Raw genomic sequence first — 199,760 nt, 5'->3', positions numbered from 1 at the left:
ACGCGGCGTTAAGCGTGCCCAGAAAGAAATTGACTCAGTCATGCCGATCAAGGGCGACGTGCACTTGCGGGTGGATGCGTTCTCACCGATGGGCCGCCCTTCCAGCTCTGCGTCGATTCTGATCAGCCACCCCGGGTACCCGCCGCTGCCGCCGCTGTATGAGGCTGTGATGACCGGCATGTCGACCATGGGCGCCACGTTCACCGGCATCGAGTTCATCGACGGCGTGGCCTACGCGCAGTCCTGGTGGGTTCGCGTTCCGTAGCAACACCCTTACCACTCTCCCCTCTATTCACTGCCGCGATATGGCGGCCAAGGAATCCCCGTGTCCGAAGTAGACGAACGCGATCTTGAACTGCTCAAGCTGGCTGCAAAGGCCGGCAGACTGGAAATCGAGCCCTGCACCTGTCGAGACCCGAAATGGCCTTTCCGCCTGAAGGGCCAGTCGGGCGTGCGGGCTCACTGGAACCCACTGATCAATGACGGCGATGCTCTGCGCCTAGCTGTGCTGATGGGCCGTGCTGATCGCCTGGGCATCCAGATCCACATCGTCGAGCCGTTCGACGCGGACACGGACCCGTACACCATCGTGGATGCCGAGCGCTTTGGTGAATTCGACATTTACCACGGCGATGACCCATTCCGCGCAACTCGGCGGGCAATCGTTGAGGCGGCCGCGGCGATCGGGAGCAAATCATGACACGCCTCTCCCTCTGCCTCCTGCTGCCGCTTCTCGGGCTGGTGGCGAGCTCGGCATGGCTTGCATATGAGATGCGCCAGCTCGGCCGATTGAACGCGCAGATGAAATGCCAGCACGCCAGCAACGAGCGCCAGCTCTCCCCGCACGAAACACAACCCGAACATACACCCGCACTGGCGCCTGGGCGCTGGATTGACGAGAGGTATCAGCTGTGATTGACAAGCTCAACACGAACGTGCCGGATTCGGGCGTTGGGATGCTGCTCCCGCGCCGGCAGAAATGGGGAGTGCCAGGGGAGTCCTACCCGTGCCCATCGCATTCCGGCGCGAACTGCAGCATGTGTGGCGGCACTGGGTATCGCTCAGTGTGCAATTCAACCGCATGCCACGAGCATGGCTGCCAGGACGGCGGGTGCTCCAGCAGCGCCGAACGGTATCGCTCCCAGCAGGCCCGCAAGGTGAAGCCATGACCGACCTGATCGAAGTGAAGACGGCAGACCTGGTGGGCGAGCAACTGGCCTGGGCGGTCGCCAAGGCCGAGGGGCTGGATGTGCATGTGGCCAAGCCGCACTACGGCGCACCGCACAGGGTGTTCGTCAACTATCGCGGCGAAGCAACAGAGCGTTGCGAGCGGTATAACCCTCACGAGAGCTGGACGCTTGGCGGGGAGTTGATCGAGAAGCACCAAGTGTCACTGTCGCCGCCGACCAGCGCCGTGCACCGCAACTTCGGCTACATGGACAAGCGCAACGGCTATTACGAGTCGGGACTCTGGAGCAGCACGATCTTCGGCAAAGAGCGAAAGCACCGCCGCACCGCGTTCCATCACCCGAAAAAACCCCTGGTCGTAGCCATGCAAGCAATCGTCCAGCTTGAGTTTGGAGATACCGTCCAGGTGCCGAAGGAGCTGATGCCATGATCGCCCTCGTCTATATGGCCTACCTGATCTATCGAGCGCCGCGATGAGTTCGGCAGTCAAAGTGCTCGACCCATGCAGCGCCAGCCGGATGATGTGGTTCGACAAGCAGGACCAGCGCGCCCTGTTCGGTGATATCCGCGACGAAGAGCACCTGCTTTGTGATGGCCGTGTGCTGAAGGTCGAGCCGGACGTGCTGATGGACTTCCGGCAGCTGCCCTTCGATGACTCGACCTTCCGCCTGGTGGTGTTCGATCCGCCGCACCTCACCCGCGCCGGCGTCGATAGTTGGTTGCGCGCCAAGTACGGCCTGCTCACCAGCGACTGGCGCGAAGACATCCGACAGGGGTTCGCCGAATGTTTCAGGGTACTGGAGCCTGAAGGAATCTTGATCTTCAAGTGGAATGAAACGCAGGTGTTGGTGAGCGAGCTGCTGGCCCTGACAGATGAAAAGCCCCTGTTTGGCCACAAGTCCGGCAAGCGCGAAAAGACGCACTGGATAACCTTCATGAAGCGCCCCGCTTCAGCCTAACACCTCCCCTACAACTCAAGCCCGCCGACATGCGCGGGCGAGGATCCCCTATGTCCGCAATCATGAACTACGACCCCAATCTGACCTGCAGTGGCAGCATGGCCAGCCAAACAGTTCGCCTCACATTCGCACTGTGGCAATACCGCGCGCAAGCCGAGGTGATCATCGGCGGAAACTGCACCGGCCTGGAGGTGATATCCGCAGCGGTGGGTTCCGTTTACGAAAAGCTCGAGCAGCGGTCCATCTACAACAGCGCTGACACCTACGCGGTGCTTTTGATGGCAGATCCGAATGATCCGACTCAGACGCTCGAGTGTGGCGATGACGACCCTGATGGCGCGACAGGCGACGACTGGCTGAGCAACATGCTAATAGCCGCCGAGATCATTGCCATCGCGCCGAGGTAACAACCAACCTGCCGCCACCGGCGGCGTGGAGACCATCCATGAACCTGATCGACTGCTACGTCACGAAGATCCTTGGCGAGCCGTACCGCAAGTTCGGCCACTGGTGGGTATCGGTGGAATACACGGCCGAGGGCTGGCCGGGCACCAAAGAAATCATGTTCCGCACCGAGGAAGCCGCCCGGGCGGCGCAGGTCGGGCACCACTTCACGGCCTGAACGGCACGGAGAAAGACATGGCGAATGCCACAGCAGCAAAGCCCTCAAGCATTCAGCCGCGGTTCATCCGGTTCGGCGATGCACCTGGGTATCTCGGCATGTGCCGGGATGAGTTCAACAAGACGGTCAGGCCGAACGTGCGGGAATTCCCCATCGGAAAACAGGGCGTGGCCTTTGACCGCCAGGAGCTTGATGAGTGGGCGGACGCCTACATCGAAGCCAAGGCGATTGAAAAAGCCACCGGACAGGACAACAATCGGCCCCGCAGCGAGCGCCGAGGAGATGATACATGGCGCGAAAAACGATCACCGGCCTCTACGAGAAGGGCGGTGTCTGGCAAATCGACAAAGTCTACAAAGGGGAGCGAATTCGAGAGAGTACTGGAACTGGTGACCGGGAAGAAGCAGAGCAGTACTTGATCCACAAGCTCGAGCAGATGCGTCAACGGAAGGTGTACGGCGTTCGGCAAGTGCACACCTGGGAGGAGGCGGCAATGCGCTACCTCCTTGAGGTCAAGGATCAGCCCTCCATTCACCTTACTGCCCTGTGCATGAAGCAGCTTCACCCTTACCTGGGCCACCTGCCGCTGACGCACATCGATGACCAGGCGCTGGAGCCGTTCATCAGGGATCGGCAGACAGAAAAGGTTCTGGCGGATGGGACCATTGAAAAGGCCGTGAGCAACCGGACGATCAACATCGCCATCGAGCGCGCGGTCCGGGTTTTGACGCTCTGCGCCAGGAAGTGGCGAGACGATGATCGCCGGCCCTGGCTGGACAGTGTGCCCATGCTCAGGAAGCTCGAAGAGAAGAAGTCGAGCCGCAAGCCCTACCCAATGTCATGGGAGGAGCAGTCGATCCTCTTCAACGAGTTGCCGGGCCATCTGCAAACGATGGCCCTGTTCAAGGTAAACACGGGCTGCCGGGAGCAAGAGGTGTGCAAGCTGAGGTGGGATTGGGAGATATCGGTGCCGGAACTGGGAACCAGTGTATTTCTGATCCCCGCTGACTTCGGCGGGAGACACGCCAGGTCGGGCGTAAAGAATGGCGACGAGCGCCTGGTGGTGTTGAACACTGTGGCCAAGTCAATCATTGAAAGGCAGCGCGGGATCAGCAAGGAATGGGTATTCCCATACAACGGCACCGCGATGCACCGAATGAACGACTCGGCCTGGAAGAAGGCACGGGTGAGAGCGGCGAAACTCTGGCAGGAGGAAAACCTTCGCCCTGCTCACCCTGGATATGCCTCTATCAGGATTCACGACTTGAAGCACACATTCGGTCGCCGACTGCGGGCAGCAGGCGTTACTGAAGAGGATCGGAAGTCACTGCTCGGGCACAAGAACGGCAGCATCACCAGTCACTATTCCGGCGCTGAGCTGGGCAAGCTGATTGAGGCTGCAAACATGGTATCAACAACCGACTCGCGCGGGCCGGTGTTGACGATCTTGAAGAGGAAAATCGGATGATGTCCCGAAAAAGTCCCCACACGCATAAATGAAAAAGCCACCCGAAGGTGGCTAAGTCATTGAAATATATGGTCGGGACGGAGTGATTCGAACACTCGACCCCTTGCACCCCATGCAAGTGCGCTACCGGGCTGCGCTACGCCCCGACTGGGCTTGAAGCATGTTCCCCTTGTTGCTGAGAACGATGAAGAATTTACCTTAACCTTTTGAATTATGGAAGCTTTTTTTCCAAAATTCCTGAAACGGCTTCGGTCACTTCTTCAACACCACCAGCACATCCTCCAATTCGACAATCATCTGCCGAATCATCTGTTTGTACTGGGTCGTATCATCCTTGGCTTCATCCCCCGAAAGGCGCAACCGCGCACCGCCGATGGTGAAGCCCTGGTCATACAACAGCGCCCGGATCTGCCGGATCATCAGCACGTCCTGGCGCTGATAATACCGGCGGTTACCGCGGCGCTTCACCGGGTTAAGCTGGGGAAACTCCTGCTCCCAGTAACGGAGCACATGCGGTTTTACCGCACAAAGCTCGCTCACTTCACCAATGGTGAAGTAGCGTTTGCCTGGAATCGGCGGAAGCTCGTCGTTATGACTTGGTTCCAGCATAGGCCTCAACTCGGGCTTTCAACTTCTGCCCTGGACGAAAGGTGACGACTCGACGCGCCGTGATCGGGATCTCTTCACCCGTTTTCGGGTTGCGGCCCGGCCGCTGGCGCTTGTCACGCAAGTCAAAGTTGCCGAAACCCGACAATTTGACCTGCTCGTTGTCTTCAAGAGCGTGCCTGATCTCTTCAAAAAACAGCTCGACCAATTCCTTGGCCTCGCGCTTGTTCAGGCCCAGCTCCTCGTACAGCCGTTCGGCCATCTCAGCTTTCGTCAGAGCACCCATACGCTATTTCCTTAACGTGGTGTTCAACCTTTGTTCAAGCGAGGTGAGAATGTTTTGCGTGGTGGCGTTCACCTCATCGTCGTTAAGAGTGCGCGATGGATGCTGCCAGGTCAAGCCGACGGCCAGGCTTTTTCTATCAGGATCAATACCTTTACCCTGATACACATCAAACAGCCTGAGGTCGGTGAGCCACTCGCCGGCGTTTTCACGGATTACATCCAGCACCGCGCTGGCCGCCACATCACGCCCTGCGATCAACGCCAGGTCACGGCGTACTTCGGGGAAGCGCGACAGTTCGTGGAACTTCGGCAGGCGCCCTTCCACTACATCCGCCAGCACCAGCTCGAACACATACACGGTGCGATCCAGGCCCAGGGTCTTGACCAGCTCGGGGTGCAAGGCGCCCAGGTAGCCGACTTCGACGCCGCCACGCTCGATGCGCGCGGTCTGGCCTGGGTGCAGCGCCGGGTGTTTGCCGGGCACGAAGGTGAAGTCGTCGAGCGAACCGGAGAAGCCCAGTACCGCTTCAACGTCGGCCTTCACATCGAAGAAGTCGATGGTGTCGCGGCCGTTGGCCCAGCCTTCCGGCAGGCGGCTCCCGCAGACCACACCAGCCAGCATCGGCTGTTGCTTGAGGTCGCCCAGCTGGCCGACGAAGCGCTGGCCGCTCTCGAACAGGCGCACGCGGTCTTGCTGGCGGTTGAGGTTGTGCTGCAGTGCCTTGACCAGGCCCGGCCACAGGCTGACACGCATGGCCGCCATGTCGCTGGAAATCGGGTTGGCCAACAGCAGCGGCTCTACGCCAGGGTTGAACAGCTCGAACTGCTTGGGGTCGATGAAGCTGTAGGTGATCGCTTCCTGGTAGCCACGGGCAACCAGCAGGCGACGCAGCGCAGGCAGTTCGCCACGCACTTCAGACCTGGCCTGCGGGGCCAGGCGCGCTTGCGGGTAACGGACCGGCAGGCGGTTGTAGCCGTACAGACGGGCCAGCTCTTCGATCAGGTCCACTTCCAGGCTGATGTCGAAGCGATGGCTGGGCACTTCGACCTGCCACTGCCCGGCCTCACCGCTGGTTTTCAGGCCCAGGCCGTTGAGCAGTTGCTCGACTTCGGCGCTGTCCATCTCCATGCCCAGCATCTGGGTGATGCGCTCGGCACGCAGGGTGACCGGGGCGATGTTGGGCAGGTGCTCTGGGCTGACGGTCTCGATGATCGGGCCGGCTTCGCCGCCTACGATATCCAGCAGCAGGCCAGTGGCGCGCTCCATGGCTTCGCGGGCCAGTTGCGAGTCGACGCCACGCTCGTAGCGGTGCGAGGCATCGGTGTGCAGGCCGTAGGAGCGGGCCTTGCCAGCCACCGAGATCGGCTCGAAGAAGGCGCTTTCAAGGAAGATATCCTTGGTGGTGGCCGCAACACCGCTGTGCTCGCCACCCATCACGCCGGCAATGGCCAGGGCGCGATCGTGGTCGGCGATGACCAGCGTGTCGGCACGCAGGGCAACTTCCTGGCCGTCGAGCAGGACGAGCTTCTCGCCCTCCTCGGCCATGCGCACCCGGATGCCACCGTTGATTTCAGCCAGGTCGAAGGCGTGCAGCGGCTGGCCCAGCTCGATCATCACGTAGTTGGTGATGTCGACGGCAGCATCGATGCTGCGCACGTCACTGCGGCGCAGACGCTCGACCATCCACAGCGGGGTCGGGCGTGACAGGTCGACGTTACGGATAACGCGGCCCAGGTAACGCGGGCACGCGGCCGGCGCCAGCACGTCTACCGGGCGCACGTCGTCGATGCCTGGCGCAATGGCCGGCACGGTCGGGCGGGTGACCGGGGCGCCGTACAGGGCGCCGACTTCACGGGCGAGGCCGGCCAGGGACAGGCAGTCGCCGCGGTTCGGGGTCAGGTCGACCTCGATGCTGGCATCGTCCAGGTCCAGATACACGCGGATGTCCTGGCCAACCGGGGCGTCTGCCGCCAGTTCCAGCAGGCCGTCGTTCTCTTCGCTGATCTGCAGTTCGGCAGCCGAGCACAGCATGCCGTTGGACTCGACGCCACGCAGCTTGGCCTTCTTGATCTTGAAGTCGCCTGGCAGTTCGGCGCCGATCATGGCGAACGGGATCTTCAGGCCAGGGCGCACATTAGGCGCGCCGCACACTACCTGGAAGGTCTCGCTGCCATTGCTGACCTGGCACACGCGCAGCTTGTCGGCGTCGGGGTGCTGCTCGGTGCTCAGCACCTCGCCCACCACGATGCCGCTGAATTGACCGGCGGCCGGGGTTACGCTGTCGACCTCAAGACCGGCCATGGACAGACGTGCCACCAGCTCGTCACGGGATACCTGCGGGTTGACCCAACCGCGCAGCCACTTTTCACTGAATTTCATCCTGCTCTCCTAAAGATTCGTTACGGGTGCGCGACCTAGCGAAATTGCGCAAGGAACCGCAAGTCGTTGTCGAAGAACAGGCGCAAATCGTTGACGCCGTAACGCAGCATGGCCAGGCGCTCGGCCCCCATGCCAAATGCGAAGCCCGAGAACTCTTCGGGGTCGATACCAGACATGCGCAGCACGTTCGGGTGCACCATGCCGCAGCCCATGACTTCGAGCCAACCGGTCTGCTTGCACACACGGCAGCCCTTGCCGCTGCACATCACGCACTGGATATCGACTTCAGCCGAAGGCTCGGTGAAGGGGAAGAACGACGGACGGAAACGTACCGCCAGCTCTTTTTCGAAGAACACGCGCAGGAATTCTTCGATGGTGCCTTTGAGGTCGGCAAAATTGATGTCGCGATCGATCAGCAGGCCTTCGACCTGGTGAAACATCGGCGAGTGGGTAATGTCCGAGTCGTTGCGGTACACGCGACCCGGGCAGACAATGCGAATCGGCGGCTGAGTGGACTCCATGGTCCGCACTTGCACCGGCGAGGTGTGGGTGCGCAGCAGCATGTTGGCATTGAAGTAGAAGGTGTCATGCATTGCCCGGGCCGGGTGGTGGCCGGGAATGTTGAGCGCTTCGAAGTTGTGGTAGTCGTCTTCGACTTCCGGGCCTTCGGCGATGCCGTAGCCGATATGGGTGAAGAACTGCTCGATGCGTTCGAGGGTACGGGTGACAGGGTGCAAACCACCGGAGGTCTGGCCACGGCCAGGCAAGGTGACGTCAATGCATTCGGCAGCCAGGCGAGCGCTGAGCTCGGCTTCTTCATAGGCGGCCTTGCGGGCGTTGAGCACCTCGGTCACGCGTTCCTTGGCTTCGTTGATCAGCGCGCCGACTTTGGGCCGCTCTTCAGCCGGCAGGTTGCCCAGGGTCTTCATCACCTGAGTCAGTTCGCCTTTCTTGCCAAGGAATTGAACCCGGATCTGCTCCAGGGCATTGATGTCTTCAGCGCGCTCCACAGCCTCGAGGGCTTGGGAGACCAACGCATCCAGGTTTTCCATGTACAGACTCCAGATACAAAATAGGGGAAGAGCTTACAGGCTCTTCCCCTATCTATGACGTTTAACATCCGCCGCCGACATCGACGGCGAATGATTGTCGTGGGTACTTAAGCCAGAACGGCTTTAGCCTTTTCGACAATCGCAGCAAACGCCGCTTTTTCGTTCACTGCCAGATCAGCCAGAACTTTGCGGTCGATTTCGATCGACGCTTTTTTCAGGCCAGCGATCAGGCGGCTGTAGGACAGACCGTTGACGCGAGCACCAGCGTTGATACGAGCGATCCACAGAGCGCGGAACTGACGTTTTTTCTGGCGACGGTCGCGGTAGGCGTATTGGCCTGCCTTGATGACCGCTTGCTTGGCAACACGGAATACGCGCGAGCGAGCGCCGTAGTAACCTTTAGCCAGTTTCAGAATTTTCTTGTGACGCTTACGAGCGATGACGCCACGCTTTACACGAGCCATGAGTAATTTCCTCTATCTATAACCAAAAATTAACGAAGGCGCAGCATGCGCTCGACTTTTGCAACGTCCGACGCGTGCAGCAGGCTGCTACCGCGAAGTTGACGCTTACGCTTGGTCGACATTTTGGTCAGGATGTGGCTCTTGAAAGCGTGTTTGTGCTTGATGCCGTTAGCCGTTTTCAAGAAACGCTTGGCTGCACCGCTTTTGGTTTTCATTTTTGGCATGTTCGGATACTCCGCATTCAGTTGATAAACATAACCGCAAGGCCTGCCGTGCCCTGGTGGTTATTTCTTTTTCTTGGGGGCGATGACCATCAAAAGCTGGCGTCCTTCCATCTTAGGATGCTGTTCGACGGTCCCGTATTCGGCAAGATCAGCTTCGATCCGCTTCAACAGTTCCATACCCAGCTCCTGGTGGGCCATCTCACGACCACGGAATCTCAGAGAGATTTTGGTCTTGTCCCCATCAGTAAGGAAACGTACCAGGTTGCGTAGTTTTACCTGGTAATCCCCTTCCTCCGTCCCTGGACGAAACTTGATTTCTTTGATCTGGATGATCTTCTGGTTCTTCTTCGCCGCAGCCTGCTGCTTTTTCTTCTCGAACAGGCTTTTGCCGTAGTCGAGGACTTTGCAGACAGGCGGAACGGCGTCAGCAGAAATTTCTACCAGGTCCAGTTTCGCTTCTTCAGCGATACGAAGCGCTTCTTCAATCGAGACGATGCCCAACTGCTCGCCGTCAGCGCCAATTAACCGAACCTCACGTGCCGAGATATTCTCGTTGATCGGGGCTTTCGGTGCAGCTCGTTTATCTTGTCTCATATCACGCTTAATAGTAATTACTCCGAATCTTGGCGACCACGCCGGGAAACCGCTTGCGCGAGCAGGTCCGCAAATTGGGCGACGGGCATGGAGCCCAGGTCAGCACCTTCGCGGGTACGCACAGCGACAGTTTGCGTTTCGACTTCCCGATCCCCGATAACCAGGAGATAGGGAACCTTGAGCAAGGTATGCTCGCGGATTTTAAAGCCGATTTTCTCATTTCTCAAGTCGGACTTGGCACGGAAGCCGCTTTCGGCCAGAGTTTTTTCCACTTTCTGGGCGAAATCCGCTTGTTTGTCGGTGATATTCATGATCACCGCCTGCGTAGGCGCCAGCCAGGCTGGGAATGCACCTTCGTAGTGCTCGATGAGAATTCCGACGAAACGCTCGAACGAACCGAGGATGGCACGGTGCAGCATCACCGGATGCTTGCGGCCGTTGTCTTCGGAGACGTATTCGGCGCCCAGACGGATCGGCAGGTTGAAGTCGAGCTGCAGGGTACCACACTGCCACACACGGCCAAGGCAATCCTTCAGCGAGAATTCGATTTTCGGGCCGTAGAACGCCCCTTCACCCGGCTGCAGGTCGTACGGCAGGCCGGCGCTGTCGAGCGCGGCGGCCAATGCGCCTTCGGCACGGTCCCACAGGTCGTCGGAGCCCACGCGCTTTTCAGGGCGCGTCGAGAGCTTGAGCTCGATGTCCTTGAAGCCGAAGTCCTTGTACACATCCAGGGTCAGCTTGATGAACGCGGCGGACTCGGACTGCATCTGTTCTTCGGTGCAGAAGATGTGCGCATCGTCCTGCACGAAGCCGCGCACACGCATGATGCCGTGCAGGGCGCCCGAAGGCTCGTTGCGATGGCAAGCGCCGAACTCGGCCAAACGCAGCGGCAGCTCGCGGTAGCTCTTCAGGCCCTGGTTGAACACCTGTACGTGGCACGGGCAGTTCATCGGCTTGATGGCGTAGTCGCGGTTCTCGGACTGGGTGGTGAACATGTTGTCACCGTAGTTGGCCCAGTGCCCGGACTTCTCCCACAGCGTGCGGTCGACCACTTGCGGGGTCTTGATTTCCAGGTAGCCATTGTCGCGCTGCACCTTGCGCATGTACTGCTCGAGCACCTGGTACAGGGTCCAGCCATTGGGGTGCCAGAACACCATGCCCGGCGCTTCTTCCTGGAGGTGGAACAGGTTCAGGCGCTTGCCGATCTTGCGGTGGTCGCGTTTCTCGGCCTCTTCGATGCGCTGGATGTAGGCGGCCAGCTGCTTCTTGTCAGCCCAGGCCGTGCCGTACACACGTTGCAGTTGCTCGTTCTTGGCGTCGCCGCGCCAGTAGGCACCGGACAGCTTGGTCAGCTTGAACGACTTGAGAAAGCGCGTATTGGGCACGTGCGGGCCGCGGCACATGTCGACGTATTCTTCATGGAAGTACAGGCCCATGGCCTGTTCGTTCGGCATGTCTTCGACCAGGCGCAGCTTGTAGTCTTCGCCACGGGCCTTGAACAGCTCGATCACCTCGGCGCGCGGGGTGACCTTCTTGATGACGTCGTAGTCCTTCTCGATCAGCTGCTGCATGCGCTGCTCGATCGCCGCCAGGTCTTCCGGGGTGAAGGGACGCTCATACGCGATGTCGTAGTAGAAGCCCTCGTCGATGACCGGGCCGATCACCATCTTGGCGGTCGGGTACAGCTGCTTGACGGCATGACCGACCAGGTGAGCGCAGGAGTGACGGATGATCTCCAGCCCCTCTTCGTCCTTGGGCGTGATGATTTGCAGGCTGGCGTCCTGCTCGATCAGGTCGCACGCGTCGACCAGCTTGCCGTCGACCTTGCCGGCCACGGTGGCCTTGGCCAGGCCTGCACCAATGGATGCGGCGACCTCGGCTACGGTTACGGCCTTGTCGAACGAACGTTGACTGCCATCGGGAAGAGTAATAGTGGGCATGGCGCCTCCTCTCCTAGTGGTGACCCCTACCAAAGGTCACGTGGGTTGGGATGAGCCAGTACGCGATTCGACCCTGTCTTTGCAATGCAAAGCCTGCCTCACAGTGGCAGAAGCCCAAGGGCCTGCCAGGGTACGAACCAGAGTGACTGGATACATATATATAGAAAGATTTGAGCGGCAAGACGAATCGGCCAAATCCTGAGCCAGGCATGCTAGCACAAAGCTTTCGGCGCGTAGGGCCATGGGCCGGGGATATGCAGAAATATTCTGAATTTAGACCGATGCGGTGAACTTGAGCGGTTTTTTTCCGCTCAGAGATTAGGAAGCGACCTACTCTAGATACACCCGACCTAATAAAGGAGTGACCGGTATGCGACTTCATTCTCTTCTGGCCTTGGCGGCCACTGGTGCCCTGCTGCTGCCGCTTGGCGCCAACGCAGGCACTGTTCCACCAGGCTACCTGACGTCCTGCGTGGCCACCGCCTCTGCCCAGCCGGGCATGACGAAACAATCCGCCGAAAAGCACTGCAGCTGCAGCGTGAATGTGATCGAAAAAAACTTTTCGGACGCAGAGATCAAAGAGCTCAACAGCACTGACGGCGTAGACCAGAAGCTTATAGACAAGGCAAAACAGCTGGTTACGCAGGCCTGCAAGCCCCAGAAATAAGGGCGTAGGCCATACAAAACTCAGTTAATTTGCGCCAGATCAGCATTCGGCACACGTAAAAGTCACCACAAGCGCAAAATTAGACTATGATGCCTCTGTGCACCTTGTTGGCCTCGGCGACACCGCACTACTGAAAAACATCATGTTTCCTGGAGATACACCCATGTCCAATCGCCAAACCGGCACCGTCAAATGGTTCAACGATGAAAAAGGCTTCGGCTTCATCACTCCACAAGGTGGCGGCGACGACCTGTTCGTACACTTCAAGGCCATCGAGTCTGACGGCTTCAAGAGCCTGAAAGAAGGCCAGACCGTCTCCTTCGTTGCCGAAAAAGGCCAGAAGGGCATGCAGGCTGCACAAGTTCGTCCAGAGTAAGTTCTGACGAATTAAAAAAACCCGTCCTTGGACGGGTTTTTTTGTGCCTGCCGTTTATGCAACGGCAGGCCCGGGGCGGAATCAGCCGCAGTTGACCCGGGTGACCACGCCCTTGTCGTCGGCGTTGAGGTTCAAGCGCTCGGAACGGTACTCCAGGGTGATCATGTCGGTCGGCTTGAGCACGCGGGCGATCTGCGCCCCGCTCGCCTTGCGCGCCTGCTCCAGCAGCTCGGGGGTTGCTGGCTTGCCGACGGTGAATGCGGCGTTGCTGGCATCGCAGCGACCATCGAGGTTCGGTGCTGCCGCTACCTCTGGCGCCTTGGACGATGAGCCATCGGTACTGCAACCTGCCAGAACCACGGCTGCCAACAGGCTCGCCAATGTTGCACGCGTGCGGAACATGAATCCTCCTTTCAAATACTGGAATGCTGTCTGATACGACAGTTTTAAGCACTTTTGGTTGCAAAACGTCCCAGTCTGCCTGAGACGTGCTCGTCAGGGAAACCTCAATCGTGACCGGATTTTGCCTGAGCGCAGCGGTTCAGTAGATATCGATGTAGTCGCTGGCGGGCTTGGGCCAGTTGCTGGCCAGCACGTTATACACCTGCATGACCCAGCGTTCGTCGTCGGCGGCAACAGGGCCCACGCAGCCCGAGCCAGCGGCCCAGGTCTCGAGGCGAAACAGCAGGCCATCGAGCTCGCGCCCGCCGGTAATCTGCGACAGGTAGGCAATGCCGCCGCGGGTGACGCGCAACTGGTTGTGGATTCGGTCGTTGCCTTCGGCCAGCAGCTGGCGCACCTGCTGGGGGGTGAGCTGCTCGGGGGTGTTCAAGTCGATCTGCACGGGGTGTCCTCGGGCGTGCGCGGTGGCTGTGGGGTGCAGGGTACATCAGGCGGACTCTGTTCGCCCTCTTCACTGGCAAGCCAGCTCCACGGCTACCGCGCCGACCCAAGTGCCAACGACGAATCGGTACAGACGTCACGAATAAGCGAACCCAACCACCATTTAGTTTGCCTAGCCCCGCTGCTTATGCATAAGTAGCAGTGCTGGCCCTGTTGCAACATGTTTAACTTGTACCTGTTGGCGGAGCGCAATCATGCCCCCGCTGTAGACGCCAGGGCCCGGCATCTGCACCAAACAGCACGCGTATTTTCGATCGAGACCCCCATGAATAGCCCCACCCTGGACACCAACATCAAGGTCACATGGCCTGACGGCCATCGTTCCTACAGCCCCGGCACCACCGAAGAGCTGTTCATCATCGCCGCCGACCTGCTGCTTCAAGACCTCGGCCACGAAGCTGCCCGCACCTTCGTCGACCAGGTGTTCGAACGCCACTGGCCCGCGACCGAACACCAGCCCACACCCATTACTGCAATCGAGCAAGACGCTCGCTGAGCAGATCGAAAAAGCCCTGGGCATCGCCGCTCTCGATCCACATCACATTGGCCGGTAGCTCGAGCGTGCCGTACCAGTCCGCAATGGTCTGACCAAAGGTCGGGCCTTCGCGGCTATCCACGCTCATGTGAATCTGCCGGCCACTGAACAGCTCGGGCTTGAGCAAGTAGGCAATCACGCTGGCATCGTGCACCGGCCCACCCGGCAGGCCGTAGTGCGCCATGTCCCCCTTGACGTAAGCATCCAAAATATCGCCCACCAGCTTGCTGGCGTGGTTGTTCAACCCGCGAATCTGCTTCAGGCGCGCCTCGCTGGTGAGTACCTTGTGGGTCACGTCCAGCGGCAGGTAGGTGAGCTTGACCCCGCTGCGCAACACGACCTCTGCCGCCTGTGGGTCGGCGTACAGGTTGAACTCGGCCACCGGGGTGATATTGCCGCCATTGAAGTGGGCACCGCCCATCACCACCACTTCCTTGATGCCCTTGACGATCTGCGGGGCCTGAATCAGCGCCAGTGCCAGGTTGGTCTGCGGGCCGAGCATGGCAAGGGTGATGCTGTTGGGTTCAGCGCCACCGAGGGTGTCGATCAGGTACTGCACCGCGCTGCCCTGGGCCAGGCCCTTTTTCGGCTCGTGCACCGCCACGCCAGGCAAGCCCTCCTCGCCATGGATGTTCTCGGCATAGATCGGCGTGCGCACCAGCGGCGTGGGCGCGCCGGCGTACACCGGCACCTCTTCGCGCCCCGCCCACTCCCGGGCCAGCCGTGCGTTGCGCGAGGTCTTGTCGAGTCGCACATTACCGGCCACGGTGGTAATGGCGCGCACCTTCAGTTCCTCTGGCGACGCCAGGGCGAACAACAACGCCACCACGTCATCCGCGCCGGGGTCGGTATCGATGATCAGGTCGCGGGGCGCGGCCAGCACGGCAGTACTCGACAGGGCAGACATAAGCACTAAACCTCGTAGCAAACGTTTGGCTTTTTGGACACGTTCAGGCATTGGGCACTCCTTGTGCTCAGGGGACAACAGTCAAAAGGTCACGCCCGCCACCAGCGCGATGTTGGTATAGGGCTGGCATTCGCCGGTGCGTACGATGGCCCTGGCCTGCGCACCGAGCTGCTTGAACGCCGCATGGCTCATCAAATGGCGCGCGCCCAGCTCGCCGCGGGCATGCAGCAGCTCGATGCCTGCCAGGGCCGGCGGCCTGTGTTGCAGGGTCTCGTCGGCCAGCACGTGGCTTTCGACCTGCATTTCGGCCAGCACCGTGTGCAAGGTACTGATGAAATCCGGTATGCCGGGCGTCAGTGCAAGGTCGATCAGCTCGACACCGGCAGGCACGGGCAGGCCGGCGTCGCCGATCAGCACCACATCGCCATGCCCCAGCGACGCGATCAGGCGCGACAGGGCGATATTGAGCAACGGGGTCTTCTTCATGGCGTGCTCCCCTGCAGTTCGCTCAGATACGGAATGGAGGGCTGGGCACCGGCGCGGGTGACCGAAATGGCGGCGGCCTGCTGGCCAAAGGCAATGGCCTCGCGCTCCGACCTGCCAGCGGCCAACGCAGCGGCAAAGCCACCGACGAAGGTATCCCCGGCCGCCGTGGTGTCCAGTGGCTGCACCCGCGTCGCCGGAAAATGCGCAAAACCCTGGCCATCGGCGAACAGAGCGCCTTGCGCGCCCAGGGTGACGATCACCTTGCCCACCCCCAGCGCCAGCAGTCGGCTGGCGGCTGCCTGCGCCTCCTGCAGCGAAGCCACCGGCAGCCCGGTCAGGGCGCTGGCCTCGCTCTCGTTGGGGATCAGGTAGTCGATGTTGGCAAACCAGTCAGCCGGCAGCGGCCCGGTGGCCGGTGCCGGGTTGAGGATCACGGTCTTGCCCAGCGCCCGGCCACGGGCCAGGGTATGTGCCACGGTGGCCTGCGGTACTTCGAGCTGGCAGATGATCACATCGGCAGCCTGCAGCAGGCGGTCCAGGCGCTGTACCGATGCCGGCAGCAAGTGCCCATTGCCACCGGCCACGATGACGATGGCGTTCTGGCTGCTGGCATCCACCACGATCAGTGCCACACCACTGGAAACACCCGCCGCCGTGTCCACGCCCTGGCAATCGATGCCCTCGTCGAGCAGCGCCTGACGCAACTGCGCACCGTAGGCGTCCTCCCCCACACAGCCGATCATTGCCACCGCTGCCCCCAACCGCGCAGCTGCTACCGCCTGGTTGGCGCCCTTGCCGCCCGGCACGGTGCCGAACCACTCGCCGGCCAGGGTTTCCCCCGCCTGCGGCAGGCGCTCGGCGCGGGTCACCAGGTCCATGTTCAGGCTGCCTACCACCACTACATTCGCTTGCATGGCATGTCGGTCCTAGCGGTAATCATTGAAGAGGTCGGGACGCGGCCCGGTGGACTCGCGCAGCACGATGCTCGGCGCGACGATGCGCTGCTCTACCCCACTGCGCTGCGGCTCACCGATACGCCGCAGCAACAGTTCGGACGCCATCTCGCCCAGCTCGCGGATCGACTGCCCTACCGTGGTCAGCGCAGGGTAGACGTACTGGCTCATCTGGATATCGTCGAAACCGATCACCGACAGTTCGCTCGGCACGCAGATGTTGCGCTCGGCCGCGGCACGCAGCACGCCCATGCCGATCATGTCGTTGGCCGCGAAGATCGCGGTCGGGCGGTCGTGGCCCAGCAGTTGCGCTGCGGCGCCATAGCCGCCCAGGCTGGTAAAGTCGCTGTCCACCACGCGGCCCTCGCGCAGGGGCACCCCGGCCTGGGCCAGTGCCCGGTGAAAGCCGGCCAGGCGCATCTTGGCCACGCTGGTGTGTGCCGGGCCGTTGATGCAGGCGATGTCCTGGTGCCCCAGCTCCAGCAGGTGCCGGGTGGCCAGGTAGGCCCCCTGCTCGTGGTCGATGCGCACCAGGTCGGCGTCGACGCCCGCCAGCGCGCGGTCGACGATCACCATGGGCGTGCGCACGCTGGCCAGGCTGTCGAGCAGGTCGGCCTCCTCGCCCACCGAGGCCACGATCAGACCGTCGATGCGTTTCTCCAGCAGCACGCGCAGGTAGCTGCGCTGCTTGCGCGGGTCGTCGTCGGAGTTGCACAGGATCACGCAGTAGCCATTGCGCTCGCAGCCATCCTCGATGCCCCGCGCCAGTTCGGCGAAATACGGGTTGACGCTGTTGGGCACCAGCAGGCCGATGGTGGCCGTGCAGCGCGCCTTGAGCGAGCGCGCTACCGCACTGGGCACGTAGTCCAGCTCGGCAATCGCCGCTTCTACCTTGCGCCGCACCGGTTCGCTCACCGGGCGGGTCTTGTTCAGCACGTGGGAAACGGTGGTATAGGAAATACCCGCCAGCGCCGCTACATCTTTGATGGTTGCCATTGTTCAGGTCCGCCGGCGCGCGCGCCGGCTGCGGTAAGTGTCGAGAACCACGGCGATCACGATGACCGCCCCGGTGATGATGCGTTTGGTCGGCTCGCTGGCGCCGATCTGCGCCAGCCCTGCGGCCAGCACCGAAATGATCAGCACACCGAAGAAGGTGCTGATGACCGAACCTCGACCGCCCATCAGGCTGGTGCCGCCGATCACCACGGCGGCAATCACCTGCAGCTCCAGCCCGGAGCCGGCATTGGGGTCGGCGGCCTCCAGCCGCGAGATCTGGAACAGCGCCGCCAGGCCGGCCAGCAGGCCCATCAGCGAGAACACCAGAATCTTGTACGGGCGCGGATCGATGCCGGCCAGGCGCACGGCCTCTTCGTTGGTGCCGATGCCGATCAGGTAACGGCCGAACACGGTGCGGGTCAGTACCAGTTGCGCCACCACGATCACCAGCAAGGCGATGATGAAGGCCGGCGAAATGCCGAAGGCCACCGGCTCCGACAGCCAGGCAAAGGCATCACCGATGTACGCGGTGCGCGAGTCGGTGAGCTGGTAGGCCACGCCACGCGCCATTTCCAGCACACCCAGCGAGACGATGAACGAAGGGATGCGCCAGGCCACGGTGATCGAGCCGGTAAGGGTCCCGGCCAGTGCCGCGCACCCCATGCCGAGCAGTGCCGCCGGCAGCACGCTCCAGCCCCAGCCCAGAATCGCCACGCTGACCGCCGACGCGGCCAGGGCCAATACCGAGCCCACCGACAGGTCGATGCCGCCGATGATCAGCACGAAGGTCATGCCCACCGCCAGCACCATCAGGTCGGGGATCTGGTTGGCCAGGGTGCTGAAGGTGCCGTACGACAGAAAGTGGCTGCTCAGCAACGAGAACAGCACCACCATCGCCAGCAGCGCACCGGCCAGGCCCAGGTAGGTCCCCAGGCCGAGGTAGGTACCGCTGCGCCGGGCCGGTGGGCCAGGCGGTGTGTCTATCGGGGAAGTGTTCATGCGGGGTTCCTGGGCACTGCGTCTTGCAGCAGCGCGTCACGTTTCTGATAGCCGGCAAAGGCGGCGGCCAGTAGCTGGTCCTGGCTCCAGTGCTCACGCTCGAAGGTTTCAATCAGGCGCCCTGCCGAAAGCACGCCGATGCGATCGCAGATCAGCATCAGTTCGCGCAGGTCGCTGGACACCACCAGCAGCGCCTTGCCCTGGCGGGTCAGCTCGGCGAGCAGCCCATAGATGTCGAACTTGGCGCCCACATCGATACCGCGCGTGGGTTCGTCGAACAGCAGCACGGCGCAGTCGCGCTCCAGCCAGCGGCCGATCACCACCTTTTGCTGGTTGCCACCCGACAGCTCGCCCACCGTTTGTGCGGGCCCGGCGCTGCGGATGCGCATGGCCTGGATCTGGCGCTCGGCCAGGGCACGCTCGGCAGCACCATCCACCAGGCCCGCGCGTGAGATCGCCGGCATGTTGCCCAACGCCAGGTTGGCACTGACCGACTGCGACAACAGCAGGCCTTCGCCCTTGCGGTCTTCGGTAATCAGGGCCACGCCGTGGCGCACTGCAGCCATGGGCGAGTCGATACGCACCGGGCGCAGCGGGCTGCCCAGCTCGATGCTGCCACTGTCGGCCGTGTCGGCACCGAAGATCAGGCGCAGCAGCTCGGTACGCCCGGCACCGATAAGCCCGGAGATGCCGAAGATTTCGCCGCTGCGCACCTCGAACGAGACGTCCTGCACCTTGTCGCCCCGGCCCAGGCCGCTGACACGCAGTACCGGCTCGCCGATCGTGCGGCGCCCCAGGTCGATATGCTCGCCCAGCTCGCGCCCCACCATCAGGTTGACCAGTTGCTCGCTGCTGTAGCGCTGCATCGGTTCCACGCACACCAGCTTGCCGTCGCGCAGCACGGCAATGCGCTGGGCGATGCGCTTGAGCTCTTCGAGGCGGTGGGAAATGTAGATGATCGACACACCCCGTTGCTGCAGGCGCTCGATCTGGCGGAACAGCAGCTCCACCTCGCGTGCGGTGAGCATCGCGGTGGGCTCGTCGAGAATCAGCACATGGCAGTCGCCGATCAGGTTGCGGGCGATCTCCACCATCTGCTGATGGCCGATACCCAGCTCGCCGACCAGCGTATCGGGGTCGATCGCTTCGAGCCCCACCTGCGCCATTGCCGCGGTCGCCAGTTGGCGCAGGCGCGTGCGATTGACCCAGCCGGCGCGGCTGGGCAGGTTGTGCAGAAACAGGTTCTCGGCCACGCTCAGGGTCGGCAGCAGGTTGAGCTCCTGCATCACCATGCGCACGCCCAGGCGCTCGGCCGCGGTGCGGCTGGCGGGCTGATACACCTGGCCCTGGTAGAACATCTGCCCGGTGGTGGGGGTTTCGAGCCCGCCGATGATCTTCGACAGGGTGCTCTTGCCCGCACCGTTCTCGCCAGTCAGGGCCAGCACTTCGCCGCGCAGCAGGGACAGTTCGATATCGCCCAGCACGGGCTGGGCGTAGGTCTTGCCGATTGCACTGACCGACAACACGACATCCGCAGTCGCCGACATAAGATGTTCTCCTGGCGCCCGCACCACGGCAGGCACCGTCAGCGGGCTAGGGCTGCTTGACCAGCTCGACCGGGGTCTGGATGACGTTGTCGGCATCCACGTCCGGCTTCTCGCCGCGCAGCATCTTCAGGGCCGCCTCGATACCGAACACCGCCTGCTTGGCGGCGTATTGATCGGCCGTGGCCAGCACGCGACCGTCGCGCAGCATCGGCTGGATCGCCTTGATGTTGTCGTAGCCCACCACCTGCACCGCGCCGACCTTGCCTGCCGCGCGCACCGCCGACACCGCGCCGAGCGCCATGCTGTCGTTGCCGGCCAGCAGCGCCTTGAGGTCGGGGTATTCGTTGAGCATGGCCGAGGCCACGGCATTGCCCTTGTCGATCTCCCAGTTGCCCGATTGCACCGAGACAATCTTGATCTTGGCTGCCTCCATGGCGTCCTTGAAACCGGCGGTACGCTGCTGGGCGTTGGTGGTGGTCGGCACGCCCTCGATGATGCCGACCTGATCGCCCACGCTCAGGCGGGTGGCCAGGTACTCGCCCACCAGGCGCGCGCCCTTGCGGTTGTCGGGGCCCACGAAGGGCACGCTGAGGTTCTTGCTCTTGAGTACATCCGGGTCGAGGCGGTTGTCGATGTTGACCACGGTGATCCCCGCGTCCATGGCCTTCTTGACCACTGGCACCAGGGCCTTGGAATCGGCCGGGGCAATCACCAGCGCGTTGACCCCGGAGACGATCATCTGCTCGACGATGCGGATCTGGTTGCTGGTATCGGACTCGTCCTTTATGCCATTGGATACCAGGTCGAACTCGCCTGCGTGGTCTCTCTGGTAGGCCTTGGCGCCGTCTTCCATGGTGAGGAAGAACTCGTTGGCCAGCGACTTCATCACCAAGGCTACCTTGGGCTTGGCGGTGTCGGCATGGGCGTGGCTGAAGGGTACGGCGGTGGCGAGGGTGGCCAGCATGGCAACGGCCAACAGGCGTCCAGCAAAGGGCAGCGTCATGGGTTCACTCCGAATCTTATGATTTTTGTCGGGTCGCAAACGTTTGCGGTTAACAACTATGGAAACGCTACCGGGTTTTGTCAAATCTGCCGACCGCCCTTCATGGCCCCAATAGTGCCGGGAATTATCCTTAAAATCTTCGGAAAACCGAACATCTGGCACCGCAATAATTCGGGTTTCCGAAAACAGTGCCGGGCAGCACGGGGCATAAGCCCAAATAAATTTCTTATAAATCAATGAATTGACGTCAACGCTCAGTTAATTGGGCAACTGGTACGCTTTCTGCTGAACTTGTGTGGGCAACACAGCAATTTCACTCATAAGGAACAATAACGATGAAAGCTGCGCTTCACTCCTTCGCTCCGGCCGCCCTGGCCCTGTTCATGTTCTTCCCTGCTGGCGCCTACGCCAAGGAAGCCGAAACCCAACAGAAACTCGCCAACGTGGTTATCCTCGCCACCGGCGGCACCATTGCCGGTGCTGGTGCCAGCGCCGCCAACAGCGCTACCTATCAAGCCGCCAAGGTGGGCGTCGACAAGCTGATTGCCGGTGTTCCGGAGCTGGCCAACCTGGCCAACGTGCGCGGCGAGCAGGTGATGCAGATCGCCTCCGAAAGCATCACCAACGAAAACCTGCTGCAACTGGGCAAGCGCGTTGCCGAGCTGGCCGACAGCAAGGACGTGGACGGCATCGTGATCACCCACGGTACCGACACCCTCGAAGAGACCGCCTACTTCCTCAACCTGGTGGAAAAGACCGACAAGCCGATCGTGGTCGTGGGCTCCATGCGCCCCGGTACCGCAATGTCGGCCGACGGCATGCTCAACCTGTACAACGCCGTGGCCGTGGCCAGCGACAAGCAATCGCGCGGCAAGGGCGTGCTGGTGACCATGAACGACGAGATCCAGTCCGGTCGCGACGTGAGCAAGTCGATCAACATCAAGACCGAAGCGTTCAAGAGCGCCTGGGGCCCGATGGGCATGGTCGTGGAAGGCAAGTCGTACTGGTTCCGCCTGCCGGCCAAGCGCCACACGATGGATTCGGAATTCGACATCAAGACCATCAGCAGCCTGCCTGCCGTGGACATCGCCTACAGCTACGGCAACGTCAGCGACACCGCCTACAAGGCCCTGGCGCAAAATGGCGCCAAGGCCATCATCCATGCCGGTACCGGCAACGGTTCGGTGTCCTCGCGCGTAGTGCCGGCCCTGCAGGAACTGCGCAAGAACGGCGTGCAGATCATCCGTTCGTCCCACGTCAACCAGGGCGGGTTCGTGCTGCGCAACGCCGAGCAGCCTGACGACAAGAACGACTGGGTAGTGGCGCACGACCTGAACCCGCAAAAAGCGCGCATCCTGGCCATGGTCGCCCTGACCAAGACCCAGGACAGCAAAGAGCTGCAGCGCATCTTCTGGGAATACTGAGTGCAGTAGCCCGGCAGGCCGCCCTTCCTACAGCGGGGCGGCCTAACCTCTTGTAACCTCGCCACTTTTATTTTGCCCACGGTGCAGCAAAGCCTGCGCCGTGTGGTCACATGGGTTCTTTGAGCGACACGCAGTTGCGAAAAGCCTTACAGTAAAATACTGTATGCGCATACAGCAAAAACAAGGAACCTGTACCTGTGGCCACCTCCTCTGCCGCCAAGCCCGTCAGCAGCTACGAGCAACTGGGCATCCGCATTCAGAAAATCATCAACTCGCCAACCGCGCAGAAGTCCCGCGCGGCGCTGATCTTTCGCCTGGAGCACGAGTCGCCTGCCGACTGGGAGACCCTGCTCGAGGAAATCGCCGAAAACGACAACGTCACCCTGGCCTACCGGGATGACGGCGGCGTGCAGATTTTCTGGGTTGTGCCCAAGGAAGACTGAAGCCGTCGCCAGGCGCTGCCCGCCCACCCTGCTCCGACTTGTCGCCCTTCTGGGCGATGGTGTTATCCGTAGAATCTGGAAGTAATGATGTTCAAGAATCTTGCAGCTGCAGTGATGCTGCTGATGTTGTTGTGTGGCCAGGTGTTTGCTGAAACGCGTATCGGCACCTGGAACCTGGAACACCTAAGCGACCGCCCCAACAAGGACTTCAAGGCCATTGCCAAGGTCGCCAAAAATGTGGATTTTCTGGCTGTGCAAGAGCTGATGAGCGAAGCGGCCCTGGACAAGCTGGCCAGGGAACTCAGCCGCCAGAGCGGCGAGCCCTGGAGCCACATGGCCTCCGATGCGGTAGGCAGGTCTTCGTACAAGGAAATGTATGGTTTCGTGTGGAAGGACAGCAAGGTCGCCTATGAAGACGGTGCGGTGTCCTACCTGGACCGCAAGAAGATCTTCGAGCGCGAGCCCTACTCCGCGCGCTTCAAGTCACTCACCGACAATGCCTATTTCGTGGTGGCCACGGTGCATATCGTGTACGGGAAAAAGCCGTCTGACCGGGTCGCGGAAATCGATGCGCTGTCGAGCTACTGGACCTGGCTGAAGGAAGTCTACCCCGGCAACAATCACATCCTGCTGATGGGCGACTTCAACATGCCGCCCACTTCGCCTGCCTGGAAGTCGCTCAATGCCGCAGCCAGACCACTGGTGGTCGCAGGCGCCAGCACGCTGTCAACAACCGACGGCAAATTCGCCAACCTTTACGACAATATCTTCGTCAGCCATTCCTCGCCGCTGAAGGTCAACAGCGTGGGCGTGTACGACTACCCGAAACACCTGGGCATGACCCACCAGCAAGGCCGGGCGAACATCTCCGATCACGCGCCGATATTCCTGCGTGCAGAGCTGGGGCAAGGCAAGGGCACGGCCACGACCGCCGCTTCACCGGCAAGACCCGCCGCACCCGCCAAAACCAAGGCTGCAACTGTGGCCGACGCCACCGGGCAAGTGCGCGGCAACCGGGCCAAGAAGCGCTACCACCGCCCGGACTGCCCGTCGTACAACAGCATTGCCGAAAAGAATCGGGTCGAGTTCAGCAGCGAATCTGCCGCCCAGGCAGAGGGCTACAGCATCGCCGGCAACTGCCAGAAGGCCGGCTGAGGGGATAACGGTGCAGCCTTGACGCCAAGGCTGCACCTGAAGGTCACTTGACCAGCTGGAACTGACTGGCGCCCTGCAACTCCAGACGCGGCACGCCCTTGTACTGCTCGATACGCCCTATCACGCACACCGTGCGCCCCTCCAGCGGCTGCGCCAGCAACGAGGCGAACGCCGGGCGATGCTCGCCCCATACCACCAGCCCCAACCGTCGCTTGCTGGGGAAGCTGGCACCCAGGTCGATCCAGGTCGGCTGGCCCCTGGACGACGGTTTGTAGGTCACCTTCATGATCGGGCCCAGCACCGCAGCGCTCTGCCCGATATGGTCGGCGGCCTGACGCCAGTCCAGCGGGTTATCGCAGGTGGCGCCCTGCAAGGTGGCGGGTGACGCCGGCGCCGCCACTGCCTGGCTGACCACGGCCGAGCCTGCAACCGAGTCGGTGCCCTTGAACGCAAACACCACGATCAGAACCCCTATCAGCGCAGTGAATGACATGATCGTGTACTTCATGACCGAAACCTCCTTGTTGAGCCCTTTGATCCGGCTGCCCTGCGCCTGCGCCAACTGCTGCACGCTGGCGCTCTGGCGCGTGCTCGACAGCAGGTCGTGGGCTTTTTTCCGCTCGGCATCGAGCAGTACGCTGATATCCCGAGCGCAACGCTGCGGGTGATCCCTGACGTCGCGGTTGGCAAAGCGCAGCACCCGCCAGCCCTGGGAAGTGAGTGCAGACTGTCGCCGCTGCCAGTCGATGAACTCGGGGTGCGACATGCCGGTACCCGTACCGCTTTTGTCATAGCCATCGATTTCGATGGCGATGCGCACGTCTCCCTCTTCATTGATGACAAGGTCGCAGTAGCGTTGCTTGCCGTCATTGTCCTTGAAGGGGTATTGCGCACTCAGTGACTCGTAACGGATGCCCGCCACGAGGCTGAGCACGTTGCTGGCGAACAATCGTTCGTAGTCACTGCCGAACCGCGCCGCATTGGCCTTCAACCACTCGTCCTGGGTCATGTCCTGTCGTCTGCGCTGGAAAGTCGGGCCGGTGCAAAAGCACCCACTCTCGACCGATGCAGTCAAAAAGCCATAACGCAGCCGAGCCGCCGATTCTGGCCGACTCTGTAGGAAAAGTCGATTTTCAGGTGGGATAAGGCGGTGGTCATTCGGGCAACTTCGCCGGCAAGGCCGGCCCGTGCAGGGGGTGACCGGTGGCGCTCAACATGGCTTCGCCCAGTGCTGGTTTGCCCGACGCCTTCAACCCCTGGGCGGCGCCCTGGATATCCCGCGCCTCCTTGTTCTGGCCCAGCTTGAACTTGCCGACCAGACGGGTGATCTCGATCTCGAGCCCGACGATGGCCTTGAGCATGTCGCGGATGTAGTCCTTCGGCGCGTCGGACATCTTCCACGGCACGGGCTGGGATGCTTCGTGGGTGCGCGTGAGCAGGGCCACCAGGCCACGCACGTAGTGCTCGTCATCGTGCAAGGTCACGCGGCCATGGGCGTGCACCACCTGATAGTTCCAGGTGGGCACCTGTTTGTGGGTCTCGTGCTTGCTGGGGTACCAGTTGGGCGAGATGTAGGCATCGGCGCCGCGAAAGATCACCAGCACTTCATCGCCATCCTTGAGTTCACGCCACAGCGGGTTGGCCCGCGATACGTGAGCATGCAGCACCCCCTGTGTGCCCTCCTGCGGCTTGAAGTGGAACGGCAGATGGTTGGCATCCAGCCCACCCTCGCCGTGGCTGACCAATACTCCCAGCGGGTTCTGCATGATCAGTTGATGCAGCACCTCGGGGCGCGACTCGTTGAAAGACTGCGGTACGTACATGATTTGCATCCATCCGGCACAGGGCGATGGCAAATTGTGTGGCGCAACTGGCCCATGGTATAGATCCACTATCGAACAAAATGACTGGACCAGAAAACATGGCGCGCAAAGCCAACGTGGTGGATATTCCTTCGCTGGGCACGCTGGACCGCAGCAGCGGCCAACTGGGGCGCCAACTGGCCAAGGCGCTGCGTGCGGCGATCCGGCGCGGCGACCTCAAGCCCGGCGAGGCGCTGCCCTCGACCCGCATGCTGGCCAGATCGCTGATGATCGCGCGGGGCACGGCCATCGAGGCGTTCGAGCAACTGACGGCCGAGGGGTTTCTGGAGTCCCGCGGCCGTGCCGGCACGCGGGTCGCGCACAGCCTTGAAGAGCCACCTGCCGCGCACACGACAGGTGTGGCGCGGCCCGCCGCCAGCTCGGCACGCATCGAACGCTTTGCACAACTTGCCCGCCGCTTCGGCGAGGTACCCCAGGTACCGTTCGCCGTCTCGGTACCGCTGGGCAAGGCCGCGCCGGATGATATCTGGCGGCGCCTTGGCAACCGGGTGCGCGCCCGCGGCCCGGGTGCCCCTGCCGGCTATGGCGACCCGCTGGGGGAAATCGAGCTGCGCGAGGCGGTGGTGGACTATGTGCGCAAATCCCGCTCGGTACGCTGCGAGGCCAGCCAGGTGATCATCACCTCCGGCACCCAGCAGGGCCTGTACCTGGCCTGCCAGGTGCTGCTGGACATCGGCGACTTCGCCTGGGTCGAAGACCCGGCCTACCGCGGTATCACCGCCATTCTAGAAAGCGCCGGGCACAGCGGGCAGATGGTGCGCGTGCCGGTGGACGCCGAGGGCATGGACGTGGAACACGCCGTCGCTACCTGCCCCCACGCCCGCGCCGCCTTCGTCACCTCTTCGCACCAGTACCCGCTGGGCATGCCGATGAGCATGACCCGGCGCGAGGCACTGCTGAGCTGGGCCAGAACCCACAATGCATGGGTGATCGAGGACGACTACGACGGCGAGTTGCGCTATGCAGGGCACCCGTTCCCCTCGTTGCAGGGGCTGGACCCTGAACGGGTGATCTACCTGGGCACCTTCAGCAAGATCCTGTTCCCGTCACTGCGCCTGGGCTATGCGATCGTGCCGCCGGACCTGGTAGACGCCTTCTGCGGTGCCCGCGTGCTGATGGACCGTCATCCGGCCAACGCCGACCAGCAGGTACTGGCGGCCTTCATCAACGAAGGCCATCTGGACCGGCACATCCGCCGCATCCGCGGTGTGTACGCCACCATCCATCGCCAGGTGAACGAAGCGGTGGCGCGCTGGCTGGAGCCTGAGCTGGCCTGGCTGCAACCGACCGACCAGGGCATGCACCTGGTGCTGTGGCTGGCAGCCGGCATCGACGACAGGCAGGTAGCGGACCAGGCCGCAGAGGCCGGGGTGGTGGTGCGCGCGGTATCCCCCATGTATGCGGGGCCGCACGGCAGGCCCGGGCTGGTGCTCGGCCTGGGTGGGTTCAGTGGCGAAGCCATCGATGCGGCGATGCAGCGCCTGGCACGGGTGATCGAAAGCGCCAGCGTTCAGGCCAGCGCCTGCAGGTAGGCGCTGGCCTGTTGATAGCGCTGCAGGCGCGCGATGTCTTCGGGGCCGGGCATGGCGATGCGCGAAAGGTCGCTGTTGTCGGCAAGGTCGGCAAGCTTTACCACCCGTGCCAGCGGGTCGCTGCCCAGCCGTGCGACGAAGGCCTCGTAGCTTTCGTCATCGCGCCGGCTCAGCGCCTGCACCGCCGCCAGTATCTTCAGGGCGAAGCCTTCGCGGGCCAGGTCCGACAAGCTCATGCTGGTATCTTCAAGCACGTCGTGCAGCACCGCGACGATGCGCTGTTCGGTGGTCTGCACCCTCAGCATCACCCGCAACGGGTGCAGGATATACGCAGTGCCGCCCTTGTCCTGCTGCCCTTCATGGGCCCTGGCGGCAACCGCAATGGCTCGCTCCAGTGTGGACATAAGCCCCCTCCTCTAACCCTCGCGCCGTCGCAGGCGCGCCATGCTGCAGGCATCGGTGAACACACCGTCACGTAAAGCATAGTCGCGCAAATGCCCTTCCACCTCGAAGCCGTGGCGCCGGTACAGCGCCAGTGCCGGCTGGTTATCGGCGTAAACAGTGAGTTCGACGCGCTGCAGGCCCATCCAGTTGTCCGCCACCTCGAGCACCGCCGACAACAGCCGTGTGCCCACCCCCTGCCCTTGCCAGGCCGGGGCGACGCCCATGCCGATGCCGCCGCAATGACCGCGACGTACACGTATGAACTGCTCGAGCGTACAGCTGCCGATCACCTCGCCTTGATGTAAGGCCACCAGAAACACCATTCGTTCGTTGTCGGTGGCGATGCGTTTGCGCCACAGGTCGGCGCTCTGATACGGCATCTGCAGCACCTGCCGCGCCACCTGCGGGTGGTTGTACAGGGCCGTGAGCCCCTCGACGTGCTGTTCGGTACAACGTTGAAGGGTAATGGCGAAGGGCGAATCACTCATGACGGCTCATCCTTGAAGACAAGCCGTGAGTGTAAGAGGCGCCGCCGCGTGCTGGCTAGCGCTCGGCGCCGTGCTGGATGACCACCGAATCGGTACCCAGGCGCGCCATCACATCGTTCTTGCTGGCCAGGGCCTCCTCTTTTGTCGGATAAGGGCCCAGGAGTACCACCGGCTTGCCGTCGCGGTACACCACCGAGGATGGAATCTGTTTTTCGATCAGGCGCGCGGTCATGTCGCTGAGGGCGCCCATGTTCGGGCCCTGGATGATCTCGACGTCCCAGCCTTCGGGCGCGGGCTGGTCGGCCAGGGCATCGGCACGGCGCTGCAGGTCGGCACCACCGCAGATTTCGCGGATGCGCAGGTCGCCGCCGGTTTCGTCGATGATGATCTGGTAGTCGTCGCCCTGCTTGATGGCCACGTAGCTGCGGTAAGGCTGGAACACACCGGCCGCGTCCTTGCCACGGAACTGGCCGCAGATATCGCCCTGCTTGTTGAATCGCACGTTGGCGAACTTGGCCGTCTTCGGGTTATCCAGATGCTCGGCAACCTGCTTGTGTACCCGTTCGGCATCGTTGTCACAGCCGGCCAGGGCCAGCACTGCCATTACCACCGCCACTTTGCGCACGCGTCTATCTCCAGGTTTCAAGCGGCGGATTTTAGCATCTGTGCAAGGCCGGGGGTTACAATCGCCCGGCCTTGAACTTCCATAGGGCCTTCCATGCGCCAGGTACTGCTGATTATCGACGTACAACCCTCGTTCAACCCGCCGCAATGGCTGGTAGACGGCATAACATCACTGATCGGCCGCATGCCGTCGGTGGCGAGCGTGGAGCGCCATGATGAATCGGTGACCCCGTTTCAACGTCAGCTGGGCTGGCAACCGGCGGCGCACGACCAGAGCCTGGTGGCGGCAGATCGTATCTTCATCAAGCATGGCTACGCCCCGACGGCCGAGATGCTGGATTACCTCAGGCAATTGAACCCCGAGCGCGTGCTGGTGTGCGGCATACAGACCGACACCTGCGTGCTGGCGGCGGGGTTCGCGCTGTTTGATGCGGGGCTGCAGCCGACCCTGATCAGCGACCTCACGGTAGGGTCGTCGCTGGATCGCTCGGGGCAGTTGGGGGTGAGCCTGTGGCGGCATCATTTCGGGCACGTGGTGAGTACGCAACAGTTGCGGTGAAGGCTTCGCCGGCAAGGCCGGCGAAGCGGCCAGCACAAACCATCCCTCATTCGCGGATGCAATCCACCGTATACACGTCCCCCACCTCATGCTGCAGCCCGTGCACATCGGCCACAAACCCGGGGAACCCACGGTCGAACGCCCGTGCAAAGCTCAGGTAGTCGATGATCGAGCGTGTCGACTCGGTAAAGCGCTCCCCGGGCATGATCAACGGAATCCCCGGCGGGTACGGCACCAGCATCACCGCCGCCACCCGCCCGATCAGGCGCTCGATCGGCACCGCCTCGACCTCGCCGCGCACCAGCTTGTCATACGCATCCCCCGGCTTCATCACCACCTCGGGCAAGCGCGTGTACAAGCGCTTGAGCTGCTTGGCCGTGGCGTTGGCGCGGTAGCATTCGTGCAACTGCTCGCACAGGTCGCGCAGGCCCATGCCGTGGTAGCGCAACGGGTCCAGCTGCGCCACGCACGGCAGGCTCTGCAGCAGCGCGGTATTGGCGTCGTAGTTGCGCTTGAACTCCAGCAGTTCGGTGAGCAAGGTGCTCCACTTGCCCTTGGTGATCCCCATCGAGAACAGCACCAGAAACGAATACAGGCCGGTCTTCTCCACCACCAGCCCGCGCTCCCACAGGAACTTGCTGACCACTGCCGCAGGAATACCATGCTCGCCCAGGCTGCCGCCCGCATCCAGCCCCGGCATCACCAGCGTGACCTTGATCGGGTCGAGCAGCACGTAGTCTTCGCTCACATCGCCAAAGCCGTGCCATTCGGCCTGGGGTTGCAGCAGCCAGTCCTCGGTCGCCACGCGGTGAATGCCACCCACCTGCGGCGGTTGCCAGATACTGAACCACCAGTCGTCGTCGGCCAGGTGCTCGCGCAGGTTGGCCAGCGCACGCCGAAAGCTCAGCGCCTCGTCGAACATTTCCTGCAGCAGCGAGCGCCCAGCCGGGCCTTCCATCATCGCCGACGACACGTCCAGCGAGGCCAGGATGCTGTACTGCGGCGAGGTGGAGATATGCATCATGAACGCCTCGTTGAATCGATCACGGTCGAGCTGGCGTGCACCGCCGTCCTGCACGTGGATCATCGAGGCCTGGCTGAACGCGGCCAGCAGCTTGTGGGTGGAATGGGTGCTGAACACCAACGGGCTGTCGGCACTGCGCGAAGTACCCATGGCGTAACGCCCGGCAAAGAATTCGTGAAACGCCGCGTAGGCGTACCAGGCCTCGTCGAAATGCAGCACCTCGACACTGTTGCCCAGCACCTGCTTGATCATCTCGGCGTTGTAGCACAGCCCGTCATAGGTGGAGTTGGTCACCACCGCCATCTTCACCCGCGGCTCGCGCCCTGCGGCCAGCGGGTTGGCCTCGATCTTGGCCTGGATCGCCTCGCGGCTGAACTCGCTCAGCGGGATGGGGCCGATGATGCCCAGTTCGTTGCGCTCCGGACACAGGTACAGGGGGATTGCGCCAGTCATGATGATTGCGTGCAGCACCGACTTGTGACAGTTGCGATCCACCAGCACCAGGTCGTCACGCCCGACCATCGAGTGCCAGACGATCTTGTTGGCGGTGGAGGTGCCGTTGATCACGAAGAAGGTGTGGTCGGCGCCGAAGTTGCGCGCCGCACGCGCTTCGGCCGCCGCCAGGGGGCCGGTATGGTCGAGCAGCGAACCCAGCTCCGGCACCGACACCGACAGGTCCGAACGCAGGGTGTTCTCGCCGAAGAACTGGTGAAACGCCTGGCCCACCGGGCTCTTGCGATACGCCACGCCACCGCCATGGCCCGGCGTGTGCCACGAGTAGTTCGATTGCGCGGTGTGCTGCACCAGGGCCTTGAAGAACGGCGGCAGCAGGCCGTCCAGGTAGTTGTGCGCCGCCCGCGCCACTTGTCGGGCCAGAAACGGCACGGTGTCTTCGAACAGGTAAAGGATGCCGCGCAACTGGTTCAGTTCGCTCATGGCGTCGGCCGGGGCGTTCTCCAGGGTCACCTGCTCGCCCAGTGCGAAGATCGGCAAGTGCGGTGCGCGCACCCGCGCCAGGCGAATCAGCTCGACCATGTTCTGCAGCAGATGGGTGTTTTCCCCCGCGCCTTCGGCCGCAATCAGCATGCAGGCCAGGCCGTGGTGGGTGGCCGCTACCAGGCGGCCCTCGGCGTAGTCCACCGCCGGCAGAATGGTAAAGCCGTCCTGGGCCAGTTCCTGGGCAATGCCGCGCACGCGATCACCGGCCACGCTGTCGGCCTTGATATCGCGGTGCACGATGAGTATCGGAAACTTGAGGTCCTTGTACATGGGCGCCGGCACCTTCTGAGCGACAGGCCGTGAGGCCGTTCATTTCAGGGTAGAAGGTCGGCGCCAGGTACGCGGCGGGATTTGCTTCAGCGGGCCTCGAGCAGTTGCTGCCACAAGGCCGGGCCACCGGTGGATTTTGCCACTGCTTCAAGGCGCGCCATGTGCGCTTGCAGCTCTGCCTCGGTGGCCGGGATGATGCGCCCCGGCTGACGCCCCACCAGCCGACGGATCTCGCTGCCCTGGCTGGACTGGCCTTCGCCCTCGCTGTCGCTGCCGGCCAGTGACAGGCTGGTCTGGCCGCCGGTCATGGCCAGGAACACGTCCGCCAGCAACTCGGAGTCGAGCAACGCGCCGTGCAGTTCGCGGCCGGAGTTGTCTACGCCATAGCGTTTGCACAAGGCATCGAGGCTGTTGCGCTGGCCCGGGTGACGCTCGCGGGCCATCAGCAGGGTGTCGAGCACCTCGCAGTGCTGTGCGATATCGGCGCGATCGTGCTGGCCGAGCATGGCGAATTCGTTGTTGATGAAACCAACGTCGAACGCCGCGTTGTGGATGATCAGCCGCGCGCCCTTGATGTACTCGAAGAACTCGTCGGCGATTTCGGCGAAACGCGGCTTGCCCACCAGGAATTCGTCGGTGATGCCGTGCACCCCGATCGCGCCTTCGTCGCTTTCGCGGTCGGGCTGCAGGTACACGTGGAAATTGCGTCCGGTCATGCGCCGGCCGACCAGCTCGATACAGCCGATCTCGATGATGCGGTGACCATCGGCCACCGGCATACCGGTGGTTTCGGTGTCGAGCACTACCGACCTGTTGTTCTGCATCTCCACGTCGGTCATCTCCTGCCGCGTACTGCCTGAATATTGAAAGCGGCGAATTTTACCTCACCCGGGGCAGGATGTGGCGAATTCGCTAAAGGGAGGGTTCAGCGTTGCTTGCGCAAATCGTCGACGCCGCGGTTGGCCAGCTGGTCGGCACGCTCGTTGCCGGCGTGGCCGACGTGCCCGCGCACCCACTGCCATTTCACGTTGTGGCGGTTGACCTGTTCGTCGAGCTGCTGCCACAGGTCGGCATTCTTGACCGGCTCCTTGGCGGCGGTCTTCCAGCCACGCTTCTTCCAGTTGACCATCCACTCGGTGATGCCTTTCATCACGTACTGCGAGTCGGTCACCAGCAGCACATCACACTGGCGCTTGAGCGCCTCGAGGCCCTTGATGGCGGCCATCAGTTCCATGCGGTTGTTGGTGGTTTCGCGCTCGCCGCCCCACAGCTCCTTTTCGACGCCCTTGCAGACCAGCAGCGCGCCCCAGCCGCCCAGGCCAGGATTGCCCTTGCAGGCACCATCGGTGTAGATCTCGACGCTTTCGCTCATGTACAGCCTTTATTCATCATTGAAGGTGCGGCCCTCGGGGTGAGGCGTGCGCCGGTTGACCTTGGCCATCGGCAACGGCAGCAGCTTGCCCATCGGCTCGCGGCGCACCTGGCGCAGCGGGCGCAGGCCCACCACCATCTTGCGCGCCACCAGCACGTACACACCGCCACCGGATATCTGCCAGCGCCCGGCAGCACGCTCCCAGCCAGACAACCGTGCCTGCCAGGCCGGCGAGGCAAGCGGCGGACGATAGCACCCGAAGCGGCGTTTCTCCAGCGCGAAGCCCAGCAGGTTGAGCCAGTCGCCCACCCGCGACGGCGAGATGCAGCGCGCCTTGCGCAACGCATCATGGGCAAACACCCGGCGCAGGCCCCAGGTGCTCCAGGGGTTGATCCCGACGATCAGCAGGTGCCCGCCTGGGCGCACGCTGCTGGCCGCCTCGCGCAGCAGGCCGTGGGGCGAGAGGCTGAAGTCCAGCCCGTGCTGCAGCACCACCACGTCGGCGGCGTGCTCGCTCAGGGGCCAGGCCTGTTCTTCGCACACGATCTCGACGCCCGGCAGCGGCGCCCCCAGGCGCACGTTGCGTTGCACCTGCGGGGCATTGGGCGGTGCCTCGGCGCAAGGGCCGTAATGCACCAGGTAGCCACCGAAGAAGCGCCCCAGCTCCTCTTCGAGCAGGCGCTGCTCCCCGGCGAGCAGCTGCTGGCCCAGCGGGCCGGCGAACCACTCGCGCGCCTGGCTGATCAGCTCGAGCCACTGCGGGTCGGCCTGGGCAAAGGCTTGATCGGTCATTGCTGTCTCCCTTGGAAGGTTCTCGACAACGCACATAGCTACTAAGATGCACCCATGTCCACCGTTTGGCGAATCGCACGATGATACAGATACAGGCCCTGCCCGCTTTCAGTGATAACTACATCTGGTTGTTACAAGATGCCGTGAACCAGCGCTGTGCGGTGGTCGACCCGGGCGATGCCGCCCCCGTGCTGGCCTGGCTGCAGGCGCATGCCGACTGGCAACTGACCGACATTCTGATCACCCATCACCACCACGACCATGTGGGCGGCGTTGAGCAGCTCAAGGCGCACACCGGCGCCCGCGTCAGCGGCCCGGCCAACGAACGCATACCCGCCCGCGACCAGGCCCTGAACGACAATGACCGCCTCGAGGTACTGGGGCTTGATTTCCAGGTGTTCGCCGTACCCGGCCACACCCTGGGGCACATCGCCTATTACTGTGCCCAGCCGCAGTTGCCGATGCTGTTCTGTGGCGACACGCTGTTCGCCGCCGGCTGCGGGCGCCTGTTCGAGGGCACGCCGGAGCAGATGCACCACTCGCTGGAGCGCCTGGCAGCGCTGCCGGCGGCCACCCAGGTGTATTGCGCCCACGAATACACCCTGAGCAACCTGCGCTTTGCCTGTGCGGTCGAGCCGCAGAACCCGCACGTTATCCAACGCTTCGAAGACGTTACCGCACTGCGCGCGCAAGATCGCATCACTTTGCCCTCCACCATCGCGCTGGAGAAGCTGACCAACCCGTTTTTGCGGGTAGCAGAAACATCCGTTAAACAAAAAATAGACGAACGGGTGGGCCGCATAAACCCTACGCCCAGTGCTGTTTTTGCAGGGTTGCGGGCCTGGAAAGACACGTTCTAAACAGGCGCTGTGAAGGTCGGAAAATTCTCAAAGGTTGACCGATGGGGGGTGCCTTTCTAGAATCGCCCGACATTTTTGCCCGGAACTTTCCCCCAGCCAATGTCGTCCCCTAGCCGCAGAACCTTCAATTCCGTTGCCCTGACGCGCCTGGCCCAAGCCAGTGCGCTGGCCCTGGCCGCCACCCTCGTGGGCTGCCAGAGCACGCGCCAGGTCGATGAATCCGATAGCGTTCGCGCGCACAACTTCCAGGCGCGGATCAAGCAGAAACCGATCTTCGTGCATGACAAGAAGCCGGTCGAGCCAGCCGTGGCCCAGGACGTCTGGGAACGCATGCGCCAGGGCTTCCAGTTGCAGGACGGCATTGCGGTGAACCCGCGCATCGAGCAGCAGCGCCTGTGGTTCGCCAGCAACCCTTCGTTCCTGGAAGGCGCCGGCGACCGCGGCAGCCTGTACATCCACTACATCGTCGAGCGTCTTGAAGAGCGCGACATGCCGCTGGAGCTGGCCCTGCTGCCGGCAATCGAAAGTGCCTACAACCCGATGGCCTATTCCCGCGCCCACGCGGTGGGCCTGTGGCAGTTCATCCCGTCCACCGGGCGCTACTTCAACCTGCGCCAGACGCGCTTCTACGATGGCCGTCGCGACATCACCGCCTCGACCAACGCGGCGCTGGACTACCTGACCCGCCTGCACGACATGTTCAACGGCGACTGGCTGCTGGCCCTGGCGGCCTACAACGCCGGTGAAGGCACGGTCAGCCGCGCCATCGAGCGCAACGAGAAGCTCGGCCTGCCAACCGACTACTGGAACCTGCCGCTGCCCAAGGAAACCCGTGACTACGTGCCAAAGCTGCTGGCCCTGTCGCAGGTGGTACTGACACCGCAGGCGTATGGCGTGAACCTCAACCCGATTGCCAACGAACCCTACTTCGAAGCCGTGGCGATCAAGGACCGGCTCGACCTGTCGCGGGTCGCCGCACTGGCCGAGATCGACGAAGACGAACTGTTCCAGCTCAACCCGGCCTTCAAGAAACGCATGACCGTGGACGGCCCGCAGCAGTTGCTGGTACCCACCGCCAAGGCGCAACTGCTGACCACCAGCCTGTCGAACATGAAGCCCGAAGAGCTGCTCAGCCTGCAGCCGAAAAAGGCGGTATTCGAGGCAGCCCTGGCCGAAGCCTCGACGCCGGTGCGCAACAGCCGCTACCGGGTCAAGCGTGGCGACAACCTGGGCAGCATCGCCCGGGCCAACAAGGTCAGCGTCAAGGACCTGCAGCGCTGGAACAAGCTGCGCGGCAACAACCTCAAGGTCGGCCAGACCCTGGTGATGCAAGGTGCGCAGCCTGCCAGCGCGGCCGGCAACCAGAAGAAGCCTACCCAGTACAAGGTGCGCAAAGGCGATTCGCTGTACATGGTGGCCAAGCGTTTCAACGTTGAAATGCAGCATCTCAAGCGCTGGAATCCGCGCAGCGGCCACGCCCTCAAGCCCGGCCAGACCCTCACCGTCTACCTGCCGCACTGAGACCCGGGCCAGGCCTGCCTGGCCGCGGCCCCGGCGATCTCCGGGGCTGCTCTTTTTCCTGCCGATACAAGCTGTTACTGTAGCCGGAATAAAGCCCAAGCCCGGATCGGATCGCCGACTTGATACGTCCCCTCCTGTTGCTGTCATTCAGCCTGGCCTTGAGCTTTCCCGCGGGCGCGACCATCAGCGAAAGTCACGGTTACGCCCAGTTCGGCACGCTCAAGTACCCAGCCAAATTCACCCATTTCGATTGGGTAAATCCGCAAGCGCCCAAAGGCGGCACCTTGCGCGCCATGGCATTCGGCACGTTCGATACCCTCAACCCCTATACCTTCAAGGGCTCAAGCCCGGTCACCACGCCCAACTTCCTGCAGTACGGGGTGAACGAGCTGAACGAGACCCTGATGGTGGGCACCGGCCAGCGCGACCCCTCGGGCGATGAAGCCACCTCCAGCTACGGGCTGATCGCCCGTTCGGTGGAGTACAGCGAAGACCGCAGCTGGGTGGTGTTCAACCTGCGTCCCGAGGCACGCTTTCACGATGGCCGGCCGATCACCGCCGCCGACGTGGCGTTCTCCTACCGCACCCTGCTCAAGGAAGGCCACCCGCTCTACCGCACCAACCTGCAGGAAGTGCAGCGGGTCGACATCCTCAACCCCAAGCGCATCCGCTTCGTGTTCAAGCGTGCCGGCAACCCGCTGCTGATCTTGCGCCTGGGCGAAATGCCGGTGCTGCCCCAGCATTACTGGAAAGGCCGCGACTTCAAGGCCACTACCTTTGAACCGCCACTGGGCAGCGGCCCGTACCGCATCACCCAGGTACAGCCAGGTCGAAGCCTGGTGTTCGAGCGGGTCAAGGACTACTGGGGCAAGGACCTGGCAGTCAACCGCGGCAAGTACAACTTCGACCGCGTCGAGTTCGAGTTCTACCGCGACAGCGATGTGGCCTTCGAGGCCTTCAAGGCGGGTGAGTTCGATGTCTACATCGAGCACCAGGCCAAGAACTGGGCCACCGGCTACAACTTCCCCGCTGTGCGTCGTGGCCAGGTGATCCAGGCGCAGATCGCCCACCAGATCCCGACCCAGACTCAGGGGTTGTTCATGAACAGCCGGCGCGCCGCCTTCAGCGACGACCGCGTGCGCCAGGCGCTGGGCCTGATGCTGGACTTCGAATGGACCAACCGCACCCTGTTCAGCAGCGCCTACAAGCGCGCCAGCAGCTACTACCCCAACAGCGAGTTCAGCGCCACCGGCCTGCCGGTGGGCAAGGAGTGGCTGCTGCTGGCGCCGTACCGCGACCAACTGCCTGCCGCCCTGTTCACCCAGCCCTACAGCGTGGGCAAGACCAACGGGCGCGGTATCGACCGCGATACCCTGCGCCAGGCCCTCAACCTGCTCGGCCAGGCAGGCTGGAAGCTCAGCGGCCAGCGCCTGCTCAACAGCAACGGGCAGCCGCTGAAGCTGGAAATTCTGCTGGTGAACCCGAACCTGGAGCGGATCCTGCAACCTTATGTCGAAAATCTTGCCAGCATCGGTATCGACGCGCGCTTGCGCACGGTAGACCGGGCCCAGTACAAACAACGGCTGGACCAATTTGATTTCGACATGATTCTGATGACCCTGAACCAGACCCTGAGCCCGGGCCTTGAGCAGTGGCTGTATTTTCATTCCAGCCAGGCCGCCACCAAAGGCAGCAAGAATTACGCGGGCGTGAAGAGCCCGGTGGTCGACCACCTGCTAGAGTCCCTGCTCAATGCACAGAGCCGCGACGACCAGGTGGCTGCGGCGCGCGCCCTCGATCGAGTGCTGCTATGGCAGCACTACATGGTTCCCAACTGGTATCTCGACTATCACCGCCTGGCCTACCGCAACCGGTTTGCCTTTGTCGCCACGCCGCCCTACACCCTGGGGCTGAACAGCTGGTGGCTCAAGCCCACGGAGAACGCCCAATGATGCCATTGCCGTGCCTGCGCCTGATCGCAGGCGGCCTGCTGCTGGCCAGCCTGAGCCTTCAGGCCCTGGCCGCCCCGCAACATGCAGTGACCCTCTACGACGAAGCGCCCAAGTACCCGGCCAACTTCAAGCATTTCGACTATGTGAACCCCGACGCGCCCAAGGGCGGCACCTTTCGCGTCAACGGCTCCGGCAGCTTCGACAGCCTCAACCCCTTCATCAACAAGGGCGTGCCGGCCGACAACATCGATCTGGTATACGACACCCTGGCGCGCAACAGCCTTGATGAGCCATTCACCGAATACGGGCTGCTGGCCAGGCAGATCGAAAAAGCCCCCGACAACAGCTGGGTGCGCTTCTACCTGCGCCCCGAGGCGCGCTTTCAGGATGGCCATCCGGTTCGTGCCGAAGACGTCGTGTTCACCTTCAACACCCTGGTCACCAGCGGCGCACCGCTGTACCGCGCCTACTATGCCGACGTCGACGAAGTGATCGCCGAAGACCCGCTGCGTGTGCTGTTCAAGTTCAAGCACAAGGGCAACCGTGAACTGCCGCTGATCCTCGGCCAGTTGCCGGTGCTGCCCAAGCACTGGTGGGCCACCCGCGACTTCACCAAAGGCAACCTGGAGATCCCCCTGGGCAGCGGGCCGTACAAGGTCGCCGAGGTCAAGGCCGGGCGCTCGGTCCGCTACGTGCGCGACCCCGAGTACTGGGGCAAGGACCTGCCGATCAACCGCGGCTTCTACAATTTCGACACCATTCGCGTCGACTACTACCGCGACAATACCGTGGCGCTCGAGGCGCTCAAGGCCGGCCAGTTCGACTACTGGCTGGAGGTCAGCGCCAAGAACTGGGCCACCGCCTACAACATCCCGGCAGTTCGCCAGAACCGCCTGATCCGCGAAGAGATCGCCAACGGCAACCCGACCGGCATGCAGGGCTTCGTGTTCAACCTGCGCCGCCCGATCTTCCAGGACGTGCGCGTGCGTGAGGCACTGAGCCTGCTGCTGGACTTCGAGTGGACCAACAAGCAGCTGTTCAATGGCGCCTACACCCGCACCACCAGCTACTTCGAAAACTCCGACATGGCGGCCAGCGGCCTGCCGGATGCGGCCGAACTGAAACTGCTGGAACCGCTGCGCGGGCAGATCCCCGACAAGGTGTTCACCGAAGCGTTCAAGAACCCGGTCACCGATGGCAGCGGCATGATCCGCGAGCAGCAACGCCAGGCCTACAAGCTGCTGCAGGAAGCCGGCTGGCGCATCCAGGACGACAAGATGGTGGATGCCCAGGGCAAGCCGGTGGTGATCGAGTTTCTGCTCGCCCAGACCGAGTTCGAGCGCATCCTGCTGCCCTACAAGCGCAACCTGGCCGACCTGGGCATCGAGCTGAACATTCGCCGGGTGGACGTATCGGAATACATCAACCGCCTGCGCTCGCGCGACTTCGACATGATCGTGGGCGGCTTCCCGCAATCCAACTCGCCGGGCAACGAGCAACGCGAGTTCTGGCAGAGCGCCAGCGCCGACAAGCCCGGCAGCCGCAACTTCATGGGCCTCAAGGACCCGGCCGTGGACACCCTGGTGGACGGCCTGATCAATGCCGACTCGCGCCAGAGCCTGATCGAACACACCCGTGCCCTGGACCGCGTGCTGCAATGGGGCTACTACGTGGTACCCAACTGGCACATCAAGACCTGGCGCGTGGCGTACTGGAACCATATCGGCCACCCGGCCACGCCGCCCAAGTACGACATCGGCATCAACACCTGGTGGATCAAGCCGGACGTGAAACCGGTGGTGCCGGGGGCCGCAGATGCCGCCCCAGCCGATGCTGCCCCAGCGGGCGAGGCACCTTGACATGCTGGCCTATATCTTTCGCCGCCTGTTGCTGATCATCCCCACCCTGCTGGGTATCCTGATCATCAACTTCGTGATCATCCAGGCCGCGCCCGGTGGCCCGGTGGAACAGATGATCGCCAAGCTCGAAGGCTTCGACGGCGCCACCAGCCGCATCGCCGGTGGCGGCTCGGAAGTATCCGTGGCCGGCTCCAACTACCGTGGCGCCCAGGGCCTGGACCCTGCCCTGGTCAAGGAAATCGAGCGCATGTACGGCTTCGACAAGCCGGCGCCGGAACGCCTGTGGATCATGATCAAGAACTACGCGCGGCTGGATTTCGGCGACAGCTTCTTCCGCGACGCCAAGGTCATCGACCTGATTGCCGAGAAGATGCCGGTGTCGATCTCGCTGGGGCTGTGGAGCACGCTGATCATGTACCTGGTGTCGATCCCCCTGGGCATCGCCAAGGCTACCCGGCACGGCAGCCACTTCGACGTGTGGACCAGCTCGGCCATCATCGTTGGCTATGCGATCCCGGCATTCCTGTTCGCCATTCTGCTGATCGTGCTGTTTGCCGGCGGCAGCTACCTGGACTGGTTCCCCTTGCGCGGGCTCACCTCGAACAACTTCGATGAGCTGAGCACCACGGGCAAGATCCTCGATTACTTCTGGCACCTGACCCTGCCGGTGACCGCGCTGGTGATCGGCAACTTCGCCACCATGACCCTGCTGACCAAGAACAGCTTCCTCGACGAGATCAACAAGCAGTATGTGATCACCGCCAAGGCCAAGGGCCTGAGCCCCAACCGGGTGCTCTACGGGCACGTGTTTCGCAACGCGATGCTGCTGGTGATCGCGGGCTTTCCCTCGGCATTCATCGGCATATTCTTCACCGGCTCGCTGCTGGTGGAGGTGATCTTTTCCCTCGATGGCCTGGGCCTGATGAGCTTCGAGGCGGCCATCAACCGCGACTACCCGGTGGTGTTCGGCACGCTGTTCATCTTCACCCTGCTGGGCCTGGTGGTGAAGCTGATCGGTGACCTGACCTACACCCTGGTCGATCCGCGTATCGACTTCGAAAGCCGGGAGCACTGAGATGACCCTATCCCCTCTCAACCGCCGCCGCTTCGAACGCTTCAAGGCCAACCGCCGTGGCTGGTGGTCGCTGTGGCTGTTCCTGATCCTGTTCGGGCTGAGCCTGGGCGCCGAGCTGATCGCCAACGACAAGCCGCTGGCGGTGCGTTACGACGGCGAATGGTACTTCCCCGCCCTCAAGCGCTACCCCGAGACCACCTTCGGCGGCGAGTTCCCGCTGGAGGCCAACTACAAGAGCCCGTACATCCGCGAGTTGCTGGCAGCCAAGGACAGCTGGGTGCTGTGGGCACCGATCCCGTTCAGCTACCAGAGCATCAACTACGACTTGAAGGTGCCCGCCCCGGCCCCGCCCTCGGCGCAGAACCTGCTGGGCACCGACGACCAGGGCCGCGACGTGCTGGCGCGGGTGATCTACGGCTTTCGCATCTCGGTGCTGTTCGCCCTGACGCTGACGGTGTTCAGCTCCATCATCGGGGTGATCGCAGGCGCCCTGCAGGGCTTCTATGGCGGCTGGGTCGACCTGGCCGGGCAGCGCTTTCTGGAGATCTGGTCGGGGTTGCCGGTGCTGTACCTGCTGATCATCCTGGCCAGTTTCGTGCAGCCCAACTTCTGGTGGCTGCTGGGCATCATGCTGCTGTTCTCGTGGATGAGCCTGGTGGACGTGGTGCGCGCCGAGTTCCTGCGCGGGCGCAACCTGGAATACGTGCGCGCGGCGCGGGCGCTGGGCATGCAGAACGGCGCGATCATGTACCGGCACATCCTGCCCAACGCGATGGTCTCGACCATGACCTTTTTGCCGTTCATCCTGACCGGCGCCATCGGCACCCTCACGGCGCTGGACTTTCTCGGCTTCGGCCTGCCACCGGGCGCGCCGTCGCTGGGCGAGCTGGTGGCCCAGGGCAAGTCCAACCTGCAGGCGCCTTGGCTGGGCATGAGCGCCTTCGCGGTACTGGCACTGATGCTCAGCCTGCTGGTGTTCATCGGCGAGTCCGCCCGCGATGCCTTCGACCCGAGGAAATGAGATGAGCAACGACACCTTGATCGAAGTGCGCGACCTGTCGGTGGAGTTCGTCACCGGGGCGCAGCAGCAACGCGTGGTCGAAGGCATCAGCTTCGACATCCGTCGTGGCGAGACATTGGCACTGGTGGGCGAAAGCGGCTCGGGCAAGTCGGTGACCGCGCACTCCATCCTGCGCCTGCTGCCCTACCCGCTGGCCCGCCACCCCAGCGGCAGCATCACCTACGAAGGCCAGGACCTGCTCAAGCTGGAAGAAAAACAGATGCGGCGCATTCGCGGCAACCGCATCGCGATGATCTTCCAGGAGCCGATGACCTCGCTCAACCCGCTGCACAACATCGAGAAACAGATCAACGAGATTCTCATGCTGCACAAGGGCCTGCGCGGCAAGGCGGCCACCGAGCGCACCCTGGAGCTGCTGGAACTGGTGGGCATTCCCGACCCGGTCAAGCGCCTCAAGGCCCTGCCCCACGAGCTGTCGGGCGGTCAACGCCAGCGGGTGATGATCGCCATGGCCCTGGCCAACGAGCCGGAGCTGCTGATCGCCGACGAACCGACCACCGCGCTGGACGTCACCGTGCAGCTGAAAATCCTCGAATTGCTCAAGGACCTGCAGGCGCGCCTGGGCATGGCGCTGCTACTGATCAGTCACGATTTGAACCTGGTGAAAAGAATTGCCCACCGCGTATGTGTCATGCAGCGCGGTTGCATCGTCGAACAGGCGTCGTGTGACGAATTGTTCCGTGCCCCGCAGCATCCGTATACGCAAATGCTGCTCGGTGCCGAGCCCAGCGGCAAGCCTGCCGACAACCCGGTGGGCCCGCCGCTGCTCGAGGTCGAGGACCTGCGCGTGTGGTTCCCGATCAAGAAGGGCCTGCTGCGCAAGACCGTGGACCACGTCAAGGCGGTGGACGGCATCAACTTCAGCCTGCCCCAGGGCCAGACCCTGGGCATCGTGGGCGAGAGTGGTTCCGGCAAGTCTACCCTGGGCCTGGCGATCCTGCGGTTGATCGGCAGCCAGGGCGCGATACGCTTTGAAGGCCAGGCGCTGGACGGCCTGACCCAGCAACAGGTGCGGCCGTTGCGCCGCCAGATGCAGGTGGTATTCCAGGACCCCTTCGGCAGCCTGAGCCCGCGCATGAGCGTGAGCGATATCGTCGGAGAGGGCCTGCGCATTCATCGGATTGGCACGGAGGCAGAGCAGGAACAGGCGATCATGGAGGCGCTAGAGGAAGTAGGACTGGATCCGCAAACCCGGCACCGCTACCCTCACGAGTTCTCCGGTGGCCAGCGACAACGTATTGCCATTGCCCGGGCACTGGTATTGAAACCGGCGCTGATACTGCTGGACGAGCCCACTTCGGCGCTCGACCGGACCGTTCAGCGCCAGGTGGTGGAACTGCTGCGTACGCTGCAGACCAAGTACAACCTGACCTACTTGTTCATCAGCCATGACCTGGCGGTGGTCAAGGCGCTCAGCCACCAGTTGATGGTGGTCAAGCAGGGCAAGGTGGTGGAACAAGGTCCGGCTACGGGTATTTTCAGCGCCCCGCAACATCCCTATACACAGCAGCTGCTGGAAGCCGCCTTTTTGGCCCCCACAGCTGTCGATTAACCTGAAGAGGAACAACACATGGGTTTTCTCGCCGGTAAGCGCGTACTGATCGTCGGTGTCGCAAGCAAACTGTCCATCGCATCCGGCATCGCTGCCGCCATGCATCGCGAGGGTGCAGAACTTGCCTTCACCTACCAGAACGAAAAGCTCAAGGGCCGCGTCGAAGAGTTCGCCGCTGGCTGGGGCTCCAGCCCTGAGCTGTGCTTCCCCTGTGACGTTGCCAGCGATGAAGAAATCGCCAAGGTCTTCGAAGAACTGAGCAAGAAGTGGGACGGCCTGGACTGCATCGTGCACTCCGTAGGCTTCGCGCCGGGCGACCAGCTCGACGGCGACTTCACCCAGGCCACCACCCGTGATGGCTTCCGCATTGCCCACGACATCAGCGCCTACAGCTTCGTGGCCCTGGCCAAGGCCGGTCGCGACATGATGAAGGGCCGCAATGGCAGCCTGCTGACCCTGTCGTACCTGGGCGCCGAGCGCACCATGCCCAACTACAACGTGATGGGCATGGCCAAGGCCAGCCTGGAAGCCGGCGTGCGCTACCTGGCGCGCAGCCTGGGCCCGGAAGGCACTCGTGTGAACGCCGTTTCGGCCGGCCCGATCCGTACCCTGGCAGCCTCGGGTATCAAGAACTTCCGCAAGATGCTGGACGCCAACGAAGCGCAGACCCCGCTGCGTCGCAACGTCACCATCGACGAAGTCGGCAACGCCGGCGCGTTCCTCTGCTCGGACCTGGCGTCGGGCGTGAGCGGTGAAATCATGTACGTGGACGGTGGCTTCAACACTACCGCCATGGGCGACCTTACCGAGTAAGGTTGGCAGGATGGGAAAAGGCCGCTGATGCGGCCTTTTCTTTTGTCCGGGATCTGGCTATTCGCCGGCAAGGCCGGCTCCTGAAGAGGTTGCGATCCCTGTAGGAGCCGGCCTTGCCGGCGAACGCCCCCGTACAACCAACACAAAAACAGAAAGGGCCGCATCAGCGGCCCTTTCCGTTTACAGCAGCATCACTCAGTAACGGGTGATGTCCGCCTTCTCTTCCAACTGCTTGCGGTACGCAGCGAAGTCCTGCTGGCCAGCACGCGACGCCAGGAAGCGACGGTAGGCCGCCTTCTCTTCGTCACTTGCCGCAGCACCTTCGTTGACGCCGTTCAGGCGCAGGACCACAAAGCTGCCGTCGTTCAAGGTGACGCTACCGAAGGTCGGCTTGTCCTTGGCTTGCGGCTTGCTCATGCGGAACACCGCCTGCAGCTCGGCCGGGTCGATGGCCTCCTGGTTGCGTGTGACCGCTTCCTGGACCTTCCAGCTCTGCCCTTCCTGGCTGGCTGCCAGTTCGACCTTGCCGTCGCGTAGGCCGGCGATCAGCGCCTCGCCCTTGGCCTTGGCCGCCGCACTGGCGTGCTCCCTGGCCAGGTGCTTGCGAATGCTGTCGCTCACCACTTCCAGCGGCAGTTGCTCAGGCTTGCGGTGCTCCTTGACACGGATGACCACGACCGTCTCCGGGTCCAGCTCGATGGCGGTGCTGTTGGCACCCTCTTCCAGCACTTCCGGGCTGAACGCCGCCTGGATCACCGCACGGTTGGCCGTGATGCCATCGCCACCTTCACGGCCGAACGGCGCCGAGGTGTTCAGCTTCAGGCCAAGCTCCTGGGCCGGCTGGGCCAGGTCGGAGGCTTCGAACGCCGAGTCCTCCAGCTGCTTGGTCACTTCGACGAAGCGCTGTTCGACCTGCTGGGTCTTGAGCTCGCGGGTCAGCTTGTCTTTCAGGCTGGCGAAGGTCGGCACTTCAGGTGCCTGCACATCCAGCAGCTTGATCAGGTGCCAACCGAAGTCGGTACGCACCGGCGCCGATACCTGGCCCTTGTTCAGCGCATACAGCGCCTCTTCGAAGGCCGGGTCGTAGACACCCTGGCCGGCATAGCCCAGGTCACCACCCGTGGCGGCAGAGCCCGGGTCCTGGGAGAACTCCTTGGCCAGCTTGGCAAAGTCTTCGCCTTTGTCCAGACGCTGCTTGATCTCTTCGATGCGGGCCTTGGCCTGGGCATCGTCAAGCTTGTCGTTGACTTCGATGAGGATGTGCGCGGCATGGCGCTGCTCGGCCAGGTTGGCGATTTCCTTCTGGTACAGCGCCTGGAGCGCCTCGTCGTCGACCTTGACCTGGTCGAAGAACGCGGCCTTCTTCAGCTCGATGTAGTCGATGACCACCTGATCGGGGCTCATGAACTCCTTGGCGTGCTCGTCGTAGTGCGCCTTGATCTCTTCGTCGGTGACCTTGACCGCGGCCGGGTCGGCCTTGAAGGTCAGCGAAGCGAAATCACGGGTCTGCTTCTCCAGGCGGGCAAATGCCTCGACCTGCGAATCGGTAACAAAACCGCTGCCGGCCAGGCCAGCACGCAGTTGGCCGATCAGCATTTCCTGCGCCAGCATGTCGCGGAACTGCAGGCGACCGTAGCCCAGCTGACGAATCACCTGGTCGAAACGCTCGGGGCTGAACTTGCCGTCAACCTGGAACTCCGGCGTTTGCAGGATGACCTGGTCAAGCGCGGCTTCGGAGAAGCTGAACTTGGCATCCTTGGCGCCCTGGAGCAGCAGCTTGCGCTCGATGAGGCCCTTGAGTGCTGCTTCACGCAGCATTTTTTCATCCAGCAGGGAGGCGTCGAAATCCTTGCCCAGCTGTTGCATCAGTTGCCGACGTTGCATGTCGACAGCCTGGCTCAGCTCATTCTGGCTGATGGTGTCGCCATTGACCTTGGCAGCGTCCTGGCTATGGGTGGTGGCCTGGAAGATGGCATCGAAGCCGGTCAGCGCCATCAAGGCCACGATGACACCGATGATGGTCTTGGCAATCCAACCTTGTGAATTGTCCCTGATATTTTGAAGCATGCGTCCCCCAGAAACGGCCGTACTAAATAAACAACCGCGGAGCGTGGGTAGAGTCCTGATAGAAGAAAGGCGCATCCGAGGATGCGCCTTCTCGTAACTGGCGAAGCACACGGGAATCTGTTTTTGCGATTCCCCGTGCTGCGCTACCAGGCCAGGCGAAACCCGACCCGGTTAGGCGAAGCCTGAAAGAGACGCCTTAGTTGACGGCTTCTTTCAGTGCTTTGCCGGCCTTGAAGCCTGGCTTCTTGGCAGCAGGAATTTCCAGAGTCTTGCCGGTTTGCGGGTTGCGACCGGTACGGGCAGGACGATCGGTTACCGAGAAGGTACCGAAACCGACCAGCACCACGGAATCACCGGCTTTCAGGGCGCCGGTGACGGATTCGATGACTGCGTCCAGCGCACGGCCGGCAGCAGCTTTCGGGATATCAGCAGATGCGGCAATAGCGTCAATCAGTTCCGACTTGTTCACTCTAAGTCCCCTTATCTCTATTTGAGTTTGTTTCTAAGTATGTAATGAAAAGCAAAACGATTGCCGGGTGGCCCACCGACAAGTGGGCGCCGCTTTATAACAAGGGCCCGAATTAACGTCGTGGAGGCCCCCCAGCCAAATACGTACTAATGGGTACTGATTCGTTCCTTGGAATCGCTGTCGCGCTTTTCATCCTTGGCGACAATCTCGGGAGCCACATCTGGCAAGGGCTCCGGGGCGTATTGCAGCGCAATTTGGAGGACTTCGTCAATCCATTTGACAGGTTTAATCTGAAGATCCTGTTTAATATTGTCAGGAATTTCCTTCAGGTCGCGCACATTCTCTTCTGGAATGATCACGGTCTTGATCCCGCCGCGGTGTGCTGCCAGCAGTTTTTCCTTCAAACCGCCAATGGCCAGCACCTGGCCACGCAGGGTGATTTCCCCGGTCATGGCCACATCGGCGCGCACCGGAATCCCGGTCAGGGCCGACACCAGTGCAGTGCACATGCCGATGCCAGCGCTTGGGCCGTCCTTGGGGGTAGCCCCTTCCGGCATGTGAATGTGGGTGTCGCGCTTCTCGTGGAAGTCGGCCGGGATCCCCAGGCTGCGTGCACGGCTGCGCACCACGGTCTGCGCGGCAGTGATCGACTCGACCATCACATCGCCCAGCGAACCGGTCTTGATCAGTTGACCCTTGCCCGGAATCACCGCGGCCTCGATGGTCAGCAGCTCGCCGCCCACCTGGGTCCACGCCAGGCCGGTTACCTGCCCTACCTGGTCCTGCTGCTCGGCCAGGCCGTAGCGGAACTTGCGAACGCCCAGGTAATGCTCGAGGTTGTCACCATCGACCTTGACGGCCACCTGCTTGAGCCCGGCATGTTCCTTGACGACCTTGCGGCAGATCTTGGCGATCTGGCGCTCCAGGCCCCGCACACCGGCTTCGCGGGTGTAGTAGCGGATGATGTCGCGGATGGCGGCAGTGTCGATCTCCAGCTCGCCCTTCTTCAGGCCGTTGGCCTTGATCTGCTTGGGCGAGAGGTACTTGACCGCAATGTTGATCTTCTCGTCTTCGGTGTACCCCGGCAGACGAATCACTTCCATCCGGTCGAGCAGCGCCGGCGGGATATTCATCGAGTTGGAGGTGCACAGGAACATCACGTCCGACAGGTCGTAATCGACCTCCAGATAGTGATCGTTGAAGTTGTGGTTCTGCTCGGGGTCGAGCACTTCGAGCAGTGCCGAGGCCGGGTCGCCACGCATGTCGCTGCCCATCTTGTCGATTTCATCGAGCAGGAACAGCGGGTTGCGCACACCCACCTTGGTCATCTTCTGGATCAGGCGACCTGGCATCGAACCGATGTAGGTACGGCGGTGACCGCGAATTTCTGCCTCGTCACGCACGCCACCCAGGGCCATGCGCACGAACTTGCGATTGGTGGCGCTGGCAATGGATTCGGCCAGGGAAGTCTTGCCGACACCCGGCGGGCCGACCAGGCACAGTACCGGGCCGCGGATCTTCTTCACGCGCTTTTGCACGGCGAGGTATTCGAGGATGCGTTCCTTGACCTCGTCCAGGCCATAGTGGTCGGCATCCAGGATCTCTTCGGCCTTGGCCAGGTCAAGGCGCACCTTGCTCTGCGCCTTCCACGGCACCTGCACCAGCCAGTCGAGGTACGAGCGCACCACGGTGGCTTCAGCCGACATCGGCGACATCTGCTTGAGTTTGTTCAGCTCGGCCTGGGCCTTGGCGTAGGCATCCTTGGGCAGGCCGGCAGCGTCGAGGCGCTTTTTCAGCTCTTCGACTTCGTTGTGGCCTTCGTCGCTGTCGCCGAGCTCTTTCTGAATGGCCTTCATCTGCTCATTCAGGTAGTACTCGCGCTGGCTGCGCTCCATCTGCTTCTTGACCCGACCACGGATGCGCTTCTCGACCTGCAACAGGTCGATTTCGGCATCCAGCAAGGCCAGGACGTGCTCGACCCGGGCGCCCAGGTCGATGATTTCGAGAATTTCCTGCTTCTGCTCGATCTTCAGGGCCATGTGAGCGGCCATGGTGTCGACCAGGCGCCCCGGCTCGTCGATGCTGTTGAGCGACGAGAGGACTTCAGCGGGGACCTTCTTGCCCAGCTGCACATACTGTTCGAATTGCGACAGCAGGCTGCGCACGAAGACTTCGGACTCGCGATCGGCGGCCTCGACTTCGTCGATCAGCGCCACATCGGCGCGAATATGCCCGTCGACTTCGACAAAGCGCTCAACCGCACCGCGCTGCTCGCCCTCGACCAGCACCTTGACGGTGCCATCGGGCAGTTTGAGCAGTTGCAGTACGGTTGCAATGGTGCCGACACGGTACAGGGCATCTTCACCTGGATCGTCATCAGCTGGATTCTTCTGGGCCAGCAGGAGGATCTGCTTCTCGCCCGTCATCGCGGCCTCGAGGGCTTCGATGGACTTTTCACGCCCCACGAACAGCGGGATGACCATGTGCGGGTAAACGACGACATCGCGCAATGGCAAAAGAGGCAAGTCGAGGGTTGTCTTCATGATTTCGCCTCTACAGCGGCCTTATGGCCGTAATCCGATGGAAATTTGAGCATGGAGTTAATGTGGGGGCAGGCCCGCAAAAAAACAAGCTCTGCGACAGGAAAAGCAAAGGGGCCCGTAGGCCCCTTGCTGGTTTGCTGCCGTCACCCGACTCAGGCGTCGGGTGCAGCCTTGGCTTGCGGCTCGCTGTTCTCGTAGATCAACAGCGGCTTGGACGAGCCATCGATGACGCTCTCGTCGATCACCACCTTGCTGACATCCTTCTGCGAAGGAATCTCGTACATGGTGTCGAGCAGGATGCCTTCGAGAATCGAACGCAGGCCACGGGCACCGGTCTTGCGCTCCAGTGCCTTGCGGGCCACCGACTTGAGCGCATCGCTGCGGAACTCCAGGTCGACGCCTTCCATCTCGAACAGCTTGCCGTATTGCTTGGTCAAGGCGTTCTTCGGCTCGGTGAGGATCTGCATCAGTGCAGCCTCGTCGAGCTCGTCGAGGGTTGCCAGTACCGGCAGGCGGCCGACGAACTCGGGAATCAGGCCAAACTTGACCAGATCGTCCGGCTCGACTTCACGCAGCGACTCGCCAACCTTCTTGCCTTCTTCCTTGCTGCGAACTTCCGCACCAAAGCCGATGCCACCGCGGGTGGAACGGTTCTGGATGACCTTTTCGAGGCCCGAGAACGCACCGCCGCAAATGAACAGGATGTTGCGCGTATCGACCTGCAGGAACTCCTGCTGCGGGTGCTTGCGGCCACCTTGCGGTGGTACCGAGGCAACCGTGCCCTCGATCAGCTTGAGCAATGCCTGCTGCACGCCTTCGCCCGAAACGTCACGGGTGATGGACGGGTTGTCCGACTTGCGCGAGATCTTGTCGATTTCGTCGATGTAGACAATGCCCATCTGGGCCTTTTCCACGTCGTAGTCGCACTTCTGCAGCAGTTTCTGAATGATGTTCTCGACATCTTCACCGACATAACCCGCTTCGGTCAGCGTGGTGGCATCGGCAATGGTGAACGGCACATTCAACAGACGCGCGAGGGTTTCGGCGAGCAGGGTCTTACCCGAGCCCGTCGGTCCGATCAGCAGGATGTTGCTCTTGCCGAGCTCGACATCGTCGTTCTTCTTGTCACGTTGGTTCAGGCGCTTGTAGTGGTTGTACACCGCTACGGCCAAGACTTTTTTCGCGCGCTCCTGACCAATGACGTACTGGTCCAGGATGCCGCTGATTTCTTTCGGCGAAGGCAATTTATGCGCGCTGCTCTCGGCCTGGGCTTCCTGCACCTCCTCACGGATGATGTCGTTGCACAGGTCGACGCACTCGTCGCAGATAAAGACCGAGGGGCCGGCAATCAACTTGCGTACTTCATGCTGGCTTTTGCCGCAGAAGGAGCAATAGAGCAATTTGCCGTTGTCCTCGCCGTTACGGGTGTCAGTCATTCGATCGATCCAATCCGGTAGGCTTGCAACACAAGATGAAGGCAATTGCGGGCTTTTTCAAGTCCACAGGTGGCGGGAAGGCCCGGCCACCCGCTTGGCTGCCTATCAAACAGGCCGCTTGTGGAGCACCGAGTCGATCAGGCCGTATTCGGCAGCACGCTCGGCGCTCATGAAGTTGTCGCGGTTGGTGTCACGCTCGATGGTTTCGAGGTCCTGCCCGGTGTGATGGGCCAGCAGCTCGTTCAGACGCGAACGGATCTGCAGGATTTCCTTGGCGTGGATCTCGATATCCGAGGCCTGACCCTGGAAGCCACCCAGCGGCTGGTGAATCATCACCCGCGAGTTCGGCAGGCAGAAACGCTTGCCATGGGCACCGGCAGCCAGCAGGAACGCGCCCATGGAGCACGCCTGGCCGATGCAGGTGGTGGAAACGTCGGGCTTGATGAACTGCATGGTGTCGTAGATCGACATGCCTGCTGTCACCGAACCACCCGGCGAGTTGATGTAGAGATGGATGTCCTTGTCCGGGTTTTCCGCTTCAAGGAACAGCAATTGCGCTGCGATCAGGTTGGCCATGTAGTCCTCTACCGGGCCGACCAGAAAGATCACCCGCTCCTTCAACAGGCGCGAGTAGATGTCATAGGCGCGTTCGCCACGAGCGGATTGCTCGATAACCATCGGGACCAGGCCGCCTGCGGCCTGGATGTCAGAGCTCTGCTGATAATAAGAATTGCGGGACATGTCCTGCACTCACTCCCAAATAGTCATGTCTTGAATACGCACAAGCCAGCTCGAAGGCTGGCTTGTGGTGTTTTCCTACAAGAGAAGGAAATCAGTCAGCGGCAGGTGCCTGCACCGGCTTGACAGCTTCTTCGTAAGAGACCGATTTGTCGGTCACAGTCGCTTTCTGCAGAACAGTATCCACAACTTGTTCTTCCAGCACAACCGAACGGACTTCGTTCAGCTGCTGGTCGTTCTTGTAGTACCAGGCGACGACTTGCTCAGGCTCCTGGTAGGCCGAGGCCATTTCCTGGATCATTTCGCGAACGCGGTCTTCGTCTGGCTTGAGGTCGAACTGCTTGACCACTTCGGCGACGATCAGGCCCAGCACGACGCGGCGCTTGGCTTGCTCTTCGAACAGCTCGGCCGGCAGTTGCTCAGGCTTGATGTTGCCACCGAACTGCTGAACGGCCTGCACGCGCAGACGGTTCACTTCGTTTTCCAGCAGGGCCTTTGGCACTTCGATCGGGTTGGCAGCCAGCAGGCCGTCCATTACCTGGTTCTTGACCTTGGTCTTGATGGCCTGGCGCAGTTCACGCTCCATGTTCTTGCGAACTTCGGTGCGGAAGCCTTCGATGCCGGTTTCCTTGATGCCGAACTGGGCGAAGAACTCTTCGGTCAGCTCAGGCAGTTTTGGCTCGGAAACGCTGTTGACGGTAACGGTGAACTCGGCGGCTTTGCCAGCCAGGTCCAGGTTCTGATAGTCCTCGGGGAAGGTCAGGTTCAGAACGCGCTCTTCACCGGCCTTGGCGCCGACCAGACCTTCTTCGAAGCCTGGGATCATGCGGCCGGAACCCAGCACCAGCTGGGTGCCCTGGGCCGAACCACCGGCGAACACTTCACCGTCGACCTTGCCGACGAAATCGATGTTCAGCTGGTCTTCGTTCTGGGCAGCACGGTCGGTCGCTTCAAAGCGAACGTTCTGCTTGCGCAGCACTTCCAGCATGTTGTCCAGGTCGGCGTCAGCCACTTCGGCGCTCAGGCGCTCGACGTTGATCGACTCGAAACCGGCAACGGTGAACTCAGGGAACACTTCGAAGACGGCAACGTATTCCAGGTCCTTGCCCGCTTCGAGCGACTTCGGCTCGATCGACGGCGAACCGGCCGGGTTCAGCTTCTGCTCGACCACGGCTTCGTAGAAGGAGGACTGGATCACATCGCCTACTGCTTCCTGGCGAGCGTCAGCACCGAAACGGCGCTTGATTTCGCTCATTGGAACTTTGCCTGGACGGAAGCCAGCGATCTTGGCCTTTTGGGCGGTCTGCTGCAGACGCTTGTTGACCTGGCTCTCGATACGCTCAGCCGGCACGGTGACGCTCATGCGGCGCTCGAGAGCGGAAGTACTTTCAACAGAAACTTGCATGGATATTCCTCGTTGCACAGACGTTAGCCGGCGATACCGACTCCAGAATCAAGGGCAAGCATTCTAGTGACTCAAACACCAGAAGTCACCCCGTTCAAATCAAGGAGAACAGGCCGCGGCACATTTGAATTTCGCACAACTGCCCCGAAGCCTCTTGCCTGGGCGCCGGAACCCGCCGTTGAAGGCGTTGCGGCCTGACCGGCGGGCATCCCGATGCCCAGTGGAGGCTATGGAACAGAAACTTTTCAACACACTACCGCGCCTCAGGGCGCAGCATCTTCAATTTCGTTGAACTCGCAGTATTCCTGCCAGCTCAGGCCCAATGCCTCGGCCACTTCGCGGTGCACTTCAAGACGCATCTCGCGCAGTTGTTCGGGCGACTCGGCAATCAACTCCAGGGTCAACTCCCAGGATTGAAGGCCACGCTCCTGCGCCTGGTCATCGAACGCCCACTGGATCTGCTGCTGTTGCTCGTGGGCATTGAGCCCGGCTATCTCTTCGAGCAACTGCGGGTTTGCCTGGGCAAACCGCTCTAGCGCGACCGCCTGGCGTGATTCTTTTGCAATCATGGTGCATTCCTTCCTGCGGCCGATAACCCGGCCACTGCTTCAACCGCCTGAAATCTATCAGCTTTGGCTTATTTGTCACTAGCCAGGGTGACATCGGCGACAGGTGAACAGCAGAATGCCGCGCACCTTAACATCTGGCCCTGTGCCACCCAAGCGCTGCAGCAAATCAACAAACGGCCGCCCGGTTTCTGCCAGACTCACCGGCGTCTTCTTTTCGGATACCTGCATGAATCACGAATTGTTCTGGGTCCTTGGCCTGCTGTTCAGCGCCGTCGCGCTGTTTGTCATCAATCGCCCGCGCATGGACGTGGTGGCGCTGCTGGTGATCGTCGCCCTGCCCCTGCTCGGCATCCTGAGCGTGCAGGAAGCCCTGGCCGGCTTCAGCGACCCCAACGTGGTGCTGATTGCCGCGCTGTTCGTGATCGGCGAAGGGCTGGTGCGCACCGGTATCGCCTACCGCATCGGCGAGTGGATGGCCGAACGCGCCGGCAACAGCGAAACTCGCCTGATCGTGCTGCTGATGGTGTCGGTGGCAGGCCTGGGCTCGGTGATGAGTTCGACCGGCGTGGTGGCGATCTTCATCCCGGTAGTACTGAGCATCGCCGCACGCATGAAGGTGTCGCCCAGCCGCCTGATGATGCCACTGGCCTTCGCCGGGCTGATCAGCGGCATGCTCAGCCTGGTGGCCACGCCTCCCAACGTGGTGGTGCACAGCGAGCTGGTACGCCACGGTGAAACCGGTTTCAGCTTTTTCAGCTTCACCCCTTTCGGCCTGGTGATCCTGGTGCTGGGGGTGGGCTACATGCTGCTGACGCGCAACTGGCTGGGCAGCGCGACGCGCAAGGACGGCAGCACCGAAACCCGCCGCACCCTGCTCGACCTGATCATCGACTACAAGCTGGCCGGGCGTGAACGACGCCTGCGGGTCAGGCCCCATTCGCCGCTGATCGGCCACAGCCTGAGCGAGCTGAAGCTGCGCACCGAGCACGGTGCCAACGTGGTCGGCATCGAGCGCCAGCACAAGTTCAGCACCCGCGTGATCAGCCCCGACTCCAGTACCCTGGTGCACGAGGGCGACGTGCTGCTGCTTGACCTGTTCTCGCCCAAGGACGACCTGCGCAACCTGTGCCAGACCATGCGCCTGGAGCCTCTGCACTTCAAGGCCGCCTACTTCATCGACCAGTCGCGCGAAGTGGGCATGGCCGAAGTGGCGCTGCCACCGGGCTCGCAGTTGATCGGCAAGAACCTGCTGGAGCTGACGTTCCGCAGCCGCTGGGGGCTGAACGTGGTGGGCCTGCGTCGCGACCAGGCGGCCATCGACGAGCAACTGGTGGAAGAAAAGCTCAAGCTGGGCGACACCCTGCTGGTGATCGGCACCTGGAAGGCGATTCGCCAGCTGCAGACGCAACCGCGGGACTTTCTGGTGCTGAGCCTGCCGGCGGAAGTGGACAACGTGGCCCCGGCCCTGAATCAGGCGCCTTATGCGCTGATCAGCCTGGCGGTGATGGTGGGCCTGATGATCAGCGGCCTGGTGCCCAACGTGATCGCCGCGCTGATCGGCTGCCTGCTGATGGGCGCCAGCCGCTGCATCGACATGGAGAGCGCCTACCGGGCGATCCACTGGCAGAGCCTGATACTGATCGTGGGCATGCTGCCCTTTGCCCTGGCGTTGCAGAAAACCGGAGGCATCGCCCTGGCGGTGGACGGCCTGGTGGGCGTGCTGGGCAGTGCAGGGCCCTACGTGATCCTCGCCACGCTGTTTGCGATCACGGCGCTGATCGGGCTGTTCATTTCCAACACCGCAACAGCGGTACTGATGGCGCCGGTTGCGATCACCACCGCACAGCAACTGGGCGCATCGCCCTACCCGTTCGCCATGATCGTGGCGCTGGCCGCATCCGCCGCGTTCATGACGCCGGTGTCGTCGCCGGTGAACACCCTGGTGCTGGGGCCGGGGCAGTATCGCTTCGCCGACTTTGTGAAGGTGGGGGTACCGTTCACGATCCTGGTGATGATTGTGAGCGTGCTGATGGTGCCGTGGATTTTTGCTCTGTAGACGGCGGTGCTGCCTTCGCCGGCCATGCCGGCTCCTGCAGGAGCCGGTTTGGCGGCCACAACCCACTAACAATAACAATTATCATTTGAGAAATAATCTCGTTATACTCCGCAGCCTCATCAGCCCTGCACCGATCGCACTCGATGGAATCCAGCCCACACGCCCCTGCCAGCGCCCATGCGTACCTGCAGACGCTGTACACCGATCACCATCGCTGGCTACGCCAATGGCTGCGCAACCGTATGGGTTGCCCGGAGTCGGCGGCTGACCTGGCCCAGGACACGTTCCTGAGCATCCTGGCCTCCAAGGACCTGTTCAGCATCCGCGAGCCGCGCTCGTTCCTGTCCACCGTGGCGCGGCGCCTGATGGCGAACGTACACCGGCGCCGACTGGTGGAGCAGGCCTATCTCGAAGCCCTGGCCAACCTGCCAGAAGCCGTGGAGCCCTCGCCCGAGGTGCGCACCCTGGCCCTTGAAGCCCTGACCCTGCTGGACAGGCTGCTCGACGAGCTGCCGGCCAAGGTCCGCGAAGCGTTTCTGCTGTCGCACCTGCAGGGTCTGAAAATCGCCGAGATCGCCGAGCGCCTGCAAGTCAGCACACGCTCGGTGAAGCTGTACCTGGTGCGCGCCAACCAGCACTGTTTTTTTGCGCAGCTGCCATGAGCACACCGCAACCGGCCTTCAAGCCCCGCACCACCCGTGAGGCTGCCCACTGGCTGACCCTGTGGATGGACGGCGACCTGCCGCCCGAGCAGGCCCAGGCCTTTGCACGCTGGCGCGCCGCCGACCCGGACAACGAACGCGCCTGGCTGCATATAGAAAGCCTGCGCGGTCGCCTGGCCGGGCTGGAGCCCACCGCCGGCTACCGCAGCCTCAGCCACGGCGGCGGCAGTCGTCGGCGGGTGGTCAAGGCATTGCTGCTGCTTGCCCTGGCCGGCGGCACCGGCGGCCTGGCCTACCGCGAGCCCTGGCGCAGCGGTGCGGGCCTGGCCTACCACAATGGCGCCAGCGCCCCTCGACACATCACCCTGGCCGATGGCAGCCAACTGACCCTGGATGCCGACAGCACGGTGGAGGTGGACTTCACCCCCACCCAGCGCACCGTGCACCTGCGCAGTGGGCGGCTGCTGATCAATACCGGGCATGATGACGCGCAGCGCCCCTTCAGCGTGAAGACCGCCCAGGGCAGCGTCCTCGCGCTGGGCACCCGGTTCGTGGTGCAGGTGCAGCCCGAGCGCACCGATGTGCAACTGTTCGAAGGCGCGCTGAAACTCAGCCCGCTGCACACCACGCCGCAGCGGCTCAGTGCAGGTGAGCGCACACGCTTTACTGCCATGCGCATCGACGACAGCACCCGGGTGGGCCGCGAGCCTTCATGGGGCGTAGGTGCACTGGAGGCCGACGACATGCGCCTGGGGCACTTCATTGCCGAACTGTCGCGCTATCGCCCCGGCCTGTTGCGCTGCACCAGTGAAGTGGCCGACCTGCGCATCTCGGGGGTCTACCCGCTGGCCGACAGCGATGCGGTACTCGACGCGCTGACCCAGTCGCTGCCGGTCAGCATCAACCGGCGCTCACGCTACTGGGTCACGGTCAGCGCCCGCTGAGGGAACTGGCCACTCAGCACGCCAGCTCGATGCCCACCGCGTGGCCGGGCCCCGCCGTTACACTGACCTGAGCCCCGAACACCGTCTCGATGGTATGTGCATTCAGTACCTGCGCGGGGGTCCCGCTGGCGCACAACCGGCCCTTTTCCATCAGCCACAGCCGGTCGCAGTAGCGCGCCGCCAGGTTGAGGTCATGCAGCACGCACACCACCGCGATATGTGGCAGGCGGGCCAGCCGGCGCAACAGGCGCATCAGATTCTGCTGCTGGCCGATATCCAGCGCGCTGGTGGGCTCGTCGAGCAGCAGCATGCGCGGCGCCTGGCCCTCGGTGGGGCCCGCAGGGCTGATGGCCAACTGGTTCAGCGCGCGGGCGATGGTCACCCGCTGCAACTCGCCGCCCGACAGCGACAGCACACCGCGGTCGAGCAGATGAGTGATGTCCATGGCCTCGACGATGCCGGCGCACGGCAACCCGGCATGCCCCTGGCCCAGCTGGATGAATTCGCCGACCTGCCAGTCGAACGCACTGTCCATGTGCTGGGTGACCAGGGCGCGGTTGCGCGCCAGCTGGCGCGGTGAATAGGCGCTCAACGGCTGATCGAGCAGCCGCACTTCGCCGCAGTCGGGCGTGATATAGCCGGAGATCAGCGACAACAATGTGCTTTTGCCTGCGCCGTTGGGGCCGATCAGCCCCAGTAGCTGGCCGCCCTGTATGGCCTCGGTGACCGGGCTGAGGGCAAATGGCCGATGCAGGCCGACAGCGAGAAGATCGAGCATTCAGAACTCCCGGACCTTGCGGCCCAGCAACAACCAGAGAAAGTACGGCCCGCCGATCACGCTGGTGACCAGGCCGACCGGAATCTCGGCAGGGCTGACCAGGCTACGCGCCAGGGTGTCGGCAAGCAGCAGCAGAATCGCCCCGCACAGCATCGAGGCCGGAATCAGCAGACGGTGGCCCGGCCCGAAGTACAGGCGCAGGCAGTGCGGCACCAGCAGGCCGATGAAGCCGATGATGCCAGTGAGTGCGACGCACAGGCCCACGCCCAGCGAGGAGGCCAGCACAATGCGATTTTTCAGGCGCTCGGCATTGAGCCCCGCCGCATGGGCAGACACCTCACCCAACTGGAACAGGTCCAGGTCGGCGGCGCTGCGCACCAGCACCAGCAAGGTCAACGGCAACACCACCAGCGCTACGCTCAGGGTCGACCACTCGGCACTGCCCAGGCTGCCCATGCCCCACAGGCTCAATTGGCGCAACTGTTCTTCGCTGGCCATGAAGGTCAGCATGCCGCCCACCGCGCCGGTCAGGGTATTGATCACCAGGCCGGCCAACAGCAGGGTGATGGTCGATTCACGACCCTTGTAGCCGCGCCCGATGCGGAAGATCACCAGCGTTACCAGCAACGCCCCGACAAACCCGGCCAGAAACTGCCCATACAGCTCCAGGCCGGCAAAACGCCCATTGAACAGCACGATCCAGATCGACACCGCCAACCCCGCACCGCTGGCCTGGCCCAGCAGCGTGGGGTCGGCCAGCGGGTTGCGAAACAGCCCCTGCATGGCGGTGCCGCCTGCTGCCAGGGTCGAGCCCACCAGCACCGCCAGCAGCAGCCGCGGCAGGCGTACCTCGCTCCACACTTGCCATTCCAGCGGCGCGGGCAGATGGCCCAGCAGGATGCGCGGCGACAGGCCGATGCTGCCCACCAGCGAACACAGGGCCAGCAAGGCGCACAGGCCGGCCAGCATCAGCAACAGCGTGGGCAATGAGCGGGTGTGCGAGCGCGTCATGGGAACAGCGCCCCGGCATCACGGCGCAGTTGCAGCATGGCCGCCACGGTGCGTGGGCCCAGGTTGAGCAGCGCCTGATCGTCCACCTGCACCAGGCGCCGGTGCTGACCGGCCGGGGTCAGCGCCAGGCCGCCGAGCTTCCACAGGTTGTCCTCGCCGCCCAGGGCCTGCAACCCGGCGCGGCTGATGATCACGAAATCCGGTGCAAGCGACACCATCGCTTCGGCCGCCACCTGCTTGTAGGCACTGAACGGCGCGCAGTTCTCGATGCCCGCCTGCTCCAGTGCGGCATGGGCTTCGGTGCCGCGTCCCATGATCAGCGGGATCATGCCCGCTCGATTGAAGATGAACAGCGCCCTGGGGCCCTTGAGCGGCGCCAGTGCAGCCAGCTCGGCGGCCAGACGTTGCTGCTCTGCAACCAGCGGCGGGCTCAGGGCTTCACGGTCGAAGGCCTTGGCCACCTGTTCTATCTTGCGTGGGATATCGGCGATGCGCTTGCCCCTGGGCACTTCGATGACCTCGACGCCCACGGTATCCAGCTGGCGCAGCACCACGGCCGGACGCGCCGCATCGCTGAGCACCACCCGCCGCGGATGCAGGCTCAGGATGCCTTCGGACGACAACTGGCGCAGATAGCCCACCGACGGCAGGCGAGCCACTTCGGGTGGGTAGTGACTGGAATCGTCACGCCCCACCAACCGCGAAGTGGCCTGCAACTGCGCGGCAATCTCGGCCAGGTCGTTGCCGATGACCAATGTGTCGGCCTGATCGGCATGCACGGGCGCTGTACCTATTAAAAGAAGCAGGCACACACTCAGCAGCCGAGCGCTCATTGCCCCGCCTCCAACCGATCGAGCAACTCGCGCCAGGCTGGCTGTTCGGGCTGCCCGGCAGGGCGACGCCCGAACAGTTGCACGATCAGGCGCTGCTCGGCATCGAAGATCTCCAGGCTGTTGACCCCGCCTACGGCATTGGGTTTGTACACGCGCCAGGCTTCGGCTTCGACGGTGTCACGTATGCCGAAACGGGTTGGTGCGGCGTCACCGTCACCCGGCATGTCGAACACCAGGCTGTCGCCCTGCCGCGTGGCGCTGTCGAGCTTGCCGGTGTAGATCTGCGTGGAGCCGGGGCTATAGATGAAGACCATCAGTTCCAGCCCGCTGTCGGCCAGTTGCCCGAGCAGCGCCGCAGTGCCCGCGCTGCCGATACGCCGGGCAAACTGCGGGGCCACGCCCTGGTTGCCCTGATAGCGGGTCAGGCCATGACGCTTGAGCAGCGCGAAGTGGTCATGCACATCCCCCATCGCTGCCCAGTCGTCGACCAGCCCGGCGACCTGTACATCTTGTTTGACCAGCGCCTCGCGCGGTGTGAAGTGCGGGTGCTCCAGGCTGCCCTGGGCATACAACTCGGCCCACGCCTGCAGGTTCGAGCCGGGTAGCGACGCCAGGCGCAACAGCGGCGCGGCATGCCGGTCGAACACCCGCAGCTCGAAATCACCAGCGGCCTGGCCACGGGTGAGGCACAGCCAGTGCCAGGCGCGCAGGTTCAGGCGCAGGTCCAGGCCATCTTCGCCAAGCACCAGACCGACCTGGGCAACATCGTCCGACCGTGGGAAGCGCCCCACCTGGTCGAGGAATGCATGACTGGCCTGGGTCATGACCCTCAGCGGGCCAAGGTGATACAGCCGGGCCGCCACTTCGGCGGCAGGCAGGGCGAGGCTGAGGCAGTCTTGCCCAAGGCGTTGGCGGAGGTCGCTGGCAGTAATAGCAGGCATGTGGGGATTCCTTGTGAGCAGAAAAGGTTCAGTGAAGGGGTGGCTGCAAGGGTGCGTCGCAGCTGGCAGCCACCGGGGCAAGCGCAACGCCGTCGCCGTCCTGGCTGGGCAGCAGCCACACGAAGTCGGCATCCTGAGCGGCTGGGGCCTGGCCCTCCTCCCCCAGCACCAGCACCTTCAAACCGGGATCGCGCGCGCCATGCCTGAGGTACTGGGGCGCGCCCTGGGACTTGAGGGTGTGCAGCACACCGGCGAACAACAGGCGCGGGGCCGGCGCGGCGTCGAGCACCTGGGCCATGCGCCGGTCGCGACCGTGCTGAATGGCGAGCATGGCGTTCAGTCGCGGCAGGTCGATCTCGCCACAGTGCATCTGCACGATGCGCTGACGCTGCACCTCGGCGATTGCCGCTTGCGGAAACAGGCTGGCCGCATCCGCGGGCGCGTCGGCTGCCACCTGCTTGCGTTCGCGGGGAGACAGGTTGCCGGCCAGCACCGGTGCCGGGGCCTGCATCAGTGCCTGCATCAACGGGCCGTATTGCTCCCAGCTCCAGCGCTCATCCCACTGCATGATCTTGCGCAGACGCGCCAGCCGCACGCGGTTGCCTGCGCCCAGCCACGCCTGCACATCGCCAACCGGGCGCTGCTGATCGCTATCGAGCATCTCGAGCACCACGGCGCCTTGCTGGCGCCGCTCGGCCAGGCCGGTGGCCAGCCACTGCTCGATCAGGTGATGAGCCACGTTGTCGTGGGTCTCCCCCACCATCACCGTGGGGGCTTGCGCCAGTACGTCGAGCAATTGCCCGGCATCGATCTGCTGGCCGCTGCGCACATCAACGATCGCGCCCCAGCCGGGGATGTTGGCTTCGACACGGGCATAGGCGGTCTGGGCCGGCGGCGCATTGACCGTGGCGCAGCCGACGAGCAGGGCAAGGCACGCCCCAAGCAGGCAGTTCGTGTACATGAGAGGGTCCTGTGGGGTCAGTATTCGAACGTGACGCCGAACGAGGTGGTACGCCCACGCCCGGTACCGCGGTCCAGTGAGGCGGACATGATCGAGTCCACCGAGGCGTTGTAGCTGTAGGTCTTGTTCTCCACGTTCTCGACGTTGAAGAACAGGCTGACGTTCTGCTGCACCTGCCAGCTGCCGTAAAGGTCCCAGATCACGCCGGTGGACTGTGTCTTCCTGGTTTCGTACCAATCCCAGCTTTCTTCGGCAGGGCCGGAGTACTCGCCGCGGGCGCCGAGCACCACGCGCTCGTCGAACCAGCGCGTGCCCAGGTCGAGGGTCCAGTAGCGGTCGGGCTGGCTGTTGATGTCTTCGAGTTCGATGCCCGAGGTGGTCGGCGCCTTGGTGGTGGCGCGGGTCCAGGAGAGGTTGGCGTAGACGAAGCCTGCGTCGTAGCGGCCCTCGATCTCGTAACCGCTCATGCGCACCTGCTCGGGCCAGTTGACCCAGTTGGCCTTGGCCGAGTATTCGCCGTCGTCATCGACGATGTCGAACGACTGCGGGGTGATATAGCCGTCGATCTTGCTGATGAAGCGGTTGACCTTGAGCTGGGCGTAGTCGTTGCTGCTGAACAGCCCGGCGCGACTGAGATTGAAGCCGAACTCGTAGTTGGTGGAGCGCTCCTGGCGCAGGTACGGGTTGGCCCCCACGCCGTCGGCATCGCTGGCGTCGGCGGTCATCGGTACCTTCTCGAAGAACATCTCCTGCACCCGCGGTGCACGCGAGGTGCGCGACCAGCTGGTGTAGAGCTGCATCCAGTCATAGGGCTTTACGGCAAAGCCGATACGCGGGTTGAAGCTGTGCTCGCGGCGGGTGATGTCCACATCGCCCCCGCCGATACCCGTGCACTCGCGCAAAATCGAGCACTTGGGCACGTGGCCGCTGACCTTGTAGCCGTCGTAGTGCATGCCCAGGGTCATGGCATAGATGTCGTAGTCCAGCTCCAGGGTACTGAACAGGCTTTCGGTCTGCTGCTTGCCTTCGGGGTTGGCCCCGCGTTTTTCCGGCGTGTCGGCAACGAAGTCGTCGGTGTAGTAGCGCATGCCGTTGCTCCAGCTCGCTTCCACCGGGCCAAGGTTGAAACGGCTGAGGTTGGTGAAGTCGAAACCGTGGGCATCGTCGTGGGTCTTGCGGCCGATGAAGGTGGATTCCTCCACCGGCGGGTAATCGAGCTGGGTCTTGTTCTGGTAGGCGTTGACCGTCAGGTTCACCCATTCGTTGTAGGGCGTGTAGGCGTACTTGGCGCGGTAGGTTTCGTTGCGCAGTTCCCATGGGTAGTTGTGGTAGAACTCGTTGCGGTACTGCACGCCGCTGAGGTCCAGGCGGTGCAGGTCGTTGGGCTGCAGGCGCACCTTGAGCAGGCCCGAGCGCGGGCTCTGCTTGGTGGTGTCGTAGTGGTTTTCCTGGCCGGAGCTGGTCTTGTATTCGCCGGTTTGCGAACTGCTGGCGGCGACGACGATGCCGTACACGCCTTCGCTATCCTCGGGACGGGTTCGTGCGCCGGCGGCGAGCATGCGCGTGTTGCCGTAACCGTTGTTGCCGGTGCGGTAGGTGCTGCGCACACCCACGCGGTGGTCGGGCTTGACGATGTCGTCGATATCGAAGGTGCGGAAGTTGGCGGTGCCCCCCAGGGTATTGGCCCCTTCGGCGCCGTCCACCGCGCCGCGCTGCACATCGACACCGGCCAGCAGGTTGGGGTCGACGAAGGCCATCGGCCCGCCTGAACCGTGACCGGCGTTGTTGCGGAAGGTCTGGGTCACGCCGTCGATCATGGTGTTGACCCGCCCCAGGCCCGACAGCCCGCGGATGTTCACCGAAACCCCGGGCTGGCTGCGTGAATGCAGGGTGTAGGTACCGGGCATGGAACGCACCAGGCTGTTGAGGTCCTGGCGTTCGGCGTGCACTTCGCGGCTGCTGCGGATCACGCCCGGGCGCTCGCCCAGTGCATTGACCAGCGTGGGGCCCACCTCCAGTGCGCTGCGGCTCTGTTCATCGGCGCGCAGCACGAAGCTCTTGTCCTTGAGCTGCACGATGCGCAGCCCGGTACCCATCAGCAGCAGGTCGAAGGCTTCCTTGCGGTTGTACTCGCCATCCAGGCCCTGGGTCTGGCGCTTGTCGGTCAGCTCCGGGGAAAAGGTCAGCATCACGCCGGTGGCGCCCGCCAACTGATTGAGTGCGGGCGCCAGCGGGCCTGCCGCAATCTGGTAATGCTTGCGTACAGCTGCGTGCTGAGCGGTGGGCGCCTCCATGGGCGCCGCCATTGCAACGCTGGCACCACTGACGGCAAGCGCCAGCACGGTAAGCGCGCCCTGCGCCGCCTTGAAAACACGGTGCCTGTCGGGCTGCTGGCCTGGATTTACGGTCGGCGCGATGCGTTTCACGTGAAGCTCCCTGGAACGTTGCAATGGTCTTGCAATAGAGGTCACGTGAGGCAGGCAAAAAAGGGAAATGAAAATCAGTATTATTTTTAAAATCATTCAGCAGCATGCGCGCGGATAAATGTTGGAACAGTTCTGCCCGTGATGTTCACGCGCCTACGGCGCAAAGGACGCTATGCTTGCAGAGCCTTCCGTTGACGAACGGTGCCACAGCACCCGCACACGGAACGGCCGACTCGAGTGGCAGGGAGGCCGTGATAAAGGAACCGCACATGGAAAAATACCGATTGGCCGCTGCGCAGCTCGACGAGAGCCTCAGCAGAATTCGCGAACAACGCGATCACCTCCTCGCCCTGGGGGAGGCGGAGCAAGCCGCTCCACTCACCAGAATCCTCAACATCGTTCGACTGGAGCTTGAGCTGTCACCGGTAGGTGGGCCCAAGGCGACCAGGCATTGACGCGAGGGCACTGAAACGCGAAAGCCACCTTGATAGGTGGCTTTTCTGTTCTATAGAGTGGCGCGTCGCTTGATAGCCCTACTCCCCTGGACCCTGCCCCATGACTGATCGCCAGATTATCGTCCCCGAAGAGATGAAATTGCTTTGCGAGCGTGCTGGTTATGCCCCCGCGGTAAAGGTGGGCAGCACCCTGTACTGCGCCGGGCAGGTGGGTCGAACGCCGGAGCTGGAGGTGATTGAAGACCCGGAGCAGCAGTTTCTGGCGGCCTGGGAAAACCTTCGCCTCGTGCTCGCGGCGGGCGGTTGCGGGTTTGACGACGTGGTCGAAATGACGACCTATCACATCGACATGCAACGCCATATGCCGCTGTTCAGGAGCGTGAAGGACAAGGTCTTTCCAAGGGGCACCTGTGCATGGACCTGCATAGGCGTCAGCGAACTCGCCCGACCAGGGTTGCTGGTGGAGATCAAGTGCATTGCGGTGCAGCGGTAGGTGCGGGTAAGGAGTAGAAGCCCAGAAACGAAAAAAGCCGCTCAAGGCGGCTTGTTCCGGGCTTCAACGCACTTCAGCGAAGGGCGGTGAAAGCATCTATGGTGCGGACGAAGAGACTCGAACTCTTACAGCTTGCGCCGCTGGAACCTAAATCCAGTGTGTCTACCAATTTCACCACGTCCGCGTGAAGCTTTTAAAGCAAAGGCGCCGGATTTTCATCGGGCGCCTTTTAGAATATGGGGTGGACGATGGGGATCGAACCCACGACAACAGGAGTCACAATCCTGTGCTCTACCAACTGAGCTACGCCCACCATATTGCTTTACTGCTTTTACTTGTGCCAGCTGCCTGTATTGGCGCACCCGGCAGGACTCGAACCTGCGACCATCCGCTTAGAAGGCGGATGCTCTATCCAGCTGAGCTACGGGCGCATATTTAATCTGCTTTCTGTTAGGATTACAAATTAACTTTTAGTCATACCGAACAAGCTATCAAAACCACTTATTCTGCCTGACCTTGCTAACCAGTGCTAGGCTCTGCCCGACAAGTGCGATGAATGTTATAGACGAGCGGCAAAGTCGTCAACACCTTTTTGAAAAAAATTCATTTTATTTAAGGGGTTAGGGGAATTGCCAGACCAAGCGCCTTTGCCCTGCGCCCCGGTCATGCGAGAATGCGCGCTCTTTTTATTCCCTCTCGATGGTTAATCACGCGTCATGACTGCACAACTTATCGACGGCAAGGCGATCGCCGCCAGCCTGCGCCAGCAGATCGCCCAACGTGTCGCGCAACGTCGCGAGCAAGGCCTGCGCACCCCCGGCCTGGCAGTGATCCTGGTAGGCAGCGACCCCGCCTCCCAAGTCTATGTTTCGCACAAGCGTAAAGACTGTGAAGAGGTCGGCTTCAACTCCCAGGCCTATGACCTGCCCAGCGACACCACCCAGCAGGCGCTGACCGACCTGATCGACCGCCTAAATGAAGACGCCGACATCGACGGCATCCTGCTGCAGCTGCCACTGCCGGCGCACCTGGATGCCTCGCTGCTGCTCGAGCGCATTCGCCCCGACAAGGACGTGGACGGTTTCCACCCTTATAACGTAGGCCGCCTGGCCCAGCGCATCCCGCTGCTGCGCCCGTGCACCCCCAAAGGCATCATGACCCTGCTGCACAGCACCGGTCAGGACCTGTACGGCATGAATGCGGTGGTAGTGGGCGCCTCGAACATCGTCGGCCGCCCCATGGCCATGGAGCTGCTGCTGGCCGGCTGCACCGTGACCGTGACCCACCGCTTCACCAAGGACCTGGCCGGCCACGTCGGTCGCGCCGACCTGGTGGTGGTGGCTGCCGGCAAGCCGGGGCTGGTCAAGGGTGAATGGATCAAGGAAGGCGCCATCGTCATCGACGTGGGCATCAACCGCCAGGAAGACGGCAAGCTGGTGGGCGACGTGGTCTACGAGACCGCCCTGCCCCGCGCCGGCTGGATCACTCCGGTGCCAGGCGGCGTCGGGCCGATGACCCGGGCGTGCCTGCTGGAGAACACCTTGTATGCGGCCGAAGAGCTGCACGGTTGACCCCGCTGGATTTAAGTTCCAGCGGCGCTAGCCACTAAAGGAACGGCACCTGAGAAGGTGCCGTTTTTTTTGGCCTGGAACAAACGCACGCTCGTCAGCAAAGGCCGTCAGGTTGACGAACGGTCATGACAATGGTCAGATGCGGCCCAGTTTCAGGTGCCTGCTGCCGCCGTGCAGCAGGTGAAACGGGAAGCCGGTGCGTCTTGCATGACTAGTCCGGCGCTGCCCCCGCAACGGTAAGCGAGTGAAGCATCCAACAGGCCACTGTGCGCAACGCATGGGAAGGCGGATGACTTCGAGCCTCGCAAGCCCGGAGACCGGCCTGCAAACCCACGACTGTTGAAAGGATGCGTTCAGTCATTTTGGCAAACCTGCGGTGGGCGGGCACGAGCCGGTATTCTGGCGCGCGTTCGCCGGAACCCTCCTGTGCGCTTCCCGAAAAATCCTTTTTCGAGAAGTAGATGAAGACACGTCGTTTTACCCTGATCGGTTGCCTGATCGGCAGCCCGGCCCTGGCGGCCAGCGAACCCCTGACCCTCGACCAGCAGATCGTCTCCGCACCCTCGGTGGAGTCCACCACGGTGGCCGAGATGGCGCGCTATGGCAGCAAGGTGGAGGTCGTGGACCGCGAGCAGATCGAGCGCGCCGGCCCCAGCGCGGACATCACCCGCGTGCTGCAGATGTTCGTGCCCGGCCTGTATGTGGCGCCCAAGCAGGGGCCGTTCGACTATGGCACCTATTCGCTGCTGGGCGGGCGCAACGACGACACGCTGATCATGCTCGACGGGGTGCGCCTGAACAACCGTCTCTACGGCGGCATCTATATAGACACCCTGCCCGCCGCCGCCATCGAGCGCATCGAGGTACTCAAGGGCGGCCAGAGCCTGCTGTTCGGCACCCAGGCCGTGGCCGGGGTCATCAACATCGTCACTCGTTCGGCCCATAGCCGCGACCCCTCGGGCCAGGTCAACCTGGGCGTCGACAGCTTCATGGGGCGCAACGGCGATGCCCGTATCGAGCGCATCTTCAGCAACGGCCTGGGCGACCTGGGGCTGCTGGCCTACGTCAGCCACAACGTGTCCGAGGGCTACCAGCCCTACCACAGCAGCCAGATCACCTCGACGGTCAGTGACAAGAAGCGCAGCTACGAGGTCAACACCTTCGGCGCCAAGGCCGCACAAAGCCTGGGCGATGACAGCCGCCTGGAGCTGTTCTACCAGTACAGCGCCGCCAACCTGGACTTCCTGCGCCCGGACGCCAACCGCCGTACCACCAACGACCGCGTGCAGCAGATCGCCACGGCCACCTTCGAGCAGCGCCTGAACCCCGACTTCAGCTACTTCGTCAAAGGCCACATGAACGATTGGGATACGCGCTACACCCGCATCTACAACAACACCGACGGCAGCACCCGCACCCTCAACCACGACGACTACTGGGGTTTCAGCGACTGGGGCATGCAGGCCGAAGGCAAGGCCGTGCTCCCCGGCGAGCACACCCTGGTGTTCGGTACCGACAACCAGTGGTTCAAGGGCAAGGACGACGTGCTCAAGATCGATAACAACCAGGCCGAGGCCCATGCGCTGTATGTGCAGCTGCGCCCTGTCATCGACGCCCTGCCTGACTGGCACCCCAGCATCGGCGTGCGCCGCGAGCACCTGAGCGGCGGTGACAGTGCCACGGTGGGCATGCTCACCTCGCTCTACGACCTGACCGACCAGCTCAAGCTGCGCGGCCAGTTCGGCACCGCCTACAAGCTGCCCAACGCCGAGCAACTGTACGTCAACGAACCGGGCGACGAGATGGGCAACCCCAACCTCAAGCCGGAGAAGAGCCGCAATGCCGAACTGGGCCTGGACTACACCGGCCTGATCCAGGGCCAGCCTTACAGCCTGAGCGGTACGCTGTTCACCCGGCGCATCGAGGACCTGATCACCATCGTGGATGCACAATGGGTCAACGGCGATGGCGAGATCCAGGTGCGCGGCGTCGAGGTCAACGGGCAGTTCCAGCTCAGTGACCGCTGGCAGCTGGCGGCAGACATGACGCGCAACCTGAGCGAGTCGCGCAACGGCGCCACCCTCAACAACATTCCCGGGTTCTTTGCACGCAGCCGGCTGGGGTACGAGTCGGGTGACCGAATGTGGGGCGCAGGCGCGGCGGTGCGCTACATCGGCACGGTGAAAAGCCCGCGTGATGTGGACTACGGGCATTACACCGTGGTGGACGCCGATGCCTACCGCTACCTGGACGGCGCCCGCCAGCATCGCCTGAGCCTGCTGCTGGAGAACCTGCTGGACCGCGACTACACCACCAGCATGGACAGCGGCGCACGCAAGGTGCAGAACCTGGGAAGGCCGTTCACCAGCGAAGTGCGTTACACCTACAGCTTCTAGAAGCAGCGCGGGTCAATCCCGCTCCCACAGGTGACAGATGAGCCTGTGGGAGCGGGCTTGACCCGCGAAAGCCGCACCACGGACTCAAGGACAAGCCCATGCCCATCCCCAGCAAACCCGAGTGGTCGCACATTCCCGCCCACGCCCGCCACGTGATGCTGTGCACCGGCCCGCGCTGCACCCAGCGCGGCGCGCAGCAGGTGTGGAAAGTGGTGCGCAACGAACTGCTCGCCGCCCAGCGCATGGAAACCGCCGACGGCGTGCTGCTGACCCGCACCCACTGCCAGTTCCCGTGCAACCTGGGCCCGGTCGCCACCGTCTATCCCGAGCGCTGCTGGTACCGCATCGCCAGCGCCGACGATGCCCGCCGCCTGGTGCGCGAGCACCTGGTCGCGGGCACCCCGGTCAGCGCACTGCTGCTCAATGGTGATACCCCATGACGCGCCTGCTCTGCCTGCTGTTGTGCCTGCTCGGCACCACGGCCCACGCCCAGACCTACCGCAACTGCGGCCAGGACTGGACCCTGCCACACGCCCCGCCGCAGCGCATCCTGGCGCTCAACCAGCATGCCGCCGACCTGCTGCTGGCCCTGCAGGTCGGCCCGTCGCTGGTTGCGGTGAGCTACATCGATGACGACCCCGAGGCGCTGGCCTCCCGGCGCTACCGCGGCGTGCCCCTGCTGTCGCGGCTGTATCCCTCGCCGGAGGTGTTCTATGCCCAGCGCTACGACCTGGTGGTCGGCGGTTTCGCCAGCGCCTTTCGCGATGGCGTGGGCGCCCGTACCCACCTGACCCGCAATGGCATCGGCAGCTACCTGCTGGAGAACGCCTGCGACCCGCGCCCGGCCTCCGGTTTCGCGGCCATCGAAGACGACCTGCGCAGCCTGGGCAAGCTGCTGCAGCGCGAACCCCAGGCCGCTCGGCTGATCGCGCAGCAACGAGCAGACCTGGACCGCGCCCGCCAGCTCGCCGCGCAGCATTCCCCGCTTTCGGTGTTCTACCTGGACAGCGAGCACCAGGGCCTCGACAGCGAGGGCAGCCGCGGCTTCATCACCCAACTGATCCAGGTTGCCGGTGGGCGCAACCTGTTCGCCGACGTCGACCTGCACCGCGTGACCGTCGACCCCGAAACCCTGCTGCAACGCGACCCGGACGTGATCATCCTGGCCGACGCCGTCTGGTCGCCGGCCCGGCGCAAGCGCGAGTACCTGCACAACCACCCGGCCCTCTCGAAGTTGCGTGCGGTGCGCGAGGGCCGGCTGATCGACCTGCCCTTCACGCACCTGGTGGCAGGCGAACACAGCGCCCGTGCTGCCGTCGCGCTGGCCAACCAGTTGCGTGACATGGCCGAGCACCTGCCCTGAACCGGCACAGCCGATTACGCTGCAATACCCCGCTTTTCAGCTTTCCCCGCTGAGCGCCCCGCGCGCTTCAGCCGGGATTGCAGCGCCACTGCATCGACAATAGACGCACTGCCAACCCCGGATGCGTGCCTCGATGCAAACCACCAATACAGTCTTGATGATCCGCCCCGCGCGGTTCGCCTTCAACCCGGACACCGCACTCAACAACCGCTTCCAGCAGCCTGCACTGGACCCCGACCAGGCACAGCATAAAGCGCTGGAAGAGTTCGACGGCTATGTGGACACCCTGCGCCAGCATGGCGTCGAGGTGCTGGTGGTGCAGGACACGCCGGCCCCGCACACGCCCGACTCGATCTTCCCCAACAACTGGTGGAGCAGCCATGCCGACGGCAGCCTGGTGCTCTACCCGATGGAGGGCCACAACCGCCGGCTGGAACGCGACAAGGGCGTGCTGCAGGTGCTCGCCGACCGTTTCAGCATTCACAACACCATCGACCTGAGCCCGCTGGAGCAACAGAGCATGTTCCTGGAAGGCACCGGCAGCATGGTGCTCGACCGCGAACACCGCATCAGCTACGCCTGCCACTCCGGACGCACCCACACCGAAGCACTGCGCCAGTTCGCCGACAGGCTCGACTACCGCCTGTGCCTGTTTCACGCCGTCGACCGGCACCGGGCGCCCATCTACCACTGCAACGTGATGATGAGCGTGGGCCGCGGGCTGTCGGTGGTGTGCCTCAAGGCACTGCCCGATGCCGACGAGCGCCGTACCCTGGAACACAGCCTGCGCGCCACCGGCAAGGACATCCTGGCCCTGGACTTCGACCAGCTCGAAGGCTTCGCCGGCAACATGCTCGAAGTGCACGACAAGCAAGGCCAGCCGCTGCTGGTGATGTCGCGCAGTGCCTGGCGCTCGCTGCACCCCCAGCAGCGCCGCCAGGTCGAGCGGCACACCCACCCGGTGGTGGTGAACATCGACAACATCGAACGCATCGGCGGCGGCAGCGCGCGCTGCATGCTCGCCGAAGTGCACCTGCCGGTGCGCAATTGACCGACCACAAGAAGGAGCTCCCCATGACCCGTTACATCGACGTCAACGACCTCAGCCAACTGGTCGCCCGCAAGGGCCTCACCACCTGCCTGGAAGAAATGGCCGAGTACATCCGCCAGGACTACCTGCGCTGGCACGACTTCGAAAAGTGCGCGCGCCTGGCCAACCACTCGCCAGACGGGGTGATCGAGCTGATGCCGGCCTCCGACGCCAACCTCTACGCCTTCAAGTACGTCAACGGCCACCCGAAGAACACCCAGCGCGGCATGCTCACCGTGATGGCGTTCGGTGCGCTGGGCGATGTCGACACCGGCGCGCCATTGCTGCTCAGCGAAATGACCCTGACCACCGCGATCCGCACCGCCGCCACCTCGGCCCTGGCCGCACGCTACCTGGCGCGTCCCGACAGCCGCAGCATGGCGCTGATCGGCAACGGCTCGCAGAGCGAATTCCAGGCCATCGCCTTCCACGCGCTGGTGGGCATCGAGGAAATCCGCCTGTACGACCTGGACCCACAAGCCACGGCCAAACTGGCCGCGAACCTTCGCGCCTTCCCGGCGATCAAGGTGGTACTGGCCAGCTCCGTGGCCGACGCGGTACGCGGCGCCGACATCGTCACCACGGTCACCGCCGACAAAGCCTACGCCACCATCCTGACCGCCGACATGATCGAGCCGGGCATGCACCTGAACGCGGTGGGTGGCGACTGCCCGGGCAAGACCGAGCTGCACCGCGACATCGTCGACGCCGCACGGGTGATCGTCGAGTACGAACCGCAGAGCCGCATCGAGGGCGAGATCCAGCAGATGCCAGCCGACTCGCCGATCACCGAGTTCTGGCAAGTGGTCAACGGCCAGGTGCTCGGCCGCGAGAACGACACCCAGGTCACCCTGTTCGACTCGGTGGGCTTTGCCATCGAAGACTACTCGGCCCTGCGCTATGTGCTGGATGTGGCCAAGGCCCTGGATATCGGCCATGAAATCGACCTGGTGCCGGCCCTGGAAAACCCCAAGGACCTGTTTGCACGGCTGCTGCCCAAGGTTCAGGCGGTGCACAAGAAACGCGCCTAGACCGGGCCTGCACTTCAATCCAGGCGGCCGTGCACCTTGCACGGCCGTACACAGCAAGCTGCCCCGAAGCCAAAACAGGAGGTCATGCAGCCGATTCGGCTGACACCGAATCGCCAACAGCAGAATCCGGCAGCCAGCGCCGGCCCAAACGACACAAAAAAAATGCTGCCTTCACGCATTCTGACGCCCAGACCGAAGAGTCACACACAGACCAAGGCTCAGGCCAACGAAGCGTTCACTGCCCTACATCAACTACAAGACACAGGGATACCTTTATGACCTCGCTGCGAAAGCTGCTCAGCGTGCTGCTCCTGCCCATGTGCGCGAGCACAGTCCAGGCACAGGAATGGAAAGAAATCCGTTTCGGCGTGTTCCCCGAATACCCGCCCTTCGAATCCGTCGCCGCCGATGGCAGCCTGCAAGGTCTCGACATCGAGCTGGGCAATGCCATCTGTGAAAAGCTGCAGGTCAAGTGCACCTGGGTGCACAACGAATTCGACGGCATGATCCCGGCCCTGCGTGCACGCAAGTTCGACGCAATCATGTCGTCCATGGCGGTGACGCCGGCCCGTCAGAAGCAGATCGAGTTTTCCGATCGCCTGTTCCTCAGCCCCACCTCGGTGATCGTGCGCAAGGGCGCCGACTTCGGCGACACCCCCGAATCGCTCGAGGGCAAGACCGTTGGCGTGTTGCAAGGCTCGCTGCAAGAGGCCTACGCCCGCGCCAAGCTGGCGCCTCTGGGCGCCCGGGTCAAAGCCTACCAGGCCCAGAACCAGAACTATGCCGACCTCATGAACGGGCGCCTGGACGCCACCCTCACCGACAAGCTCGAAGCACAGCTGAACTTCCTCAACACCCCCGAAGGCGCGAACTTCAAGAGCGGCCCGGCAATCAAGGACCCCACCCTGCCCCTGGACATCGCCATGGGCCTGCGCAAGAACGACGCCGAGCTCAAGGCGCTGATCGACAAGGGCATCGCCGCGGTGCTGGCCGATGGCACCTTCGCCAGGATCCAGCAGAAGTACGTCGGCGACCTCGATATCTACAACGAGTAATCGCCTGCAGAGCCCGGGCCTGCACGGCCCGGTGCGCTGTCGCACCCGCCTTTGGTCCTACCGAGAGTTTTCCCGTGAACGACTTCCTCACCTCCACCGGCTTGCAGGCCCTGAGCCTGCAGGGCTTCGGCCCGCTGTTGCTGCAAGGAACCTGGATGACCCTGCAACTGGCCTTTCTGTCACTGGGCCTGAGCCTGCTGCTGGGCCTGATCGGCGCCAGCGCCAAGCTGTCCTCGCTGCGCCTGCTGCGCATTCCCGCCACCCTCTACACCACGCTGATTCGCAGCGTGCCCGACCTGGTGCTGATCCTGCTGATCTTCTACACCCTGCAGCTGTGGCTCAACGACCTGACCGAGCTGCTTGGCTGGGATTACGTCGAGATCAACCCGTTCATGGCCGGCGTGATCACCCTGGGCTTCATCTATGGCGCCTACTTCACCGAGAACTTTCGCGCAGCGATCCTCAGCGTGCCCCATGGCCAGCTGGAAGCGGCTACCGCCTACGGGCTGAGCCGCGTGCAGCGCTTCCAGCTGGTGCTGTTCCCGCAACTGATGCGCTTCGCCCTGCCGGGGCTGGGCAACAACTGGCTGGTGCTGCTCAAGTCCACCGCGCTGGTGTCGATCATCGGCCTCTCCGACCTGGTAAAGGCTGCGCAGAACGCCGGCAAGACCACCAATGAGCCGTTGTACTTTCTGCTGTTCGCGGGGCTGGTCTACCTGCTTATCACCACCCTTTCCAATCGCCTGTTCAAGGTGCTGGAACGGCGCTACAACACCGGCATCAAGGGGTTGGCATCATGATCGAACTGCTTCAGGAATACGGCCGGGCCTACCTGTACAGCGATGGCGCGGGCATGTCGGGGCTGGCCATGACGCTGTGGCTGTTCATCGTGACCATGGTGCTGGGTTTGGTGCTGTCGTTGCCACTGGCGCTGGCGCGGGTGTCGCGCAAGCGCTGGCTGCGCTGGCCTGTAGAGCTGTACACCTTCGTGTTTCGCGGCACCCCGCTGTATATCCAGTTGTTGATCTGCTACACCGGGCTGTACGGGCTGGAGGTGGTGCGTGACAACGCGCTGCTCGACCAGTTCTTGCGCAATGCGCTCAACTGCACGCTGCTGGCCTTTGTGCTCAACACCTGCGCCTACACCGTGGAGATCTTCGCCGGGGCCATTCGCAACATTCCCCATGGCGAGATCGAGGCCGCCCAGGCCTACGGCCTGCATGGCTGGCGCCTGAACCTGTTCGTGGTGCTGCCGGCAGCCCTGCGCCGTGCGCTGCCGGTGTACAGCAACGAGCTGATCCTGATGCTGCATGCCACCTCGCTGGCGTTCACCGCCACCGTCGCCGACGTCCTCAAAGTGGCCCGCGACGCCAACGCCGCGACCTTTCTGACGTTCCAGGCCTTCGGCATCGCGGCCATTCTGTACATGTTGCTGTCCTTCGCGTTGGTCGGGCTGTTTCGCCTGGCCGAACGCCGCTGGATGCGTTTCCTTGTTCCTGCCCGAGGCTGACCCATGACCCTTTGCGCACACCCCCTGCCGGCCCATGGCCAGGCCCTGTACGAAACCCCCACCGCCCCGCGCGTCAGCAGCGCCGCCATCAAACTGAGCGTGGATGCCCTGCACAAGAGCTATGGCGATCACCAGGTACTCAAGGGCGTCTCGCTGCAGGCGCGCAAGGGCGACGTGATCAGCCTGATCGGTGCCAGCGGCTCGGGCAAGAGCACCATGCTGCGGTGCATCAACTTTCTCGAACAGCCGGACTCGGGCGTGATCACCCTCGACGACCAGAGCATCGAGATGCATCAGGGCCGCGCCGGCACCCGCGCGCCGAACCCGGCCCAGCTGCAGAACCTGCGCACGCGCCTGGCCATGGTGTTCCAGCACTTCAACCTGTGGAGCCACATGACCGTGCTGGAGAACATCTGCCTGGCGCCGCGCCGCGTGCTTGGGGTGAGCCCGCGCGAGGCCGAGGCCCGCGCCCGCGCCTACCTGGACAAGGTCGGCTTGCCAGGGCGCGCGGCCGATCAGTACCCGGCATTCCTGTCTGGCGGGCAACAGCAGCGCGTGGCCATTGCGCGGGCGCTGGCGATGGAACCGGAGATAATCCTGTTCGACGAACCGACCTCGGCACTGGACCCGGAACTGGTTGGCGAAGTGCTCAAGGTGATACAGACGCTGGCCGAGGAAGGCCGTACCATGCTGATGGTCACCCACGAGATGGGCTTTGCCCGCCAGGTGTCGAGCCAGGTACTGTTCCTGCACCAGGGCCGGGTCGAGGAACAGGGCGGCCCGCAGATGCTCGACCAGCCGCAGAGCGAACGCCTGCAGCAATTTCTTTCCAACCGTTTGAAGTGAACCGACGCCACCATGGACACCAAGGCCAACCGCTTGCATGACACGCCGCCTCTGGATCGGATCGACGAGGCGATCATCGACGTACTGCGCCACAACGGGCGCATCACCTACGAAAAGCTGTCTTCGCTGGTGCACCTGACGCCCAGGCCTTGCCTGGAGCGGGTGCGCAAGCTGGAGCGACGCGGGGTGATACGTGGTTATGGCGCGATCATCGATGTGCAGCGGGTGTCGCCAGGGTTGTCGCTGCTGGTGCTGGTGGCGTTGTCCAACCAGAGCGGGCGCTCGGCCCAGCGGGCCTTCGAGGCCTGCATGAAGGCCTGCCCGCAGGTATTCGAGTGCCAGCTCATCAGCGGGCATTTCGACTACAGCCTGCGCATGCGCTGCCGGGACATGGAGCATTACCGGGTGCTGAGCGAAACCTGGATGAACAACGACGAGCTGCACATCGACAAGCTGGTGGCGCACCCGGAACTGGCGGTGGTGAAGAACACGGCGCCGCAGTTGTAGCGCCGGCCCTGCAGCAGCCGGCCTTGCCGGCCAAGGGCCCGATGCGGCATTACGCCTGGCGCAACACCACCCACTCATGCGGCTGCACATACTCGCGCACCCATCCCACCACCTCCGCCGCCGGCATCGGCCGGGCGATGCCGTAGCCCTGCGCCACATCGCAGCCAAGCCCCATCAGCACCTCGCCATGCTCCACCGTCTCTACCCCCTCGGCGATCACCTGGCGCCCGAAGGCCCGTGCCAGGCCGATCACCGCGCGGGTCAGGGCCAGGTCATCCTGGTCATGCAGGATGTCGCGCACGAACGACTTGTCGATCTTGATCGCCTGGGTGGGCAGGCGCTTGAGATAGCTCAGCGACGAATAGCCGGTGCCAAAGTCATCCAGTGAAAACTGCACCCCCAACTGCTGACACGCCTCCAGGCATTCGCTGACCCGCTTGATGTTCTCGATTGCCACCGACTCGACGATCTCAAGGTCGAGCATGCGCGGCGCAACCCCGTCATGACGCGCAAGCAACAGGCGCAGGCGCTCGACGAAGTCAGACCGTTGAAAGTGGCGCGCCGCGATGTTCACGCTCACCGACCAGCGATACCCGGCGTCCTGCCAATGCTGCATCTGCGCCATCGCGCGGTCGATCACCCACTCGCCGATGTCCACGATCAGGTCGGTCTGCTCGATCAACGGCAGGAACTCCGCAGGCGGCACCAGCCCCTTGACCGGGTGCTGCCAGCGCAGCAAGGCCTCGAAGCCCAGCACCTCGCCACTGCGCATGTTCACCTTGGGCTGGTAGAACAGGCGCAGCTCGCCATTCTTCATGGCGCGGCGGACCCGCTCAACCGTCTGGTGCGTGGCCTTCACTTCCTGGTCCAGCGATACGTCGAACAGGTGGAAGCGGTTGCGTCCGCTCTGCTTGGCCACGTACATCGCCTGGTCGGCATGGCGCAGCAGGGTGTCGGCATCATCGTTGTCGGCCGGGTACAGGGTCACGCCGATACTGGCACTGACACTGATCTGCTGGCCACGAATCGAATACGGCGCCGCCACCGCCGACAGCACCCGCCCCAGCACCGTGCGCAACTGCGCCTGGCCCTCGACATGGCGCAGAATCAGCACGAACTCGTCACCAGACAACCGCGCAACCGCATCGCCGCCACGCAGTATGCCCTTGAGCCGCGCCGCCACCTCGACCAGCAGCAGGTCGCCGCAGGCATGCCCATAGCCGTCGTTGACCGCCTTGAAGCCGTCCAGATCGAGCATGCACACCGCCAGCGGGAACTGCTCGGTGCGCGAGAATTCCAGGGCCTGGTTCAGCAGGTCCGAAAGGAATGCGCGGTTGGGCAGCCCGGTGAGCACGTCATGCCCCACGCGCCATTGCAGGGTGTGCACCAGCTGGCGTTTCTCGCTGACGTCGAAGCGGATCGACACATACTTGCGGACCTTGCCGGTGGCCGGGTCCAGCAGTGGCACCATGGTGCTGTCGACCCAGTACAACGAGCCGTTCTTGGCGCGGTTGCAGATCTCGCCCTTCCAGACCTTGCCGGCTACCAGCGATGCCCACATGCTCTCGAAGAAGTCACTGCCGTGCAGGCCGGAATTGAGGATGCGGTGGTTGGCCCCCAGCAGCTCTTCACGGCTGTAGCCGGAGATGCTGCAGAACTGCTGGTTGACGTAGGTGATGCGTCCGGCGAGGTCGGTTTCGGAAAAGATCGCGGCCGCGTCGACGGCCGCGCGGTAGTTGTCATCCATGCTCGTTCACTCGCCTGGCGGCTATCGGTTGAAGCGTTCAACCAAGGCACGCAGGCCGCTGGAAATATGCTCAAGCTCGCCACCACGGGTGGCGGCGGCATTGGCGTTGTCGGCAGTCTTCTGCACCGTGCCGGCTACCCGATTGATCTGCTGCGACACGTCCTCCGCCACGTAGGACTGCTCCTGCGAGGCGGCCGCCATCTGCTGGGTCATATCGGTGATGCGTGCCACCGCCTCGCGAATGCCTTGCAGTGCGCGCTGCGCCTCGACCACCTGCGCCACGCCCTGCTCGGCCTCCTGGATGCCCAGGTTGGCGATGCTCACCGCGTCATCGGCGCCGCTGCGCAGGGTCTCGATGATGCCCTGGATCTGCTGGGTCGACTGGCGGGTCTTGCCTGCCAGGGCGCGCACCTCATCGGCCACCACGGCAAAGCCGCGGCCCTGCTCGCCGGCCCGCGCCGCCTCGATGGCAGCGTTGAGCGCCAGCAGGTTGGTCTGGTCGGCAATCGCCTGGATCACGCTGGCAGCCAGCATGATGTCCTGGGTCTGCCCGGCCAGGTGGCCGACCGCCTGGTTGATCTGGGTGACGGTGCTGGCCAGCAGCTGGATCGCCTCGCGCGAGGTACCGGCCACCTGGCTGCCCTGTTCGGCCAGCTGGTTAGCGGTGCCGGCCTCGCTGGCGGTCTGCTGTACATGCACCGCCACTTCGGCGATGGATGCCGCCATCTCGGTCATCGCCGCCGCGGTCATGTCGGTTTCGGCGCGCTGGTCGAGCAGCGCCAGCTCGGTGGCATTGGACAGCCGGCTGGAATCGCTGGCGGCCACGGCCATCTGGTTGGCCAGGTCGCTCAGGCGCGTCAGCGCGGTTTTCAGGCGCGCCTCTTCACTGATCAACACCATCTGCAGTTGCGCGGTCGGCCCCAGCGCTTCGCTGTAGGCCAGCGCACTGATCGGGTCGGAGAACGTGTTGGGGGTGCTGCGCACGATCTGGCGCACTTCATGGCGCAGGCGATTGTGCCCCCACAGGCCCACCGCCACGAACAGCGCCAGCGTGATGCCCTGCCCGCCCCAGCCCGGCAACAGCCGGTTGGCGCCCATGGCCAAAGCGGCTGCCAGCAACGGCAGCGCAAGCACGCGGCCCTGCAGGGCCAGGCGACGCCCGAAGGGCACGGGGGGCTTGCCTTCACGCAGACGGGCATACAGCGCTTCGGCGCGCTGCACCTGATCGCGAGTGGGCTTGACCCGTACCGATTCGTAGCCGACCAGGCGGCCGTCCTCGAGCACCGGTGTGACGTAGGCGCTGACCCAGTAGAAGTTACCGTTCTTGCAGCGGTTCTTGACGATGCCCATCCAGCTCTGGCCGGCCTTGAGGTACTGCCACATCAGGGCAAATACGGCAGGCGGCATGTCCGGGTGGCGCACCAGGTTGTGCGTGCTGCCGATCAGTTCCGCCTGGCTGAAGCCACTCATGGCGGCGAATTCGGCATTGCAATAGGTGATGTTACTGTCGGTATCGGTGGCGGAAATCAGCCGCTGATGGTCCGGAAAGGTCTGTTCGACAGCCGTGACCGGCAGATTGAGACGCACGTTAAAACTCCCTGAAGCGCACGCTAAAGCCTTGTCCAGCGGCCCTGAAACCTGCAGCGTAAATGTCGGTCCAAGTGAACGATTCTACGAAATACATCACATTTTGCAAGGAAAGGTGATGAAACGTGGCGTTGTGCAATGCCAATATTTATCGTTAAGTTCTTGATTCTAAATGGGAATCGAGCGATGGAATTATCTAGTTTGGGTCCAGCCATCAGACGCTATCGCAAGGTAGCCGGGCTTACTCAGGCTGAACTTGGCGAAAAAACCGGTTTTGACCCCAAAACCATAAGCCGCTTTGAAACCGGCACCTACACCCCCAGTGTCGAAGCGCTGTTCACCTTTGCCGACGTGCTGGGCGTCAAGCTCAATGCCTTTTTCGCCGACCTGGAAGATGCGGACGAGCAACGTGCCTACTTGTTCGGTGTTATTCACAAAGCTCCACCCAAGGACCTGGGAAAGCTGATTGCAGCGGTAGACCTGGCCCTTTCCAAGCCTTGATCACTGCCCTCGCAAAAGCGTGACAGGCGCCTGCCACTGTTGCTTGAAGCGCTTTTGTCGTCGATAAGTACTGTAACTGGTCAGACCGGTAAAACCGATCTGATGCCCTGGATTCGCGAAATACTTGCAAACCCGCGAAAACCCCGCCTACACTGCGCCTGCACTGGACATACCGGTAAGACCACAATAATTAAGTCTGTCGCTCGGCGCTTGTTGCCAGAAGCACGGACACCGACCAGAGATCCCTCCCCATGCTCAAATGGTGCTCGCGTTCGATCTTCCTCCAAGTGGTGCTCGGCCTGATGCTCGGCATCGCCTGCGGCCTGAGCTTTCCTGAAGTTTCCCTGCAACTCAAACCCCTCGGTGACGGCTTCATCAAGCTGATCAAGATGCTCATCGGGCTGATTGTGTTCTGCGTGGTGGTCAGCGGCATTTCCGGTGCCGGCGACCTCAAGAAGGTTGGCCGCATCGGCCTCAAGTCGGTGATCTACTTCGAAGTGCTGACCACCATTGCGCTGGTGCTGGGGCTGGTACTGGCATTCACCTCAGGCATCGGTACCGGTGCCAACATCCACCTCGACCAGTTGTCGACCGCCGATGCCGGTGCGCTGGCCGAGCGTGGCCAGCATATCCAGGGCACGGCAGCGTTCCTCATGGGCCTGATACCCAATTCGGTGCTCGGCGCCTTCGCCGACAACAACATCCTCCAGGTGCTGCTGTTCTCGGTGCTGTTCGGCAGCGCCCTCAACCTGGTGGGCGAGGCCGCGTCGGGCATCACCCGGCTGATAAACGAACTGAGCCATGTGATCTTTCGCATCATGGGCATGATCGTGCGCCTGGCGCCGATCGGCGTGTTCGGCGCCATCGCCTTCACCACCAGCCAGTACGGCCTGGACTCGCTGCAACACCTGGGCGGCCTGGTGGCGCTGTTCTACGTGACCTGTGCAGGCTTCGTGCTGGTGATCCTGGGGACAGTGATGCGCGTCTCGGGCCTGAAGCTGTTCCCGTTCCTCAAGTACATGCGCGAAGAACTGGGCATCGTGCTGGGTACTGCGTCGTCCGATGCGGTCCTGCCGCAGATCATGCGCAAGCTCGAACACCTGGGCATCGGCAGCTCCACCGTCGGCCTGGTGATCCCCACGGGCTACTCCTTCAACCTGGACGGTTTCTCCATCTACCTCACCCTGGCCATCGTGTTCATCGCCAACGCCACCGGCACACCGCTGGCCATGACCGACCTGCTGACCATCCTGCTGGTGTCGCTGATCACCTCCAAGGGCGCCCACGGCATTCCGGGGTCGGCGCTGGTGATTCTGGCCGCCACCCTCACGGCAGTACCGGCCATCCCGGTAGTGGGCCTGGTGCTGGTGCTGGCGGTGGACTGGTTCATGGGCATCGGCCGCGCGCTGACCAACCTGATCGGCAACTGCGTGGCCACCGTGGCCATCGCCCGCTGGGAAAAGGACATTGATCTGGAACGCGCCAACAACGTACTCAACGGCAAGCAGGGCTTCAGCTTCCAGACGCGCAAGCTGCCGACCCCTGCCCATCAACAGGAATTCTAGGCAACGACGTATGCATGTGTTTTCAGGGAGCAAACAGTGATTACCTCATCGACGGTAGTGAATGCGGTAGTGGAGAAACTGCGCCAGGCACTGGCCCGTGGCCAGTGGCGCTCGGGCGAGATGCTCCCGGGTCAGCGAGAACTGGCCGAGCAACTGGGCATCAGCCGGCCAAGCCTGCGCGAAGCGGTCACGGTGCTGGAGACCCTCGGCCTGGTGCGTTCCATGCCAGGCAAGGGAGTGCTGGTGCTCGACCCCGGCACCCAGGAGCTGGTACAGGCCCCCGCGGCCGTGGCCGGAGCCAGCCTGGAGGACGTGCTGCAGCTGCGTTACACGCTGGAGCCGTTCATTGTCGGGCTGGTGGCGCAGTCGGTCAGCAGCAAGGAAATCGGCCAGTTGCGCCTGACCCTGATGGACATGCGCGAGGCCCTGGAGGCCAGCGACAGCGAAGCCGGGGTGCGCGCCTACCTGGCATTTCACGAAGAGCTGTTCGCACTGACCGCCAACCCGATTTTCCAAAGTGTGGTGCAGCAGACCAGCAATGCCCTCAAGCAGAGCGCCCAGGTGCTGCACAACTCGCCCGAGCACCTGGCCGCGCGTCTGGAAGAGAACGAGGCGGTGGTGCGCGCCATCCGCAACAAGGACAGCGCCCAGGCCAGTGCGCAGATGCGCCGGCACATTCTGCAGGAAGGCCTGCGCATGGGCATCGAATTGACCATTCCGGATGAACACCCGGGCAACTGACCAGGAGAGCGACCATGAACGCCTGCCCTGCTACCCCGTCCGCGATCGCCCTGCCCGCGCTGCTGGCGGCCGGCGAGCAGCGCCTGAGCGCTGACGAGATCTACCCGCGCCTGTTCGATGCGATCCTCGAACAGCGCCTGGCGCCAGGTACCGCGCTGACCGAGCAGGCGCTGGGCCAGGCCTTCGGCGTGAGCCGCACGGTGATCCGCCGCGTGCTGGGGCGCCTGTCCGACCAGCAGGTGGTGGTGCAACGCCCGGCGCACACCGCCCGGCTGGCCGCACCCGACCCGCAGCAGGCGCGCCAGGTGCTCAGTGCCCGGCGCCTGGCTGAAACCACGCTGATCGGGCTGGCGGCGCGGCGCACCAGTGCCCCACGCATCCGCCAGTTGCGCGAGCTGATTGCCCGCGAGCGCAAGCACCACGAGCAGGGCCATCGGTGCACGGCGATTCGTCTGGGGGGCGAGTTTCACCTGAAGCTGGCGGAGATGGCCGACAATGCCCCGTTGACGCGGTTTCTCAACGGGCTGGTGCCCATGACGTCGCTGATCATTGCCCAGTACGAGACCCAGCCTTGCGAACACTGCGCCTGGCAGGAACATGCAGCCCTGGTGGACGCACTGGAGGACGGCGACAGCGAGGCGGCGCTGCAGTTGATGCACCAGCACCTGGACCGCATCGAGGCCAAGCTGAGCCTGGATTGAGAATGGCGGTGCGCCTTTCGCCGGCAAGGCCGGCTCCTGCAGGAGGTGTTGTGCAGGAGCCGACCTTGCCGGCGAAGGGTCTTGCTGCGCTTGACCTGCCAACGACAAACCGCGCAGCATCGGGCATCCCCACAAGAGCCCGCCCCGTGACCCCAGAACAACGCCACAACGTCCGCGCCCTGCTCTCCGAGTCGTTCGTCGACAGCTGGGTGGACTACGCCTGGATCGCCCGCGAACTCGAACCCTTCGACCTGGCCGAGCTCAAGCGCATCTTCTACGAGGAAGTCGCGCCGGTCTGCTACTACAACATCGTGGCGCCGGTACCACCGGTATGGACCGGTTTCGAGCCGGTATCGCTCAACGAAGAAATCGAAGAGCTGCTGGAGGCGCGCCGACGCAACCCGTTGCGCCGGCATTGGGACCGCCTGTGGGCCGCCACCTGGATCCGCCTGTGGAGCCAGGAATGCTGGGACGCGATCCACCAGGCCTGCCTCGCCCAACGGCAGGCCTGATACCTCGGCACGCTGGCCTCAGAAGTCCCAGCGAGTGGTCACCATCACGTTGCGCGGGTCGCCATAAGAGGCCGAGTTGTAGAAGCCGATATTGGTGAAGTAGGCCTTGTCGAACACGTTGTTGACGTTCAGCGTGGCCGACAGCTGCTCGCTGATCTGGTAACGCGCCATCAGGTCCACCAGCCAGTAAGGGTCCTGGGCAAACTCTTCGTCGCGCTTCTTGACGTTGTTCGACAACACCTGCCAGCCCTTGCCCTGCCAACGCGCACCGCCACCGATGGTCAAGCGGTCGAGCGCCCCCTTGAGCTTGTAGCTGGTGTAGAAACTGACCTGGTCCTCGGGCTCCCAGGTCGACACCTTCTTGCCCTGGTCATCGCGGATCACCTTGTGGGTGTAACCCCCCTGCAGTTGCCAGCCCTCGGCCAGTTCGCCGGAGATCTCTGCCTCATAACCCTTGGTCTTGGCCTTGATGCCTTCGTAGGCATACTCGACCGCCGGGTTGGTCGGGTTGCCGTTGTAGGCCCGGTCCTCTTCGCCCCGGCTGCTCTGGTGAATCTCGAAGTACGCCAGGCTCGCATTCAGGCGCCCGTCCAGGAACTCACCCTTCAGGCCCACCTCGTAGTTCTGCCCTTCATCCGGGTCGAGCAGGCGGTTGTTGCGGTCGCGGTACCAGGCATCCTGCGGCATGAAGATATCGGTGTAGCTGGCATACAGCGACAGGTAGTCATTGAGGTCGTACACCGCCCCCAGGTAGGGCAGCAGGCGATCGTCCTCGCGGCCGTTGGCGGTCACGCCGTTGATGCGGTAGTTGGCCAGGCGTGCACCGAGCAGCAGCGTCAGGTCGTCGGTGGGGTGCAGACGGGTGGTCACGTAGGTGCCGGTCTGGCGCACGCGGTCATCCACGGTCTGGGTCTGCTCCCCCCAGTCCGGTTCGGGGGTGTTGCCGTTCCAGCTGCCGTAGTCGACGGAGTTGCCATTGGGGTATCTGGCGCTCCACCAGCCCTTGCCTTCCCAGTGAGACTGGGCAAACGAGGTACCGATCACCAGTTCGTGCTCACGCCCCAGCAGCTCGAACGGCCCGCTGGCGTAGAGGTCGGCCGAGTTGCTCACCGTCTCGCCCGTGTATTTGGCCGAATAGAGGCTGGCGGTGCCGTCGGCGCGCGGGTAGTAACCCTGGATCGAGCCCAGCGGCGCGTCATAGCCGTTGATCTTGTGGTCCAGCTGCGCCTTGGCAACCCAGCCGTTGGCCAGGTGATGCTCCAGGCTGGCAAACACGGTGCGGGTGTACTGGTTCCAGTGGCTCCACTTGGCGCCGTTGTTGAAGTGGCGTGGCAGGTCGTTGCGGTTGCCCTGGGCATCGAACAGCGGAATGCTGCCCGACCAGCTCGAGCCTTCCGGCTTGTTGTCCTGGTAGTCACCGCCCACGGTGAGCAGGGTGTCCGGGCTCAGGTCGAATTCGAGGATGCCGTAGTAGACGTTGGTCTTGCGCTGGTGGTGGTCCATGAACGAGTGCTTGTCCTGGTAGGCCGCCACCGCACGGCCGCGCACGTTGCCGCTGTCGGTCAGCGGGCCGCCCACGTCGAGTTCGCTGCGGTAGTTGTCCCAGCTGCCGGCGCCCAGGGTGAAATGCCCCTTGAAATCGGCAGTCGGCTTCTTGCGCACCAGGTTGATCGTGGCCCCCAGCGACCCCGCGCCGGTGAGCAGGCCGGTAGCGCCCTTGAGCACTTCCACGCGGTCATAGATGGCCATGTCGCTCAAGGTGTTGCCGGCCGAATAGCCGACGTTGCGCGCCGTCGAGGGGATGCCGTCGTACTGGAAGTTGTTGATCGAGAAGCCGCGGGCATAGTAGCTGGTGCGGTCGCTGTCGAAGGCCGACACGGTGATGCCCGGGGTATGGCGCATCACATCGTCGATGTTGTTGAGCCCGAAATCGTCCATGTGCTGACGGGTGACCACGGTGATGGTCTGGGGCGTTTCGCGCGGTGTCAGCACCAGCCGTGTGGCGGTGGCGATGGTGCCTGGCGTGTACGAGCCGCTGTCTTCGGTGATGGTACCCAACTGGTTGCTGGTGACTTCGGTCACGCCCAGGTTCAGCGCCCCGGCAGTTTGCGGCAGCGGGGCCAGGCTGTAGCGCCCGTCGTCTTCACGCACGGCCATCAGGCCATTGCCCTCGAGCAACGCCTGCAGGCCCTGCTCGACACTGTAACGCCCGTGCAGGCCGGCGCTGGCCTTGCCCGCGGTCAGGCTCGGTGCGAACGACAGCACCACGCCGGCCTGGGCGGCGAAGCGGTTCAGAACCTGACCCAGGTCGCCCTGGTCGAGGTTGTATTCGGTCGGTGTGGTGCTGTCGGCGTGCGCCATGCCCGGCATCGCCAGCGGCCACAGCAGGGTGGAGCACAACAGCGTGGTACGCAGCCTTGCCGCGACCGGTGATCGGGTATTCATCGGTTCTTTTCTCTTCTGGTTGGCAGTCAGGCCATCACGCCTGCATGCCTAGAAGTCGAACGAAGGAGCGAATACCTATCATTTACGAAAAATATTTTTCAGGTGGTGAGGGGTTCGATGCTTACCCAGTATTTTGTGCGCCGCTTGACCCGCACCGGCAGGGTCTTGCCGATGGCGCGCAGAATCTGCTCGGTGTCGTCGAGCTTGAAGGTACCGCTGATACGCAGGCTGGAAACCTCGTTGGCACATTTGAGCCAACCGGGGCGATAACGCCGCAGCTCGGCGATGAATACCCCAAGCATCTGGTCGTTGGCAATCAGCAGCCCCCTGCGCCAGGCATCGCGGTCGGGCTCCAGCGGCGAGCCAAGCACGAACTTGGGGTGTGAAAACCGCACCTGATCCCCGGCATCGACCACGGCCCCCCCCATGCCATCGCGCGGCATCACGCCCACCTGGCCCTGGTACACCGCCAGTTGCGTGCTGCTGGCGTCGCTGTCGCGGCGCACCAGAAAGCGCGTGCCCAGCGCCTCGACGGTGCCGTTGACGGTCTGCACCCGCAACGGGCGCCCGGCCTTGTCGGCGGCGCTGGTGATCATCACCTCGCCCTGGCGCAGTACCAGCAGGCGCTGCTGGTTGTCGTAGCGCACATCCAGGGCAGTGTCGGTGTTGAGTTCGAGCCGGGTGCCATCGGCCAGGGTCAATGCCTGACGCTTGCCGACGCGGGTATGGTAGTCCGCCGTCCACGGTCCGCTGCTCAGCTCTCGGTAGCCGGCCCAGCCCAGGCCGCTGGTGCCGGCCAGCACCAGTATGCCCTTGAGCACGCCGCGCCGCGGGATCGCGGCAGGCTGCCCGGCGATGTCCAGGGTACGTCCGGCCAGCCCGCCAGATAGCTGGCCAAGCCGCTGCTGAACCTGGACGACCTGTTGCCAGGCCCAGCGATGCTGGTCGTGGGCGTCCAGCCAGGTCTGCCACGCTTGCCGGTCGGTATCATCCACGGCATCAGCATTGAGGCGGGCGCGCCAAAGCGCAGCCTGTTCCAGCGCGGCGCGCTGGAGAGGGTCGAGAGTAGCCATGGGGTCACGTGTCGGCTTGCAGGCTGTACAGCGTACAGTGGTGAAAGGCCTTGGCGATATAGCGGGTGACCGTCACCTCGGAAACCCCCAGCTCCTCGCCGATCAGCCTGTAGGTCATGCCATCGAGCTGCGACAGCAGAAAGGCCCGGCGTATCCGTGGGCCGAGCCCCGCCAGCATGGCATCCAGCTCGCACAGGGTCTGCAGCAGGATCAGCCGCTCCTGCTCGGATATCTCCACCGCTTCGGGCTGCTCGGCCAGTGCCTGCAACCAGGCCCGCTCGAGACGGGCACGGCGAAAGTAGTCGATCATCAAACGCCGCGCGATGGTGGCCAGGTAGCCGCGTGGTTCGCGTACCGCGCCTAGCCGGTCGCTGGCGTCCGGGGCGCTGAGCACCCGCACGAACACGTCCTGCATCAGGTCGGCCGCCAGGTGCCGACAGGCCACCCGCGGACGCAGCCAGCCCTGCAACCAGCGGTGGTGGTCCTGATAGATACGGCTGACCTGTTCGCGCAACGCGGGATCGGGAGTGGACATGGGCGACCGGGGGTACGAATGAGAATTCCTATCATTCTATGCCTAGCCGACGCTCAGAAGCAAAGCATCGCGGGCCTGCACGACCTACACGGCGGGCGATACCTGTGCCGATGCCGAACTCGGCAGCCCGAACACCCGATCGAAAAGCCAGTTGTAGAGGAACGTGTAGCACGGGATCAGGATGATGAACGCCAGGTCCACCACGAAGGCCTCCCACAGCGAAATCCCCAGCCACCAGGCAATCAGCGGGATCAGGTACACCACCAGGGTCAGCTGGAACCCGATCGCGTGCGCCACGCGCCGGGCCACGCTGCGCCCCCGTGTGGCCTGGCGGCTCTCCCAGTACTCGAACAGGGTGTTGTAGATGAAATTCCACACCATCGCGATGGTGGTGATCATCACGGCCAGCGGCCCGGTGTTGCTGGGCGCGGTGCCGGACAGCAGCGCCAGCCCGAGTGTCGACAGGCACAGCCCGATACCTTCATAGGCCGTTACATACACCAGCTTGCGTTTCAGACCTTGCACCTTTTCACCCCTCGGCAAATCAAATTCGGCCGGCAGGATGCGTCAATTTTCTTGACAGAAAAAGTCAGCAGCTATCAGATCTACTGAAAGGAGAGGCTGATGAATTTTTCCAGCGACACTATCGAACTGTTTCTTGCAGTGCTCGACCGCGGCTCGTTCTCGGCTGCCGCCCGGGCATTGGGGCGGGTACCCTCGGCAGTCAGCATGGCCATCGCCAACCTGGAGGCGGAGCTAGGCTTTGCCCTGTTCGAGCGTACCCACCGTGAAACCCGCCCCACCCCGCTGGCCCTGGCGCTGGAGCCCCATGCCCGGCTGATCGCCGACCAGCTGACGCAGCTTCAGGTGCACGCCATCGAGCTTTCCCAGGGCCTGGAAAGCACCCTGGCCATCGGCGTGGTGCCCGACATCGATCACCAGCCGCTGCTCCAGGCCATCGGCCAGATCAGCCAGCGCCACCCGCTGCTGCAGGTGGAGGTGCTCAGCGCCCCGCAGGAAGATGCGCTGCACCTGTTGCACGAGGGTCGCGTGCAACTGTGCCTGGCGTTTGCCGGGCTGACGGTCGACCCGCGCCAGCGCTTCGAACAGGTCGGCATGGAGTCGCTGACCGCCACCCTCTCGCCCCATCACCCCGCGCTGGGCGAGCAGGTGCGCTACCTCGAAGACCTGGTCAACGTGCGCCAGATCGTGGTGGCCAGCCGCGATTTGCCGATGCTCGACCCCCGCGTGCTGATCGGTGCCTCGCACTGGCGCACCGACAGCCTGAGCATGGCCATCGAGATGGTCGAGGCCGGGCTTGGCTGGGGCGACTTCCCGCTGTCGCGCATTGCCCCGCTGCTCAAGGCCGGGCGACTGGTGCAACTGGATTTTCGCAACACCCGCAATGAACTGCGCCTGCCGGTGCATGCCTTCTGGCTCAAGCAGCAGCCGCTGCAACGCGCTGCCCAGGAGCTGGTGAGGTTGCTGAGACAGACCGCAGCCCTGGCCGACTGACCCCGCGTCAAAATGGTACGTAAATATTTCGTGGTTTCAGCCGATACCTGAAAGGTCAGTCGCGTGCAATTCACGATGGCGGTGCTCACAAGGCTCCGACCCGTGACGCCGTCACTTCCCCTATCTGGCTAAAGGTCTCGAAACATGAACCTGAAATTTCGCCACAAGATCCTGCTCAGCGCCGGCGCAGTCGTCGTGCTGGCCTTTGCACTGTTCACCCTCTACAACGATTACCTGCAACGCAACACCATCCGCCAGAACATCGAATCGTCGGTCAACCAGGCCGGCGCGCTGACAGCCAGCAGTGTGCAGAACTGGATAAGCGGGCGCATCCTGGTGCTGGAAAACCTGGCCCAGAACATCGCCCACCAGGGCGCCAATGCCGACTTCCCCGGGCTGGTCGACCAGCCCGCCTTCACATCGAACTTCCAGTTCACCTATGTGGGCCAGACCAACGGCGTGTTCACCCAGCGCCCGGACGCGAAAATGCCCGACGGCTACGACCCGCGCCAACGTCCCTGGTACACAGCTGCTGTCGCCGCCGGCAAACCCATGCTCACCCCACCCTACCTGGCGGCTGTCGGCGGGCTGGTGGTGACCATTGCGATGCCGGTCAAGAGCAACGGCGAACTGGTCGGCGTGGTGGGCGGCGACCTGAGCCTGGCCACCCTGGTGGACATCATCAATGCCGTGGACTTCGGCGGTATCGGCCACGCCTTCCTGGTCGACCGCGACGGGCAGATGATCGTCAGCCCGGACAGCGACCAGGCCATGAAGAACCTCAAGGACATCTACCCCGGCAGCAACCTGCAGGTCGCCGCCGGCCTGCACGACGTGACCCTCAACGGCGAACAGCGGATCATCTCGTTCGCCCCGGTCAGCGGCCTGCCGTCGGCCGACTGGTATATCGGCCTGTCCATCGACAAGGCAAAGGCCTACGCCCCGCTGAGCCAGTTCCGCACCTCGGCCATCATCGCCATGCTGATCGCCGTGGCCGCCATCGCCGGCCTGCTGAGCCTGCTGATTCCGGTGCTGATGCGCCCCCTCACCACCATGGGCCGCGCCATGCAGGACATCGCCCAGGGCGAAGGCGACCTGACCCGGCGCCTGACCGTGGAAAACAAGGATGAATTCGGCGAACTGGCCGGTGCCTTCAACCAGTTCGTGGAGCGCATCCATGCATCCATTTCCGAAGTGGCCTCGGCCACCCGCCAGGTGCACGACCTGTCGGAACGCGTGATGAGCGCCTCCAACGCCTCGATCATCGGCTCCGAGGAACAGAGCCTGCGCACCAACAGCGTGGCCGCTGCAATCAACGAACTGGGCGCCGCCACCCAGGAAATCGCGCGCAACGCCGCCGATGCCTCGCAACATGCCAGCGGTGCCAGCGACCAGGCCAACGATGGTCGCCAGGTGATGCAGGAGACCATCAGCGCGATGACGGCGCTGTCGCAGAAGATCAGCGAGTCGTGCGAGCAGATCGAAACCCTCAACGCCAGCACCGATGACATCGGCCAGATCCTCGACGTGATCAAGGGCATCTCGCAGCAGACCAACCTGCTGGCACTCAACGCCGCCATCGAGGCAGCACGGGCCGGTGAAGCCGGTCGCGGCTTTGCCGTGGTGGCCGACGAAGTGCGCAACCTGGCGCACCGTACCCAGGAATCGGCCGAAGAGATCCACAAGATGATCACCACCCTGCAGGTGGGGTCGCGCGAGGCAGTGCACAACATGAACGCCAGCCAGGTGTCCAGCGAGCAGAGCGTGCAGGTCGCCAACCAGGCCGGCGAACGCCTGACCAGCGTGACCCTGCGCATTGGCGAGATCGACGGCATGAACCAGTCGGTAGCAGCCGCCACCGAGGAACAGACCGCCGTGGTCGAGAGCCTGAACCTGGACATCACCCAGATCAACGTGCTCAACCAGCAGGGTGTGGCCAACCTCAACGACACCCTCAAGCACTGCGATGACCTGGCGCGTCAGGCCGGGCGCCTCAAGCAACTGGTAGACAGCTTCAAGATCTGACCCCCGCCCTCGCCCATCGGCCGCCCAGGCGGTCGATGGCACCCTCGCCTGCTGCGTTACGGTTATAAACTAATAACGAACAAGTCTATTTGGCTATAAAAAAACCTTTATGCTGGCGCCATCCGATCACGGGCTCGCTGGGTGTTTAGGTATTTATGGATGTAGGTTCTTTTGGTTTCACCATCGCAGGCCTGGTTGTTGGGTTCATTGTCGGCATGACCGGCGTTGGCGGTGGTTCGTTGATGACCCCGATCCTGCTCTGGTTCGGCATCAACCCGGCCACTGCAGTGGGCACCGACCTGTTGTATGCGGCCATCACCAAGGCCAGTGGCGTCTGGGTGCACAGCAAGCAAAAGAACATCGACTGGAAGATCACCGGGCTGCTGGCCATGGGCAGCGTGCCAGCGGCGGCCTTGACCCTGTGGTTTCTGAGCACCCTGCATACCGACACCCAGACGCTCAACGGCGTGATCAAGCAGGGCCTGGCGGTGGTGCTGATCCTCACGGCGCTGGCCATCCTGTTCAAGTCGCGGTTGCAGGCGTTTGCCAGCAAGCACGCCGGTGACCGCTACCACCTCAGCGAACGCAGCCTCAACGCCCTGACCGTGGTCACTGGCGTGGTGCTGGGCGTGATGGTGTCACTGACCTCGATTGGCGCGGGCGCCCTGGGCACTGTCGCGCTGTTTCTGCTGTACCCGTACCTGGTCACCCGGCGCCTGGTGGGCACCGAGATCGCCCACGCGGTACCTCTGACCCTGGTCGCCGGCCTGGGCCATGCGAGCATGGGCAACATGGACTGGTCGTTGCTGGGCTACCTGCTGCTGGGCTCGTTGCCGGGGATCTACCTGGGCAGCCACCTGACCGGGCGCATTTCCGACAACGTACTGCGCCCTTGCCTGGCGGGGATGCTGTTGCTGATCGGGTACAAGCTCGCGTTCTGAGCGCATCTTTCCGACAACGCGTCGACGCCATTCGCCGGCAAGGCCGGCTCCTACCGTGATCATGTAGGAGCCGGCCTTGCCGGCGAAGCTTTTTGCGGAACCACATATAGTATTTATACCATACATCACAGGTAGTACTTCCATAACAACCCGACATTGTTATATAAGATGCCCGGAGCCATCTGCGCTGCCGCCACCGACAAGGGGGCAGCTGACATCAAGAGCTAACAATCAGCCAACGGGTGCCACACATGTCGAATTCTCACCAGGGCCTCGCCCCTGCCTGTACGAGCCTGCTCAACCTCGGCTCACCCCCGCGCACGTTACCTCGCCCCGCGACCTGATCGCGGCGCGCCGGCGCCTGCCCCACAGCATTTACCGTCTGGCTGCGAGCCCTGCCCGCCGCCCTGACGCCCCACACCCGCAACAAAGTCGATGGCCCGCCCCAGGCAATAAAAACAACAAAGGAGCCCCACCCATGACGCACGCCCCAACCGATCACGCGCAGAGTTGCGACCGCATCCGCGCCAACCCCAAATTCCAGCAACTGGTGCGCACCCGATCGCGCCTGGCCTGGTCACTCAGCGCCGCAGTGCTGGGTGCCTACTACCTGTTCATGCTGGTGGTGGCGTTCTACCCGCAGGTGCTGCACACACCGCTGGGGGACGGTCGCCAACTGACCCTCGGCATTCCCGTGGCCTCGGCACTGATCGTGCTGTCGTGGCTGCTGACCGGCTGGTACGTGCGCAGCGCCAATACCCGCTTCGACAGCCTCAGCGCACAGGTACTGGAGGAGTCGAAATGAACCGCACCGCACTGCTAGTGCTGAGCAGCCTGCTGCTGACCCCGGCGGCTTTCGCGGCGCCGCTGGTGGCCGACAGACAACCGGTCAACCTGCACGCCATCGCGATGTTCTTCGTGTTCGTGCTGGGCACCCTGGCGATCACCTGGTGGGCCGCGCGCCAGACCCGCTCCACCTCCGACTTCTACACCGCCGGCGGCGGCATCAGCGGCTTCCAGAACGGCCTGGCGATTGCCGGCGACTACATGTCGGCGGCCACCCTGCTGGGCTTGTCGAGCCTGGTGTTCGCCAAGGGCTACGACGGCTTCATCTACACCGTGGCGTTCTTCGTCGGCTGGCCGATCATCACCTTCCTGATGGCCGAGCGCCTGCGCAACCTGGGGCGCTACACCTTTGCCGACATCGTGTCGTACCGCCTGGACCAGACCCGCATCCGCACCTTCGCCGCCTTCGGCTCGCTGACCGTGGTGTGCTGCTACCTGGTGGTGCAGATGGTGGGTGCCGGGCAACTGATCAAGCTGCTGTTCGGCCTGGACTACAGCACCGCAGTGATGGTGGTGGGCGCCCTGATGCTGGTGTACGTGATCTTCGGCGGCATGATCGCCACCACCTGGGTGCAGATCATCAAGGCCGTGCTGTTGCTGGCCGGTGGCACCACCCTGGCGCTGCTGGCCATGGCCGAGTTCGGTTTCAGCCTGGAAACCCTGGCCAGCCGCGCAGTGAACGTGCACAGCACAGGCTGGAGCATCATGGGCCCCGGCTCGATGCTGGCCGACCCGATCAACGCCGCGTCGCTGTCGCTGGGGCTGGTGTTCGGCATCGCCGGGCTGCCGCATATCCTGATGCGCTTTTTCACCGTGCCCAACGCCAAGGAAGCACGCAAGTCGGTGTTCTACGCCACCGGCTTCATCGGTTTCTTCTTTCTGGTGGTGATGGTGCTGGGCTACGCGGCTATCGTCATCGTCGGCACCGACCCGCAGTTCTACGTGGACGGCGACCTCAAGGGCGCGCTGATCGGTGGCGGCAACATGGTCGCCATGCACCTTGCAAAGGCGGTGGGCGGCAACCTGTTCCTGGGCTTCCTGTCGGCGGTGGCCTTCGCCACCATTCTCGCGGTGGTGTCGGGCCTGGCACTGGCCGGTGCGTCGGCCATCTCCCATGACCTCTACGCCACCGTGTGGAAAAAGGGCACCGCCAGCGAAAAGGACGAGATGCGCGTGACCCGTATCGCCACCGTCGGCCTGGGCATCATCGCGATCCTGCTGGGCATCCTGTTCGAGAAGCAGAACGTGGCCTTCCTGGTGGGCCTGACCTTCGGTATCGCGGCCTCCACCAACTTCCCGGTGCTGATCATGGCCATGTACTGGAAAGGCCTGACCACCCGCGGCGCGCTGGCCGGCGGCTTTGCCGGGCTGATCACCGCGCTGGGGCTGGTGATCCTGTCGCCGGCGGTGTGGGTGTCGGTGCTGGGCAACGCCCAGGCGATCTACCCCTATGACCATCCGGCACTGTTTTCCATGCCGCTGGCGTTCCTGGTCACGGTGATTGTGTCCAGGCTCGACCGCAGCGCCCGCGCAGCCCGCGAACGTGCCGCCTTCGACGACCAGTTCGTGCGCGCACAGACTGGCCTGGGCGCCGCCACCGCCGTCAGCCACTGAACCACTGCAACCCCTGTCACGGGCCGCTACGGCGGCCCGTGCGGGCATCGCTGCACCTCATAAAAACAAAAAAGAGGATTTACCATGCACCGCACTTTCCCACCGTTCAGCCTTGGCCTGCTGGCCACGGCAACACTCGCCGGCGTTTGCAGCACGGCCAACGCGGCCTTTGTCGATGACAGCAAGGCCAGCGTGGAACTGCGCAACTTCTACTTCAACCGCGACTTTCGCCAGCACGAGGCCCCGCAGTCCAAGGCCGAGGAATGGGCCCAGGGCTTTGTGCTGCGCTACGAGTCCGGCTTTACCGAGGGCACCCTGGGCGTTGGGGTGGACGCCATCGGCCTGCTCGGGCTCAAGCTCGATTCCAGCCCCGAACGCAGTGGTAGCGGCCTGCTGCAGCGTGACCGCGAGGCACCGCGCCGTGCCCAGGGCGAGTACAGCGAGCTGGGCCTGACCGCCAAGGTGCGCGCCAGTCACAGCGTGTTGAAGGTCGGCACCCTGATACCCAGGCTGCCGGTACTGATGCCCAACGACTCGCGCCTGTTGCCGCAGACCTTTTCCGGCGGGCAGCTGAACGTGCAGGAGCTGGAGAACCTGAACCTCGACATCGGCCGGCTGCGCCAGGTCAACCAGCGCGACTCCACCGACTACGAGGACATGGGCGTGACCACGGGCGCGGCAAAAAACATCGTGGCCCGGCGCAGCGACAGCGATCGCTTCGACTTCGCCAGCCTTAGCTACAAGTGGACCGACAGCCTGACTACCAGCTACAGCTACGGTGCGCTCGACAACCTCTACCGCCAGCACTTCGTGGGCCTGAACCACACCTGGGCGCTGGGCGAGGGGCAGTCACTCAAAAGCGATATCCGGTTCGCCCGCTCCAGCGACGACGGCGCCAGCAACGTCGACAACAAGGCGCTGGGGGCGATGTTCACCTATGGCATACAGGGCCACGCCTTCGGTGTGGGCTACCAGCGCATGCGCGGCGACACCGGCTTTGCCTACCTCAACGGCGCCGATGCCTACCTGGTGAACTTCGTGCAGATCGGCGACTTCGCCAACAAGGACGAAACCTCGTGGCAGGCCCGCTACGACTTCAATTTCGCCAGCGTGGGCCTGCCGGGGCTGACCTTCATGACCCGCTACCTGCGCGGCGACGGCATCGACCTGGGTGCGGGGCGGCCCGATGGCAAGGAGTGGGAACGCGACACCGATATCGGCTACGTGGTGCAAAGCGGCCCGCTGAAAAACGTCGGCGTGAAGTGGCGCAACGCCACGGTACGCTCCACGCATTTCGGCAACGACCTGGACGAGAACCGGCTGATCCTGTCGTACACCGTTGCACTCTGGTAATTGAACATTGGCCATTCGCCGATAAGACTCAGGCGTTGCTCGTGGTCCAGAGGGCAACGTCTGACGTCATCAAGCGATGAACAACTGGAAGTCGCGCTTGAAAAAGTCCCACCTTGGGACCAGAATGGGGCCTTATGAGAATCATTGCCATCAGTCACCTGAAAGCATTTTCCGAGAAGCATCCTGCATCCAAGCAACCCTTGCTCTCATGGATTGACGAAGCCAGGCAGGCAAGATGGTCCACGCCTGCGGATATCAAGGCGCAGTTCGGCAATGCCAGCATCCTCAAAAGTCGCAGAGTGGTGTTCAATATCAAAGGCAATGACTATCGGATCGTGGCTGCCGTGGCCTATCGCTTCGAAGCCATCTACATCAAGTTTGTCGGTACTCACGAACAATACGATGGCATTGACGCCGACACCGTTGAGATGGAGTGATCCTGTGAACATTCACCCAATTCATACCGAGCAGGACTACAAGGCCGCGTTGGACGCAGTGTCCGAGCTGTTCGACAACGAGCCGGAACCCGGCACGCCCGAAGGTGATTACTTCGATGTCATGGTCACGCTGATAGAGGCGTATGAGACCAAGCAGTTTCCGCTCGACCTGCCCGACCCCATCGAGGCTATTCGCTTCAGAATGGAGCAGTCCGGCCTGAGCGCCGCCGACCTGGTACCGGCAATCGGCCGGAAGAACCGGGTCTACGAAGTACTCAATGGAACGAGAGCGCTGACGCTGCCGATGATATGGCGGTTGCACGAAATGTTCGGAATTCCGGCGCAAAGCCTGATAAAACCTCGACAAGTACAGGGCGTCGACACTACACGTTGACTGCTTGCGCAGCGCTATCGAGCCAGGGAGGCCCGGCATGTTGCACGTTCTGTTCCACCGTTTTCCACTTGCCCTGGCCCTGAGCGCCCTGCTCGTCGCCTGCGTGCCCTACCCGCGAGAGCGCCCGGCCTATGCCGACCTGTGCGAGTCGCGCCAGGTGTTCGAGGTGCCGACCGCGCACGGGGTCAAGACCTTCTACCTGTACACCTACCTCTACGACCATGCGCTGATGTGGAGAGATCGACCCTACACGCAGGGTTACTTCAGCGTGCCCCATGGCTCGCCACAGCGCGAGTTCTACGTGCAGGTGATCGGCTTCAACAAGAATCGCCAGCAGCCTCTCAAGCCAGGGTCGGGCGAAGCGCCTATCCCCATGCTGTACGACAGCCGCAAGGCCTACCTGACCTTCGAGAATGGCCAGCGTCTGGCGGCCCGCCCGGACCTTTACCTGGGCGCGCTGAACAACGACTTCCCGCTTTCGGGCAAGGACTACGTGCGCCCCTCGCCGTTCGACATCAACAGTGACGAGGTGCACCGGCGCATTCCCAAGCTCACCAACAACAGCCGCTATGGCTCGGTCTACGTCGCGTTCAACACCCCGGACTTCAACGCCGACGCCAAGTGGACGATCAACCTGGGCACGTTGGAAATCGACGGGCAGTCGGTTACTGTGGCGCCACTGCAACTGTGCCACCACCCGAAAAAATCCTGGATCGGCGTCGAGCCGTTGATGCGGCCCTGAGCCCCGGTCCACTTCACGCCCACATTCAGCGAGGTTGCATGCAGATCGAGCTTCTGGAGGTTCGCGATCACCTCCACCGTTTCGCCCCTTTCGACGCCCTGCCCGAAGAAACCCTCAACGGCATTGCGCCACGAATCCAGGTGAGCTATTTCAAGGCCGGTAGCACCATCCTGGAAGCAGGCGCCAGCATCCAGGACCTGCACTACGTGCGCAGCGGTGCGGTGGAGATCTACCGGCGCAACGGCGAGCTCTACAACCGCCTGGGCGAAGGCGACATCTTCGGCCAGGCCGGGTTGCTGCGCAGCAACAAGGTGCGCTTTCCGGCCAAGGCGCTGGAAGACAGCCTGATCTACTTCATTCCGGCAGACCTGTTTGCCGAACTGTGCGAGCAGCACGACAGCTTTGCCGAGTTCGTCGAGGCCGAAGGACATTCGCGTCTCAAGTCCGCTGTCGAAGGCCAGGGCCGCGCCAGCGAGCTGATCCAGCTCAAGGCACGCACCCTGCTCTCGCGCAGCCTGGTGTGGGTGAGCCAGGACACTTCGATTCTGGACGCGGCGCGCCTGATGGCCGCCGAAAGCGTGTCGTGCGTGGCAGTGGTCGAACCGGTACCGGATGCCCCCGACAAACTGCTGGGGCTGGTCACCGACCGGGACCTGCGCACCCGCGTGCTGGCCGCCGACCTCAGCAGCAGCCTGCCCATCAGCACGGTGATGTCGAGCGATCCGGTGGTGATCCAGGCCAACGACTCGGTGTTCGAAGCCATGCTGTGCATGCTGCGGCGCAACATCCACCACCTGCCGGTGGTGCACAAGGGCCGCACGCTGGGGCTGATCAACCTGTCGGACATCATCCGCCACGAGTCCCAGAGCAGCCTGCATCTGGTCAACAGCATCTCCAACCAGAACAGCGTGGCCGGCCTGCGCTCGCTGCTGCGCGACCTGCGCGGCACCTATGTGCGCATGGTGCGCGATGGCGCCACCGCGCACATGATCGGCAGCGCGATTTCCGGCATCGGGCGCGCCTTCACCCAGCGCCTGCTGGAACTGGCCGAACGCGACCTGGGCCCGCCGCCGGTGCCGTACTGCTTCATGGCGCTGGGCTCGATGGCGCGGGACGAACAGTTGCTGGTCACCGACCAGGACAACGCCCTGGTGCTGGACGACAGCTTCGACCCGGTGCAGCACGACGCCTACTTCCTCAAACTCGCCACCTTCGTCAGCGACGGCCTGGCCGCGTGCGGCTACAGCTACTGCAAGGGCGGGATCATGGCCACCAACGACCAGTGGCGCCAACCGCTGCGGGTATGGAAGGGCTACTTCACCCAGTGGATCGACAAACCCAACGCGGCCACCCTGCTCAACAGCAGCATCTTCTTCGACCTCGACGGGGTGTATGGCCAGCTGGAACTGGTGGAAACCCTCAAGACCCTGTGCGCGCAGAAGTCCAGCGCCAGCCCCGCCTTTCTTACCGCCATGGCGCGCAATGCACTGAACCGTACGCCGCCGTTGGGGTTCTTCCGCACCTTCGTGATGGAAACCGACGGCCGCCAGAAACAGATCATCAATCTCAAGGGCCGCGGCACCGCACCGCTCACCGACCTGATTCGCGTTCATGCCCTGGCCTGCGCCAGTACCGCGCAGAACTCGGTCGAGCGCCTGGAAGCCATCAGCGCCACCAAGCTGATGCAGCCGGCGGCCATCGAGCACCTGCGCTATGCGCTGGAGTTCCTGTCGATGGTACGCATTCGGCACCAGGTGGACGCCCTCGAAAACGGCCAGCAGCCGGACAACTACATCGAGCCCGAGCGCTTCTCCAGCAGCGAGCGACACAACCTCAAGGAAGCGTTCCAGGTGCTGAGCCATGCGCAGAAGTTCCTGCGCTTTCGCTACCCTGGCATCGTGCGGCACTCGCGATGAAGCCGCGTGGTATCGACCGTATCGACTGGACAACGCGCTTTCAGGCATTGGCAGCCCAGGCGCGCAACCCGCTGCTGAAGAACTTCTACGCCGCCGGTGTGGTGCCGGCTGGCACTCCCCTGGAGCAGGTGCCGTTGCTGGCGCTGGATGTGGAAACCACCGGGCTGGATGCGCAGAAGGATGCCATTGTCAGCATTGGCCTGATGCCCTTCACCCTGCAGCGCATCCGCTGCGCCGAGGCGCGTTACTGGGTGGTTAAACCGCGCACCGAACTGAGCGACGAGTCGGTGACCTTCCACCACATCACCCACAGCGACATCCGCCATGCGCCCACCCTGCCCCATGTGCTCAACGCGTTGCTGGGAGCCATGGCCGGGCATGTGATGGTGGTGCATTACCGCAACCTGGAACGTGGGTTTCTCGACAATGCGGTGCGACGGCACCTGGGTGAGGGGCTGGAGTTTCCGGTGATCGACACCATGCAGCTGGAAGCGCTGCTGCACCGTGGCAAACGCAGTTGGCGGGACCGCCTGCTGCGCCGGCCGCCAGCCTCGATACGCCTGGCCGACAGCCGCGCGCGCTATCACCTGCCGCCCTATCACGCGCACCATGCCCTGACCGATGCGTTGGCCACGGCCGAGCTGTTGCAGGCCCAGGTGGCACATCGGTTCGAAGCGGGAATGGAAATCGGGCGGCTGTGGGATTGAACGCCAGCAAACTGTCTTTGTGCAGGAGCCCTTTGTGCAGGAGCCAGCCTTGCTGGCGATGCCCGGCTACGCCGGGCCAGGGGCGCCATGCACGCCATCGCCGGCAAGGCCGGCTGCTACGCCCCCGCAATAAAGTTGCTGCGCCGGGCGGGCTTTAACCGCGCGGCTCCGACATCAGTCCCTTGACCAGCGACACACAGCCGAGCAGCAACACGATGGCGAACGGCAGGCCGGTCGACACCGCCATCGCCTGCAGCGCAATCAAGCCGCCACCGAGCAACAGCGCAATCGCGATCACGCCCTGCATCACCGCCCAGAACACCCGCTGCGGCACCGGTGCATCCACCTTGCCACCGGCGGTGATGGTATCGATCACCAGCGAGCCGGAGTCGGACGAGGTGATGAAGAACACCGCCACCAGCACGATGCCGATGAACGAGGTGATCTCCTTGAGCGGCAGGCCGCTGAGCATCGCGAACAGCTTGAGCTCCAGCACCGCATCGGTCACGCCGGCAAAGTGCTGGTTCACGGTCTGATCGATGGCGGTGCCGCCGAAAGTGGTCATCCACAGTACCGATACCAGCGAGGGCACCAGCAACACGGCGATGAGAAACTCGCGCACCGTGCGGCCACGGCTGACACGGGCGATGAACATGCCCACGAACGGCGACCAGCTGATCCACCACGCCCAGTAGAAGGCAGTCCAGCCCTGGGTGAACTCGGCATCCTCGCGCCCTACCGGGTTGGACAACGCCGGCAGGTACTCGATGTACGCCGTAAGGTTTCTGAAGAAGCCGGTGAAGATCGCCAGGGTCGGCCCGACCACGATGATGAACACCAGCAGCAGCAACGCCAGGCCCATGTTCACCTGGGACAGCATCTTCACGCCCTTGTCCATGCCGGCCAGCACCGAGCCCAGTGCGATGATGCTGATGCCGATGATCAGCAGCACCTTGCTGACATTGGTCGAGGGGATCGCGAACAGGTATTCGAGCCCGGCTGCCGCCTGCTCGGCACCGATCCCGAGGGAAGTGGCCAGGCCGAACAGCGTGGCGAACACCGCCAGGATATCGATCACATGCCCCGGCCAGCCCCACACGCGCTCACCCAGCAACGGGTAGAACACCGAGCGGATCGACAGCGGCAAGCCCTTGTTGTAGGTGAACAGCGCCAGCGACAACGCAACGATCGCGTAGATCGCCCACGGGTGCAGGCCCCAGTGGTAGATGGTGGCCGCCATCGCCATGTCGGCCGCCACCTTGGCATCACCGCCTGCACCGCCCAGCGGCGCCCAGTCGGTACGCACGCCGTTGGCGTCGAGGGTGACCCCGCCCATGGCGGCCGAGAAATGCGACATCGGTTCGGCCACGCCATAGAACATCAGGCCGATACCCATGCCGGCGGCGAACAGCATCGAGAACCAGCCCACATAGGAATGGTCCGGCACCGCTTCGCGCCCGCCCAGGCGCACCTTGCCCAACGGCGAGACGATCAGACCCAGGCACAGCAGTACGAAGATGTTCGCGGTGCTCATGAAGAACCACGCCAGGTTGGCGGTCAACCAGCTGCGCATGGCGCTGAACACCGGCTCGACTTCGTTCTGCAAGGCCAGGGTGAGGATGACGAACAGGAAGATGGTGGCGGCAGAGATGAGGAACACCTTGCCGTGGATATCCAGCGAGAAGGAAAACTCGCCCTTGAAATTGTCCTGGCCGACGACGTAGTCGGTATCGATCAGGTTTACTTCACCGCTGGGAGCTGGAATGCCGTCGACGGTCGGCGGCTGAGAATGCCCGGGTGTGTCGTTGGAGGGGGTTCTTCCCACGAAATAGCTCCTTGAATTGCTGGCACGCTTCGACGTGCAGTGATCTGATAGCCCCGCTGTTCCTATGGCAAAACGAGAAATGTGAAGGCCACAGGGTAGCAGGCCTGAGGTCGGACCGCCGCACCCGTCATCGGTTCAAGGCTTTTTGCCATTATTTGCATTCACCTTGCCGGCCCTTTATTGCACGACTCAAGCGAGCCCCCATGTCCCGATACGCCATCGCCGTCACCGCCGCCGACCACAAGCCAGGGATCGTCAAGCTGCTGCGCCAGTGGTCTGCCGACAGCATCGGCGAGCTGATGCGCAAGGTGGGCACGCAAACGCCGGTCGTGCTGTTCGATACCACGGACTTCGCCCTGGAGGTGCCCAGCGAGCAAGGCACGGTGACGCAGCAGCAAACGCTGCTGGCAATCATCGATGCGCTGGAGCAGGCCGGCGCCAGCCTGCGCATCACCCACCATGCGGGCACGCTGGTGGAGCCGGTGACGCGTGAGATGCTGGAGAACCTGTTCGAAAGCGAGCTGCTCTACCTGGGCCAGGAGCACGACTGAGCGTTGCTACGCCCCGCCGTGCCCGTAACGCTTGCGGTACTCGGCAGGTGTCACCCCCACGTGCTTGAAGAACGCTCGGCGCAAGGTGTCGGCGTTGGCGAAGCCGCATTTGGCGGCGACCTGCTTGGGCGCATCACCACCGGCCTCCAGCAGGGCGCGTGCAGCGGCCACCCGCGCCGACTCCACCCAGGCTGCGGGCGTGACGCCCACCTCGGCATGAAACAGCCGGGCAAAATGCCGGGGGCTGAGGCCGGCATGTTCGGCCAATGCCTCGACTGTCAGCGCCAGCTGCGGGTTGGCGGCCACCCAGCGCTGCACTTGCTGCAACACCGAACGCCCGGCTGGCTGCGCCTCGCCCTTGCGGCTGAACTGCAACTGCCCGCCCGGGCGCTTGAAGAACATCACCAGTTGCGCCGCTACCCGCAGCGCGATTTCACGGCCCAGGTCTTCCTCCACCAGCATCAGCGCCAGGTCCAGCCCGGCAGTGACCCCGGCGGCTGTGCGCAGCTTGCCGTCGCGCACATACAGCGCGTCCTCTTCCACGCTCAGGCTCGGGTAACGCTGTGCCAGGGCCTGTGCCGCGGCCCAGTGCGTGGTCACCCGCCGCCCATCCAGCAACCCGCTGGCCGCCAGCGCGAAGGCGCCGGTGCACACCGAGCCGAAGCGGCGCGACTGGCCCGCGCAGTCGCGGATCCAGGCCAGCAGCGTGTTGTTCAGTTGCATCCGCGCCGCATCCGGCGCCCCGGCCACCAGCAAGGTGTCGAAGCACTGCCCGGGCTCACCTGCCACCAGGTCGGGCAACAGCCGCGCACCGGACGAGCTGTGAATGGGCCCTGGCTCGCACGCCACCACCTGCAACGTGTAGACCTGCCGACCCGCCTCGACATTGGCCTGGGCGAACACATCCAGTGGGCCCGACACATCGAGCAGTTGAACACCGGGCAGCGCGAGTACGGCAATGGTTCTGGTCATGGCGAAGGGGCGAACCTGAAGGCGTCGTGATTTCACGTGAAATGGCAGTATATGGCGTATCACGCCATTTGAGGACAGCAGTGTCGAGGCTGACAATGTAGGCGAACCGCAACCCGGAGCCTGCCCCATGACACTCGACATCCACGGCATCAAGATCCCCGACAGCCAGCTCGCCCGCGAAATCACCGAGGTGGTACGCGATACGGCCTCGCCCCTGCTGTTCCACCATTCCAGCCGCGTGTTCTACTTCGCCGCCCTGGCGGGCCAGAAGCGCGGCCTGAAGTTCGACGCCGAGCTGCTGTACTGCGGCTGCATGTTCCACGACATGGGCCTGACCCATCAGCACAGCAGCGCCTGCGAGCGTTTCGAAGTGGATGGCGCCAATGCCGCACGCGACTTCCTGTGCGGCCACGGCATCGCCCAGCAGGACATCGATACGGTATGGACCGCCATCGCTCTGCACACCACCCCAGGCATACCCGAGCACATGCACCCGGTGGTGGCGCTGGTGACGGCAGGGGTCGAGATGGACGTGCTGGGGCTGACCCACGGCCAGTACGGCGCTGCCGAGCGCGAAGCCATCGTCAGCGCCCACCCGCGGGGCGAGCATTTCAAGGAAGACATCATCCAGGCCTTCTACGACGGCATCCGCCACAAGCCGCAGACCACCTTCGGCAACGTCAAGGCGGATGTGCTGGCCGACAAGGACCCCGCCTTCAAGCCCGGGAATTTCTGCGCGGTGATTCGCGGCTCGAAGTGGGCGAGCTAGGCACCTGCTCTACAGCGTCACCAGCATGCAGGCCACGGTGATGGCCATGACCCCGGTGGCAATCCACCCAAGCCAGCGCAACCGCGGCCTGATCACGTGCTCGCCCATCGTTTGCGGCCGCGATGCCAGCAGCATCATGATCACCATGATGGGCACGGCGATCACGCCGTTGAGCACTGCCGACCAGAACAGCTCCTTCACAGGGTCGGTGGGCGTGAAGCACAGGATCACCCCGCCGACGGTCGCGGTGGCGATCAAGGTGTAGAACGCACGCCCTTCGCCCTTGTCCAACCGCGCGCTGAGGCTGCCCGACCACCCCGCCGCTTCGGCCACGGCATAGGCGGCCGACCCCGCCAGCACCGGCACCGCCAGCAGCCCGGTGCCGATGATGCCCAGGCTGAAGATCAGAAAGGCAAAGTCCCCCGCGAGCGGGCGCAGCGCCTCGGCCGCCTGGGCCGAGGTCTGGATATCCGTGATACCGGCGGCACGCAGGGTTGCCGCCGTGCTCAGGATGATGAAGAACGCGATCAGATTGGAAAACGTCATGCCCACCACCGTATCGACCCGGATGCGCAGCAGGTGCCGGCGCACCTCGCGCCTTGCCGGCACCTGCTGGCCCGTGGTGGCATCCTCCATTTCCTGCGCGGCCTGCCAGAAGAACAGGTAGGGGCTGATGGTGGTACCCAGTACCGCCACCACCATCAGCAGGGTGTCATGGTTGAATGCGATATCGGGGAACACGATACCCCGCGCTACCGCGCTCCAGTCCACGTGCACCATGAACGCCACCGCCACGTACGACAGCAGCGCCAGGGTCAGCCATTTGAGCCAGCTGACGTAGGCGCGGTACGGCATGAACACCTGCAGCACCAGGCACAGCAGGCCGAACGTGACGGCATAGATATGCGCCGACCCGCCCACCAGCAAGCGAAGGGCCTCGGCCATGGCTGCGATGTCGGCCGCTAGGTTCAGCGTATTGGCCACCAGCAGCATGCTCACCACGGCCCACAGCACGCTGGCGGGAAAGCTCTGCTTTATATTGGCGGCCAGGCCGCGACGGGTGATGTAGCCGATGCGTGCACTCACCAGTTGAATCGCGATCATCAGGGGCAGGGTCAGCACCACGGTCCACAGCATGGAGAAGCCAAACTGTGCGCCGGCTTGCGAATAGGTGGCGATACCGCTCGGATCGTCGTCGGCAGCGCCGGTGATCAACCCGGGCCCAAGCCGTCGCAGGCTGCGGCGCAATCCGATTTTCCTGGCAGGCTTCATGACCGCGCCTCGATTCACCTGCGGGGGTGGGCCGAACATTGCGCAGGGGACAGCAACAGACTAGCCCGCCCACGGCCATTTGGGCGCCGGCATGACGGGCTTGCAGGCGAAGCTTGCAGACTCTTGGTAAACTGGCGCACTTGTGTTTTTGGGGCTGGCCGGTGTGACGCAGTGTCAGCGCAGAACGTCCATCGCCCGAAACACCCGTGGACCCCGCTGGCTTATCGGATTGTCTCAGCGATCACTACTTCAAGAGCCACGCCGGATGCCCTCCACCTTCGTCATCCCTTGGGTGGTGACCGGAGTGTTCGCAGTAGGACGATTCGTACTTCTCTTGTGCGCCACAACAGTCCATTACTGTGTTCATAATCTCCCCGAAATTTGATACGATTTCTGGTTAATCCAAGGTAGGACCATTAATGAAAAAGCTACTATTTGCATCGGTTTTAGTTTTGAGCGGCTGCGAAGACACCGCACCGAAAGGCATAATTTCGGGTGATGTAATATTTGGTATTGATTCTTCCATGCCAATGCCAGTGGAAAACGCAAGGCTTAATTACCCGGAAGACGCAGTGGAAGCACGTGATGGGACTATCTATGTTTCGGATACGCACTTGCACGTGATCAGAAAAATCAAAGACGGCGTAGTGGAAAACTTCGCAGGCACTTTTGAGTCAGGATTCAATGGTGATGGACCCAGAGAATCTGTCATGCTCAACCTTCCTACGGCATTGCTTATCTCCGACGATCAGAAGCATCTGAATTTCGCAGACAGTGGCAACAATCTAATTAGAAGAATAAACATAGAAAGCGGTGAAGTCTCGACAATTGCCGGAATTCGTGGCGGAGAGGAGCTGCCTAACGTTGGCACAGCAGCCACCGCCTCTCCAATCGGGTACACAGCCTCTCTAAAATATGACGAAAATGGAAATTTATGTTTTCCCTCAACGCGCATGGTAAAAGGAATTTCTGTTGAGGGTGGCATTTTCTGCATCGACAAATCTCAGACAATAATATCCAACACCACGACAGCTACTCAAAAATTCGAAAAAGCAAAAGACATCCTGATAGGAGAGAATGAATCCTATGTTACGGAACTCAACAAACTCTACAAATTCAAGCAAGATAAAGAGACAGAAGTTCTTACAATGCAAAGTGGTTACGGAAAGGGACTTGCGAAACTTGGCAACACTCTTTTCGTAGGAAACCATACATTGCTTTACGCGGTAGACGAGAACTTTAACTCAAAAATTGCAGCATCTGGGTTTGCTAACATTTCAAATGTCAAACCCTACCATGGCGGCTTACTGATTACCGACTCCGACCAAGGTGTTATTTACTCGTTCGATGGTGTAAACAAAACCCAGCTCACTGGTACGAGCTCTAATGCGATAGGTGCTCTTACCAGTGTTGCACAGTATGGTGAAGGGAAGCTTTTAATACTCGACAATCAGCGACCAAGAATTTTTATACTTGATATAGCTACGGGCGAGTCGTCCGTTTGGGCTGGTACTGGAGAGCAGGGCTGGGCATCGATTAACGTAGATAAACTAAATACGAAATTTTACTACCCTACTACACTGGCAGTAGACAAGAACCTCAATGTGTTTGTATCAGAGCAACATCGAATCATGAAGATTGATGCAAACGGGCAGGTAAGCAGATTCGCTGGCCATGACTCCTACGGCGATGTTGACGATGACAACCCTGAAAATGCTCGCTTCAAATCTATTGCTGGAATGTCATTCGGTGCAGATGGGACCCTCTACGTAACGGATACGTATAACCACAAGGTTCGAAAGATAAGCCCTACCGGAAAAGTTACTACGTTGATAGGAACTGGAAGTGCAGGCGTTCCTGTCATAGGGGGAGCGGCAAATACTTCAAAGCTGAATCACCCTCTCGGTGCTATTGCGCTGAAGAACGGTGATGTGTTGATCGCGGACGGTTGGAATAACTCCGTACTGAGAGTCGATACAAATGGAATAGTACATAGCTTTGCCGGGAAACAAAAATATTCAATTTATCAAGGCATGGGGTCTTACGCTGGCGACAATGGCTTGGCTGTGGATGCCGAGCTTAATACGCCAACCAAGCTTGCCGCAGATGAACATGGAAACGTGTTTATCACAGACCAGTTCAATCACAAAATCAGGATGGTCACTGGCACTGGAAAAATCTTGACAATTGCTGGCGAAGCACAAGGCTTTGCACCTCACGGAAAAAGGCTGAACTTCCCTAATGGCCTTCAAGTCATTGATGGATATCTCTACGTGGCAGATAGCGGAAACCGGGTGACACTGAAGTACAAAATAGGTAAGTAGCAAGCGACAGAAATAATGGCAAGATATAATAATCTTGCCATTTTTAAAGCCCAAACATATCTATCAGTGCTTATCTGAGCGTTTGTGCGATGGGTAGTTATTGCATATACCCAACCGATTGAACTACTGGGCGCGGTGTAGAAGCGTTTGTATTGCCTTTGGGCGGTCTTGACAGCTTGCGTCAAGGGCCAAATCCTCAGCCACCAGTCCTACACCGCCCGCCTGTAAGTGCAGGCTTGATCTCGTCCTCACCTTGATAGGGTTGAGAGTAGCCCGCTTGGTATTGCCCAACGCAGCTTCTCGTGGTTCAGGTGCCGCTCGCTCGTATCCTTGATTGTTACACCCGCCCAACTAGCCTTCTCAATACCTCCTGCCTCATACAGTTTCGCCTCGCGCTTACTGATCCAGGCTTGGGTCGTTGCATCCGGTCGAGGGTTTGGGTTTCCTGATAGACTGTCTCACCCTTTTTTACGGTCCGGATCTGCACGATTTTCGCTGTCGATCCGTCCTTGCGCTTGCGCTGCGTGATGGTTCCCGGGGTTTTGCTACATGACTGCTTGGGGTTGCTACGTTGTAACAACAAGCAAAGCAAAACCAGCAAGAACCTGAATAATTCGGCATCAATTAGAGATACAGAAATGCAACAGATTCAAGCGGAAAACCCAACAACCCCAGGCAATACGGTCGTCAGGAGGTTTTCTGTAGCACCCATGATGGACTGGACCGACCGCCACTGCCGCTTCTTCCTGCGCCTGCTGTCGCGCAATGCCTTGCTCTACACCGAAATGGTCACCACCGGCGCCCTGCTGCATGGCGACGCCGAGCGTTTTCTGCGCCATGACGAAGCCGAGTACCCGCTGGCCCTGCAACTGGGTGGCAGCGTGCCGGCGGACTTGGCCGCCTGCGCCGTACTCGCGCAAAACGCCGGCTACAACGAAGTGAACCTCAACGTCGGCTGCCCCAGCGACCGCGTGCAGAACAACATGATCGGCGCCTGCCTGATGGGCCATCCGGGGTTGGTGGGCGATTGTGTCAAGGCCATGCTCGACGCAGTGCAGATCCCGGTCACGGTCAAGCACCGCATCGGCATCAACGGCCGCGACAGCTACGCCGAGCTCTGCGACTTCGTCGGCCAGGTACGCGACGCAGGCTGCCGCAGCTTCACCGTACACGCGCGCATCGCCATCCTCGAGGGCCTCTCGCCCAAGGAGAACCGCGAGATCCCGCCACTGCGCTATGACGTCGCCGCGCAGCTCAAGGCCGACTTCCCGGACCTGGAGTTCATTCTCAATGGCGGCATCAAGACCCTCGCCGAATGCCAGCAGCACCTGCAGACCTTCGACGGCGTGATGCTCGGCCGCGAGGCGTACCACAACCCTTATGTACTGGCCGAAGTCGACCAGCAGCTGTTCGGCAGCGACGCCCCGGTGATCAGCCGCAGCGAAGCGCTGGCCAGGCTGCGCCCGTACATCGCCCAGCACCTGCAGAACGGCGGCGCCATGCACCATGTCACCCGGCATATCCTCGGCCTGGGCCAGGGCTTCCCCGGCGCTCGCAAGTTCCGCCAACTACTGTCGGTGGACATCCACAAGAGCACCGACCCCCTGGGCCTGCTCGACCAGGCGGGGCTGCTGCTGGAAGGACGCTAGGAACCTGCGCGCAGCTGGACACTCCAATCGTTACCCTCCCCGATAGCCTGCCGCACAGCCCTTGAGCGGCCGGCAGCGCTCGGGTAATGTCGTCCAACCGCACAGGACAGAGCACGCTCATGACTTCCAAGCTGGAACAACTCAAGCAGTTCACCACGGTCGTCGCCGACACCGGCGATATCGATGCGATCAGCCGGCTCAAGCCGGTCGACGCCACCACCAACCCGTCCCTGTTGCTCAAGGCCGCCGCCATGCCCGGCTATGCCGAGCTGCTCGATGACGCGCTCAAGCACAGCAAGGGCGACCTGGGCCTTGCCTGCGATGCATTCGCGGTATCGGTGGGCAGCGGAATTCTCAAGGTGATCCCGGGCCGTATTTCCACGGAAGTGGACGCCCGACTGTCCTTCGACCAACCTGCCCTGCTGTCCAAGGCGCGCCAATTGATCGAGTTGTACGACAAGGCCGGCATCGGCCGCGACCGCGTGCTGATCAAGCTGGCCTCCACCTGGGAGGGCATCCGCGCCGCCGAGGTTCTGGAAAAGGAAGGCATCCAGACCAACCTGACCCTGCTGTTTTCCTTCGCCCAGGCGGCTGCCTGTGCCGATGCCGGGGTGTTCCTGATTTCGCCGTTCGTGGGCCGTATCTACGACTGGTACAAGAAATCGACCGGCAAGGAGTATGTCGGGGCCGAAGACCCGGGCGTGAAGTCGGTCACGCGTATTTACGATTACTACAAGGCCAACGGCTACGACACCGTGGTCATGGGCGCCAGCTTCCGCAACATCGGCCAGATCGAGCAGTTGGCCGGCTGCGACCGCCTGACCATCAGCCCTGAGTTGCTGCAGCAGCTCAGCGATGACCAGGGCACCCTGGCGCGCAAGCTCACCCCGGGCAAGGCTGGCGAGCCACGCCTGACACTCGACGAAAGCCAGTTCCGCTGGCTCTCCAACGAAGATGCCATGGCCACCGAGAAACTCGCCGAGGGCATCCGCCAGTTTGCGCGGGATCAGGAGAAGCTCGAGGCGTTGTTGGCTGCAAAGGCCTGATACAAATACGGTTTGCCAGGCAAGGTGTGAAGGCGGAGCATTAGCGGTTTTGCACGCTGGATCTTGCAGACCTCTTCGCCGGCAACGCCGACTCCTACAGGGCTGCACGATACTGTAGGAGCCGGCATTGCCGGCGAAGCGCCGAAGGCGCACCCATCCATCTTCGAGTAATCAATGCCCGAAAACACCCCGCTGCCCCTGGTACTGGCCGGCCCGTTGCTGCGCCGCCTGGAGCCTGCGCGCATGGTCCTGTGGCTGGTCGGCTCACAGCCGTTGCAGCCCGAACTGCACCTGCAACACTCCACCGAATACACCCTGAGCTGTCAGGTCATCCCCATCGGCCAGCACGCCTTCGTGCACCTGCTCGATATCCAGCTGCACACCCCACTGCCCACCGACGTGCAGATCGACTACGACGTGCTGATCGGCGGCCAGGGCATCGCCACCTGGGCCCCACACCTGCTGTATGAAGGCGCCCGCCTGCCCAACTTCGTGATACGCGAGCGCCTCGACCAGTTGTTGCATGGCTCGTGCCGCAAGCCGCACCACCCCGCCGCCGATGGTCTGTTGTGCGCCGACCGCCTGCTGGCCGCGCCCCACGCACCCGCCGAGCGCCCGGCGCTGCTGATGATGAGCGGTGACCAGGTGTACGCCGACGATGTCGCCGGGCCCATGCTGCGGGCCATCCACGGGCTGATCGAGCGGCTGGGCCTGTACCACGAGCACCTGGAAGGCGCCGTGGTGCAGAACAGCGCCGAGCTGTACCGCCACCCGGCCAGCTACTATCACCGTGCCGACCTGCTGCCAGCCCTGGAGAGCAACGAAACCCTGCGCGAGCGCTTTTTCGGCGGCACGCGCAAACCCATCTTCACCAGCAGCAACGCCGACAACCACCTGGTAACCCTGGCCGAGATCATGGCCATGTACCTGCTGGTCTGGTCGCCTGTGCCCTGGACCTTGGTCGACACCCCCATGCCATCAGGCCTGACCACCCAGCGCCAGGCCCGCTACCAGCGCGAACAGCACTGCCTGGAGGGCTTCGTCGAAGGGCTGGATGGCGTGGCGCGGGTACTGGCGCACCTGCCCAGCCTGATGATCTTCGATGACCACGACATCACGGACGACTGGAACCTCTCGGCCCAATGGGAAGAAACCGCCTACGGGCACGCCTTCTCGCGGCGCATCATCGGCAACGCGCTGATCGGCTACATGCTCTGCCAGGGCTGGGGCAACAACCCGGACGTGTTTGGCGAGCTGCTGCAAAGCTGCCAGGCCCTGAGCCACAGCGCCGATGACGGCGGCTATTTCGACCGCGCTGCGCAAGATGGCCTGATCAAACAGCTGCTGCGCTTTCAGGAGTGGCACTTCGTGCTGCCCACCCAGCCTGCGCTGCTGGTACTCGATACCCGCACACGTCGCTGGCGCAGCGAGAGCAAGCTGCAAAAGCCCTCCGGGCTGCTGGACTGGGAAGCGCTGTGCGAACTACAGCAGGCCTTGCTGGACCACCCCTCGGCCATCATCGTCTCCCCCGCCCCGCTGTTTGGCGTGAAGCTGATCGAAACCATCCAGCGCGTGTTCAGCTGGTGCGGCTATCCGCTGCTGGTGGACGCCGAGAACTGGATGGCGCACCGGGGAGCGGCGCAGGTGATCCTGAATATCTTCCGTCACTCGCGCACGCCAGGGCATTACGTGATCCTCTCGGGCGACGTGCACTATTCCTTCGTTTACGAGGTAATGATTCGTCACAAACGCGGCGCCCCGCACCTGTGGCAGATCACCAGCAGCGGCATCAAGAACGAATTCCCGCGCCGGCTGCTCGATGTGTTCGACCGACTCAATCGCTGGCTCTACGCCCCACGATCACCGTTGAACTGGTTCACCAAGCGCCGCCTGATGCAGGTGGTGCCGCGTACACCCGCGCACAGCAAGGCCGGCGAGCGCCTGTGGAACAGCGCCGGGCTGGGCCAGGTGTTCTTCAACGCGCAGGGGCAGCCCGAGCGCATCTTCCAGCTCAACGCCAACGGCGCGCCGCCCACGGAGTTTCCCCGCGAGGCTGAATGAAAAGGTGAGTTCGGCGCCCGCTACAGGGCGCCAGGATCGATCAGGTCCGCTCCAGGGCGTTGACCAGGTCGTGGAAGGCTTCGCGGTTGGAGTCGTTCAGGCCCATGAGGATCTTGTGCGCTTCCAGCACCTTGGCGCGCACTACCTCTTCGTTCTGGTCCTGGGACGGCAGATCGGTCAGGCACTCGGGGCACGGGATTGGACGATCGACGATGTTGAACACCTGATCGAACCCCATCGACTGCAGAAGCCGGGTGATATCGGCATGGGTAGTCACCACCGTGGGCAGCAGGCCGACCTTCTGCCGCGACAGGATCGACAACTTGGCCAGCAGGCCCAGAGTGGTGCTGTCGATACTGTTGGTTTCGGTAAGATCGATGACGATCGCCGAGAAATTCAGCGCCGTGAAGATCTTTTCAATCGTTGCATCCAGCGCCGAACACAGGGTCAGACGCACTTCACCGACGAACTTCAGAACAAAGGTGCCATTCTGCTCGGCAAACTGGATTCTTCCAGTACTCATTGAAGGTTCCTGCTCAACACCATTAGGGCGATATCATCCGGCATCTCCCCAAGCGTAGCCAATTCGAATCGTTGGCGCAGCCCATCCAGGCTGCCACCTGCTGCCTTGATGATTTCAGGCAAGGCAGCCTCCTTATCTTTGAGTGTGTCGCCAGGCAAAAGGTCCAGAATGCCATCAGACAGCAATGTGAGGCTGAACTGCGGCGGCAACTCCAGAACGTGATCCTGGTAGGTGGCCTCGTCGAACAGCCCCACCGGCAGGCCGCGCCCTTCGAGGTACCGGGTGTCGTCCGGGGTGTACAGCACCGGCAACGGCAGATGGCCGCCGATGCTGTAGGTCATCAGGCCGGTATGCTCGTCGATCACGCCGCCCACCATGGTCACGTGCTTGCCCAGCCTGCAATTGATCAGGCCGCGGTTGATATGCCCGAGCACCTCGGACGGCTTGAACTCGGGCAAGGTGCCGGCGCGCTTGAATTCGAACAGCAGGCGCGTGGTCATGAACTTGAGCAGCACAGTCACGAACGCCGAGGAGGCACCATGGCCGGACACGTCGGCCAGGTAGAACGCCACGCGTCGCTCGTCGACACGAAAGTAATCGGTGAAATCGCCAGACAGGTACAGAGACGGAATGATCTGGTGTTCGAAACGCAGGTCTCCGGCCTTCCAGGGGTTCTCCGGCAGCATGTTCATCTGCACCTGGCGCCCGGCAGTCTGGTCTTCCTGCAGCAGGTGCAGGCTGGCCTCCAGCTCACGGTTGGCGGTTTCGAGCTTGTCGCGGTAACGCTGGTTTTCCAGTACCAGATGCGCCCGATCCAACGCCCGGCGAACCGAGTGCTCCAGCACTGCCAGGTCTTCCAGGGGCTTGATCAGGTAGTCGGCAGCACCCAGGCGCAACGCTTCGACGGCATCGTTCATCACGCCCGCGCCCGACACCACGATCACCGGCAGGTCGGGGGCACGCTCGGTAACCTGGCGAATCAGCTCCAGGCCGCCCATTTGCGGCATGCGCAGATCGCAGATCACCAGATCAGGCTGTTCCTGCTCGAAGACCTGGAGACCCTGCTGGCCGTTGCTTGCCTGCAGGACGCTGAAGCCGCTGTCTTCCAGGTAGGCGGCGAGGCTCGCACGCACTACATCGTCATCATCGATTATCAGCAGCGTTGCACTGTTTTTCTGCATGTGGGCAAACGGCGCCAGAAATAGGTTGGGGTAGGCGGCCAGGCAAAACGAGGCCCGCTTACTGGATTCACTTCTAGCCACTCTTGCATTTCAGGTGTAGGACAAAAGGCCTGCCCGGCAAATGTCAGAGGTGCCCTGTAAGGCGCAGACGGTACTCCCATCCGCCGGGGGTTTCAAGCATGCACCGATGGTCGCCTGTGCTCTTTACAGCACAAATCACCGGGAGTTATAAAAACCCCTTCTATCGCAACCCAATGGAAGGATGCAGGCATGAGCCAGAACCACGCCGACTATAGCGAGAAGCGTGATTTCATCAGGATGCGGGTAGATACCGACGTTACCCTGATACATGCCGAGCAAGTGATTGCGGCGGTGTGCCTGGACCTCTCGAGCAGCGGCATGCAGGTACAGGCAGCGAAAACCTTTCAGGTTGGAGACAACCTCAGCGTCAGCATCGATTCGGACCACCCTTCACTCAAGGGCCTGCACGCCACAACGCAAGTGGTGTGGATTGCCGATCAGCCCCAGGGCCAGCAGAAGCTGGGCCTCAAGATCCTTGCGATGAGCTGAACAGCAGGCATGAAAAAGGCGGCCATGGCCGCCTTTTTCATGCATCACGATCAGAAATCGTCTTTTACATCCCCGTCCTTGACCTTGAACTCGCGGTTCTGCAGGTAGGCGTTGCGGATGAAGCTGTACTTGTCGCCACGGATCATCTTCTCGGCCGACAGCAGGCTGGCACGGGTGTCCACCACGTCCACCGCGATTGCGGTATTGCGGGTGGGCACATGGTCCATGTAGCGGTAGGGTTCGGTGTAGGTGTCCGGGTACTTGGCGATCGCATCGCGCACGGTGCTCGGCCCAAGCAGCGGCAGCATCACGTACGGGCCACTGCCTACACCCCAGTAGCCGAGGGTCTGGCCGAAGTCCTCGTCGCTGCGCTGCAGGCCCATCTTGGTACCCACATCGAAGAAGCCGGCCAGGCCGAAGGTGGTGTTGACGATCAACCGCGCGGTATCCACGCCGGCTGCGTGGGGCTTGAGCTGCAACACGTTGTTGGCAAGGTTGGTCACGTCACCGAGGTTGCGGAACATGTTGTGGATGCCGTCCTCGAGAAACTGCGGCGTCACCCACTGGTAGCCCTGGGCCAGCGGCTTGAGCGCGTAGGTATCGATCGTGTCGTTGAACCGGAAGATCGGCCGGTTGATGCTCTCCCACGGGTCTTCCTCGGTCGCCGCCTGGGCCAGTACCGGCGCCAGCAGCAGGCTCGCGCAGACACAGGCACGGGTCATACGATCGATCACGCCAGCACCGATCCCACGCATAAAATTTCTCCTAGGCAAACATTGCACTGCGCCGGCATCAGGCCGTCGACAGCCAAAAGGAAACAAGTATAAAGCCTCTCTGGCAGATTAGGCAGCTTCCTCCAACCTGCGTCGATATTTTGTGAAAGCCGCCTGAAGGTCATCAAAGCGTCACGCCACGGTCACACCCCGACGTTAGCCTTGCTGGTTATTTCAGGGACGTTGCCATGCCCCATTCCCCCGCCTTCACCGCCGTGCTGTTCGGCCTGCGCGGCTGCCTGGTCGACTTCGGCGCACGATGCCAGGCGCCCGGCAACGCACCGGCCAGGCCTACACCAGGCGCCCTGCCCGCCCTGCACTGGCTGCGGGAACACGGCGTGCCCTGTGCCTGGCTCGACGAACTGCCGGCTGCCCTGGGCCAGCACCTGAGCCAGGCGCTGCCCGCCTGGGTGCGCCGACCGGATACCACCGGCCACGCGCCCTGGCCCGCGCCGGATGCCTGCTGGCACGCCCTGATGCAGCTCAAGGCCGACCGGCTCGATGGCTGCGTGCTGGTCAGCGGCGAGCCGCGCCTGCTGCAGGCCGGGCTCAACGCCGGGCTGTGGACCGTGGGCCTGGCCTCGTGCGGCTCGCTGTGCGGGCTGGACGAGGCTACCTGGCAGGCACTGGAGGAACGCGAGCGCGAACTCAAGCGAGGCAAGGCTACCGTTCACCTGTTCGGGCTGGGGGTGCATTCGGTGATCGACCAGCTGGAACAACTGGCCGATTGCCTGGCCGATATTGGCCTGCGCCGCCTCAAGGGCGAAAAACCCTGATACAGGCACATTGATCAGGGTCATGCAAAGCGGCGCCGGGTGGATTAACCTGAACAGCGAGGCACGGACCTTTCGCCCGCGCGCGGGGTCCATGTCTGAGCCTATTCATAGAGGGAGAACACCCATGCCTGCCCGCGAACTTCAAGCGCAACTCGACGCCCTGCGCGAGCAACTGGAGCAAAACCCACCGCTCTCGGAACAGGAGCGTGTCGAGCTGCACGAACTGATGGCGCAGATCCAAGCAAAAATCGAACTGGAGGCCGTAACCCCGGACAACAACCTGGTCGACGGCGTCAACCTCGCCGTCGAACGTTTCGAAGTCGAGCACCCGGGCCTGACCGCCACCCTGCGCAACATCGTTCAGAGCCTGCAAAGCATGGGCATCTGAACCCTGCGGCAAAAACGAAAGCCCCGTCACACTGGACGGGGCTTTTTCGTTACTGGCGAACCAGGCGCAGGTTCTTCAGGGTGACCGGCCCGGTGCTGCGGTACGGGTTGATGTCCAGCCCGCCCCGGCGCACGTAGCGCGCATACACCGTGAGGGTTTCGGGGTTGAGCAGGCGCTTGAGGTCCAGGTAGATACGTTCCACGCATTGCTCGTGGAAGTCGGCATGCTGACGGAAGCTGATCAGGTAGGTCAGCAGGCTGGCATGGTCCAGCGCCGCGCCACGGTAATGGACAGTCACGCTGCCCCAGTCCGGCTGCCCGGTCACCGGGCAGTTGGATTTGAGCAGATGGCTGTGCAGGGTTTCTTCCACCACACGCTCGGCATCGCAGCGCAGCAGCTCCGGTTGCGGCTGCTCGTAGTTGCTGATGCTGACCTCCAGGTCATCGATGCAGGTGCCCGGCAGCGCCATCACACCCTCGCGCTGAACCTCGGCCAGGCTGCGGATACGCACCCCTACCGGCTTGCCGGCTGCCGCAGACAGGTCCTTGACCAGACAGGCCTGCACCGCCTGCGCCGAGGCGAACTCGGTCTGGTTCAGCGAGTTCAGGTACAGCTTGAACGACTTGGACTCGATGATGGCCGGCGAATCGGCCGGGATGGCGAACTCGCCGATGGCCACCACCGGCTTGCCCGAAGGCAGCAACCAGGACAGCTCGAAGCAGTTCCAGTAATCCACACCCGACCACGGCAACGTTTGCGCGGTGACCCCAAGCTCGGCCCATTTGGCTGCACGCGGGATGGGGAACAGCAGCGACGGCGTGTAGGTGCTGATGTATTCACTGGACTTGCCCAGTGGCGAATGTTCGGCGGCGGGATGCATGGCTCAAACCTGAAGGACGAAATTGGTCTAGTTTATCGGGTTTGCGCGCTGCATTGGTCATTTGGCGATAGTCAGCTTGCCCACCATGCCGGCCTGGTAATGCCCCGGCACGTTGCAGGCGAACTCGATCGGCGTGCTCTGGCTGAAAGTCCAGGTCAGTTCGGCGCGCTTGCCCGGCGCCACCATCACCATGTTCGGGTCGTCATGCTGCATGTCGCCGCTACCCATCGCACCATGATCATCACCGCCATGATTCATACCGCCATGATTCATGCCGCCATGTCCCATTGCCGAATGATCCATCTGCCCCTGCATGGCGAGCATCTCCTGCTGGTGCCGGGCGTGCATGGCCGCATCCCCCAGGTTGAACTCGTGGGGCACCTGGCCGTTGTTCACCAGCACGAAACGCACCGTTTCGCCGGCCTTGACCTGCAGCGCGCGCGGCTCGAAGTACATGTCGCCCATCACGACCTCCACCGTGCGCGTGGCCTGCGCCGCCGCAGCCGGCTTGCCGAAGGCGTACTCGTGCCCGGGTGCCGCCAGCAGCGGCAGGCTCCACAGCGCCAGGGCGCTCGCGATCATCAAGCGTTTCATCGTGCATCCTCTATCATGTGCAAGCTCATGCCCCGCACTGTAGAAAACTGCCGCTGGCAACCACCTGACGAAAACATTACAACTTTGTCAGCTTTGCCCCGCGCACCCTGCCACAGGGTATAAACCCAGCCCCCAACGCTGCCGAGAAGCCCATGAAACTGTTGATCATCGAAGACCAGCCCAAGACCGGCCTCTACCTGCGCCAGGGCCTCAACGAAGCCGGCTTCAGCACCGAACTGGCCACCGACGGCGATACCGGTCAGCACCTGGCCCTGAGCGGCGACTACGACCTGCTGATTCTCGACGTGATGCTCCCCGGGCGTGACGGCTGGCAGATTCTGCAGGCCGTGCGCGAGGCCGGCTTCGACACCCCGGTGCTGTTCCTCACGGCCCGCGATGCGGTAGAGGACCGCGTGCATGGCCTGGAACTGGGCGCCGACGACTACCTGATCAAACCCTTTGCGTTCTCCGAACTGCTGGCGCGGGTCCGCACCCTGCTGCGCCGCGGCGCCAGCCCGCCCCAGGAAACCACCCTGAACCTGGCCGACCTGCGCCTGGACCTGATTCGCCGCCGGGTGGAACGCGCCGGGGCACGCATCGACCTCACCGCCAAAGAGTTCGCCCTGCTCGAACTGCTGCTGCGCCGCCAGGGCGAGGTGCTGCCCAAATCGCTGATCGCCTCGCAGGTGTGGGACATGAACTTCGACAGCGACACCAACGTGATCGAAGTGGCGATCCGGCGCCTGCGCCTGAAGGTCGACGATGGCCACGACAACAAGCTGATCCACACCGTGCGCGGCATGGGCTACGTGCTCGAGGAGCGCCCGGCGTGATGCGCAGATTGTCCCTGGGCGCACGCCTGGCGCTGTTGTTCGCCGCCTGCACGGCGGCGGTGTCACTGACGGCGGGGCTCCTGTTCAGCCGGGCCAGCGAGGCGCACTTCATCGAGCTCGATCAGCAGTTGCTCGACAGTCGTCTGTCGGTACTGCGCCAGGCGCTCGTTGGCGTGCACGACCGCCCGAGCCTGGCAGCGCGGCTACCGCTGCTGCGCGGCGAACTGAGCCACCAGGCCGACCTTGCACTGCGCATTCGTGGCAGCGACGGGGCGCAGTGGTTTGCCAGCCGCCCCGGCCTGCCTGACGCACCCGACATACCGGGCCTGAGCACCCTGCGCAGCGAGGGCATGGATTTTCGCAGCCTGTGCGTGGTGCTTGAAGGCGGCAGCCGGCTCACTCTGTTTCTGGATATCACCCACCACCAGCACTTTCTGCAACGCATGCAGCGCCTGATCTGGCTGACGATGGGCCTTTCGGCGCTGGCCACCGCGCTGCTCGGTGCCTGGGCCGTGCGCCGTGGCTTGCGTCCGCTGCGCCGGATGGGCGAGGTGGCAGCCGGCGTTTCGGCGCGCTCGCTGACCACACGCCTGCCCCAGGCCCAGATGCCGCCAGAGCTGGCGCAACTGGCCGGCACCATGAATGCCATGCTCGAACGTCTGGACGATGCCTTCCAGCGCCTGTCGGCCTTCTCGGCCGACATTGCCCACGAGCTGCGCACGCCGCTGTCCAACCTGCTGACCCACACCCAGGTCACCCTCACCCGCCCGCGCAGCCTGGAGGAGTACCGCGAGGCATTGCACGGCAACCTCGAGGAACTGCAATGGATGGCGCAACTGGTCAACGACATGCTGTACCTGGCCAAGGCCGACCACGGCCTGCTGATGCCCAATCGCGAGCCCCTGGCGCTGGACCAGGAGGCCGATGCCTTGATCGAGTACTACGCGCCATTGGCCGAGGATGCACAGATCAGCCTGAGCCGCGAAGGGCTGGCCGAGCTGACGGGAGACCGCAACATGCTGCGACGGGCCCTGTCCAACCTGCTGGACAACGCGCTGCGCTTTACCCCGGCACAGGGCGAGATACGGGTCGAGATTGCGCAGGGTGATGGCAGGGTTCGCCTGGTGGTGGCCAATCGCGGGGCGCCGATCGATACCGCGCTATTGCCGCGGCTGTTCGACCGGTTCTACCGGGCCGACCCGGCACGCCGGGAAGGCAGCAGCGAACACGCCGGGCTGGGGCTGGCGATCACCCGTTCGATCGTGCAGGCGCACGGTGGGGTGATCAGTGCCGAATCGGCGCAGGGGTGGACGCGGTTCCTGATCGACTTGCCGGAACACAACGCAGCCCTGTAGAAGCCGGCGTTGCCGGCGAATCGGCGCATGCGACATGCCTGAACATGGCCAGGCAGTGTGTCCGCTTCGCCGGAAACGCCGGCTCCTACAAGAGCGGTGGCATCACTCGTACCGCAAGGCGTACGCCGGCTCGACCTGCGAAGCACGCCACGCCGGATACAGGGTGGCCAGAAAGCTCATCACCAACCCCGCCGTGCAGATCAGCGCCACATCGCCCCATTGCAGTTCCGATGGCAGCGTACTGATGAAGTACACGTCCGAGGTAAAGATATGCTGCCCGCTGACCCGCTCCAGCCAGCCGACGATCTGGCTCACATTGAGCGCCGCGATCACACCGAGCACACCACCGATCAAGGTGCCCACCACACCGATCAGGCTGCCCTGCACCATGAACGTGCCCATGATCTGCGCCGGCGTCGCGCCGATGGTACGCAGGATGGCGATGTCCGCGCCCTTGTCGTTCACCACCATGATCAGGGTGGCGATGATGTTGAACGCCGCCACCGCAATGATCATCATCAGCAGCAGGCCGATCATGGTCTTTTCCATTTTCATGGCACTGAACAGGCTGCCTTGGGTGTGGGTCCAGTCATCGGCGCGGTACTGCTCGCCCAGTTCGCCCACTATCGCCCTGGACACCTGCGGCGCGGCATACAGGTCCTTGACCTTGAGCCGCACGCCCTGCACCTGGTTCGGCGCCCAGCGCTGCATGCTCGCCGCATCGGCCATGTGGATCAGGCCCATGGAGCCATCCAGCTCGGCGCCCACCTTGAACACGCCGACCACGTTGAGGCGCTGCATGCGCGGGGTGATGCCGCCGGGTGCGGTGCTCACCTCGGGCACGATCAGGGTCAGCTTGTCACCGACCCTGAGGCCAAACCGACGCGCCGTCATCTCGCCTACCACCACGCCGAACTCGCCCGGCTTGAGGTCGTCGAGTCGGCCCTGAACGATGTGGTCGGCCACGATCGAGACCTTGCCTTCCTGCGCAGGGTCGATGCCGCTGATCTGGATCGGCTGCATCGCGCCCTTGTAGGAGAGCATGCCTTCCATCTCGGTCAGCGGCGCAGCGGCCAGCACTTCGGGGTTCTTCAACGCGGCATCGGCCACCGCCTGCCAGTTGTCCAGCGGCTGGGCGCCCAGCACGGCGGCATGCGGCACCATGCCCAGGATCCGCGCACTCATTTCACGCTGGAAGCCGTTCATCACCGACAGCACCACGATCATCGCCAGCACGCCCAGGGACAGGCCGATCATCGAGGTCATCGAGATGAACGAGATGAAGTGGTTGCGGCGCTTGGCACGGGTGTAACGCGCACCGATGAAAATTGACAAGGGTCTGAACATGAACTGAAGCACCCAGGTAAAGAAAAGAGACAAGGGGCCCGCCATGCACGGCGGGCCACCTGTACTGCCAGGTCAGATCGAAACCAGACGCCCGTCTTCCAGGCGCAGCACACGGTCCATCTGCCGCGCCAGGTTGAGGTCGTGGGTCACCACCAGGAACGCGGTCTGCGAGGAGCTGCTCAGCTCCTGCATCAGGTCCTGGATGCCCTGTGCGGTGTGGTGGTCGAGGTTGCCGGTAGGCTCGTCGAGCATCACCAGCCCGGGCCGGTTGACCAGCGCCCGGGCAATCGCCACGCGCTGGCGCTCGCCGCCGGACAGCTCGGATGGCTTGTGCGTCAGGCGATGGCCCAGGCCGACACGCGTGAGCAGCGCCTCGGCACGTTCGCGCGCCTCGGGGATCGGCGTGCGGCCGATCAGCAGCGGCATGCACACGTTCTCCAGCGCGGTGAACTCCGGCAGCAGGTGGTGGAACTGGTAGACGAAGCCCAGTGCGCGGTTGCGCAGCAGGCCACGTGCACGCTCGCCCAGCGCCGACAGCTCTTCACCGGCCAGCCATACGCTGCCCTGGGTCGGGGTATCGAGGCCACCCAGCAGGTTGAGCAAGGTACTCTTGCCCGACCCTGAACTGCCGACGATCGCCACACGCTCACCCGGGTACAGCTCCAGCTGCAGGCCCGACAACACTTGCACCGACTCCGGGCCTTCCTCGTAGGACTTGCCCAGGTTGCGGCAACTCAGCACTGCTTTATCACTCATGCCCAACTCACTCATAACGTAGCGCCTCCGCAGGCTGGGTGCGCGCCGCACGCCAGGCCGGATACAGGGTGGCGAGGAAACTCAGGACCAGCGCCGCACCGCAGACCATCCACACGTCTTCGGCCATGACCTGGGACGGCAGGTAGTCGATGAAGTACACGTCGGCGTTGAGGAACTTGTGCCCCATCAACCGCTCGAGGCCGGCAATCGCTGCACTCACGTTGAGCGCGGCGGCGATGCCGACCACGGCGCCGATCAGGGTGCCGACCACGCCGATCACGGTGCCCTGCACCATGAAGATGGCCATGATCTGGCCCGGCGTGGAGCCCAGCGTGCGCAAGATGGCGATGTCGCCCTTCTTGTCGTTGACCACCATCACCAGGGTGGAAATGATGTTGAACGCCGCCACCGCGACAATCAGCAGCAACAGCAGGCCGATCATGGCTTTTTCCATGCGGATGGCCTGGTACAGGTTGCCGTGGCTGCGGGTCCAGTCACGGGCGTAGAACTCGTGCTCGCCCAGCTTCTGGGCGATGTTCCAGGCCTCGCGGGGTGCCTGGAACAGGTCGTCGAACTTCAGGCGCAGGCCCTGCACCTGGTCGGCCTTCCAGCGGTGCAGGCGCGACAGGTCCGACAGGTTGGTCAGGCCCAGGTAGCCGTCGATCTCGCCGGCGCCCACGTGGAAGATGCCGACCACGGTGAAGCGCTTCATGCGCGGGAACATGCCGGCCGGGGTCACGGTAACCTCGGGGGCGACGAAGGTCAGCTTGTCGCCGATGCCCACGCCCAGCTTGGCTGCGGCCTTGTCGCCGATCATGATGCCGAAGCTGCCCGGCGCCAGCGCGTCGAGCTTACCCTCGCGCACGAAGTCGTCGATGATCGACACCTTGCGCTCTTGCGCCGGGTCAATACCGTTGAGCAGCACCTTCTGTACCTTGCCGTCATGGGTCAGCAGGCCCTGCATCTGGGTGAACGGCGCCACCGCCAGCACCGCCGGGTTCTGCTTTACTGTATCGGCAAGGGCTGGCCAGTCGCTGATCGGCTGTCCGGTCTCGAGGGTGGCATGGGGCACCATGCCCAATACGCGGGTACGCATTTCATGATCGAAGCCATTCATCACCGACAGCACCACGATCATCACCACCACGCCCAGGGCGAGGCCGATCATCGAGGTCAGCGAAATGAACGAGACGAAGTGATTGCGACGTTTGGCACGGGTGTAACGCGTACCGATAAATACGAAAAGAGGTCTGAACATGTCGGGGCTTGTTCGGAGGAAAGAGGAACGTCCTTGTGGCGGGGCTTGAATAGCAGCTTTACACTCAGACCACCGCCGCTACCATGGGTTCGCCATGTCGACATTAGATGAAGAAGATCGCCGCGAATACTACCGTATCGAGGACAGGATCGCACTGGAAATTACCCCTCTGAGCGCCGCCGAGGCCTTGGGCGGCGAGTTGTTGCAAGATGCTTCACCGCTCTTCAACCTGCTCAGCGAACTGCACCTGAGCGAGTTCGAGTCCCAGCACCTGCTGCGCCAGCTCAGTGACAAGGACCGCACCCTGGCAGCCTTTCTCAAGGCCCAGAACAAACGCATCGACCTGCTCAGCGCCGTGGTTGCGCAAACCCTGCTGGGGCAGATCGGCGAGGCGCGCCCGGTGACTCTCTCCGAAGGTGGCGTCGAGGTGCACCAGGCCCAGGCCATCACCGCCGGCAGCCGCGTCTCGGTGAAGATGGTGCTGATGCCCCAGGCCCTGGGCCTGCTGCTGCGGGCCAAGGTGACCCACTGCGACAAGGCCGCTGACGGCCTGTTCGACATCGGCGCCGAATTCGTCGAGATGACCGACGCCCAGCGCCAGTTGCTGGCGCGCTATATCCTGCAGAAACAGGCACTGCAACGCCGCCAGGCACTGGAACAGAACACCCCGCCTGCCTCCTGATTTTCCGTCTTGCTTGAAGGAACGAACGTGACCCTGATTTACGGCCACCGCGGCGCCAAGGGCGAAGCCCCCGAGAATACCCTGACCAGTTTCCAGCAATGCCTGAGCCACGGCGTTCGCCGTTGCGAGCTGGACCTGCACCTGTCCTCCGACAACGAGCTGATGGTCATTCATGACCCCAGCCTCAAGCGCACCACCGGCCGTGGCGGCAAGGTGGTGGAGCACAGCGCCGCCGACCTGGTGACCTACGATGCGCGCAAGGGCGGCCCGGGCTGGGTCAACCCCTGCCCGATTCCACGCCTGGAAGAGCTGTTCGAGAAATGTGATTTCGACCACTGGCAGCTGGAGGTCAAGAGTGCCTCGCGCACCCGCGCTGCCACCACGGTGCTGGCGATTCGCGAAATGGCCCAGCGCTTCGGCCTGCTGGACAAGGTCACCATCACCTCAAGCTCGCGGGAGGTGCTGGGCGCCGCCCTGGAGCTGACCCCGGACGTGTCCCGCGGGCTGGTCGCGGAATACACCTGGCTCGACCCGTTGAAGGTCGCGCAGAACTACGGTTGCGAACTGCTGGCGCTGAACTGGACGCACTGCACCCCCGAGCGCCTGGCCAAGGCCCAGCGTCAGGGGTTGCATGTGTCGGTGTGGACAGTCAACGAGCCGGCGCTGATGCTCCGACTCGCCGACTTCGGCGTAGACAGCCTGATTACAGACTTTCCCGGTTTGGCCAGCGCCACCCTCGAGAATCGCTGAAATCGGTCTCCCCGGCCGGCTCAGGCCACCGGCCGGAGCCGCTCAAAAAAGCCGGTTGAGACCGTCGTAGGCGGCAACCCGATAGGCTTCGGCCATGGTCGGGTAGTTGAAGGTGGTGTTGACGAAGTACTTCAACGTGTTCTGCTCGCCCGGCTGGCCCATGATCGCCTGACCGATGTGCACGATCTCCGAGGCCTGGTAGCCGAAGCAGTGCACGCCGAGGATCTGCAGCGTCTCGCGGTGGAACAGGATCTTGAGCATGCCTTGCGGCTCGCCGGCGATCTGCGCCCGGGCCATGCCCTTGAAGAACGCCTTGCCCACTTCGTACGGCACCTTGGCCTGGGTCAGCTCCTGCTCGTTCTTGCCGATCGAGCTGATCTCCGGAATGGTGTAGATGCCGGTCGGCACGTCGTTGACGAAGCGCCAGCTGCCATTGTCGACGATGCTGCCGGCGGCCGAGCGGCCCTGGTCGTGGGCGGCACTGGCCAGGCTTGGCCAGCCGATCACGTCACCGGCACCATAGATGTTCGGCACGCAGGTGCGGTAGGCCTCGTCCACTTCGATCTGGCCACGGCTGTTGACCTTCACGCCGATGTTTTCCAGGCCCAGGCGGTCGGTGTTGCCGGTACGCCCGTTGCACCACAGCAAGGCGTCGGCCTTGATCTTCTTGCCCGACTTCAGGTGCAGGATCACACCGTTGTCCAGGCCTTCGACGCGCTCGTACTCTTCGTTGTGGCGCACGGTGATGTTGTTGTTGCTGAAGTGATAGCTCAGGGCCTGGGAGATTTCCGAGTCCAGGAAGCTCAGCAGCTGGCCGCGGTTGTCCACCAGCTCCACCAGCACGCCCAGGCCGCTGAAGATCGAGGCGTACTCGCAGCCGATGACGCCGGCGCCGTACACGATCAGTTTGCGCGGGGTGTGACCCAGGCTCAGGATGGTGTCGCTATCGTAGATGCGCGGGTGGTGGAAATCGATATCGGCCGGGCGATACGGGCGCGAGCCGGTGGCGATGATGATGTGCTTGGCTACCAGCTTCTCGACCACACCGTTGGCGCAGACCACTTCGATGGTCTGCTCGTCGGCGAAGCTGCCGGTGCCGAAGAACACGTCAACGCGGTTGCGGGCGTAGTAGCCAGTGCGCGAGGCGACCTGCTTGGAGATGACCTTCTCGGCGCTTTTGAGCACGTCGGGGAAGGAGAACCAGCGCGGCTCACCGATGGCCCGGAACATCGGGTTGGTGTTGAACTGCATGATCTGGCGCACCGAGTGACGCAGGGCCTTGGACGGGATGGTGCCCAGATGGGTGCAGTTACCGCCGACCTGGCGACGGCTATCGACCATCGCTACCTTGCGTCCTGCTTTGGCGGCGTTCATTGCCGCCCCTTCTCCTGCCGGGCCGGAACCCAGCACCACTACGTCGTAGTTGTAGACAGCCATGCGTACTCCTTCAGAACAGGCCCGGATGCCAGATTGACCTCCGGGGCTACATCATGCCGCCATCGGCGCCATGCAAAAATTCGGGTGCAGTCTAATCAAGCTTGAACGCCGCGCACATTAACCCTTGGTCGCGTCGTAGGCTATTTTTCTCTGCACTACATGTAGGCCGCCTTGCTGGCGAAGCCTTTCATTTCCCCGCAATGCTGTTGAATGCTGGCGTAGCCCGGGAAACGAACCCACCCTCGACCCGATTCACGAACACTGCCGCAATCCGATGCTCGAGCGCGAAGCGCCAACCCTGCTCCGGGCCCAGGATCAGCAACAGGGTCGAGTACCCGTCAGCCATCAGCGCAGTGGGCGCCAGCACCGTCACCGCCGCCAACGCATGGGCAACCGGGGTGCCCAGGCGCGCATCGAAGGTATGCGAATAACGCTGGCCATTCTCCTCGAAATAATTGCGGTAGTCACCCGACGTGGACACCCCGTACCCCTCCAGCGGCAACACCTGCTGGGCTATCTGCAGATCGTCGCGCGGCAGTTCGAGTGCAATGCGCCAGGCACTGCCATCGGGCTTGCGCCCCATTGCCTTGAGCTCACCGGTAGCTTCCACCAGAAAGCTTTCGACCCCCAGAGCTTGCATCCGTGCCACGATCAGGTCGACCGCATGCCCGGCGGCGATGCTGTTGAAGTCGACCTCGACGCCAGCGTCCTTGCACAGTTGCTGGCCTTCGATACGCAAGTGGGTATACCCCACCCGCTCGCGCACCTGCGCCAGCCGCCGGGCATCGGGCACCTTCTCTTCACGCGCCTGGGGCCCGAAGCCCCACAGGTCGAGCAGCGGCTCCACCGTGAGATCGAAGGCCCCGTCACTCTGGCGCGAGAGCTGCTCACCTACCCGCACAAGCTGCAGCACGTCGGCCGGCATCGCCTGGCAGCGGTGGGCGGGCAGCTGGTTGAACTGCCCCACCAGTGAATCGCTGCGGTAGGTGGAGAAGCGCTGGTCGATGCCCTGCAGGATCGCCTCGACCTCCTGCTGCACCTGCCCAGGCGTCGGGCCGCCGGCCTTGCGCACGTACTGCACGGTGTAGCTGCTGCCCATGGTCGGGCCACTGATGCGCTCGATCGAATCCCTGTGCTCGCAACCGACCAGCAATGCCACCAGGGCAGGCAGCGCAGCCCATCCCTTTTTCACACGACGCCTCCTTTTCTGAAGCCAAAAAAAACGGGAACCCGCAGGCTCCCGTTCTATCAACGCAACGTAATGCTTAGCGTGGGAACGCTGGCGGGTTGACCCCGGCCATGTCTTCCATCACGCGCACTACCTGGCAGCTGTAACCGAACTCGTTGTCGTACCAAACGTACAGTACAACGCGGTTGTCGTTGCAGATGGTGGCCTCGGCATCGACCACACCGGCGTGACGCGAGCCGACGAAGTCGCTGGAAACCACTTCCTGCGAGCTGACGAAGTCGATCTGCTTGTGCAGGTCCGAGTGCATGGCCATCTGGCGCAGGTACTCGTTGATCTCGTCGCGGCTGGTGGCCTTTTCCAGGTTCAGGTTCAGGATCGCCATCGAGACGTTCGGCGTCGGAACGCGGATCGCGTTACCGGTCAGCTTGCCCTTGAGCACTGGCAGCGCCTTGGCGGCGGCAGTGGCGGCGCCGGTCTCGGTGATGACCATGTTCAGCGCAGCGGAACGACCACGGCGGCTGCCCTTGTGGAAGTTGTCGATCAGGTTCTGGTCGTTGGTGTACGAGTGAACGGTTTCGACGTGACCGTTGACGATGCCGAACTTGTCGTTGACTGCCTTGAGCACCGGCACGATGGCGTTGGTGGTGCAGGAAGCCGCCGAGATGATCTTGTCGTCAGGGCTGATGTCGGCGTGGTTGATACCGTGCACGATGTTCTTCAGCGCGCCCTTGCCCGGTGCGGTGAGGATAACGCGTGCGGCACCCGGGCAGGCCAGGTGCTGGCCCAGGCCGTCGGCATCGCGCCAGACGCCGGTGTTGTCGACCACCAGGGCGTTCTCGATACCGTACTGGGTATAGTCGACTTCGCTCGGGTTCTTCGCGTAGATAACCTGGATCAGGTTGCCGTTGGCGGTGATGGTGTTGTTTTCTTCGTCGATGGTGATGGTGCCATCGAACGGACCGTGCACCGAGTCGCGACGCAGCAGGCTGGCACGCTTGATCAGGTCGTTCTCGGCGCCCTTGCGTACCACGATGGCACGCAGGCGCAGGCCGTCGCCACCACCGGTCTTCTCGATCAGGATACGCGCCAGCAGACGGCCGATACGACCGAAGCCGTACAGGACCACGTCGGTGCCCTTGCGTGCGGAGGCGTTCTGCTGGCCAACCACATCGGCCATTTCTTCACGCACGAACTGCTCGGCGCTGCGGCCGTTGCCTTCTTGCTTGAACTTGTTGGCCAGCTTGCCCAGGTCGACCGAAGCGGCGCCCAGCTTGAGCTCGCTCATGGCCTTGAGCAGCGGGAATGTCTCGTGGACAGACAGTTCGGTTTCGTCGGTCTGGCGATGACGGGCAAAGCGGTGGGCTTTGAGGATCGCGATCACCGAACGGTTGATCAGGCTACGGCCATAGATCGAGCTCACCACATTGTTATTGCGGTAGAGCTGACCGATAAGCGGGATCATCGCTTCTGCAAGCGCTTCACGATCGATCCACTCACCAAGACACTGGTCGGGCTTCTGAGTCACGGGAACCTTCCACATGTAGGGACAGAAAAAAGGGGCTACATTATGACGCCCCGCGTCGCTTCGAGCAATGAGCGCCTGTCGCCGGCGCCGCACGGCATGATCCGGGCCCCACATTCAGGCGGCTGAAACCTGACAGCAATGCCCCGCGCCCGGTACAATCGGCGTTTTGTCGCAACGCTTGGAGCTCGACCTCCCGTGCCTGTTCTGCGTCTACCTCACCTGCCGGCCAGTGCCGGCAAACACACCTGGGGCAACCTGCCCGGTGCCGCCCTGAGCCTGGCCATCGCCGAGGCCGCCAGCGCCGCGAAGCGCTTCACCCTGCTGCTGACCGCCGACAGCCAGAGCGCCGACCGGCTGGAGCAGGAGCTGCGTTTCTTCGCCCCGGAACTGGCCGTGCTGCCGTTCCCCGACTGGGAAACCCTGCCCTACGACCTGTTCTCGCCGCACCAGGACATCATTTCGCAACGGATCGCCAGCCTGTACCGGTTGCCGGAGCTGGACCACGGCATCCTCGTGGTGCCGATCACCACCGCACTGCACCGCCTGGCGCCCACGCGCTTTCTGCTGGGCAGCAGCCTGGTGCTGGACATCGGCCAGAAGCTGGATGTTGAACAGATGCGCACGCGCCTGGAGGCCAGCGGCTACCGCTGCGTCGACACCGTGTACGAGCATGGCGAGTTCGCCGTGCGCGGTGCCCTGATCGACCTGTTCCCGATGGGCAGCAAGCTGCCGTACCGCATCGACCTGTTCGATGACGAGATCGAGACCCTGCGCACCTTCGACCCGGAGAGCCAGCGCTCGATCGACAAGGTCGACTCGGTACGCCTGCTGCCGGCCCGCGAGTTCCCGCTGCAAAAAGACGAAGTCACCCGCTTCAAAGCGCGCTTTCGCGAACGCTTCGACGTGGATTTTCGCCGCAGCCCGATCTTCCAGGACCTGAGCAGCGGTATCGTGCCGGCCGGCATCGAGTACTACCTGCCGCTGTTTTTCGAGGAAACCTCGACCCTGTTCGACTACTTGCCGGAAAACACCCAGGTGTTCTCCCTGCCCGGTGTGGAACAGGCCGCCGAGCACTTCTGGAGCGATGTACGCAACCGCTATGAAGAGCGGCGCATCGACCCTAACCGCCCTCTGCTGCCGCCTGCCGAGCTGTTCATGCCGGTGGAAGACTGCTTCGCCCGGCTCAAGGGCTGGCCACGGGTGGTGGTCAGCCAGGACGACATCGACGCCGGCCCCGGCCGCGAGCGCTTTGCCGCGCAGACGCTGCCCAACCTCGCCATCGAAGCCAAGGCCAACCAGCCCCTGGCGGCGCTGTCGGGGTTTCTCGAGCAATTCCCCGGCCGCGTGCTGTTCACCGCCGAATCGGCCGGGCGCCGCGAAGTGCTGCTGGAACTGCTCGAACGCCTGAAACTGCGCCCGCAAACCGTCGATGGCTGGCACGAGTTCGTCGCCAGCAAGCAGCGCCTGGCAATCACCATCGCACCACTGGACGACGGCCTGCTGCTGGACGATCCGGCCCTGGCACTGGTTGCCGAGAGCCCGCTGTTCGGCCAGCGCGTGATGCAGCGGCGGCGGCGCGAGAAGCGCAGCGACGTCAACAACGACGCGGTGATCAAGAACCTTACCGAGCTGCGCGAAGGCGCCCCGGTGGTGCATATCGACCATGGCGTGGGCCGCTACCTGGGCCTGGCGACACTGGAGATCGACGGCCAGGCCGCCGAGTTTCTCACCCTTGAATACGCCGAAGGCGCCAAGCTGTACGTGCCGGTGGCCAACCTGCACCTGATCGCGCGCTACACCGGCAGCGACGATGCGCTGGCACCGCTGCACCGTCTGGGCTCCGAGACCTGGCAGAAGGCCAAGCGCAAGGCAGCCGAACAAGTGCGCGACGTGGCTGCCGAGCTGCTCGACATCTATGCCCGGCGCGCCGCGCGCAAGGGCTATGCGTTTGCCGACCCGTCGGTGGACTACGCCACCTTCAGTGCCGGCTTCCCGTTCGAGGAAACCCCGGACCAGCAGTCGGCCATCGAAGCGGTACGCGAGGACATGCTCGCCGCCAAGCCGATGGACCGCCTGGTGTGCGGCGATGTCGGCTTCGGCAAGACCGAAGTGGCCATGCGTGCCGCCTTCATCGCCGTGCACGGCGGGCGCCAGGTCGCGATCCTGGTGCCCACCACCCTGCTCGCCCAGCAGCACTACAACAGTTTCCGCGACCGCTTTGCCGACTGGCCGGTAACCGTCGAAGTGATGAGCCGCTTCAAGTCGGCCAAGGAAGTCGGTGCCGCCGTGGCGGACCTCGCCGAAGGCAAGATCGACATCGTCATCGGCACCCACAAGCTGCTGCAGGACGACGTCAAGTTCAAGGACCTGGGCCTGGTCATCATCGACGAGGAACACCGGTTCGGCGTGCGCCAGAAAGAGCAGCTCAAGGCGCTGCGCAGCGAAGTCGACATCCTGACCCTGACCGCCACGCCGATCCCGCGCACGCTGAACATGGCGGTGGCGGGCATGCGCGACCTGTCGATCATCGCCACCCCGCCGGCACGCCGGCTGTCGGTGCGCACCTTCGTGATGGAGCAGAACAAGAGCACCATCAAGGAGGCGCTGCTGCGCGAACTGCTGCGTGGCGGCCAGGTGTACTACCTGCACAACGACGTGAAGAGCATCGAGAAGTGCGCCGCCGACCTCGCCGAACTGGTACCCGAGGCGCGCATCGGTATCGGCCACGGGCAGATGCGCGAACGCGAACTCGAACAGGTGATGAGCGACTTCTACCACAAGCGCTTCAACGTGCTGATCGCCTCGACCATCATCGAGACCGGCATCGACGTGCCCAGCGCCAACACCATCATCATCGAGCGTGCCGACAAGTTCGGCCTGGCCCAGTTGCACCAGTTGCGCGGCCGTGTGGGGCGCAGCCACCACCAGGCCTATGCCTACCTGCTGACGCCCCCACGCCAGCAGATCACCCCCGACGCCGAAAAGCGCCTGGAGGCCATCGCCAATACCCAGGACCTGGGCGCAGGCTTCGTGCTGGCCACCAACGACCTGGAGATCCGCGGCGCCGGCGAACTGCTGGGCGAAGGCCAGAGCGGGCAGATCCAGGCGGTGGGCTTCACCCTCTACATGGAAATGCTCGAACGCGCCGTCAAGGCGATTCGCAAGGGCACCCAGCCCAACCTCGACCAGCCCCTGGGCGGCGGCCCGGAGATCAACCTGCGCGTACCGGCACTGATCCCCGAGGACTACCTGCCCGACGTGCATGCGCGCCTGATCCTGTACAAGCGCATCGCCTCGGCGGTGGACGAAGATGGCCTGAAGGATCTGCAGGTGGAGATGATCGACCGTTTCGGGCTGCTGCCCGAGCCGACCAAGAACCTGGTGCGCCTGACCCTGCTCAAGCTGCAGGCCGAGAAGCTGGGCATCAAGAAGGTCGACGCCGGCCCGCAAGGCGGACGGGTGGAATTCGAGGCCGAGACCCCGGTCGACCCGCTGGTGCTGATCAAGCTGATCCAGGGCCAGCCCAAGCGCTACAAGTTCGAAGGCGCGACGATGTTCAAGTTCATGGTGCCCATGGAACGCGCCGATGAACGCTTTACTACAGTGGAGGCGCTGTTCGAACGACTCGCCCCGAAACCTGCTTGAAGGATGATCCATGCGTGCAATTCGTAGCTTGACCCTGCTGCTGGCGCTGATTGCGCCGGCCGCCTTTGCCGACAGCCAGTACCAGGTCGAGATGTTCCTGCTGCGCCAGAATGCAGTGCCCGCGATCACCAGCCAGTTCGCCCCGGAAGACTGGCGCCAGGGCGCCAAGGCCCCCAGCGACTACGACGTGCGCAAGCCGGTGCTGACCGCACAGGCCGAAAAGCTGGCCGCCGACAGCAACTACACCGTGCTGCTGCACAAGGCCTGGCAGCAGCAGGTAGGCAGCGAACCGTCGCGGGTTGCCATCAGCGAGGGCCAGGAGCAGTTCGGCCACTTCCCGGTCGAAGGCAATGTCAGCCTCAGGCAGGGCCGTTTCATCGAAGTGCAGGCCAACTTCTGGGTCAACCAGCTCGATGGCAATGGCAGCGTGATCCAGAGCGAACAGCTCAGGCAGGTCAACAGCTCGGTGAAGAACAACGAACTGACCTTCCTCGATGGCGGGCACCTGGCGGTACTGTTCAAAGTGATCGCCGCCGGCACACGCACCACCTCTCCTGCTGAAGCGGAGATGATGGAACAGTAGAGCCATGTCGACCACACTGCAGCGCGCGCTCAAGAGCAAGCTCTGGCGCGAACAATTCGGCCCCAAGACCCTCACCCGAGGGCTTGACTATGCAGACAACAAGCGCGTCAGGCTCGTTTCGGTTGACGACAAGGGCGCGACCACCCTGTGCCACGGGTCCGGCGGCAACCTCTACCGGCAGACCCTGCTGATCGAAGGCGACGTTCACCCCCTCCTGATCGCCACCTGCAGCTGCCCTGTCCGCCAGAACTGCAAGCATTGCGCAGCGGCGCTGTACACCCTGACGGAGCGGCTGACGGCCAACGACTTTCCGCCGCCTCCAGCCACGGCGACCTACCAGAACCAGGTCATCGAAAATGTACCGGCTGTTGCGCACCTCACCCTGGGCAGCTACGAATTCACCGCCTACATGCCCAAGACCGGCAAGATGCAGCGCCAGTTGCAACACCGTGCGGCACTGGCGTTCACGTATGACGGGCAGCGCACCAGCGACAAGAGCAGCAGCGAAGTCATCCGTATCGACGGCAACGTCCGCCAGCGTATCCAGCGTCAGCCAGACGCCGAAAAGGCGCTGCGCCAGACCTTGAAGAAAATGGGCTTCAGCGTTGCCACGCGCCAGAGCAAGGCATTGCCCGACAGCGCCGGCGAAATGCTGCAGATGGCCGACGACCAGGCCTGGCTGCAGTTCGCCCGCACCGGCATCGATACCCTGCGTGCAGCCGGCTGGGAGGTGGAAGTGAGGCCCGACTTCGCCTTCAACCTGCATGACATCGACGACTGGTACGCCGATGTCGAGGAAGCGCCGGGGCGCGAATGGTTCGACCTGGAGCTGGGCATCGTGGTCAACGGCCAGCGCCACAGCCTGCTGCCGATCGTGCTGCACCTGCTGCGCAGCAACCCCGAACTGCTGCGCCCCAGCGAACTGGCCCGGCGCAGCGACGACGAGCACCTTCTGATCGACCTGAACCGCGCCCGCCATGACAGCCCGGCGCTGCGCGTGGCCTTGCCCTACGCACGCATCAAGCCGCTGATGGCCACCCTGGGCGAGCTGTACCTGGGCAATGACAGCGGGCCTTCGCTGCGCCTGGCAGCGCCGGATGCCGCGCGCCTGAGCAGCATCGACGACATGGCGCTGACCTGGCGCGGCGGCGACCGGGTACGCGACTTTGCCCGCCGCCTGCGCGAGTCCAGGCGTACCGACATCGCCGCCCCCGAGGGCCTGAACGCCACGCTGCGACCCTACCAGCTCGAAGGCCTGAACTGGTTGCAGACCCTGCGCGAACTGGAGGTCGGCGGGATCCTGGGCGACGACATGGGCCTGGGCAAGACCCTGCAGACCCTGGCGCACCTGCTCACCGAAAAGAACGCGGGGCGCCTGCAGCGCCCTGCCCTGGCCGTGATGCCGACCAGCCTGATCCCCAACTGGCTCGACGAGGCGCAGCACTTCACCCCGCAGCTGCGCGTGCTGGCCCTGCATGGCCCCGGCCGCACCCGACACTTCGCCGACCTTGACCAGTACGACCTGGTACTGACCACCTACGCCCTGCTGCCCCGCGACCTGGCTCACTTCACCGCGCAGCCCTGGCACCTGCTGATTCTGGATGAAGCGCAGAACATCAAGAACGCCAACAGCAAGGCCGCCGAAGCGGCGCGCGAGATCCAGGCCAACCAGCGCCTGTGCCTGACCGGCACACCGATGGAAAACAACCTGGGCGAACTGTGGTCGATCTTCCACTTCCTGCTACCCGGCTGGCTGGGCGACAGCAAGGCCTTCAGCCGCGATTACCGCACCCCTGTCGAACGCCATGGCGACGTCGAGCGCATGGCGCATCTTGCCGCGCGCATCAAGCCATTCCTGCTGCGCCGCACCAAGGAACAGGTGGCCCGCGAACTGCCGGCCAAGACCGAGATCGTGCATTGGGTGGAGCTGAGCGACGCGCAGCGCGACACCTACGAAACGGTGCGGGTGGCGATGGACAGGAAGGTCCGCGAGGAAATCACCCGCAACGGCGCGGCACGCAGCCAGATCGTGATTCTGGATGCGTTGCTCAAGCTGCGTCAGGTGTGCTGCGATCTGCGCCTGGTCAAAAGCATTGCGCCAAGAACCACCCATTCGGACAAGGGCAAGCTGGGCAGCCTGATGCAGATGCTCGACGAACTGCTCAGCGAAGGGCGACGCATCCTGCTGTTCTCGCAGTTCACCTCGATGCTCGAACTGATCGAGCAGGAGCTGCACAAGCGTGGCGTCCGCTACAGCCTGCTGACCGGTGAAACCCGCGACCGGCGCACCCCGGTGCAGCAGTTCCAGAGCCTGCAGACGCCACTGTTTCTGATCAGCCTCAAAGCGGGCGGCACCGGCCTCAACCTCACCGCGGCCGACACGGTGATCCACTATGACCCGTGGTGGAACCCGGCCACCGAAAACCAGGCCACCGACCGCGCCTACCGCATCGGCCAGGACAAGCCGGTGTTCGTCTACAAGCTGATTACACGGGGCACGGTGGAAGAGAAGATCCAGAAGTTGCAACAGGAGAAGGCAGCGCTGGCTGCAGGCTTGCTGGAGGGGCGTCAGGCGGGGGACTGGAAGCTGGCGGATGAAGACATTGATGCGCTGTTTGCGCCGTTGCCCGGGAAGCGGCAGGCCGCGAAAATTAGTTGAGCCTTTCGCCGGCAAGGCCGGCTCCTACAGGTATCGCAGCACCTGCAGGAGCCAGCCTTGCCGGCGCAGGACCTCAGTCGATCAGTTGTGCATCCTTCAGCGCGCCAAGCGCCTCCAGCCAGCGGGGCTGCTGGCGGTAATCGGTACGCGCAAAACCCTGCCCGCGCATCTGCGCGATCCGCGGCGACGGCCTCACCCTCAACCGCTGCGCCGCGGACAACGCAAGCTCGGCAGCCGCCCGATCATTGCACACCAGGCCCATGTCGCAACCGGCACTCAGCGCCGCCTCGATACGGCTGGCGGCGTCCCCCACCACATGCGCACCGGCCATCGACAGGTCATCGCTGAAGATCACCCCGTCAAAGCCCAGCTCGCCACGCAGAATCTCCTGCAGCCAGCGCCGCGAGAAGCCGGCCGGCTGGTTGTCGACCTGTGGATAGATCACATGCGCCGGCATCACCGCCGCCAGCTGCCCGCTCAGGCGCGTGAACGGCACCAGGTCGGCTGCGCGGATCTGCTCCAGGCTGCGCTCGTCGGTGGGTATCGCCACATGCGAATCCGCCTCGGCCCAGCCATGCCCCGGGAAGTGCTTGCCGCAGGCCGCCATGCCCGCCGCGTTCATGCCGCGAATGAAGGCACCGGCAAGCAAGGTGGCGCGCTGCGGGTCACCCTCGAAGGCGCGACTGCCAACCACCGCGCTGCGCTGGTGGTCAAGGTCCAGCACCGGGGCAAAGCTCAAGTCGAGCCCTACCGCCAGCACTTCGGTTGCCATCAGCCAGCCGCAGTGTTCGGCCAGGCGCTCGGCATTGGGGTTGTCTGCAATCGCACGCATCGCGGGCAAGCGCACGAAGCCCTGGCGCAGGCGCTGTACGCGACCACCCTCCTGGTCCACGGCCAGGATCAGGTCCGGGCGCACGGCACGGATAGACGCACTCAGTTCGCGCACCTGGCGCGGGCATTCGATGTTGCGGGCAAAGATGATCAGGCCGGCCACTTCGGGCTGACGCAGCAGGTGGCGGTCTTCGGCAGTCAGCCAGGTGCCGGCCACGTCGACCATCAGGGAGCCTTGCAGGCGGGTACTCATAAATGATCCTTCAGTTGAGGGGCGCGCTCGCCCACTGGGGGCAGGCGGCTTCTTCGATCTGTACCGGGCAATGCACAGGCACCCGGTCGAACAGCGCTACCAGGTCGGCGTTGCGCAGGCGTATGCAGCCGTGGGACAACGGCACACCCATGGGTTCGCTGTCGGGCGTGCCGTGCAGGTAGATATAGCGGCGGAACGTATCCACGGGCCCGAGGCGGTTGCGCCCCGGCTCGCGGCCGCTGAGCCAGAGAATGCGCGAGAGAATCCAGTCGCGCCCAGGGAACTGCGCGTGCAGGTCGGGCGTCCAGACCTCGCCGGTCCAGCGACGCCCGCGCAGCACCGCGCCCTGGGGCAGGCCCGCGCCGATCTTCGCACGCACCTGATGCAGCCCGCGCGGTGTACAACCGGAGCCGTTGTGCTCGCCCGGGCCATTGAGTGCGGTGGACACCGCAAGACGCACCGCCAGTCGCCCCTGGGCGAACCCATAAAGGCACTGGTCGGCGATGGAAATGTGCAGCAAATCGAGAATAGGCATGGGCGCTAGCTTAGCCGAAGCCGGCTGTGCCGCCCAGCCGGGGAATCAGGCCTTTGCCGGCACCGGGGCGTGGCTGGTCTTGCTGCGCGGACGCAACTGCGCCGCCGCCATCGCCTCGTCCGTGACCCCGCTGTCGGCACGCATGCCGGCGGCCAGGAACGGCACCATCAGGCGCATGACCTGCTCGATCGAGGTATTGACCCCGAAATCGGTCTCGGCAATCGCGCGCAGGGCCTTGATGCCCGACATGCTGAACGCTGCAGCGCCGAGCATGAAATGCACGCGCCAGAACAGTTCAAGGGGAGGAATCTGCGGCGCGGCCTCGTTGACCAGCAGCATGTAGCGGCGGAACACCTTGCCGTACATGTCTTCGAGGTAACGACGCAGGTGGCCCTGGCTCTGGCTGAAGGCCAGGCCCAGCAGGCGCATGAAGATCGACAGGTCATTGCCGCTGCGCGGCTGCACCACCAGCGCCTGCTCGACCAGCATCTCCAGCAGTTCTTCAAGGCTGGGCTTGTGCTCGGGGCGCGCCTGGCGCCGCTCGAGCTCACGCTCCAGGCTCTGGCAGAACGGCCCTAGAAAACGCGAGAAGACCGCCTGGATCAGCGCCTTCTTCGAACCGAAATGGTAGTTCACCGCCGCCAGGTTGACGCCGGCCTTGCTGGTGATCAGCCGCAATGAGGTTTCGGCAAAACCTTTTTCCGCGAACAACTGCTCGGCAGCATCGAGAATGCGTTCAACGGTTTCCGACTGGGCCATGACTACTCCGCGAGACAAACACTTGTTTGAAACATACGTTTCAAGGCAGGGTTCTGTCAAGTACGCACGGGCGTTTTGTGCCCGGCCGGTCATGGTATTGAAGGCAGCGACAAGCCACAAGCCGGAAGCGGCAGGCAGCTGCGGGCACGCCTGGAGCTTGCCGCTTGTAGCTTGCCGCTATCACTGTATATAATCCCAGTCACTGTATAAAAAGACAGAGCGATCGACATGCTAAAACTGACGCCACGCCAAGCTGAGATTCTGGCTTTCATCAAGCGCTGCCTCGAAGACAACGGCTTCCCGCCCACCCGCGCGGAAATCGCCCAGGAACTGGGGTTCAAATCCCCCAACGCCGCCGAAGAGCATCTGAAGGCACTGGCCCGCAAGGGTGCAATCGAGATGACCCCTGGTGCCTCGCGCGGCATCCGCATTCCGGGGCTCGAGAGCAAGCCCGATGAAAACGCCCTGCCCATCATTGGCCGCGTGGCCGCGGGTGCCCCTATCCTCGCCCAGCAGCACATCGAGGAATCCTGCGCCATCAACCCGGCCTTCTTCCACCCTCGCGCCGACTACCTGCTGCGCGTGCACGGCATGAGCATGAAGGACGTCGGCATCGTCGACGGCGACCTGCTGGCCGTACACACCTGCCGCGAAGCGCGCAATGGTCAGATCGTCGTAGCCCGCCTGGGTGACGAAGTCACGGTCAAGCGCTTCAAACGGGAAGGCAACAAGGTCTGGCTGATCGCCGAGAACCCCGAATTCGCCCCTATCGAAGTCAACCTGAAAGAGCAGGACCTGGTCATCGAGGGCTTGAGCGTCGGCGTTATCCGCCGCTAATAAGGAGGCGTCATGCAGTTCCCCCACGTACCACAGCAAGCACAGTTGCCCTTGTTCGAAGCATTCCTGGCCCAGCCGGTACTGCCGCGGGTCAAAACCAGGCAGCCCGCCCGGCAAAGCAACAAGCCGCAGGCATTCAGCGAGCTGTCCTTGCGTGGCGCGCTGGAGCACTGCCAAAGCCTGCTGGCACCGGTGCTACGCGACCTGAGCGAACTGAGTGAAGAGCATGACGCCCGCTGGCTTACCCTGATCGCCCCACCCGGCAGCCTTACCCAGGCCTGGCTGAGGGACGCAGGGCTCAACCGCGAACGCATACTGCTGCTGCAGCCTCGCGGCAACCAGAGTGCGCTGCAACTGGCCTGTGACGCCCTGCGCCTTGGGCGCAGCCATACGGTGGTCACCTGGTTCAATCCGGTCAGCAACGGCGCCCGCCTGCAACTGACCAATGCTGCCCGTGCGGGTGACGCACAAAGCCTGAATATCCGCCTGGGCTGATACTCGCTGAACGCTCGAAGGGTATGCAGCAGGCTTCCTCAGGACGAGGAAGCCGGATACTGACGGTCAGTGCAGAACCCGTGGGCCTGCATGTTCCTGTTCGATCTCGCCTTCAACCAACTTGCCGGCCATCTGCACACCAACGCTGAGCATGGCCTTGGCTACCTCGACGTGTTGGCCCTGCAGGAACGCCTTGGCATCTTCCGAAAAATCCAGGGTTACCAACGACCCCTCGTCCTCGGCGCGGCGCAACTCGATGCGACCGTCAGGCAACTCTACAATTTCTAGAAAGGACGTGGGCATAAAAGACTGTTCTCCAGGAAAGGCCGGCATTGTACCAGCCACTGGCAGGATCAGCACTCACTCAGACCTTCGCGAAAACGCACCACGAGGCGTTTGAGATTCTGCCGCCAGCTCTCCAGTTCTTCGCGCGACAGCGCTGGCGCCTCGGGTTCATCCAGGCTCACCGCCTGAATCAACGGTTGGGTCACATCACCTTTGGGCGCCTTGCTCGCGACAGGTGGTCGGAACAAATCGGCATAAGCCCTGAGCAGTTGCGCCAGCCAGGTTTCAGGCTGCTCGGCAAGTTCGACCAGTTCAGCCAGCTCGGGAATGGCGATGGTCGCCAGTACTTCACGGCTCAGCAGTTGCTCGGCACGCAGCGCGCCGGCCTGGGGCAAGCGATAATAGCCACCGATCTCATGACACAGCCCCAACAGCGCACCATACAGGTGAAACAGCGCAGACTCCCGCTCGGCCTGGGTCTGCGCCTGGGCGTTCATGGCGCGACTGTCCTGCGCCTTGCCCAGTGCCTCCAGGGCCAGACCGGCGAAATAGATCTTCTGGTTGGTACGGGTATAGAGTTCCTGGGCCATCGAGGCGCGCTCCGAGGGAGTGTGAGGCGGGGGGCTCAGTTTCTGTGATGGATCGCAGGCACGCAAGCTGAATCACCGCAGGCGTGAGGCTCAACCGCCCTTGCGGTCATCGTTGCGCGGCAAACCGCCAACCGTGGTTGCAGCCGAGTCTTTCGGCGTGGCCGGGGTGACCGGGCCGTAGATCTTTTCGATGCGCAGGCGGCCACGCTGCCACGCGGGATGAAAGTGCCGCCAGTGTGCGTCCTGAGCCGCGGCCAGCAGCTCATGGTCGCCCCGCGTGTCGCCCCAGGCGCGCATGCGGTACTGCGTCAGCACCCCGTAAACCGCCTCCAGGCGCAGAACCTTGGCTTCGCAGCGGCAATTGTCTCCACTGATCCTGCCGGTCAGCACGCCATCGATCACCTCCAGCTCGGTGCCGATCAGCTTGATGCCCAACTGTTCGGCAAAGGGCTTGAGCACCAGCGCCGGCGATGCCGAACAGATCGTCACCTCGGCACCAGAGGCCAGTTCCTGTTTCACCGAAATCACGCCCTGCGGGCGCATCAGCTGGGCCCACGCCTGCGACTTGAACGCCACCGCCTTCTGCGCGACCCATTGCTCTTTCACACCCGCAAGAAACGTCTGGATCAACTGGGCCTTGAGTTCATCGCGGCTGATCCGCCGCCCCAGATAGCGCAGGCTTGGCCAGATCATCCGCAGCATGCGGCGAGCAAAAAAGCCGTTGCCGAAAGCGAACCTCAAAAAAGGTACAAAGCTGTCACGGCGGGTCAGCGTGCCATCGAAATCGAACACCGACAGGATTCTGGCCGACTGCGGCCCTGCTTCCAACATTTCCTGACTCATCTGCTTGCCTCTGCTCGATGGTGTACAGCCCTGGCGGAGAAACGTCCCTATCAAACCTCACAACCGTTCGCTGACATGACTAAAAAAAAGGCTGCGTCCAGGATCACCAGATGCAGCCTCTTGTAGCCGATTCTATCGCTTAGCGCTTGTCTTCCACCTTCCACGCCTTGCCGTCATAGAACGCTCGCCAGCCGGTCGGCTTGCCGTCGACCTCGGTCTGCACATACTGCTCCTTGGTCTTGCGGCTGTAGCGGATCACCGTAGGGCGACCGTCCGGGTCCTTCTTCGGCGCTTCACAGAGGAAGTGATACTTCGGATCGATCTCGTCCTTGTGCGGCACGATCTCCATCACCAGGGGGGCGCGGGTCTCGCGGTTCTTCGGGAACTGGCTGGCGGCCAGGAACAGACCCGAAGCCCCGTCACGCAACACATAGGTGTCGTTGACCTTCTCGCACTTGAGCTCGGGCATCTTCACCGCGTCCATCTTCGGCGGCGCCGCCTCGCCGCTCTTGAGCAGCTTGCGGGTGTTCTTGCACTCCGGGTTGGTACAGCCGAAGAACTTGCCGAAACGACCGGTCTTGAGCTGCATCTCGCTGCCGCACTTGTCACACTCAAGGCTCGGGCCCTCGTAGCCCTTGATGCGGTAGCTGCCTTCCTCGATCTCGTAGCCCGTGCAATCGGGGTTGTTGCCGCAGATGTGCAGCTTGTGTTTCTCGTCGAGCAGGTAGGCGTCCATCGCCGTGGCGCAGATCGGGCAGCGGTGCTTGCCCAACAGCACGCGCGACTCGGACTCGCCCTCGTCGTCGGCGGCAATCTCGTCACCTGGCACCAGGTTCACGGTGGCCTTGCAACGCTCTTTGGGCGGCAGGCTGTAGCCCGAGCAACCGAGGAACACACCCGTGGAGGCTGTGCGGATCATCATGTGCCTGCCGCATTCCTTGCAGGCAATGTTGGTCGGGGTCGGCTGGTTGGCACGCATGCCCTTTTCGGCATCTTCAGCCAGCTGCAGCTTCTTGCTGAAGTCGCCATAGAACTCGTCCAGCACGTTTTTCCAGTCGCGCTCGCCCTGGGCCACATCGTCGAGGTTCTCTTCCATGCCGGCGGTGAAGCCATAGTCCATCAGGTTGGAAAAGCTCTCGGACAGACGCTCGGTCACGATGTCGCCCATCTTCTCGGAGTAGAAGCGGCGGTTGTGCAGGGTCACATAGCCACGGTCCTGGATGGTGGAGATGATCGCCGCGTAGGTCGATGGGCGACCGATACCGCGTTTTTCCATTTCCTTGACCAGGCTCGCTTCCGAGAAACGTGCCGGCGGCTTGGTGAAGTGCTGGCTCGGGTCGAGCTTGATGAGCTTGAGCACTTCGCCCTGGTTCATTTCCGGCAGTACATCGTCGTCGCCCGGCTTGCTCTGCTGCGGCAACACACGGGTGTAACCGTCGAACTTGAGGATACGGCCCTTGGCACGCAACTCGAACTCGCCCGCCGTGACGCTGACGGTGGTCGACAGGTACTGCGCCGGCGGCATCTGGCAGGCCAGGAACTGGCGCCAGATCAGCTCGTACAGACGCTCGGCATCACGCTCCATGCCGCTGAGCTTGGTCGGGTGCGTGGCCACGTCCGAAGGTCGGATCGCTTCGTGCGCTTCCTGTGCGCCTTCCTTGCTGCCGTAGACGATCGGCGCTTCTGGCAGGTACTTCTTGCCGAACTCGCTTTCGATGTAGCTGCGCGCCATTTCCACCGCATCGACCGACAGGTTGGTCGAGTCGGTACGCATGTAGGTGATGTAGCCGGCTTCGTAAAGACGCTGGGCCATCATCATGGTCTTCTTCACGCCGAAGCCGAGGCGATTGCTCGCCGCCTGCTGCAGGGTCGAGGTGATGAACGGCGCCGAGGGCTTGCTGCTGGTAGGGCGGTCTTCACGCTTGGCAATGGTGTAGCTGGAAGCCTTGAGCTTCTCCAGCGCAGCCATGGCCTGGGCTTCGTTGAGCGGCTTGAAGGCCTCGCCGTTCTGGCGAGCCACCTCGAAGCGCACCTTGGCGTCCTTGGCAGTACCCAGGTCGGCGTGCACTTCCCAGTACTCTTCGGGGATGAACGCGCGAATCTCGCGCTCACGCTCCACCACCAGCTTCACGGCCACCGACTGCACCCGGCCGGCCGACAGGCCACGGGCGATCTTCTGCCACAGCAGTGGCGAGACCATGTAGCCCACCACGCGGTCGAGGAAGCGACGCGCCTGCTGTGCATTGACACGGTCGATGTCCAGCTCGCCCGGCTGGGAGAAGGCCTCCTGGATGGCCTTCTTGGTGATTTCGTTGAACACCACGCGCTTGTAGCGGCTGTCATCCCCACCGATGGCTTCGCGCAGGTGCCAGGCAATGGCTTCCCCCTCGCGATCCAAGTCGGTTGCGAGATAGATGGTGTCGGCATCCTTGGCCAGGCGGCGCAACTCCTCGATGACCTTTTCCTTGCCCGGAAGGATCTCGTACTTGGCCTTCCAGCCGTGGTCCGGGTCGACGCCCATGCGCGCCACCAGTTGCTTGCGCGCCTTTTCTTTCGGCGACAGCGCGGGTGCCTCGCCGGCAGCAGCCTTGCCGCGCTTGGCAGCAGGCTCCTTGCTGGCGGAACCGCTGGTGGGCAGGTCTCGGATATGGCCGATACTCGACTTCACCACGTACTGGTTGCCCAGGTACTTGTTGATGGTCTTGGCCTTAGCCGGGGATTCCACAATGACCAGCGATTTGCCCATGGATCGGAAAATTCCTGAATAACGAAAATAAAAACACGGCAGGTACCTGACGTGGCACCGCTATATATAGTGGCAACAGAGTGAGGTCAAGCGCCGAAGGTTAGCCCACTTGCGCATCGGCACGCGAAAACAGCTCGGGTTCGGCCTCGACCAAAGCAAAGCGCGGCACGTGCTCGCCGTCAACCTCGACCGACTCGGTGAACATCGAAAGCGGGCGTACCCACAGGCCGAAATCGCCATACAGGGCCTGGTAGAACACCACCCACTCCTCGGTCTCGGAATGGCGCGCCGCACCGAATACACGATACTCAGGCCCTTTGTAATGCCGGTATACGCCTGGTTGTATCTGCATGCTGCCAACCCTCTTGAAAAAAAATCTGCAAAAAGCAAAAAACCGGGGCACAAGGCCCCGGCTTCCGACAACGAAACGCTTAGATGCGTTCGAAGACGGTGGTGATCCCCTGACCAAGGCCGACGCACATGGTCGAAACACCCAGGGTACCGCCATTCTGCTTCATGACATTGAGCAGAGTGCCGGAAATCCGCGCACCGGAGCAACCGAAAGGGTGACCCAGGGCGATTGCGCCGCCGTGCAGGTTAACCTTCTCATCCATCTTGTCGAGCACTTTCAGATCCTTGAGCACCGGCAGGGCCTGTGCAGCGAAGGCTTCGTTGAGCTCGAAGAAGTCGATATCGGCAATGCTCAGGCCCGCACGCTTGAGGGCTTTCTGGGTTGCCGGCACCGGGCCGTAGCCCATGATCGCAGGGTCCACGCCGGCCACCGCCATCGAGCGGATCACCGCCAGCGGCTGGATGCCCAGGTCCTGGGCACGCTGTGCCGACATCACGATCATGCACGAGGCGCCGTCGGTGATCTGCGAGGAGGTACCCGCTGTCACGGTGCCGCCCTTGGGGTTGAACGCCGGCTTCAACGCCGCCAGGCTTTCCAGGGTGGTGTCCGGGCGAATGGTTTCGTCGTAGTCGAAGACCTTGAGGAAGCCGTTCTCGTCATAGCCCTGCATCGGGATGATTTCGTCCTTGAACTTGCCTTCGACCGTCGCCTTGTGGGCGAGCTGGTGCGAACGCAGACCGAAGGCGTCCTGCTGCTCACGGCTGATGCCATGCATCTTGCCCAGCATCTCGGCGGTCAGGCCCATCATGCCCGAGGCCTTGGCCGCATACAGCGACATGTGCGGGTTGGGGTCCACGCCGTGCATCATGCTCACGTGGCCCATGTGCTCGACACCGCCGACCACGAACACATCGCCGTTGCCGGTCATGATCGCCTGGGCAGCCGTGTGCAGCGCGCTCATCGACGAACCGCACAGGCGGCTGACAGTCTGGCCGGCCGCAGTGTGCGGGATCTGGGTCATCAGCGAAGCCATGCGCGCGATGTTCCAGCCCTGCTCCAGGGTCTGGTTCACGCAGCCCCAGATCACGTCCTCGACTTCACTCGGGTCGACCTTGACGTTGCGCTCCAGCAGCTTGCTGATCAGGTGCGCCGACATGTCTTCGGCGCGGGTGTTGCGGTGCATGCCGCCCTTGGAGCGGCCCATCGGCGTACGACCGAAGTCGACGATCACGACGTCTCTTGGATTCAAGCTCATACAATATTCTCGCTCTAGTCGTTGGGCGCTTAACCGAAGAAGCTCTGGCCGTTCTTGGCCATCTCGCGCAGCTTCTCGGTGGGGTGGTACAGCGCGCCCAGGTCGGCGTACTGGTCAGCCAGGGCAACGAACGCGGCCACACCGATCGAATCGATGTAGCGCAGTGCACCGCCACGGAACGGAGGGAAACCGATGCCGTAGACCAGGCCCATGTCGGCCTCGGCCGCCGTCTCGACGATGCCGTCTTCCAGGCAGCGCACGGTCTCCAGGCACAGCGGGATCATCATCCAGTTGATGATGTCCTCGTCGCTGACTTCACGCTGCTCGTAGACGATCGGCTTGAGCACTTCGAGCACCGACGGGTCGGCAACCTTCTTCTGCTTGCCGCGCTTGTCGGCCTCGTAGGCATAGAAACCCTTGCCGTTCTTCTGGCCCAGGCGCTTGGCTTCGTAGAGCACGTCGATGGCCGAACGACGGTCATCCTTCATGCGGTCCGGGAAGCCCTCGGCCATCACGTCGCGGCCGTGGTGGCCGGTGTCGATGCCGACCACGTCCATCAGGTACGCCGGGCCCATCGGCCAGCCGAATTTTTCCATGATCTTGTCGATGCGCACGAAGTCCACACCGGCGCTCACCAGCTTGGCGAAACCGCCGAAGTACGGGAACAGCACGCGGTTGACCAGAAAGCCCGGGCAGTCGTTGACCACGATCGGGTTCTTGCCCATCTTCTTGGCGTAGGCAACGGTAGTGGCCACCGCCAGTTCGCTGGACTTCTCGCCACGGATCACTTCCACCAGCGGCATCATGTGCACCGGGTTGAAGAAGTGCATGCCGACGAAATTTTCCGGACGCTTGAGGGCCTTGGCCAGCAGGCTGATGGAAATGGTCGAGGTGTTGGAAGCCAGGATGGTGTCCGCCTTGACCTGGTCTTCGACCTCGGCCAGCACGGCCTGCTTGACCTTGGGGTTTTCGACCACGGCTTCCACCACCAGGTCCACGTGACCGAAGTCGCCGTAGGACAGGGTCGGACGGATGCCGTTGAGCACTTCAGCCATTTTCGCGGCGGTCATGCGGCCCTTGTCCACGCGGCTGACCAGCAGCTTGGCGGCTTCGGCCAGGCCCTGCTCGATACCGTGCTCGTTGATGTCCTTCATCAGGATCGGCGTGCCTTTGGAGGCCGACTGATAGGCGATGCCGCCACCCATGATGCCGGCACCGAGTACGGCGGCCTGCTTCACGTCCTGGGCGATCTCGTCGTAGGCCTTGGCCTTTTTCTTCAGTTCCTGATCGTTCAGGAACAGGCCGATCAGGCTCTGGGCTGCCGAGGTCTTGGCCAGCTTGACGAAGCCGGCGGCTTCGACTTCCAGTGCCTTGTCACGCCCGAAGTTGGCGGCTTTCTGAATGGTCTTGATGGCTTCGACCGGCGCCGGATAGTTCGGGCCTGCCTGACCTGCCACGAAACCCTTGGCGGTCTCGAAGGCCATCATCTGCTCGATGGCGTTGAGCTTGAGCTTTTCCAGCTTCGGCTGGCGCTTGGCCTTGTGGTCGAGCTCGCCGCTGATGGCGCGCTTGATCAGTTCCAGGGCAGCTTCCTGAAGTTTCTCCGGGACCACCACTGCATCGACGGCACCGACTTTCAGTGCGTCTTCAGGGCGGTTCTCCTTGCCGGCGGCAATCCATTCGATGGCATTGTCGGCGCCGATCAGGCGCGGCAGGCGTACGGTACCGCCGAAGCCCGGGTAGATGCCCAGCTTGACTTCAGGCAGGCCGATCTTGGCCTTGGTCGACATGACGCGGAAGTCGGCCGCCAGGCACATTTCCAGGCCGCCGCCCAGCGCGATGCCGTTGATCGCGGCAACAGTCGGTACATCGAGATCTTCGAAATCGCTGAAGATTCTGTTGGCTTCGAGGTTGCCTGCAACCAGCTCCGCATCCGGCAGCTTGAAGTTGTCGACGAATTCGGTGATGTCGGCGCCGACAATGAACACGTCCTTGCCGCTGCTGACGATCACACCTTTGATCGACGCATCTGCCTTGATGGTGTCTACGGCCTGACGCAACTCATTCAGGGTAAGACGGTTGAACTTGTTGACGGACTCACCCTTGAGGTCGAACTTCAGTTCGACGATGCCGCTTTCAAGAGCCTTAACCGTGATGGCTTTACCTTCGTAAATCATCAACTGATCTCCACGATATGGAAGCTGAACTGTACACGCCGAACGCTGGCACGAAATTCGGCACCAGGCACACCCGTCAGCGCGATAGTCGGGATTCTGCGAGCGTCATGTGACATACAAACGCTCAATTCATACGCCCGTTTGATTTGGGTACGGACACATTCACCGAAAAGCCTGCCGTTGTCAAATACCCAAAAGAACGAGCAAAACGCGACTTTACGGTCATTTTGAGCGAAGGGGTGCGGGTTCAGCCTGTAGGTGATTGGCCATCATTCATGCAGGTGATCGGCCATGGATACGCATGAGAGAAGCAGCGAAGGGATAAAGCGCAGCTACACTGAGGGCATCGAAGAAGTTTCCGGCCTGCCTGGCCTTTTTTGTTCAGTTGCCGGCCCCGCCATGGGGCTGGCCCTGGCGTTCAATCACACGACTCACGGGTCACGCCAGCGCCTTGAGCAACCGGGCAATGTCCTGCAACGCAGCGGCATCCCCCTTCTCTCCCCAGCACAACGCGATCATCTGCGGGTTGGCCTCGACCTTGTAGACACTCGCCGGCAGGCGCGACAGGTGCTCGAGCACGCGCGCATCCTCGCAGGGCTCGCGCCACTGGTTGAGCCACACCCCTGGTGTCACCTGCCAGTAGCTCCAGCTGTCGGCATGCCCGCGACGGCGCGCACAATGATACTGCGCGCAGGTGTGCGGCGGCTCTTCGGGCAGCCAGTGCGGCCAGGTCTGCGGGGTGAGCTGCATGGCCAGCCCCATGCGCCGCGCCTCCAGGCGCAGGGCCATGCGCCCGCTGGTGCGACGCGAGGGCAACAGCCAGACCATGGGGCTGAGCATCAGCGCAAGGATTGACACTACTACCCAGAACGTCATATCTGTTATTCCTATAAAGACTTTGCAAATGAGCTGGTTAGCCGACATCGATGCGATCAGCCTGAAACCGACCATACTTTAACTATCGCGATTGTCAGGAGAGCCCTCATGCCCTACGAACACATTCTGGTCGCCGTCGACCTGACCGAAGAATGCGACCCGGTGATCAAGCGCGCTCGCGAGCTGGCCACGCCCAACGGCACCAAGGTTTCCCTGGTACATATCGTCGAGCCCATGGCCATGGCCTTCGGCGGCGACGTGCCGATGGACCTGTCGCAACTGCAGCAGCAACAGTTCGACCAGGCCAAGGAGCGCATGGACCGCCTGTTCAACAAGTATCCGGAGATCAACCGCGGCGATTCCCACCTGACCTACGGCCAGCCTCGCCAGGAGATTCACCAGTTGGCCAAGGACCAGAAGTGCGACCTGATCGTGGTCGGCAGCCATGGCCGCCACGGCCTGGCGCTGCTGCTGGGCTCCACCGCCAATGACGTGCTGCACGGCGCACCGTGCGATGTGCTGGCGGTACGCCTGCAGAAGAAGGCCGACTGATACCAGAAGGCCCGCTGTTGGACACAGCGGGCCTTCTTCATATCAGCTGTCGAGCTCGGCCCAACGCTCCACCAGTGTGTCCAGCTCGCCCTGCAGCTTCTCGAGGCTGGCCAGCACGGCGGTGGTCTGGTCGATTGGCCGCTGATAGAAGCCTGCATCGGAAATCTCCGCCTGCACCGCAGCCATCTTCTGCTCCAGGGCATCGATTTGCCCCGGCAGCGCCTCCAGCTCGCGCTGCAGCTTGTAGCTGAGCTTCTTCTTGCCTTCATTGACCACCGGCGCTGCCGCAGGCTCGGGTGCAACGGCCTCGACCACCGCACTGTTGAGCTCGGACTTGCCCGACTTGCTTTCGGTCACGCCGAGCAGCTTGGGCGAACCGCCCTGGCGAATCCAATCCTGATAGCCGCCCACGTACTCACGCACCTTGCCCTCGCCTTCGAACACCAGGGTGCTGGTGACCACGTTGTCGAGGAACGCCCGGTCGTGACTGACCATCAGCACGGTGCCCTTGAAGCCCGCCAGCACCTCTTCGAGCAGCTCCAGGGTTTCCACGTCCAGGTCGTTGGTCGGCTCGTCGAGCACCAGCAGGTTGGCCGGCTTGCTGAACAGCTTGGCCAGCAGCAGGCGCGCACGCTCGCCACCGGACAACGCCTTGACCGGCGTGCGTGCACGCTGGGGGCTGAACAGGAAGTCGCCCAGGTAGCTCAGTACGTGACGGTTCTGCCCATCGATCTCGATGAAGTCACGGCCTTCGGCCATGTTCTCGATCACGGTCTTTTCCAGGTCAAGCTGATGGCGCAACTGGTCGAAGTAGGCCACTTCGAGACGCGTGCCCGACTCCACCTTGCCCGAGCTTGGCTCCAGGTCGCCCAGCATCAGCTTGAGCAGCGTGGTCTTGCCGGTACCGTTGGCACCCAGCAGGCCGATACGGTCCTCGCGCTGCAGGACCATCGAGAAATCCTTGACCAGGTAAGGGCCGTCGGGGTGGGCGAAGCTGACGTTTTCCAGCACCATCACCTGCTTGCCGGACTTTTCCGCCACGTCGAGCAGGATGTTGGCCTTGCCCTGGCGCTCGCGACGCTCGCTGCGTTCCACACGCAGTGCCTTCAGGGCGCGCACGCGGCCTTCGTTGCGGGTACGCCGGGCCTTGATGCCCTGGCGGATCCACACCTCTTCCTGGGCCAGTTTCTTGTCGAACAGCGCGTTGGCAGTCTCTTCGGCAGCCAGCGCGGCTTCCTTGTGCACCAGGAAGCTGGCGTAGTCGCCGTTCCAGTCGATCAACCCGCCACGGTCCAGTTCGAGGATGCGCGTGGCCAGGTTCTGCAGGAAGGAACGGTCGTGGGTAATGAACAGCACGGCGCCGCCAAAACCGCTCAGGGCATCTTCAAGCCAGGCGATGGCGCCGATGTCCAGGTGGTTGGTCGGTTCGTCGAGCAGCAGCAGGTCGGGCTCGGACACCAGCGCCTGGGCCAGCAGCACACGCCGACGCCAACCACCGGACAGCTCGGCCAGGGTCTTGTCGGCCGGCAGCTGCAGGCGGCTCAGGGTGCTGTCGACCAGTTGCTGCAAGCGCCAGCCATCGCGCGCCTCAAGGTCGCTCTGCACGTGCATGAGCTTTTCCAGGTCGGCGTCGGTGTGAATGTTCTGGCTCAGGTGGTGATACTCGGCGAGCAATGCACCGACACCGTCCAGGCCTTCGGCAACCACATCGAACACGGTGCGCCCGTCGGCCACCGGCAGTTCCTGCGGCAGCTCGCCGATCTTCAGGCCCGGGGCACGCCACACATCGCCTTCGTCGGGCTTCTGGTCGCCCTTGACCAGGCGCAGCATGCTCGACTTGCCCGTGCCGTTGCGGCCGATGATGCAGACCCGCTCACCACGGGCGATCTGCCAGGACACCTTGTCCAGCAACGGCATGGCGCCGAACGCAAGGGACACATCGCTTAATTTGAGCAGGGTCATGATCTTCTCCAAAAACCGGGGGCGCATTCTACCTGAGTTGCGCCTGCTTCACATTAAGCGCGACCGGCGTGCCGACCGCAGTCCTGCATTACATGCCGATACAAGCACAATGCTTTCTTCCGCCCCCGGCAAACGGCTAAGCTTAAGCACGTAATCCCACCAGTGCTGGCGCCGCCGACACTCGTTTTGGTCAAACTGTCCGGAAGTATCATGCGCCGCAGCCTGCTCAGCCTCGTATCCTGTCTGCTTTTTTCCGCCACCGCGGCCAGCACCGTCCAGGCCGCCGACCTCACCCAGCAACGCCAGTACTACGATGAAGCCAAGCGTGCCCTGGCCAAGGGCGACAGCGGCCCTTACCGCCGTTACGAACAGGCCCTGCGTGATTATCCGCTGGAGCCCTACCTGGCCTACGACGAACTGACGGCGCGCCTCAAGAGCGCCAGCAACGCCGAGATCGAGAAGTTTCTTGCCGAGCATGGCGACCTGCCCCAGGCCAACTGGATGAAACTGCGCTGGTTGCGCTGGCTGGCAGAGCGCGGCGACTGGCAACCCTTCGTCAAGTACTACGACCCCAAGCTGAACTTCACCGAGCTCGACTGCCTCAACGGCCAGTATCAGCTCAGCCACAACCTGCGCGCCGAGGGCTACGCCACCGCCGACAAGCTGTGGCTGGTGGGCAAGTCGCAGCCGGCGGCCTGTGACGTGCTGTTCGACCGCTGGGCCGCCGAGGGCCAGCTGACCGAACAGAAGCGCTGGGAGCGCATCAAGCTCGCGGCCCAGGCGCGCAACTACGCCCTGGCCAACACCCTGATCAAAGGCCTGAACACCCTGGGCCCGCAAGGCCGTCTGCTGGTGGATGTGGCGCAGAAGCCCGAACTGCTCAACAACCCCGGGCGCTTCACCCCGGTCAACGAAGCGATGTCCGACGTGGTCAGCCTGGGCCTGCGCCGCCTGGCGCGCCAGGACCCGGGGCGGGCCATGGCGCTGCTCGACGACTACGCCAATCGCATGCATTTCTCCCGCGACGAGAAGGTGGCGATCGCCCGCGAAATCGGCCTTACCCTGGCACGGCGCTACGACCCCCGCGCCCTGGGCCTGATGACCCAGTACGACCCCGAGCTGCGCGACAACACCGTGACCGAATGGCGCCTGCGCCTGCTGCTGCGCCTGGGCCGCTGGGAAGATGCCTACGAGCTGACCAAACGCCTGCCCCAGGACCTGGCCACCACCAACCGCTGGCGCTACTGGCAGGCGCGCAGCCTGGAGCTGGCGCAGCCGAAGAACCCGCAGATTCCACTGCTGTACAAGACGGTAGCGCGAGAGCGCGACTTCTACGGGTTCCTGGCCGCCGATCGTGCACAGACCCCGTACCAGCTCAACAACAAGCCGCTGGTGCTCAGCCAGCAACTGATCAACAAGGTACGCAACACGCCCGGCGTGCGGCGCGCGCTGGAATTCCATGCCCGCGGCCAGATCGTTGACGGGCGCCGCGAGTGGTACCACGTCAGCCGTCATTTCAGCCGCGACGAGATGGTCGCCCAGGCGCGCCTGGCCTATGAAATGCGCTGGTACTTCCCGGCCATCCGCACCATCAGCCAGGCCCAGTACTGGGACGACCTGGATATCCGCTTCCCGATGGCCCACCGCGACACCCTGGTACGCGAAGCCAAGGTACGCGGCCTGCACTCGAGCTGGGTATTCGCGATCACCCGCCAGGAAAGCGCCTTCATGGACGATGCCCGTTCCCACGTGGGTGCCAGCGGCCTGATGCAGCTGATGCCGGCCACCGCCAAGGAGACGGCGCGCAAGTTCAACATCCCGCTGGCTTCGCCGGCGCAGGTACTGAACCCGGACAAGAACATCCAGCTGGGCGCCGCCTACCTGAGCCAGGTGCACGGCCAGTTCAACGGCAACCGGGTGCTGGCCTCGGCCGCCTACAACGCCGGCCCCGGACGCGTGCGCCAGTGGCTGCGCGGCGCCGATCACCTGAGCTTCGACGTATGGGTGGAGTCGATTCCGTTCGACGAGACCCGCCAGTACGTGCAGAACGTGCTGTCGTATTCGGTGATCTACGGGCAGAAACTCAATTCACCGCAGCCACTGGTGGATTGGCACGAGCGGTTTTTCGACGATCAGTAAGCGGTGATCAGCGCTTCGCCGGCAACGTCGAAGCGCAACCTTGTGGAGGCGACGGTGCGTGTGCAGGGGCCAGCCTTGCTGGCGAAGCGGCCCGTCGCTATTCCAGCACCTCGACCGCCATGCCCACCTCCAGCATGCCCTCGCCGTCGGCCACCAGGTTCTGGCCGAACAGCACATCCCCCTCCTTCTGCCGATAGGTCTTGAGCGTGGTCAAGGGTTCGCGATCGGGGCTGCGCTCGCCGGTCTGCGGGTCGAGGGTGGTGAGGATGCAGCGCGTGCACGGGGAAAGCACCCGAAAGGTCTGCTGGCCAATGCGAATGCGCTTCCAGCCATCCTCGGCATATGCCGCACTGCCCTCGACCACCAGATTGGGCCGAAAGCGCAGCATCTCCAAGGGGCGCCCAACCCGCTGTACCAGGTCGTCGAGCGACGCCTGGCCGATCAGCAGCAAGGGGAAACCATCGGCGAAGGCCACACGGTCGCTGTTCTCACCGTAGCCGGCCGGCAGATAGCGGGTACGCGGCTCGGGCACATGCACCAGGCGCACCGGCTTGCCGATGAAGCGGCTCAACCAGTCGGCCGCCGCATCGCCTGCATCCGGTACGCGCAGGGTGTCGCGCCAGATGGTCGCCCCACGCAGATTGGCGTCCGCTTGCGGCACCGCCACCTGCAAGGGGTCAAAACCCGGGGCACTGAGCACCAGACCGCCATCGGCGTCGTACAGCGCCGATAACTGGCTCATCTGCGGGTAGGCGCGCTGGGTCAGGAAACGTCCGTTGTCCTGCTCCACCAGCATCCAGCGCCGGTCACCCAGCAAGCCCAGCAGGCCGCACGGCGACTGCCCCAGGGCTTGCGCCTGGGCCGACTTGAGTGGGTAACGATACAACGCGCTCAGACGCATGGGCCGGCTCCGGATGATAAAGGCGCAAGCTTACACCGAAGGCCGGGCAACCGCTGCCCGGCCCTTGGTGCCGGCTCAGACGGTCGCTTCGTCCAGCATCAGGCGCTGGCGCACCACATCCACCAGCTTGTCGGGCTGGAACTTGGACAAAAAGTTGTCACAACCGACCTTCTTCACCATCGACTCGTTGAAGCTGCCCGACAAGGACGTGTGCAGTACCACGTACAGGCTGCGCAGGCGCGGGTCGTTGCGGATCTCGGTGGTCAGGCGGTAGCCGTCCATTTCCGGCATTTCGGCATCGGTGAAGACCATCAGCAACTTCGAGCACACGTCCTCACCGGCATCCGCCCAGCCTTTGAGCAGGTTGAGTGCCTTGAGGCCATCGCTGGCCACATGCATCTTCACCCCCAGCTGGCTCAGGGTTTCACGCAACTGCGCCAGGGCCACGGTGGAGTCGTCCACCAGCAGCACCTCCCGCCCTCGCGCCTGCGCCAGTACCGGGTCTTCCAGCTTGTCGCGGGACACCTTGGCGTTGTACGGCACGATTTCGGCCAGTACTTTCTCCACGTCGATGATTTCTACCAGTTGCTCGTCGACCTTGCTGATGGCCGTCAGGTAATGCTGACGCCCGGCACTGGTGGGCGGCGGCATGATCGCCTCCCAGTTCATGTTGACGATACGGTCCACGCCTCCCACCAGGAACGCCTGCACCGAGCGGTTGTACTCGGTGACGATGATGGTGCTGTTGGGCCCCGGCTCCAGTGGGCGCATGCCGATGGCCTGGGACAGGTCGATCACCGGCAGGGTCTGCCCACGCAGGTTGACCACGCCGCACACATACGCATGGCGTTGCGGCATCAGGGTCAACTTGGGCATCTGCAGCACTTCCTGCACCTTGAACACGTTGATCGCGAACAGTTGGCGCCCGGCCAGGCGAAACATGAGGATTTCCAGACGGTTCTCGCCTACCAGCTGCGTCCTTTGGTCTACCGTGTCGAGAATGCCAGCCATTAAACAACCCCCAGGCGTGTCGCAAAAATTGAATTATCAACCGTGTATCGGCCGCGTTCGTCTTGGCTTGACCCCCCAAAATAAAATGCTGCAGGGGGCATTGATGTCACTTTAGCATCATGGTTTACTGCGCTGACAGTTTTGCAGTCGCGGCAGGTCATCAGCGATCACACCAAGCCAATGCCATCAGGGAAACCCCTAGCCACAATCGGGCGAGACCTGATGTTCGCAATATCCTTTAGCCATTAATGTGACGCCATTCTCATTGCATGAATGGAGTCAGGCTTTTGCTCGCTACTGCCTTGTTGTCCACAACCAATGCTAGCGTCTTGCCAAAACACCGGCTCCAGGGCGTTTCAGCCCCCATCCGCAGTCTGCGCCTGGCAGGAAACGACTGATGTCCGACACCACTGCGGACATCAGCGCCCTACACGACTTTCAGGTCGATGCCCACGTACTGCTGACCCGCGCTCAGGAGTGCCTGTCGCACCTTGACCTGATCGGCCACGATACCGACGCGTGCGACTGCCTGCTGAACACCCTCGGCACACTGGCCGAGCGTGCCCACCTGCAGGCCCAGACGCAGATCGCCGACTTCTGTCGCCAACTCTGTCATGTGCTCGAACCGCAGCAATGCCGCGCGCGCCTTCACGCTGCACTGCCCAAGCTGAAAGCCTGCCTGAGCCTGCTGGCCTGGCAGCTTGAACTGATCGACCCGCACACCGGCCAATTGAACCTGGACCCCCAGGAGCAACTGGCCTTGCTGGAGGAACTGGAACAGACCTTCCGGCAGTTGCACGCAGAACCGGCCAAGGCGACCGCCACACCCGCCGCCCCTGCACCCGCCCTGGGCGCATGAAGTTGCACAACTAACCGGCGTGGGAAATTTCCCCGCCGCACATCATTTCAAAGCACTTTCCCACAACACTAAGCATTAACTTACGCGTGGGCGGCGAGTTTCTGTCAGCTGTATACAAAAACAATATCAGCGCATATAGGACAAGTTGTGTATCGCCACCAGTGATAGCAAAGTGCTAGACTTTGCGCCATCCGGAACGACCGTACCAGCCCGTAAAACTGACAGTTCGGACATCTTTCACGCCCCGCGACCATTTCCAAGCGAAGTGATACTATGCCCGACGCAAATTGCACACCGACAATGCACGGTGCTGAAGTTTGGCGTTTTCAGCACACTTGAAATCGTCTGATTCCAGTGTTGGCAAAACTGCACAAAGTTAAATCCAGGCGTTGCCCCAAACGCCTGTTGGGCGATATTCGACCGGCTTTCAACAGCGATACTTCAGTGGCTTCATTCCCTATGCTCTCAAGCCTCAAGACACTCAAGCGCGGCCCTCCGGGCGCTTCTCTGCTGCATTGGCTGAGCGCCCTGCTGTGCCTGGTGTCGGCGGCGGCCAACCTGTACCTGTACCTGCGTGCGGCACCGATGCCCGGCAGCCTGCTGGCACTGCAGCTGGCCGCCCTGCTCGGAATTGGCTGGCAATTGCGCCAGGCCGCGCGCTCGATCGCCATGCGCCCCCAGGAGCTGGCCCACCGCCTGCTCGAGGTACAGGAGAGCGAACGCCAGCGTCTGAGCCGCGAACTGCATGACGATATCGGCCAACTGCTGACAGCCGCCAAGCTGCAGGCAGACTGGCTGCAACGGCGCATGCCGGCCGACCTGCAGGAACACTGCGCCACATTGCGCAGCACCCTGGACGACACCCTGGCCAACGTGCGTGATGTGTCGGCGATCCTCAACCCACGCCAACTGGCCAGCCTGGGGCTTGAAGCGAGCCTGCGCGCGCACCTGCTGCGCACCCTGGAAAACACCGACGTGCACTGGAGCCTGGAGTGCAGGCAGCGCCTGGGTGGCATTCCGGAAGACATGGCCATCGCTGCCTTTCGCATTACCCAGGAAGCCGTCACCAACATTCTGCGACACGCCCGGGCGCGCAACCTGAGCGTGCGCATCGAGCGCACCCCCGAAGGCCTGGCACTATCGATCAGCGACGACGGCCAGGGCTTCACGCCTGCTGCCGCCCCCGGCGAGGAGGGCCAGCGCGGCATGGCCGGCATGAGCGAACGGGTCAACCTGCTCAATGGCCGGCTGAGCGTGAACAGCCAACCCGGCCAGGGTACCCATATCGACGTACTGTTCCCCTGGCCACCGCGTGCCCGTGAACGCGCCAATACAAGTAAACCCCATGATCTGTAATCTGTTGCTGGTGGATGACCACTCCCTGATTCGCGCCGGCGTACGCGCCCTGGTCGCCGACATACCCGGCTACGCCGTGGTCGGCGAGGCCAACGACGGTAGCCAACTGCTCGAACTGGTGCAGCGCCTGGACCCGGATATCGTGCTGCTGGACATCTCGATGCGCTCGACCGGGGGCCTGGAGGCCCTGGGCCGCCTGAAGGCTGCTGGCTGTCGCAGCAAGGTGCTGATCCTGTCGATGCACACCGACCCCGAGCTGATCATGCGCGCACTGGAAATCGGCGCCCATGGCTACCTGCTCAAGGACACCACCGCCACCGAACTGGAGCAGGCACTGGCCGCGCTGCGCAGCGACGAGCGCTACCTGAGCCCGGCCATCGCGCATACCGTGATCAACCAGGCGTTACTGCGCGCCCAGAGCAGCAAGCCCGAGGCCGTCGAGAACCACAACCTCACGGCGCGCCAGCTGGAAATCCTGCGCCTGATCGTGCGCGGCAAATCCACCCGTGAAATCGCCAACGGCCTGGGCCTGAGCATCAAGACCGTCGAGACCCACCGCTCGCAGATCATGAAACGCCTGCAGATCTACGACGTGGCGGGCCTGGTGCTGTTCGCCGTGCGCGAACAGATCATCAGCCTGGACGACTGAGCAGCGGCGACTCGGCGGGCAGGTGCACGCGCAGCGCCCCCGGCAGCGCACTGAAGCGCCAGCTGTCGCCTTGCAGCGGCTCGCCATCGAGGTTGATGTCCAGGCCTTCGGCGCTCTTGATCTCGACCCACGGCAGGCGCGCGCGAACGAACAGATTGTCCAGCCCCAGGCCCTCGCTCAGCAGGTCACGCAAAGTGCCGACCACCTCCTGCGGCGCCGGCAGGATGCTGATATCGAGCAGCCCGTCGTCCACCTGCGCCTGCGGGCACAGCACATGCCCGCCGCCGGCCTGGCGGCCGTTGCCGATTCCCAGGGCCAGCAACTGACCTTGCCAGTGAAAATCCGGACCTTGCAGCTCCACCGAGGCCGCACGCAACTCGCTGAAACGCGACAGCCCGGTGAACAGATAGGCCGCGGCACCGATTACCTTCTTCAGGTCCTCGGAAGTGCTGGCCGTGACCTGGCTGCCGAAACCGCCGGTGGCCATGTTGAGGAACACCTGCCCGCCCACCTCGCCCAGGTCGATCGCCCGCGCCGGCAACTCCAGCAGGTTCAGAGCCTGGTCCGGCTCCAGCGGCACACCGGCAGCCCGTGCGAAATCGTTGGCGGTACCCAGCGGCAATAGCGCCAGGCTGGCATCACCCCGGGCCTGGGCCAGCGCCTCTGCCACATCGCGCAGGGTACCGTCGCCACCACCGGCCACCAGATGCGGGTACCCCGCCGCCAGCGCCTCGTGCACCAGGCGCTGGGCATCGCCCCCCTCCCAGGTGAGTCGAACATCGAGCTGCCAGCCGCGCTCGCGCAAGCCCATTACCGCCGCGCGCACCTCGTCGTTCATGGCCTGCTTGCCATGCAGAATCAACAATGCCCTGCGCTCACCCATAACTGCTCCCCCGCATTGATCACCGCCGACGGCGGTGCCGCGTCAGATGACGCCCGTGTATATCGACCGATTACAACACGGTTCCGTTGCATGCGGACCACGTCAAAAACAGCGCTTTCACACAATTGCCATTGAAAGATTCTCAATCGATGTGCATCATTCGACAAATATTTGGCCTTCACGGACGATGCCAGTGATAAAAGTCACTTTTTTGACTCATTGAGCAAAGCGCCTGCCAGGTTCACCTTTTCCCTGTTATCACACCGCCTAGCGGTGCCCAGAACACGAGGCTGAGTGAAATGAGCACACTGATCCCTTGCATCATTGCCGGTGGAGCCGGCACCCGATTGTGGCCGGTTTCACGCGAGGCCATGCCCAAGCCCTTCATGCGCATGCCCGATGGCCAGAGCCTGCTGCAGAAAACCTTCCTGCGTGCCTGCGCACTCAAGGATGTGGCCCGCGTACTCACCGTCACCAATCGCGAAGTGTTCTTCCGCACCCAGGATGAATACCGCCAGCTCAAACAGCCCGGCATCGCGCTGGACTTCATTCTCGAGCCCTGCGGGCGCAACACGGCCCCGGCGATTGCCGCCGCCGCCCTGCACTGCGCCCGTGAATACGGCGAAGACGCCCACCTGCTGGTGCTGCCCGCCGACCACCTGATCACCGACCAGGCAGCCTTCGAAGAGGCCGTGGAACGCGCCCGCGCCCTGGCCGAGCAAGGCTGGCTGACCACCTTCGGCCTGGTGCCCACCCAACCGGAAACCGGCTTCGGCTACATCGAGAAGGGCCAGGCCCTGGATGCCCATGGCTATCGCGTGGAGCGCTTCGTCGAAAAGCCGAACGCAGAGACCGCCCAGCGCTATGTCGAGGGCGGCCAGCACCTGTGGAACGCCGGCATGTTCTGCATGCGTGCAGATGCCATCCTGCGCGAGCTGCAGCAGCACGCACCGCAGGTTCTGGATGCGGTCGGCGAATGCCTTGGGCTGAGCCAGAGCAAACAGGGCAACAACAGCCTGCAACTGGAACTGGATGCCACCAGCTTCGCGCAGGTTGCCGACATCTCCATCGACTACGCCGTGATGGAGCGTTCCACCCAGGTGGCAGTGCTGCCCAGCCAGTTGGGCTGGAGTGACATCGGCTGCTGGCGGGCGGTGCGCAGCCTGGCCCAGGGCGATGCCCAGGGCAACCAGTGCAACGGCGAGACCGTGCTGCACGACGTGAGCAACTGCTACATCGATTCGCCTCGCCGCCTGGTGGGCGCCATCGGCCTGGACAACCTGATCATCATCGACACCCCCGACGCCCTGCTGATCGCCGACGCGAGCCGCAGCCAGGAGGTCAAGCTGATTGCCCAGCAGCTCAAGCGCCAGGACCACGACGCCTATCGCCTGCACCGCACCGTGACGCGCCCCTGGGGTACCTATACCGTGCTCGAGGAAGGCCCGCGCTTCAAGATCAAGCGCATCATGGTACGCCCGCAGGCCTGCCTGTCCCTGCAGATGCACCATCACCGCAGCGAACACTGGATCGTGGTCAGCGGCATGGCCTGCGTGACCAACGGCGAAGAGGAATTTCTGCTCGACACCAACGAGTCGACCTTCATCAAGCCGGGGCGCGAGCATCGCCTGAGCAACCCCGGGGTGATCGATCTGGTAATGATCGAGGTGCAAAGCGGCGAATACCTGGGCGAGGACGACATCGTGCGCTTTACTGATATCTATGGACGCGCCCCGGCAGCAGCGATCGGCTGAGGCCCGCCAGGCGCGTTTTCGCATTCAGCCTGTCGACGCCCCTGCGGCAAGAGAGGAAGTGGGTCATGCGCGTACTCTGGACACTGCCTTACCTGCCCTGGCCCACCACCAGCGGCAGCAAGGCCCGGCAATACCACCTGTTGCGTGGCCTGGCTGAACGCGGGCACAGGATCACGCTGCTGGTGCACTCGAAAGTTCCGCTTGGCGAGGCAGCCCGACAGGCACTGGAGCCACTGCTCGAGCGCCTGATCGTGTTGCCGCGAAGGCCTTTGCGCAGCCCGCTCAACCTGCTGGCGGCGCTGTACGTCGGCTACCCGATGCGGGCCAGCACCAACGGCCTGGCGCCCCACCTGCGCCACTGCTTCGAAACGTTGCTGCGCGAGCAGTGGGATGTGATCCAGATCGAGCACAGCTACAGTTTCCAACCCTTCGAAAAGGCCCTGCAAGCCAGCGGCCTGCCTTTCATGGTCAGCGAGCATCATGTGGAGTCGGACACCGGCGCGGTGTGCCAGGACCGCCTGCCCCTGTGGCTGCGACCGTTCAACAGCTTCGACCGCTGGCGCTACCGGCGCTGGGAGTCGCGGGTGCTGCGCCAGGCCAGCGAAGTGGTGGCCGTCAACCCGCGCGATGCCGAACAGATCCGCCAGTTCACCGGCCGCCCTGCCGAGGTGGTGATCAACGGCGTGGACTACGAGTACTACCAGCACATCAGCGCCTGCCCGCACAGCCAGCGCCTGCTGCTGGTGGGCAACTTCGAATACGGCGCCAACCTGGAGGCGCTGGAGTGGGCGCTGGAGGAGATCCTGCCGCAGGTATGGCTGAGCAACCCGGCCGTGCGCCTGGCGGTGGTCGGACATGCCCTGCCCACCCAGTGGAAGCTGCGCTGGAACGACCCGCGCATCGAATGGATCGGCTACCTGCCCGACCTGCGTGAGCTGCAACGCCACTCGGCGCTGTTCTTTGCCCCGCTGCGTCATGCCGGTGGGTGCAAGATCAAGTTGCTCGAGGCCATGGCCGCAGGCCTGCCGGTGGTCACCACCACCCAGGGCGCAGCGGGGTTGGCAGTGCGCAACGGCGAGCACTACCTGGGAGGGGACGACACCGACACGCTGGCACTGATCATCACCCGCCTGCTGAGCCACCCGACGCGCATGCAGCAGTTGTCCGATGCCGCGCGCCAGTTCGTGCGCGAGCAGCATGACTGGAGCAGGGCCGCCGCGCAGCTGGAGAGCGTGTATGCGCGCCTCGCCGCGCAGGCCCCACTGGGCAACGACCGGGTTGCCCGGGGCCTGCTGCCGTCAGCCGAGTAGCTCGCTGAGGGGGATGAACTGCACGCTGTCGCCCTTGCCGGGCGCAGTGCCCTCGCGCACCTCCACCAGGCCCTCGGCCCACGCGGCGCTGCGCAGCACACCCGAGCTCTGGTTCTTGTAGATCAGCGCCTGGCCCTGCTCCATGCGCGCGCGCAGGTATTCGCGGCGATTGCCTGGCTTGGGCCAGTCGAAACCGGCAGGCACGCTGAACTGCAGCGGCGTCACGTCCTGCACACCCTGGCGGCGCAACAGGTACGGCCGGGTGAGCAGGCCGAAGGTGACCAGGGTCGACGCCGGGTTGCCTGGCAGGCCGATCACCGGCACCCCGCGAAAATGCCCGAAGGTCAGCGGCTTGCCGGGCTTGATCGCAAGCTTCCACAGCGACAGCTCACCTTCTTCGCGCAGGGCGATACCCAGGTAATCGGCCTCGCCCACCGATACACCACCGGTGGACAGAATCAGGTCGACGTCCTTGAGCTGGCCCAGGCGCTCACGGGTCAACGCCAGATCATCGGGCAGGATGCCGGCGTCCTTCACCTCGCAGCCCAGGCGCTGCAGCCAGCTGACCAGCAGGCGCCGGTTGCTGTTGTAGATCTGCCCGGGGCCCAGGGGCAGCCCCGGCTCGACCAGTTCGTCGCCGGTGGAAAGCACCGCCACCCGCACCTTGCGCACTACCGACAGCACCGCGCAGCCGAGCGAGGCAGCCAGGCCCAGCTCGACCGGCCCGAGGCGGGTCCCGGCGTCCAGCACGGTTTCACCTGCCCGGGTTTCCTGGCCCTGCGGGCGCACGTTGAGCCCGGCACTGAGCGGCTCGGTGAAACACACGCGTTGATCGGGCTGAACATCGACGTTTTCCTGCATCTCGACGCAGTCGGCCCCTGCCGGCAGCGGCGCACCGGTGAAGATGCGCGCACAGGTACCCGGCTCCAGAGGCGCAGGCGCCTGCCCGGCCTGAATGCGCTGGCTCACCACCAGCGGCGTGCCCTGCCAGTCGGCGTGGTGCAGTGCGTAGCCGTCCATGGCGCTGTTGGGCCAGGGTGGCAGGTCAAGGCCGGCGACCAGCGCCGTGGCCAGCACACGGCCCTCGGCAGCAGCCAGTGGCACCGCTTCGCAGTCTTCGATGCGCGCCGCTTCGGCCAGCGCCAGCAAGCGCTCCAGGGCCTGCTCCACGGGCAGCAGCGGCTTTGCCGCAACAGGCTCAGCCACGGCTTTCACACGGCGCCGCCTGCTTGAGGTGCGCGACGAAATTGCACGGGCGATGGCGTACATCCAGTTGCTCGGCAAGAATCCCGTCCCAGCCGGTGCGTACCGCGTTGGTCGAGCCGGGCAGGCAGCACACCAGCGTACCGTTGGCCAGCCCGGCCAGGGCGCGGGACTGCACGGTGGAGGTGCCGATATCGGCCAGGGAGATATGCCGGAACAGTTCACCGAAGCCGTCGACCTGCTTGTCGAGCAGGCAACCGACCGCCTCGGGGGTGCTGTCGCGGCCGGTGAAGCCGGTGCCGCCCGTGATCAGTACCACCTGCACCTGCTCGTCGGCGATCCAGGTAGCGACCTGCGCGCGAATCTTGTAGAGGTCGTCCTTGAGCAGTACACGGGCGGCCAGCGCGTGGCCGGCAGCAGTCAGGCGGTCGACGAACACCTGGCCGGAGGTATCGGTTTCCAGGGTGCGGGTATCGCTGACGGTCAGCACGGCAATGTTCAGCGGCACGAACGGTACATCAGCCTTGGCTTTCATGAGGAGGGTGAATCCATGACAGGGAAAGAATGCCGCCAGTTATATCACAGCCCTCCCCGCGCCCGCCCGCCAGCGGCCGATTGCATTGTTCCCGATCAATGACGCGGTTCAGCCGCTATGCTCAAGTTGCGAGGAACTTGCTGGGACGCGATGCGTCTCAATGACATGACCCGCAACTTCCCCCTCAATGGAGAAAGAATATGATTCAACGGACCCTCCCCGCTTTCCTGCTCGCCCTGGGCCTGGGCACCCTCGCCGGGTGTGCTTCGCCTACCGTGATCACGCTGAATGACGGACGTGAGATCCAGGCGGTCGACACCCCCAAGTACGATGAAGATTCGGGCTTCTATGAAATCGAACAGCTCGACGGCAAGAGCACCCGGATCAACAAGGACCAGGTCCGCACCGTGAAAGAGCTGTAAAAGGCAGTACAGACGGCAAGCTTCAGGCCCCTCGCCGGGGCTTGCCGGTCGCGTTTTTTTTTGAGTAGAATTTTGTCATCGGAGTGTAGCGCAGCCAGGTAGCGCGTCTCGTTCGGGACGAGAAGGCCGCAGGTTCGAATCCTGTCTCTCCGACCAGATCGGCAAAAACCACAAAGCCCGCTTTTGCGGGCTTTGTGGTTTCTGGCTGTACTGCATCCGCTGCGTCTCAAATCCGCCCCCACAAGGATGTCAATCATCCGGTGGGGGCGGGCTCGATCCGCGAAGCGTCAACCCGACGTTACTGCGCGGCCACCGCCGTCTCGTCCGGCAGCACCGGCACGAACAGCAGGTTCAGGCGCGAGCTGCTCCACTCACGGGTCTTGTTGGTCAGCTCGAGGTTGTTGTTGAGCTTCTGACCATAGGTCGGCACGATCTGCTTCAGCTTGGCCTGCCATTCAGGGGTCTTGATACGGTCCTTGAAGGTCTTTTCCAGCACGGTCAGCATGATCGGTGCGGCGGTGGAGGCACCTGGCGAGGCGCCCAGCAGCGCGGCGATGGTGCCGTCCTGCGAAGCCACCACCTCGGTACCGAACTGCAGGATGCCACCGTGCTCGGGATCCTTCTTGATCACCTGGACGCGCTGGCCGGCCTGCAGCAGTTTCCAGTCTTCGTTCCTGGCGTTGGGGAAGTACTCGCGCAGGGCATGCATGCGGTCTTCGAAGCTCAGCATCAACTGGCCCATCAGGTAGGTGCTCAGGTCGATGTTGTCGATACCGGCATGGGTCATCGGCATGATGTTGTGGGTGGTCAGTGCCGAGAACATGTCCAGCAGCGAACCGTTTTTCAGGAACTTGGTGGAGAAGGTCGCGAACGGGCCGAACAGCAGCACTTCCTTGCCATCGATGACACGGGTGTCCAGGTGCGGTACAGACATCGGCGGCGCACCGACCGAGGCCTTGCCGTACAGCTTGGCCTTGTGACGTTTGACGATGTCCTGGTTGTCGGTCATCAGGAACTGGCCGCCCACCGGGAAGCCGGCATAGCCGTCAGCTTCCGGGATGCCGGACTTCTGCAGCAGCTTGAGCGCGCCACCACCGGCACCGATGAACACGAACTTGGCCTTGACGCTGGTTTCGACGCCCTTGTTGGCGAGGTCGGCAACCACCACGGTCCAGGTGTTGTCGGCGTTGCGCACGATGTCGCGCACTTCGTGCGAGGTGTGCAGCTTGACGTTGTCATGCTGGGTCAGCGAAGCGAACAGCTGGCGGGTGATCTCGCCGAAGTTCACGTCGGTACCGATCGGCATGCGCGTTGCGGCAATCTTCTGGTCGGCGGCACGGCCTTCCATCACGATCGGCACCCACTTCTGGATCTGCGCGTGGTCTTCGGAGTACTCCATGCCACGGAACAGCGAACTGTGCTGCAGGGCCGCATGACGTTTCTTGAGGAACTCGACGTTCTTGTCGCCCCACACAAAGCTCATGTGCGGCACGTTGTTGATGAACGAGGTCGGGTTGTTCAGCACCTTCTGCTCGACCTGGTAGGCCCAGAACTGCTTGGAGATCTCGAACTGCTCGTTGACGCCCACCGCCTTGCTGATGTCCATCGAACCGTCAGCCGCTTCGCTGGTGTAGTTCAGCTCGCAGAACGCAGAGTGGCCGGTACCGGCGTTGTTCCAGGCGTTGGAGCTTTCCTCGGCCACCTTGTCCATGCGCTCGTACACGTCGATGGACCAATCCGGCTCCAACTCGTTGAGGTAGGTCCCCAGGCTTGCACTCATGATGCCGCCGCCGATCAGCAGCACGTCGACGGTCTTTTCCGGTTCACTGGGCTTGGAGCAACCCATGACGCTCAGGCACAGGAGCGTCAGCAGGATTTTTTTCATAGTTCAATCCAATTGAAGTGAAGTGATTGGCAATGACCATCACGCCCGCAGTGCACGCCCGTCTCTTGTGGTTCTGCGCGCGCAGGCCATGGCTCAAGGCATGGCGTCCAGGCCTTCGAGGCTGGCTGGCGGCTGGGGTATCGAGGGTGCGGGGAACGGTCTGACGCCATGGCTGCCGTAGCAGCCCTGAATGTTTCGCAAGGCTTAAGCCTGGGTCGCCTTAAGCAGAAAGCGGGCCAACTTTCACAAGACCAACGGCTAATAGCTAGGACCTGTGGTCGCACCCCATCGTTGATGGTTTTGCTGGCGACAATCCGCCACATTGCCCGACATAAAGGCCGGCAGGTGGCGGATTTCCCCCGGTCAGGCCCGCAGGCGCGCCGTCACCTCGCCCAACCGACCCGACAGGTCGTGCAAGTGCTGCCCGGCCTGCTCGGTCCGCTGCACGGCGCCCTGATTGGCGGTGGCGATGCGGGTGATCTCCACCAGGTTGCAGGACATGTCCTCGGCCACGCTGGTCTGTTCCTCGGCGGCGGTGGCGATCTGGCGGTTCATGTCGCGGATGGCCTCCACCGCCTGGGTGATGCGCTGCAACATGGCACCGGCGCGCTGTACCTGCTCGGCCCCCTCCTCGCTGCGGGCCTGGCCGTTCTCGATGGCCTTGACCGCCTCCAGCGCGCCCGACTGCACGGCGCTGATGATCTGGTTGATCTCGGCGGTGGACGCCGCCGTGCGCTGGGCCAGGTTGCGCACCTCGTCGGCCACCACCGCGAACCCGCGCCCGGCCTGGCCGGCACGGGCCGCCTCGATGGCAGCATTGAGCGCCAGCAGGTTGGTCTGCTCGGCGATAGCGCGGATCACCTCCAGCACCTTGCCGATACGGGCGCTGTCCTGTTCCAGATGGCGAATCACCGCCGCCGTGCCGGCGATGTCCCGGTTGACCGCGTCGATGGTGGCAATGGTCGACTGCATCACCTGCTCGCCGGCCTGGGCACTGTGGTCGGCATCATCCGCGGCGCGGGCCGCGTCCGCTGCATGGCGGGCCACCTCCTGGGCAGTGGCGGACATTTCCTGCATGGCCGTGGCCACCTGGTCGGTCCGCTGGAACTGGTCTTCGGTGCCCCGCGCCATGCCGCCGGCCAGGCTGCGCAGCTCGCCGCTGGCGGACTCCAGCTCCCGGGCGTTGTCCTGCAGGCGCCCTACCGTGTCGGCCAGAAAATCGCGCAAGGTATTGGCAGCCACCGCCAGGCGCCCCAGCTCGTCATGGCGCCCGCAGGCCACGCGGGCATCGAAGCGGCCCTGGCTCAGGTGTGCCACGTATTCGATCAGGCGTCGAATCGGCTCGATCAGGCTGCGATCAACCAGCCACAGGCTCAGCAGCGCAATCAGCAGCGCCGAGCCGAGCATCACCAGCAGCCCCAGCCACACCGTACGCTGCGCGCGGGCATCGATGGCCGCCGCCTGCACCTGGGCATCGGCACGCAACTGGCTGACCAGTTCGCTCATCTGTTCGCTGGCCGCGCGGTCCACGCCCTTCACTGCCTGGTCCCCGACAGCGGGGTCGGCCCCTGCCGCGATGAACGCATCGCGACCGCGGGCATAGGCAGCACCCAGTTGCGCGTGGCTGTCCTTGAGCGCCTGCAGACGCGCTCTGAGCCCCGCATCGTCGGCGTTGGCCCGCACCAGCTGGGCCAGCAGCGCCTGCACCTGCTGTTCACGCGCCGAAAACTGCTGCCAGTACTTGTCCCGCTCGACCGGCTGCTTGCCGCGCAGCAATACGTTCTTCCATTCCTGCACCTGCACCTTGAACTGCAGGTTGGCTTCGTCGATCAGTTGCGAAGCCAGTATCGGCCCCTCCACCAGCTGGCCGTAGCCACGCACGCTGGCCGACAGGAACTGAAAGCACACCAGGGCGATCAGCAACATCGCCAGCAGGCTGCCAGCCAGCAGGGCGAGAATTTGCAGCCGCAGGGATTTACGCACGAACATCGCAAGGGTCTCGGAACAAGAGGATAGGAAAGCTGGCGCGCCACCTGCCGCACCAGTCAAAGACGTCCTTGTCCTCGTTCACCGGGCAAAAAAAAGCTGCCATCGAGCGATGGCAGCAAACTGCATTGAGCATTACGCAAAAGCTGATCCGATACTCTCAGGGGATTGCTACAGAAATGTTACAGACGTACAAAATCTGTAACATTTCCTTCATGCGCTGTTGAACTGCAAGGCGGCAAGCCGCGCATACAGCGGGTTCTCGGCAATCAGCTGGCGATGGGTGCCCACCGCGACCAGCCGGCCCTGGTCGATCACGGCGATACGGTCGGCGTGCTGCACCGTGGCCAGGCGATGGGCGATGACCAGCGTGGTGCGCCCGGCCATGAGGGCTGGCAAGGCCTGCTGGATCAGGTGCTCGCTTTGTGCGTCTAGGGCACTGGTGGCCTCGTCCAGCAGCAGGATCGGCGCGTCCACCAGCAGCGCCCGGGCAATGGCCAGGCGCTGGCGCTGACCACCGGAAAGCCCAAGCCCGGCATCGCCCAGGTGCGTCTGGTAGCCCTGGGGCAACTGCAGGATGAATTCATGGGCATGCGCGCTGCGCGCCGCTGCCTCGACCTCGGCACTGGTAGCCTCGGCACGCCCGTAGCGGATGTTGTCTTCGACCGTGCCGAAGAACAGCGCCGGGTTCTGCGCAACCAGTGCGAAATGCCGACGCAGGTCCTGCGGGTCGAGCCGGGTCAGTGGCTGGCCGTCGAGCAGTATCTGCCCCTGCTGCGGGTCGTAGAAGCGCAGCAGCAGGTCGAACAGCGTCGACTTGCCCGCCCCCGAAGGCCCGACCAGGGCCAGGGTCTCGCCAGGCACCACCGTCAGGCTCAGGCCGTCGATAGCCGCCGGGGTGGGCCGCGAGGGGTAGGCAAAATGCACCTCCTGCAGTTCGAGGCGGCCACTGACCCTGGGAGGCAGGCGCTCCAGCCCTTCGTCGGGGGCGTGGATCTCGCTGCGTGCCGCCAGCAGCTCGGCGATCCGCTCGGCTGCGCCCGCGGCCCGTTGCAGCTCGCCGATCACTTCGCTGAGGGTGCCGAAGGCGCTGCCGACGATCAGGCTGTAGAACACGAACGCCGCCAGCTCGCCGCCGGAAATACGCCCGGCGATCACGTCCATGCCACCGACCCACAGCATCACACCGACCGCCCCGAGCACCAGCACGATCACCAGGGTGATCAGCCAGGCGCGCTGCACGATTCGCTGGCGAGCGGTGGCAAAGGCAGCCTCCACGGTCAGGCCGAAACGCTGCTGGTCACGGGCCTGGTGGTTGTAGGCCTGCACGGTCTTGATCTGGCCGAGGGTTTCGGCCACGTAGCTGCCCACGTCGGCGATGCGATCCTGACTCTGGCGCGACAGGCCGCGCACCCGCCGGCCGAAGATCAGGATCGGCGCCAGCACCAGCGGCAAGGCCAGCACCACGATACTGGTGAGCTTGGGGTTGGTGACAAACAGCAGCACGATGCCGCCCAGCACCATCAGGGCATTGCGCAGGAACAGCGAGAGCGACGAGCCGATCACCGATTGCAGCAGCGTGGTGTCGGTGGTCAGGCGCGACTGGATCTCCGAACTGCGGTTGCTTTCGAAAAAGCCCGGGTGCAGGTAAACCAGGTGATCGAACACCTGCTGGCGTATATCCGCCACGCACCGCTCGCCGATCCACGACACCAGGTAGAAACGACTGAAGGTACCCACCGCCAGTGCCAGCACCAGCAACATGAACAGGCCGATGGACTGGTTGAGCAGGTGTGGCGACTGGGTCATGAAACCCTGGTCCACCAGCAGGCGAATGCCCTGGCCCATGGACAGCGTGATGCCTGCAGTGACCACCAGCGCCAGCAGTGCGGCCATGGCCTGTTTGCGGTAAGGGCGAATGAAACGCCAGGCCAGGCGCAGGGCCTGGCGCTGGCGAGCAGAAAGAAGGCTGGGCATGAAGGTCTTCGTTTATCCGGAGTATGCAAGTCAGCCTACACCCGACCACCGGTCAGGCGCCAAGGAACTCTGCAGCGCGTGGGGCATCACTGACAAGACCAGGCAACAAGTTCACTAGAGCGTTTCGTTCTAAAGTGCCGCTGGAGATTTGTCTGACTTTCTGTTGGACTGGAGGTGTGACAGGGCTGTCATGGTGCGGTCATGTCGCGGATCTAGTCTGAGCTTGCAACCTGATGAGGAGACAGGAAATGAGCTTGCAAAACAGCAATACCCAAGCGCAACGCCCAAGCCATCCGAACCCGGCGTGCGGGTCGATCATCGATGCCCAGGGTCGGGAAATCGAGATCACCGAAGACATGATCAGAAAAGCCTGCGAGGACCTGGAGAAAAGCCGGGTAGAGCTCGCCAAGAAAGCCTGACCCCTATTCAAATCAACCCGGCCCTGGTGCCGGGTTTTTTATACCTGGTGTAAAGCCCACTTCGCCGGCAAGGCCGGCGCCTGCAGGGAGACGCGTTGCCGGCCGGCGAAAGCAGTACCTCACACCAACAGGCCACCCAACGCCTTGACCATCTGCTGCAACTGCGGCGCATCACCCTCAATGCGCACCATCAGCCCCTCGATCTCGCGCCGCGGCGGGTACTGTTTGCGCAACACATCGAAGGCCGCGCGCTGGGCCTGCGGGTCACGGTCAAGGCTGCGACGAAAATCCGCATCGTCGCGGCGCGGGTCGTACACCGCACGGCACAGTGTGGCCAGAGCCCAGGCCGGATCGGTTTCGGCCTGCAGGCTGAGCTGCGCCAGCCATGGGCGCGGCAGCAGGTCGGCCAGGCGCACCGTTTCGGCCTCGCCCCGCCAGGCGCAGAACGCCTGGTAGATCTGCGCCGTGCCGCGCTGCTTGCCATCCAGGCTGTAGCCGGCGATATGCGGGGTGGCAATCACGCACAGGTCGGCCAGCGCCTGATCGACCTGCGGCTCGCCCTCCCACACATCCAGCACCGCCTGCACATCGTCACGCGCCTGCAGCAGGCTGCGCAATGCCGCATTGTCGACCACCGGGCCGCGGCTGGCGTTGATCAGCCAGGAGCCGGGGCGCAGTTGCGCCAAGCGCTCGGCGTCCAGCAGGTGCCAGGTCGAATGCTCGCCGCCCTTGGTCAAGGGCGTGTGCAGGCTGATCACATCGCACTCGGCCAGCACCTGCTCCAGGCTCACGTAGTCACCCCCCTCCTGCGCCTGGCGCAGCGGATCGCATACCCGCACCGTCCAGCCCAGCCCGCGCAGCACCTCCACCAGACGCCCGCCGACTTCACCGGCGCCAACCACCCCGTAGGTGCGCCGCGCCAGGTCTGCGCCATCCAGCTCGGCCAGGGTCAGCAGGCTGCCCAGCACATAATCCACCACGCCCCGCGCATTGCAGCCCGGCGCACTGGACCACTGGATACCGGCCTGGGCAAAGTAGTCCAGGGCCAGGTGATCGGTGCCGATGGTGCAGGTGCCGACGAAGCGCACCTTGCTGCCTTCGAGCAGGGCCTGGTCGACGTTTGTCACCGAGCGCACCAGCAATACATCGGCGTCCTGCACGCAGGCGCGGTCGATGCTGCGGCCCGGGTAACGGCGGATCTCGCCGAAGCCTGCGAAGAAGGCATCGAGCAGCGGTATATTCTCGTCGGCAACAATCAGCATGGCGCTCTCCTGTAAGGGAGCGCAGTGTAGGCCCATACACCCGGCTCGATCCAGCCGAGATAAAGCCCGCCGGTGTATTTCCTGACCCATGCGTCAAGGCGTAGACTAGGCGGTTTTCCGCGCCTTTATTGTGGACATCCGCCCCGTGACACAGTCGAACACCGCTACCACCCGCCTCTCCCGCCCAGCCAGGGTCGGCACTGAAGTACGCAGCCTGCTGCAGTTGGCCACGCCGATCATCATCGCCCAGCTGGCCACCACCGCCATGGGCTTCGTGGATGCCGTGATGGCTGGCCGGGTCGGCCCGCGCGACCTGGCAGCGGTTGCCCTGGGCAACTCGATCTGGGTACCGGTGTTTTTGCTGATGACCGGCATCCTGCTGGCCACCACGCCCAAGGTGGCGCAGCGCTTCGGTGCCGGTCAGCATGCCGAGATCGGCCCGCTGGTGCGCCAGGCCCTGTGGCTGGCCGGCGTGGTCGGCCTGGGCGGTTGCGGCCTGCTGCTCAGCGCCGAGCCGGTACTGCACCTGATGAAGGTCGACCCGGAACTGATCGCACCGTGCATGGGCTACCTGCAAGGCATCGCCTTCGGCCTGCCGGCGGTGGCGCTGTACTACGTGCTGCGCTGCAGCAGCGACGGCCTGGGCCGTACCCGGCCGAGCATGGTGATCGGGCTGAGCGGGCTGATGCTGAACATCCCGCTGAACTACGTGTTCATCTACGGCCACCTGGGCGTGCCAGCCATGGGCGGCGTGGGCTGCGGCTGGGCCAGCGGCATCGTGATGTGGTTCATGGCCCTGGCCATGGCGCTGTGGGTCGGCCGTGCAGCGGCCTATCGCCAGGCCCAGGTGTTCGCCCGTTTCGACTGGCCGCAATGGTCGGTGATCAAGCGCTTGCTCACGGTCGGCCTGCCGATCGGCATCGCGGTGTTCGCCGAATCGAGCATCTTCGGCGTGATCGCCCTGTTGATCGGCAGCCTGGGCTCCACCGTGGTGGCCGGGCACCAGATCGCCCTGAACGTGAGTTCGCTGGTGTTCATGATCCCGTATTCGCTGGGCATGGCGGTAACCGTGCGGGTCGGCCAGGCCATCGGTGCCGGCGACCCGCGCCAGGCGCGCTTTGCCGCCGGGGTGGGCATGGGTACGGCGCTGGCCTACGCCTGCTTTTCGGCCAGCCTGATGCTGTTGCTGCGCGAGCCTATCGCCAGCATCTACACCACGGACCTGGCGGTGATCCAGATCGCCTCGATGCTGATCGTGTATTCGGCGCTGTTCCAGTTCTCGGACGCGATCCAGGTGACTGCGGCCGGCGCCTTGCGCGGCTATCAGGACACTCGCGTGACCATGATCCTGACCCTGTTCGCCTATTGGGGCATCGGCCTGCCGGTGGGCTACCTGCTGGGGCTTACCGACCACTTCGGCCCGGCCAGCGGCCCCAGCGGGCTATGGGAAGGCCTTATCGTGGGGCTGACCTGTGCGGCGCTGATGCTGTCGGTGCGCCTGGCGCGCAGCGCACGCAAGCGCATCCGCCAGCAGCGCCGGGGTTAGGCGAGTTTCTTGCGGATCCAGTACAGGTAGGTGCCGGCATCTTCCTGCTGCTGCACCAGTTCATGGTCCAGAAACACACAGAACTTGGGGATGTCGCGGCGGGTCGAGGGGTCGGTGGCAATCACCTTGAGCAGGCCGCCGGGCGCCAGGTCGCGGATGTGCTGGTGCAGCATCATGACCGGCTCGGGGCAGTTGAGGCCGGTGGCATCCAGGGTGGCGTCGGGGGTGAGGTCGGTCATCAGGTACTCCGGGGTCAGCGGTTGTTCGGTGTTGATTGAAGGCCTTGCCGGCGAGGGTCTCAACGCGGTTTCAGATCCAGACGACGCAGGTGACACGTCACCTCTTCACGGTCGTGATACAGCTGCTTGCAGCCGATCGACACCTTGATCTTGCGCGCCTTGAATCCGTCCTCGATACGCTCGAGCAGCCGCCGCACCTCGGCATAGCGCTGCTTCATCGGCAGCTTGAGGTTGACCACTGCCTCGCGGCACAGCCCTTCCCCCAGCCAGGTTTCCAGCAGCGCCGCGCTGCGCGCCGGCTTCTCGACAATGTCGCACACCATCCAGTCCACGGTCTGCCTGGGCTTGTAGGTAAACCCGTCGGCCATCAGGTGCTGCACCAGCCCGGTGTCCATCAGGCTCTCGGCCATCGGCCCGTTGTCGATCGCGGTCACCAGCATGCCGCGCTTGACCAGCTGGTAGGTCCAGCCACCCGGCGCGGCGCCCAGGTCGACCCCGGTCATGTCGCCCGACAGGCGCTGCTCCCACTGCTCACGCGGGATGAAATGGTGCCAGGCCTCCTCGAGCTTGAGGGTCGAACGGCTCGGCGCCTCGCGCGGAAACTTCAGGCGCGGGATGCCCATCGGCCACATCGCCGAGTTGTCCGCTGCGGCCAGGCCCACGAACACGCGCCGGCCACTGACGAAGGTCAGCAGCAGACGCGGCCTGGCCGGGTCGTCAACCAGCCGGCCAGCCTTGTTCAAGGCCTTGCACAACGGCGCCTCGAACTTGCGGCAGAAGGTAGACAGCTCTTTGCCGTCATTGGTGTCCATCACCTCCAGCCACACGCTGCCACACACCGGGTAGGCGGCCAGGTGCTCGAGCAGCACGCTGATGCGGTCGGTTTCGGGCAACTCGACGAAGCTGCCGCGGGCCCACTGGCGCGGAAAGATCAGCTGCTTGAAACGCAGCTCGCGCATCAGGCGCTCGGCGCCCTCGGCGTCGTTGCACACGAACTCGGCACAGGCGCTCTGCGGCTTGCCCTTGGCATAACCGGCAACCCCCAGGCGTGCGGCATGCTCGGCGATCTCGGCGCACACTTCACCCTCGAAACCGGGCCGGCAATGCATAAACAGGGTATTCATCAACTACTCCAGAACGGCTGGCCTGCACGCCAACCCTGACCGGGCGCAACACCTGCACACGGCAAATCGGCGAATGATAAAGCAGTTTAGGAACTGGCGACACGCCCCGCCGGTCCAGTACATGGTCAGGTCCGCCAAACAGGGCTAACCTGACCGCTTAGCCAGGTCCGTGCCGTGCGGACCGTCACAGAGGCGGTGAACTGGCGACTGCAAGGATGATTGCCAGACACCGACGCAGAAGGAGTTGGCAGATGCCCTCGCTCGACAGCCTGAAAACCCTCAAGACCCTGACGGTGGAGAACCGTGAATACCATTACTACAGCCTGACCGAGGCCGCCCGCAGCCTCGGCGACCTGCAGCGCCTGCCGATGTCGCTCAAGGTGCTGCTGGAAAACCTGCTGCGCTGGGAAGACGGCAAGACCGTCACCGGCCAGGACCTGCACGCCCTGGCCGAGTGGCTGCAGCAGCGCCGCTCGGACCGCGAGATCCAGTACCGCCCGGCACGGGTGCTGATGCAAGACTTCACCGGCGTGCCCGCCGTGGTCGACCTGGCCGCCATGCGCGCCGCCATGGCCAAGGCCGGCGGCGATCCGCAGCGCATCAACCCGCTTTCCCCGGTCGACCTGGTGATCGACCACTCGGTGATGGTCGATCGCTACGCCACCGCGCAGGCCTTCGGCGAGAACGTCGACATCGAGATGCAGCGCAACGGCGAACGCTATGCGTTCCTTCGCTGGGGCCAGAACGCCTTCGACAACTTCAGCGTAGTGCCGCCGGGCACTGGCATCTGTCACCAGGTCAACCTGGAGTACCTGGGCCGCACCGTGTGGACCCGCGAGGAAGACGGACGCACCTATGCCTTCCCCGACACCCTGGTCGGCACCGACTCGCACACCACCATGATCAACGGCCTGGGCGTGCTGGGCTGGGGCGTGGGTGGTATCGAGGCAGAGGCGGCCATGCTCGGCCAGCCGGTGTCGATGCTGATCCCCGAGGTGATCGGGTTCAAGCTGACCGGCAAGCTGCGCGAAGGCATCACCGCCACCGACCTGGTGCTGACCGTGACGCAGATGTTGCGCAAGAAGGGCGTGGTGGGCAAGTTCGTCGAGTTCTACGGCGACGGCCTGGCCCAGTTGCCCCTGGCCGACCGCGCGACCATTGCCAACATGGCGCCGGAGTACGGCGCCACGTGCGGTTTCTTCCCGGTGGACGACGTGACCCTGGACTACCTGCGCCTGTCCGGTCGCCCCGCCGCCACCGTGCAACTGGTGGAGGCCTACTGCAAGGCCCAGGGCCTGTGGCGCGAGGCGGGCCAGGAGCCGATGTTCACCGACACCCTGGCACTGGACATGGACGAAGTCGAAGCCAGCCTGGCCGGGCCCAAGCGTCCGCAGGACCGTGTGGCGCTGTCCCAGGTGGCCCAGGCATTCAACAACTTCATCGGCTTGCAACTGAAGGTCTCGACCAAGGAGGTCGGGCGCCTGGAAAGTGAAGGGGGCGGCGGCGTCGCGGTCGGCAATGCCGACCAGGCCGGCGAAATCGAATACGAGCACGAGGGCGCCAATCACCTGCTCAAGGACGGTGCCGTGGTGATCGCCGCGATCACCTCCTGCACCAACACCTCCAACCCCAGCGTGATGATGGCTGCCGGGCTGGTGGCCAAGAAGGCCGTGGAAAAGGGCCTGCAGCGCAAGCCCTGGGTCAAGACCTCACTGGCCCCCGGCTCCAAGGTGGTGACCGACTACTACAAGGCGGCCGGGCTGACCCCTTATCTGGATGCCCTGGGCTTCGACCTGGTCGGCTACGGCTGCACCACCTGCATCGGCAACTCCGGCCCGCTGGCCGAGCCGATCGAAAAGGCCATCACCCAGGCCGACCTTACCGTCGCCTCGGTACTGTCGGGCAACCGCAACTTCGAAGGCCGGGTACACCCGCTGGTCAAGACCAACTGGCTGGCGTCGCCGCCGCTGGTGGTGGCCTACGCCCTGGCCGGCAGCGTGCGCGTCGACCTGTCCAGCGAGGCCCTGGGCCTGGGCAAGGACGGCAAGCCGGTGTACCTGCGTGATATCTGGCCCAGCCAGCAGGAAATCGCCGAAGCCGTGGCCAAGGTCGATACCGCGATGTTCCACAAGGAGTATGCCGAGGTATTTGCCGGCGACGCACAGTGGCAGGCCATCGAGGTGCCGCAGGCAGCGACCTATGTGTGGCAGGAGGACTCCACCTATATCCAGCATCCGCCCTTCTTCGACGACATCACCGGCCCGCTGCCGGTCATCGAAGACATCCACGGCGCCCGGATACTCGCGCTGCTGGGCGATTCGGTGACCACCGACCACATCTCGCCCGCCGGCAACATCAAGGCCGACAGCCCGGCCGGACGCTACCTGCGCGACAAGGGCGTGGAGCCGCGGGACTTCAACTCCTACGGCTCGCGTCGCGGCAACCATGAGGTCATGATGCGCGGCACCTTCGCCAACATCCGCATCCGCAACGAGATGCTCGGTGGCGAGGAAGGCGGCACCACGGTGCATGTGCCCAGCGCCGAGAAGCTGGCGATCTATGACGCGGCCATGCGCTACAAGGCCGAAGGTACACCACTGGTGGTGATCGCCGGGCAGGAATACGGCACCGGTTCCAGCCGCGACTGGGCCGCCAAGGGCACCAACCTGCTGGGGGTCAAGGCGGTACTGGCCGAAAGCTTCGAGCGTATCCACCGCTCCAACCTGGTGGGCATGGGCGTGCTGCCCCTGCAGTTCGCCGAGGGCCAGACGCGCAAGACCCTGGGGCTGACCGGCCATGAGCGCATCGACATTCTCGGCCTCAGCCAGACCCAGGTGCAGCCACGCATGACGCTGACCCTGCGCATCACCCGCGAAGACGCATCGACGCAGCAGATCCAGGTACTGTGCCGCATCGATACGCTCAACGAAGTGGAGTACTTCAAGGCTGGCGGCATTCTGCACTACGTGCTGCGCCAGTTGATCGCGAGCTAGCCTGAAGCAGGCCCGGCGCCGTTGCGCCGGGCCTGCACTGGCCCGCCGTGTGGCCACTGAGTTCGACCTGAACCAGAGGCACTGTGCGGCGTTGCCCGCCCGCTACCTGCCCCCGCGTGAACACCAGGTCACTAGCTGACTAACATGACAAATATATGAAAGAATGCAAACAAGTTGCTTGACTTTGCAGCCTTTCAACTACAACACGAACAGCTAAGGCACCTTGAGCCGGATCAATATTCTTTAAATATCCATTCAATAAAAACGCCTGTCTGCCGATACACCACGAAAGCCTTCCGGATAGAACAGCTTATGCGTAACAATCAGCCGATTACCCAGCGCGAACGGACTTTCCCTGCCCAACAACGTCTGATATCGACCACCGATGCCAAGGGTGTGATCACCTACTGCAACGATGCCTTCGTCGAGATCAGCGGCTTTTCGCGGGAGGAGCTCATTCGTGCGCCACACAACCTGGTCCGGCACCCGGATGTGCCGCCGGCTGTGTTTGCGCATATGTGGAGTACGCTCAAGCAGGGCCTGCCGTGGATGGGCATCGTCAAGAACCGCTGCAAGTCGGGTGATCATTACTGGGTCAACGCCTACGTCACCCCTATCTTCGAGAACAACCAGGTAGTCGGCTACGAGTCGGTGCGGGTCAAGCCCAGCGCCGAACAGATCCGTCGCGCCGAGGCGCTGTATCACCGCATCAATCAGGGCAAGCCACCCATTCCGCGCCGCGACCGCTGGCTGCCGGTACTGCAGGACTGGCTGCCGTTCATCCTGGTCAGCCAGGTCGGCTTCCTGATCGGCAGCTGGCTGGGCCACTCCTGGGGCTTCGCCGTGGCGGCCGCCCTGTCGGTACCGCTGGGGCTGCTGGGCCTGAGCTGGCAGCAGCGTGGCCTCAAGCGCCTGCTGCGCCTGGCCGAACAGACCACCTCCGACCCGCTGATCGCGCAGATGTACACCGACAGCCGCGGCGTGCAGGCTCGCCTGGAAATGGCCATGCTCAGCCAGGACGCGCGCCTCAAGACCTGCCTGACCCGCCTGCAGGACACCGCCGAGCACCTCAACGAGCAGGCGCGCCAGTCCGACACCCTGGCCCACAACAGCTCCTCGGGCCTGGAGCGCCAGCGCGTGGAGACCGAGCAGGTGGCCGCTGCCGTCAACCAGATGGCCGCCACCACCCAGGAAGTGGCCAACCACGTGCAGCGCACCGCCGATGCCACCCAGGAAGCCAACCGCCTGACCGGGCGCGGCCGCGACATCGCCGGCGAAACCCGCGATGCGATCCAGCGTCTGTCGGCTGCCGTGGGCGAAACCGGCCTGACCGTGACCCAGCTGGCCCGCGACAGCGACGAGATTGGTGGCGTGGTCGATGTGATCAAGGGCATTGCCGACCAGACCAACCTGCTGGCGCTCAACGCCGCCATCGAAGCGGCACGCGCCGGTGAAATGGGCCGCGGCTTCGCGGTGGTGGCCGACGAAGTGCGTCAGCTGGCGCAGCGCACCAGTGAATCGACCGGGCAGATCCACGGCCTGATCGCCAAGCTCCAGCAAACCGCCAGCAATGCCGTACAGACCATGGAAACCGGCCATCGCCAGGCCGAGGAAGGTGTGGCACGGGTGATGGAAGCCGACCAGGCGCTGGTGGGCATCAGCGAGGCGGTGGCCAACATCACCGACATGACCACGCAGATTGCCGCCGCTACCGAAGAGCAGACCGCAGTGGCCGATGAAATCAGCCGCAACATCAGCACCATCGCCCAGCTTGCCGACCAGACCTCCGAGCAGGCCCAGCATTCGGCGCTGCTCAGCGAGGAACTGACCCTCACCGCCACCACCCAGTATTCCCTGGTGGAGCGCTTCAACCGTTGACCCGGTGGCGCACAACCTCTGGTTGTGCGCCCACAGCGGTCTACCAGTCCAGTGTCAGCCGGCTTTCGAAGTAGCGCTCCTGCCCATCGAGCGGGTCGTTGAAGCGCAGGTTGTGGGCCAGCAGCTTGAGTGGCCTTGCGTAGTCATCGGGGCCCTGCACGATCTGCGGGTAGAACGGATCATTGCAGATACTCGCCCCCAGCGCCGTCATGTGCACCCGCAACTGGTGGGTCTTGCCAGTGACCGGTGACAGGCCGTAGCGCCACCACTCGCCGTTTTTTTCCAGAACCCGGGCAATGGTTTCGCTGTTGCTGACGCCGGGCACCTCCTGCATGCGAAAGAACGGCTCGCCATTGACCAGCCGGCTCTTGTGCACCCGCGGGAACTCCAGCTGCGGCAAGGCGCGGGCAATGGCCTGGTAGTGCTTGTCGATCTGTCGGGTGGGAAACAGCTGCTGATAGGCCGAACGGCTTTGCGGGTTGGCCGAGAACAGCACCAGGCCCGCCGTGTGCCGGTCGATGCGGTGCAGTGGCACCAGGTGCGGGTTGTCGAGCCGGCGAATCAAACGGCGCAGCAACGTGTGCTCGACATATTCGCCAGTGGGCGTCACCGGCAGAAAGTGCGGTTTGTCGGCCACCACCAGGTGCTCGTCGACGTGCAGGATATGCTCCTGCACCGGGATCGGCTTTTCGTTGGGTACTTCGCGAAAATAGTGGATACGCAGGCCTGGCTTGTAGGCAAGGCCCACGTCAATCGGCGCGCCCTGGGCATCCAGCACCCGCCCACGGGCGATGCGATCGAGCCATTGTTCACGGCTGATCGCCTTGAAGTGGTCGCACAGGCAGTCGAGCACGGTGGCCCAACTGCCCGGTGGCAGGCAGACAGTGCTGGCCTGGTGCTGGGCCGGATCGAAAGGGACACTCATGGACATGCTCGCCAGTTGGGGGCCGTCCATTATCCGGCATGCCTGCCGGCTCAGCCAGCCCGGGTTGCCGCAGCCTCGGTAAACTCCTTGAGCCAGCGCAGCACATCCACCGCCTCCCAGCGGCCCGGATCGTACAACGCATACATCAGGCCCTGATAACCGACCACATCCAGCGCCCGGTGGTAACCGGCGCGCTGGAACAATGCCTCTATCTCGGCAAAGCAGGTGTTGAAGTGGATCTTGCTGAAAGGGGTCTTGCCCTCGGTGACCAGGCCATCGAGGCGCAATTCGAGCACGGCCTCGCGCACCTGTTCGACAGCCATGCGGTTGACGCTGTATTTCAATTGTTCGACGTTGACCATCGTCCGGCCCCTCTGGCGCAAGCGCTCACCCGATTACTGTATTTGCATACAGTGTATGAATGAACAGTACTCACTGCAACCCCGGCAGGTAGCCGGTACCCTCGCGCACCGTCAGCACCTGCTTGCGCCCTGCCCCTTCGGCGATGGCGAGGTGAACCCAGCGGTCGAACTCCAGAATGAGCTGGTCGAATGCCAGACCGCTGTCCAGGATACGTTGCGCCACCACCAGGGGTGAAAGCGCCGCCACGCTGATATCGGCTGCCAGCCCGAGGGTATGCGCACTGCCGCTCACCCCGCCGACACGGCGGTTGAGCTCGTTGCTGCGGTAGGCACTGTTGACGCGGATGGGATGCCCGAGCAGGCTGCGTACCTGCTCCAGGGTCTGGCTCAGACGGCGCAGGTTGGCCAGGGCATCGGGGCCGGGGTGGTTGGTCAGGCCTTCACGCCGGGCAGTTTCGGAAGCGGTCAGTTCTTCCAGTGTGAAATGCGGACTCAGGTGCATGGTTCGCCACTCCTTGGCGGATGAGACTTCGTCACGGGTGTATGCTGCGCTGGCGATTCTCCAACAGCACCTGCGCCGTTGCATCACAGATTGTGCATCGGCATGTGAACACCCCGCTGGCGACGCTCAGCTCAGAAACGCGACCACCTGCTCGGTATCGAACGGCCAGAGCAGCTCGGCACCGGAGTCACAGCGACGCAGCACCGGAATCAGCAGGCCGTAGCGCTCGACATCGGCCGGATCATCGGCAATATCGACCAGCTCGACCAGCAGCCCGTGCTCGACAAGCGGCATCAGAATGGCCTCGGCCACCTCGCACAGGTGACAGCCCAGGGTGCCGAGCAGTTGAGTTTCAGGAAGCATGGGAGGTACCGTGAAACGTGAAAAGCGGACCCGTATTCTAGGCCCGTACACCTGGCGGGTCGAGACACCAACGACTGACCTGGGTCAGCCTGCGTGGCCTCGAGCGCTGTAGACTGACAAATTTTTTCGCGCCCGTCGGCATTGCAATGGAGTGTATTGAGTGTTTGCCAACCTGCTGATCATCCTGGCCTCGTCACTGGTGGTCATCGCCATTTTCCGGCGCCTGCAACTGCCCCCCGTGCTGGGCTACCTGTGCGTCGGCCTGTTCGTCGGCCCCACCGCCCTGGACTGGGTCAATGAAAGCGAAGAACTGCCCGACCTCGCCGAAATGGGCGTGGTGTTCCTGCTGTTTTCCCTGGGCCTTGAATTCTCCCTGAGCAAGATGCTCGCCCTGCGCCGCGTGGTCTTCGGCCTGGGCAGCCTGCAGGTGATCTGCTCGGCGCTGCTGCTGGCCGGCCTGCTGGGGCTGCTTGGCATGCCGGCCGGGGCTGCCCTGCTGCTGGGCGGCGGCCTGGCGCTGTCGTCCACCGCCATCGTCAGCAAGGAGCTCACCAGCCTCGGCGAAATCTTCAGCAGCCACGGCCAGAACGCCATTGGCGTGCTGCTGTTCCAGGACGTGATTGCGGTACTGCTGCTGACCCTGGTGCCGGTGTTCGCCGGCCAGGGCGGCCAGGCCTGGTACTGGGCGCTGCCGCTGACCCTGGGCAAGACCGTGATCCTGTTCATCGGCCTGCTGCTGGCCAACCGCTGGCTGCTGCCGCGCCTGTTCCACGAGGTGGCCCGCTCGCACTCGGCCGAGCTGTTCGTGCTGCTGGCGCTGGTGATCGTGCTGCTGACCGCCTGGCTTACCCACCTGCTGGGCCTGTCTCCGGCACTGGGGGCGTTCCTCGCCGGGATGCTGCTGGGCGAAAGCAACTATCGCCACCAGATCGAAGCCGATATCCGCCCCTTCCGCGACATCCTGCTGGGGCTGTTCTTTGTCAGTATCGGCATGCTCATCGACCTGCAACTGTTTGCCAGCCACGGCCTGGAAATCCTCGGCCTGACCCTGGCCCTGCTGGCCATCAAGGGCGTGGTGGTGGCGGTGCTGGTCAAGCTGCGCGGCAGCGACAGCGAAACCGCCTGGCGCAGTGGCGTGGCCCTGGCCCAGGGCGGCGAGTTCTGCTTCGCACTGATGGCGCAGATGCAACAGACCCGCCTGCTGCCCGAAGACCTCGGGCACCTGCTGCTGGCCGCCACCTTCTGTTCGATGCTGGTCACCCCGCTGATGCTGCGCGGCGCTCCGGCGCTGGCCGCCCGCCTGCATCGCAAACCCAACCAGGAGGTGCAACTCGAAGAGATCCAGGCACAAAGCGCCTCGCTCAGCGGGCACGTGCTGATCTGTGGTTATGGCCGGGTAGGCCAGTCTATCGGGCGCTTCCTGCGGCGCGAACAGCTGGCCTTCATTGCCCTGGACGACGACCCGGTCAGGGTGCAGGAGGCCGCCGCCGGCGAGCAGCGCGTGCACTACGGCGACTCGCGGCGCGGCGAACTGCTGGCGGCCATCGGCCTGGAGCGTGCCCGGCTGCTGGTGATCGCGGTGGACAAGACCGATGTCGCCATGAGCGTGCTCAAGGCCGCCCGTCACTTCAACACCCAGGTGCCGATCCTGGTGCGCACCCGCGACGACAGCCTGCGCGACGAACTGCGCGCCGCAGGTGCCACGGCGGTGGTACCGGAGTTGCTGGAGTCCAGCCTGATGCTCGCCTCCCATGCCCTGGTGATGCTCGGCGTACCCCAGGAGCGTGTACAGCAGCGTATCGACGAGGTGCGCCAGAGCCGCTATCGCCTGCTGCACGGGTTCTACCAAGGGGCGCAGACCAGCCCGGTCGACAGCGAAGGCCTGCCCAAGGTCATGCTGCATGCGGTCAACCTGGGCGCTGATGCCTATGCCTGCGGACGCCCGCTGACCGAGCTGGGCCTGGACCTGCTCGGGGTGGAAGTACAGGCCGTGCAGCGCGATGGCGAGGAAGTGGCCCTGGCCACCGATACCTGCCTGCATGCCGGTGACGCGGTGCTGCTGAGCGGCCCCTCCAACGCCATCGATGCCTGCCAGGCCCGCCTGCTGACCGGGCGCTAGCGACTGCCGTGCGCACTACCCTGGCCCGCCATGTGGGGGCCGGGGGCGCGAATGCAGCGCTGACGTGGAGTTTTTTCCGGGGTTTGTCGTGGATTGGGTTATGGTTTATCGACCGGCCGTCGTTTCGCGCCCTGATCTGGCGCGGCCGCCCGGCCTGCTGCACCAAGGCAAGGCAAATGCTGTACCACTGCCGATTGCACTGAACCTTACGCAGCGCTCGGCACTCGAAATGCCAGACGCCCACTTGACACGGAGAGACCCATGGCCCGCAAAACTGCAAAAGACATCCTTCAGGCAGACTTCGAAATCCTGGTACAGGATGCCGAAAAACTGCTGGAGCACTCCGCGACCCTGGCCGGCGATCAGGCCGACGAGTTGCGCAGGCAGATCGAGGAAAGCGTGTCGCGTGCCCGCGAGACCCTCAAGCAGACCCAGGACTCGGTACGTGAACGCAGCCAGGCTGCACTCAGCGCCACCGAGGACTACGTGCAGTCCAACCCCTGGCAATCCGTCGGCATTGCCGCTGGCGTGGGCTTTCTGATCGGCCTGCTGGCCAGTCGTCGCTGAGGTACGGGGTATGGAAACCGAAACCACCGGCTCGTCTTCACGGCGCCTTGGCGCCGCCATCCTTGGTCTGCTGCACGGCCACGTCGAACTGTTCGGCATCGAACTGCAGGAACAGAAGGCGCGCACCCTGAGCCTGCTGCTGTTCGCCGGGCTGGCCCTGGTGTTCGCCCTGCTGTTGCTGACGGCCTTGTCGGCGCTGCTGCTGATTCTGCTGTGGGACAGTTATCGCCTGGCCGGCATCATCGGCCTGTGCGTGTTCTACAGCCTGGCGGCGGTATTCTGCGGGCTGCGCCTCAAGGCAGCGGTGTTCGACGAGTCCTCGCCGTTCCATGCCACCCTCGAAGAACTTGCCAAGGACCGGGAGCGCCTGTTGCCATGAGCCTGCCTGAATTGCCGCAAACCACCGACCGCCGCGAACTGCGCAAGGCCCTGGTACGCCTGCGCCTGGAAATGCGTCGCCAGGAAATCCGCCACGAATCCGGGCAACTGCTCAAGCCGCTGACACGCCTGCGCGGGGTGGGCGACTCCCTGCAAGGCGGGCTGCAGGGCGGCCTGGGCATCAAGCACGCACCCCTCTGGGGTATCGGCGCCGTGGTGCTGCTGGGCTTTCTGACCGGCAAGGGCGCACGCAACGGCAGCCTGACACGGCTGGCCGGCGTGGGCAGCAGCCTGACCCCGCTGATACGCCTGTTCATGCAGTCAAGGCGCTGAACGCAAACTGGCTGCATTCTTGCAATACGAGGCGGCGGGCCGCAGGCTTGCCGTGCTGAGCATCCGGCCAGCCGTCTCGTAAAAACAAGGAGCCGCCGTGTACGACGGGCACCCGCTCGCCTGCTATCAACCCTTCATCGATACGGCCACTGGCCGCATCGCCGGTATCGAAGCCCTTGGCCGACTGGTTCAGGCCGACGGCCAGCTGCGCTCGGTCGGCCCGCTGTTCATTGACCCGCAAATGCCCACCGCAGCCCTGCGCACCCTCGATCGCACGCTGCGTGGCCAGGCCCTGGCAACCTTCAGCCAGGCACCGGGCGACTGGTTTCTGAGCCTGAACATCTCGCCCCGCTGGATCAGCGAGCTGGCTGCCGACGAGCCCTTGCCCAGCCTGATGCAGGTACGACAGCACGGCATCGATCCACGCCGGGTGGTCTTCGAGATCACCGAACAGGGCGGCGACCTGCAGCGCCTGGCCGATGTGGTCACGCGCTATCGCCAGGCCGGCGCGCGCATCGCCATCGATGATTTCGGCGCCGGCTACTCGCAGCTGGACCGGGTGCTGGCGCTGCAGCCAGACATTCTCAAGCTTGACATGCGCCTGTTCCAGGCCGCCGCCCGCGGCGGGCCCAGCAGCGAAGTGGTCAAGGCCCTGGCCCAGATGGCCGAGAAGACCGGGTGCTGGATCATTGCCGAAGGCGTCGAGAACGAGGCCGAGCTTGACTTCGCCCTGGAATGTGGCGCGCGTTACCTGCAGGGCCACCTGTTCGCCCAGGCCCAGGCCGGTTTTTTCGCCAGCGATGCATTCGTCACCCGCTTCGGCCACCTGCGCGAGCGCTACGTGCAGGGCAAGCTGGACGAGCGCGCACGGCTGATGCAGCGCCGCCAGCAACTGGCCGAACTGATGCCCCGGCTGCAGGCCTGGGCGCAGGCCCAGGCCTCGGTCGAACAGTTGCCGAACCTGCACGCCTACCCTTGGGTGCTGCGGTTTTTTCTGTGTGACCGGCACGGCACCCAGCTCACCCCCAATCTGGAATGGCACGGCCAGCACTGGCACGTGAACAACGGCTACCAGGGCCACAACTGGTCATGGCGGCCCTACTTTTATCACCTGCTGGCCGAGGGCTGGGATGAGCGCCGGTTGATTCTGTCCAGCACCTACCGCGACGCCACCACCAACCAGTACTGCATGACCGCCGGCCAGTTCTTCGACGACGGGCGCCGCCTGCTGCTGATCGACCTGGATGCCGATGGCCTCTGAGGGTTGCGGCCACGTCCGGGACACGGGAAGCTAGGGGCCTGCCCCGCACTGGAGAACCGGCCTTGGACTGGCACACACTGCTTACCCGCGAACGCCTCGGCAAAACCCTGCACAGCCCCGAAGAACTCGGGCGCAGCCCCTTCCACAAGGACCACGACCGGATCATCTTCTCGGGTGCCTTTCGCCGCCTGGGGCGCAAGACCCAGGTACACCCGGTCACCAGCAACGATCACATCCACACGCGTCTGACCCACTCGCTGGAGGTCAGTTGCGTGGGCCGCTCGCTGGGCATGCGGGTGGGCGAGACACTGCGCGACAGCCTGCCGGACTGGTGCGCGCCCAGCGACCTGGGCATGGTGGTGCAGTCTGCCTGCCTGGCCCACGATATCGGCAACCCGCCGTTCGGCCACTCCGGCGAGGACGCAATCCGGCACTGGTTCCAGCAGGCCGCCGGACGCGGCTGGCTGGATGCGATGAGCGATGCCGAACGGGGCGACTTCCTCAATTTCGAAGGCAATGCCCAGGGCTTTCGCGTGTTGACCCAACTGGAGTATCACCAGTTCGATGGCGGCACGCGCCTCACCTACGCCACCCTGGGCACCTACCTCAAGTACCCCTGGAGCGCCCGCCACGCCGATGCCCTGGGCTACAAGAAGCACAAGTTCGGCTGCTACCAGAGCGAGCTGCCGCTGCTGGAGCAGATCGCACGCAAGCTGGGCATGCCGCAACTCGAGCCGCAACGCTGGGCCCGGCACCCGCTGGTGTACCTGATGGAGGCCGCCGACGATATCTGCTATGCGCTGATCGACCTGGAAGACGGCCTGGAAATGGAGCTGCTCGACTACGCCGAGGTAGAAGCGCTGCTGCTGGGGCTGGTGGGTGACGACCTGCCGCAAACCTACCGCCAGCTGGGCCCCGGGGATTCGCGCCGGCGCAAGCTGGCGATCCTGCGCGGCAAGGCGATCGAGCACCTGACCAACGCCGCCGCACGGGCATTCGTCGAGCAGCAGCAAGCCTTGCTGGCCGGCACCCTGCACGGCGACCTGGTCGAGCACATGCACGGCCCGGCCAAGCGCTGTGTGCTGCAGGCCAAGGACATGGCGCGCAAGAAGATCTTCCAGGACAAGCGCAAGACACTGCATGAAATCGGTGCCTACACCACGCTGGAGATTCTGCTCAATGCATTTTGCGGCGCAGCACTGGAACAGCACGGCGGACGCACGCCCTCGTTCAAGCACCGGCGCATCCTTGACCTGCTGGGCAACAATGCGCCCGACCCCAACAGCACATTGCACAGCGCCTTCCTGCGCATGATCGACTTCATTGCCGGCATGACCGACAGCTATGCCAGCGAAATGGCCCGCGAAATGACCGGGCGTTCAAGCCCGATCTGATGCAGTTGACCCGATCAATACGCTGCAACTTCCACGTATGTAACGTAGGCGATTGCAGCCGTATTGATTAGTGCGCAAAACGATATGGCGCGCTTGAAAATCAACTATTTGTAGCCTTGCGCCCAACTTATTGTAGGAATTTTCCCATATTAAGTTTGAGCGCAACTCTATTTACGTGCACGCCTTCCAACTGGGCTATGGTGCGGCTTCTTTATGGCCCCTACCTGGAAGGTGATTATGCACTCCGTATTTATTGTCGACGATCATCCCGTCATTCGCCTGGCTGTACGCATGTTGCTGGAGAACGAGGGTTATCGGGTCACCGGCGAATCCGACAATGGCGTTGACGCCATGCAGATGACCCGCGAAACCGTGCCCGACCTGATCATCCTCGACATCGGCATCCCCAAGCTGGATGGCCTGGAAGTGCTGTCACGCTTCAACAGCATGGCCGTGCCGATGAAGGTTCTGGTGCTGACTGCGCAATCACCCGTACTGTTTGCAACACGCTGCATGTTGTCGGGGGCTTGCGGTTATGTATGCAAGCAGGAGGACCTCAGCGAGTTGCTCAGTGCCATCAAGCCGGTACTTTCCGGTTACAACTATTTCCCCAGCCAGGCAATAAACCCACTTCGCCATCAGGACAGCGGCGACAGCGAGATGGAACTGTTCAAGACCGTCAATGATCGCGAACTGATGGTTTTGCAACTGTTTGCCCAGGGCAAGAGCAACAAGGAAATTGCGTCCGGCATGTTTCTCAGCAATAAAACCGTGAGCACCTATAAAAAACGCCTGATGCAGAAACTCAAGGCCAACTCGCTGGTGGAACTGATCGAGATGGCCAAACGCAACGCGCTGGTATGAGTGCGAGCATGGCCAAACGTCTTCTGTTGTTCTGCCTGCTGTTCGCCGGGGCCTGCCTCGCCTCTTCGCTCTGCGCCAACGAACCCGGCGAGCGCAACTACGAGCTGCTCAGCCGCAGCGGCCTGGCGGCCATGGCTGTAACCCCCACACCGGCCCAGGCCGACTGGCTCGACAAGCATGAGGTGCTGGTACTGGGCACTTCGGCACCGGACTACGCGCCGTTCGACATCACCGCCAGTGGCCGCGACTACGAGGGCCTGACCGCCGACTACGCCGGCCTGATCGGCAATACCTTGAACCGGCCCATTCGGGTAAAGCGCTTCGCCAACCGCGACAAGGCCCTGCAAGCCCTGATAGACGGGCACATCGACCTGCTGGGAAGTGCCAATGGCTACGATGCCGCCCTCCCCGAGGTGGCCCTGTCGCGCCCCTATGCCGAAGACCTGCCGGTGCTGGTCACCCGCGAAAATGAAACCCGGGCACTGGACAACGGCCTCAAGGGGCTGCGCCTGAGCGTGGTTGCCCATTACCTGCCATTGAGCGAGGTTCGCGCCACCTACCCCAACGCCACGGTGCAGACCTACAGCTCCTACCACAATGCCCTCAACGCGGTGGCCTTCGAACAGGCCGACGTGTTCCTGGGGGACGCCTTGTCGACCTATTACCAGATCAACCAGGGCTACCTGAAAAACCTCAAGATGGTGAACTTCGGCAAACACGAGCCTGTGGGCTTCAGCTTCGCCCTGCGAGCCGACAACCCGCTGCTGCTCGAGCTGGTCAATACCACCCTGGATGCGGTCACCAGCGCCATGCGCACCAGTATCTTCCAGCGCTGGAGCATCGGCGACGGCATGCTGCTGACTGATCGCAAGCTGCAACTTTCCCCACGCGAACAACGCTGGCTGGCGGCACACCCGGTGGTGCGTGTGGTGGTGGACGAAAACGCCGCGCCGCTGTCGTTCTACGACAGTGCCAACAACCTGCGAGGTATCGTTGCCGACCTACTCGAGCTGATCCGTCTGCGCACCGGCCTGCGTTTCGAGATCCATCGCAGCGCCGGCATCAGCGACATGATCGACCAGTTGCACCAGGGTCGCGCCGACGTCATCGCCACCATCACGCCCAGCACACAGCGCGAAGCCACCCTGAACATCAGCCGGCCCTACCTGGAGAACGCCTACGTGCTGGTCACGCGCAAGGGCGAGGACGAACCTGCCTCGCTGCGCCAGCTGTATGGCAAGCGCCTGGCCGTGACCCGCGGCAGTACGCTCAACGACGGGCTGCGCATTCGCCATGGCGGCATCGAGCTGGTTGAAACGGAAAGCCCCGCAGCCTCCGCCGAACTGCTGTCGCGTCACCAGGTCGACGGCATGGTCACCGCGCTGATCAATGCCAATTTCAGGCTCACCACCCAAAAGCAGCTGATCATCCGCGCCAACATCGGCGACGAGCCGGCGACCTACTCCATGGCCACCGCCCAGGGCGCCGACGAACTGACCTCTATCCTCGACAAGGCCCTGCTTAGCATCCCGCCCCAGGAGCTGGGCGCAATCAATGGCCGCTGGCGCGATTTCAGCGGCGAACCCAGCTCCTACTGGCAAAGCCACCAGCGCTTCATCATTCAACTGGTGCTGGGCACTGGCCTGCTGCTGATCCTGTCGCTGGCCTGGAACGGCTGGATGCGTCGCCAGATCAAGAAGCGCGAGCAGATCGAGCGCGCCCTGGGCGACCAGCTCGAGTTCATGCGGGCGCTGGTCAACGGCACGCCGCACCCGATCTATGTGCGTGACCGCCAAGGCCTGCTCAAGAGCTGCAACGACAGCTACCTGCAGGCCGTTGAGGCGCGCGCCGAAGAGGTACTGGGCAAGTCCATCCACGATGCGCCGCTCACCGATGCCGACAATGCCAGTCAGTTTCAGGCGGACTACCAGCAGGTGATGAACGAAGGCCTGCCATTGATCGTCGACCGCCCCATGATGCTGAAGAACCGCGAGCTGACCATCTACCACTGGGTACTGCCGTACCGCGACTCGCTGGGCGAGGTACAGGGCATCATCGGCGGCTGGCTGGACATCAGCGACCGCCGCCAGCTGATCCAGGAACTGCGCCAGGCCAAGGAGCAGGCCGATAACGCCAACCGCGCAAAAAGCAAGTTCCTGGCCACCATGAGCCACGAGATCCGTACCCCCATGAACGCGGTGATCGGCATGCTCGAGCTGGCACTCAAGCGCGCCGATGCCGGGCACCTCGACCGTCCCGCCATCGAGGTGGCCTACAGCTCGGCCAGGGACCTGCTGTCGCTGATCGGCGATATCCTCGACATCGCGCGTATCGAGTCCGGCCACATGAGCCTGAGCCCCCAGCGCGTCAACCTGGGTGAGCTGGTGGAGTCGGTGGGTCGGGTGTTCGAGGCCCTGGCCCGGCAGAAGGACCTCAGCCTGAGCCTGGTCATCGACGAGAGCGCCTGCCGCGACGTGCTGCTCGACCCGCTGCGCTTCAAGCAGATCCTCTCGAACCTGGTCAGCAACGCGATCAAGTTCACCGACCAGGGCCAGGTACGCGTGGACCTGGCCCTGCAACCGGGGGCCGGGCCCGATACCCTGCAACTGCTGCTCTCGGTCAGCGACAGCGGTATCGGCATCAGCGCGACCGACCAGCAGTACCTGTTCCAGCCCTTCGCCCAGGTCGCCCCCGACAGCCCGCTGGCACGCAGCGGCACCGGCCTGGGCCTGGTCATCAGCCGCAGCCTGTGCGCCATGATGGGCGGCCAGCTGACGCTGCACAGCGAACCGGGCACCGGGACCGAGGTGAAGATCAGCATGCCACTGACGGGGCTGGCAGCCTGCGAGAAGCTCGCCGACCCCGTGCCCCAGCCGACCTTGCCGGCGCCGGCGGTGAAGGTGCTGGTGGTCGACGACCACCCGGCCAACCTGCTGCTGATGGGCCAGCAGCTGGACTTTCTCGGCGTGCAGCACACCAATGCCGACAGCGGCCTGAGTGCGCTGCAGGCATGGCGCCTGGAGCCTTTCGACGTGTTGATCGTGGACTGCAACATGCCGCAGATGGACGGCTACCAGTTGGCCCAGGCCGTACGCGAGGAAGAGCGCATACTCGGGCGCGCGCCCTGCACCATCCTGGCCTACACCGCCAACACCCAACCTGAAGTGCGTGATCGCTGCCACGCCGCGGGCATGAACGACTGCCTGCTCAAACCCATCACCCTGCATGAACTCAGCCAGCGCCTGAACGACGCTCCCCTGTCGGCAGGACGCGCCCGTGGTGACATGCCCCTGATCGACCTGATGGGGCTGGGGCCGATCATCGGCAACGACCCAGGCGAACTGCGCCGCCTGCTCGAACAGTTGCTCAGCTGCGCCCCGATCGACCGTCAGCAGCTGCTCGACGCCGATACTCGCGGCTCGCCGGCAATACTCAGGGACGCTGCACACAAGGTGCTGGGGGTGGCGCGCATGGTGCAGTCCGAAACGCTGATGCTGGCCTGCGAACGGCTGGAAGCGGCGTGCGAGGACGCTGCGCCAGAACCTGTGCTCAGGCGACGCAAACGGCAGGTGCTAAGGGCAATGAACGAGGTGGATCAGGCGTTGCGCGATACGCTGGAGGCGCTGTCGCAGCCCACGAGAACGGGGCCGATGCAGGGGTAGAACGCAAGCGGCAGCCACCAGGGCTGCCGCTTTGACGAGGTATCAGCTAGCCGGGTTGACCGGCTTTTCCGGATACCAGGCATCCAGCAACGGGCTGACTTCGATCTTGGTCAGCTCGCTGCGGCCTTTGAGCCATGCCTGCACTGCAGCACGCTGCTCTTCGGTGACCGAGCCACGATCTGCCTTGCAGACCAGACCGAAGTCGTCGCCGCCGACGTAGTCCAGGCCGTTGGCATCCATGGCTTCATCCAGGAAGGCGTCGAGGAAAGCGTCAATGGCTTCGTCGGACAGGTCTTCCTTGAACTCCAGGTTCAGTTCGAAACCCAGCTCCTGGAACTCGTCTACACACAGTTTTTTACGCAGACGGCGGGAACGGTTGGTCGCCATGAAACAATCCTCTTAAGTAATAACGCGCGGCACTTTACCAGTTCCACCGCGAAACTGCCTGAATAAAACCCGAAAAATCGCCGCACTGACAGGCATTGTTAGGCACATGGGCAGCATGCGTGGTGCATAATGCGCGCTATATTTTTCCATACCGGGGCCGTCACCCTATTGCGCTCTGGTTTTTTTCACCCCTCGCCTGCAGGGTTTCAGTGCAAATGACCACATCTCTACGTTCACTGCTGTTCGCCGGCCTGCTGCTGCCACTGGCCATGCCGGCCCACGCCGCCCCCGTCAACACCACCCTTTCGCCCAAGGTGCAACAGGCCCTCAAGACCAACAAGCTCGACGGCTCCGCGCTGTCGCTGGTGATGCTGCCGCTCAATGGCCCGGGCACACCCACGGTGTTCAACGCCGATGTGTCGGTCAACCCGGCCTCGACCATGAAACTGGTCACCACTTATGCCGCGCTGGAAATGCTCGGCCCGACCCACCAGTGGAAAACCGAGTTCTACACCGACGGCACCCTGAGCAACGGCACCCTCAACGGCAACCTGTACCTCAAGGGCGGCGGCGACCCCAAGCTGAACATGGAAAAACTCTGGCTGCTGATGCGCGACCTGCGCGCCAACGGCGTACAGACCATCAATGGCGACCTGGTGCTGGACCGCAGCCACTTCGTGCAGCCCCAGCTTCCCCAGTTCAACGACGACGGCGGCGATGAAAACAAGCCGTTCCTGGTCAAGCCCGACTCCCTGCTGGTCAACCTCAAGGCCTTGCGCTTCGTGGCACGCAACGATGGCGGCAAGGTCCTGGTATCGGTAGAGCCGCCCATCGCCAGCATCCGCATCGACAACCAGGTCAAGGCGGTACCGGGCAACCAGTGCAAGGGCGAAGTGCGCTACAACCCGGTGACCCAGGCCGACGGCGTCAGCGTGGTGGTCAGCGGCCAGTTGGCTGACGGCTGCAACTCCCAGACCTACCTGGCACTGCTCGACCACCAGACCTACGCCGCCGGCGCGGTACGTGCCATCTGGAACGAACTGGGAGGGCGCATCATGGGGGCTGACCGGGTTGCCGAAGTTCCCAAGAGTGCACGCCTGCTGGCCCGCGCATTCTCCCCGGACCTGGTGGAGGTGATCCGCGACATCAACAAATACAGCAACAACACCATGGCCCAGCAACTGTTCCTGAGCCTGGGCGCGCAGTACCGCACCGATGCCGACGGCGACGATGCCCGTGCCGCACAGCGCGTGGTGCGCCAGTGGCTGGCGAAGAAAGGCATCACCGCGCCGCATCTGGTCATGGAGAACGGTTCAGGGCTGTCCCGTGCCGAGCGTGTCAGCGCCAGGGAAATGGCTACCCTGCTGCAGGCAGCCTGGAAGAGCCCCTACGCTGCCGAATTCATCAGTTCGATGCCGCTGACCGGCATGGACGGCACCATGCGCAAGCGCCTCAAGCGCACCGCCATGACCGGTGAAGCACACATCAAGACCGGCACCCTGAATACGGTGCGTGCCATCGCCGGCTTCAGCCGCGACAGCAACGGCAACACCTGGGCGGTGGTGGCAATTCTCAACGACCCAAAACCCTGGGGCGCCTCGGCAGTGCTCGACCAGGTGCTGCTGGACCTGTACCGCCAGCCAAAGCTCAACAGCAGTACCGCAGCGCTGCAACCCTGAGCCGGGCTCAGGGCTCCACCCGGGCGTGTAGGCGGTGGCTGCAAGGTAGCCACCCCCACACGCCTGATCACATCCTGCGCGCCATCAGCGCGCCTGGATGCGCCATGCGCGGTGGATCTTGCTGTTGCGCGCGAAGTCCGGGTCCAGGGTCTGGGCGGTGATCTCCTCGACCGCGTAACGCTCCTGCAAGTGTTCGTCGAGCTGGAACTTGCGGAAGTTGTTGGAGAAATACAGCACGCCACCCGGTGCCAGGCGCGCAACGGCCAGGTCAAGTAGCTCCACATGGTCACGCTGCACGTCGAACACCCCTTCCATGCGCTTGGAGTTGGAGAAGGTCGGCGGGTCGATGAAGATCAGCTCGTACTCCTCGCGGCAGGCCTGCAGCCACGCCATCACGTCGCCCTGCTCCAGGCGGTTCTTGTCCGAGAAGCCGTTGAGCGAGAAGTTGCGCCGCGCCCAATCCAGGTAGGTTTTCGACAGGTCGACACTGGTGGTGCTGCGCGCGCCACCCTTGGCCGCATGCACGCTGGCCGTGGCGGTATAGCAGAACAGGTTGAGGAAGCGTTTGCCGGCCGCCTCGCGCTGGATGCGCATGCGCATCGGGCGATGGTCGAGGAACAGCCCGGTATCGAGGTAGTCGGTCAGGTTGACCAGCAGCTTGACGCCGCCTTCGCTCACCTCGGTGAACTGACCCTGGCTGCTCTGGCGCTCGTACTGCTTGGTGCCGGATTGCCGCTCGCGCCGCTTGATCACCACGCGGCTCTGGTCGATGTTCAGCGCCTGGGGGATCGCCGCCAGGGCATCGAACAGACGCGCCTGGGCTTTTTCCGGGTCGATCGAACGCGGCGCGGCGTACTCCTGAACATGCACCCAGTCATGGTAGAGGTCGATGGCCAGCGCGTATTCCGGCATGTCGGCATCGTAGACGCGATAGCAGGTGATGCTCTCGCGCTTGGCCCACTTGCCCAGCTGCTTGAGGTTCTTCTGCAGGCGGTTGGCGAACATCTGCCCGCCTTCGCTCAGACGCGCCGGCTCGCTGGCGACTGAAACCACGGGCTCGCTCGGCTCGCTGCCCCGCTCGCGCTCTGGCTGACGACGCTCGCCGGTGACGAACTGATCGGGCTGCACCCTGATCAGCAGCAGCTTGCACGGCAGCGCGCCGTTCCAGAAGGCGTACTGCTTGTGGCTGCGAATACCCATGCGCTTGCCCAGATCGGGCGCGCCGGTGAATACCGCCGCCTCCCAGTTCAGGCAGGCCTGGCGCAGGCGTTCACCCAGGTTCTGGTAGAGATACAGCAGGCTGGCTTCATCACCCAGACGCTCACCGTAGGGCGGGTTGCAGATTACCAGGCCCTTCTGGTTCTGGTCGGGACGCGGCTCGAAGCTGCCCACTTCGCCCTGGTAGATCTTGATCCAGTCGCTCAAGCCCGCACGCTCGACGTTGTTGCGCCCTGGCTGGATCAGCCGCGGATCGGCCTCGTAGCCGCGGATCCACAGCGGCGGACGTGCCAGCCCGGCTTCGGCGCGCGCCTTGGCCTCGTCGTGCAGCTTGCGCCACAGCGCCGGCACGTGACCCAGCCAGGCGCTGAAGCCCCAGCGCTCGCGGCGCAGGTTCGGCGCGATATCGGCGGCAATCATCGCCGCCTCCACCAGGAAGGTGCCCACACCGCACATCGGGTCGGCCAGCGCGCCGCCCTGGGCGGCAATACGCGGCCAGCCAGCACGGATCAGCACGGCAGCGGCAAGGTTTTCCTTCAGTGGCGCAGCCCCCTGCTGCAGACGGTAGCCTCGCTGGTGCAGGCTGTGGCCGGACAGGTCCAGGGACAGAATCGCCTCGCCGCGTTCCAGGCGCAGGTGCACACGCAGATCGGGGTTGAGCTTGTCTACCGAAGGCCGCTCGCCCGCCGCGTTGCGCAGCTTGTCGACGATGGCATCCTTGACCTTGAGCGCGCCGAAGTGGGTGTTGTCGATGCCCGAGCCGTGCCCGCTGAACTCCACGGCCAGGCTGCCAGTGGCTTCCAGGTGATCCTGCCAGTCGACGGCGTTGACCCCGTCATACAGGTCATCGGCGTTCTTCATGTTAAAGCGCTTGAGCACCAGCAGTACGCGGTTGCCCAGACGCGACCAGAGGCACAGGCGATAGGCGGTTTCCATGTCGGCTTCGCCGCGAATGGCCGAGGTGTGCTCTCGCACATCCTCCAGGCCCAGCCCACGGGCTTCTTCGGCAAGCAGGCCTTCCAGGCCCTTGGGGCAGGTGAGATAGAGTTCGAAACGGTCCGACATGAGTAATCCAAGCCTTGAGCAATAGGTGAAAAGGCAAGCGCATCGCCCCTTCGCTGTTTGATCGAACGCCTTCCAGCAGGCGTTCGAATGGCGCTGACATGGCGCCGGGCCGCCGGACAACGGCCATTTACCCCAGGGTAAAAAGGCTTTGATCGTCCGGCAGAATGAAAAATTCTAGTAAAACTGCGACTTTTTATGACCCTTCGTCGTTTTGAGCCCCTGCGTTGGAAGTGATTCTCAACGATGGCGTTCTGACCTGAGGCATGAGCAAAGCCTGATCATAGCTGGCTTTGCCTTCATTTCGCCGCTGAAGCAATTTTTTACTTATCCCCTGACCCTTGGAAAGGTTACGTCCTTATGACAAAACGATCATTCACACTGTGACCTGCATTGGTTAGAACTCGTATCAGGTTGTCCTGCAACGGGGCAACACTTCCAGCTCGCCACGCCGGCAGCGAGCGCATAACCGGCAGAACGATTCTGCCCGGCCTCAGCCGAGGCCGACGGGACATTACAGTCAACAAGTGAGGGCAACACCCTATGAGAAGACTTAAGCGTGATCCGTTGGAAAGAGCATTTTTACGTGGCTACCAATATGGGGTCACCGGCAAATCCCGCGAGCTTTGCCCTTTTACTCTACCGTCAGTACGCCAAGCCTGGGTCAACGGCTGGCGCGAGGGACGTGGCGACAACTGGGACGGTATGACCGGCACTGCGGGTATCCATAGACTCAACGAACTTCACGCCGTTGGCTGAACGAGGATCTGAATTCTAGTCACCATGCACGCTCTATCCGAGCGGCGGGCTGCGGCCCAGGGGCCCCTTTTGAGGGGCCCTTTTTTATGCCCGCTCAGCGTGACCCCATGGCGGCGATGGCGTCCACCGACTCGCGAATCAGCGCAGGCCCCTTGTAGATGAACCCGGAGTAGATCTGCACTAGGCTTGCACCGGCCGCGATCTTCTCGGCGGCGTGCTTGCCTTCGGTGATACCGCCTGCTGCGATGATCGGCAGCTTGCCACCCAGTTCGGCGGCCAGCATGCGCACCGTGTGGGTACTCTTGTCGCGTACCGGGGCGCCCGACAGCCCACCGGCCTCGTCAGCATGCGCCAGGCCTTCCACGCCTTCGCGGCTGAGGGTGGTGTTGGTCGCGATCACTGCGTCCATGCCAGTGGCCAGCAAAGCCGACGCCACCTGTGCGGTTTCCTCATCGCTCATGTCCGGGGCAATCTTGATGGCCAGTGGTACGCGCTTGGCATGGGTCAGGGCCAACTCCTCACGGCGCTCGGCCAGGGCCTGGAGCAGTTGCTTGAGCGAATCGCCAAACTGCAGGCTGCGCAGGCCAGGGGTGTTGGGCGAACTGACGTTGACGGTGACGTAGCTGGCGTGACCGTAGACCTTCTCCAGGCAGATCAGGTAATCGTCCACTGCCCGCTCCACCGGGGTATCGAAGTTCTTGCCGATATTGATGCCCAGCACGCCATGGTAATTGGCCGCACGCACACGCTCGAGCAGATGATCGACGCCCAGGTTGTTGAAGCCCATGCGGTTGATGATCGCCTCGGCTTCAGGCAAGCGGAACAGCCGTGGCTTGGGATTGCCTGGCTGCGGGCGCGGGGTCACGGTGCCGATCTCGACGAAACCGAAGCCCAGTTGAGCGAAGCCGTCGATGGCGGCACCGTTCTTGTCCAGCCCCGCTGCCAGCCCGACCGGGTTGGCGAACTGCAAGCCCATGACGGTTACCGGCAACTGCGCCGGCGCCTTGGTCAATAGCCCGTTGAGGCCCAGGCGCCCACCTGCACCGATCAGGTCCAGCGACAGGTCGTGGGAGGTTTCCGGGGACAGTTTGAACAGCAGCTGGCGGGCCAGGGTATACATGGGCAGGCTTAGCTCGAGGTGTGG

186 protein-coding genes, 5 tRNA genes and 1 riboswitch are annotated in these 199,760 nt (G+C 63.5%); of the genes, 98 read left to right on the top strand and 93 right to left on the bottom strand.

Going from position 1 to position 199,760, the window contains the following annotated elements:
- The 9 genes from DN387_RS13900 to DN387_RS13860 all read left to right on the top strand — a co-directional run.
- A partial coding sequence (locus DN387_RS13900) for a hypothetical protein (RefSeq protein WP_254506093.1) occupies positions 1-265 on the top strand: 265 nt, incomplete at its 5' end.
- A 60-nt stretch (positions 266-325) separates the two neighbouring features.
- Positions 326-700, top strand: coding sequence for a hypothetical protein (locus tag DN387_RS13895; RefSeq protein WP_054915255.1), 375 nt, complete (start codon positions 326-328; stop codon positions 698-700).
- The gene (locus tag DN387_RS13890) at positions 697-915 is read left to right on the top strand and encodes a hypothetical protein (RefSeq protein ID WP_054915256.1); all 219 of its coding nucleotides are present in this window, start codon (positions 697-699) and stop codon (positions 913-915) included. Before DN387_RS13895 ends, DN387_RS13890 begins: the two co-directional genes overlap by 4 nt.
- A 250-nt stretch (positions 916-1,165) precedes the next feature.
- Entirely contained in the window at positions 1,166-1,618 is a 453-nt protein-coding gene (locus tag DN387_RS13885; protein WP_054915257.1) for a phage protein NinX family protein, read from the top strand.
- 43 nt (positions 1,619-1,661) lie between these two features.
- A complete protein-coding gene (locus tag DN387_RS13880) occupies positions 1,662-2,147 on the top strand; it encodes a methyltransferase (protein WP_054915258.1) in 486 nt (161 codons plus the stop codon).
- A gap of 50 nt (positions 2,148-2,197) precedes the next feature.
- A complete protein-coding gene (locus DN387_RS13875; protein ID WP_054915259.1) occupies positions 2,198-2,554 on the top strand; it encodes a DUF5406 family protein in 357 nt (118 codons plus the stop codon).
- 38 nt (positions 2,555-2,592) lie between these two features.
- Entirely contained in the window at positions 2,593-2,769 is a 177-nt protein-coding gene (locus DN387_RS13870) for a hypothetical protein (protein WP_177332958.1), read from the top strand.
- Positions 2,770-2,786: 17 nt separating this feature from the next.
- Positions 2,787-3,188, top strand: coding sequence for a hypothetical protein (locus DN387_RS26140; RefSeq protein ID WP_230849534.1), 402 nt, complete (start codon positions 2,787-2,789; stop codon positions 3,186-3,188).
- Complete coding sequence (locus DN387_RS13860) at positions 3,074-4,237, top strand: site-specific integrase (protein ID WP_236171611.1); 1,164 nt, start codon at positions 3,074-3,076, stop codon at positions 4,235-4,237. The genes DN387_RS26140 and DN387_RS13860 overlap by 115 nt, the downstream gene beginning before the upstream one ends.
- A gap of 69 nt (positions 4,238-4,306) precedes the next feature.
- Here the strand turns inward: DN387_RS13860 and DN387_RS13855 are convergent.
- The 9 genes from DN387_RS13855 to thrS form a co-directional block, all read right to left on the bottom strand.
- A tRNA-Pro gene (locus DN387_RS13855) sits at positions 4,307-4,383 on the bottom strand.
- Between the two features lie 106 nt (positions 4,384-4,489).
- Positions 4,490-4,846, bottom strand: coding sequence for a MerR family transcriptional regulator (locus DN387_RS13850; RefSeq protein WP_043860798.1), 357 nt, complete (start codon positions 4,844-4,846; stop codon positions 4,490-4,492).
- Positions 4,827-5,129, bottom strand: coding sequence for an integration host factor subunit alpha (gene ihfA, locus DN387_RS13845; RefSeq protein WP_002553164.1), 303 nt, complete (start codon positions 5,127-5,129; stop codon positions 4,827-4,829). Before ihfA ends, DN387_RS13850 begins: the two co-directional genes overlap by 20 nt.
- 3 nt (positions 5,130-5,132) lie before the next feature.
- Positions 5,133-7,508 (bottom strand): phenylalanine--tRNA ligase subunit beta, encoded by a 2,376-nt coding sequence (gene pheT / locus DN387_RS13840; RefSeq protein ID WP_054915261.1) that lies wholly within the window; start codon positions 7,506-7,508, stop codon positions 5,133-5,135.
- A 35-nt stretch (positions 7,509-7,543) separates the two neighbouring features.
- A complete protein-coding gene (gene pheS, locus DN387_RS13835) occupies positions 7,544-8,560 on the bottom strand; it encodes a phenylalanine--tRNA ligase subunit alpha (RefSeq protein ID WP_054915262.1) in 1,017 nt (338 codons plus the stop codon).
- Positions 8,561-8,667: 107 nt separating this feature from the next.
- A complete protein-coding gene (gene rplT, locus DN387_RS13830) occupies positions 8,668-9,024 on the bottom strand; it encodes a 50S ribosomal protein L20 (protein ID WP_043860801.1) in 357 nt (118 codons plus the stop codon).
- 29 nt (positions 9,025-9,053) lie between these two features.
- Positions 9,054-9,248 (bottom strand): 50S ribosomal protein L35, encoded by a 195-nt coding sequence (gene rpmI, locus DN387_RS13825; RefSeq protein WP_027620572.1) that lies wholly within the window; start codon positions 9,246-9,248, stop codon positions 9,054-9,056.
- 60 nt (positions 9,249-9,308) lie between these two features.
- Positions 9,309-9,860, bottom strand: coding sequence for a translation initiation factor IF-3 (infC, locus tag DN387_RS13820; protein WP_173925091.1), 552 nt, complete (start codon positions 9,858-9,860; stop codon positions 9,309-9,311).
- Complete coding sequence (gene thrS / locus DN387_RS13815; protein ID WP_043860803.1) at positions 9,860-11,782, bottom strand: threonine--tRNA ligase; 1,923 nt, start codon at positions 11,780-11,782, stop codon at positions 9,860-9,862. The genes infC and thrS overlap by 1 nt, the downstream gene beginning before the upstream one ends.
- A 370-nt stretch (positions 11,783-12,152) precedes the next feature.
- Here thrS and DN387_RS13810 point away from each other — a divergent pair, with 370 nt between their 5' ends.
- Positions 12,153-12,449: a hypothetical protein gene (locus DN387_RS13810; RefSeq protein ID WP_054915263.1), complete on the top strand. Its 297-nt coding sequence runs from the start codon at positions 12,153-12,155 to the stop codon at positions 12,447-12,449.
- A 163-nt stretch (positions 12,450-12,612) separates the two neighbouring features.
- Positions 12,613-12,825: a cold-shock protein gene (locus tag DN387_RS13805; RefSeq protein WP_003179963.1), complete on the top strand. Its 213-nt coding sequence runs from the start codon at positions 12,613-12,615 to the stop codon at positions 12,823-12,825.
- Between the two features lie 81 nt (positions 12,826-12,906).
- Here DN387_RS13805 and DN387_RS13800 read toward each other — a convergent pair whose 3' ends face one another.
- Together DN387_RS13800 and DN387_RS13795 are read right to left on the bottom strand one after the other, a co-directional pair.
- A complete protein-coding gene (locus DN387_RS13800; protein ID WP_043860805.1) occupies positions 12,907-13,227 on the bottom strand; it encodes an I78 family peptidase inhibitor in 321 nt (106 codons plus the stop codon).
- A gap of 139 nt (positions 13,228-13,366) precedes the next feature.
- Positions 13,367-13,669: a hypothetical protein gene (locus DN387_RS13795; protein ID WP_054915264.1), complete on the bottom strand. Its 303-nt coding sequence runs from the start codon at positions 13,667-13,669 to the stop codon at positions 13,367-13,369.
- Between the two features lie 324 nt (positions 13,670-13,993).
- On the opposite strand from DN387_RS13795, the gene DN387_RS13790 reads away from it, so the two are divergent.
- Positions 13,994-14,224, top strand: a complete 231-nt coding sequence (locus tag DN387_RS13790) for a hypothetical protein (RefSeq protein ID WP_043860807.1) — start codon at positions 13,994-13,996, stop codon at positions 14,222-14,224.
- On the opposite strand, the gene DN387_RS13785 is transcribed toward DN387_RS13790, so the two are convergent.
- Genes DN387_RS13785 through DN387_RS13755 form a run of 7 tightly spaced genes read right to left on the bottom strand, consistent with a single transcriptional unit; the run spans position 14,196 to position 21,154 of the window.
- Positions 14,196-15,221: a nucleoside hydrolase gene (locus DN387_RS13785; protein WP_054915265.1), complete on the bottom strand. Its 1,026-nt coding sequence runs from the start codon at positions 15,219-15,221 to the stop codon at positions 14,196-14,198. The genes DN387_RS13790 and DN387_RS13785 overlap by 29 nt on opposite strands.
- 30 nt (positions 15,222-15,251) lie before the next feature.
- Positions 15,252-15,656 (bottom strand): D-ribose pyranase, encoded by a 405-nt coding sequence (gene rbsD / locus DN387_RS13780; protein ID WP_043860809.1) that lies wholly within the window; start codon positions 15,654-15,656, stop codon positions 15,252-15,254.
- Positions 15,653-16,570: a ribokinase gene (gene rbsK / locus DN387_RS13775; RefSeq protein ID WP_054915266.1), complete on the bottom strand. Its 918-nt coding sequence runs from the start codon at positions 16,568-16,570 to the stop codon at positions 15,653-15,655. Before rbsK ends, rbsD begins: the two co-directional genes overlap by 4 nt.
- A gap of 12 nt (positions 16,571-16,582) precedes the next feature.
- Positions 16,583-17,605, bottom strand: coding sequence for a LacI family DNA-binding transcriptional regulator (locus tag DN387_RS13770; RefSeq protein ID WP_043860811.1), 1,023 nt, complete (start codon positions 17,603-17,605; stop codon positions 16,583-16,585).
- A gap of 3 nt (positions 17,606-17,608) precedes the next feature.
- Positions 17,609-18,604 (bottom strand): ABC transporter permease, encoded by a 996-nt coding sequence (locus tag DN387_RS13765; RefSeq protein ID WP_054915267.1) that lies wholly within the window; start codon positions 18,602-18,604, stop codon positions 17,609-17,611.
- Positions 18,601-20,151 carry a sugar ABC transporter ATP-binding protein gene (locus tag DN387_RS13760; protein WP_054915268.1) on the bottom strand — a complete coding sequence of 517 codons (1,551 nt, stop codon included), beginning with the start codon at positions 20,149-20,151 and terminating at the stop codon, positions 18,601-18,603. The genes DN387_RS13765 and DN387_RS13760 overlap by 4 nt, the downstream gene beginning before the upstream one ends.
- A 46-nt stretch (positions 20,152-20,197) precedes the next feature.
- Complete coding sequence (locus tag DN387_RS13755) at positions 20,198-21,154, bottom strand: sugar ABC transporter substrate-binding protein (protein ID WP_043860814.1); 957 nt, start codon at positions 21,152-21,154, stop codon at positions 20,198-20,200.
- A gap of 335 nt (positions 21,155-21,489) precedes the next feature.
- On the opposite strand from DN387_RS13755, the gene DN387_RS13750 reads away from it, so the two are divergent.
- From DN387_RS13750 to DN387_RS13740, 3 genes are all read left to right on the top strand, one after another.
- Positions 21,490-22,578 (top strand): asparaginase, encoded by a 1,089-nt coding sequence (locus tag DN387_RS13750; protein WP_043860815.1) that lies wholly within the window; start codon positions 21,490-21,492, stop codon positions 22,576-22,578.
- Positions 22,579-22,775: 197 nt separating this feature from the next.
- Positions 22,776-23,021, top strand: a complete 246-nt coding sequence (locus DN387_RS13745; protein ID WP_043860816.1) for a DUF1654 domain-containing protein — start codon at positions 22,776-22,778, stop codon at positions 23,019-23,021.
- A gap of 87 nt (positions 23,022-23,108) precedes the next feature.
- Complete coding sequence (locus tag DN387_RS13740; RefSeq protein WP_054915269.1) at positions 23,109-24,176, top strand: endonuclease/exonuclease/phosphatase family protein; 1,068 nt, start codon at positions 23,109-23,111, stop codon at positions 24,174-24,176.
- Between the two features lie 43 nt (positions 24,177-24,219).
- Here DN387_RS13740 and DN387_RS13735 read toward each other — a convergent pair whose 3' ends face one another.
- Positions 24,220-25,185: a DUF559 domain-containing protein gene (locus DN387_RS13735; protein ID WP_054915270.1), complete on the bottom strand. Its 966-nt coding sequence runs from the start codon at positions 25,183-25,185 to the stop codon at positions 24,220-24,222.
- A 145-nt stretch (positions 25,186-25,330) separates the two neighbouring features.
- On the bottom strand, positions 25,331-25,999 hold the full coding sequence (locus DN387_RS13730; RefSeq protein WP_054915271.1) for an FMN-binding negative transcriptional regulator: 669 nt from the start codon (positions 25,997-25,999) through the stop codon (positions 25,331-25,333).
- Between the two features lie 98 nt (positions 26,000-26,097).
- Here DN387_RS13730 and DN387_RS13725 point away from each other — a divergent pair, with 98 nt between their 5' ends.
- A complete protein-coding gene (locus tag DN387_RS13725) occupies positions 26,098-27,591 on the top strand; it encodes a PLP-dependent aminotransferase family protein (RefSeq protein ID WP_054915272.1) in 1,494 nt (497 codons plus the stop codon).
- On the opposite strand, the gene DN387_RS13720 is transcribed toward DN387_RS13725, so the two are convergent.
- From DN387_RS13720 to DN387_RS13710, 3 genes are read right to left on the bottom strand one after another with little or no spacing between them, the layout of a single operon-like run.
- Positions 27,570-27,995, bottom strand: coding sequence for an HD domain-containing protein (locus tag DN387_RS13720; RefSeq protein WP_043860821.1), 426 nt, complete (start codon positions 27,993-27,995; stop codon positions 27,570-27,572). The genes DN387_RS13725 and DN387_RS13720 overlap by 22 nt on opposite strands.
- A 12-nt stretch (positions 27,996-28,007) precedes the next feature.
- Positions 28,008-28,523, bottom strand: coding sequence for a GNAT family N-acetyltransferase (locus DN387_RS13715; protein WP_043860822.1), 516 nt, complete (start codon positions 28,521-28,523; stop codon positions 28,008-28,010).
- Positions 28,524-28,578: 55 nt separating this feature from the next.
- Entirely contained in the window at positions 28,579-29,148 is a 570-nt protein-coding gene (locus tag DN387_RS13710; protein ID WP_054915273.1) for an SPOR domain-containing protein, read from the bottom strand.
- Between the two features lie 93 nt (positions 29,149-29,241).
- Between DN387_RS13710 and DN387_RS13705 the strand changes: the two genes are divergently transcribed.
- The gene (locus tag DN387_RS13705; RefSeq protein ID WP_054915274.1) at positions 29,242-29,706 is read left to right on the top strand and encodes a cysteine hydrolase family protein; all 465 of its coding nucleotides are present in this window, start codon (positions 29,242-29,244) and stop codon (positions 29,704-29,706) included.
- A 46-nt stretch (positions 29,707-29,752) separates the two neighbouring features.
- On the opposite strand, the gene DN387_RS13700 is transcribed toward DN387_RS13705, so the two are convergent.
- The 4 genes from DN387_RS13700 to DN387_RS13685 all read right to left on the bottom strand — a co-directional run bounded on the left by DN387_RS13700 (position 29,753) and on the right by DN387_RS13685 (position 34,163).
- A complete protein-coding gene (locus DN387_RS13700; protein WP_054915275.1) occupies positions 29,753-31,999 on the bottom strand; it encodes an Orn/Lys/Arg decarboxylase N-terminal domain-containing protein in 2,247 nt (748 codons plus the stop codon).
- An 86-nt stretch (positions 32,000-32,085) separates the two neighbouring features.
- Positions 32,086-32,838: a DNA polymerase III subunit epsilon gene (gene dnaQ, locus DN387_RS13695; protein ID WP_229589435.1), complete on the bottom strand. Its 753-nt coding sequence runs from the start codon at positions 32,836-32,838 to the stop codon at positions 32,086-32,088.
- Positions 32,839-32,924: 86 nt separating this feature from the next.
- The gene (gene rnhA / locus DN387_RS13690) at positions 32,925-33,371 is read right to left on the bottom strand and encodes a ribonuclease HI (RefSeq protein WP_054915276.1); all 447 of its coding nucleotides are present in this window, start codon (positions 33,369-33,371) and stop codon (positions 32,925-32,927) included.
- Positions 33,372-33,380: 9 nt separating this feature from the next.
- On the bottom strand, positions 33,381-34,163 hold the full coding sequence (locus tag DN387_RS13685; RefSeq protein ID WP_043859727.1) for a class I SAM-dependent methyltransferase: 783 nt from the start codon (positions 34,161-34,163) through the stop codon (positions 33,381-33,383).
- Between the two features lie 80 nt (positions 34,164-34,243).
- Here DN387_RS13685 and gloB point away from each other — a divergent pair, with 80 nt between their 5' ends.
- The 8 genes from gloB to fabI all read left to right on the top strand — a co-directional run bounded on the left by gloB (position 34,244) and on the right by fabI (position 44,876).
- On the top strand, positions 34,244-35,023 hold the full coding sequence (gene gloB / locus DN387_RS13680) for a hydroxyacylglutathione hydrolase (RefSeq protein WP_054915277.1): 780 nt from the start codon (positions 34,244-34,246) through the stop codon (positions 35,021-35,023).
- 99 nt (positions 35,024-35,122) lie between these two features.
- Positions 35,123-36,544, top strand: coding sequence for a LysM peptidoglycan-binding domain-containing protein (locus DN387_RS13675; protein WP_043859725.1), 1,422 nt, complete (start codon positions 35,123-35,125; stop codon positions 36,542-36,544).
- A gap of 119 nt (positions 36,545-36,663) precedes the next feature.
- Positions 36,664-38,496, top strand: coding sequence for an extracellular solute-binding protein (locus tag DN387_RS13670; protein ID WP_054915278.1), 1,833 nt, complete (start codon positions 36,664-36,666; stop codon positions 38,494-38,496).
- Complete coding sequence (locus DN387_RS13665; protein ID WP_054915279.1) at positions 38,493-40,355, top strand: extracellular solute-binding protein; 1,863 nt, start codon at positions 38,493-38,495, stop codon at positions 40,353-40,355. The genes DN387_RS13670 and DN387_RS13665 overlap by 4 nt, the downstream gene beginning before the upstream one ends.
- Before the next feature lies 1 nt (position 40,356).
- Complete coding sequence (locus DN387_RS13660) at positions 40,357-41,430, top strand: microcin C ABC transporter permease YejB (protein ID WP_054915280.1); 1,074 nt, start codon at positions 40,357-40,359, stop codon at positions 41,428-41,430.
- 1 nt (position 41,431) lies between these two features.
- Positions 41,432-42,451: an ABC transporter permease gene (locus DN387_RS13655; RefSeq protein ID WP_043864487.1), complete on the top strand. Its 1,020-nt coding sequence runs from the start codon at positions 41,432-41,434 to the stop codon at positions 42,449-42,451.
- A 1-nt stretch (position 42,452) separates the two neighbouring features.
- Positions 42,453-44,063 carry an ABC transporter ATP-binding protein gene (locus tag DN387_RS13650; RefSeq protein ID WP_043864488.1) on the top strand — a complete coding sequence of 537 codons (1,611 nt, stop codon included), beginning with the start codon at positions 42,453-42,455 and terminating at the stop codon, positions 44,061-44,063.
- Between the two features lie 18 nt (positions 44,064-44,081).
- A complete protein-coding gene (fabI, locus tag DN387_RS13645) occupies positions 44,082-44,876 on the top strand; it encodes an enoyl-ACP reductase FabI (RefSeq protein WP_043864489.1) in 795 nt (264 codons plus the stop codon).
- A gap of 195 nt (positions 44,877-45,071) precedes the next feature.
- Here fabI and DN387_RS13640 read toward each other — a convergent pair whose 3' ends face one another.
- The 7 genes from DN387_RS13640 to DN387_RS13610 all read right to left on the bottom strand — a co-directional run bounded on the left by DN387_RS13640 (position 45,072) and on the right by DN387_RS13610 (position 54,103).
- Positions 45,072-46,943 (bottom strand): SurA N-terminal domain-containing protein, encoded by a 1,872-nt coding sequence (locus DN387_RS13640; protein WP_054915281.1) that lies wholly within the window; start codon positions 46,941-46,943, stop codon positions 45,072-45,074.
- Between the two features lie 196 nt (positions 46,944-47,139).
- A complete protein-coding gene (locus DN387_RS13635) occupies positions 47,140-47,412 on the bottom strand; it encodes an HU family DNA-binding protein (RefSeq protein ID WP_003183171.1) in 273 nt (90 codons plus the stop codon).
- A gap of 146 nt (positions 47,413-47,558) precedes the next feature.
- Complete coding sequence (gene lon / locus DN387_RS13630) at positions 47,559-49,955, bottom strand: endopeptidase La (protein ID WP_043864491.1); 2,397 nt, start codon at positions 49,953-49,955, stop codon at positions 47,559-47,561.
- A 152-nt stretch (positions 49,956-50,107) separates the two neighbouring features.
- On the bottom strand, positions 50,108-51,391 hold the full coding sequence (gene clpX / locus DN387_RS13625; RefSeq protein ID WP_043864492.1) for an ATP-dependent Clp protease ATP-binding subunit ClpX: 1,284 nt from the start codon (positions 51,389-51,391) through the stop codon (positions 50,108-50,110).
- A gap of 105 nt (positions 51,392-51,496) precedes the next feature.
- Positions 51,497-52,132, bottom strand: a complete 636-nt coding sequence (clpP, locus tag DN387_RS13620) for an ATP-dependent Clp endopeptidase proteolytic subunit ClpP (RefSeq protein ID WP_043864493.1) — start codon at positions 52,130-52,132, stop codon at positions 51,497-51,499.
- 91 nt (positions 52,133-52,223) lie between these two features.
- A complete protein-coding gene (gene tig, locus DN387_RS13615; RefSeq protein ID WP_054915282.1) occupies positions 52,224-53,534 on the bottom strand; it encodes a trigger factor in 1,311 nt (436 codons plus the stop codon).
- A 263-nt stretch (positions 53,535-53,797) separates the two neighbouring features.
- A complete protein-coding gene (locus tag DN387_RS13610) occupies positions 53,798-54,103 on the bottom strand; it encodes a DUF6388 family protein (RefSeq protein ID WP_043864495.1) in 306 nt (101 codons plus the stop codon).
- Positions 54,104-54,329: 226 nt separating this feature from the next.
- Between DN387_RS13610 and DN387_RS13605 the strand changes: the two genes are divergently transcribed.
- The 3 genes from DN387_RS13605 to DN387_RS13595 all read left to right on the top strand — a co-directional run bounded on the left by DN387_RS13605 (position 54,330) and on the right by DN387_RS13595 (position 57,765).
- Positions 54,330-56,159 (top strand): SLC13 family permease, encoded by a 1,830-nt coding sequence (locus DN387_RS13605; protein WP_054915283.1) that lies wholly within the window; start codon positions 54,330-54,332, stop codon positions 56,157-56,159.
- 143 nt (positions 56,160-56,302) lie between these two features.
- Positions 56,303-56,821 carry a sigma-70 family RNA polymerase sigma factor gene (locus tag DN387_RS13600; protein ID WP_043864497.1) on the top strand — a complete coding sequence of 173 codons (519 nt, stop codon included), beginning with the start codon at positions 56,303-56,305 and terminating at the stop codon, positions 56,819-56,821.
- Complete coding sequence (locus DN387_RS13595) at positions 56,818-57,765, top strand: FecR domain-containing protein (protein WP_054915284.1); 948 nt, start codon at positions 56,818-56,820, stop codon at positions 57,763-57,765. Before DN387_RS13600 ends, DN387_RS13595 begins: the two co-directional genes overlap by 4 nt.
- A 13-nt stretch (positions 57,766-57,778) precedes the next feature.
- On the opposite strand, the gene DN387_RS13590 is transcribed toward DN387_RS13595, so the two are convergent.
- Genes DN387_RS13590 through DN387_RS13565 form a run of 6 tightly spaced genes read right to left on the bottom strand, consistent with a single transcriptional unit; the run spans position 57,779 to position 64,715 of the window.
- Positions 57,779-58,543 carry an ATP-binding cassette domain-containing protein gene (locus DN387_RS13590; protein WP_054915285.1) on the bottom strand — a complete coding sequence of 255 codons (765 nt, stop codon included), beginning with the start codon at positions 58,541-58,543 and terminating at the stop codon, positions 57,779-57,781.
- Entirely contained in the window at positions 58,544-59,554 is a 1,011-nt protein-coding gene (locus DN387_RS13585; RefSeq protein ID WP_054915286.1) for an iron ABC transporter permease, read from the bottom strand.
- Entirely contained in the window at positions 59,551-60,333 is a 783-nt protein-coding gene (locus DN387_RS13580; RefSeq protein WP_054915287.1) for a hemin ABC transporter substrate-binding protein, read from the bottom strand. The genes DN387_RS13585 and DN387_RS13580 overlap by 4 nt, the downstream gene beginning before the upstream one ends.
- Before the next feature lie 50 nt (positions 60,334-60,383).
- On the bottom strand, positions 60,384-61,328 hold the full coding sequence (locus DN387_RS13575) for a ChuX/HutX family heme-like substrate-binding protein (protein ID WP_054915288.1): 945 nt from the start codon (positions 61,326-61,328) through the stop codon (positions 60,384-60,386).
- Positions 61,329-61,356: 28 nt separating this feature from the next.
- A complete protein-coding gene (locus tag DN387_RS13570; protein WP_054915289.1) occupies positions 61,357-62,289 on the bottom strand; it encodes a ChaN family lipoprotein in 933 nt (310 codons plus the stop codon).
- Positions 62,290-62,306: 17 nt separating this feature from the next.
- Positions 62,307-64,715 carry a TonB-dependent receptor gene (locus DN387_RS13565; RefSeq protein WP_200893518.1) on the bottom strand — a complete coding sequence of 803 codons (2,409 nt, stop codon included), beginning with the start codon at positions 64,713-64,715 and terminating at the stop codon, positions 62,307-62,309.
- A 269-nt stretch (positions 64,716-64,984) separates the two neighbouring features.
- On the opposite strand from DN387_RS13565, the gene DN387_RS13560 reads away from it, so the two are divergent.
- Both DN387_RS13560 and DN387_RS13555 read left to right on the top strand, forming a co-directional pair.
- On the top strand, positions 64,985-65,170 hold the full coding sequence (locus DN387_RS13560; protein ID WP_054915290.1) for a hypothetical protein: 186 nt from the start codon (positions 64,985-64,987) through the stop codon (positions 65,168-65,170).
- A gap of 100 nt (positions 65,171-65,270) precedes the next feature.
- Complete coding sequence (locus DN387_RS13555; RefSeq protein ID WP_054915291.1) at positions 65,271-65,663, top strand: RidA family protein; 393 nt, start codon at positions 65,271-65,273, stop codon at positions 65,661-65,663.
- Positions 65,664-65,762: 99 nt separating this feature from the next.
- Here the strand turns inward: DN387_RS13555 and DN387_RS13550 are convergent.
- From DN387_RS13550 to DN387_RS13540, 3 genes are all read right to left on the bottom strand, one after another.
- Positions 65,763-65,847: transfer RNA gene (locus DN387_RS13550), tRNA-Leu, on the bottom strand.
- A gap of 53 nt (positions 65,848-65,900) precedes the next feature.
- Positions 65,901-65,976 (bottom strand) — tRNA-His (locus tag DN387_RS13545).
- Positions 65,977-66,017: 41 nt separating this feature from the next.
- Positions 66,018-66,094: transfer RNA gene (locus tag DN387_RS13540), tRNA-Arg, on the bottom strand.
- A gap of 285 nt (positions 66,095-66,379) precedes the next feature.
- On the opposite strand from DN387_RS13540, the gene folD reads away from it, so the two are divergent.
- The 11 genes from folD (at position 66,380) to DN387_RS13485 (ending at position 77,032) form a co-directional block, all read left to right on the top strand.
- Positions 66,380-67,234, top strand: coding sequence for a bifunctional methylenetetrahydrofolate dehydrogenase/methenyltetrahydrofolate cyclohydrolase FolD (gene folD, locus DN387_RS13535; RefSeq protein ID WP_054915292.1), 855 nt, complete (start codon positions 66,380-66,382; stop codon positions 67,232-67,234).
- 137 nt (positions 67,235-67,371) lie between these two features.
- Positions 67,372-67,575: riboswitch (cobalamin riboswitch) on the top strand.
- A gap of 120 nt (positions 67,576-67,695) precedes the next feature.
- Positions 67,696-69,630 carry a TonB-dependent siderophore receptor gene (locus DN387_RS13530; RefSeq protein ID WP_054915293.1) on the top strand — a complete coding sequence of 645 codons (1,935 nt, stop codon included), beginning with the start codon at positions 67,696-67,698 and terminating at the stop codon, positions 69,628-69,630.
- 98 nt (positions 69,631-69,728) lie between these two features.
- A complete protein-coding gene (locus DN387_RS13525) occupies positions 69,729-70,070 on the top strand; it encodes a ferredoxin (RefSeq protein ID WP_043864507.1) in 342 nt (113 codons plus the stop codon).
- Positions 70,067-70,993: an ABC transporter substrate-binding protein gene (locus tag DN387_RS13520; RefSeq protein ID WP_054915294.1), complete on the top strand. Its 927-nt coding sequence runs from the start codon at positions 70,067-70,069 to the stop codon at positions 70,991-70,993. The genes DN387_RS13525 and DN387_RS13520 overlap by 4 nt, the downstream gene beginning before the upstream one ends.
- 133 nt (positions 70,994-71,126) lie before the next feature.
- Complete coding sequence (gene ctlX / locus DN387_RS13515) at positions 71,127-72,044, top strand: citrulline utilization hydrolase CtlX (RefSeq protein WP_054915323.1); 918 nt, start codon at positions 71,127-71,129, stop codon at positions 72,042-72,044.
- A 23-nt stretch (positions 72,045-72,067) separates the two neighbouring features.
- Complete coding sequence (locus DN387_RS13510) at positions 72,068-73,114, top strand: ornithine cyclodeaminase (protein WP_043864509.1); 1,047 nt, start codon at positions 72,068-72,070, stop codon at positions 73,112-73,114.
- A gap of 275 nt (positions 73,115-73,389) precedes the next feature.
- Positions 73,390-74,169: an ABC transporter substrate-binding protein gene (locus DN387_RS13505; protein WP_054915295.1), complete on the top strand. Its 780-nt coding sequence runs from the start codon at positions 73,390-73,392 to the stop codon at positions 74,167-74,169.
- 74 nt (positions 74,170-74,243) lie between these two features.
- Complete coding sequence (locus DN387_RS13500; protein WP_043864511.1) at positions 74,244-74,969, top strand: ABC transporter permease; 726 nt, start codon at positions 74,244-74,246, stop codon at positions 74,967-74,969.
- Positions 74,966-75,679, top strand: a complete 714-nt coding sequence (locus DN387_RS13495; RefSeq protein ID WP_043864512.1) for an ABC transporter permease — start codon at positions 74,966-74,968, stop codon at positions 75,677-75,679. The genes DN387_RS13500 and DN387_RS13495 overlap by 4 nt, the downstream gene beginning before the upstream one ends.
- 3 nt (positions 75,680-75,682) lie before the next feature.
- Positions 75,683-76,525 (top strand): ABC transporter ATP-binding protein, encoded by an 843-nt coding sequence (locus DN387_RS13490; protein ID WP_229589384.1) that lies wholly within the window; start codon positions 75,683-75,685, stop codon positions 76,523-76,525.
- A gap of 12 nt (positions 76,526-76,537) precedes the next feature.
- Entirely contained in the window at positions 76,538-77,032 is a 495-nt protein-coding gene (locus tag DN387_RS13485) for an Lrp/AsnC family transcriptional regulator (RefSeq protein ID WP_043864513.1), read from the top strand.
- A gap of 49 nt (positions 77,033-77,081) precedes the next feature.
- Here the strand turns inward: DN387_RS13485 and DN387_RS13480 are convergent, their stop codons facing one another.
- On the bottom strand, positions 77,082-78,779 hold the full coding sequence (locus tag DN387_RS13480; RefSeq protein WP_043864514.1) for a bifunctional diguanylate cyclase/phosphodiesterase: 1,698 nt from the start codon (positions 78,777-78,779) through the stop codon (positions 77,082-77,084).
- 21 nt (positions 78,780-78,800) lie between these two features.
- Positions 78,801-80,366: a PAS domain-containing methyl-accepting chemotaxis protein gene (locus DN387_RS13475; protein WP_043864515.1), complete on the bottom strand. Its 1,566-nt coding sequence runs from the start codon at positions 80,364-80,366 to the stop codon at positions 78,801-78,803.
- Between the two features lie 186 nt (positions 80,367-80,552).
- On the opposite strand from DN387_RS13475, the gene DN387_RS13470 reads away from it, so the two are divergent.
- The 5 genes from DN387_RS13470 to DN387_RS13450 all read left to right on the top strand — a co-directional run bounded on the left by DN387_RS13470 (position 80,553) and on the right by DN387_RS13450 (position 84,386).
- Positions 80,553-80,867, top strand: coding sequence for a helix-turn-helix domain-containing protein (locus DN387_RS13470; protein ID WP_043864657.1), 315 nt, complete (start codon positions 80,553-80,555; stop codon positions 80,865-80,867).
- A gap of 251 nt (positions 80,868-81,118) precedes the next feature.
- Positions 81,119-82,432, top strand: coding sequence for a C4-dicarboxylate transporter DctA (locus tag DN387_RS13465; RefSeq protein ID WP_043864516.1), 1,314 nt, complete (start codon positions 81,119-81,121; stop codon positions 82,430-82,432).
- A gap of 36 nt (positions 82,433-82,468) precedes the next feature.
- Entirely contained in the window at positions 82,469-83,173 is a 705-nt protein-coding gene (locus tag DN387_RS13460) for a FadR/GntR family transcriptional regulator (protein ID WP_054915296.1), read from the top strand.
- A 14-nt stretch (positions 83,174-83,187) separates the two neighbouring features.
- The gene (locus DN387_RS13455; RefSeq protein WP_043864518.1) at positions 83,188-83,874 is read left to right on the top strand and encodes a GntR family transcriptional regulator; all 687 of its coding nucleotides are present in this window, start codon (positions 83,188-83,190) and stop codon (positions 83,872-83,874) included.
- Between the two features lie 146 nt (positions 83,875-84,020).
- Complete coding sequence (locus DN387_RS13450; protein WP_063612014.1) at positions 84,021-84,386, top strand: hypothetical protein; 366 nt, start codon at positions 84,021-84,023, stop codon at positions 84,384-84,386.
- An 18-nt stretch (positions 84,387-84,404) separates the two neighbouring features.
- Here the strand turns inward: DN387_RS13450 and DN387_RS13445 are convergent, their stop codons facing one another.
- The 4 genes from DN387_RS13445 to DN387_RS13430 all read right to left on the bottom strand — a co-directional run bounded on the left by DN387_RS13445 (position 84,405) and on the right by DN387_RS13430 (position 88,964).
- The gene (locus DN387_RS13445) at positions 84,405-86,756 is read right to left on the bottom strand and encodes a TonB-dependent siderophore receptor (protein ID WP_236171607.1); all 2,352 of its coding nucleotides are present in this window, start codon (positions 86,754-86,756) and stop codon (positions 84,405-84,407) included.
- Between the two features lie 173 nt (positions 86,757-86,929).
- A complete protein-coding gene (locus DN387_RS13440; RefSeq protein ID WP_082405734.1) occupies positions 86,930-87,904 on the bottom strand; it encodes a FecR domain-containing protein in 975 nt (324 codons plus the stop codon).
- A gap of 4 nt (positions 87,905-87,908) precedes the next feature.
- Positions 87,909-88,439, bottom strand: coding sequence for a sigma-70 family RNA polymerase sigma factor (locus DN387_RS13435; protein ID WP_054915299.1), 531 nt, complete (start codon positions 88,437-88,439; stop codon positions 87,909-87,911).
- 84 nt (positions 88,440-88,523) lie between these two features.
- Positions 88,524-88,964, bottom strand: coding sequence for a PACE efflux transporter (locus DN387_RS13430; RefSeq protein WP_043864659.1), 441 nt, complete (start codon positions 88,962-88,964; stop codon positions 88,524-88,526).
- A 99-nt stretch (positions 88,965-89,063) separates the two neighbouring features.
- Here DN387_RS13430 and DN387_RS13425 point away from each other — a divergent pair, with 99 nt between their 5' ends.
- The 11 genes from DN387_RS13425 (at position 89,064) to DN387_RS13375 (ending at position 100,929) form a co-directional block, all read left to right on the top strand.
- Entirely contained in the window at positions 89,064-89,954 is an 891-nt protein-coding gene (locus DN387_RS13425) for a LysR family transcriptional regulator (protein WP_043864522.1), read from the top strand.
- A 144-nt stretch (positions 89,955-90,098) separates the two neighbouring features.
- Positions 90,099-91,979: a methyl-accepting chemotaxis protein gene (locus DN387_RS13420; protein WP_054915300.1), complete on the top strand. Its 1,881-nt coding sequence runs from the start codon at positions 90,099-90,101 to the stop codon at positions 91,977-91,979.
- A 155-nt stretch (positions 91,980-92,134) separates the two neighbouring features.
- Entirely contained in the window at positions 92,135-92,920 is a 786-nt protein-coding gene (locus DN387_RS13415) for a sulfite exporter TauE/SafE family protein (protein WP_043864524.1), read from the top strand.
- Positions 92,921-93,398: 478 nt separating this feature from the next.
- A complete protein-coding gene (locus DN387_RS13410; RefSeq protein ID WP_043864525.1) occupies positions 93,399-93,725 on the top strand; it encodes a DUF485 domain-containing protein in 327 nt (108 codons plus the stop codon).
- Positions 93,722-95,380, top strand: a complete 1,659-nt coding sequence (locus DN387_RS13405) for a cation acetate symporter (protein WP_054915301.1) — start codon at positions 93,722-93,724, stop codon at positions 95,378-95,380. Before DN387_RS13410 ends, DN387_RS13405 begins: the two co-directional genes overlap by 4 nt.
- 84 nt (positions 95,381-95,464) lie before the next feature.
- A complete protein-coding gene (locus DN387_RS13400) occupies positions 95,465-96,733 on the top strand; it encodes an OprD family porin (protein ID WP_054915302.1) in 1,269 nt (422 codons plus the stop codon).
- A 134-nt stretch (positions 96,734-96,867) separates the two neighbouring features.
- Positions 96,868-97,170 carry a type II toxin-antitoxin system HigB family toxin gene (locus DN387_RS13395; protein WP_054915303.1) on the top strand — a complete coding sequence of 101 codons (303 nt, stop codon included), beginning with the start codon at positions 96,868-96,870 and terminating at the stop codon, positions 97,168-97,170.
- 4 nt (positions 97,171-97,174) lie between these two features.
- Positions 97,175-97,564 carry a type II toxin-antitoxin system HigA family antitoxin gene (locus DN387_RS13390; protein ID WP_054915304.1) on the top strand — a complete coding sequence of 130 codons (390 nt, stop codon included), beginning with the start codon at positions 97,175-97,177 and terminating at the stop codon, positions 97,562-97,564.
- A 37-nt stretch (positions 97,565-97,601) separates the two neighbouring features.
- Positions 97,602-98,306 (top strand): hypothetical protein, encoded by a 705-nt coding sequence (locus DN387_RS13385; RefSeq protein WP_043864530.1) that lies wholly within the window; start codon positions 97,602-97,604, stop codon positions 98,304-98,306.
- Between the two features lie 38 nt (positions 98,307-98,344).
- Positions 98,345-100,222 carry a DUF294 nucleotidyltransferase-like domain-containing protein gene (locus DN387_RS13380; protein ID WP_043864531.1) on the top strand — a complete coding sequence of 626 codons (1,878 nt, stop codon included), beginning with the start codon at positions 98,345-98,347 and terminating at the stop codon, positions 100,220-100,222.
- The gene (locus DN387_RS13375) at positions 100,219-100,929 is read left to right on the top strand and encodes a 3'-5' exonuclease (RefSeq protein ID WP_054915305.1); all 711 of its coding nucleotides are present in this window, start codon (positions 100,219-100,221) and stop codon (positions 100,927-100,929) included. The genes DN387_RS13380 and DN387_RS13375 overlap by 4 nt, the downstream gene beginning before the upstream one ends.
- Positions 100,930-101,083: 154 nt before the next feature.
- Here the strand turns inward: DN387_RS13375 and DN387_RS13370 are convergent, their stop codons facing one another.
- On the bottom strand, positions 101,084-102,754 hold the full coding sequence (locus DN387_RS13370) for a BCCT family transporter (protein WP_054915306.1): 1,671 nt from the start codon (positions 102,752-102,754) through the stop codon (positions 101,084-101,086).
- 203 nt (positions 102,755-102,957) lie between these two features.
- Here DN387_RS13370 and DN387_RS13365 point away from each other — a divergent pair, with 203 nt between their 5' ends.
- Positions 102,958-103,305, top strand: coding sequence for a hypothetical protein (locus DN387_RS13365; RefSeq protein WP_054915307.1), 348 nt, complete (start codon positions 102,958-102,960; stop codon positions 103,303-103,305).
- Positions 103,306-103,311: 6 nt separating this feature from the next.
- Here the strand turns inward: DN387_RS13365 and DN387_RS13360 are convergent, their stop codons facing one another.
- Positions 103,312-104,277, bottom strand: a complete 966-nt coding sequence (locus tag DN387_RS13360; RefSeq protein WP_054915308.1) for a GlxA family transcriptional regulator — start codon at positions 104,275-104,277, stop codon at positions 103,312-103,314.
- 127 nt (positions 104,278-104,404) lie between these two features.
- Between DN387_RS13360 and DN387_RS13355 the strand changes: the two genes are divergently transcribed.
- Positions 104,405-105,046, top strand: a complete 642-nt coding sequence (locus DN387_RS13355) for an HD domain-containing protein (protein ID WP_043864536.1) — start codon at positions 104,405-104,407, stop codon at positions 105,044-105,046.
- A 9-nt stretch (positions 105,047-105,055) separates the two neighbouring features.
- On the opposite strand, the gene DN387_RS13350 is transcribed toward DN387_RS13355, so the two are convergent.
- Positions 105,056-106,294 (bottom strand): NRAMP family divalent metal transporter, encoded by a 1,239-nt coding sequence (locus DN387_RS13350; RefSeq protein ID WP_236171555.1) that lies wholly within the window; start codon positions 106,292-106,294, stop codon positions 105,056-105,058.
- A 443-nt stretch (positions 106,295-106,737) separates the two neighbouring features.
- On the opposite strand from DN387_RS13350, the gene DN387_RS13345 reads away from it, so the two are divergent.
- The 4 genes from DN387_RS13345 to DN387_RS13330 all read left to right on the top strand — a co-directional run bounded on the left by DN387_RS13345 (position 106,738) and on the right by DN387_RS13330 (position 113,398).
- Complete coding sequence (locus DN387_RS13345) at positions 106,738-108,642, top strand: hypothetical protein (protein ID WP_156326221.1); 1,905 nt, start codon at positions 106,738-106,740, stop codon at positions 108,640-108,642.
- Between the two features lie 638 nt (positions 108,643-109,280).
- On the top strand, positions 109,281-110,291 hold the full coding sequence (gene dusA / locus DN387_RS13340) for a tRNA dihydrouridine(20/20a) synthase DusA (RefSeq protein WP_054915310.1): 1,011 nt from the start codon (positions 109,281-109,283) through the stop codon (positions 110,289-110,291).
- A gap of 119 nt (positions 110,292-110,410) precedes the next feature.
- On the top strand, positions 110,411-111,337 hold the full coding sequence (gene tal, locus DN387_RS13335; protein ID WP_043864539.1) for a transaldolase: 927 nt from the start codon (positions 110,411-110,413) through the stop codon (positions 111,335-111,337).
- Between the two features lie 174 nt (positions 111,338-111,511).
- A complete protein-coding gene (locus DN387_RS13330; RefSeq protein WP_236171553.1) occupies positions 111,512-113,398 on the top strand; it encodes an alkaline phosphatase D family protein in 1,887 nt (628 codons plus the stop codon).
- A 40-nt stretch (positions 113,399-113,438) separates the two neighbouring features.
- On the opposite strand, the gene rssC is transcribed toward DN387_RS13330, so the two are convergent.
- Together rssC and rssB are read right to left on the bottom strand one after the other, a co-directional pair.
- The gene (gene rssC, locus DN387_RS13325; RefSeq protein ID WP_043864541.1) at positions 113,439-113,921 is read right to left on the bottom strand and encodes an anti-sigma factor antagonist RssC; all 483 of its coding nucleotides are present in this window, start codon (positions 113,919-113,921) and stop codon (positions 113,439-113,441) included.
- On the bottom strand, positions 113,918-115,102 hold the full coding sequence (gene rssB, locus DN387_RS13320; RefSeq protein ID WP_043864542.1) for a two-component system response regulator RssB: 1,185 nt from the start codon (positions 115,100-115,102) through the stop codon (positions 113,918-113,920). The genes rssC and rssB overlap by 4 nt, the downstream gene beginning before the upstream one ends.
- A 270-nt stretch (positions 115,103-115,372) precedes the next feature.
- On the opposite strand from rssB, the gene DN387_RS13315 reads away from it, so the two are divergent.
- Positions 115,373-115,672, top strand: coding sequence for a PilZ domain-containing protein (locus DN387_RS13315; protein WP_043864543.1), 300 nt, complete (start codon positions 115,373-115,375; stop codon positions 115,670-115,672).
- Positions 115,673-115,722: 50 nt separating this feature from the next.
- Here DN387_RS13315 and DN387_RS13310 read toward each other — a convergent pair whose 3' ends face one another.
- Positions 115,723-116,427: a VacJ family lipoprotein gene (locus tag DN387_RS13310; RefSeq protein WP_043864544.1), complete on the bottom strand. Its 705-nt coding sequence runs from the start codon at positions 116,425-116,427 to the stop codon at positions 115,723-115,725.
- A 206-nt stretch (positions 116,428-116,633) separates the two neighbouring features.
- On the opposite strand from DN387_RS13310, the gene DN387_RS13305 reads away from it, so the two are divergent.
- Entirely contained in the window at positions 116,634-117,221 is a 588-nt protein-coding gene (locus tag DN387_RS13305) for a hypothetical protein (RefSeq protein WP_054916180.1), read from the top strand.
- Between the two features lie 124 nt (positions 117,222-117,345).
- Positions 117,346-117,609, top strand: coding sequence for a DUF4404 family protein (locus DN387_RS13300; RefSeq protein WP_043864546.1), 264 nt, complete (start codon positions 117,346-117,348; stop codon positions 117,607-117,609).
- A gap of 49 nt (positions 117,610-117,658) precedes the next feature.
- Here the strand turns inward: DN387_RS13300 and queF are convergent, their stop codons facing one another.
- On the bottom strand, positions 117,659-118,489 hold the full coding sequence (gene queF, locus DN387_RS13295) for an NADPH-dependent 7-cyano-7-deazaguanine reductase QueF (RefSeq protein ID WP_054916181.1): 831 nt from the start codon (positions 118,487-118,489) through the stop codon (positions 117,659-117,661).
- Positions 118,490-118,546: 57 nt separating this feature from the next.
- A complete protein-coding gene (locus DN387_RS13290) occupies positions 118,547-119,083 on the bottom strand; it encodes a plastocyanin/azurin family copper-binding protein (protein ID WP_054916182.1) in 537 nt (178 codons plus the stop codon).
- Between the two features lie 152 nt (positions 119,084-119,235).
- Between DN387_RS13290 and DN387_RS13285 the strand changes: the two genes are divergently transcribed.
- A complete protein-coding gene (locus tag DN387_RS13285) occupies positions 119,236-119,916 on the top strand; it encodes a heavy metal response regulator transcription factor (RefSeq protein ID WP_054916183.1) in 681 nt (226 codons plus the stop codon).
- Complete coding sequence (locus tag DN387_RS13280) at positions 119,913-121,271, top strand: heavy metal sensor histidine kinase (RefSeq protein ID WP_054916184.1); 1,359 nt, start codon at positions 119,913-119,915, stop codon at positions 121,269-121,271. The genes DN387_RS13285 and DN387_RS13280 overlap by 4 nt, the downstream gene beginning before the upstream one ends.
- 102 nt (positions 121,272-121,373) lie before the next feature.
- Here the strand turns inward: DN387_RS13280 and DN387_RS13275 are convergent, their stop codons facing one another.
- From DN387_RS13275 to DN387_RS13265, 3 genes are all read right to left on the bottom strand, one after another.
- Entirely contained in the window at positions 121,374-122,618 is a 1,245-nt protein-coding gene (locus DN387_RS13275) for a lipoprotein-releasing ABC transporter permease subunit (RefSeq protein WP_043864660.1), read from the bottom strand.
- A 72-nt stretch (positions 122,619-122,690) separates the two neighbouring features.
- A complete protein-coding gene (gene lolD, locus DN387_RS13270; RefSeq protein WP_177332997.1) occupies positions 122,691-123,374 on the bottom strand; it encodes a lipoprotein-releasing ABC transporter ATP-binding protein LolD in 684 nt (227 codons plus the stop codon).
- A 7-nt stretch (positions 123,375-123,381) separates the two neighbouring features.
- Positions 123,382-124,632, bottom strand: coding sequence for a lipoprotein-releasing ABC transporter permease subunit (locus tag DN387_RS13265; RefSeq protein ID WP_054916186.1), 1,251 nt, complete (start codon positions 124,630-124,632; stop codon positions 123,382-123,384).
- Positions 124,633-124,726: 94 nt separating this feature from the next.
- On the opposite strand from DN387_RS13265, the gene DN387_RS13260 reads away from it, so the two are divergent.
- Positions 124,727-125,314 (top strand): PilZ domain-containing protein, encoded by a 588-nt coding sequence (locus DN387_RS13260; RefSeq protein ID WP_043864553.1) that lies wholly within the window; start codon positions 124,727-124,729, stop codon positions 125,312-125,314.
- A 27-nt stretch (positions 125,315-125,341) separates the two neighbouring features.
- Positions 125,342-126,064 (top strand): glycerophosphodiester phosphodiesterase, encoded by a 723-nt coding sequence (locus tag DN387_RS13255; RefSeq protein ID WP_043864554.1) that lies wholly within the window; start codon positions 125,342-125,344, stop codon positions 126,062-126,064.
- A gap of 42 nt (positions 126,065-126,106) precedes the next feature.
- Here the strand turns inward: DN387_RS13255 and sthA are convergent, their stop codons facing one another.
- From sthA to DN387_RS13240, 3 genes are all read right to left on the bottom strand, one after another.
- Complete coding sequence (gene sthA / locus DN387_RS13250; protein ID WP_043864555.1) at positions 126,107-127,501, bottom strand: Si-specific NAD(P)(+) transhydrogenase; 1,395 nt, start codon at positions 127,499-127,501, stop codon at positions 126,107-126,109.
- A 187-nt stretch (positions 127,502-127,688) separates the two neighbouring features.
- Positions 127,689-128,600 (bottom strand): FAD:protein FMN transferase, encoded by a 912-nt coding sequence (locus DN387_RS13245; protein WP_082405779.1) that lies wholly within the window; start codon positions 128,598-128,600, stop codon positions 127,689-127,691.
- A gap of 166 nt (positions 128,601-128,766) precedes the next feature.
- Positions 128,767-130,230, bottom strand: coding sequence for a glyceraldehyde-3-phosphate dehydrogenase (locus DN387_RS13240; RefSeq protein ID WP_043864557.1), 1,464 nt, complete (start codon positions 130,228-130,230; stop codon positions 128,767-128,769).
- Positions 130,231-130,410: 180 nt separating this feature from the next.
- Between DN387_RS13240 and mfd the strand changes: the two genes are divergently transcribed.
- The 3 genes from mfd to DN387_RS13225 are packed head-to-tail and all read left to right on the top strand — an operon-like array spanning position 130,411 to position 137,102.
- A complete protein-coding gene (gene mfd, locus DN387_RS13235) occupies positions 130,411-133,860 on the top strand; it encodes a transcription-repair coupling factor (protein WP_043864558.1) in 3,450 nt (1,149 codons plus the stop codon).
- A gap of 10 nt (positions 133,861-133,870) precedes the next feature.
- Complete coding sequence (locus DN387_RS13230) at positions 133,871-134,443, top strand: CsiV family protein (protein WP_054916188.1); 573 nt, start codon at positions 133,871-133,873, stop codon at positions 134,441-134,443.
- A gap of 4 nt (positions 134,444-134,447) precedes the next feature.
- Entirely contained in the window at positions 134,448-137,102 is a 2,655-nt protein-coding gene (locus DN387_RS13225; protein WP_054916189.1) for a DEAD/DEAH box helicase, read from the top strand.
- A 73-nt stretch (positions 137,103-137,175) separates the two neighbouring features.
- Here the strand turns inward: DN387_RS13225 and nagZ are convergent, their stop codons facing one another.
- From nagZ to DN387_RS13210, 3 genes are read right to left on the bottom strand one after another with little or no spacing between them, the layout of a single operon-like run.
- Positions 137,176-138,174, bottom strand: a complete 999-nt coding sequence (gene nagZ / locus DN387_RS13220; protein ID WP_173925092.1) for a beta-N-acetylhexosaminidase — start codon at positions 138,172-138,174, stop codon at positions 137,176-137,178.
- A 22-nt stretch (positions 138,175-138,196) separates the two neighbouring features.
- Positions 138,197-138,721 (bottom strand): L,D-transpeptidase, encoded by a 525-nt coding sequence (locus tag DN387_RS13215; RefSeq protein ID WP_177333000.1) that lies wholly within the window; start codon positions 138,719-138,721, stop codon positions 138,197-138,199.
- A gap of 45 nt (positions 138,722-138,766) precedes the next feature.
- The gene (locus DN387_RS13210; protein WP_043864562.1) at positions 138,767-139,480 is read right to left on the bottom strand and encodes a TetR/AcrR family transcriptional regulator; all 714 of its coding nucleotides are present in this window, start codon (positions 139,478-139,480) and stop codon (positions 138,767-138,769) included.
- A gap of 228 nt (positions 139,481-139,708) precedes the next feature.
- Between DN387_RS13210 and lexA the strand changes: the two genes are divergently transcribed.
- Together lexA and sulA are read left to right on the top strand one after the other, a co-directional pair.
- On the top strand, positions 139,709-140,317 hold the full coding sequence (gene lexA, locus DN387_RS13205) for a transcriptional repressor LexA (RefSeq protein WP_043864563.1): 609 nt from the start codon (positions 139,709-139,711) through the stop codon (positions 140,315-140,317).
- A 12-nt stretch (positions 140,318-140,329) separates the two neighbouring features.
- Entirely contained in the window at positions 140,330-140,812 is a 483-nt protein-coding gene (sulA, locus tag DN387_RS13200) for an SOS-induced cell division inhibitor SulA (protein WP_054916190.1), read from the top strand.
- A 66-nt stretch (positions 140,813-140,878) separates the two neighbouring features.
- Here the strand turns inward: sulA and DN387_RS13195 are convergent, their stop codons facing one another.
- The 8 genes from DN387_RS13195 to DN387_RS13160 form a co-directional block, all read right to left on the bottom strand.
- Complete coding sequence (locus DN387_RS13195) at positions 140,879-141,115, bottom strand: hypothetical protein (RefSeq protein WP_043864565.1); 237 nt, start codon at positions 141,113-141,115, stop codon at positions 140,879-140,881.
- A gap of 50 nt (positions 141,116-141,165) precedes the next feature.
- Complete coding sequence (locus tag DN387_RS13190) at positions 141,166-141,687, bottom strand: DUF6586 family protein (RefSeq protein ID WP_054916191.1); 522 nt, start codon at positions 141,685-141,687, stop codon at positions 141,166-141,168.
- A gap of 90 nt (positions 141,688-141,777) precedes the next feature.
- Positions 141,778-142,530 (bottom strand): HAD-IB family hydrolase, encoded by a 753-nt coding sequence (locus DN387_RS13185; RefSeq protein WP_054916192.1) that lies wholly within the window; start codon positions 142,528-142,530, stop codon positions 141,778-141,780.
- A 139-nt stretch (positions 142,531-142,669) separates the two neighbouring features.
- Complete coding sequence (gene topA / locus DN387_RS13180; protein WP_043864567.1) at positions 142,670-145,276, bottom strand: type I DNA topoisomerase; 2,607 nt, start codon at positions 145,274-145,276, stop codon at positions 142,670-142,672.
- 100 nt (positions 145,277-145,376) lie between these two features.
- Entirely contained in the window at positions 145,377-145,628 is a 252-nt protein-coding gene (locus tag DN387_RS13175) for a DUF1653 domain-containing protein (protein ID WP_054916193.1), read from the bottom strand.
- 79 nt (positions 145,629-145,707) lie between these two features.
- The gene (fadA, locus tag DN387_RS13170; protein ID WP_043864569.1) at positions 145,708-146,883 is read right to left on the bottom strand and encodes an acetyl-CoA C-acyltransferase FadA; all 1,176 of its coding nucleotides are present in this window, start codon (positions 146,881-146,883) and stop codon (positions 145,708-145,710) included.
- A gap of 29 nt (positions 146,884-146,912) precedes the next feature.
- The gene (gene fadB, locus DN387_RS13165) at positions 146,913-149,060 is read right to left on the bottom strand and encodes a fatty acid oxidation complex subunit alpha FadB (RefSeq protein ID WP_043864570.1); all 2,148 of its coding nucleotides are present in this window, start codon (positions 149,058-149,060) and stop codon (positions 146,913-146,915) included.
- A gap of 438 nt (positions 149,061-149,498) precedes the next feature.
- A complete protein-coding gene (locus DN387_RS13160; protein WP_043864571.1) occupies positions 149,499-149,936 on the bottom strand; it encodes a hypothetical protein in 438 nt (145 codons plus the stop codon).
- 108 nt (positions 149,937-150,044) lie between these two features.
- Here DN387_RS13160 and DN387_RS13155 point away from each other — a divergent pair, with 108 nt between their 5' ends.
- Positions 150,045-150,488: a universal stress protein gene (locus tag DN387_RS13155; RefSeq protein WP_043864572.1), complete on the top strand. Its 444-nt coding sequence runs from the start codon at positions 150,045-150,047 to the stop codon at positions 150,486-150,488.
- Between the two features lie 42 nt (positions 150,489-150,530).
- Here DN387_RS13155 and DN387_RS13150 read toward each other — a convergent pair whose 3' ends face one another.
- Positions 150,531-152,450, bottom strand: coding sequence for an ATP-binding cassette domain-containing protein (locus DN387_RS13150; RefSeq protein WP_043864573.1), 1,920 nt, complete (start codon positions 152,448-152,450; stop codon positions 150,531-150,533).
- Positions 152,451-152,660: 210 nt separating this feature from the next.
- Here DN387_RS13150 and DN387_RS13145 point away from each other — a divergent pair, with 210 nt between their 5' ends.
- Complete coding sequence (locus tag DN387_RS13145; protein WP_054916194.1) at positions 152,661-154,589, top strand: transglycosylase SLT domain-containing protein; 1,929 nt, start codon at positions 152,661-152,663, stop codon at positions 154,587-154,589.
- A 97-nt stretch (positions 154,590-154,686) separates the two neighbouring features.
- Here DN387_RS13145 and DN387_RS13140 read toward each other — a convergent pair whose 3' ends face one another.
- Both DN387_RS13140 and DN387_RS13135 read right to left on the bottom strand, forming a co-directional pair.
- Positions 154,687-155,490: an MOSC domain-containing protein gene (locus DN387_RS13140; RefSeq protein ID WP_043864575.1), complete on the bottom strand. Its 804-nt coding sequence runs from the start codon at positions 155,488-155,490 to the stop codon at positions 154,687-154,689.
- A 75-nt stretch (positions 155,491-155,565) separates the two neighbouring features.
- Positions 155,566-156,501, bottom strand: a complete 936-nt coding sequence (locus DN387_RS13135) for a chemotaxis protein CheV (RefSeq protein ID WP_043864576.1) — start codon at positions 156,499-156,501, stop codon at positions 155,566-155,568.
- Between the two features lie 397 nt (positions 156,502-156,898).
- On the opposite strand from DN387_RS13135, the gene DN387_RS13130 reads away from it, so the two are divergent.
- From DN387_RS13130 to DN387_RS13120, 3 genes are all read left to right on the top strand, one after another.
- Complete coding sequence (locus DN387_RS13130) at positions 156,899-157,360, top strand: hypothetical protein (RefSeq protein ID WP_043864577.1); 462 nt, start codon at positions 156,899-156,901, stop codon at positions 157,358-157,360.
- A gap of 459 nt (positions 157,361-157,819) precedes the next feature.
- On the top strand, positions 157,820-158,716 hold the full coding sequence (locus DN387_RS13125; protein WP_043864578.1) for a sensor histidine kinase: 897 nt from the start codon (positions 157,820-157,822) through the stop codon (positions 158,714-158,716).
- The gene (locus DN387_RS13120; RefSeq protein ID WP_043864579.1) at positions 158,706-159,365 is read left to right on the top strand and encodes a response regulator transcription factor; all 660 of its coding nucleotides are present in this window, start codon (positions 158,706-158,708) and stop codon (positions 159,363-159,365) included. Before DN387_RS13125 ends, DN387_RS13120 begins: the two co-directional genes overlap by 11 nt.
- On the opposite strand, the gene yegS is transcribed toward DN387_RS13120, so the two are convergent.
- Positions 159,349-160,248, bottom strand: a complete 900-nt coding sequence (gene yegS, locus DN387_RS13115; RefSeq protein ID WP_043864580.1) for a lipid kinase YegS — start codon at positions 160,246-160,248, stop codon at positions 159,349-159,351. The genes DN387_RS13120 and yegS overlap by 17 nt on opposite strands.
- Before the next feature lie 299 nt (positions 160,249-160,547).
- On the opposite strand from yegS, the gene DN387_RS13110 reads away from it, so the two are divergent.
- On the top strand, positions 160,548-162,002 hold the full coding sequence (locus DN387_RS13110) for a mannose-1-phosphate guanylyltransferase/mannose-6-phosphate isomerase (RefSeq protein WP_054916195.1): 1,455 nt from the start codon (positions 160,548-160,550) through the stop codon (positions 162,000-162,002).
- Positions 162,003-162,067: 65 nt separating this feature from the next.
- Positions 162,068-163,312 (top strand): glycosyltransferase family 4 protein, encoded by a 1,245-nt coding sequence (locus DN387_RS13105; protein WP_043864582.1) that lies wholly within the window; start codon positions 162,068-162,070, stop codon positions 163,310-163,312.
- Here the strand turns inward: DN387_RS13105 and glp are convergent.
- Both glp and moaB read right to left on the bottom strand, forming a co-directional pair.
- Positions 163,301-164,527 carry a gephyrin-like molybdotransferase Glp gene (glp, locus tag DN387_RS13100; protein WP_054916196.1) on the bottom strand — a complete coding sequence of 409 codons (1,227 nt, stop codon included), beginning with the start codon at positions 164,525-164,527 and terminating at the stop codon, positions 163,301-163,303. The two genes, DN387_RS13105 and glp, sit on opposite strands and share 12 nt — an antisense overlap.
- Entirely contained in the window at positions 164,511-165,050 is a 540-nt protein-coding gene (moaB, locus tag DN387_RS13095) for a molybdenum cofactor biosynthesis protein B (RefSeq protein ID WP_043864584.1), read from the bottom strand. The genes glp and moaB overlap by 17 nt, the downstream gene beginning before the upstream one ends.
- A 200-nt stretch (positions 165,051-165,250) precedes the next feature.
- Here moaB and DN387_RS13090 point away from each other — a divergent pair, with 200 nt between their 5' ends.
- Both DN387_RS13090 and DN387_RS13085 read left to right on the top strand, forming a co-directional pair.
- Positions 165,251-165,472 carry a YgdI/YgdR family lipoprotein gene (locus DN387_RS13090; protein WP_043864585.1) on the top strand — a complete coding sequence of 74 codons (222 nt, stop codon included), beginning with the start codon at positions 165,251-165,253 and terminating at the stop codon, positions 165,470-165,472.
- Between the two features lie 79 nt (positions 165,473-165,551).
- Positions 165,552-165,628: transfer RNA gene (locus DN387_RS13085), tRNA-Pro, on the top strand.
- 142 nt (positions 165,629-165,770) lie between these two features.
- Here DN387_RS13085 and mqo read toward each other — a convergent pair.
- From mqo to DN387_RS13070, 3 genes are all read right to left on the bottom strand, one after another.
- Complete coding sequence (gene mqo, locus DN387_RS13080) at positions 165,771-167,357, bottom strand: malate dehydrogenase (quinone) (RefSeq protein WP_054916197.1); 1,587 nt, start codon at positions 167,355-167,357, stop codon at positions 165,771-165,773.
- A 363-nt stretch (positions 167,358-167,720) separates the two neighbouring features.
- Positions 167,721-169,346, bottom strand: coding sequence for a methyl-accepting chemotaxis protein (locus DN387_RS13075; RefSeq protein ID WP_054916198.1), 1,626 nt, complete (start codon positions 169,344-169,346; stop codon positions 167,721-167,723).
- A gap of 210 nt (positions 169,347-169,556) precedes the next feature.
- Positions 169,557-171,320, bottom strand: coding sequence for an ABC transporter transmembrane domain-containing protein (locus tag DN387_RS13070; protein ID WP_054916199.1), 1,764 nt, complete (start codon positions 171,318-171,320; stop codon positions 169,557-169,559).
- A 248-nt stretch (positions 171,321-171,568) separates the two neighbouring features.
- Between DN387_RS13070 and DN387_RS13065 the strand changes: the two genes are divergently transcribed.
- Complete coding sequence (locus tag DN387_RS13065) at positions 171,569-171,739, top strand: PA1571 family protein (RefSeq protein WP_167400204.1); 171 nt, start codon at positions 171,569-171,571, stop codon at positions 171,737-171,739.
- Between the two features lie 119 nt (positions 171,740-171,858).
- Here DN387_RS13065 and pdxB read toward each other — a convergent pair whose 3' ends face one another.
- Positions 171,859-173,001: a 4-phosphoerythronate dehydrogenase PdxB gene (pdxB, locus tag DN387_RS13060; RefSeq protein WP_054916200.1), complete on the bottom strand. Its 1,143-nt coding sequence runs from the start codon at positions 172,999-173,001 to the stop codon at positions 171,859-171,861.
- A 136-nt stretch (positions 173,002-173,137) separates the two neighbouring features.
- Between pdxB and DN387_RS13055 the strand changes: the two genes are divergently transcribed.
- Positions 173,138-174,547 carry an MATE family efflux transporter gene (locus DN387_RS13055; protein ID WP_054916219.1) on the top strand — a complete coding sequence of 470 codons (1,410 nt, stop codon included), beginning with the start codon at positions 173,138-173,140 and terminating at the stop codon, positions 174,545-174,547.
- Here DN387_RS13055 and tusA read toward each other — a convergent pair.
- Positions 174,544-174,786 carry a sulfurtransferase TusA gene (gene tusA, locus DN387_RS13050; protein ID WP_043864590.1) on the bottom strand — a complete coding sequence of 81 codons (243 nt, stop codon included), beginning with the start codon at positions 174,784-174,786 and terminating at the stop codon, positions 174,544-174,546. The genes DN387_RS13055 and tusA overlap by 4 nt on opposite strands.
- Before the next feature lie 59 nt (positions 174,787-174,845).
- Positions 174,846-175,910: a 23S rRNA (cytidine(2498)-2'-O)-methyltransferase RlmM gene (gene rlmM / locus DN387_RS13045; protein WP_054916201.1), complete on the bottom strand. Its 1,065-nt coding sequence runs from the start codon at positions 175,908-175,910 to the stop codon at positions 174,846-174,848.
- Positions 175,911-176,161: 251 nt separating this feature from the next.
- Here rlmM and acnA point away from each other — a divergent pair, with 251 nt between their 5' ends.
- Both acnA and DN387_RS13035 read left to right on the top strand, forming a co-directional pair.
- Positions 176,162-178,903 carry an aconitate hydratase AcnA gene (gene acnA, locus DN387_RS13040; protein ID WP_054916202.1) on the top strand — a complete coding sequence of 914 codons (2,742 nt, stop codon included), beginning with the start codon at positions 176,162-176,164 and terminating at the stop codon, positions 178,901-178,903.
- 312 nt (positions 178,904-179,215) lie between these two features.
- The gene (locus DN387_RS13035; RefSeq protein WP_043864593.1) at positions 179,216-180,781 is read left to right on the top strand and encodes a PAS domain-containing methyl-accepting chemotaxis protein; all 1,566 of its coding nucleotides are present in this window, start codon (positions 179,216-179,218) and stop codon (positions 180,779-180,781) included.
- A gap of 40 nt (positions 180,782-180,821) precedes the next feature.
- On the opposite strand, the gene DN387_RS13030 is transcribed toward DN387_RS13035, so the two are convergent.
- The 4 genes from DN387_RS13030 to DN387_RS13015 all read right to left on the bottom strand — a co-directional run bounded on the left by DN387_RS13030 (position 180,822) and on the right by DN387_RS13015 (position 182,933).
- Positions 180,822-181,706, bottom strand: a complete 885-nt coding sequence (locus DN387_RS13030; RefSeq protein WP_043864664.1) for a pseudouridine synthase — start codon at positions 181,704-181,706, stop codon at positions 180,822-180,824.
- Between the two features lie 50 nt (positions 181,707-181,756).
- Positions 181,757-182,068: a hypothetical protein gene (locus DN387_RS13025; RefSeq protein WP_043864594.1), complete on the bottom strand. Its 312-nt coding sequence runs from the start codon at positions 182,066-182,068 to the stop codon at positions 181,757-181,759.
- Positions 182,069-182,138: 70 nt separating this feature from the next.
- The gene (locus DN387_RS13020; RefSeq protein WP_054916203.1) at positions 182,139-182,570 is read right to left on the bottom strand and encodes a D-Ala-D-Ala carboxypeptidase family metallohydrolase; all 432 of its coding nucleotides are present in this window, start codon (positions 182,568-182,570) and stop codon (positions 182,139-182,141) included.
- Between the two features lie 126 nt (positions 182,571-182,696).
- Positions 182,697-182,933, bottom strand: coding sequence for a glutaredoxin family protein (locus DN387_RS13015; protein WP_043864595.1), 237 nt, complete (start codon positions 182,931-182,933; stop codon positions 182,697-182,699).
- Between the two features lie 160 nt (positions 182,934-183,093).
- Here DN387_RS13015 and DN387_RS13010 point away from each other — a divergent pair, with 160 nt between their 5' ends.
- From DN387_RS13010 to DN387_RS12975, 8 genes are all read left to right on the top strand, one after another.
- Positions 183,094-185,052: a monovalent cation:proton antiporter family protein gene (locus DN387_RS13010; protein ID WP_043864596.1), complete on the top strand. Its 1,959-nt coding sequence runs from the start codon at positions 183,094-183,096 to the stop codon at positions 185,050-185,052.
- Positions 185,053-185,313: 261 nt separating this feature from the next.
- Positions 185,314-185,619 (top strand): YqjD family protein, encoded by a 306-nt coding sequence (locus tag DN387_RS13005; protein WP_043864597.1) that lies wholly within the window; start codon positions 185,314-185,316, stop codon positions 185,617-185,619.
- 10 nt (positions 185,620-185,629) lie between these two features.
- Positions 185,630-185,998, top strand: coding sequence for a phage holin family protein (locus tag DN387_RS13000; RefSeq protein ID WP_043864598.1), 369 nt, complete (start codon positions 185,630-185,632; stop codon positions 185,996-185,998).
- The gene (locus tag DN387_RS12995) at positions 185,995-186,330 is read left to right on the top strand and encodes a hypothetical protein (RefSeq protein ID WP_043864599.1); all 336 of its coding nucleotides are present in this window, start codon (positions 185,995-185,997) and stop codon (positions 186,328-186,330) included. Before DN387_RS13000 ends, DN387_RS12995 begins: the two co-directional genes overlap by 4 nt.
- A 97-nt stretch (positions 186,331-186,427) precedes the next feature.
- Positions 186,428-187,591, top strand: coding sequence for an EAL domain-containing protein (locus tag DN387_RS12990; RefSeq protein ID WP_054916204.1), 1,164 nt, complete (start codon positions 186,428-186,430; stop codon positions 187,589-187,591).
- Between the two features lie 62 nt (positions 187,592-187,653).
- Positions 187,654-188,985: a deoxyguanosinetriphosphate triphosphohydrolase gene (locus DN387_RS12985; RefSeq protein WP_054916205.1), complete on the top strand. Its 1,332-nt coding sequence runs from the start codon at positions 187,654-187,656 to the stop codon at positions 188,983-188,985.
- 237 nt (positions 188,986-189,222) lie between these two features.
- Positions 189,223-189,849, top strand: coding sequence for a response regulator transcription factor (locus DN387_RS12980; protein ID WP_054916206.1), 627 nt, complete (start codon positions 189,223-189,225; stop codon positions 189,847-189,849).
- An 8-nt stretch (positions 189,850-189,857) separates the two neighbouring features.
- Entirely contained in the window at positions 189,858-193,511 is a 3,654-nt protein-coding gene (locus tag DN387_RS12975) for a transporter substrate-binding domain-containing protein (protein WP_082405778.1), read from the top strand.
- Positions 193,512-193,553: 42 nt separating this feature from the next.
- Here DN387_RS12975 and DN387_RS12970 read toward each other — a convergent pair whose 3' ends face one another.
- Positions 193,554-193,898 (bottom strand): YggL family protein, encoded by a 345-nt coding sequence (locus DN387_RS12970; protein ID WP_043864604.1) that lies wholly within the window; start codon positions 193,896-193,898, stop codon positions 193,554-193,556.
- A 215-nt stretch (positions 193,899-194,113) separates the two neighbouring features.
- Between DN387_RS12970 and dacB the strand changes: the two genes are divergently transcribed.
- Positions 194,114-195,577, top strand: coding sequence for a D-alanyl-D-alanine carboxypeptidase/D-alanyl-D-alanine-endopeptidase (gene dacB, locus DN387_RS12965; protein WP_043864605.1), 1,464 nt, complete (start codon positions 194,114-194,116; stop codon positions 195,575-195,577).
- A gap of 84 nt (positions 195,578-195,661) precedes the next feature.
- Here dacB and rlmKL read toward each other — a convergent pair whose 3' ends face one another.
- Complete coding sequence (gene rlmKL, locus DN387_RS12960) at positions 195,662-197,860, bottom strand: bifunctional 23S rRNA (guanine(2069)-N(7))-methyltransferase RlmK/23S rRNA (guanine(2445)-N(2))-methyltransferase RlmL (RefSeq protein WP_054916208.1); 2,199 nt, start codon at positions 197,858-197,860, stop codon at positions 195,662-195,664.
- A gap of 540 nt (positions 197,861-198,400) precedes the next feature.
- On the opposite strand from rlmKL, the gene DN387_RS12955 reads away from it, so the two are divergent.
- Complete coding sequence (locus DN387_RS12955) at positions 198,401-198,616, top strand: ribosome modulation factor (RefSeq protein WP_078479587.1); 216 nt, start codon at positions 198,401-198,403, stop codon at positions 198,614-198,616.
- A 94-nt stretch (positions 198,617-198,710) separates the two neighbouring features.
- Here DN387_RS12955 and DN387_RS12950 read toward each other — a convergent pair whose 3' ends face one another.
- Positions 198,711-199,736: a quinone-dependent dihydroorotate dehydrogenase gene (locus tag DN387_RS12950; protein ID WP_054916209.1), complete on the bottom strand. Its 1,026-nt coding sequence runs from the start codon at positions 199,734-199,736 to the stop codon at positions 198,711-198,713.
- Between the last annotated feature and the right edge of the window lie 24 nt (positions 199,737-199,760).

The sequence above is a fragment of the Pseudomonas sp. FBF18 genome, assembly GCF_024261405.1.
GTDB lineage: Bacteria > Pseudomonadota > Gammaproteobacteria > Pseudomonadales > Pseudomonadaceae > Aquipseudomonas > Aquipseudomonas palmensis.
The sequence above is the reverse complement of the archived record's forward strand: the minus strand, read 5'-3'. Positions and strand labels throughout refer to the sequence as shown.

What these genes read in the sequence shown, in the direction of transcription:
- DN387_RS13890 (WP_054915256.1), top strand. Translation starts at nt 697, where the DNA reads ATGACACGCCTCTCCCTCTGCCTCCTGCTGCCGCTTCTCGGGCTGGTG.
- DN387_RS13885 (WP_054915257.1), top strand. Translation starts at nt 1,166, where the DNA reads ATGACCGACCTGATCGAAGTGAAGACGGCAGACCTGGTGGGCGAGCAA.
- DN387_RS13880 (WP_054915258.1), top strand. Translation starts at nt 1,662, where the DNA reads ATGAGTTCGGCAGTCAAAGTGCTCGACCCATGCAGCGCCAGCCGGATG.
- DN387_RS13875 (WP_054915259.1), top strand. Translation starts at nt 2,198, where the DNA reads ATGTCCGCAATCATGAACTACGACCCCAATCTGACCTGCAGTGGCAGC.
- DN387_RS13870 (WP_177332958.1), top strand. Translation starts at nt 2,593, where the DNA reads ATGAACCTGATCGACTGCTACGTCACGAAGATCCTTGGCGAGCCGTAC.
- DN387_RS26140 (WP_230849534.1), top strand. Translation starts at nt 2,787, where the DNA reads ATGGCGAATGCCACAGCAGCAAAGCCCTCAAGCATTCAGCCGCGGTTC.
- DN387_RS13850 (WP_043860798.1), bottom strand. Translation starts at nt 4,846, where the DNA reads ATGCTGGAACCAAGTCATAACGACGAGCTTCCGCCGATTCCAGGCAAA.
- ihfA (WP_002553164.1), bottom strand. Translation starts at nt 5,129, where the DNA reads ATGGGTGCTCTGACGAAAGCTGAGATGGCCGAACGGCTGTACGAGGAG.
- pheT (WP_054915261.1), bottom strand. Translation starts at nt 7,508, where the DNA reads ATGAAATTCAGTGAAAAGTGGCTGCGCGGTTGGGTCAACCCGCAGGTA.
- pheS (WP_054915262.1), bottom strand. Translation starts at nt 8,560, where the DNA reads ATGGAAAACCTGGATGCGTTGGTCTCCCAAGCCCTCGAGGCTGTGGAG.
- rplT (WP_043860801.1), bottom strand. Translation starts at nt 9,024, where the DNA reads ATGGCTCGTGTAAAGCGTGGCGTCATCGCTCGTAAGCGTCACAAGAAA.
- rpmI (WP_027620572.1), bottom strand. Translation starts at nt 9,248, where the DNA reads ATGCCAAAAATGAAAACCAAAAGCGGTGCAGCCAAGCGTTTCTTGAAA.
- thrS (WP_043860803.1), bottom strand. Translation starts at nt 11,782, where the DNA reads ATGCCCACTATTACTCTTCCCGATGGCAGTCAACGTTCGTTCGACAAG.
- DN387_RS13810 (WP_054915263.1), top strand. Translation starts at nt 12,153, where the DNA reads ATGCGACTTCATTCTCTTCTGGCCTTGGCGGCCACTGGTGCCCTGCTG.
- DN387_RS13805 (WP_003179963.1), top strand. Translation starts at nt 12,613, where the DNA reads ATGTCCAATCGCCAAACCGGCACCGTCAAATGGTTCAACGATGAAAAA.
- DN387_RS13800 (WP_043860805.1), bottom strand. Translation starts at nt 13,227, where the DNA reads ATGTTCCGCACGCGTGCAACATTGGCGAGCCTGTTGGCAGCCGTGGTT.
- DN387_RS13790 (WP_043860807.1), top strand. Translation starts at nt 13,994, where the DNA reads ATGAATAGCCCCACCCTGGACACCAACATCAAGGTCACATGGCCTGAC.
- DN387_RS13785 (WP_054915265.1), bottom strand. Translation starts at nt 15,221, where the DNA reads ATGCCTGAACGTGTCCAAAAAGCCAAACGTTTGCTACGAGGTTTAGTG.
- rbsD (WP_043860809.1), bottom strand. Translation starts at nt 15,656, where the DNA reads ATGAAGAAGACCCCGTTGCTCAATATCGCCCTGTCGCGCCTGATCGCG.
- rbsK (WP_054915266.1), bottom strand. Translation starts at nt 16,570, where the DNA reads ATGCAAGCGAATGTAGTGGTGGTAGGCAGCCTGAACATGGACCTGGTG.
- DN387_RS13770 (WP_043860811.1), bottom strand. Translation starts at nt 17,605, where the DNA reads ATGGCAACCATCAAAGATGTAGCGGCGCTGGCGGGTATTTCCTATACC.
- DN387_RS13765 (WP_054915267.1), bottom strand. Translation starts at nt 18,604, where the DNA reads ATGAACACTTCCCCGATAGACACACCGCCTGGCCCACCGGCCCGGCGC.
- DN387_RS13760 (WP_054915268.1), bottom strand. Translation starts at nt 20,151, where the DNA reads ATGTCGGCGACTGCGGATGTCGTGTTGTCGGTCAGTGCAATCGGCAAG.
- DN387_RS13755 (WP_043860814.1), bottom strand. Translation starts at nt 21,154, where the DNA reads ATGACGCTGCCCTTTGCTGGACGCCTGTTGGCCGTTGCCATGCTGGCC.
- DN387_RS13750 (WP_043860815.1), top strand. Translation starts at nt 21,490, where the DNA reads ATGAAAGCTGCGCTTCACTCCTTCGCTCCGGCCGCCCTGGCCCTGTTC.
- DN387_RS13740 (WP_054915269.1), top strand. Translation starts at nt 23,109, where the DNA reads ATGTTCAAGAATCTTGCAGCTGCAGTGATGCTGCTGATGTTGTTGTGT.
- DN387_RS13735 (WP_054915270.1), bottom strand. Translation starts at nt 25,185, where the DNA reads ATGACCCAGGACGAGTGGTTGAAGGCCAATGCGGCGCGGTTCGGCAGT.
- DN387_RS13730 (WP_054915271.1), bottom strand. Translation starts at nt 25,999, where the DNA reads ATGTACGTACCGCAGTCTTTCAACGAGTCGCGCCCCGAGGTGCTGCAT.
- DN387_RS13725 (WP_054915272.1), top strand. Translation starts at nt 26,098, where the DNA reads ATGGCGCGCAAAGCCAACGTGGTGGATATTCCTTCGCTGGGCACGCTG.
- DN387_RS13720 (WP_043860821.1), bottom strand. Translation starts at nt 27,995, where the DNA reads ATGTCCACACTGGAGCGAGCCATTGCGGTTGCCGCCAGGGCCCATGAA.
- DN387_RS13715 (WP_043860822.1), bottom strand. Translation starts at nt 28,523, where the DNA reads ATGAGTGATTCGCCCTTCGCCATTACCCTTCAACGTTGTACCGAACAG.
- DN387_RS13705 (WP_054915274.1), top strand. Translation starts at nt 29,242, where the DNA reads ATGCGCCAGGTACTGCTGATTATCGACGTACAACCCTCGTTCAACCCG.
- DN387_RS13700 (WP_054915275.1), bottom strand. Translation starts at nt 31,999, where the DNA reads ATGTACAAGGACCTCAAGTTTCCGATACTCATCGTGCACCGCGATATC.
- dnaQ (WP_229589435.1), bottom strand. Translation starts at nt 32,838, where the DNA reads ATGACCGACGTGGAGATGCAGAACAACAGGTCGGTAGTGCTCGACACC.
- rnhA (WP_054915276.1), bottom strand. Translation starts at nt 33,371, where the DNA reads ATGAGCGAAAGCGTCGAGATCTACACCGATGGTGCCTGCAAGGGCAAT.
- DN387_RS13685 (WP_043859727.1), bottom strand. Translation starts at nt 34,163, where the DNA reads ATGACCGATCAAGCCTTTGCCCAGGCCGACCCGCAGTGGCTCGAGCTG.
- gloB (WP_054915277.1), top strand. Translation starts at nt 34,244, where the DNA reads ATGATACAGATACAGGCCCTGCCCGCTTTCAGTGATAACTACATCTGG.
- DN387_RS13675 (WP_043859725.1), top strand. Translation starts at nt 35,123, where the DNA reads ATGTCGTCCCCTAGCCGCAGAACCTTCAATTCCGTTGCCCTGACGCGC.
- DN387_RS13665 (WP_054915279.1), top strand. Translation starts at nt 38,493, where the DNA reads ATGATGCCATTGCCGTGCCTGCGCCTGATCGCAGGCGGCCTGCTGCTG.
- DN387_RS13660 (WP_054915280.1), top strand. Translation starts at nt 40,357, where the DNA reads ATGCTGGCCTATATCTTTCGCCGCCTGTTGCTGATCATCCCCACCCTG.
- DN387_RS13655 (WP_043864487.1), top strand. Translation starts at nt 41,432, where the DNA reads ATGACCCTATCCCCTCTCAACCGCCGCCGCTTCGAACGCTTCAAGGCC.
- DN387_RS13650 (WP_043864488.1), top strand. Translation starts at nt 42,453, where the DNA reads ATGAGCAACGACACCTTGATCGAAGTGCGCGACCTGTCGGTGGAGTTC.
- fabI (WP_043864489.1), top strand. Translation starts at nt 44,082, where the DNA reads ATGGGTTTTCTCGCCGGTAAGCGCGTACTGATCGTCGGTGTCGCAAGC.
- DN387_RS13640 (WP_054915281.1), bottom strand. Translation starts at nt 46,943, where the DNA reads ATGCTTCAAAATATCAGGGACAATTCACAAGGTTGGATTGCCAAGACC.
- lon (WP_043864491.1), bottom strand. Translation starts at nt 49,955, where the DNA reads ATGAAGACAACCCTCGACTTGCCTCTTTTGCCATTGCGCGATGTCGTC.
- clpX (WP_043864492.1), bottom strand. Translation starts at nt 51,391, where the DNA reads ATGACTGACACCCGTAACGGCGAGGACAACGGCAAATTGCTCTATTGC.
- clpP (WP_043864493.1), bottom strand. Translation starts at nt 52,132, where the DNA reads ATGTCCCGCAATTCTTATTATCAGCAGAGCTCTGACATCCAGGCCGCA.
- tig (WP_054915282.1), bottom strand. Translation starts at nt 53,534, where the DNA reads ATGCAAGTTTCTGTTGAAAGTACTTCCGCTCTCGAGCGCCGCATGAGC.
- DN387_RS13610 (WP_043864495.1), bottom strand. Translation starts at nt 54,103, where the DNA reads ATGATTGCAAAAGAATCACGCCAGGCGGTCGCGCTAGAGCGGTTTGCC.
- DN387_RS13605 (WP_054915283.1), top strand. Translation starts at nt 54,330, where the DNA reads ATGAATCACGAATTGTTCTGGGTCCTTGGCCTGCTGTTCAGCGCCGTC.
- DN387_RS13600 (WP_043864497.1), top strand. Translation starts at nt 56,303, where the DNA reads ATGGAATCCAGCCCACACGCCCCTGCCAGCGCCCATGCGTACCTGCAG.
- DN387_RS13595 (WP_054915284.1), top strand. Translation starts at nt 56,818, where the DNA reads ATGAGCACACCGCAACCGGCCTTCAAGCCCCGCACCACCCGTGAGGCT.
- DN387_RS13590 (WP_054915285.1), bottom strand. Translation starts at nt 58,543, where the DNA reads ATGCTCGATCTTCTCGCTGTCGGCCTGCATCGGCCATTTGCCCTCAGC.
- DN387_RS13585 (WP_054915286.1), bottom strand. Translation starts at nt 59,554, where the DNA reads ATGACGCGCTCGCACACCCGCTCATTGCCCACGCTGTTGCTGATGCTG.
- DN387_RS13575 (WP_054915288.1), bottom strand. Translation starts at nt 61,328, where the DNA reads ATGCCTGCTATTACTGCCAGCGACCTCCGCCAACGCCTTGGGCAAGAC.
- DN387_RS13570 (WP_054915289.1), bottom strand. Translation starts at nt 62,289, where the DNA reads ATGTACACGAACTGCCTGCTTGGGGCGTGCCTTGCCCTGCTCGTCGGC.
- DN387_RS13560 (WP_054915290.1), top strand. Translation starts at nt 64,985, where the DNA reads ATGGAAAAATACCGATTGGCCGCTGCGCAGCTCGACGAGAGCCTCAGC.
- DN387_RS13555 (WP_054915291.1), top strand. Translation starts at nt 65,271, where the DNA reads ATGACTGATCGCCAGATTATCGTCCCCGAAGAGATGAAATTGCTTTGC.
- folD (WP_054915292.1), top strand. Translation starts at nt 66,380, where the DNA reads ATGACTGCACAACTTATCGACGGCAAGGCGATCGCCGCCAGCCTGCGC.
- DN387_RS13530 (WP_054915293.1), top strand. Translation starts at nt 67,696, where the DNA reads ATGAAGACACGTCGTTTTACCCTGATCGGTTGCCTGATCGGCAGCCCG.
- DN387_RS13525 (WP_043864507.1), top strand. Translation starts at nt 69,729, where the DNA reads ATGCCCATCCCCAGCAAACCCGAGTGGTCGCACATTCCCGCCCACGCC.
- DN387_RS13520 (WP_054915294.1), top strand. Translation starts at nt 70,067, where the DNA reads ATGACGCGCCTGCTCTGCCTGCTGTTGTGCCTGCTCGGCACCACGGCC.
- ctlX (WP_054915323.1), top strand. Translation starts at nt 71,127, where the DNA reads ATGCAAACCACCAATACAGTCTTGATGATCCGCCCCGCGCGGTTCGCC.
- DN387_RS13510 (WP_043864509.1), top strand. Translation starts at nt 72,068, where the DNA reads ATGACCCGTTACATCGACGTCAACGACCTCAGCCAACTGGTCGCCCGC.
- DN387_RS13505 (WP_054915295.1), top strand. Translation starts at nt 73,390, where the DNA reads ATGACCTCGCTGCGAAAGCTGCTCAGCGTGCTGCTCCTGCCCATGTGC.
- DN387_RS13495 (WP_043864512.1), top strand. Translation starts at nt 74,966, where the DNA reads ATGATCGAACTGCTTCAGGAATACGGCCGGGCCTACCTGTACAGCGAT.
- DN387_RS13490 (WP_229589384.1), top strand. Translation starts at nt 75,683, where the DNA reads ATGACCCTTTGCGCACACCCCCTGCCGGCCCATGGCCAGGCCCTGTAC.
- DN387_RS13485 (WP_043864513.1), top strand. Translation starts at nt 76,538, where the DNA reads ATGGACACCAAGGCCAACCGCTTGCATGACACGCCGCCTCTGGATCGG.
- DN387_RS13480 (WP_043864514.1), bottom strand. Translation starts at nt 78,779, where the DNA reads ATGGATGACAACTACCGCGCGGCCGTCGACGCGGCCGCGATCTTTTCC.
- DN387_RS13470 (WP_043864657.1), top strand. Translation starts at nt 80,553, where the DNA reads ATGGAATTATCTAGTTTGGGTCCAGCCATCAGACGCTATCGCAAGGTA.
- DN387_RS13465 (WP_043864516.1), top strand. Translation starts at nt 81,119, where the DNA reads ATGCTCAAATGGTGCTCGCGTTCGATCTTCCTCCAAGTGGTGCTCGGC.
- DN387_RS13455 (WP_043864518.1), top strand. Translation starts at nt 83,188, where the DNA reads ATGAACGCCTGCCCTGCTACCCCGTCCGCGATCGCCCTGCCCGCGCTG.
- DN387_RS13445 (WP_236171607.1), bottom strand. Translation starts at nt 86,756, where the DNA reads ATGCCGGGCATGGCGCACGCCGACAGCACCACACCGACCGAATACAAC.
- DN387_RS13440 (WP_082405734.1), bottom strand. Translation starts at nt 87,904, where the DNA reads ATGGCTACTCTCGACCCTCTCCAGCGCGCCGCGCTGGAACAGGCTGCG.
- DN387_RS13435 (WP_054915299.1), bottom strand. Translation starts at nt 88,439, where the DNA reads ATGTCCACTCCCGATCCCGCGTTGCGCGAACAGGTCAGCCGTATCTAT.
- DN387_RS13425 (WP_043864522.1), top strand. Translation starts at nt 89,064, where the DNA reads ATGAATTTTTCCAGCGACACTATCGAACTGTTTCTTGCAGTGCTCGAC.
- DN387_RS13420 (WP_054915300.1), top strand. Translation starts at nt 90,099, where the DNA reads ATGAACCTGAAATTTCGCCACAAGATCCTGCTCAGCGCCGGCGCAGTC.
- DN387_RS13415 (WP_043864524.1), top strand. Translation starts at nt 92,135, where the DNA reads ATGGATGTAGGTTCTTTTGGTTTCACCATCGCAGGCCTGGTTGTTGGG.
- DN387_RS13410 (WP_043864525.1), top strand. Translation starts at nt 93,399, where the DNA reads ATGACGCACGCCCCAACCGATCACGCGCAGAGTTGCGACCGCATCCGC.
- DN387_RS13405 (WP_054915301.1), top strand. Translation starts at nt 93,722, where the DNA reads ATGAACCGCACCGCACTGCTAGTGCTGAGCAGCCTGCTGCTGACCCCG.
- DN387_RS13400 (WP_054915302.1), top strand. Translation starts at nt 95,465, where the DNA reads ATGCACCGCACTTTCCCACCGTTCAGCCTTGGCCTGCTGGCCACGGCA.
- DN387_RS13395 (WP_054915303.1), top strand. Translation starts at nt 96,868, where the DNA reads ATGAGAATCATTGCCATCAGTCACCTGAAAGCATTTTCCGAGAAGCAT.
- DN387_RS13385 (WP_043864530.1), top strand. Translation starts at nt 97,602, where the DNA reads ATGTTGCACGTTCTGTTCCACCGTTTTCCACTTGCCCTGGCCCTGAGC.
- DN387_RS13380 (WP_043864531.1), top strand. Translation starts at nt 98,345, where the DNA reads ATGCAGATCGAGCTTCTGGAGGTTCGCGATCACCTCCACCGTTTCGCC.
- DN387_RS13375 (WP_054915305.1), top strand. Translation starts at nt 100,219, where the DNA reads ATGAAGCCGCGTGGTATCGACCGTATCGACTGGACAACGCGCTTTCAG.
- DN387_RS13365 (WP_054915307.1), top strand. Translation starts at nt 102,958, where the DNA reads ATGTCCCGATACGCCATCGCCGTCACCGCCGCCGACCACAAGCCAGGG.
- DN387_RS13360 (WP_054915308.1), bottom strand. Translation starts at nt 104,277, where the DNA reads ATGACCAGAACCATTGCCGTACTCGCGCTGCCCGGTGTTCAACTGCTC.
- DN387_RS13355 (WP_043864536.1), top strand. Translation starts at nt 104,405, where the DNA reads ATGACACTCGACATCCACGGCATCAAGATCCCCGACAGCCAGCTCGCC.
- DN387_RS13345 (WP_156326221.1), top strand. Translation starts at nt 106,738, where the DNA reads ATGAAAAAGCTACTATTTGCATCGGTTTTAGTTTTGAGCGGCTGCGAA.
- dusA (WP_054915310.1), top strand. Translation starts at nt 109,281, where the DNA reads ATGCAACAGATTCAAGCGGAAAACCCAACAACCCCAGGCAATACGGTC.
- tal (WP_043864539.1), top strand. Translation starts at nt 110,411, where the DNA reads ATGACTTCCAAGCTGGAACAACTCAAGCAGTTCACCACGGTCGTCGCC.
- DN387_RS13330 (WP_236171553.1), top strand. Translation starts at nt 111,512, where the DNA reads ATGCCCGAAAACACCCCGCTGCCCCTGGTACTGGCCGGCCCGTTGCTG.
- rssC (WP_043864541.1), bottom strand. Translation starts at nt 113,921, where the DNA reads ATGAGTACTGGAAGAATCCAGTTTGCCGAGCAGAATGGCACCTTTGTT.
- rssB (WP_043864542.1), bottom strand. Translation starts at nt 115,102, where the DNA reads ATGCAGAAAAACAGTGCAACGCTGCTGATAATCGATGATGACGATGTA.
- DN387_RS13315 (WP_043864543.1), top strand. Translation starts at nt 115,373, where the DNA reads ATGAGCCAGAACCACGCCGACTATAGCGAGAAGCGTGATTTCATCAGG.
- DN387_RS13310 (WP_043864544.1), bottom strand. Translation starts at nt 116,427, where the DNA reads ATGCGTGGGATCGGTGCTGGCGTGATCGATCGTATGACCCGTGCCTGT.
- DN387_RS13305 (WP_054916180.1), top strand. Translation starts at nt 116,634, where the DNA reads ATGCCCCATTCCCCCGCCTTCACCGCCGTGCTGTTCGGCCTGCGCGGC.
- DN387_RS13300 (WP_043864546.1), top strand. Translation starts at nt 117,346, where the DNA reads ATGCCTGCCCGCGAACTTCAAGCGCAACTCGACGCCCTGCGCGAGCAA.
- queF (WP_054916181.1), bottom strand. Translation starts at nt 118,489, where the DNA reads ATGCATCCCGCCGCCGAACATTCGCCACTGGGCAAGTCCAGTGAATAC.
- DN387_RS13290 (WP_054916182.1), bottom strand. Translation starts at nt 119,083, where the DNA reads ATGAAACGCTTGATGATCGCGAGCGCCCTGGCGCTGTGGAGCCTGCCG.
- DN387_RS13285 (WP_054916183.1), top strand. Translation starts at nt 119,236, where the DNA reads ATGAAACTGTTGATCATCGAAGACCAGCCCAAGACCGGCCTCTACCTG.
- DN387_RS13275 (WP_043864660.1), bottom strand. Translation starts at nt 122,618, where the DNA reads ATGTTCAGACCCTTGTCAATTTTCATCGGTGCGCGTTACACCCGTGCC.
- lolD (WP_177332997.1), bottom strand. Translation starts at nt 123,374, where the DNA reads ATGAGTGATAAAGCAGTGCTGAGTTGCCGCAACCTGGGCAAGTCCTAC.
- DN387_RS13265 (WP_054916186.1), bottom strand. Translation starts at nt 124,632, where the DNA reads ATGTTCAGACCTCTTTTCGTATTTATCGGTACGCGTTACACCCGTGCC.
- DN387_RS13260 (WP_043864553.1), top strand. Translation starts at nt 124,727, where the DNA reads ATGTCGACATTAGATGAAGAAGATCGCCGCGAATACTACCGTATCGAG.
- sthA (WP_043864555.1), bottom strand. Translation starts at nt 127,501, where the DNA reads ATGGCTGTCTACAACTACGACGTAGTGGTGCTGGGTTCCGGCCCGGCA.
- DN387_RS13245 (WP_082405779.1), bottom strand. Translation starts at nt 128,600, where the DNA reads ATGGGCAGCAGCTACACCGTGCAGTACGTGCGCAAGGCCGGCGGCCCG.
- DN387_RS13240 (WP_043864557.1), bottom strand. Translation starts at nt 130,230, where the DNA reads ATGTGGAAGGTTCCCGTGACTCAGAAGCCCGACCAGTGTCTTGGTGAG.
- DN387_RS13230 (WP_054916188.1), top strand. Translation starts at nt 133,871, where the DNA reads ATGCGTGCAATTCGTAGCTTGACCCTGCTGCTGGCGCTGATTGCGCCG.
- DN387_RS13225 (WP_054916189.1), top strand. Translation starts at nt 134,448, where the DNA reads ATGTCGACCACACTGCAGCGCGCGCTCAAGAGCAAGCTCTGGCGCGAA.
- DN387_RS13215 (WP_177333000.1), bottom strand. Translation starts at nt 138,721, where the DNA reads ATGCCTATTCTCGATTTGCTGCACATTTCCATCGCCGACCAGTGCCTT.
- DN387_RS13210 (WP_043864562.1), bottom strand. Translation starts at nt 139,480, where the DNA reads ATGGCCCAGTCGGAAACCGTTGAACGCATTCTCGATGCTGCCGAGCAG.
- lexA (WP_043864563.1), top strand. Translation starts at nt 139,709, where the DNA reads ATGCTAAAACTGACGCCACGCCAAGCTGAGATTCTGGCTTTCATCAAG.
- sulA (WP_054916190.1), top strand. Translation starts at nt 140,330, where the DNA reads ATGCAGTTCCCCCACGTACCACAGCAAGCACAGTTGCCCTTGTTCGAA.
- DN387_RS13195 (WP_043864565.1), bottom strand. Translation starts at nt 141,115, where the DNA reads ATGCCCACGTCCTTTCTAGAAATTGTAGAGTTGCCTGACGGTCGCATC.
- DN387_RS13190 (WP_054916191.1), bottom strand. Translation starts at nt 141,687, where the DNA reads ATGGCCCAGGAACTCTATACCCGTACCAACCAGAAGATCTATTTCGCC.
- DN387_RS13185 (WP_054916192.1), bottom strand. Translation starts at nt 142,530, where the DNA reads ATGAGTCAGGAAATGTTGGAAGCAGGGCCGCAGTCGGCCAGAATCCTG.
- topA (WP_043864567.1), bottom strand. Translation starts at nt 145,276, where the DNA reads ATGGGCAAATCGCTGGTCATTGTGGAATCCCCGGCTAAGGCCAAGACC.
- DN387_RS13175 (WP_054916193.1), bottom strand. Translation starts at nt 145,628, where the DNA reads ATGCAGATACAACCAGGCGTATACCGGCATTACAAAGGGCCTGAGTAT.
- fadA (WP_043864569.1), bottom strand. Translation starts at nt 146,883, where the DNA reads ATGAGCTTGAATCCAAGAGACGTCGTGATCGTCGACTTCGGTCGTACG.
- fadB (WP_043864570.1), bottom strand. Translation starts at nt 149,060, where the DNA reads ATGATTTACGAAGGTAAAGCCATCACGGTTAAGGCTCTTGAAAGCGGC.
- DN387_RS13160 (WP_043864571.1), bottom strand. Translation starts at nt 149,936, where the DNA reads ATGACGTTCTGGGTAGTAGTGTCAATCCTTGCGCTGATGCTCAGCCCC.
- DN387_RS13155 (WP_043864572.1), top strand. Translation starts at nt 150,045, where the DNA reads ATGCCCTACGAACACATTCTGGTCGCCGTCGACCTGACCGAAGAATGC.
- DN387_RS13150 (WP_043864573.1), bottom strand. Translation starts at nt 152,450, where the DNA reads ATGACCCTGCTCAAATTAAGCGATGTGTCCCTTGCGTTCGGCGCCATG.
- DN387_RS13145 (WP_054916194.1), top strand. Translation starts at nt 152,661, where the DNA reads ATGCGCCGCAGCCTGCTCAGCCTCGTATCCTGTCTGCTTTTTTCCGCC.
- DN387_RS13140 (WP_043864575.1), bottom strand. Translation starts at nt 155,490, where the DNA reads ATGCGTCTGAGCGCGTTGTATCGTTACCCACTCAAGTCGGCCCAGGCG.
- DN387_RS13135 (WP_043864576.1), bottom strand. Translation starts at nt 156,501, where the DNA reads ATGGCTGGCATTCTCGACACGGTAGACCAAAGGACGCAGCTGGTAGGC.
- DN387_RS13130 (WP_043864577.1), top strand. Translation starts at nt 156,899, where the DNA reads ATGTCCGACACCACTGCGGACATCAGCGCCCTACACGACTTTCAGGTC.
- DN387_RS13125 (WP_043864578.1), top strand. Translation starts at nt 157,820, where the DNA reads ATGCTCTCAAGCCTCAAGACACTCAAGCGCGGCCCTCCGGGCGCTTCT.
- DN387_RS13120 (WP_043864579.1), top strand. Translation starts at nt 158,706, where the DNA reads ATGATCTGTAATCTGTTGCTGGTGGATGACCACTCCCTGATTCGCGCC.
- yegS (WP_043864580.1), bottom strand. Translation starts at nt 160,248, where the DNA reads ATGGGTGAGCGCAGGGCATTGTTGATTCTGCATGGCAAGCAGGCCATG.
- DN387_RS13110 (WP_054916195.1), top strand. Translation starts at nt 160,548, where the DNA reads ATGAGCACACTGATCCCTTGCATCATTGCCGGTGGAGCCGGCACCCGA.
- DN387_RS13105 (WP_043864582.1), top strand. Translation starts at nt 162,068, where the DNA reads ATGCGCGTACTCTGGACACTGCCTTACCTGCCCTGGCCCACCACCAGC.
- moaB (WP_043864584.1), bottom strand. Translation starts at nt 165,050, where the DNA reads ATGAAAGCCAAGGCTGATGTACCGTTCGTGCCGCTGAACATTGCCGTG.
- DN387_RS13090 (WP_043864585.1), top strand. Translation starts at nt 165,251, where the DNA reads ATGATTCAACGGACCCTCCCCGCTTTCCTGCTCGCCCTGGGCCTGGGC.
- mqo (WP_054916197.1), bottom strand. Translation starts at nt 167,357, where the DNA reads ATGAAAAAAATCCTGCTGACGCTCCTGTGCCTGAGCGTCATGGGTTGC.
- DN387_RS13075 (WP_054916198.1), bottom strand. Translation starts at nt 169,346, where the DNA reads ATGTTCGTGCGTAAATCCCTGCGGCTGCAAATTCTCGCCCTGCTGGCT.
- DN387_RS13070 (WP_054916199.1), bottom strand. Translation starts at nt 171,320, where the DNA reads ATGCCCAGCCTTCTTTCTGCTCGCCAGCGCCAGGCCCTGCGCCTGGCC.
- DN387_RS13065 (WP_167400204.1), top strand. Translation starts at nt 171,569, where the DNA reads ATGAGCTTGCAAAACAGCAATACCCAAGCGCAACGCCCAAGCCATCCG.
- pdxB (WP_054916200.1), bottom strand. Translation starts at nt 173,001, where the DNA reads ATGCTGATTGTTGCCGACGAGAATATACCGCTGCTCGATGCCTTCTTC.
- tusA (WP_043864590.1), bottom strand. Translation starts at nt 174,786, where the DNA reads ATGACCGACCTCACCCCCGACGCCACCCTGGATGCCACCGGCCTCAAC.
- rlmM (WP_054916201.1), bottom strand. Translation starts at nt 175,910, where the DNA reads ATGAATACCCTGTTTATGCATTGCCGGCCCGGTTTCGAGGGTGAAGTG.
- acnA (WP_054916202.1), top strand. Translation starts at nt 176,162, where the DNA reads ATGCCCTCGCTCGACAGCCTGAAAACCCTCAAGACCCTGACGGTGGAG.
- DN387_RS13035 (WP_043864593.1), top strand. Translation starts at nt 179,216, where the DNA reads ATGCGTAACAATCAGCCGATTACCCAGCGCGAACGGACTTTCCCTGCC.
- DN387_RS13030 (WP_043864664.1), bottom strand. Translation starts at nt 181,706, where the DNA reads ATGAGTGTCCCTTTCGATCCGGCCCAGCACCAGGCCAGCACTGTCTGC.
- DN387_RS13025 (WP_043864594.1), bottom strand. Translation starts at nt 182,068, where the DNA reads ATGGTCAACGTCGAACAATTGAAATACAGCGTCAACCGCATGGCTGTC.
- DN387_RS13020 (WP_054916203.1), bottom strand. Translation starts at nt 182,570, where the DNA reads ATGCACCTGAGTCCGCATTTCACACTGGAAGAACTGACCGCTTCCGAA.
- DN387_RS13015 (WP_043864595.1), bottom strand. Translation starts at nt 182,933, where the DNA reads ATGCTTCCTGAAACTCAACTGCTCGGCACCCTGGGCTGTCACCTGTGC.
- DN387_RS13005 (WP_043864597.1), top strand. Translation starts at nt 185,314, where the DNA reads ATGGCCCGCAAAACTGCAAAAGACATCCTTCAGGCAGACTTCGAAATC.
- DN387_RS13000 (WP_043864598.1), top strand. Translation starts at nt 185,630, where the DNA reads ATGGAAACCGAAACCACCGGCTCGTCTTCACGGCGCCTTGGCGCCGCC.
- DN387_RS12995 (WP_043864599.1), top strand. Translation starts at nt 185,995, where the DNA reads ATGAGCCTGCCTGAATTGCCGCAAACCACCGACCGCCGCGAACTGCGC.
- DN387_RS12980 (WP_054916206.1), top strand. Translation starts at nt 189,223, where the DNA reads ATGCACTCCGTATTTATTGTCGACGATCATCCCGTCATTCGCCTGGCT.
- DN387_RS12975 (WP_082405778.1), top strand. Translation starts at nt 189,858, where the DNA reads ATGGCCAAACGTCTTCTGTTGTTCTGCCTGCTGTTCGCCGGGGCCTGC.
- DN387_RS12970 (WP_043864604.1), bottom strand. Translation starts at nt 193,898, where the DNA reads ATGGCGACCAACCGTTCCCGCCGTCTGCGTAAAAAACTGTGTGTAGAC.
- dacB (WP_043864605.1), top strand. Translation starts at nt 194,114, where the DNA reads ATGACCACATCTCTACGTTCACTGCTGTTCGCCGGCCTGCTGCTGCCA.
- rlmKL (WP_054916208.1), bottom strand. Translation starts at nt 197,860, where the DNA reads ATGTCGGACCGTTTCGAACTCTATCTCACCTGCCCCAAGGGCCTGGAA.
- DN387_RS12955 (WP_078479587.1), top strand. Translation starts at nt 198,401, where the DNA reads ATGAGAAGACTTAAGCGTGATCCGTTGGAAAGAGCATTTTTACGTGGC.
- DN387_RS12950 (WP_054916209.1), bottom strand. Translation starts at nt 199,736, where the DNA reads ATGTATACCCTGGCCCGCCAGCTGCTGTTCAAACTGTCCCCGGAAACC.